138 protein-coding genes and 1 pseudogene are annotated in these 165,801 nt (G+C 72.0%); 78 read left to right on the top strand and 61 right to left on the bottom strand.

Features of this window, described 5'->3' with window-relative positions; genetic code table 11:
- The 8 genes from IO20_RS0120615 to asnB form a co-directional block, all read right to left on the bottom strand.
- Positions 1–7,982: type I polyketide synthase (locus IO20_RS0120615; RefSeq protein ID WP_157850795.1), on the bottom strand; the 7,982-nt coding region annotated here is incomplete at its 3' end.
- Complete coding sequence (locus IO20_RS37695) at positions 7,979–16,522, bottom strand: non-ribosomal peptide synthetase (protein ID WP_051874594.1); 8,544 nt, start codon at positions 16,520–16,522, stop codon at positions 7,979–7,981. The genes IO20_RS0120615 and IO20_RS37695, both read right to left, overlap by 4 nt.
- Positions 16,515–21,059 (bottom strand): type I polyketide synthase, encoded by a 4,545-nt coding sequence (locus tag IO20_RS0120605; protein ID WP_051874593.1) that lies wholly within the window; start codon positions 21,057–21,059, stop codon positions 16,515–16,517. Before IO20_RS0120605 ends, IO20_RS37695 begins: the two co-directional genes overlap by 8 nt.
- A gap of 43 nt (positions 21,060–21,102) precedes the next feature.
- Positions 21,103–21,849, bottom strand: coding sequence for an aspartyl/asparaginyl beta-hydroxylase domain-containing protein (locus IO20_RS0120600; RefSeq protein ID WP_051874592.1), 747 nt, complete (start codon positions 21,847–21,849; stop codon positions 21,103–21,105).
- Positions 21,850–21,932: 83 nt separating this feature from the next.
- On the bottom strand, positions 21,933–28,421 hold the full coding sequence (locus tag IO20_RS0120595; protein ID WP_030552667.1) for a non-ribosomal peptide synthetase: 6,489 nt from the start codon (positions 28,419–28,421) through the stop codon (positions 21,933–21,935).
- Complete coding sequence (locus IO20_RS0120590) at positions 28,418–30,178, bottom strand: AMP-binding protein (RefSeq protein ID WP_030552665.1); 1,761 nt, start codon at positions 30,176–30,178, stop codon at positions 28,418–28,420. The genes IO20_RS0120595 and IO20_RS0120590 overlap by 4 nt, the downstream gene beginning before the upstream one ends.
- On the bottom strand, positions 30,175–30,891 hold the full coding sequence (locus IO20_RS0120585; protein ID WP_157850794.1) for an aspartate/glutamate racemase family protein: 717 nt from the start codon (positions 30,889–30,891) through the stop codon (positions 30,175–30,177). The genes IO20_RS0120590 and IO20_RS0120585 overlap by 4 nt, the downstream gene beginning before the upstream one ends.
- The gene (asnB, locus tag IO20_RS0120580; protein WP_030552661.1) at positions 30,879–32,765 is read right to left on the bottom strand and encodes an asparagine synthase (glutamine-hydrolyzing); all 1,887 of its coding nucleotides are present in this window, start codon (positions 32,763–32,765) and stop codon (positions 30,879–30,881) included. The genes IO20_RS0120585 and asnB overlap by 13 nt, the downstream gene beginning before the upstream one ends.
- A 697-nt stretch (positions 32,766–33,462) precedes the next feature.
- On the opposite strand from asnB, the gene IO20_RS0120575 reads away from it, so the two are divergent.
- The 10 genes from IO20_RS0120575 (at position 33,463) to IO20_RS0120530 (ending at position 41,270) form a co-directional block, all read left to right on the top strand.
- Positions 33,463–34,275, top strand: a complete 813-nt coding sequence (locus IO20_RS0120575; RefSeq protein WP_051874589.1) for a thioesterase II family protein — start codon at positions 33,463–33,465, stop codon at positions 34,273–34,275.
- A gap of 78 nt (positions 34,276–34,353) precedes the next feature.
- Positions 34,354–35,955 (top strand): AMP-binding protein, encoded by a 1,602-nt coding sequence (locus IO20_RS0120570; protein ID WP_030552658.1) that lies wholly within the window; start codon positions 34,354–34,356, stop codon positions 35,953–35,955.
- Between the two features lie 107 nt (positions 35,956–36,062).
- Entirely contained in the window at positions 36,063–36,302 is a 240-nt protein-coding gene (locus IO20_RS0120565) for a phosphopantetheine-binding protein (protein ID WP_030552656.1), read from the top strand.
- A gap of 50 nt (positions 36,303–36,352) precedes the next feature.
- A complete protein-coding gene (locus tag IO20_RS0120560) occupies positions 36,353–37,231 on the top strand; it encodes an ABC transporter ATP-binding protein (RefSeq protein WP_211270401.1) in 879 nt (292 codons plus the stop codon).
- A 29-nt stretch (positions 37,232–37,260) separates the two neighbouring features.
- A complete protein-coding gene (locus tag IO20_RS0120555; protein ID WP_030552651.1) occupies positions 37,261–38,088 on the top strand; it encodes an ABC transporter permease in 828 nt (275 codons plus the stop codon).
- 61 nt (positions 38,089–38,149) lie between these two features.
- Entirely contained in the window at positions 38,150–38,359 is a 210-nt protein-coding gene (locus IO20_RS0120550) for an MbtH family protein (protein WP_030552649.1), read from the top strand.
- Positions 38,360–38,364: 5 nt separating this feature from the next.
- A complete protein-coding gene (locus IO20_RS0120545) occupies positions 38,365–39,015 on the top strand; it encodes a Pr6Pr family membrane protein (RefSeq protein ID WP_051874588.1) in 651 nt (216 codons plus the stop codon).
- A gap of 7 nt (positions 39,016–39,022) precedes the next feature.
- Positions 39,023–39,748, top strand: coding sequence for a hypothetical protein (locus IO20_RS0120540; protein WP_030552645.1), 726 nt, complete (start codon positions 39,023–39,025; stop codon positions 39,746–39,748).
- A gap of 97 nt (positions 39,749–39,845) precedes the next feature.
- Positions 39,846–40,787: a sterol desaturase family protein gene (locus tag IO20_RS0120535; RefSeq protein ID WP_157850793.1), complete on the top strand. Its 942-nt coding sequence runs from the start codon at positions 39,846–39,848 to the stop codon at positions 40,785–40,787.
- A gap of 300 nt (positions 40,788–41,087) precedes the next feature.
- The gene (locus IO20_RS0120530; protein ID WP_030552641.1) at positions 41,088–41,270 is read left to right on the top strand and encodes a hypothetical protein; all 183 of its coding nucleotides are present in this window, start codon (positions 41,088–41,090) and stop codon (positions 41,268–41,270) included.
- A 26-nt stretch (positions 41,271–41,296) separates the two neighbouring features.
- On the opposite strand, the gene IO20_RS0120525 is transcribed toward IO20_RS0120530, so the two are convergent.
- Both IO20_RS0120525 and IO20_RS0120520 read right to left on the bottom strand, forming a co-directional pair.
- Positions 41,297–42,316: an MASE1 domain-containing protein gene (locus tag IO20_RS0120525; RefSeq protein WP_030552639.1), complete on the bottom strand. Its 1,020-nt coding sequence runs from the start codon at positions 42,314–42,316 to the stop codon at positions 41,297–41,299.
- A 117-nt stretch (positions 42,317–42,433) separates the two neighbouring features.
- The gene (locus IO20_RS0120520; protein WP_030552637.1) at positions 42,434–43,276 is read right to left on the bottom strand and encodes a PP2C family protein-serine/threonine phosphatase; all 843 of its coding nucleotides are present in this window, start codon (positions 43,274–43,276) and stop codon (positions 42,434–42,436) included.
- 599 nt (positions 43,277–43,875) lie between these two features.
- Between IO20_RS0120520 and IO20_RS0120515 the strand changes: the two genes are divergently transcribed.
- The gene (locus IO20_RS0120515; RefSeq protein ID WP_030552636.1) at positions 43,876–44,313 is read left to right on the top strand and encodes an NUDIX hydrolase; all 438 of its coding nucleotides are present in this window, start codon (positions 43,876–43,878) and stop codon (positions 44,311–44,313) included.
- A gap of 70 nt (positions 44,314–44,383) precedes the next feature.
- On the opposite strand, the gene IO20_RS41010 is transcribed toward IO20_RS0120515, so the two are convergent.
- Positions 44,384–44,977, bottom strand: a complete 594-nt coding sequence (locus IO20_RS41010; protein WP_051874585.1) for a hypothetical protein — start codon at positions 44,975–44,977, stop codon at positions 44,384–44,386.
- Positions 44,978–46,074: 1,097 nt separating this feature from the next.
- Here IO20_RS41010 and panD point away from each other — a divergent pair.
- From panD to IO20_RS0120490, 4 genes are all read left to right on the top strand, one after another.
- Positions 46,075–46,500 (top strand): aspartate 1-decarboxylase, encoded by a 426-nt coding sequence (panD, locus tag IO20_RS0120505; protein WP_030552634.1) that lies wholly within the window; start codon positions 46,075–46,077, stop codon positions 46,498–46,500.
- A gap of 28 nt (positions 46,501–46,528) precedes the next feature.
- Positions 46,529–46,873: a GNAT family N-acetyltransferase gene (locus tag IO20_RS0120500; protein WP_030552632.1), complete on the top strand. Its 345-nt coding sequence runs from the start codon at positions 46,529–46,531 to the stop codon at positions 46,871–46,873.
- Positions 46,867–47,547 carry a hypothetical protein gene (locus tag IO20_RS0120495; protein WP_245684990.1) on the top strand — a complete coding sequence of 227 codons (681 nt, stop codon included), beginning with the start codon at positions 46,867–46,869 and terminating at the stop codon, positions 47,545–47,547. The genes IO20_RS0120500 and IO20_RS0120495 overlap by 7 nt, the downstream gene beginning before the upstream one ends.
- Positions 47,548–47,932: 385 nt before the next feature.
- Positions 47,933–49,345, top strand: a complete 1,413-nt coding sequence (locus IO20_RS0120490; RefSeq protein ID WP_031127505.1) for a transglycosylase family protein — start codon at positions 47,933–47,935, stop codon at positions 49,343–49,345.
- Here the strand turns inward: IO20_RS0120490 and IO20_RS38715 are convergent.
- Positions 49,226–50,197: a DMT family transporter gene (locus tag IO20_RS38715; protein WP_030552626.1), complete on the bottom strand. Its 972-nt coding sequence runs from the start codon at positions 50,195–50,197 to the stop codon at positions 49,226–49,228. The genes IO20_RS0120490 and IO20_RS38715 overlap by 120 nt on opposite strands.
- A gap of 234 nt (positions 50,198–50,431) precedes the next feature.
- Here IO20_RS38715 and IO20_RS0120480 point away from each other — a divergent pair, with 234 nt between their 5' ends.
- The 3 genes from IO20_RS0120480 to IO20_RS40800 all read left to right on the top strand — a co-directional run bounded on the left by IO20_RS0120480 (position 50,432) and on the right by IO20_RS40800 (position 53,155).
- A complete protein-coding gene (locus IO20_RS0120480) occupies positions 50,432–51,145 on the top strand; it encodes a (2Fe-2S)-binding protein (protein WP_397792337.1) in 714 nt (237 codons plus the stop codon).
- Between the two features lie 60 nt (positions 51,146–51,205).
- Positions 51,206–52,690, top strand: coding sequence for an SDR family NAD(P)-dependent oxidoreductase (locus tag IO20_RS0120475; RefSeq protein WP_030552621.1), 1,485 nt, complete (start codon positions 51,206–51,208; stop codon positions 52,688–52,690).
- 294 nt (positions 52,691–52,984) lie between these two features.
- Positions 52,985–53,155 (top strand): hypothetical protein, encoded by a 171-nt coding sequence (locus IO20_RS40800; protein ID WP_169749531.1) that lies wholly within the window; start codon positions 52,985–52,987, stop codon positions 53,153–53,155.
- A gap of 57 nt (positions 53,156–53,212) precedes the next feature.
- On the opposite strand, the gene IO20_RS0120465 is transcribed toward IO20_RS40800, so the two are convergent.
- From IO20_RS0120465 to IO20_RS0120455, 3 genes are read right to left on the bottom strand one after another with little or no spacing between them, the layout of a single operon-like run.
- Positions 53,213–54,640: a lipase maturation factor family protein gene (locus tag IO20_RS0120465; RefSeq protein WP_030552619.1), complete on the bottom strand. Its 1,428-nt coding sequence runs from the start codon at positions 54,638–54,640 to the stop codon at positions 53,213–53,215.
- Between the two features lie 30 nt (positions 54,641–54,670).
- A complete protein-coding gene (locus tag IO20_RS0120460; RefSeq protein WP_030552617.1) occupies positions 54,671–55,222 on the bottom strand; it encodes a DUF1990 domain-containing protein in 552 nt (183 codons plus the stop codon).
- A complete protein-coding gene (locus IO20_RS0120455; RefSeq protein ID WP_245684994.1) occupies positions 55,219–56,136 on the bottom strand; it encodes a YndJ family protein in 918 nt (305 codons plus the stop codon). The genes IO20_RS0120460 and IO20_RS0120455 overlap by 4 nt, the downstream gene beginning before the upstream one ends.
- 209 nt (positions 56,137–56,345) lie before the next feature.
- Between IO20_RS0120455 and IO20_RS0120450 the strand changes: the two genes are divergently transcribed.
- The 3 genes from IO20_RS0120450 to IO20_RS0120440 all read left to right on the top strand — a co-directional run bounded on the left by IO20_RS0120450 (position 56,346) and on the right by IO20_RS0120440 (position 61,451).
- Positions 56,346–57,662 carry a DUF6777 domain-containing protein gene (locus IO20_RS0120450; protein WP_245684989.1) on the top strand — a complete coding sequence of 439 codons (1,317 nt, stop codon included), beginning with the start codon at positions 56,346–56,348 and terminating at the stop codon, positions 57,660–57,662.
- A gap of 163 nt (positions 57,663–57,825) precedes the next feature.
- A complete protein-coding gene (locus IO20_RS0120445) occupies positions 57,826–59,805 on the top strand; it encodes a SpoIIE family protein phosphatase (RefSeq protein WP_397792341.1) in 1,980 nt (659 codons plus the stop codon).
- A gap of 218 nt (positions 59,806–60,023) precedes the next feature.
- Complete coding sequence (locus tag IO20_RS0120440; RefSeq protein WP_245684988.1) at positions 60,024–61,451, top strand: wax ester/triacylglycerol synthase family O-acyltransferase; 1,428 nt, start codon at positions 60,024–60,026, stop codon at positions 61,449–61,451.
- Between the two features lie 43 nt (positions 61,452–61,494).
- Here IO20_RS0120440 and IO20_RS0120435 read toward each other — a convergent pair whose 3' ends face one another.
- The 3 genes from IO20_RS0120435 to IO20_RS0120425 all read right to left on the bottom strand — a co-directional run bounded on the left by IO20_RS0120435 (position 61,495) and on the right by IO20_RS0120425 (position 64,888).
- Positions 61,495–63,159, bottom strand: coding sequence for an alpha/beta hydrolase (locus tag IO20_RS0120435; protein WP_030552610.1), 1,665 nt, complete (start codon positions 63,157–63,159; stop codon positions 61,495–61,497).
- A gap of 323 nt (positions 63,160–63,482) precedes the next feature.
- Positions 63,483–64,466 carry a thioredoxin-disulfide reductase gene (gene trxB / locus IO20_RS0120430; protein WP_030552609.1) on the bottom strand — a complete coding sequence of 328 codons (984 nt, stop codon included), beginning with the start codon at positions 64,464–64,466 and terminating at the stop codon, positions 63,483–63,485.
- A 5-nt stretch (positions 64,467–64,471) separates the two neighbouring features.
- Positions 64,472–64,888 carry an arsenate reductase ArsC gene (locus IO20_RS0120425; protein WP_030552608.1) on the bottom strand — a complete coding sequence of 139 codons (417 nt, stop codon included), beginning with the start codon at positions 64,886–64,888 and terminating at the stop codon, positions 64,472–64,474.
- A gap of 86 nt (positions 64,889–64,974) precedes the next feature.
- Between IO20_RS0120425 and IO20_RS0120420 the strand changes: the two genes are divergently transcribed.
- From IO20_RS0120420 to IO20_RS0120410, 3 genes are read left to right on the top strand one after another with little or no spacing between them, the layout of a single operon-like run.
- Positions 64,975–65,283: an ArsR/SmtB family transcription factor gene (locus IO20_RS0120420; RefSeq protein WP_030552606.1), complete on the top strand. Its 309-nt coding sequence runs from the start codon at positions 64,975–64,977 to the stop codon at positions 65,281–65,283.
- 34 nt (positions 65,284–65,317) lie between these two features.
- Positions 65,318–66,088, top strand: a complete 771-nt coding sequence (locus tag IO20_RS0120415) for an aquaporin (protein ID WP_030552604.1) — start codon at positions 65,318–65,320, stop codon at positions 66,086–66,088.
- The gene (locus IO20_RS0120410) at positions 66,085–67,143 is read left to right on the top strand and encodes an ArsO family NAD(P)H-dependent flavin-containing monooxygenase (RefSeq protein WP_030552602.1); all 1,059 of its coding nucleotides are present in this window, start codon (positions 66,085–66,087) and stop codon (positions 67,141–67,143) included. The genes IO20_RS0120415 and IO20_RS0120410 overlap by 4 nt, the downstream gene beginning before the upstream one ends.
- A 30-nt stretch (positions 67,144–67,173) precedes the next feature.
- Here the strand turns inward: IO20_RS0120410 and IO20_RS0120405 are convergent, their stop codons facing one another.
- Positions 67,174–67,536 carry an ArsR/SmtB family transcription factor gene (locus tag IO20_RS0120405; RefSeq protein WP_030552600.1) on the bottom strand — a complete coding sequence of 121 codons (363 nt, stop codon included), beginning with the start codon at positions 67,534–67,536 and terminating at the stop codon, positions 67,174–67,176.
- A 174-nt stretch (positions 67,537–67,710) separates the two neighbouring features.
- Between IO20_RS0120405 and IO20_RS0120400 the strand changes: the two genes are divergently transcribed.
- From IO20_RS0120400 to IO20_RS0120370, 7 genes are all read left to right on the top strand, one after another.
- Positions 67,711–69,126 (top strand): NAD(P)-binding domain-containing protein, encoded by a 1,416-nt coding sequence (locus tag IO20_RS0120400; RefSeq protein ID WP_030552599.1) that lies wholly within the window; start codon positions 67,711–67,713, stop codon positions 69,124–69,126.
- Complete coding sequence (locus IO20_RS0120395) at positions 69,123–70,364, top strand: MFS transporter (RefSeq protein ID WP_030552598.1); 1,242 nt, start codon at positions 69,123–69,125, stop codon at positions 70,362–70,364. The genes IO20_RS0120400 and IO20_RS0120395 overlap by 4 nt, the downstream gene beginning before the upstream one ends.
- A gap of 94 nt (positions 70,365–70,458) precedes the next feature.
- Positions 70,459–71,331, top strand: coding sequence for an Fpg/Nei family DNA glycosylase (locus tag IO20_RS0120390; protein WP_030552597.1), 873 nt, complete (start codon positions 70,459–70,461; stop codon positions 71,329–71,331).
- Positions 71,332–71,424: 93 nt separating this feature from the next.
- Positions 71,425–72,183, top strand: coding sequence for a LytR/AlgR family response regulator transcription factor (locus IO20_RS0120385; RefSeq protein ID WP_030552596.1), 759 nt, complete (start codon positions 71,425–71,427; stop codon positions 72,181–72,183).
- Between the two features lie 110 nt (positions 72,184–72,293).
- Complete coding sequence (locus IO20_RS36740; protein ID WP_030552595.1) at positions 72,294–72,707, top strand: DUF485 domain-containing protein; 414 nt, start codon at positions 72,294–72,296, stop codon at positions 72,705–72,707.
- Between the two features lie 19 nt (positions 72,708–72,726).
- The gene (locus tag IO20_RS0120375) at positions 72,727–74,472 is read left to right on the top strand and encodes a sodium/solute symporter (RefSeq protein WP_051874582.1); all 1,746 of its coding nucleotides are present in this window, start codon (positions 72,727–72,729) and stop codon (positions 74,470–74,472) included.
- Positions 74,473–74,508: 36 nt separating this feature from the next.
- Positions 74,509–75,717: a histidine kinase gene (locus IO20_RS0120370; protein WP_030552592.1), complete on the top strand. Its 1,209-nt coding sequence runs from the start codon at positions 74,509–74,511 to the stop codon at positions 75,715–75,717.
- A gap of 52 nt (positions 75,718–75,769) precedes the next feature.
- Here IO20_RS0120370 and IO20_RS0120365 read toward each other — a convergent pair whose 3' ends face one another.
- From IO20_RS0120365 to IO20_RS0120355, 3 genes are all read right to left on the bottom strand, one after another.
- Positions 75,770–76,282, bottom strand: coding sequence for a hypothetical protein (locus IO20_RS0120365; protein WP_425423737.1), 513 nt, complete (start codon positions 76,280–76,282; stop codon positions 75,770–75,772).
- Positions 76,283–76,497: 215 nt separating this feature from the next.
- Positions 76,498–76,920 carry a PaaI family thioesterase gene (locus tag IO20_RS0120360; RefSeq protein WP_030552588.1) on the bottom strand — a complete coding sequence of 141 codons (423 nt, stop codon included), beginning with the start codon at positions 76,918–76,920 and terminating at the stop codon, positions 76,498–76,500.
- A 4-nt stretch (positions 76,921–76,924) separates the two neighbouring features.
- Entirely contained in the window at positions 76,925–77,482 is a 558-nt protein-coding gene (locus tag IO20_RS0120355; protein ID WP_030552586.1) for a sigma-70 family RNA polymerase sigma factor, read from the bottom strand.
- 272 nt (positions 77,483–77,754) lie between these two features.
- Here IO20_RS0120355 and IO20_RS0120350 point away from each other — a divergent pair, with 272 nt between their 5' ends.
- The 3 genes from IO20_RS0120350 to IO20_RS0120340 all read left to right on the top strand — a co-directional run bounded on the left by IO20_RS0120350 (position 77,755) and on the right by IO20_RS0120340 (position 81,375).
- Positions 77,755–78,963 carry a CapA family protein gene (locus tag IO20_RS0120350; RefSeq protein ID WP_030552584.1) on the top strand — a complete coding sequence of 403 codons (1,209 nt, stop codon included), beginning with the start codon at positions 77,755–77,757 and terminating at the stop codon, positions 78,961–78,963.
- A gap of 91 nt (positions 78,964–79,054) precedes the next feature.
- Entirely contained in the window at positions 79,055–79,942 is an 888-nt protein-coding gene (locus IO20_RS0120345; protein ID WP_030552582.1) for a polysaccharide deacetylase family protein, read from the top strand.
- Positions 79,943–80,070: 128 nt separating this feature from the next.
- Complete coding sequence (locus IO20_RS0120340; RefSeq protein WP_211270400.1) at positions 80,071–81,375, top strand: lipase; 1,305 nt, start codon at positions 80,071–80,073, stop codon at positions 81,373–81,375.
- A gap of 175 nt (positions 81,376–81,550) precedes the next feature.
- Here IO20_RS0120340 and IO20_RS0120335 read toward each other — a convergent pair whose 3' ends face one another.
- The gene (locus tag IO20_RS0120335) at positions 81,551–82,213 is read right to left on the bottom strand and encodes a class F sortase (RefSeq protein WP_030215383.1); all 663 of its coding nucleotides are present in this window, start codon (positions 82,211–82,213) and stop codon (positions 81,551–81,553) included.
- 520 nt (positions 82,214–82,733) lie between these two features.
- Here IO20_RS0120335 and IO20_RS0120330 point away from each other — a divergent pair.
- Complete coding sequence (locus IO20_RS0120330; RefSeq protein ID WP_030552579.1) at positions 82,734–83,219, top strand: hypothetical protein; 486 nt, start codon at positions 82,734–82,736, stop codon at positions 83,217–83,219.
- Between the two features lie 167 nt (positions 83,220–83,386).
- Here the strand turns inward: IO20_RS0120330 and IO20_RS0120325 are convergent, their stop codons facing one another.
- The 3 genes from IO20_RS0120325 to IO20_RS40370 form a co-directional block, all read right to left on the bottom strand.
- Positions 83,387–83,944 (bottom strand): hypothetical protein, encoded by a 558-nt coding sequence (locus IO20_RS0120325; protein ID WP_030552577.1) that lies wholly within the window; start codon positions 83,942–83,944, stop codon positions 83,387–83,389.
- 167 nt (positions 83,945–84,111) lie between these two features.
- Positions 84,112–84,876 carry a bestrophin-like domain gene (locus IO20_RS0120320; RefSeq protein ID WP_030552574.1) on the bottom strand — a complete coding sequence of 255 codons (765 nt, stop codon included), beginning with the start codon at positions 84,874–84,876 and terminating at the stop codon, positions 84,112–84,114.
- Between the two features lie 18 nt (positions 84,877–84,894).
- Entirely contained in the window at positions 84,895–85,488 is a 594-nt protein-coding gene (locus IO20_RS40370) for a hypothetical protein (RefSeq protein ID WP_157850792.1), read from the bottom strand.
- A gap of 542 nt (positions 85,489–86,030) precedes the next feature.
- On the opposite strand from IO20_RS40370, the gene IO20_RS0120305 reads away from it, so the two are divergent.
- The gene (locus IO20_RS0120305; RefSeq protein ID WP_030552573.1) at positions 86,031–86,843 is read left to right on the top strand and encodes an SAM-dependent methyltransferase; all 813 of its coding nucleotides are present in this window, start codon (positions 86,031–86,033) and stop codon (positions 86,841–86,843) included.
- On the top strand, positions 86,840–89,005 hold the full coding sequence (locus IO20_RS0120300; protein WP_030552572.1) for a putative bifunctional diguanylate cyclase/phosphodiesterase: 2,166 nt from the start codon (positions 86,840–86,842) through the stop codon (positions 89,003–89,005). The genes IO20_RS0120305 and IO20_RS0120300 overlap by 4 nt, the downstream gene beginning before the upstream one ends.
- A 141-nt stretch (positions 89,006–89,146) precedes the next feature.
- Here the strand turns inward: IO20_RS0120300 and IO20_RS0120295 are convergent, their stop codons facing one another.
- Positions 89,147–91,324: a TerD family protein gene (locus IO20_RS0120295; protein WP_030552571.1), complete on the bottom strand. Its 2,178-nt coding sequence runs from the start codon at positions 91,322–91,324 to the stop codon at positions 89,147–89,149.
- Between the two features lie 75 nt (positions 91,325–91,399).
- Complete coding sequence (locus tag IO20_RS0120290; protein ID WP_030552570.1) at positions 91,400–92,308, bottom strand: LysR family transcriptional regulator; 909 nt, start codon at positions 92,306–92,308, stop codon at positions 91,400–91,402.
- 96 nt (positions 92,309–92,404) lie between these two features.
- On the opposite strand from IO20_RS0120290, the gene IO20_RS0120285 reads away from it, so the two are divergent.
- Genes IO20_RS0120285 through IO20_RS0120275 form a run of 3 tightly spaced genes read left to right on the top strand, consistent with a single transcriptional unit; the run spans position 92,405 to position 95,817 of the window.
- The gene (locus tag IO20_RS0120285; RefSeq protein WP_078623615.1) at positions 92,405–93,130 is read left to right on the top strand and encodes a succinate dehydrogenase; all 726 of its coding nucleotides are present in this window, start codon (positions 92,405–92,407) and stop codon (positions 93,128–93,130) included.
- The gene (locus IO20_RS0120280) at positions 93,131–95,074 is read left to right on the top strand and encodes a fumarate reductase/succinate dehydrogenase flavoprotein subunit (RefSeq protein WP_030552569.1); all 1,944 of its coding nucleotides are present in this window, start codon (positions 93,131–93,133) and stop codon (positions 95,072–95,074) included.
- Positions 95,071–95,817: a succinate dehydrogenase/fumarate reductase iron-sulfur subunit gene (locus tag IO20_RS0120275; RefSeq protein WP_030552566.1), complete on the top strand. Its 747-nt coding sequence runs from the start codon at positions 95,071–95,073 to the stop codon at positions 95,815–95,817. Before IO20_RS0120280 ends, IO20_RS0120275 begins: the two co-directional genes overlap by 4 nt.
- Before the next feature lie 30 nt (positions 95,818–95,847).
- Here the strand turns inward: IO20_RS0120275 and IO20_RS0120270 are convergent, their stop codons facing one another.
- Both IO20_RS0120270 and IO20_RS0120265 read right to left on the bottom strand, forming a co-directional pair.
- Positions 95,848–98,205 (bottom strand): ATP-binding cassette domain-containing protein, encoded by a 2,358-nt coding sequence (locus IO20_RS0120270; RefSeq protein WP_030552564.1) that lies wholly within the window; start codon positions 98,203–98,205, stop codon positions 95,848–95,850.
- A gap of 91 nt (positions 98,206–98,296) precedes the next feature.
- A complete protein-coding gene (locus IO20_RS0120265; RefSeq protein ID WP_030552562.1) occupies positions 98,297–99,142 on the bottom strand; it encodes an NmrA family NAD(P)-binding protein in 846 nt (281 codons plus the stop codon).
- A gap of 80 nt (positions 99,143–99,222) precedes the next feature.
- Here IO20_RS0120265 and IO20_RS42385 point away from each other — a divergent pair.
- Positions 99,223–100,178: pseudogene (locus IO20_RS42385) on the top strand (AraC family transcriptional regulator).
- A 109-nt stretch (positions 100,179–100,287) separates the two neighbouring features.
- A complete protein-coding gene (locus IO20_RS0120255) occupies positions 100,288–100,776 on the top strand; it encodes a phosphatase domain-containing protein (protein WP_030552560.1) in 489 nt (162 codons plus the stop codon).
- Between the two features lie 18 nt (positions 100,777–100,794).
- Here the strand turns inward: IO20_RS0120255 and IO20_RS0120250 are convergent, their stop codons facing one another.
- Positions 100,795–101,013 (bottom strand): dodecin, encoded by a 219-nt coding sequence (locus tag IO20_RS0120250; protein ID WP_030552558.1) that lies wholly within the window; start codon positions 101,011–101,013, stop codon positions 100,795–100,797.
- 251 nt (positions 101,014–101,264) lie between these two features.
- Between IO20_RS0120250 and IO20_RS0120245 the strand changes: the two genes are divergently transcribed.
- The 3 genes from IO20_RS0120245 (at position 101,265) to IO20_RS0120235 (ending at position 104,533) form a co-directional block, all read left to right on the top strand.
- Positions 101,265–102,515, top strand: a complete 1,251-nt coding sequence (locus IO20_RS0120245) for an extracellular solute-binding protein (RefSeq protein ID WP_030552556.1) — start codon at positions 101,265–101,267, stop codon at positions 102,513–102,515.
- Positions 102,516–102,656: 141 nt separating this feature from the next.
- A complete protein-coding gene (locus tag IO20_RS0120240) occupies positions 102,657–103,499 on the top strand; it encodes a GNAT family N-acetyltransferase (protein WP_078946085.1) in 843 nt (280 codons plus the stop codon).
- Positions 103,496–104,533, top strand: a complete 1,038-nt coding sequence (locus IO20_RS0120235) for a lysophospholipid acyltransferase family protein (protein ID WP_037635908.1) — start codon at positions 103,496–103,498, stop codon at positions 104,531–104,533. The genes IO20_RS0120240 and IO20_RS0120235 overlap by 4 nt, the downstream gene beginning before the upstream one ends.
- On the opposite strand, the gene egtD is transcribed toward IO20_RS0120235, so the two are convergent.
- Genes egtD through egtA form a run of 4 tightly spaced genes read right to left on the bottom strand, consistent with a single transcriptional unit; the run spans position 104,428 to position 108,738 of the window.
- Positions 104,428–105,393 (bottom strand): L-histidine N(alpha)-methyltransferase, encoded by a 966-nt coding sequence (egtD, locus tag IO20_RS0120230; RefSeq protein ID WP_030552551.1) that lies wholly within the window; start codon positions 105,391–105,393, stop codon positions 104,428–104,430. The genes IO20_RS0120235 and egtD overlap by 106 nt on opposite strands.
- Positions 105,390–106,142 carry an ergothioneine biosynthesis protein EgtC gene (gene egtC, locus IO20_RS0120225; protein WP_030552549.1) on the bottom strand — a complete coding sequence of 251 codons (753 nt, stop codon included), beginning with the start codon at positions 106,140–106,142 and terminating at the stop codon, positions 105,390–105,392. Before egtC ends, egtD begins: the two co-directional genes overlap by 4 nt.
- Positions 106,142–107,482, bottom strand: coding sequence for an ergothioneine biosynthesis protein EgtB (egtB, locus tag IO20_RS0120220; RefSeq protein ID WP_030552547.1), 1,341 nt, complete (start codon positions 107,480–107,482; stop codon positions 106,142–106,144). Before egtB ends, egtC begins: the two co-directional genes overlap by 1 nt.
- Complete coding sequence (gene egtA / locus IO20_RS0120215) at positions 107,479–108,738, bottom strand: ergothioneine biosynthesis glutamate--cysteine ligase EgtA (protein WP_030552545.1); 1,260 nt, start codon at positions 108,736–108,738, stop codon at positions 107,479–107,481. The genes egtB and egtA overlap by 4 nt, the downstream gene beginning before the upstream one ends.
- A gap of 239 nt (positions 108,739–108,977) precedes the next feature.
- Here egtA and IO20_RS0120210 point away from each other — a divergent pair, with 239 nt between their 5' ends.
- Both IO20_RS0120210 and IO20_RS0120205 read left to right on the top strand, forming a co-directional pair.
- Positions 108,978–109,808 (top strand): TIGR02452 family protein, encoded by an 831-nt coding sequence (locus IO20_RS0120210; protein ID WP_030552543.1) that lies wholly within the window; start codon positions 108,978–108,980, stop codon positions 109,806–109,808.
- A gap of 76 nt (positions 109,809–109,884) precedes the next feature.
- Positions 109,885–110,055, top strand: a complete 171-nt coding sequence (locus tag IO20_RS0120205; protein WP_245684987.1) for a hypothetical protein — start codon at positions 109,885–109,887, stop codon at positions 110,053–110,055.
- A gap of 129 nt (positions 110,056–110,184) precedes the next feature.
- Here IO20_RS0120205 and IO20_RS0120200 read toward each other — a convergent pair whose 3' ends face one another.
- The 4 genes from IO20_RS0120200 to IO20_RS0120185 form a co-directional block, all read right to left on the bottom strand.
- Complete coding sequence (locus IO20_RS0120200; RefSeq protein ID WP_030552539.1) at positions 110,185–111,597, bottom strand: flotillin family protein; 1,413 nt, start codon at positions 111,595–111,597, stop codon at positions 110,185–110,187.
- Between the two features lie 83 nt (positions 111,598–111,680).
- Positions 111,681–111,911: a hypothetical protein gene (locus tag IO20_RS0120195; RefSeq protein ID WP_030552537.1), complete on the bottom strand. Its 231-nt coding sequence runs from the start codon at positions 111,909–111,911 to the stop codon at positions 111,681–111,683.
- A gap of 14 nt (positions 111,912–111,925) precedes the next feature.
- The gene (locus tag IO20_RS0120190) at positions 111,926–112,633 is read right to left on the bottom strand and encodes an alpha/beta fold hydrolase (RefSeq protein WP_030552535.1); all 708 of its coding nucleotides are present in this window, start codon (positions 112,631–112,633) and stop codon (positions 111,926–111,928) included.
- A gap of 42 nt (positions 112,634–112,675) precedes the next feature.
- Positions 112,676–113,974 carry an MFS transporter gene (locus IO20_RS0120185; RefSeq protein WP_030552533.1) on the bottom strand — a complete coding sequence of 433 codons (1,299 nt, stop codon included), beginning with the start codon at positions 113,972–113,974 and terminating at the stop codon, positions 112,676–112,678.
- A gap of 155 nt (positions 113,975–114,129) precedes the next feature.
- On the opposite strand from IO20_RS0120185, the gene IO20_RS0120180 reads away from it, so the two are divergent.
- A complete protein-coding gene (locus IO20_RS0120180) occupies positions 114,130–115,164 on the top strand; it encodes a LacI family DNA-binding transcriptional regulator (protein WP_030552531.1) in 1,035 nt (344 codons plus the stop codon).
- 17 nt (positions 115,165–115,181) lie between these two features.
- Positions 115,182–115,475 (top strand): hypothetical protein, encoded by a 294-nt coding sequence (locus IO20_RS0120175; RefSeq protein WP_030215032.1) that lies wholly within the window; start codon positions 115,182–115,184, stop codon positions 115,473–115,475.
- A gap of 143 nt (positions 115,476–115,618) precedes the next feature.
- Here the strand turns inward: IO20_RS0120175 and trxA are convergent, their stop codons facing one another.
- On the bottom strand, positions 115,619–115,984 hold the full coding sequence (gene trxA, locus IO20_RS0120170) for a thioredoxin (RefSeq protein ID WP_030215029.1): 366 nt from the start codon (positions 115,982–115,984) through the stop codon (positions 115,619–115,621).
- Between the two features lie 317 nt (positions 115,985–116,301).
- Between trxA and IO20_RS42010 the strand changes: the two genes are divergently transcribed.
- Complete coding sequence (locus IO20_RS42010; protein ID WP_281181666.1) at positions 116,302–116,424, top strand: hypothetical protein; 123 nt, start codon at positions 116,302–116,304, stop codon at positions 116,422–116,424.
- A 242-nt stretch (positions 116,425–116,666) separates the two neighbouring features.
- Here the strand turns inward: IO20_RS42010 and IO20_RS40365 are convergent, their stop codons facing one another.
- A complete protein-coding gene (locus IO20_RS40365) occupies positions 116,667–117,125 on the bottom strand; it encodes a hypothetical protein (RefSeq protein WP_030552529.1) in 459 nt (152 codons plus the stop codon).
- A 354-nt stretch (positions 117,126–117,479) separates the two neighbouring features.
- On the opposite strand from IO20_RS40365, the gene IO20_RS38705 reads away from it, so the two are divergent.
- The gene (locus IO20_RS38705) at positions 117,480–117,833 is read left to right on the top strand and encodes a transglycosylase family protein (protein ID WP_078946084.1); all 354 of its coding nucleotides are present in this window, start codon (positions 117,480–117,482) and stop codon (positions 117,831–117,833) included.
- A 143-nt stretch (positions 117,834–117,976) separates the two neighbouring features.
- Here IO20_RS38705 and IO20_RS0120150 read toward each other — a convergent pair whose 3' ends face one another.
- The 8 genes from IO20_RS0120150 to IO20_RS0120115 form a co-directional block, all read right to left on the bottom strand.
- The gene (locus IO20_RS0120150) at positions 117,977–118,393 is read right to left on the bottom strand and encodes a gas vesicle protein K (RefSeq protein ID WP_030552527.1); all 417 of its coding nucleotides are present in this window, start codon (positions 118,391–118,393) and stop codon (positions 117,977–117,979) included.
- Positions 118,390–118,608, bottom strand: a complete 219-nt coding sequence (locus tag IO20_RS0120145) for a gas vesicle protein (RefSeq protein ID WP_030552525.1) — start codon at positions 118,606–118,608, stop codon at positions 118,390–118,392. The genes IO20_RS0120150 and IO20_RS0120145 overlap by 4 nt, the downstream gene beginning before the upstream one ends.
- A complete protein-coding gene (locus IO20_RS0120140; protein ID WP_030552523.1) occupies positions 118,605–119,459 on the bottom strand; it encodes a GvpL/GvpF family gas vesicle protein in 855 nt (284 codons plus the stop codon). Before IO20_RS0120140 ends, IO20_RS0120145 begins: the two co-directional genes overlap by 4 nt.
- Positions 119,456–119,824: a gas vesicle protein GvpJ gene (locus tag IO20_RS36730; protein ID WP_037635903.1), complete on the bottom strand. Its 369-nt coding sequence runs from the start codon at positions 119,822–119,824 to the stop codon at positions 119,456–119,458. The genes IO20_RS0120140 and IO20_RS36730 overlap by 4 nt, the downstream gene beginning before the upstream one ends.
- Before the next feature lie 75 nt (positions 119,825–119,899).
- On the bottom strand, positions 119,900–120,148 hold the full coding sequence (locus tag IO20_RS0120130) for a gas vesicle protein GvpG (RefSeq protein WP_030552519.1): 249 nt from the start codon (positions 120,146–120,148) through the stop codon (positions 119,900–119,902).
- 42 nt (positions 120,149–120,190) lie between these two features.
- The gene (locus IO20_RS0120125) at positions 120,191–120,910 is read right to left on the bottom strand and encodes a GvpL/GvpF family gas vesicle protein (RefSeq protein WP_030552517.1); all 720 of its coding nucleotides are present in this window, start codon (positions 120,908–120,910) and stop codon (positions 120,191–120,193) included.
- A gap of 3 nt (positions 120,911–120,913) precedes the next feature.
- Positions 120,914–121,390, bottom strand: coding sequence for a gas vesicle protein GvpJ (gene gvpJ, locus IO20_RS0120120; RefSeq protein WP_030552516.1), 477 nt, complete (start codon positions 121,388–121,390; stop codon positions 120,914–120,916).
- A gap of 28 nt (positions 121,391–121,418) precedes the next feature.
- Positions 121,419–121,793 (bottom strand): gas vesicle protein GvpO, encoded by a 375-nt coding sequence (locus IO20_RS0120115; protein WP_030552514.1) that lies wholly within the window; start codon positions 121,791–121,793, stop codon positions 121,419–121,421.
- Between the two features lie 217 nt (positions 121,794–122,010).
- Here IO20_RS0120115 and IO20_RS40360 point away from each other — a divergent pair, with 217 nt between their 5' ends.
- Together IO20_RS40360 and IO20_RS0120105 are read left to right on the top strand one after the other, a co-directional pair.
- Positions 122,011–122,994, top strand: a complete 984-nt coding sequence (locus IO20_RS40360; protein WP_030552512.1) for a hypothetical protein — start codon at positions 122,011–122,013, stop codon at positions 122,992–122,994.
- A gap of 3 nt (positions 122,995–122,997) precedes the next feature.
- On the top strand, positions 122,998–124,107 hold the full coding sequence (locus tag IO20_RS0120105; RefSeq protein ID WP_030552510.1) for an SRPBCC family protein: 1,110 nt from the start codon (positions 122,998–123,000) through the stop codon (positions 124,105–124,107).
- Between the two features lie 207 nt (positions 124,108–124,314).
- On the opposite strand, the gene IO20_RS40790 is transcribed toward IO20_RS0120105, so the two are convergent.
- The 3 genes from IO20_RS40790 to IO20_RS0120095 all read right to left on the bottom strand — a co-directional run bounded on the left by IO20_RS40790 (position 124,315) and on the right by IO20_RS0120095 (position 126,716).
- Positions 124,315–124,488: a hypothetical protein gene (locus IO20_RS40790; RefSeq protein WP_169749530.1), complete on the bottom strand. Its 174-nt coding sequence runs from the start codon at positions 124,486–124,488 to the stop codon at positions 124,315–124,317.
- Between the two features lie 163 nt (positions 124,489–124,651).
- Positions 124,652–124,972, bottom strand: coding sequence for an STAS domain-containing protein (locus IO20_RS42380; protein WP_157850791.1), 321 nt, complete (start codon positions 124,970–124,972; stop codon positions 124,652–124,654).
- Positions 124,973–125,381: 409 nt separating this feature from the next.
- The gene (locus IO20_RS0120095; RefSeq protein ID WP_030552508.1) at positions 125,382–126,716 is read right to left on the bottom strand and encodes an AI-2E family transporter; all 1,335 of its coding nucleotides are present in this window, start codon (positions 126,714–126,716) and stop codon (positions 125,382–125,384) included.
- Positions 126,717–127,523: 807 nt separating this feature from the next.
- On the opposite strand from IO20_RS0120095, the gene IO20_RS0120090 reads away from it, so the two are divergent.
- Positions 127,524–128,966: a dihydrolipoyl dehydrogenase family protein gene (locus IO20_RS0120090; RefSeq protein ID WP_030552506.1), complete on the top strand. Its 1,443-nt coding sequence runs from the start codon at positions 127,524–127,526 to the stop codon at positions 128,964–128,966.
- A 22-nt stretch (positions 128,967–128,988) separates the two neighbouring features.
- Here IO20_RS0120090 and IO20_RS0120085 read toward each other — a convergent pair whose 3' ends face one another.
- Positions 128,989–129,621 (bottom strand): TetR/AcrR family transcriptional regulator, encoded by a 633-nt coding sequence (locus tag IO20_RS0120085; protein ID WP_030552504.1) that lies wholly within the window; start codon positions 129,619–129,621, stop codon positions 128,989–128,991.
- 194 nt (positions 129,622–129,815) lie between these two features.
- On the opposite strand from IO20_RS0120085, the gene IO20_RS0120080 reads away from it, so the two are divergent.
- Positions 129,816–131,213: a purine-cytosine permease family protein gene (locus tag IO20_RS0120080; protein WP_030552502.1), complete on the top strand. Its 1,398-nt coding sequence runs from the start codon at positions 129,816–129,818 to the stop codon at positions 131,211–131,213.
- Between the two features lie 113 nt (positions 131,214–131,326).
- Positions 131,327–132,982, top strand: a complete 1,656-nt coding sequence (locus tag IO20_RS0120075) for an amidohydrolase (RefSeq protein ID WP_030552500.1) — start codon at positions 131,327–131,329, stop codon at positions 132,980–132,982.
- Between the two features lie 95 nt (positions 132,983–133,077).
- On the opposite strand, the gene IO20_RS0120070 is transcribed toward IO20_RS0120075, so the two are convergent.
- The 3 genes from IO20_RS0120070 to IO20_RS0120060 all read right to left on the bottom strand — a co-directional run bounded on the left by IO20_RS0120070 (position 133,078) and on the right by IO20_RS0120060 (position 134,649).
- Entirely contained in the window at positions 133,078–133,734 is a 657-nt protein-coding gene (locus IO20_RS0120070; RefSeq protein WP_030552498.1) for a DUF305 domain-containing protein, read from the bottom strand.
- Between the two features lie 97 nt (positions 133,735–133,831).
- Entirely contained in the window at positions 133,832–134,248 is a 417-nt protein-coding gene (locus IO20_RS0120065) for a DUF6153 family protein (protein ID WP_030552497.1), read from the bottom strand.
- A gap of 53 nt (positions 134,249–134,301) precedes the next feature.
- Complete coding sequence (locus IO20_RS0120060; protein WP_030552495.1) at positions 134,302–134,649, bottom strand: tetratricopeptide repeat protein; 348 nt, start codon at positions 134,647–134,649, stop codon at positions 134,302–134,304.
- 117 nt (positions 134,650–134,766) lie between these two features.
- On the opposite strand from IO20_RS0120060, the gene IO20_RS0120055 reads away from it, so the two are divergent.
- Together IO20_RS0120055 and IO20_RS0120050 are read left to right on the top strand one after the other, a co-directional pair.
- Positions 134,767–135,732 (top strand): pirin family protein, encoded by a 966-nt coding sequence (locus IO20_RS0120055; RefSeq protein WP_030552493.1) that lies wholly within the window; start codon positions 134,767–134,769, stop codon positions 135,730–135,732.
- A 1,292-nt stretch (positions 135,733–137,024) separates the two neighbouring features.
- A complete protein-coding gene (locus IO20_RS0120050) occupies positions 137,025–139,175 on the top strand; it encodes an ATP-binding SpoIIE family protein phosphatase (RefSeq protein ID WP_051874581.1) in 2,151 nt (716 codons plus the stop codon).
- A 38-nt stretch (positions 139,176–139,213) separates the two neighbouring features.
- Here IO20_RS0120050 and IO20_RS0120045 read toward each other — a convergent pair whose 3' ends face one another.
- Complete coding sequence (locus IO20_RS0120045; RefSeq protein WP_030552489.1) at positions 139,214–139,885, bottom strand: ThuA domain-containing protein; 672 nt, start codon at positions 139,883–139,885, stop codon at positions 139,214–139,216.
- A gap of 144 nt (positions 139,886–140,029) precedes the next feature.
- Here IO20_RS0120045 and IO20_RS0120040 point away from each other — a divergent pair, with 144 nt between their 5' ends.
- From IO20_RS0120040 to IO20_RS0120005, 8 genes are all read left to right on the top strand, one after another.
- The gene (locus IO20_RS0120040) at positions 140,030–141,121 is read left to right on the top strand and encodes a LacI family DNA-binding transcriptional regulator (RefSeq protein WP_030552488.1); all 1,092 of its coding nucleotides are present in this window, start codon (positions 140,030–140,032) and stop codon (positions 141,119–141,121) included.
- Positions 141,122–141,257: 136 nt separating this feature from the next.
- Positions 141,258–142,571, top strand: coding sequence for an ABC transporter substrate-binding protein (locus tag IO20_RS0120035; RefSeq protein WP_030552486.1), 1,314 nt, complete (start codon positions 141,258–141,260; stop codon positions 142,569–142,571).
- A 99-nt stretch (positions 142,572–142,670) separates the two neighbouring features.
- Positions 142,671–143,567: a carbohydrate ABC transporter permease gene (locus tag IO20_RS0120030; RefSeq protein ID WP_030552484.1), complete on the top strand. Its 897-nt coding sequence runs from the start codon at positions 142,671–142,673 to the stop codon at positions 143,565–143,567.
- Positions 143,564–144,514 (top strand): carbohydrate ABC transporter permease, encoded by a 951-nt coding sequence (locus tag IO20_RS0120025; RefSeq protein WP_030552482.1) that lies wholly within the window; start codon positions 143,564–143,566, stop codon positions 144,512–144,514. Before IO20_RS0120030 ends, IO20_RS0120025 begins: the two co-directional genes overlap by 4 nt.
- Positions 144,515–144,538: 24 nt before the next feature.
- Positions 144,539–145,552 carry a hydroxyacid dehydrogenase gene (locus tag IO20_RS0120020; protein ID WP_030552480.1) on the top strand — a complete coding sequence of 338 codons (1,014 nt, stop codon included), beginning with the start codon at positions 144,539–144,541 and terminating at the stop codon, positions 145,550–145,552.
- Positions 145,553–145,673: 121 nt separating this feature from the next.
- The gene (locus IO20_RS0120015) at positions 145,674–147,698 is read left to right on the top strand and encodes an outer membrane protein assembly factor BamB family protein (protein WP_030552478.1); all 2,025 of its coding nucleotides are present in this window, start codon (positions 145,674–145,676) and stop codon (positions 147,696–147,698) included.
- Between the two features lie 29 nt (positions 147,699–147,727).
- Positions 147,728–148,552 (top strand): heparin lyase I family protein, encoded by an 825-nt coding sequence (locus tag IO20_RS0120010; RefSeq protein ID WP_245684986.1) that lies wholly within the window; start codon positions 147,728–147,730, stop codon positions 148,550–148,552.
- 122 nt (positions 148,553–148,674) lie between these two features.
- Positions 148,675–149,607 carry an ROK family protein gene (locus IO20_RS0120005; protein ID WP_030552474.1) on the top strand — a complete coding sequence of 311 codons (933 nt, stop codon included), beginning with the start codon at positions 148,675–148,677 and terminating at the stop codon, positions 149,605–149,607.
- 138 nt (positions 149,608–149,745) lie between these two features.
- On the opposite strand, the gene IO20_RS0120000 is transcribed toward IO20_RS0120005, so the two are convergent.
- From IO20_RS0120000 to IO20_RS0119990, 3 genes are read right to left on the bottom strand one after another with little or no spacing between them, the layout of a single operon-like run.
- Positions 149,746–150,048, bottom strand: a complete 303-nt coding sequence (locus tag IO20_RS0120000) for a DUF202 domain-containing protein (RefSeq protein ID WP_030552472.1) — start codon at positions 150,046–150,048, stop codon at positions 149,746–149,748.
- On the bottom strand, positions 150,045–150,434 hold the full coding sequence (locus IO20_RS0119995; RefSeq protein WP_030552470.1) for a YidH family protein: 390 nt from the start codon (positions 150,432–150,434) through the stop codon (positions 150,045–150,047). Before IO20_RS0119995 ends, IO20_RS0120000 begins: the two co-directional genes overlap by 4 nt.
- 23 nt (positions 150,435–150,457) lie before the next feature.
- Positions 150,458–151,633 (bottom strand): ROK family protein, encoded by a 1,176-nt coding sequence (locus IO20_RS0119990; RefSeq protein ID WP_051874580.1) that lies wholly within the window; start codon positions 151,631–151,633, stop codon positions 150,458–150,460.
- A 120-nt stretch (positions 151,634–151,753) separates the two neighbouring features.
- Here IO20_RS0119990 and IO20_RS0119985 point away from each other — a divergent pair, with 120 nt between their 5' ends.
- From IO20_RS0119985 to IO20_RS0119935, 11 genes are all read left to right on the top strand, one after another.
- Entirely contained in the window at positions 151,754–152,797 is a 1,044-nt protein-coding gene (locus IO20_RS0119985; RefSeq protein ID WP_030552467.1) for a hydroxyacid dehydrogenase, read from the top strand.
- Complete coding sequence (locus IO20_RS0119980; RefSeq protein WP_078946078.1) at positions 152,794–154,242, top strand: sulfatase family protein; 1,449 nt, start codon at positions 152,794–152,796, stop codon at positions 154,240–154,242. Before IO20_RS0119985 ends, IO20_RS0119980 begins: the two co-directional genes overlap by 4 nt.
- Complete coding sequence (locus tag IO20_RS0119975) at positions 154,239–155,492, top strand: extracellular solute-binding protein (RefSeq protein ID WP_030552463.1); 1,254 nt, start codon at positions 154,239–154,241, stop codon at positions 155,490–155,492. Before IO20_RS0119980 ends, IO20_RS0119975 begins: the two co-directional genes overlap by 4 nt.
- 134 nt (positions 155,493–155,626) lie before the next feature.
- Positions 155,627–156,532, top strand: coding sequence for a carbohydrate ABC transporter permease (locus IO20_RS0119970; protein WP_037635896.1), 906 nt, complete (start codon positions 155,627–155,629; stop codon positions 156,530–156,532).
- Positions 156,529–157,380: a carbohydrate ABC transporter permease gene (locus tag IO20_RS0119965; protein ID WP_106978626.1), complete on the top strand. Its 852-nt coding sequence runs from the start codon at positions 156,529–156,531 to the stop codon at positions 157,378–157,380. Before IO20_RS0119970 ends, IO20_RS0119965 begins: the two co-directional genes overlap by 4 nt.
- A gap of 8 nt (positions 157,381–157,388) precedes the next feature.
- Positions 157,389–158,276 carry a Gfo/Idh/MocA family protein gene (locus IO20_RS0119960; protein ID WP_211270398.1) on the top strand — a complete coding sequence of 296 codons (888 nt, stop codon included), beginning with the start codon at positions 157,389–157,391 and terminating at the stop codon, positions 158,274–158,276.
- Positions 158,273–159,229: a formylglycine-generating enzyme family protein gene (locus tag IO20_RS0119955; RefSeq protein ID WP_078946077.1), complete on the top strand. Its 957-nt coding sequence runs from the start codon at positions 158,273–158,275 to the stop codon at positions 159,227–159,229. Before IO20_RS0119960 ends, IO20_RS0119955 begins: the two co-directional genes overlap by 4 nt.
- Before the next feature lie 124 nt (positions 159,230–159,353).
- Entirely contained in the window at positions 159,354–160,505 is a 1,152-nt protein-coding gene (locus IO20_RS0119950; RefSeq protein ID WP_030552453.1) for a Gfo/Idh/MocA family protein, read from the top strand.
- Positions 160,505–161,650, top strand: coding sequence for a dihydrodipicolinate synthase family protein (locus IO20_RS0119945; RefSeq protein ID WP_030552451.1), 1,146 nt, complete (start codon positions 160,505–160,507; stop codon positions 161,648–161,650). The genes IO20_RS0119950 and IO20_RS0119945 overlap by 1 nt, the downstream gene beginning before the upstream one ends.
- The gene (locus IO20_RS0119940; RefSeq protein WP_030552449.1) at positions 161,647–161,895 is read left to right on the top strand and encodes a hypothetical protein; all 249 of its coding nucleotides are present in this window, start codon (positions 161,647–161,649) and stop codon (positions 161,893–161,895) included. The genes IO20_RS0119945 and IO20_RS0119940 overlap by 4 nt, the downstream gene beginning before the upstream one ends.
- Entirely contained in the window at positions 161,892–162,983 is a 1,092-nt protein-coding gene (locus tag IO20_RS0119935) for a glycerate kinase (RefSeq protein WP_037635889.1), read from the top strand. Before IO20_RS0119940 ends, IO20_RS0119935 begins: the two co-directional genes overlap by 4 nt.
- A gap of 164 nt (positions 162,984–163,147) precedes the next feature.
- Here the strand turns inward: IO20_RS0119935 and IO20_RS0119930 are convergent, their stop codons facing one another.
- Positions 163,148–165,130, bottom strand: coding sequence for a PQQ-binding-like beta-propeller repeat protein (locus IO20_RS0119930; protein WP_030552445.1), 1,983 nt, complete (start codon positions 165,128–165,130; stop codon positions 163,148–163,150).
- A gap of 211 nt (positions 165,131–165,341) precedes the next feature.
- Here IO20_RS0119930 and IO20_RS0119925 point away from each other — a divergent pair.
- Positions 165,342–165,801, top strand: a 460-nt coding sequence (locus IO20_RS0119925) for a 6-phosphogluconolactonase (RefSeq protein ID WP_030552443.1), incomplete at its 3' end; no start/stop codon positions are given.

The following is a 165,801-nucleotide window of genomic DNA, read 5'->3' as shown; positions in this document are numbered from 1 at the left end:
CCGAGGTAGCCGCGGGCCAGCTGGGTGCCGGCGAGGTAGAGCTCGCCGGGGACGCCCGGGGGAACCGGGGCCAGCGCCGCGTCCAGCACGTACGCGGCGACGTTCTCCAGAGGCCGGCCGATCGCCGGGGTCTCGTCCCCGCGCATCCGGCAGAACACCGCGTCGATGGTGGTCTCGGTGGGGCCGTAGAAGTTGTACGCGTGGACGCCCGGTTCGGCGGCGAGCCGCTGCCACAAGGCCTCGCTGACGGCCTCGCCGCCCAGCATGAGCAACCGGGGCCGGTGGCCCTCGGCGGGCAGGAGGTTCTCGGCGAGCAGCTGCGGCAGATAGGACGGAGTGATGTCGAGGAAGTCGATCCGCTCCCGGCCCACGTACCCGACGAGTGCCGCGGGATCACGGCGCACTTCGTCGCTCAGCAGATGCATCTCGTGTCCGGCCACCATCCACAGCAGCGGCTCCAGCGCGGTGTCGAAGGTGAGCGCGGGCACCAGCGCCGCCCGGAAGCGGCGGCCGCCGAGTGCGGCCACCTCGGGCCCGATGAACTGGTGGTGGTGGGCATGGAAGAGGCCGGTGAGATTCCTGTCCTCGATGACGACGGCCTTCGGCAGACCTGTCGACCCCGAGGTGTAGACGAGGTACGCCGGGTGCGCCGGATCTGCGGGGGCGAGCCGCTCACCGTCCCGCACATCGTCCGCCGGGATGGCGCTGTGGGCGTCGCCGTGGCCGTCCAGCAGGGTGCGGACCTCGGGGGTGTCGACCACCAGGGTGGGCACCCCCGCGGGGAGCAGGCCGGCCAGGTCCTCGGTGGTCAGCGTGCAGACCGGGCGGGCGTCGCCGTAGATGTGGGCGAGCCGCTCGGCCGGCTGGTCGGTCAGTACCGGTACGTAGGCGCCACCCGTCTTGAGCACCGCGAGCAGACCGACGATGAGATCGGTCGTCCGCGGCAGGGCCAGTACCACGTACCGCTCCGGGCCCACGCCGCGCTCGATCAGCAGCCTGGCCAGCCGGTTCGCGCGGACGTTGAGCCCCGCGAAGTCCAGCCGCCCGTCCTCGGCGACCAGCGCGGTCTCCCGTGGGACCGCCGCGGCACGCGCCTCGAACAGGTCGGTGAATCGCTGCGACGGCACCGGACGAACGGAGCCGCTCCACTCCTCCACGACCCGGTGACGCTCGCCCTCGACGAACAGGTCGGAGCCGGAGACCGGCCGGTCCGGGTCCTCGAGGACAGCCTCGAAAAGCCGTTCCAAGCGGTCCATCATCGTGGCGACGGTGCTGCGGTCGAACAGGTCGGAGCTGTACTCGACGAAGCACTTCAGCCCGGCGGCGGCGCCCTCGGCGTCCCGCTGCTCGCTGATGCCGAAGGACAGGTCGAACTTGGTCCCGTCGGTGTCCACGTCCTCATCGGTCAGGGTCACACCCGGCAGTTCCAGCTTGACCTCGGGGGTGTTCTGGAACGCCAGCATGACCTGGAACAGCGGGTGCCAGGACAGCGAGCGCCGCGGGTTGAGTTCCTCGATCAGCTGCTCGAACGGCATGTCCTGGTTGGCGAACGCCTTCAGGTCCGTGCGCCGGACCCGGCGCAGCAGCTCACGGAAGCTGGGCTCGCCCGAGGTGTCGACGCGCAGGACCAGTGGGTTGACGAAGTAGCCGACGAGATCGTCGAGCACGGCGTCGGCGCGGCCCGCCACAGGTGTGCCCAGGCTGATGTCCGTGGTACCGGACAGCTGTGTCAGCATCGCGGTGATGCCCGCCTGGAGCACCATGAACAGGCTGACCCGGTTCGCCCGGGCCAGACCCAGCATGGCCTCGTGCAGGTGGGCCGGAATGTCGTGCCGGACGATTCCGCCCTCGTACGACATCACGGCTGGACGCGGCCGGTCGGTGGGCAGCGGCAGATGGTCGGGCAACTCGTGCAGCGCCTCGCGCCAGAAGCGCAACTGCCGGCCCCCGACGCTGTCCGGGTCGGAGAGGTCGCCGAGCCGCTCGTACTGGCCGAGGGCGAACTCGGCGTACTGCAGCGGCAGCGGTTCCCACACGGGTGCCTCGCCGCGGGCGCGCGCCAGGTAGGAGCTGGTCATGTCCCGGGCCAGCGGGGCCATCGAGGAGCCGTCGCCCGCGATGTGGTGGAGCACGAGGATCAGTACGTGCTCCTCGGGTGCCACCTCGAAGAGGTGGGTGATCAGCGGGGGTTCGGCCGACAGGTCGAACGGGTAGCGCGCGACCTCGGCCAGCTCCTGCGGCAGCCGGTCCTCCGTGGTGCGGGAGAACACCAGCCGGGGCGCTGCCTCCTCGGTGCTCAGAATGTGCTGGTAGGGCACTCCCTCCCGGTCGGGGAAGAGCGTCCGAAGGCTCTCGTGGCGCTCCGTCACATCGACGAGGGCCGCCTGCAGCGCCGTGCGGTCGAGCCGGCCGGAGAGCCGGATCGCGGACGGCATGTTGTACGCCGGGGTCGCGCCCTGCAGTTTCCCGTGGAACCAGAGCGCCGCCTGGGCGAAGGAGAGCGGGATCTCCGCAGGGCGGGCGTCACCGGAGACGGCCGCCGAACCTTCGTCAGCGGCCGGGGGGCCCGCGGCTTCGGCCGCCGCCATCGTGAGGCGTATCCGCTCGGCGAGCCGTGCGACCGTGGGCAGTTCGAAGACGTCGCCGGGCGACATGGGCAGCCCCAGGCGCTGGCACTCGGCGGAGATCTGCACGATCAGCAGGGAGTCCCCGCCGAGTTCGAAGAGGTTGTCGTCCAGGCCGATGTCCGGGATGCCGAGCAGCCGGCTCCAGACCTCGGCGATCCGCTGTTCGATCTCGTCACGGGGAGCACCGCCTGCGGCGGCGCGCGGCGAACCGTCCGCCTTCGCCGTCGAGCGGGCGGCCGGACGCGGCCGGTCCCACTGGTCGGCCCGCGGGCTGACCACCAGATGCGGCAAGTGCTGGTTCGCGAGCACCCGCTCGAGGGCGTGCAGCCCCTCCTCGGTCGGGATGCCACCCTCCTCCGGCTCCGCCTGGCGCTGGGCGCCGCTGGGCGCCGGACGCAGTACGAACCCCTCGATGGTGACGGCGGGCGCCCCGTCCGCACCGGCCAGCACCAGGTCGACGACCAGGGTGTCCTGGGGGCCGTCGCCCTCGCGCTGGAAGGTGACGACGCGCAGCTCGGCCGGCAGATCCCGGTGCACCACCAGGCTGCGGTACGCCACCGGCAGGTGGGTGCCGGTCCGCGCGACGACCGCGCCCGTGGCCACGTCCAGCAGCGCCGGGTGCAGCGGATGCACCGCCAGATCGTCGTGGAACTCCTCGGGAAGCGCGAGGGACAGGAAGCCGTTGCGCTCGCTCTGCCGCGCCTCGCGCAGACTCTCCCAGCGGGGACCGGTGCTCAGCCCGACGCCGCCGCGCGCGTCGCCGGCCGCCAGCGGCACGGGGGCGCCGCACGCTTCCTGCGCCTCTGCCAGGGCGACCGGCTGCGGGGCCGGGCCCGCGAACGCCGTCACGAATCCCTGGGCGTGCGGTCGACCCGACGACTGCGAGGAGGTGACCGACCAGTCGTAGCCGGCCTCACGAGGACGCAGCGCGACCGTGATCTCCGGACGCTCGCCGGACGGGACGCGCACGGGCTGCGAGAACACGACGTCGCGCAGCTCGGCCTGCCCGGCACCCGGGGTCAGCCGGAACGCGGCGGTCGCCAGGTCGAGAAGCGCGGTACCGGGAAGGACCGGCTCGCCGCCGAGGCGGTGCTCGTCCGACAGCCACTCGGTGTGTGCGCCGTGCCGGACCCGAAGCTCCAGATACGGCTCCGCGCCGGCGGCGCCGCCGGCGCGTCGCAGATCGAACAGCGGGTGGTCGAGGGGCTCGCCGCCGGTCCAGGCGGAGGCGCTGCTCCGGACCGCCATGCCCACCTCGGACCAGCGGTCCCAGCCGACCGAGACCACGGTGTCCGCGGTGTGGGCGAAGCTGTCGAGGAAGGCGTTGGCGGCCGCGTAGTCGACTTGTCCGGGGGCGCCGACCATGGCCATGGCGGAGGAGAAGAGCACGAAGAAGTCGGGCGCGTCGTCCTCGGTGAGCCGGTGCAGCACGACCGTGCCGCGCACCTTGGGTTCGAGGACCCGGGCGATCTCCTGGGCCGTACGCAGTGAGACGACACCGCCGCCGGGCACACCGGCCGCGTGCACCACGCCGTCGATCCCGCCGTGCGCGGCCCGTACGCGGGCCAGTGCCGCGCCGAGGGCCCCCTCGTCGGCGACATCGGCTTCGACGACGTAGACCGCGGCGCCGCCCGCGGCCAGGGTGGCGAACCAGTCCGACAGTTCCGGCGCGGCGGTGGCGGTCGCGGACTCCGCGGTGCGGATCACGGTCCAGTGGGGCCCGTCGGGGACGGCCCGCCGGGTGACCAGGACGACGGTGCACGCGGTGGTTCCGGCGACGCACCACTCGGCGACCGCGCGGCCGATGCCGCCCAGCCCACCGGTGACGAGATACGTTCCGCCGTCGCGGAGCACCGGGGAGGCCGGGGCCGGAGCCAGTTCCGGCCGGGCCGTCGAGGACGTCCAGCGGCCGCGGCCGCGCAGCGCGACCAACGGCTCGGGAAGCTCCCAGGCGGACTCGGCGTACAGCTCGGCGAGCACCGCGTCGGCGGTCCTCGCCAGCCGGGCCGGGGTACGGGCCGGGCAGTCGACGTCGACGGCGCGGACCGCGAAGAGCGGGGTCTCCAGCGGAATGACCCGCACCGGGCCGAGGACCGCCGCGGAGTGCGGAGTACGCGGCGGCTGCCCGCCGACGGCGTGGGCGGCATCGGTCACGAACAGCATCCGCACCGGCGCGCCGGGGAAGGCCTCGCCGAGGGCGCGGGCCAGGAAGACGGGGACGGTGACGGCCGCGGCGGCGGCGTCGCCGACCGCGTTCGGCGCGGCATCGGCGAGCGCCGGGTCGTCCATCGCCCAGCAGCCGAGCACGACGTCCGGTGCGCTCCCGCGCTCGGCGAGGTCGGTGGCCAGCGCCTCGAACGCCTCCCGGTCGTCAGGGCGCAGCAGGTAGCCCTCGGGGGAGGCGCCGAGCGTGCCCGGCGCGCGCGCGGCGTCCGCGGCACGGGCCACGATCACCCGGGAACCGGCTTCGGCGAGCCGCCCGGCCAGTTCCGTGCCGAGGCCCGAGGCGTCGGCCAGTACCAGGACGGTGCCCAGCGGGCGGGGTGCGGCGGCAGGCGGGGCGGAGCGGTTCCACTGGGTGGCGCGGAACCAGCCGTCCACACCGGCGGGCCGGTCGATGCCCGGGGCCCGGGTGGGCAGGCCGCGGGCCGGTGTGGTGGGCTCGAACCAGTGCCGGTCGGGCTCGAACGGGTAGGTCGGCAGGGGGATCCGGCGCAGCCCGGCGCGGTCGCCGAGCACCGACCAGTCGATCTCGGCCCCCTGCTCCCAGAGGGCGGCGAGGGCGGCCAGCCGCTGCGGCGGGCGGCCCGGCTCCTCGCGGGTGAGGCCTGCCGGCACCTGGCGGCCCGGCCCGAGGGTCCGGCGGGCCGCCGAGGTGAGGGCGGCCCCCGGTCCGACCTCCAGCACGGGTACGGATCCCGGGCACTGGGCCAGCGCGTCGGCGAAGCGCACGGCTTCGCGCATCTGGCGGCTCCAGTACGCGGGGGAGCAGGCCTCCTGTGCCGTCAGCCAGGTGCCCGTGACCGTAGAGACCACGGGCAGCGCGGGTGCGTGCATCGGCACGCCGGCGGCCAGCGCGGTGAACTCGCCGAGGATCGCGTCCACATGGCGGGAGTGGAAGGCGTGCCGGGTGGCGAGCAGGCGGGTCGCCACGCCCGAGGCGGCGAGCCGCTCGCGCAGCTCCGCCACGGCCTCCGGGGTGCCGGCCACGACACAGCGGTCGGGCGCGTTGACGGCGCTCAGGTCCAGGCCGTCCGGGCCGGGACCGTCGCCGATCAGGGCGCGGACCTCGGACTCCGGCAGCGGCACCGCGAGCATCGAGCCCGCGGGCAGCCGGCCCATGAGCCGGCCGCGCGCCGCGACCAGGCGTGCCGCGTCCGCCAGCGAGAAGATCCCGGCCAGGCAGGCCGCGGTGAACTCGCCGACGCTGTGCCCGACCAGGGCCGCCGGGCGTACGCCCACGGCCGCCCACCAGGACGCCAGCGCGTACTCGACGGCGAACAGCGCGGGCTGTGCCACCTCGGTGCGTTCGAACAGGTCCGGGTGCCCGGGGTCGAGCAGCAGCTCGCGCAGCGGTGCGTCGGTCCAGGGGCGCAGCGCCTCCAGGGCGCGGTCGAGCTCGGCGCGGAACACCGGCTCGGCGCGGTACGGCTCCGCGGCCATGCCCGGGAACCCTGCGCCCTGGCCCGGGAAGACGTACACGGCACCGGTTCCGGAGCCGGCGGCCGCCGTGCCCTCGGTGGGCACGGCGAACGCGGCCGCGGCGCCGGCGGTGTCCGTGGCGAGCACAGCCCGCCGCCACTCGAACTCGCGCCGGCCGGTCTGCAGGGAGTGCGCCGCGTCACCGAGACGCACCGGTGTCCCATGGGTCAGTGCGCCGGCCAGGGCGGTGGTGCTTCGCTCCAGCGCGGCCGGGGTACGTGCCGACACGGGGAGCAGCTGCCAGCGAGCCTCGCCCTGCCCGCCGGCGTCCGCGGCGGACGGGGTGGCCGGGCGCGGCGGTTCCTGGAGGACGAGGTGGGCGTTGGTGCCGCCGATGCCGAACGAGCTGACGCCCGCCAGCATCGCCCCCTCGGGGCCGGACCACGGCTCGGCCTCGGTCAGCACCCGGAACCGGGTGCCGTCCAGACCGTGCCCCGGGTGCGGCCGGCTGAAGTGCACGGTGGGCAGCAGGGTGCGGTGCTGAAGGGTCAGCACGGTCTTGATCAGACCGGCCATGCCCGCGGCGGTGTCCAGATGTCCGACGTTCGACTTGACCGCGCCCAGAGCGCAGCGGCTCTCCGGCGCGTCCGCGAAGACCTTGCGCAGCGCTGCCAGTTCGATCTGGTCGCCGAGTGCGGTGCCGGTGCCGTGCGCCTCCAGGTAGGCCAGCTCCTCGGGGCCCACCCCGGCCACGGCCTGGGCCGCGGTGATGACCCGGACCTGACCGCTGGTGCTCGGAGCGGTGAAACCGACCTTGTGGTTGCCGTCGTTGTTGACGGCGGAGCCGCGCAGGACCGCGCGGATGGTGTCGCCGTCCTCGATGGCGTCCGCCAACCGCTTGAGCACGACCGCGCCGACACCGCTGCCGAACACCGTCCCGGTGGCTTCCGCGTCGAAGGGCCGGCAGTGGCCGTCCGCCGAGAGAATGCCGCCCTCGCTGTGTAGATAGCCCAGCCCCTGGGAGACACCCACCGACACGGCACCGGCCAGGGCGACATCGCACTCGCCGCTCAGCAGGGCCTCGGCGGCCAGATGAACCGCGACGAGCGCGGAGGAGCACGCGGTCTGGACGTTGAGGCTGGGGCCGGTCAGCCCCAGCCGGTAGGAGACCTGCGTGGCCAGGTAGTCCTTGTCGCTGCCCGCCAGCCACTGCACGTCGGCGCGGTCGCCGAGTTCGGCCGCGTACGGCAGCAGCTGGTGGGTGAGGTACGAGTTGAAACCGGAGGCGGCATAGACCCCGATGTCGCCCTCGGTCCGGTCGGGGCGCTGACCCGCGTCCTCCAGGGCGGAGACCGCGCACTGCAGGAACAGCCGGTGCTGGGGGTCCATCAGCTCGGCCTCACGCGGCGTGATGCCGAAGAACGCCGCGTCGAATCGGTCGGTGTCCTCCAGCACGCCGCCGGAGGCGACGAAGCGGGGGTCGGCGAGCCGCTCCGGCGGCACTCCGAGGGCGGCCAGCTCCTCAGGGGTCCGGAAGGCCAGGCTCTCCCGCCCGGCCAGCAGGTTCGACCAGAACTCCGCGCTGTCCGCCGCGCCGGGAAAGCGGCAGGCCAGGCCCGTGACGGCCACCGCGTCCGGGATGTCGGCAGGTGCGGGCTCGGTGTCTGTGGTCAGCCGGTCGGTCATCGCCATCTCTACTCTGTCCGTGTTCATGCGGTGGTGCCCCTGCCGGATCCGCCGGCGCGCCGGGCGGATCGCCGTCGTTCGTGGTGCTGCGCCCGGGTAGGCGCTGCCTCGGCCGTGGAAGGCTGGGGCGTGGGTGCCGGTGCGGGGTGCGGCGCGGATGCCGCCGGTACGGACGGGCTCCCGGCGGCAGCCGGGTCCGGCTCGTCGAGCAGCTCGGCCAGCAGCCGGATCGTCGGGCGCTCGAAGAGTTCGAGCACGGGGATCTCCCGGCCGAACAGCTCCCCGATCCGCCGCTGGACCTGCACCATGTGGATGGAGTTGGCACCCAGTTCGAAGAAGTTGACGTCGAGGCCGATGCTCTCGCCGCCCAGCACCTCCTGCCACAACCGGACCAGGTGTCCGGTCGAACCGCTGCCGGCCGCCGCCATGGCGATCGGTGCGGGAGCGGCCGGGGGAGAGGTCACCGGCGTCGCCGGAGCAGTGACCGCGCCGGCGGCGGGTGCGGACGCGGCGGCCCGTCGCGCCAGCGCCTTGCGGTCCACCTTGCCGTTGGAGCTGAGCGGAAGCGCGTCGATGGCGCGGATGTGCCGCGGCACCATGTAGACCGGCAGCCGCTCGGCCAGAGCGGTGCGCAGCTGCTCCTCCCGGCCCGCGCCCGAGGCCGGGGCCCCGGCGACCGGCCCGCCGATCACACTGTGCAGCACCGACTGCCCGTCCTCCAGGTGCAGCGCGGCCCGCAGCGGCTCCGCGTACACGTCGCCGACGGGTCGCAGCGCCAGCCCGCAGTCGGCCGCCCGCTGACGCAGGAGCTGTGCCATCGCGCCCGCCTCCAGCAGCATGAAGCGGTCGGCCAGTTCGCCGTACACGGGTGCGATGGCCGAGCTTCGGGAGACCAGGTAGATCGCGAACGCGGCGTCCTGTGCCAGCTCGTGGTTGGTGGGCCCGAACAGCTCCGGCGCGTACCCCACGTCCTGCCGCAGCGCCACCAGAGCGGGCGCCGCCGGATCGAAGTAGTACGTCCCGGCAGGCATGCCGGCCACGCCGCCGGGGGCGACGTGCACATAGACCTGCACCGGGTAGAGCCCGCCGGCCGAACCGTAGCCGTACTTCGGCACCGCGGCCTCGTCCTGACGCGCCAGGACGGTCAGCAGTGCGTGCAGCGCGTCGGCCGGGGCCGGAAGCCGGCCGAACGCGTCCGCGTTCCCCCGCAGGGCCGCGGCCGCCCGCAGCGCCGCGCTGTCGGCGGGCGCGGTGAACGGCAACACCTCCCGGCCGGCCAGGTCGTCGCGCCGCCCCGGCTGCCGCATCCGCACCTCCAGATGCTTCAGCCGTTCGGCGTCGAAACGGGGCGCGCCCACCGCAGCCGCACCGGACGCGTCTTCCGCGACCACGTACGCCACCAGCTGCGCGGCGGTGCCGGAGCCCTCGACCAGGGCGGCAGCCTCCCGGATCCCGTCGGTGCGCACCAGAGCGGCCTCGATCTCGCCGAGTTCGATGCGCATGCCGCGCACCTTCACCTGAGAGTCCTCACGGCCCAGGAACTCCAGCGTGCCGTCCGGCATCAGCCGGGCCAGATCGCCGGTCCGGTACAGCCGTTCGCCGGTCACCGGGTGGGCGGGGAACGCCCGCTCGGTCAGCTCGGGCGCCTGGTGGTAGCCGAGCGCCAGGCCGATGCCTCCGATGTACAGCTGACCGGGCACTCCGACCGGGCAGGGCAGGAACGCCTGGTCGAACACGTACATCGACTGGTTCCGCATGGGACGGCCGTAGGGAATGCTCGGCCGCTCCGGATCGACGGTCTCCACCGGGTGCAGCACCGACCAGATCGAGGCCTCGGTCGCCCCGCCCAGGCTGATCACCCGGGTCTTGGGGCTGAGCTCGTGGATCTGCCCGGGCATGCCGACCGGGATCCAGTCGCCGCTGAGCATGACCAGCCGCAGGGACTCCAGCCGGACCGCGGCGTTGCCCAGCGCGTGCGCCAGGAGCATCTCCATCAGCGCGGGCACCGAGTTCCAGACGGTCACTCCGTGCTCCGCCACCGTCCGCGACCAGCGGACCGGATCGCGGTCCTCGTCGTCGCCCGGCATCACCAGGGTGGCACCCGCGGCGAAGGTGCCGAACAGGTCGTACACCGAGAGGTCGAAGCCGAGGGCCGAGATGCCGAACACCCGGTCCTCGGAGCCGACGTGAAACCGCTCGTTGATGTCCGTGACCGTGTTGAGCGCACCCCGGTGATCGATGACGACGCCCTTGGGGTCGCCCGTCGAACCGGAGGTGTAGATCACGTACGCCATGTCGGCCGCGGTGGCCGCGGACACCGCCTCGGGTGCCCCGTCGGCGTGGGGCGCAGCCGGGTCGAACACGATCCGCACCACGTCGGAGGGCACCTTCGCGGCGGCGTCACCGTCCGGCAGGACCACCGTCGCGACCGCGCGCGCATGGCGCAGGGTGTGCGCGATCCGGGCCGCCGGCAGCTTGGCGTCCAGCGGCAGGTACGCGGCCCCCGCGCGCAGCACGCCCAACACCGCGGCGGCCTGTTCCCAGCCCCGGCCCATCAGGACGCCGACCAGGTCGTTCGGCCCCGCGCCCGTCGCCCGCACGGCACGCGCGACGGATGCGGAGGCCCGCTCCAGTTCGGCGTACGTGACGGTGCCGGTGGCGGAGACCACGGCAGGCCAGTCGGGCCGGGCGCTCGCCTGGGCGAGGAACGGCTCGTGCAGCAGACCGGCGGGCACCGGGCCCGCGGTGGCGTTCAGTGCCCGGTAGGCCTCCTGCTGCCAGGCCGGGAGCACGCTGCGGCGCTCGTCGGTCCAGCACGCGTCCTCGTCGGCGAGGGCACGCAGCAGCCCGGTGTACGCCGCGAACATGTCGTCCAGCATCCCCGTCGGGAACAGCGCCTCCACGGCGTCCCACGTCAGCCGGAGTCTGCCGGCGTCCTCGGAGATCTGGTGGTCCAGCCACACCTGCGGGGTCTGGGTGATCGTGTGGGCCACTTCGGCGCCCAGCTCACGCAGCGCGGTGCTGCCGCCGTCGTCGCCGGCCCCGAGCTCGCTGGTGAAGACCACCGGCATCGCCGCGTCCGACACCCCGCGCCGCTGCATCAGCTCGCGGGCGACCCGTACACCGCTCACCAGGCGGTGCTCCAGGTCCTCCCACAGCCGTTCCTGCACCCGTCGGGCGCGCTCGGCGAAGGCTCCGTGACAGCCCCCGTCCACCTCGAACAGGCTGAGGTCGGTGAAGTCGCCGACCAGAGCGGACAGATCCGCGTGGTCGCCTATCCGGTTGAACAGCGTGAGGTTGAGGGTGAAGCGGTCGTCGGCCGACCACGTCCCCAGGACCTGGGCGTACGCGGTCAGTGCCACGGCGGACGGGGTGATCCGCTCCTTCGCGGCGCGGACCTTGATCCGGTCCCAGACGTCGGCGGGCAGGTACTCCTCGCGGCGGCCGAACCGGGTCTCGGAGAGCGATTCGGGCTGGGTGCGCAGCGGCAGTCGCGGCGCCGGCGGCAGCGTTTCCAGCCGCTCCTGCCAGTAGGCCAGGTCACGCTGGTACGCGTCGCCCTGTCGCCGCTGCTGGTCGGCCATCACGTAGTCGCGGAAGGTCAGCTCCAGCGGACGCGGCGTCAGCTTCCCCTGGTACACGGCGAGAAGTTCGCCGAGCAGGATCCGCACACTGCCGCCGTCGGCGATCAGGGTGTCGATGCTCAGGTGCAGCCGGTCACGGCCGCCGCCGAGGCGGCTCGCCCGCAGATCGAACAGTGGCCAGACGTCCGAGGGCAACACCTGGTGGGACATGGCGTCCCGGAGCTCCGCCAGCCTGCCGGCCTGCGACGCGGCGTCCAGAGTCCCCAGTTCCACGACGTCGATGCGGTAGTCGGGTACGGACTCCAGGACGCGCTGGGTGCCGTCCGCACCGATCACCAGGCGCAGCGCGTCATGGCGGTGCACCAGCGCGCGCCAGGCGTCCTGGAGCCGGTCGAGGTCCACGTCGGTGACGTCGAGTTCGACGTACAGGTGGCAGGAGACGTCCCCGCCCACCGCCCCACTGCGGCCGATCCAGTAGGCGCGCTGCACGTCGGTGAGCGGGAACGGCTCGTGCCGCGTGGCCGGATCGGGCCGCAGGGCCACGGCTGACGGCTCGTCGCCGGGCGCGGCCGCGGAGCGCAGCTCCTCGACCGTGGTGGCGAGGCTGGCCACCGTGGGCGAAGTGAAGAAGACGCGCAGGGGAAGCCGCACCGCCAGGTCCTGCCGGATCCGCGCGAGCACCTGCGTGGCGAGCAACGAGTGGCCGCCGAGCTCGAAGAAGTCGTCGTGCAGGCCGACCCGGTCGACCTCCAGCGCGACGCGCCAGATCTCGGCGATCGCCCGCTCGACGGCGGTGACCGGTGCTTCGTACGCACGGCCCGTCACGGTGGTGCCCGGCGCGGGCAGCGCGGCGCGGTCCACCTTGCCGTTGCTGGTCAGCGGGAACGCGTCGAGCAGGACGAAGCGGGACGGTACGAGAAACGCGGGCAACCGCTCGGAGAGGGCCGAGCGCAGCGCGCCCGGGTCCACGGCCGGACCGGCCGGGACCACGTAGGCGGTCAGGGCGGCCCGTTCGGTGCCCAGGCCATGGGCCGTCACGACCGCCTGGCGGACCGCCGGCAGGGCCGCGAGCGCGTACTCGACCTCGCCGGTCTCCACCCGGAAGCCGCGGATCTTCACCTGGTGGTCGTTGCGGGACAGATATTCCAGCCGGCCGTCCCGCACGGTGCGCACGATGTCGCCGGTGCGGTAGAGCCGGGCCTCGGGGCCCCCGGCGAACGTGTCCGGGACGAAACGCTCGGCGGTCAGTTCCGGGCGGTCGAGGTAGCCCTCGGCCACGCCCGCTCCGCCGATGTGGAGTTCACCGGGAACCCCGGCCGGAACCCGCCGCCCGTGCCCGTCGAGAACGTACACCGAGGTGTTGGCGAGCGGCTTGCCGATCAGGACCGGAGCGCCGCCGGGAGCGACCGCGCAGCTGGTCGACCACACGGTCGTCTCGGTCGGTCCGTACATGTTGCGGATGTCCGCGCCCAGTCGCTCGTGCAGGCGCCGCGCCAGCAGGCGGTCCAGCGGCTCGCCGCCCAGCAGCAGCATCCGCAGACCCCGCAGGGACTCGGCGTCCGGCTCGTCCAGGAGGGTGCGGGCCAGCGACGGCGTGCACTGCAGATGGGTCACACCGTGGCGGCGGACCAACGCGGTGAGGGAGTCGGCGACCGGGGCAGGGGCGACCGCGGACGTCGTACGGGGGGCCGCAGTGGCCCGGCGGAGCGCGTCCAGCCGGGGCAGCGCAGCGAGCACGGCATCGGTGTCCACACCGAAGTCGACCAGGCAGGCGAGCTCGTCCACGCCGATCGCCGTCAGCCGCTCCACCAGGGGCAGGCAGTCGTCGGCGGTGCCGATGAGCGAGCCGTCCCGCATGTAGCGGGCGCACGCGTGGTCGAGCAGCGCCTCCAGGTCCTCGGGCGTGAAGTCCGCGGAGCGGACGTCCATGCCGAGACCGCGGGCCATGTTCTCGATCAGGCCGAGCGAGGAACGCAGGTACGCGCGGAACGGCTCCCAGGCGCGGGCCCGGACGTCCGCCGCGTCGGCCCCCACGTACGTGTGCAGCATCAGCGTCACATGGGGCTCACCCGCGTGACCCGCCGCGCGCCAGGCGTCCCGGTACGTGGTGATCCGCTCGGCGAGGTCTTCGACGCTCTGTCCGAGCAGGTGGGTGAGCAGTCGTGCACCGATCTCCCCGGCGCGCCGACACGTCTCCGGATTGCCTGAGGAGGTCAGCCAGAAAGGCAGTTCGGGCTGGACCGGACGGGGCAGCACGGCGATCTCCGCCGGCCGGCCGCCGGGCGCCTCGAAGGTGACCCGCTCGCCGCGCCACAGCCGGCGCACCTCGTCGATGCCGCTCAGCAGCAGTTCGTTGCGCCGCTCGTAGGCGTCGTTGGCCAGCACGAAGTCATCGACGTGCCAGCCGGAGGCGAAGGACAGACCGACCCGGCCGCCCGAGAGGTTGTCGACGACGGACCATTCCTCGGCGACCCGGATGGAGTGGTGCAGCGGCATGACGACGCTCCCCGCGCGGATCCCGAGCCGCGAGGTGCTGTTCGCGATGGCGCCGGCGAGTACCGAGGGGGCGGGGAAGGGGCCGCCGAAGGCGTGGAAGTGCCGCTCGGGCATCCAGACCGCGGCGAAGTCATGGGTGTCGGCGAAGGCGGCACCCTCCATCAGCAGCCGGTACTGCTCGGGCCCGGGGCCCGACTCCGGCTGCGCGCTGGAGAAGTAGAACAGGCTGAACTCGGGGGCCGACGCGGCCTCGGCGGCGAACCTCACTGCCGGAGCCGATGCCACCGCGGGCAGGGCTGCCGACTCGGGGTCCTGGCTCAGCACGACCCGGTGGCCGCGGCTGAGCGTCCACAGCAGCTCCACCACGGAGATGTCGAACGAGACGCTGGTGACGGCGAGCCAGCTCACCGGCTCCTCGGCCCCGACGACCGAGTCCATCGCGACCAGGAAGTTGTCCAGGTTCCTCCGCCGCACCACGACACCCTTGGGCGTACCGGTGGATCCGGACGTGTAGATGACGTACGCCGGGGAATCGGGCGAGGCGGCGTCCGCGGTGGCGCGTCCGAGGCCGACCGGCTCGGTCCCTGGGCCGGCATCGAGGTCGAGCAGCGCGGCGTCCGCCGGGGCCGCGGCCCGGGAGGCCTCGTGCACCACGACCAGCACGGGCCGTGCGTCCCGCACCATGTGTGTGAGCCGGGCCGCCGGATAAGAGGGGTCCATCGGTAGATAGGCCGCGCCGCTGCGCAGCACGGCGAGCATGGACACCACCAGGTCGGTGCCGCGCCGCAGGCACAGGCCGACCAGGGTGCCCGGTCCGGCGCCGGCCGCGCGCAGCCGCGCCGCCAGCGCCGAGACCCGGGAGTCCAGCTGCCCGTAGTCGAGCTCCTCCGCCCCGCAGACCAGCGCGGGGGCGTCGGGGCGCCGATGTACCTGACGGTCGAAGCCCGCCAACACTCCGTCCTCGGGCGTGACGGCCGTGGTGGTGTCGTTGGACAGGTCCAGCGCGGCCGTCTCGGCGGGCGAGAGGGCCAGCAGCGCGGACAGCGGGAGGTCCGGCTCCGCGGTGGCCCGCCGGAGTATCCGGGTGAGGGTCGCGCACCATTCCAGCGCGGTCCGCTCGTCGAACAGGTCGCGGCTGAACTCGCAGACGCCCCGCGTGAGCTCGCCGTCCCGGGACAGTTCGACGGCGAGATCCCCGCGGCAGACCCCGTTGTCGAGGTCGACGACCTCCATGGAGACGCCGGGCAGGCCCAGTTCGCGTTCGGGCACGTTCCGGTAGCCGAACTGCACCTGGTAGAGCGGGGCGTAGCTGAGGTCCCGCTCCGGGCGCAGTTCCTGCACCAGGCGCTCGAACGGCACCTGCTGGTGTGCGAGGGCACCGAGCACCGTCTCGCGGACCCGGCCGAGGAGACCGGCGAAGGACGGGTCGCCGGACAGGTCCGAGCGGATCACCAGGCTGTTCACGAACATGCCGACCATGGACTCCGACTCGGCGGGGGTCCTGCCGGCCGTCGGCACGCCGACCACCACGTCCTCCTGGCCCGAGTGGCGCATCAGCAACGCCTGCCAGCCGGCCAGGGTCACCATGAACGGCGTGGCCTGCGCCTCCTTCGCCAGCGCGTCGACCGCGGCGGTCGTCTGCGCATCCAGGGTGAAATGGACGCGGCCGCCCTGGTAGCTGGGCACGGCGGGCCGGGGCCGGTCGGTGGCGAGGGCCAGCAGATGAGGGGCCCCCTCCAGCTGCCCGCGCCAGTACGCCAGGGGCGTGGCCAGGGCCTCGTCGGTCAGCTCCCGGCGCTGCCACGTCGCCCAGTCCGCGTACTGGGCGGCGAGCGGTGCGGGGCGGGCCGCGCCGGACAGCGCGGCCGCGTAGTGTGCCCGCAGGTCGTCGATGAGGACGGACCTCGACCAGGCGTCACCCACCAGGTGATGGTTGGTGATCACGAGCAGGGCCCGGTCGGGGGCCGAGCGCAGGAGCAGAGCACGGAACAGCGGGCCCTCCGCCAGATCGAACGGGCGCGCCGCCTCCGCCTCCGCCGCGGCCTGCTCGGCGGCGGGGTCGGCGGGCAGGTCCAGGACGCGCAGGGCGAAGCCGGCATCGTCCAGGACCCGCTGGACGGGACCGTCCTCGCCCAGGGCGACGACGGTCCGCAGCGCTTCGTGCCGCTCCACCAGGCCGTCCAGCGCCTGCTGGAGCGCGGCGACATCGAGCGTTCCGCTCAGCCGCAGCGCCGCGTACTCGTTGAAGACCGCGAGCCCGGGGTTCAGCTGCTCCAGGAACCAAAGGCGTTCCTGCCCGAAGGAGAGCGGCGCCGGCACGGACCGGTCGCGGCCCGCCAGCGGCGACCGGGCAGCCGCGTGCCGGGCCGGCCCACCGCCACGGATCCGCTGCTCGAAACGGGCGCGCTGCTCGGGTGTCAGCCTGGCGAGCCTGCTGTCCCGTCCTTCGGAAGTCCGGTCGGGGCCCGGAACCGCTGCGTCACTCATGGCTCTCCAGTTCAGCGATGATGCACTCCTCGATCTCCACGGCGAGATCCGCGATCCGGCCGCCCTCGAAGAAGACGCGGGCGGGGATCTGCACGTCGAACTCCGCCCGCAGGCGGGCGACCATCTGTGCGGCGAGCAGCGAGTGGCCGCCCAGTTCGAGGAAGTCGTCGTACACGCCCACCTGCTCCAGGCCGAGCATCTGGCAGTAGATCTCGGCCAGCCGCTCCTCCGTCCCGGTGCGGGGTGCGGTGTACAGGTTGGTCAGGTCGGGGCGGGGCGCCGCCGCGGCGGTGGTGTCGGCGGGGGTCCGCCGGCCGGGGGCCGACAGGGCTCCGGCGGCGGTGAGCCCGGTGCCGGCCCGCGCGATCACGGCTTGCCCGGGGCGGCCGTCGAGCAGCGCGGCGAAGGCTCGGGCACCCTGCTCGGGGGTGAGAGCACCGGCCAGCATGGACTGCTGGAACTCCCGCAGGTCCTCGGGGACCTCGGCGGTACTGGCCATGCCGACCTCGGCCCACATGTCCCAGTTGACCGACAGGGTGAACCGCGTGCCGTCGAGGTGCTCGGCGGCCGCGAAGGCGTCCAGTGCGGCGTTGGCCGCCGTGTAGTCGGCCTGGCCGTACGTCGGGACCAGCGAGGCGAGGGAGGAGCACAGCACCAGGAAGTCGGCCTCGTCGGGGCGCAGTTCGGCGAGCAGGTTGCGCACGCCCGCCGTCTTCGGTGCCAGGACCGCGCGCATCTCGTCGTCCGTACGCCGCTCGACGGAACCGCCGCCGGCGACACCGGCCGCGTGGACCACGCCGTCGATCCGGCCGAACCGCTTCCTGACCCGGTCGAGGGCGGCGGCCAGCGAAGCCCGGTCGACCACGTCGGCCTGTTCGGTGTGCACCTCGGCTCCGGTGCCGCGCAGCCGGGCCAGCGCCTCTGCTTCGCCCGGGGTGAGCGCGTCCTCCGAACGGCGGCCGAGCAGGACGGTCCGCGCCGAGCAGGCACGGGCCAGGTAGCCCGCCAGGGTCACCCCGATACCGCCCAGACCACCGGTGATCACGTACGTGCCATGCTCGCGCAGGAGCGTGGGCCGTCCGGCCGACATCTCCAGCGGAACGTCGCGCAGCACGCGGACCAGTGTCCGGTCGCCGCGCACCGCGGCTGTCCGGCCCTGGGAGCCCAGCAGCGCCCGGATGACGGCCGCCGCGCTCTCCGCGCCGAGCTCCGCCGTCGGGGCCTTGCCCGGCAGATCGACGTGAGTGCAGTGCAGGGCGCGGTACTCCTCGGGCAGCACCATCGCGGCGCCGCCGAGGAGCGCGGCCCGCCAGTCGACGTCCTCGCCCTCCGCCACGGCGAACGCCCCGGCGGTCAGCACACCGAGCCGGACGTCGTTGAGCACGCTCTCGGACATCGCCCGGACGAGTTGGACCAGTCCGAAGTACGCGCCGTCCTCTCCGCCGTCCTCCCCGCCAACGCCCCCGTAACCCCAGCCGTACAGGACGGCCGTAGGGGTGCGGACCAGGCCCCGCAGGTCGGTGAAGAGCCGGCTGTGGTGCTCGGGGTCCGCCGGGTCCATCTCGTAGACCCCGCGGCGCACGCGCCGGTACTCCGTGCCGGGCAGCACGCACGTGACGATCTGGCCGCGCGCCGTCAGCAGATCCACCACGGGCTGGGCGCGCTGCTCGGCGTCGAGCAGCACCAGCCAGGTGTAGCGGCGGCCGCCGAACGGGTCCTCGTCCGCGGGAAGTCCGGCATCCTGCCAGTCGACACGGGCGTGGAAGACGTCCGCCGCGGCGCGTCCGACGTCCCCCACGGGCTTGGCGGGGGCAGGGGCAGGTTCCGGGGCGGTGCTCCCCGCCCACGGGGCCTGGCCGGCCGGCTCGATCCAGTGGCGCGCCCGCTCGAAGGGGTAACCGGGCAGCTCGGCACCGGGCACGCCCTGGCCCGTGTCGCCCCAGGCGACCGGGACGCCCTGCGCCCACAGACTCCCCAGGCACAGCAGGGCGCTCGGCACCTCGCTGGTCTCGGTGCGGCCGCGGCTGGGCATCATCGGCAGGGCGAGCCGGGGACGCGCGTCCTCGCGGCCCGCGGCCACCAGGTCGGTCAGCACGCTGCCGGGGCCGGCCTCCACGAGCACGAGCTGCTCGTCCAGGGCGGACAAGGTGCGCACCCCGTCGTGGAAGCGGACGGGCGAGAGCATCTGGCGGACCCAGTAGGCCGGATCGGTTGCCTGATCGGGGGTGATCCAGTCACCGGTGAGGTTGGACAGGAACGGCAGCCGCGGCGCGTGCAGCCGTACGCCTTCGAGCTCTGCCGCGAACCGCTGCGCGGCCGGCTCGCACAGACGGCTGTGGAAGGCACGCTCCACCGGCAGCGCCAGTGCGCGCACCCCGCGGCCGGCCAGTCCCTCGGCGGCCTTCGCGACGAGCTCGGCCGGGCCGGACAGCACGGCGGCCCGTGGGCCGTTGAGAGCGGCGAGGTCGATGCCGTACTCGGCGGCCGCGGCCAGCGCCTCCGTCTCGTCCAGGGGCACGGCGAGCATCGCGCCCGGCGCCAGTTCCTCCATGAGGAGGCCGCGCGCCGCCACCAGGGCCACGGCGTCCCTGAGTTCGAAGACCCCGGAGAGGCAGGCCGCGGTGAACTCGCCCAGGCTGTGCCCCAGCAGGGCTGCCGGGCGCACCCCGCGGTGCTCCAGCAGCCGGGCCAGCGCGTAGCTGACCGAGAAGACCGTCGGCTGGGTCACCGAGGTACGGCGCAGCTCCTCGGGCGAGCCGTCGCGCAGGAGGCTGAGCAGGCCCTGGCCGAGACGTGGTGCGAGCAGGAGCGCGCATTCGTCCAGAGCGGCGCGGAAGGCGGGTTCGGACTCGTACAGGCCCAGGGCCATGCCCGCGAACTGGGCCCCCTGGCCTGGCAGCAGGAAGGCGACGGGAGCGGGGCCGAGGTCAGCCCTGCCGCGGACCGAGTCCCGGGCGGTGCCGGACCGCAGGGCGCGGCCGGCTGCCGCGGTGCCGTCCGCGACGACGACCCGGCGGTGGCCCAGTTCCCGGCGCCCGGAGCGCAGGGTGCGGGCGACCGCGGCGAGCGGGCGCTCGGGGTGGGCGTCGAGATCGTCGGCCAGCCGTGCGGCGAGCGCGTCGAGCGCCGTCGCCGTACGGGCGGACAGCGGCAGGGCCACCGGCATGCGGTCAACGGTCGCCAGGGCGGGCCGCGGGGCGGCCGGGGCCTGCTCCAGCACCAGGTGGGCATTGGTGCCGCCGATGCCGAAGGCGCTCACGGCGGCCCGTCGCGGGCCCTCCTGCACGGGCCAGACGGAGAGCTCGCCGGGTACGAAGAACGGACCGTCGGCCAGTCCGAGGGCGGAGTTCGTCTCGGTCGCGTGCAGGCTGGCGGGAATCCGCCCGGCCCGCAGCGTCAGGATGGTCTTGATCAGACCCGTGACGCCGGCCGCCACGTCCAGGTGCCCCACATTGGCCTTGACGGAACCCAGCGCACAGCGGGCACGTGCCCCGTCGGTGCCGTACGCGGCGGTCAGCGCGGCCACCTCGATCGGGTCGCCGATCGGGGTGCCCGTGCCGTGCGCCTCCACATAGCCGACCGACTCCGGGGCGACGCCGGACAGCGCCAGCGCCTCGCGGATCACCGCTGTCTGGCCCTCGACACCGGGAGCCGTGTAACCGGCCTTGGCGGCACCGTCGTTGTTGACCGCCGAGCCAAGGATGACCGCATGCACCCGGTCGCCGTCGGCCAGCGCGTCGGCGAGCCGCTTGAGGACGACCACACCGGCGCCGTTGCCGAACACGGTGCCGTTCGCGTCGGCGCCGAAGGGGCGGCAGTGTCCGTCGGCCGACTCGATGCCACCGTCGGCGGGCAGGTATCCGGCCCGGTGCGGCACGGTCACCGTCACACCGCCGGCCAGGGCGAGATCGGACTCCTCGCTCAGCAGGCTCTGCACCGCCATGTGCACCGCGACCAGCGAGGTGGAACAGGCCGTCTGCACCGTCACCGCCGGCCCGCGCAGATTGAGCTTGTACGCGACCCGGGTCGCGAGCTGGTCCACCTGGTTGCCCTGGAAGAGCATCGGCAGGCCGTACGTCGCCTGGAGGTCCGTGCGGGGCAGCAGGTTGTGGATGAGGTAACTGCTCAGCAGCGACCCCGCGAACACCGACACCGGACCCGTGGCCCGGTCGGGGTCGCATCCGGCGTCCTCCAGCGCGGACCAGGCGCACTCCAGGAAGATCCGCTGCTGGGGGTCGATGAGGGCCGCCTCGGCCGGGCTGTAGCCGAACAGCTGGGCGTCGAAGCCTTCGATGTCCTCCAGCACACCCTTGGCGGGCACGTAGCCGGGCGCGGACAGCAGTGCCTCCGGCACCCCGGCCGCCCGCAGCTCGTCCGGGGAGAAGCGACTGATCGCCTCCGTCCCCGAAGCCAGCAGCTCCCACAGGTCCGCCACCGAATCGGCGCCGGGGAACCGCCCGGCCATGCCGACGACAGCGATCCGGCCGGCGGTGTCGTCCGTGTCGTCCCGGTCAGTCGGGATCTGCTCTTGGTGCAAGGTGTACTCCGTCAAGATGTGGTGAGAGTCGGTGCGCCGGGCCTCAGACGGCCATGAGGTACTGCTGGAAGCGCGGCATGAGGATGCTCAGCGCCTTGATCTCCACGTCGGTCAGCTCCGGGTGCCAGACGTCCCACAACAGGACCGCGCGCTGCTCGGTGCCCCGGTTCCACGCCTCGTGGATGAAGCTGTCGTCGAAGAGGATGACCTTGCCCTCCTGCCAGGTGCGCTCGTCCTCGGCGACCTTGATGGAGCACGCCGGCGGCACCACGAGCGGCAGGTGCGTGGTGAGGAGCAGGTTCACCCCGCCCGTGTGCGGGGTGATGTGCACGCCGGGGTTGAGGATCGTGAACATGCCGTCGCGCGGGCCGTGCGGCGTCTTCTCCAGCGCTTCCACCGTCACCGGACAACGGTCACGGGCCTCGGCGCGCCACTCGCCGTTGCGGTAAAGCTGGTAGGTGTCCCAGCCCTGCCAGCCGAGCTCCTTGGTGTACATGTCCTCGTACGGGGCGAACCTCGCCTGCTCCTCGCGCAGCGCCCGGAATTCCGTGCGGATCTGCGGGAACGCCTCCTCCATCGTGGCGACCCAGCTCAGAGTGGCGGTGTCGTGCCAGGGCAGGGCGCTGATCCCGGGGAAGAAGAGCCGGGTCGGCTCCTGCTCGTCGTGCAGGTACTGAGGGGCGCTGCGCCCGGTCAGGATGGCCAGGCACTCCTCGACGCGCTCCAGCCCCGTCGAACCGAGGAGCCCCTCCAGCTCCTGCATCACCAGGTCGGTGTCCATCGCGCTCATGCCGTTTCTCTCCTACGCGTCCGTGACTGAACTTCTTGGTCTGCCTGTGCTGCTGTGCGGTGTCGGTGTCCGCCGGTGTGCGGTCAGCCCGCGTCCCGCGCCGCCCGCCGGGCCCGGGCCCGGCCGTTCAGCGCGGCCCGCCGCCGGTCGCTCCGCTGCTGCGCGGCCTCCGGCACCCCCACCGTGTCCGTGACCTCCAGCGCACCGAGGGCGGCGGCGAACTCGGCGATGGTGGGCCGGGCGAAGACGTCCACCAGCCGCACCGGTCGGCCCAGTCGCCGGGTGAGTTCGATCTGCAGCTTGGCCGCGAGCATCGAGTCACCCCCGGCCTCGAAGAAGTTGACGTGCCGGCCGATCGCCTCGGTCCCGAGAAGCTCCCGCCAGGCGTCGGCGATCGTCTGCTCCGGGCCCGACAGCGCGGGGGCGCCTCCCGTGAGGTCCGCTTCGGGTGCCTCGGGCAGCGGCAGCCGGGCACGGTCCCGCTTGTTGGTCCGGGTGCGGGGCAGGGCCTCCAACAGCCGCACGCTCTCCGGCACCGCGGCGGCGGGTAGCCGCTCCGCGAGATGGGTGCGCAGCGCCGACGCGGTCACGCCTTCGGCGGCCACCGCGTATGCCGTCAGCCGCTGCGTTCCGCCGATCCGGTGGACGGCCGCGGCCGCCTCACGCACCTGCGGGTGCGCCTCGAGCACGGCCTCGATCTCCTCCAGTTCGACCCGGTTCCCGCGGATCTTGATCTGGCTGCCCAGCCGTCCGGCGAACGCGAGTCCGCCCTCGGGCAGCAGTCGGCCCAGGTCGCCGGTGCGGTACAACGTGGCGCCGGGCTCCCGCGGATCCGGTACGTACGCCGCGCGGGACTCCTCGGGCCTGCGGTGGTAGCCGCCGGCCAGGAACTCGCTGCGCAGATGGATCTCGCCGGTGACCCCCACCGGGCAGGTCCGTCCCTTGGAGTCGAGGACCACCGCGGAGCGGCCCGGGATCGGCTTGCCGATGGGCACCGAGGCGGCGAACTCCTCGCCCGGCAGCAGCTCCCGGTGCGTGGCCAGTACGCACTCCGTCGGCCCGTACAGGTTGTGGATCCGCGGCCGGACCGGCCTGTGCGCCCAGTCATGGGCCAGCGCCACGGGCAGCACCTCGCCGGCCAGTAGCAGGTGCTCCAGGTCCGGCAGGTCCGCACCCTGGGCCTCCAGGACCTCGGCGACGAGCTGGAAGAAGGCCGGGACCAGCTGGATCTGGGTGATCCGCTCCTCGCGGAGCCACCGCGCCATCTCCACCGGGTCCCGCCGTACCCCGTCCGGCGGTACGCACAGCGTGGCCCCCGAGCAGAGCGCGGCGAACACCTCCGTATAGGCGGCGTCGTAGGTGAACGGAGCCCACTGGGCGATCCGGCTGCCGGAGCGGGCACCGAACTCCCGGCGCTGCCAGTCGGCGAACTGGGCCAGAGTGGCCTGTGGCAGGGCGATGCCCTTGGGCAGGCCCGTGGAGCCCGACGTGTAGACGAGACAGAGCGGATCGTCGGCCGTGGCGCCCGGGACCATGCCCGAGTCCGCTGTCGTACGCTCCGGCGCCGTCTCCTCCCCGGCGGACGGCAGCGCCGGATCCAGGAACTCCAGGGGGAAGCCCCCGAACCGTGCCGCGTCCCGGTCCAGCAGCGTGGGGTGGCCGGCGACCACGTCCTGGGCCGCCAGGACGCACAGGGGCTCGGCATCGGTCAGCACGGTGTGCAGCCGGAGGCTGGGATCGGACCCGTCCAGGACGGCGAAGGCCGCACCGGTCTTGGCGATGCCCAGGATGGCGGCGGTCTGGACGATGCCGGTGGGCAGCAGCACCGAGACGAAGCGTCCCGGGCCCGCGCCCAGCCCGCGCAGCCGGGCCGCGATCCGGTCGCTCCACCCGTCGAGCGCCCCGTAGCCGATCTCCTCGGCTCCGTGCCGGACGGCCACCGCCCCGGGAGCGGCCGCGGCTTGACGGCGGAACACCTCGTGGACGGGGACGGGGTGGTCGGCCCGGCCCGGGCCGCTCACCACCGGTCCGGCGACCGCCTCCGACAGGTCCAGGCCGTCCAGCGACGCCCCGGGCTCCGCGAGCGCGGCCCGCAGCACCAGGTGGAAGTGGTCAGCGAACCGTCCCGCCTGGCCCCGGCTGAACCGGGTGCTCGCATACTCCAGCTCCCCTTCCAGCGCCAGGGGGCCATCGGTCAGCGAGAGCGTCAGGTCGTACTTGGCGGTCCGGGTGCCGGTCGGCGCAAGCGTGCCCAGCACGCCACCCGGACCGGCCGCGGCCACGGGGGTGTTCTGGAAGACGAGCATCGCCTGGGCCAGCGGCGGCCGGGCCGGGTCCCGGGGGAGTTCCAGCGCCGAGACCAGCCGGTCGAAGGGGACGAGCGGATGATCCAGGTCCGCCGCCAGTGAGCGGCCCGTGCGCGTGACCAGCTCGGTGAAGGACGGCGATCCCGACAGGTCGATCCGCACCGGCAGGGTGTTGGTGAAACAGCCCACCACCTGGTCGAGTTCGGCCGGCCCGCGGCCCGCCACCGGCACGCCGACCACCACGTCGTCGGTGTCCGCGTAACGGCCCAGCAGTGCGGCGAACGCGGCGAGCAGGACGGTGAACGGCGTCGTGCGTGCGGCCGACGCGGTCTCACGCAGCCGGGCCGCGAGCTCCTGCGGCAGCCGGACCGGCAGCGCGGCTCCCTCCGTGGCCCGTGCGGCGGGCCGGCCGAGGTCGGCGGGCAGCTCCAGGACACCCGAGTGACCCGCCAGACGTTCGGTCCAGTACGCGAGGTGCTCGGCGCGTGACGCCTGCGCGGAGGGCCCGGCCTGGTCGGCCGCGTACTCCCGGAAACCGGCGGGCAGCGGTTCGGGCGCCGCGGTGCCGTACCGCCGGGCCGAGTAGAAGGCAGCCAGATCGCCGACCGCGATGCTGATCGACCAGCCGTCCACCGCGATGTGGTGGGCGGTGACCAGCAGCGTGGCCCCGTCCGCGGCGGTCCGCACCAGGGTGGCGCGCAGCAGCGGTCCGGTGGCCAGGTCGAAGGGGCGTACCGCCTCGGCCTCGGCCAGCTGTGCGAGCGAGCGCGCGTCGGCACCCTCCGCTCCGCGCAGATCGACCACGTCGAGGGGGACGGGCGCGGCGGGTTCGTACACCATCACGGGGGTGCCGTCGCGCAGTTCGCACCGTGCGGACAGGACCTGGTGCCGGTCCACCAGATCGGCGAGCGCCGCGGTGAGTGCCGCCTCGTCGGGCGCGTCCGGCAGGGTGAGCCGGGCCGCCAGGTTGTAGGCGGCGCTGTCCTCGTCCAACCGGTGCAGCAGCCACAGCTGGCGCTGCTGGTCGGTGAGCGGCACCACCGGTCCTGCGGTGCCGTAGCGCACCTGCGGCGGCGCCGGCGGCGGAGTCCCGGAGTCCTGGGCCGCCAGCGTCCGCAGCACCGGGTCCGCGTAGAACTCGGCGAGCGTGGGCGCGGAGCCCAGGTCCGAGGCGAGCCGGGCGAGCAGCCGGGTGGCGGAGATGGAGTTGCCGCCCGCGGCCAGGAAGTCGTCGTCGAGGCCCACCGATGCGACGGGCAGGGCGAGTACGTCGGCCCAGACGGCGGCGATCCGCTGCTCCGCGGCGGTGACCGGCGCCGATCGCCCGGCCGTGGACGCGCCCACCTCACCGGCGGCCCGGGCCAGCGCCGGCCGGTCGACCTTGCCGCTGGTGTTCAGCGGCAGCTCGGGCAGGCACACGAAGGCCGAGGGGATGGCGGCGGCGGGCAGCCGGGCAGCGAGATGGCGCCGCAGCTCGGCGGGGTCGATGCCGCCGCCGTCACGGGTCCCGGCGGGTGGCCGTGCCGCCGCGGTGACGAAGGCGACCAGCCGCGGACCTGGCTGGTGCTCGCGGTCCATGACGACGACCGCCTGGCCCACCGACGGGTGGTCACCGAGGTACTGCTCCGTCTCGCCGAGCTCGACGCGGTGACCGAGGATCTTGACCTGCTGGTCGGCCCGCCCGACCACACAGATCCGCCCGTCGGGCAGGTGTCGCGCCAGGTCCCCGGTCCGGTAGACGGTGCCGCCCGTCGGGTCCACGGGGTCCGGGCCGAAGGCCGAGGACGTGAGGTCCGGCCGCCGCCAGTAGCCGGCCGTCACCCCGGCGCCGCCGATGACCAGCTCGCCCGTGGCGCCGCGCGGGACGGGACGGCCGTCCCGGTCCAGGACGTAGCAGACGGTGCGGGCCACCGGGCGTCCCACCGTGACCTGCTCCCCGGGCAGGATCCGGGCGACGGTCGACCAGATGGTCGTCTCGGTCGGCCCGTAGAGGTTCCACACCTCGTCGGTCAGTTCGAGCAGCCGCTCGGCGAGGTTCTGGGGCAGTGCCTCGCCGCCGCTGAGCGCCCGCAGCCCGGGTAGGCCCGGCCAGCCGCCGCTCACCAGTGCCGTCCACAGGGACGGCGTGGCCTGCATCACGGTGGCCCCGCTCGTGCGCAGCAGCGCGCCCAGGGCATCGGTGTCGCGCACCGACTCGCGCGGGGCCACCACGACCTGCCCACCCGCTGTCAGCGGGGCGAAGAGTTCGAGCACCGAGATGTCGAAGGACAGCGAGGTCACCGCGACCAGGACGTCCTCGGGTCCGATGCCCGGTTGCAGGGTGACGCTGTGCAGGAGGTTGGCGACGCAGCTGTGCGGCACGGCCACGCCCTTGGGGGTGCCCGTGGAGCCCGAGGTGTACATCAGATAGGCGATGCCGTCGGGAGCCGCCCCCGGCGGACCGGCGGTCGCCGCAGGCGCCGCGTCGGCGGCCAGCAGCGCCGCGAGGGAGACCGTGGGGACGCCCCAGGCCTCGTCGGCGGGGTCGTCGGTGACGAGCAGGCAGGCTCCGCTGTCGTGCAGCATATGGGCGGCCCGCTCTGTGGGCAGCCCCTCGTCGAGCGGCACGAAGGCCGCGCCGGCACGCCAGATGCCCAGCAGCAGGGGGACCAGGTGGGCGGTGCGGCGCACCCGTACGGCGATCCGCTCGTCCGCCACGGCGCCGAGCGCGTCGGCGATGCGGTCCGCGCAGGTGTCGAGGGCCGTGTAGTCGAGAACGGTCGCGCCCTGCCGCACGGCGGGCGCTCCGCCGTCGACCGCGGCCCGAAGGCGCACGGCCTCGTCGACGGTGCCCCAGGGGGTGGTCGCCGCGTCGTCGGAGTTGAAGCCGGTCAGGACGCGCCGCCTCTGCCGCGCGGTCATCACCGGGAGTTCGGCGAGCGGGCGGTCCGGCTCCTCGGCAGCGGCGCCGACAAGGCACAGCAGCGCGTCGGCGAACTCTGCCGCGCTCTGCGCACCGAACAGGCCGGTGCGGTACTCGAGGTCGAGCTCCAGCTCGCCGGAGGGCCGTGGCCGCAGGAAGAGCGACATGTCGTACTTGGCCGTGCCGCTGTGCGAGAGCGCGGGCACCGTCTCCAGCCCGGGCAGCTCAAGGGCAGTCGTCGGGCCGCTGTGGAAGGCGTACATCACCTGGAAGAGCGGGCCCCGGCCCGGGCCGGACGCGCGGCCGAGGTCGGTGACGACGGTGTCGAACGGGGTGTCGCGGTGGGCCAGATCGGCCTTCAGCGCCAGCCGGGTCCGCTGCAGGGCGGCCCGGAAGGTCGGCTCGCCGGAGAGATCGGCGCGGTGGGCCATGACATTGAGCAGGGGGCCGATCACCGAGGAGAGCCGGGGCAGGTTGCGGGTGGCCACCGGCATGCCCACGATCAGGTCGTCCTGGCCGGTGAACCGCTGCACCACCGCGCAGAACGCGGTCAGCAGCACGGTGGGCAGGGTGGCCCTCTCACCGCGACCCAGCGCGGACAGCCGCGTCACGAGGTCGGGGGGCAGAGAGACGCGGTGGACGGCACCGGATACGTCGGTGCGGTCCGCCCGGGGCTGGTCCGTGGGGAGCGCGAGTACGGGCAGCTCCCCGCCGAGACGCTCGCGCCAGTGGTCCAGGCCGCCGCGGGTGGCGTCCCCGGCACGCTGCCAGACGGCGTAGTCACCGAAGTCGACCTCCGCGACGGCGTTCCTGGCCTCGCTCTCGTCCGCGCTCCCGGAGCCGGTGGTCCGCACGGTGTAGCGGTCGGCGAGGGCTTCCAGGAAGACCCCGAACGCCCAGGCGTCCACCACGATGTGGTGGGCCACGAACATCAGCAGGTGCTCCGCCTCGCCGAGCCGGAAGAGGTGGGTGCGCAGCAGCGGAGGACTGCCGAGGTCGAAGGGGACGGCGGCGGCCTCGGCCATCCGCCCGGCCAGCCGCTCGGGCCGCTCGCCCCGGGGCAGCGCGGACAGGTCCTCCAGCACGACGGTCGAGCCGACCCGCTCGGCGAAGTGCTGCCAGGGCATGCCCGACTCGTCCGCCGCCACGGAGCAGCGCATCACCTCGTGCCGGACGGCCAGGTCGGCCAGGGCCTGCTCCAGCGCGGCGACGTCCAGCGGACCCGTCAGCCGGAAGGCGGCGGTCTCGTTGTGCAGCGCGGTGCCCGGACGTACCTGCTCCGCCCGCCAGATCGCGGCCTGGGCGTGGCTGAGCGGGGCGCGGTCGCGCGCGGACCGCCGGGTGAACGGCTGGGGGCGGCTCATGCCGAGGCCTCCATCGGGAGCTGGGTGCCGCCGCCGGTACGGGCGTCCTCGATCACCGTCGCGAGTCCCGCGACGGTCGGGTCGAGGAGGAAGGAGCGCAGCGTGACCTCGACGCCGAACCGGGTGCGCAGGGCGTCCAACAGCCGGGCCATCGCCAGGGAGGTGCCGCCGAGCAGGGAGAAGTCGTCCAGGCGGCCCACGGAGGTGAGGTGGAGCAGTTCGGCCCAGAGAGCCGCGATCTCACGCTCCAGCGGGGTGCCGGGCGCGTCCTCCTCCGCCGTCGAACGGGCGGCTGCCAGCAGGGGCAAGGCCCGCCGGTCCACCTTGCCGCTCAGTGTGCGGGGGATCTCCGACAGCCGGACGACGACGGACGGAAGGTGGCCCGACGGCAGACGCAGCGCCGCGTGCGCGCGCAGCTCCTCGTCACTGGTGGCGTCGGTGGTCACCACGTACGCGCCGAGCACCGTGGTGTCCTCGTGGTCGGCCGTCACCACGCAGGCGTCGTGGACGGCCGGGTGGTCACGCAGGGCCTCTTCGACCGCGCCCAGCTCGATCCGCACGCCGGAGACCTTGACCTGCTGGTCGCGGCGGCCGAGCAGCACCAAGGTGCCGTCGTCGCCGATCCGGCCGAGGTCGCCGGTCCGGTAGCGGTGGGGGAGCCGGAAGCCGCCCTCGTCCGTGCCGAGGTAGCCGGCCAGGGGGAACGGCACCTCGATCTCGATCTCGCCGATGGCGTCGGTCGCGGGGGCGCCGGCGACCAGGACCCGGACCGTGACCCCGGGCATGGCCCGGCCGACCGGCACGGTCTCCGCGACGGCGTCGGCGGCGTCCAGCCGCCGGAACACCTTCGTCATCGTGGTCTCGGACGGCCCGTAGAGGTTGACGAGTTCCTTCGTGTCGCCGAACAGCCCCCGCCACCACGCGACATCGGAGGCACGCACCGGCTCACCGGCGAGGAGGGCCACCCGCAGGTCCGGCAGCGATCCGGCAGCGGCTCCGGCCGTGCGCAGGGTGCGGAAGACCGTGGGCACGCAGTGCAGCACCTCGACACGCTGCTCGGCGAGCCAGCGTACGAGCGCATCGCCGACCGGCAGCTCGGGCGTGGGGGCCACGCAGACGGTGCCGCCCGCGCACAGGGGGACCAGGGCGTCGCGCAGGAAGGCGTCGAACCCGGGCGAGGTCAGCAGGGAGACGCGGGTGCCCGCACCGATCGAGAACTCCGAGGTCTCCCAGTCGACGAAGTGGGCGACGGCCGCCAGACTGCCCCGGATGCCCTTGGGCCGGCCGGTGGTGCCGGACGTGAAGTAGACGTACCCGGCGTCGGCGCGGGCCGCGGGCTCCAGATGCGGCGCCACCCAGGCGACGGGGGCGCAGGCGTCCGCGCGCAGCACGGGCACGCCCCGCACTCCGGCGGCGGCCAGCGCCGCCGCGCCCGGCGCGTCCGCGAGAACGGCGCCGGGGCGCAGGTCCTCGACGATGGCGGCCCAGCGGGCAGCGGGTTGGCGCACGTCGACGGGGGCCACCGTCTGCCCGGCGAGCGCACAGGCGAGCAGGCCCACGAGGGCCTGGACCGGGTCGGCGCAGACCACCAGCACGGGACCGTCCGTGGCGGATCCGGACAGCGCCCGGTGCACGCCCGCCACCTGGTCGGCCAGCTCCCGGTGAGTCAGGTCGCCGTCGGGTGCCGACACCGCACAGGCATCACCCCGCCGCGTGATGTGATCGTGCCATCGGGCGAGGAGGGTCTCGTGGCTCACAGCACTCCGTTCCTGATCCGCTCGGCGGCGATCGTCAAGGGGTCGATGGAGGGAAAGTCGCCTGCCAGGCCGGCGGCGGCGATCTCCCTGGTCACCAGATGCAGTTCGGTGCACGCCGCGACGAACGCGGAGACGCCGTAGCGGGGCAGGGTTTCCCGCAGGAAGTCGATCCCTTGGCGGGGATCGGCTCCGCGCTTGATCCGGTAGACGAGTTCGTGCAGGGCCCGTTGGTCGTCGACGGCCAGCGGAACCAGTCGGTCCGCCACGGCTCGGCGGCGGGGATGAGAGGTGAAGATGCCGGCCTGAGCGGTGCCGCTCGTACACAGCAGCAGATGCGGCTCGAACGCGCGCTCCAGCTCGTCGAAGACGATGTCGACGAGGGAGGCGCACCGGGCGGCAAGCTCCGGGGGCAGGGCCTCGATCACGTGGTGGGCGGTGAGGCAGGCGATCACGATGCGGTGGGCACCGGCCGCCTCGAGTCCGCGCACCGCCCGCTCCACGGCATCGCGCAGCGGGCCCAGACCGTTGCCGCCGATCGCGTCGGTCCGGTCCACCACGGCCGGGTCCGACCACAGCAGGACGCGCGGTGCGTCCTGCTCGACGGCCCAGGAGCCCTGCTCGTAGACGGTGTGCAGCAGCTCGGTGGAGGCCAGTGGGCCCATGCCCCCCACCACGCCGACCAGTTGCCGCGAGACGGTACTCAGCCCAGACACGGCAGCTCGAACTCCTCGACGAACAGGGCGAACGTGGCGATGACCATCAGGTAGTCGGTGTCCAGGTGTGCGTGCACCCGGTGCCGGCCCTCGCGCTGGCGGCGGGCCAGTTCGCTCACCGCCGCGGGGTTGAAGTACCCCTGACGGCGAACGGTGGACGGCGCGATCAGCTCCTCGAACCAGTCCGCGCCCGCGGCCAGAAGGTGGGAGCTGGTTTGTGCCCGGAATCCGTACTTGGGGCGGGAGAGGATCTCCGCGGGCACCAACCCGGCGGCCGCTCGGCGCAGTACCGCCTTCTCCTGGGCCCCGTACAGCATCAGCTCCGGGGGCACCGTGGTGGCGAAGTCCACGACGTCGCGGGCGAGGAACGGGAAGCGCAGCTCGACGCCGTGGGCGAGAGCCATCCTGTCACCGTGGTCCCCGAGCAGGTGGTCGGCGAGCCGGAGATGGAAGTCGAGGTACGAACGCTGGTGGAGCGGGTGGCGCCCGATGAGCCGCTCCGGGTCGACCAGGCGCTGGCCGGTGACCGAAAAACTGTCGAGGCTGTCCGAAAGATCGTCCGAATACAGCTCGCGCCGGAACTCCTGCGCGGCTATGTGATCGTTCTCGTAGAACAGCTGTGTTCCCCACATTCGCAGAGACGCCTCGCGCTCCAGGTGGGCATCGAGTCCTCGGGTCCGGCTGCCGGAAAGTCCGGCGGCGTCGAACCGGTATCCCGGGTACCCGCCGAAAAGCTCGTCGGCACCCTCACCGCTCAGCACCGCACGGGTGTCCGAATTCCGAACGGTCCGGGACAGCAGGAGAGAACACACGTTGTACGACTCGCGCACCGGACACTCCGCATGGCGCACCATTGTGTGGAGCCAGTCGGCAAGTTCACTGTCGCGAACGGGCACTTCGTGGTGTGCCGTGCCCAACTTCCCCGCGACGAGCCGCTGCGCCTCACCCTCGTCGAAATCCCGGTCGGGGAAGACCGCCGAAAAACTAGGCCAGGCGTGGCCGGGACGGGCCCGGGCCATCAGGGCACCGATCATGCTGGAGTCCAGCCCGCCGCTGAGGTACATGCCGACCGGCACGTCGGCGAGCAGCCTGCTCTCCACCGCCGACTCCAGCAGTCCGGCGGCGCGCTCGGCGTGCGCCTCCAAGGCGTCGTCGGCCGCCTGGCCTTCCAGCCGCGGGGCCGCATCGGCTTGCTGCGGGTAGTCGAGATCCCAGTAGCGCTCGGTGCGGATCCCCGATCGGTCGGCGATCAGCCGCTCACCGGGACGCAGGGAGTGGATGCCCGCGAACATCGTGCGCGGGCTGACGAGTCCGGGCAGGGAGAGGATCTGGTCGAGTCCCCGCAGGTCGACCCGGCGGGCTACCGAAGGGTGGCGCAGAATCGCCTTCACCTCGGAGCCGAAGATCAGTTCGTCGCCGACGACCGTGTAGAAGAGCGGCACGATGCCCGCGTGGTCGCGGGCGAGCAGCAGCCGGTCGGCCACCGAGTCGTACAGCGCGAAGCCGAACTGGCCGTCGAGATGAGCCGTCAGCTCGGTGCCGTACTCGCGGTAGAGCGGGATCAGCACCTCGGTGTCGCAGGTGGTGCGGAACCGGTGTCCGCGTCCGGCCAGGGAGCTCCTGATCTCGCGATGGTTGAAGATCTCGCCATTGCAGACCGAGACGATTTCCCCGTCCGGAGACAAATAGGGCTGGTTACCGTTCGTCAGGTCATTGAAAGCGAGTCTACGGAAACCCAGGGCAACGCTTCCCAAGGAAATTGATCCAGCGTCATCAGGGCCTCGATGAATAAGTTCGGCTGCCATGTCGCGGGCAATGGAACTGCGCTCCGCGGTAGATACGCCAACCGAAAATACTCCAGCTATGCCACACACTTAGAAAGCACTCCAGCGGGCCATGCACATGATTTTTGAGACACCTCTGACATGGTCAGAAATGCTGATACGGCAAAGCAAAGAACCCGATCCCCCCGAGGTGCTCCACGCCCTGTCGGTCGTTCGGGCGGATCGCGTCGCGGACCTCCGATGCGACAGCTCGGGCTGACCGTACGTGTGCCAGGAGCCGAGGTCAACCCACATTTTGTTGGAAGTTGAGCCGATCGGCGGTCGGCCCAGGGGCTCCCCGTGGTGGGGCTCGGCAGTGGCGCCGAGCGGGTTCCCAGGGCCCTTCATAGAGGGCTGGAGCGGTCGGGACGGCCGGCTTGACGGGGAGAGGGGTTGACGCATTTGGGATGGTGGGGAAAGGTAATTGCGACGGCCGGGCTGTGGGTTCGTCCGGGGTGGGCCAAGGGGGGAGACTTGGGCGTCTCCCAGTGAGTTGTCTCCCGAAAGCCTCAAGGAGACCGAACCCTGAACCAGTCCTCTGCTGTGAGCATCCCGCAGCGTTTCCCGGTGAATTGGCACATCCCATGCCCAAACGGACGTGGCGACCATCAGCAGTGTTCAGCTGCGCACTTCGAAGGCATTTCAGGCGACCGTGCCGGGTGTGGACCTGCGCGGCGGAGGGCCGTACGGCCCTCCGCCGCCGGTGCTCCCGGTCTGCGGGACGCCGAGACCAGGGCGGTATTCAGTCATGATCGGAAACCTCGGCGACGTCCGGCCGGAGCACACGCGCTGGGTCCCCTGGAACCGGCCGGCGAACGGCCCGGCGCAGGCCGGGCGCATCCGCGTCTACTGCCTCCCGCACGCCGGCGGGGCCGCCAACGCCTACCTTCCATGGGCCAGATCCTCCGACCAACCCGACCTGGACTGGGTGCCGGTGGAGATCCCGGGCCGCGGCAGCAGACTGCGGGAGGAGCCGCTCTCCTCCATGGACGAACTCGCCGGCGCCCTCGTCGACGCGCTGTTCCGGCAGCCGTCGCCCGATCCGTTCGTCCTGCTCGGCCACAGTATGGGTGCCTACGTGGCGCACGCAGTCGTCCGGCGGCTTGAGGCCGAGGGCTTGACGCTGCCGCTCTGCCTCGTGGTCTCCGGCGCTCGGGCGCCGGGTTCCCCCACGGAGCGCTCCCTGCACACGCTGCCCGACGTCGAACTCATCGAGGCCCTGGTCGAGCTCGGCGGCACCTCGGAAGAGGTGCTGCGACACGAGGAACTCATGCACCTCATGCTTCCCGTGATCCGTGCTGATCTGACTCTGCTCGCCCGGCACCACGAGACGTCGCGTACCGGCCCCGCTCCGTCTGCCGCGCTGCCCTGTCCGATGCTGGCGCTCGGCGGCACCGAGGACAAGCTGGCCGCCCCGCAGTGGATCAGCGGCTGGCAGGCCACGACCACCGGACGGTTCCGGCAACGGATCTTCGAGGGTGACCACTTCTTCCTGCACGAGAGCCATCGCGAGGTCACCGAGGAGATCGCCGCCTACGTGCGCACCCTCGTCAACGGCTGACCCCCCGTCCGTCTCGGCCGCCCACCGTCCGGTACCGCCCGGCGGCGGCCCGCACCCGTACCGCATCCGGAGAAGCAGTTGTCCCACCGCACGCTCTACGAATGGTTCGAACAGACCGCCGCGTCGCACCCGGACCGGCCGGCCCTCGACCTGCCGGGCCGGGCACCGGTCGGCTACCGGGAACTGCAGCGGGCGGCAGAGCGGAGCGCGGCCCGGATCCTGGCCGCCTGCGGGCAGTCTCCCGCCCGCGTCGGGCTCCTCGCGGAGCGCACCGCCGCGGCGTACGCCGGATACCTGGCCGTCCTGCGGCTGGGCGCCACCGTGATACCGCTCAACCCGGCGAACCCGGCAGCGCGCAATGTCCGGATCTGCACCCTGGGCGGAGTCTCCGTCGTCCTCGTGGACGGTGCGGACAGCCCGGCCGCGACGGCCTTCGCGGCCGCAACCGAGCTGGTGATCGTGGATCTCGCGGCGGCGGACCCGGAAGGCGGAACGGACGGCGAGCACGGCCCGGACAGTGGCTCCGACCCGACCCTTCCCGCTCACCATCCGGACACCGACGCCATCGCGTACCTGATGTTCACCTCCGGGTCCACGGGCCGCCCCAAGGGGGTCCCGGTGCGTCACCGCAACATCGTCCCCGCGCTCGAGCACCACATCGCACGCTGTGAACTGGGCCCCGGTTCCAGGGTCTCGCACACGTACGGACTGACCTTCGACCCGTCCGTCTTCGACCTCTTCGGCGCCTGGGGCGCCGGCGGGACACTGGTCGTGCCCGGCCGGAAAGACCTGTACCGGCCGGTCGACTACATCGTCGACCGGGGCATCACCCACTGGGACTCGGTGCCGTCATTGATCTCGGTGGCGAGGGAACTCGGACACCTCCCGCCCGGCCGGGCCACCGGACTGCGCCACAGCGTCTTCGGCGGCGAAGCCGTGACGGCACGTCACTGCGAGATCTGGCGGGAGGTCGCCCCGCACAGCACGCTTCACAACCAGTACGGCCCCACCGAACTCGCCGTCACCTGCGCCACCCACGCCCTGCCCGCCCACCGCGCGCACTGGACCGTCGCGGCCAACGGCACCGTTCCGATCGGCCCGATCCATCCGCATCTGGAATCCCTGATCGTCGACGAGGAGGGGCGGCCCGCCACCGAAGGCGAGTTGTGCGTGCGTGGCCCCCAGCGGTTCGACGGCTACCTCGACCCCGCCGACAACACCGGTCGGTTCCTGCGGACGGCCGATGACGGCCGCGCGCTGCCCCTCACCGGTCCCGCGGAACCGGTCGCGGCCACGGACTGGTACCGCACCGGCGACCGGGTGAGGGCGGAGGCAGGGCAGTTGCTGCACCTGGGCCGCATCGACGAACAAGTGAAGATCCTCGGCAACCGGGTGGAACTCGGCGAGGTCGAGGCAGCCCTGCGTGAACTGCCGGGCGTGGAGGCCGCTGCCGTGATCCCCGTATCAGCGGGCACAGCCGTCCAGTTGACCGCCTTCTACTCCGGTACCCCCACTCCGGCCACGGAGCTCGTACGCCTCCTGCGCGGTTCACTGCCCCGGTACATGGTCCCGCAGCGCGTCCACCACGTGGCCGCGCTCCCCCTGAACGCCAACGGCAAGACCGACCGCACGGAGCTGGCGGCCCGGGCTGCTGCGTCCAGCACCGCGTCATCCGGCTGACCGCGAACGAGCCCCACACCGCCGACCGCCGGATCCCGGGCGCCCGAACCTGCGGGGGCTTCTGGCGGTTTCCCGATCCCGAAGGTCCGAAGAGAGGAACCGCAGCAATGGCAGACATCCCCGACGAGCGGGCGGTCGCGGAGATCTGGTCCACCGTCCTGGGGCTACCCAAGGTCTCGGCGCAGGACAACTTCTTCGACCTCGGCGGGAACTCCATTCTTGCCGCGCGGGTCAGCGCACGGTTCGCCCAGTGCTTCGGGGTGGACTCGATCGACGGTCTCGAAGCCATCTTCGACGCGGACGACCTGGCCCACACGGTCGCCCTCCTGCGCGCGGCCGCGCTCTGAACCGGAAAGGCGAGCAAGTGAACCAAGCTGCTGTGCGCATCAGAGGAGCAGTGAAACGCTACGGCGAGGTCACGGCGGTGGACGGCCTGGACCTGGAGGTCGCCCAGGGGACCTTCCTGGGGCTCCTCGGCCCCAACGGGGCGGGCAAGTCCACCACGATGCGCATGCTGACCGGCCAGACGCGCGCCGACAGCGGCGAGGTCGAGGTCCTGGGCTGCAGGCTGCCCGACCAGTCGCGTACCGCCCGGGCCCTGACGGGCGTGGTGCCGCAGCACGACAACCTCGACGAGGAGCTGACTGTACGTCAAAACCTTGAGGTGTTCGCCAGGTTCGCCCAACTGCCCGCAAACCGCCGCAGCCGGGCCATCGACCGGGCCCTTGCCGCCACCCGCCTCACCGACCGGGCCAGGCACACCACCGACGGCCTGTCCGGCGGCATGCGGCGGCGTCTGCTGCTCGCCCGCGGCATCATCAACGACCCCCGACTGCTCCTCCTGGACGAGCCCACCGTCGGCCTCGACCCGCAGGTCCGCCAGGAGATATGGGACGTGATCGGCGACATGCGCTCCACGGGGACCACCGTGGTGATGACGACCCACTACATCGAAGAGGCGGAGCGCCTCGTCGACGAGGTGGCGGTCGTCCATGCCGGCAAGGTCGTCACCCGCGGCGCGCCCGCCGCCCTGCTGCGCGAGCACGCGGGCGAACAGGCCGCGGAGTTCGAAGGAACGCCCCAGCGCCGCGCCGAGGTGGAAGCCATCGCGGCGCAGGCCGGACTGCCGAGCCGGCGCACCGGTCTCTCGGTCTCCGTGCTTCGCGCCGAGACGATGCCGGCCGGCGTGCGGGAGCTTCTGGGCACCCCGGACATCCTGCGTCGCACCACCCTGGAAGACGTGTTCGTCCTCCTCACCGGAGAACTGTTCCAGTGAGCGGAGCGCACCCCACGGAGAAAGCCCTCATGAGTCAGACTGCCTCGCCTCCGTCCGCCCCGCCGGCCGAGGAGGCGCCCCCACGGCTCGCCGCCGCCTGGCTGCTCCCGGCCCTGAGCGCCGTGTGGCACCGCGAACTGCTGCTCTTCCGCCGGTACTGGCTGGCCACCACCTTCGGTTCGCTCGTCGAGCCGCTGATCTACATGGCCGGTTTCGGCCTCGGCTTCGGTGCACTGATCGATGCCGTCGACGGCCACTCGTACCTCGAGTTCATCGGCACGGGCATGGTCGTGACCTCAGTGCTCTTCTCCTCCGCCTTCGCCGGCATGTTCGAGAGCTACAATCGGCGCCGCTACCAGAAGATCTACGACGCCATCCTGAGCCAGCCCGTCGACGTCGGCGAACTGGTCACCGCGGAGGCGAGCTGGATCGCGGTCAAGTCGGCGGTGTACGGCTGCGCCCCGCTCGCGGTCACCATGGCCGTCGGCCTGCCATGGACACCGCAAATCCTGCTCGTGCCGCTGATCTCCATGGTGAGCGGTTTCGCGTTCGGTGTCTTCGGCATGTGGGTCTCGTGCCTGGTGCCGGCCATGGACTGGCTGCGGCTGGTCGTCTCCGGCGTGCTCACCCCGCTGGTGATGGCCGCCGGCGTGTTCTTCCCACTGGGCTCGCTGCCGGGCTGGCTGTCCGCCGTGGGTCTGTTCAACCCCATCCAGCACTGCGCCGAACTGATCCGGCACGCGGCCTTCGGATCCCTGGGCGCCGCCGACCTCGGGCACACCGCCGCCCTCCTGGTCTTCGGCGCGCTCTCCTGGCTGCTCGCGATCCGCGGCATGAACCGCCGGCTGATCGACTGATCGACTGACCGCCCCGCCCCCTGTATGGCAGTAGATCCCGTCCGTCCCTGGAGTGACCACGATGACCAATCCCTTCGACGATGCCGAGGCCCGCTTCCTGGCCGTCGCCAACGAGCAGGGCCAGCACTCGCTGTGGCCCAGCCGCAACGAAGTGCCGGCCGGATGGCGGGTCGTGCATCCCGAGGACACCCGTGAGGCCTGCCTGGCATACATCAGGGAGAGCTGGAGCGACATCCGTCCCGTCGGCGCGACCCCGCCCACGGCCCGATGACGCAGATGACGACGCGGACCGTGCCCGGAACGGTCAGGCCCTGGGTGTCCGGCTACCGGATCCTGCTCGCGCTGTCCGCGTACGCCGCCGTCGGATGGGACATCAGTCACCAGCTCCTGCTCTCCGGGGTCGACCCGGTCGACGCGCTGAGCTATTTCACGATGCTCACCAATCTGTTCGGCGCAACCGTTCTGCTCTGGTGCGCGCTCCCGGTGGGGAGCCTCCGCCGGGACCGGTTCCGTGGTGCGGCCGTCGTCTATCTCGTCGTCACCGGAGTGGTGTTCGCGACGCTGATGGGCGGCGGCCAAGGGCTGGAGCACGTCAACCCGTGGAGCAATGCCGTGTTGCACCAGATCATGCCCGTGGCGCTTCTGCTGGACTGGTTGATCAACCCGCCCGCCGAGCGCATCCCCGCTCGGCGGGCTCTGTGGTGGCTGGCCTTTCCCGTGCTCTACGTGGCCTGGACCCTCGTGCGCGGGCAGCTCGTGGACTGGTACCCCTATCTGTTCCTGGACCCGCGGGGACCCGACGGATTCGCACCCGTGGTGCAGAACATCGCGGGCATGACCGTGGCCGTGACAGTCCTCATCATGGCCGTTTCCTGGATCGGGAATCTGCGCCGTACCGCGTCCTACAAGACCTCTTCAGGGAGTTGAAGCGTCCGTGTCGGAGAAACTCATCCGTCAGGCGGTGGCCAACAACGCCGCATGGTGCGAGGAAATGTGCCGTGCCCACGGTGTGCCCGGGGCTTTTGCCGAAGGTTCCTGGGTGAATCTGCGGCATGCGGTCCCCTACTATCCGCATCTGGTGACGGTCGAACCCGGCGTCTCGCCGGAAAGCGCCCTCGGCCTCCTGTCCGCCGAAACCACCCGAGCCGAAGGGCTGTTCGCGGTGAAGGACAGTTTCGCCGACCTCGATCTTTCGGCCGGCGGCTTCAGCGTGCTCTTCGAAGCGGAGTGGATCCACCGGCCGGGTTCGGCCGCTGCCCCCGAAGTCCCGTCGGCACAGGTGTGGCGGCGCCTCACCACCCCGGCCGAGCTCGCCGCCTGGGAGCGCTCCTGGGCGGATTCGGACGACGCGGAAGGGGCGTTCCCGGAGAGCCTGCTCGACGCACCGGTGATGTTCCTCGGCGGATTCTCGGCGGCACGGCTGGTCGCTGGAGCGGTGGCGAATTCCAGTGGCGAGGTCGTCGGTCTGTCGAACGTCTTCGGACCGGCCGAGGAAACCTCCGCGACGTGGGCGGGTGCCCTCTCCTGCCTCGTCCGGGAAGCACCGGGCGTCGACGTGGTCGGGTACGAGCGCGGGGATGCGCTGGCCGCCGCCCTGGAACACGGCTGCTCTCCTCTGGGGAAGCTCCGCGTATGGCTGCAGAAAGCCGCCGGAGAATGACTTCCGTTTATTACGCATCAAACGACCGACCGACGACGAAGGGGACGACAGCGTGAGACCAGAGAAAGGTGACGAGATGGGGCGTTCACGCAGGGCCGTGAGATTCACCATCAGATACCTGAGTTATCCCTTCCTGATGGTGGTGACGCTCGGAGCGGCCATATGCCTGGTCGACACGTCGTTCCCGCAGTTGCTCATCGTTCCGATGGTCACCGTCTTCGCCTCGGTCTATGTGGCCGTCCTCGAACGGGTGCAGCCGTTCTACGAAAGCTGGAACCGGTCCCGGAAGGACGTGGTGACCGATGCGACCTCCAGCCTCGTCGCCCTCCTCGTGGTGTCCCGGCTGATCGAACCGCTCTTCCTGTCCGGACTGTTCGCGGCCGCCGTCTACCTTTCCCAGGAGCTGGACCACAGCCTGTGGCCGACGGGCTGGCACCCGGCGGCCCAGGCGGTGCTCGCACTGTTCGTCGGTGAGTTCTTCTACTACTGGATGCACCGCTGGGTGCACGGGTCGAAGGCCGCCTGGCGGTTCCACGCCGTACACCACAGTTCGGAGCGCCTGTACTGGCTGAATTCGGCCCGCTTCCACCCCGTCGACTTCTTCCTCGACGACATCGCGATCGTCTTCCCCCTCACGCTCACCGGCTGGACGCTGGACAGCCTCTCCGGCTTGATCATCCTCCTGACGTTCTACAACTGCCACGGCGTCACCATGCACTCGAACATGGACGTCCGCCTGGGCCCGCTGAACTACCTCGTCCCCGGCCCCGAGACCCACCGCTGGCACCACTCGAGGAACCTCTCGGAGGCGAACAGCAACTTCGGCGGCAAGGTCGTCGTGTGGGACCTGCTCTTCGGTACCTTCTACAAGCCGAGCGACCGCAGGCCCCCGGAGGAGATCGGCCTCGCCGACAACGTGAAGATGCCGGACTCGTACCTGGGCCTGCTGATAGCGCCGTTCCGCTATTCGAAGCTCCCCTCGCGGTCCGCGCCGGAACAGACGGAGCCGACGCAGCCCGCGCCGGCGCCAACGCTGTAGCACCAGGAGGAGCCGCTTCCTGCGCAACGGCTGGGGCAGAGGCATGGCGTCCGCCCCAGCCGGTCGGCACTGTTGCGATCCACCGTGTGACTGCGGTGCCGGCCGGGACACCGCGACGCTCGATCGCCCGGAACGAGTGGTGATGCGCCGGCCACTGTGGCAGGAGCCGGTCAGGTCGGTGTCGCCGGACGGTACGGGGCAGACCGCGCGGACCGCGAGGTTGTCGCCTTCCAGAATCCGTAGTGGCTTTCCGGAGCCAGGCCGCAGAGCCGGAGGGTGGCGTCGGCATGGACACACGACGTGCCGACCTTCCCCCGGGTCGCCGGCGGCTACCGCGTCCGGCGCGAGTCCGACCGCATGCTCGTCGGCCTGGCCGGGACCGTGGAGGAGGCATACGAGTCGCCGGGGCCGCACGCTGTGGGCCGATGCCCTGCGACCTGGTCGGACAGTTCCCATGCCTTCCAGGCGTTGTACGGCTCCTGATTCCCGCGTCGGCTCCGGCGCAGGTGTCACGGGTCCCGGTGCCCGCCGGGTGGGGCTGCCCGGCTCTCGGCGGTGCCGGGTGGACCTGGTGAGGGCTCGCCCGCCGCGAGGTGCTCCAGGACCTCCGCCAGTTCCTCGCAGGCGCGGCGCACCGACCGGCGGGTCGCACGCTGCTCGGTGATGACGGAGGCGAGAAGCAGGGCGGTCAGGGCGGCGGAACCGTTGAACGCCTGGAGCTTTGCCATGATCTCGACGTCCGTCAGGTGGAGGAACGCGCCCCGCCCGGCGGTCGCCTCGAAGGTGGTGAGCACGGAGGCGAAGAGCGCGCACAGCATGCTTCCGGCGAGCTGGAAGCGGAGCGCTGCCCAGATCAGCAGGGGGAAGACGAGGAAGAGCATGCTCATCGGGCTGAGCACGGCCATGGGCATGAGGACCAGGGTCGTCAGCCCCAGAAAGGCCGCCTCCTTCCAGCGCCGTACCCGGAACCGTCCGGCCGGCCCCGCGAGGACGAGCAGGAGCGGGGCGACGAGGAGCACCCCCATCGTGTCGCCCACCCACCAGGCCAGCCAGATGGGCCAGAACTCGCTCTTGTCCAGGGAGCCCTTCGCCACCTGTAGTCCGACCCCCAAGGTCGCGCTGATCAGCATGGCGCCGAACCCGCCGAGGAAGACCAGGGAGAGTCCGTCCCGCAGCCGCGCCATGTCGAGCCGGAAGCCGGCCCGTCTCAGCAGCAGGAAGGCGCAGAGCGGCGCGACGGTGTTGCTCACCACGGTGACCACTGTGGTGGGCCCCGGAGCGGTGAGGGAAGCGATGACGAGGAAGGAGCCGAGGGCGATCCCAGGCCAGACCCGCGCGCCGAACAGCAGCAGGGCGGCGACGGCGACGCCGGTGGGCGGCCAGATGGGGGTGACCACCACGCCGTCGACGACGAGGCGGCCCATCAGGCCGAGTCGTGCGGCCGCGTAGTAGCAAACCGTCACGGCCAGCGACATCAGAGCCGCCTCCGTAGAGGGCCGGAACTGCCGAGTATCCAACACGTCAGCCATCAGACACCGGCCGGGCCGCCACGACCGGTCAAGGCCCCCTGCGTGTCGGGCGCCGCCGTACGGCACGGGCCCGGGGCGGTCCGAGGACCGACCCGTCCCGAGGTGAGCCCCCTCCCCTCACACCTCGGCCGCCGACCGGGCCGGACCGCCGTCATGGCCGACGACCAGGACGGCCGCGTCGTCCTCGTGCCCCACCGTGGCCGCCAGCTTCATGACGGCGGTGGCGAGCGCGTCGACGTCCAGCCCGGCGACGGCGGTGATCCCGGCGAGCCGCGTCACCCGGTCCAGACCCTCGTCGACGTGGAGCGAGGGCCCCTCCACCACCCCGTCGGTCAGGAGGACGAAGACACCGTCGGCGGTGAGCCGGTGGCGCGTGGCCGGGTAGTCGACGCCGCGGAGCACACCGAGCGGAGGCCCGCCCTCGCTGTCGTCGATACCGGAGCGGCCGTCGGTGGTGGCCCAGATGTAGGGGATGTGACCGGCCCGGGCGCACTCCAGGGTGCCGGCAGCGGGGTCGAGCCGCAGGAAGGTGCAGGTGGCGAAGAGGTCGGCGCCCAGCGAGATCAGCAGGTCGTTGGTGCGACCGAGCAGCTCTCCCGGGTCTCCGGTGACGGAGGCCAGCGCGCGCAGTGCCACGCGGACCTGTCCCATGAAGGCGGCGGCCTCGATGTTGTGCCCCTGCACGTCACCGATGGACATGCCGATCTGCCCGCCGGGCAGGGAGAAGGCGTCGTACCAGTCACCGCCGACGTTGAGCCCGTGGTTGGCGGGCTCATAGCGGACGGCCAGCCGGGCGCCCGGAAGACTGGGCAGGTCCGAGGGCAGCATGTCGCGCTGCAGGGCCACGGCGAGCTCGACACGGGAACGCTGCGTCTCGGCCAGCTCCCGCGCCCTGGCGGTCAGCGACCCGAGCCGGACCAGAAGGTCCTCGCTGCTGTCGGCCGGCCGTCTGCGGAACATCGATCACTCCGACGTCACGACAATCCTCGCATCAGTCCGTCCCGTCTCCAGCACGCGGGACCACAGGGGACCACCTCGGTACGAACAGGTCCTTCCCCACTCTGCCCGGAGGGGACGGCGTCCGCATCTCATCGGCGGAGAACGCGGCGGATCCCACCGGGGCCACCCCCCGCCGCCGGAAACGACAGCGGGTCGGCGAGATCGAAGACATCGCCCCACCCCTGACCTCCGTCCGGACCGGGCAGGCCGGCGCCGCGCGACTCGCCGGGCGGTCACCCGCCGCACCCGGCGCCCGGTGCCTGCCTGACCTGGCGGCAAGGCACCGGGAGGCCCCGAGGTAGCCGGATCGTCGCGCTTGTATGTAATGGGACACCTCCTGCAGCTGATGAACCGAACGCCCTCCCCGCCCGGCACCGTGCGCGGCCGGAGGACCAGATCAAGCGCCAGTGCGTCCCGCGCCGTGGCCGGCCCGAGGACGTTGCGGCCCTGGTGGCGTTCCTCGTGGGCCCCTCCGCCTCGTTCATCACGGGGAGTCCGTTCACGTCGACGGCGGCTGGCTGCTCCACTGAGACCGTCAACAAGCAAGGAGACGAACCGAAATGATCGAACGAGTCCGCGCCGTCCTCGTCACCGCCGACGACACGATGCTGGTCATCCGCCGCACCAGGCCCGGCATCCCCGAGTACTGGGTCCTGCCCGGCGGCGGTGTCGAGCCCAGCGACGAGTCCAGGGAGGCCGCCCTCCACCGGGAGATCCACGAGGAGATCGCGGGAAAGGCCGACATCATCCGCCTCCTCCACACGATGGAGGCCGACGACGAGCGCCAGCTCTTCTACCTCGCCCGCATCGCGACCTGGTCCTTCGACGACCGCACCGGCCCCGAGTTCAGCGCCGAGGGCCGCGGCGAGTACGCGCTGGAGGAGGTCCCGCTGACCTTGGAGGGGCTCGACGGCATCGACCTCAAGCCCGAGGAGATCGCCCACGTGCTGAGGGGAGCCATCGGCGCCGGGAGCATTGGAGCCGGGGTACCGCTCTGAGCCTGCCGGCAGATCCACATCCCGTCGGGGCCGGCTCCGAGGCGAGCGGCCCCGACAGCGATCCCCGGTCCTACGGGGGCTTCTCGTCCTTCCCCGGCGGCAACCGCAGGGCGAAGACGGAGCCGTCGGCGTGGACGGAGACGGGACCGCCCCAGTGCTTGTCGAAGGTGAGCCGGGGGCGGGTGCCGCGGCCGGCGTGGACGACGGCGCGGTACTCCTCGACGTCGCCCCTGGCGAGGAGACGGAAGAGTGCCTGGTCCACGCCGGAGAACGCCTCGACGCGAGGACCGTTCAGGCGGAAGACGTGGTCGGTGCCGACGTACTCGGTCCCCAGGAGCGTGTGGGCAGCGTCCTGCACACTCGTGCTGGCCGCGTGTTCGAGGCCGGTGAAGCGTTTGTGACCCTGCCGCTCGGTGAGGTGGCGGGCGGTGGCGTGGCCGGAGCCCGCGGTGGTGTGGGCCAGAGACTCCTGGAACCAGGCGAAGTCCTTCGGCTGCACGTGGCAGCCCCGCACCGGATCGGGAGCCACCAGGCCCTTGGCCGGCGGGTGGATGTCCGGCATCACGTTCGCCTGCGTCGGAGACGCGTTCAGCTTCGGCTCCCGGCCCTCCGCCGGGGACAACCGGCCGCCGCTGCCCGGCGCCTCAAGGGCGTGGACGGCCATCGTGCCCCCGTCCGTCGGGATCTCCGTGCTGAACAGCAGGGCCGGGGTCTCGTTCCACGCACCGATGTGGACCGCTTCGGTGTGGACGGAGGCGGAGGCCAGCTGGTCGGCGGAGGCAGCGGAGTTGCCGTGGTTTCCCTTGCAGGCGAGGGGGAGACGCGGGACGCCTCGCCCGGCTGCCAGACCTCGGCGAAGTAGTGGGGCCGGTAGCGGTACTTCACCTTCTCGCCCCTGTCCCGGCTGGTGAGGGCCCAGCCCGCGCGCAACGCCGTGTCGGCGGGGACGATCGTCACCGAGTGGCCGGGGAAACGGCGGCGCAGGAGGTGCTCGGCGAGGGTGAGCGCGAAGCCGATGCCGAGCTCGCCGGACTGCAGCGACGTGTAGTGGTCCGCGATGCGATGGCCCTCGTCGGTGAGACCGAGGAAGGAGTCTCCGCCGCCGGCCAGGGCCTGGGTGTACTTGAGCGCACCCCAGTGCTCCGCCAGTCCCCGGCCCGCTCCACGCCATGACAGGGAGGTGGCCCGCGCGAGTGTGGAGCACGTCCCAGACGGTCACGCCGAACTGCTTGGGCAGCTCCGTGCGCTGGATCGGGACGAGGGCGGGCGCACGCAAGGGCGCAGCGGCGCGTGACCTTGGCTTCGGCCCGGGCGGGCCGGCGTCGGTGCCTCGGCCCCGCCTCGCTCGCGAGTTCCGCGCTGCCGAGGGGCCTCGGGCGGGCGGCAACCAGAGAGCCGACTTCCGGAGCGGTCGAGCGTCGACCGGTTGATGGCCAAAGGGGCCGTGTTCCGTGAGCCAGAGCGAGGTCAGTGCCGACAGGTCGGAGGTGCGTGGGCGCACGTCATCCGTGTGTGCAGAGGGGCCTCCCGCATGTCTGATGGCTCATCAGGTAAGTCGGCAACCGGGCAGCATGAGTCCCCGCGCGTTCCGGGACGGTCGTCCCAACAGGCGCCGATGCGAAGGGAAAGCCCAGGTGGGAAGCCGTCTAGCCCCACCGGAGCGATGTTCCTCACAAACATCGGACGGGGGTGTCGGTGTAAGGTCGAGAACGCCCTTGACCTGCACGAAGCAGGCAGGGAGCCGTCTTAGAGGAGTCCACAGTGCTGCGCACTCTGTTCAAGTCCAAGATCCACCGGGCGACCGTGACCCAGGCGGACCTGCACTACGTCGGTTCCGTCACCATCGACGCGGACCTGATGGAGGCGGCCGACCTCCTCCCCGGTGAGCTGGTGCACATCGTCGACATCGACAACGGGGCCCGCCTGGAGACCTACGTCATCGAGGGCGAGCGCGGTTCCGGGGTCATCGGGATCAACGGCGCCGCCGCCCACCTCGTGCACCCCGGCGACCTCGTGATCCTCATCAGCTACGCGCAGGTCGAGGACGCCGAGGCCCGGACGCTGGTTCCGCGCGTCGTGCACGTCGACGGCGACAACCGCATCGTGGAGCTGGGGAGCGACGCGTCGGCGCCCGTTCCCGGCAGTGACACGGTGCGCGGCCCGCACGCGGTGCCCGCGCAGATCTGAACCGTCCGGACCGAGGGAGACGTACCGCATGGCCGAGCTGAAGATCCGCGACGACCGGACGAACGGACGCCTCGAGGCGTTCGAGGACGACACCTTCGTCGGTGTCGTCGTCTACTTCGTCCTGGACGCCGAGCCCCACGCCCTCGTGGCGGTGCACACGATCGTCGAGGAGGGCCACGAGGGCAAGGGGATCGCCGGAGCGCTCGTGCGCGAGTTCTACACGATCGCCGCGGGCGAGGGCGTTCCCGTCGTACCGCTCTGCCCCTACGCCGCCAAGTGGGCCGAGCGTCACCCCGACGAGGCCCCGGTCCCCGCGGCCGACGTGGTCCGCGCGGCGAAGCTCCAGCTCAAGGCCACCCCCGACCTGTGGTGACCACGGGCACGGCCGGCACCCTCGCCCTGCTGCACACCTCACCGGTCCACGTCCCCGTCTTCGACGGGTTGCGGGACCGGCACCACCCCGGGCTCGTCCTGCGCCACCTCGTCGACGAGGAGCTGCTCGTACGGGCCCGGGAAGCGGGCCCCGACGCGGTCGCCGGGGCCGTGGCCGCCGCCCTCGCGGCGGCTGTCGCGGGCGGCGCCGACGCCGTGCTCTGCACCTGCTCCACGATCGGCGGGGTCGCCGAGCGGCAGGCCGGCCCCCTCGGCGTGCCCGTGCTCCGCGTGGACCGGCCCATGGCCGCCGAGGCCGCCCGCTTCCGCCGCATCGTCGTGGTGGCCGCCCTCCACTCCACCCTGGAGCCCACCGTCGCCCTCATCGCCGAGGAGTCCGGACCGGACACCTCCGTCGTCAGCACCGCCGTGGTCGAGGGCGCCTGGGAGCGGTTCGAGGCGGGGGACCGGGACGGATACCTCGACGCCGTGGCGGCGGCCGTCGACGCGGCGCCCCCCGCGGACGGCAGCGTCGTCGTGCTCGCCCAGGCGTCCATGGCGGACGCCGTCGAGCGGATGACCACCCGGCGGCCCGTCCTCGCGAGCCCCCGCCCCGGGCTCGCGGCGGCCGCCGGCGCCGTGGCCGCGGCCCGTGCCGCCAAGGCCGGCGCCTGACCCCGAAGGGCGGGATCCGCCGGGCGTGACAGGGTTTGCCGGGTCACCCTGGGATAGGAGGGACCCGTCGACCGAAAGGCCCGTCATGACGCATCCGTATCCCGATCCGCTGCCGCCCTCGCCCATTCCGCCGCCGGTGCCGACACCGCCGCCGGTCCCCCCGCCGAACCCGGTACCGGTACCCCCGGACCCCGAACCCGGCCCGGCGCCGCAGCCCGGCGGACCCGTACCGGAACCCGAGCCTCAGCCCCAGCCGGGCCCCGCCGGCCGCCGTCCCGCGTCAACGCAGAGGTGACGGAAGGACGTTGAGCTTTCGCGAATCCCTTGTCACGGAGCGTGCGCCACCCCTAACTTGGACGGCTGTCGCTGTGTTCAAGGGGGGCCCATGGCCGTACGCGGACGTCACCGTCGCCACCAGCCGAGCCGGATCAACCGTGCCTCGCTGACCGTCACCGCGGGAGGCGCCGGAATGGCGCTGCCGCTGATCGGCGCCGGCACCGTGCAGGCCGCCTCGCTCGACGTCTGGGAGAAGGTCGCGGCCTGCGAGTCGACCTCCCACTGGAGCATCAACACGGGCAACGGCTACTTCGGCGGCCTCCAGTTCAGTCAGTCCACCTGGGAGCGGTACGGCGGCACGCACTACGCGCCGCGCGCCGACCTGGCGTCCAAGGACCAGCAGATCGCCATCGCCGAACGCGTCCTCAAGGGCCAGGGGCCCGGCGCCTGGCCGTCCTGTGGCCCCCGCGCGGGCCTCGCCCGAGGCGGCGACGCGCCGGACATCGCCCCCGGCGGTACGGCGGCCAAGGCGCCGGCAGGCGGGAACGCGGTCAGACCCGCCTCCCTGCCGGGACAGCGCGCCCTGCCCGCACAGCCGGCCAGGGACGCGAGCCCGACCTCCGTGCCCACGGTCCGCGAGATGTACACGGTGACACCCGGCGACTCCCTGTCGAAGATCGCCCGCGAGGAGCACGTCCAGGGCGGCTGGAAGCGGATCTACGACGCGAACCGGTCCGTCGTCGGCACCGACCCCGACCTCATCCACCCCGGCCAGCGGCTCACCCTGCGCATCGCCGCGCCCAAGCAGCCGAAGAAGGCCGCGCCGGCGGCCACGCCCCCGCCGAAGGCCGCGTCCCCGAAGACGTCCCCGGCGAAGACACCCCCGGCGAAGACGTCCCCTCCCAGGACGCCCACCGCCACCGCGCCTCCCGCGAAGCCCCCCACCAGGCCCGCGCCGGGACAGACGACGAAGCCCAGCAGCAAGCCGATCGCCAAACCCACTACCAAGCCCAGCGCCAAGCCGAGCACCAGGCCCAGCTCCGGAACGACCAGCAAGCCGAGCACCAAGCCCCGCACGAAACCCGTGTCCCAGACGCGGCCCCCCGCCGCGGACAAGGAGGAGTACTCGGCCCCCGTCTCCGCGGGCATCGGCACCCGCTACGGCACCCGCGGCTCCTCCTGGTCCAGCGGCTACCACACGGGCGTCGACTTCCCCGTGCCCACCGGCACGTCGGTGAAGGCCGTGGCCGCCGGCCGGATCGTGTCCTCCGGATGGGGCGGCGCGTACGGCTACCAGATCGTGCTCCGCCACGACGACGGCCGCTTCAGCCAGTACGCGCACCTCTCCGCGCTCACCGTCCGCGAGGGGCAGCGGGTGCAGGCCGGGCAGCGCATCGGGCGCTCAGGATCGACCGGCAACAGCTCGGGACCGCACCTCCACTTCGAGGTTCGGACGGGACCCGGGTACGGCTCCGACATCGACCCCCTGGCCTACCTCAGGGCCCGCGGAGTCACCCTCTGACCCGGACGTCGAGGGTGCCCCGGCCGGCACCGTCATCCGGTCGAGCGTGAGCTGGATCAGTCCGCCCGCGGCCACCGCCCCGCAGATCAGCGCGGCGACGGTGCCCGCGGCGCCGTAGCGGAAGCTCTCGCCGAACAGGGTCAGGCCGACGGCGGCGGCCACCACCGGGTTGACCACGGTCACCGTCGCCAGCGGGGCGGCGAGGCCGGCGCCCCGGTAGGAGGCCTGGGAGAGGAGCAGCCCCGTCACGGCCAGGGCCGAGAGCACGAGCAGACCGGTCCACTCCGCGAGCGGGGCCTCGGGCGTCCACTCCTCGGCCACCGACTTCGTGAACACCGAGGCGATACCGAAGGAGACCCCCGCCGCGGCGGCGAGGACGACACTGCGCAGCGCGGACCTGCCTATGAGGTGCGCCGCGGTGAACAGGCCGGCCACCACGCCGAGGACGCAGACGGTCAGCAGCCAACGGGCGCCGTCGGCCAGCGACCGGGGCTCGGCGCCGTCGGCGAGGCTGAGCAGTCCCGCCAGGCCCACCGTGGCCATCAGCGCGCCGCGCCAGGCCCGCCGTCCGGCCCTGCGGCCGACGAAGAGGGCCGCCATCGGGAGCGCGAAGACGATGGTGAGGGCGCCCAGCGGCTGGACCAGGCTGAGGGGGCCGTACGCCAGGGCCGCGACGTGCAGGGCGGCGCCGAGGCCGTTGAGCAGGACGGACACCCACCAGACCGGATTGCGCAGGGGTGCGTAGCGCGGACCGGCGGCGGAGGCCGCGACCCGCTCCTGCACGATCGCCGCGGCCGCGTAGGCGACCGCCGACACCAGGGCCAGGAGGACGGACAGCAGGAGGGGGCTCATACCTTCCACGATCTCTCTTCCCGGCCGATCGCGTCGTCGTCCCAGGGGACGTCTTCACGGGTACCGCCGTCGCAGTATGCGGCCGTCGCGTACGCCTGGAGACGTACGCCCGCGCAGGTCAGAACGGATGTAAAGGGTCCTTTTCGAGCCGTCGGGGGAGTCGTGAAAGGGAGCTAACGTGGGCGGAAAAATCGACGGCCTGCCACGACCAGAGAGGACGCGCGCGTGGATCTCGTGGACCCCGGTGAGAGCGAATCGCCGGGCGGATTCTTCGCCCTGCGCACCACGGTGCCGGAGACCGGCGGCGCACACCGCCCGCTCGCGCGGCTGTACGCGGGGGAGGACGGCCCCCTGCACGCGCGCGTGGACCGGGTCACCGCCCGGCTCGGTGCCCCCGAGCGGCGCGTCGGCGCCTCCGTCGCCCACCTCGGGCTCGCGGCCCGGCTCTGGTCGACCGCCCTCGGCCCCGCCGCGCTGCACGGCCGCTTCCCCGACCTCGACCCCGGCGAGCTGTACTGGGACGGGGCGCTGTCCGCGCCCGACGACCTGTGGTGGGCCGGCCGCGTGACCCGCCCGGCCACCGTGGACCAGCTCCGCGCGGCCGTCCAGGAGGCCCACCTCGTCCCGCTGCATGCCGCGCTGCGCCGCGACGGACGGATCTCCCCGCGCCTGCTGTGGGGCAACGCGGGCTCGGCTCTCGCCGGAGCCCTGCGCGAGCTGACCCGCTGGGCCCGCGCCCACGGCCGCCCGGAGGCGGCCGAACGGGGCGCCGTCCTGGTCTCCGGGCTCCTCGACCACCCGGACCTCGCCGGTACGGTCCGCGGCCCCCGGCTGCGCCGTACCAGTTGCTGTCTCTACTACCGCTGCCCCGGCGCGGGGCTGTGCGGCGACTGTGTCTTCGACCACGCCCCCCGAACGGGTTTGGATGCGCGGCCGTCCGCTCCGTAAAGTTGGGCTTTTGAAAGCCGAAGAGCGGCGACGTACGAGCGAACGAGGAACCCGAAGGCCATGACGGTGACCGAAGAAAACCAGGACTACGGGCCGGGCGTCGACCCCGATCGCCTGGCCGTCTGCCTCAGCGTCCTCGACGAGCTCGACAAGCTGGACGTCGACCACCCGGACGCGATCCGCGTCCGGCGCGCCACCGCCGGGATCTACCGGACCGTGAAGCAGCGCCGCCGCCAGGAGCGCCGGGCCGCCAAGACCGCCAACGACAAGGCGGTCACCGAGGCGACCGCCACCGGCTCCGCGCAGCGCATCGACGACGAGACCGAGGGAATCCTCCCGTCCTCCGTCACCGAGGAGGGCCGGATCGCCGGGATACTCCAGCGTCCGCGCTCCTGCTACGTGTGCAAGACGCGGTTCGTCGAGGTCGACTACTTCTACCACCAGCTCTGCCAGCAGTGCGCCGCCCTGAACCGGGCCAAGCGCGAGGCCCGCGCCGACCTGGCCGGCAAGCGGGCCCTGCTGACCGGCGGCCGGGCCAAGATCGGCATGTACATCGCGCTGCGGCTGCTGCGCGACGGCGCCCACACCACCATCACCACCCGTTTCCCCAAGGACGCCGTCCGCCGCTTCAAGGCGATGGAGGACTCCGCGGACTGGATCCACCGCCTGGAGGTCGTCGGCATCGACCTGCGCGACCCGGCCCAGGCCGTGGCCCTCGCCGACCGGATGGCCGAGAACGGGCCGCTGGACATCCTCATCAACAACGCGACGCAGACCGTGCGCCGGCTGCCGTCCGCGTACGCCGCGCTGGTCGAGGGCGAGAACGCCGCGCTGCCGGCCGGGGACCTTCCCGAGCGGCACGTCATCGGCGCCTTCAACTCCGGCGCCGTCGCCGAGCTCGGATCGTCGTCCGCGCTGCCCGCCGGAGTGAGCGGCCTCGACGCACAGCAGGTCGCCGACCTCGCCCTGGTCGCGGGGAACGCCAGCATCGCCCGGCACCTCGACGGCACCGCCATCGACGCGGGCGGCCTGCTGCCGGACGTCGTCGACAGCAACACCTGGGTGCAGAGCATCGAGCAGATCTCCCCGGTCGAGCTGCTCGAGACCCAGCTGTGCAACTACACGGCGCCGTTCATCCTGATCAGCAAGTTGCGGCCGGCGATGGCGGAGGCCGCGAAGAAGGCGTCCAGCGGGCGTTCCTACGTCGTCAACGTCTCCGCGATGGAAGGCGTCTTCAGTCGCGGCTACAAGGGTGCCGGCCACCCGAACACCAACGCGGCGAAGGCCGCGATGAACATGGTCACGCGGACCAGCGGCCAGGAGATGTTCGAGACCGACGGCATCCTCATGACCTCCGTCGACACCGGCTGGATCACCGACGAGCGTCCGCACTTCGACAAGCTGCGCCTCGCCGAGGCCGGCTTCCACGCCCCGCTCGACCTGGTCGACGGCGCGGCTCGGGTGTACGACCCGATCGTGCGCGGCGAGGAGGGCGTGGACCTGTACGGCTGCTTCCTGAAGGACTACGCCCCCGCCAACTGGTAGAACCCCGGACCCGGCAGTCAGTTCCGGGCCGACCCGACAAGAGCGCCCCACCGGCCCGGTGGGGCGCTCTTCCGGCTTCTTTCACCCGATCGCGTCACACTTCCGAGCCCGGTAGAGCGCGGGCGCGCTCATTTGGTTACTCTGATGGCCACGGTCGGCCACCGAAGACACACACCGTCTTCACGGCCGATCCGGGATTGGCCTGCCACCAAGGCCGCGCTCCCGCCCGATGAACGGCGCCACCGCGACCGACCGGCACCAGTCCCACAGGTACGCGACACAGAGGAGTGCGCGGTGACACCCGAACTGACGAAGCAGAAACCGCAGCCGGCCGAACGCAAGGACCGGCAGCGCAAGAACGGCGAGCTGGGGAGCCTGGAAGTCTGGGCCCACGCGGCCCCGATCCGGCTCGCGGGCTACGAGGACGACCTCGCGGAGCCCCACATCCTGCCCGGCATCGACTGATCCCTCGCTTCACACCCCGGTGCCCCCGGCCGTTCGCGGCCGGGGGCACCGGGGCGTTCAGCGCGGTCCCTGCGCGGGTTCCCGCAGCCGGGTCGGCGGCAGGTACTCCCGGATCAGGGTCCGGTGCCACCAGGCCCCGGTGGCGCGGAGTTCGCGCCAGGTCGTGTACCGGTAGCGGTACAGCCGGGCGCGGACGAGGGTGGGCGGCTTGTCCGGGAACGGGTTGTGGGCGAGCAGCTTCAGGGTGTCCCGGTCGCCGTCGAGCAGCCGCTCGACGAACGGGCCGAACCACGCGCGCGCGTACCCGGGGCTGAGCGCCGCGAACCACATCAGCCAGTCGAGCCGCAGATGGTACGGGGCGAACTGGCGGGGCGTCCTGCGTGGATCCCCGGGCTTGCCCTTGAAGCCGTACTCGCGCCACACCGTTCCCGCGTGCGGCACCGGGTCCTCGGTGCCCTCGACGATGATCTCGTCCCTGATCCGGCCGACCGTGCCGAACGCCCCGTACGTGTTGACCAGGTGGAACGGGTCGTACGAGCGGTTCATGGCCTGGTGTCGGGAGAGCAGGTTGCGCGCGGGGCGGTAGCTCCGTACCAGGACGAACGCGGTCACCGCGACGACCAGGGCCACGTACCAGAGCGGCGGATCGGGCTGCGGATGGTCGCCGGTGAGCGGGGAGGCGTCCACGGCGGAGACGGCGATCACGATGGTGATCCAGTTCAGCCAGGCGAAGTTCCCCGAGAGCACCAGCCACAGCTGCGTGGCGATCATCAGACCGGCCGCGATCGTGGCGACCGGCTGCGGGGCGAACAGCAGGAACGGCACGACCAGCTGGACGACGTGGTTGGCCGCGGCCTCCACCCGGTGCAGCGGGCGGGGGAGGTGGTGGAAGAACCAGCTGAGAGGGCCGGGCATCGGCTGGGTCTCGTGATGGTGGTAGAGGCAGGTCAGGTTCCGCCAGCAGGGATCGCCGCGGATCTTGATGAGCCCGGCGCCGAACTCGACCCGGAAGAGCAGCCAGATCAGCAGGTACAGGATGAGGATCGGCGGTCCCGTGTCGTCGTTGCCGAGGAAGACCGCCAGGAAGCCGGTCTCCAGGAGCAGCGACTCCCAGCCGAAGGAATACCAGGTCTGGCCCACGTTCACGATCGACAGGTACATCCCCCAGAGCAGCAGCCACAGCAGCATCGACACCGGCAGCGGCACCGCGTCCCCGGCGCCCGCCACCATCGCGAGGGCGAGCGCGGCGCCGGCCCAGGCCACGGTCGCGAAGAGGCGGTCGGAGTAGTGCCAGTGGAAGAGCGAGGGGGTGTGGCGGGGCCGGGTCACGCGCACGTACTCCGGTACGGGGAGCATGCCGCGCTCCCCGATCAGCGCCCGGAACTGGAGCGCCGCGGAGAGGAACGCGACGCAGTAGAGCCCGGCGAGCCCCCGCTGGAAGACGATCCGGCTCAGCCAGTGGTCGGGTGCGGTGAACCACTCCATCGCTTCCAGTATCGGCCCCCGTCCCCCCGCTCACTCACTGACGAGGCGCCGCAGGGCCCGGCCCAGGTGACCGGCGTACGCCCGCTGGAGCAGGGGGATCAGGGGGCCGCCGAGCCGGGTGTACCAGGCGGCGGGGCGGCTGAACGCGGTGACCGTGAACCGGACGGTGCCGTCGGGGTCCAGGTCGACGATGAAGGACTCCTCGCCGCACTCGGGATGCCCGGTGAGGGTGCCGTACGCGAAGCCGGTGCGCTGTTCCTCGTACGCCGTCCAGATCACCGAGCAGGGGACGCCGAGCCTGAGCGGCCCGATGCCCGCCGACACCTCGACGGTGACGCCGGGCTCCGCGCGGCCGGCGTCGGCGAGGACGCCCGCCCCGGTGGCGCGGTGCATCCGCCAGGTGGTGACGGCGGCGCCCGCGGCCTCGAAGTCGGCGCGGCCGTGACCGACGGCCGTGGTGTGCCGGAGGTGGTGGTAGCCCTCGGGGAGGTGTGCCGGGGTGCGGGTGGCGCCGACCTCGGGGTAGGTGAGGGCGGGGCGCGGGCGCTCGCGCCGGGACAGGCTGCTCGTCAGACGGGTCATGCCGGAAGCTCCGTTCGGGGGTGGGCCGCGGGGTCGGGAGTCGGTGCGGAGGTCGCGGGAGTCGGCCTGGGGGCCGGAGTGGGGGCCGCGGCGCGGTCCGACGCGAGGCGGCGGCGGGCGAGCAGCGCGCAGACGGTGAAGCCGAGGGCGTTGCCCAGGCCATGTGTCGCGGCCGTCCAGGTGAGGTCGAGGTGGGGGAGTCCGGTCGCCTCGCCGAGTGCCCAGCTCAGGGCGAGGAGCATGGTGACGAAGAGGACGAGGGCCGAGACGGCGAGCAGGCCGCGGGTGACGCGGTCGGCCGTCGCGGCACGGCGCTCGCGCAGGGTCAGGACGGCGACCGCCGTCATGCCGGCCGTCAGGACGACGGCCCCGGCGAGTTCGGCCCAGTCGTCGACGAAGTAGCCGAGCAGGACGAGCGCGGTGCCGGCCGGGACGCTGAGCGCGGCGAAGCGGGCGGCGGGGGCGTCGTGGACGCGGCAGAGGAGTCCGGCGACCAGGGCGGCGGCGAAGCCCGCGAAGTGGAAGTGCGGCACGGTCAGGGCCAGGATGTCCAGGTCGAAGCCGAGGAGCGGGTACGAGGCCCGTTCGGCGACGAGCGCGACACCGGCGACGGAGGGCGCGGCCAGGGCGGTGAGCACGGCCACCTCGCCCGGCCGGAGCGAGCGGGTGAGGAACAGCCGGGCGGGCGCCTGCAGCGCGAGGGCCAGCGTGGCGAGGGCGTACACGGCGGCGAGCGTGGTCGAGAGTCCCGAGCGGGGCAGCCAGAGGGAGAGCGCCCCGGGGGCGGCGAACAGCGGCCAGGCGCGGCGGAGCCGGTCCCACCCGGGCGGCCGGGGGCCGTCGAGGAGCGCGAGGCCCGTGGGCACCACCCAGAACATGCCGATCGTGACGACCGATCCCACCAGGACCGACAGTGCGGTCATGTGCCACCATCCCCGATTGAACGCGTTCAACTCACGGGATGGAGCCTAGGGGCTTTCTTGAACGTGTTCAAGCGCGGGGGTGGCTACGCGGGACCCGGTCGGCCGCCCTCCGCTTGCGGCGCCCCCCGGGCTGCGACAGACATGAGGGACTGGCCGGAACCGGGCGCCGTGGCCCGGGGGAGAGAAAGCGGGAGAACCAGGTGCGCTCAGCCCCCAGCCGGACGCGGCGGACTTCCACCGCTCCCCACGCGACCCCACGCCGTGCGACCTCCACCGCCCCCCGCGCGATTCCGCGCGGTGCGACCCGCTCCGCGCTCGCGGCGTTCGCCGCCTCCCTGCTGCTCGCGGGCTGCTCGTCGGCCTGGGAGGGGTCGCGTGGCGGCGCCCAGCCTGCCGCGGCCGACGCCCAGGACATCCTTCTGCAGCCGTTCGCGGCCCAGGGCCCCGACCCCTTCACCGAATCCACCGCCCGCACGACCGGGCCGCCGACCCGGAAGCGCGAGCCCGACCCCGCCGCCGAGCACGCCCGCGAGGTCACCGGCTCCGCCCCCGGCCTGTACGGCGGCACGCGCGCGGAGGGCAGCTGCGACGTCGACCAACAGGTCTCCTTCCTCGCCGCCGACCAGGACAGGACACGGGCCTTCGCCGAGGCCGCCGGCATCCCCGAGACCAACGTCGCCGACTGGCTGCGCGGGCTGACCCCGGTCGTCCTGCGCGCGGACGTACGGGTTACCAACCACGGCTACCGCGAGGGCCGGGCCAACGCCTTCCAGTCCGTCCTCCAAACCGGTACGGCGGTCCTCGTCGACCAGTACGGCTCCCCCCGCGTCCGCTGCGCCTGCGGCAACCCGCTCCGCACGCCGGTCGCGACCACGGACGGCGTCCACCAGGGCGACCCCTGGGACGACTTCGACCCCGACCGGGTGATCGTCGTCCGGCCGACCACCACGGTCGTCACCAGCCTGGTCATCGTGAACGCCGCGGACCGCAGCTGGATCGAACGGCTCACCGGGAGCGACGGCGACAAGGACCGCAAGCCCGCCGTGGAACCGGACTGCGACCCGGACGAATGCGCCCTGACCGACGCCGGCACGCCCGACCCCAGCGCCCCCGACCGGCCCGCGTCCCCGGATCCCGCCTCCCCCGACACGGGCTCACGGGTCCCGTCGCCCCCCGTCCCCTCGGTGCCGGAGAGCCCCGTCAGCCCCGACGCCTCCGCAACCGGCGGCACGGACACCGGACCCACCCCTACGGACCCCGGCCCGGACGCCGATCCCGACCCGTACCCGAACCCCGACGACCCGTACGCGGAGCCGGACCCCGAGACGGAGCCGTACCCGGACCCGTACGCCGACCCGTACGCCGATCCGAGTACGGAGCCCTTCCCCGACCCCTTCGGCGACCCGAACGCCGAGCCGCCGGGCGAGCAGCCCCCCGTCCCGGACGGCGAGCTGCCGGACGAGGAGCTCTTCCCGGCCGGACCGGTCCCGGAACAGCCGGAGACCTTCGAAGGGTGAAACGGATCTTCATGGTGCGCACGGGCGGGGCTGCGCCTAGCGTGGCCCCATGAACGCGGGCAGCGGGGGCGGTGGCGGGGAGGCGGCCGAGCGGCTCCGCGGCGCGCCGGAGGGGCGGGACGCGGGCGCCGGGATCCTGGCCGACTACGGATCCGCCTTCCGGATGGGCGGCTTCGACTGGGACCTCGTCGCCGGCACGATGGTCATGGACGACGCCGCCCTCGAAGTCTTCGACATGGACCGCGCGGAGTACGACGGCCGCCCCGAGTCCCTCGGCTCACGGGTCCTGCCGGACGAGGGCCGCCGCCTCGACACCCTCGTCGCCCAGGCCCTCAAGGAGGGCAGCGAGCAGTACGGCGCGTACTTCCGCATCCGCCGCCGCGACGGCCGGCACCAGTGGACCCACACCCAGGGCATCGTCCACCGCGACGACGCGGGCCGCCCGGTGCGGATCGTCGGCGTCCTGCGCGACGCCACCCACGAGCTCACCGAGTCCGCCGCCCGGCTCGGCCTCGACGAAGGTCGGCGCAAGCGGGCCGGCGTCGTCGAGGGCACCACGGCGGCCCTCGCGTACGCGCGGACCGTGCAGGACGTCATCGACCTGCTCAACGACTCCCACGCGCTCGAACACTTCGGCGCCGCCAGCCTCGTCATGGGCCTCCTCGAAGCCGGCCGCATCCATCTCGTCGCGGAGGGCCCGGACGGCGCGTTCGTGCCGGGCACCCGTTTCACCCGGGTGGACGAGCCGTACCCGATGAGCGAGGTGATCCGCACCCTGCGCCCGCGGTTCATCGACTCGGCCCGTGACTTCGCCGACTCCTTCCCGGTCCTCTGGCCGCACATCAGCGGGCTCGGCATCACCGCCGCCGCCTACCTGCCGCTCATCGCCCAGGCCCGGCCCATCGGTGCCCTCGGCCTGCTCTACAGCGACAAGACCGGATTCAGCGAGGACGAGCGGACCCTGCTCGTCGCCCTCGGCAGCAGCATCGCCCAGAGCCTCCAGCGGGCCATGCTCTACGAGCAGGAGCACGACCTCGCAGAGGGGCTCCAGCAGGCCATGCTGCCGCGCCGGATCCCCGACGTGCCCGGCGCCCAGACCGCCGTGCGCTACCGCTCGGCCCGACTCGGCCGGGACATCGGCGGCGACTGGTACGACATCATCCCGCTGCCCGGAGGACGGGTCGGCGCGGTCATCGGCGACGTACAGGGGCACGACACCCACGCGGCGGCCGTCATGGGCCAGCTGCGGATCGTGCTGCGCGCGTACGCCGCCGAGGGCCACACCCCGGCCACGGTGATGGCCCGCGCCTCCGTCTTCCTGCACGAGCTGGACACCGAGCGCTTCGCGACCTGCACCTACGCGGAGGTCGACCTCGCCACCGGGGTCGTCCAGGTGGTACGGGCCGGCCACGTCGACCCGCTGCTCAGGGAGGCCGACGGCCGCAGCCGCAGACTGCCGGTGGAGGGCGGGCTGCCGCTCGGCCTCTCCGCGGAGTTCGGCCGGCTCGACTACCCGGTGACCACCATGGAGCTGGACCCAGGACAGACCCTGATGCTCTACACCGACGGTCTGGTCGAGAAGCCCGGCGCCGACCTCGACGAGGGCCTCCAGTGGCTCTCCGCCCTCGTCCGGCGCGGACCCGCCGACCTCCAGGAGCTCGCCGACCTTCTGTGCGACGTCGTCGCCGACCGCGGTGGCGAGGACGACGTCGCGATCCTGCTGCTGCGCCGCCAGGGCGCGGCCGCCGCCCAGGGGGCCGGCCGGTTCCGGCAGCACGTGGCCCAGAACGACCCGGAGGCGCTGAGCTCGGCCCGGCACATGATCAGGGCGGCCGTACGGGCCTGGGGGGCCGGGGAACGCGCGGACGAGATCGAGCTGGTCGCCGACGAACTGATGACCAACGCGCTGATGCACACGGACGGCGGCGCGATCGTGACCCTGCGGGTCCTCGGCGGGGCCGAACGGCGGCTTCGGGTGGAGGTGGAGGACCGGTCCAGCGCCCTGCCCCGGCGCCGGGAGGCGGGGGAGGCGGGCGTCTCCGGACGGGGTCTCTTCCTGGTCGACCAGCTCTCGGACGTGTGGGGCGTCGAGTCGAGGGGCGGCGGCAAGTGCGTGTGGTGCGAGTTCACCGTCGAGAACTGAGATCCTCCATCCAGGAGCTCTGCGAACCAGAACTCTTCGAGCCGGAGCTCTTCGAGCCGGAGCTCTTCGAGCCGGAGCTCACCCTCGTGGCCGAGCCCGCGGGTGGGCGATGTTAACTGAGCGTGAACTGATCGTACTTGACCGTAACTGTCGGTACGCGATTGACTTCGTTCCACCGCCTCCATCGCCTCTTCCGCGCAGGACGTGAGGACACACCCGTGAGCAGCGAGCTACTGGCACCGCTTGACCTGGCCTTCTGGCACCTGGAATCCACCGCCCACCCCCTGCACCTCGGAGCGCTCGCCCACTTCGGCCCCGTCCCCCCGGACGGAACACCCGGCCGGGAACCCCTGGACCTCCTGGACCTGCTCGCCCGCCGTGCCGCCGCCGTCCCCCGGCTCCGGATGCGCGTCCGCGACGTCCTCCTCCCCGTCGGCGGCGCCGCCTGGAGCGCGGACCCGGACTTCGACGTGCACCGCCACGTGCACGAGATCACCCTCCCCGGCGCCGACTTCCCCGCAGAGACCGCGCGGCTCGCCGCCGAGCTCATGGAGCGCCCGGTCGCCCGCGGCCTTCCGCCGTGGGAGATGTACCTGCTGAGTGGCGCCCCGGACGGCTCCTTCGCCGTGCTCGTCAAACTCCACCACGCCCTCGCCGACGGCATGCGGGCCGTCGCCATCGGCGCCGGGATCTTCGACGAGATCGCCGCGGGCCGCCGCCCCGCTCGCCGGCCCCGCCCCGTACCGCCGGGTTCCTGGCTCCCCGGTCCCGGACGGCTCCTCGGCATCGCCAGGGAGCGGCTCGGCGATCTCGGCAGGGCCGTCGAGGTCGGCGCCTCCGTGGTCGGATCCTCCGTCCTGCGCGTCGGCCGCCTCGACGGCCCGGACACCGCACTCGCCGCCGAGTCCAGCGGGACCCGCCGCGTCGCCACCGTGACCCTGTCCCTCGACCGCGTCCACCGGGTCCGCCGCGGCACCGGCGGAACCGCCAACGACGTCCTCCTCGCGGTGGTCGCCGGAGCCCTCCGCCGCTGGTTCGAAGGACGCGGTCTCCCCCTCCCGGGGACCGACCCCCGGGCCCTGGTCCCCGTGTCGCGCCGCCGCCCCGGCGCTCCGCCCGGCCCCGGCAACAGCCTCTCCGGCTACCTCGTCGACCTGCCCGTCACCGAGCCCGATCCGGCCGCGCGGCTTGCCTCCGTCCGGCACGGTATGGACCGCAACAAGGCCGCCGGGCCCTTCCGGGGCGCCGGTGCCGTCGCCCTGCTCGCCGACCGGCTGCACCCGCTCGCCCACCGTTTCGGCGCCCCGCTGGCCTCCGGCGCCGCCCGGCTCCTCTTCGACCTGCTCGTCACCCAGGTGCCGCTGCCCCGTTCCGCGCTCTCCCTCGGCGGCGCCCCGCTCCGCGCGCTGTTCCCCATGGCCCCGCTCGCCCGCGGCCAGTCCCTCGCCGTCGCCATGTCCCCGTACGGCGGGCAGGTCCACATCGGCCTCGTCGCCGACGGCGAGGCCGTCCCCGACCTCGACGCGCTGGCCGCCGCTCTCACGGCCGAACTGGACCTTCTCGACCCGCCGGAAACCCCTGACGACCCGCCGGAGAACCCTGACGACCTGCAGGAGAGCCCTGACCTCATGACCCTGACCGCGTGATCATGACGCCCTGACGGCCTCGTGTACGGCGGGAGCCCGGCCGTCATGCCGTGCACGTCGTGCCCGGCCGGACCCTCGTGAGCGAGATCAGGTACTCCTCGACCTGCCGGTCGACGCAGGCGTTGCGGCCGTACCCGGTGTGACCGGTGGAGTCGAACGTCAGCAGCATGCCGTCGGGGAACTGGCGCGCCAGGCTCACCGCCTCCCCGTACGGGGTCGCGGGGTCGCCCGCCGTGCCCACGACGAGGACCGACGGGACCCCGGGGGCGCTCACCCGGTGCGGGCGCCCGCGACCGGTGGGCCAGTCACGGCAGACCAGCTCGTTCGTCACCCCGGTCGTGCCGTAGACGCCCGCGGCCTTCTCGGCGGGGGCCAGGGCATCCCAGTAGGCCTGCGCGTCATGCGGATGGGGGACGTCGAGGCAGTTGATCGCGATGAGGGCGGCGTCGCGGTTGTCCTCGGGGACGTCCGCCTCGTCTTCGGAGCCTGCCTCGGATCCAGCCTCACCCTCAGCCTCACCCTCAGCCTCCACCTCAGCCTCAGCCTCAGCTTCGGGGTCAGGGGACTCCTCCCCGCCCGTCGTCAGGCCCGCCAGTCTCGTCCCGTCACCGTCGTCCGCCGCGCGCAGGGCCTCGGACAGGTCCGCCCACTGGTCCTCCGGCGTGTACATGGACAGGCTCAGCGCGGAGACGAGGCCCGCGGCGTCGAGACCGGACGCGGAGTCGTCGACCGCCAGCGGTTCCCGCTGCGTCCGCTCGAGGAGCCGGTCGATCAGCGCGCGTATCTCCTCGAGCGTCGCGCCGGGGCACGCGGCGCCGATCGTGGCGGCGCAGGACTCGGCGTACTCCTCCACCGCCTTCCGGAACCCGGTCGCCTGGCCGAGCATGCGCTGCCGCCAGTCGAGGGACGGGTCGACCGCCCCGTCCAGGACCATCGCCCGTACGCGGCGCGGGAACTGCTCGGCGTACGAGGTGCCCAGACTGGTGCCGTACGACCAGCCGACGTACGTCAGCCTCCGCTCGCCGAGCGCCGCCCGCAGCACGTCCAGGTCCCGGGCCGCGTCGTCTGTGCCGACGTGCGGCAGCAGCGCACCACTGGCCTTCCGGCAGTCGGCGGCCGTCGTCCGCGCGTCGGCGAGCACGTCGGCGCGTTCGGCGTCCGTTCGAGGATGGAGCGGTGTGCCCTGGGGCTCCCCGCCGGTCGGTTCGGCGCGCTCGGTCGGCTCTTCGGTGCGGCAGGTCAGGGCCGGCTTGCTCTCCCCGACCCCGCGCGGGTCGAAGGACACGACGTCGAACCGTTCGCGTACGCCCCGCCCCAGGTCGTCGGCGACGCCGTCCTTGATCAGCCGCACCCCGCGCTCCCCGGGGCCGCCGGGGTTGAGGACGAGCGAACCGACGCGCTTCCCCGGGGCGGCGGTAACCGCCTTCGCCACCGGCAGCACGAACGTCCTGCCGTCGCCGGGGCGGGAGTAGTCCATGGGGACGGTGAGCGCGGCACACCGGTACGCGCCGCAGGGCCGCCAGGTGAGCTTCTGGCCGTAGAAGCGTCCGAGGTCGGGGCGGGCGGCGGGGTCGGCCGGGACGGCCGAGGACCTCGGCCGGTTTCCGTCCGAGCCGGGGCCGGCCGTGCAGGCCGCCAGGGAGGCGGTGCCGAGCACGGCGAGGGCGAGGAGGAGGGCCTGACGGCGGCGGGTGGGGGCGGTGATCACGAGGTACTCCCACGGTGGTCGGTCCAGGGAAGGATCACGCGCGGATGCTGAGGATTTGCTGAGGCCGCGCAACCGGCCGCAGGGTGCTGGGGGCAGCACACAGGGCCCCGCGTCGGGTCGCGTCAGGGCCACATCCGGCCGTCATCGCCAGCCGAGGAACTCGGCAGGGAGGCGAACCTCGACACGGAATGGGTCAAGCCCTTCCATGACCTGCTAAGCGGGCCGTCGAGGCCGGCTACGGGGACCAGAGCATCTCCGCCCTGACGGAGGTGCTCAGGAATCCGGCGCCGACCCCGTGACCCGGGACCCCCTGACCCAGGCGGTCAGACCCTCGCGGCCTCTGCCCTGTCGGCGACGGTGGCGAGGTAGCGCTCCGCGTCCAGGGCCGCCGCCGCGCCGGTGCCGGCGGCGGTGATGGCCTGGCGGTAGGTGTGGTCGACGACGTCGCCCGCCGCGAAGACGCCGGGGACGTTCGTACGGGTGGAGGGCGCCTCGACCTTGATGTAGCCCTCGTCGTCCAGGTCGATCTGGCCGGTGAAGAGTTCGGTGCGCGGGTCGTGGCCGATGGCGATGAACAGACCGGTGACGTCCAGCGGGCGGCTCTCGCCGGTGACGGTGTCGCGCAGGACGACGCCGCCGAGCAGGCCGTTCTCGGACGTGATCTCGGCGATCTCGCTGTCGAAGGCGAAGGAGATCTTGTCGTCGGCGAACGCGCGGTTCTGCATGACCTTGGAGGCGCGCAGGGCGGAGCGGCGGTGCACGACGGTGACCGACCTGGCGAAGCGGGTGAGGAAGGTGGCCTCCTCCATGGCGGTGTCGCCGCCGCCGACCACGACGATGTCGCGGTCGCGGAAGAAGAACCCGTCGCACGTGGCGCACCAGGACACACCGCGCCCGGACAGCTCGTCCTCGTTGGGAAGACCGAGCTTGCGGTAGCCGGAGCCGGTCGCGACGATCACGGCCTTCGCCCGGTGGACGGTGCCCTCGGAGTCGGTGACTTCCTTGATCTCGCCGGTCAGGTCGACGGAGACGATGTCGTCGTCGATCATCTCGGCGCCGAAGCGTTCGGCCTGGGCCCGCATGTTCTCCATGAGGACCGGCCCGTCGACACCCTCGGGGAAGCCGGGGAAGTTCTCGACCTCGGTCGTCGTGGTCAGCGAGCCGCCGACGAAGATCGAGCTGCCGAAGAGCAGGGGCTTGAGCTGGGCTCGGGCGGTGTAGAGGGCGGCGGTGTATCCGGCGGGGCCGGAGCCTATGACGATGACCTCGCGGACGTCGTCACCGGTGGTCGCGGTCGGCTCGGTCACCGAGGTCACGCCTCCTGCTTCGCGTCGATCTCGGCGATGAGGCCCTCGATGAGGCCCTTGATCTCGTCGCGGATGGGGCGGACGGCCTCGACGCCCTGGCCGGCCGGGTCTTCGAGCGCCCAGTCGAGGTACTTCTTGCCGGGGAAGATCGGGCAGGCGTCCCCGCAGCCCATGGTGATGACGTAGTCGGACGCCTGGACGGCCTCGGTCGTGAGGACCTTCGGCTTCTGGGCGGAGATGTCGACGCCGACCTCCCTCATCGCCTCGACCGCGGACGGGTTGACCTGGTCACCCGGGACGGAACCGGCGGAGCGGACCTCGATGCGGTCGCCCGCGAGGTGGCTGAGGAAGCCGGCGGCCATCTGGGAGCGGCCGGCGTTGTGGACGCAGACGAAGAGCACGGAGGCGAGCGGAGCAGTCATCGGGTCTTCCTCGGAGGCAGGGACGGCGCGTCGAAGACGTCAGCCCGGGCTGGTATCAGCTCGGGGTGATGTGACAGTATCAGTCCATGATGACGTCAGTCGATACTGATCTGATCCGGGTTCTGGGTGACCCCCTGCGCCTCCAGATCGTGACCCTGCTCGCCCGCGAGACGCTGTGCACCACCCACCTCGTGGAGGAGACCGGTGCCAGGCAGACCAACCTCTCCAATCACCTGAGAGTGCTGCGCGAGGCCGGGGTCGTCGAGACCGAGCCCTGCGGTCGGTTCACGTACTACCGGCTCAAGCCGGACGTCATCGAAGCCCTGGCCGGGCAGTTCGCCGCCCTCGCCGAGGCCGCGCGCGCCAACGCCGACACCAAGAGAGCCTGTCCGTAGCCTCTCGCCCCACCTGCCCGAGGAGATCCCGCCCGTGACCGCCACCGAGCCCGCAGCGAGCGACGCCATAGCCGCCGACACGTCGCCGCGGCCCGCCCCCGGCGCCACCCCGCCCCGTACCCCGCTCGTCGCGCGAGCGGCCGCCGAGCTCGTCGGCACCGCCGCCCTCGTGGCGATCGTCGTGGGCTCCGGCATCCAGGCCACCCAGCTCACCGACGACGTGGCGCTGCAGCTGCTTGCCAACTCCACGGCCACCGTCTTCGGCCTCGGCGTCCTGATCGTCCTCCTCGGCCCGGTCTCCGGCGCGCACTTCAACCCGGCGGTCACCCTCGCCGAGTGGTGGACCGCCCGTCACGGCGGCGGTGGCGTCACCGGGCGCGAGCTCGCGGTGTACGTCCCGTCGCAGGTCGTCGGCGCCGTCGCGGGCGCGGTACTGGCGGACGCGATGTTCGGCGAGCCGCTGGTGAAGTGGTCCACGCACGACCGCTCGGCCGGGAACCTGCTCCTCGGCGAGGTCGTGGCGACCGCCGGTCTGATCCTGCTGATCTTCGGGCTCGCGCGCACCGACCGGCTCCGTTTCGCACCCGTCGCCGTCGCCTCGTACATCGGCGCCGCTTACTGGTTCGCCTCGTCGACCTCGTTCGCGAACCCGGCGGTGACCATCGGCCGCGCCTTCACCGACACCTTCGCCGGCATCGCCCCCGCCTCCGTCCCGGGGTTCATCGGCATGCAGCTGGTCGGCGCGGTCCTGGGCCTGGCCCTGGTCGCGGTCATCTTCCCGCGGGGCAGGACGACCGCCGGATGACACGGACCGCGGACGTGGTGGTGATCGGCGGCGGCCAGGCCGGGCTCGCCGCCGGCTATCACCTGCGCCGCCTCGGCCTCGACTTCGTCGTCCTCGACGCGCAGTCCGCTCCGGGCGGCGCCTGGCGGCACACCTGGGACTCCCTGCACCTGTTCTCACCGGCCGCCTACTCCTCCCTGCCGGGGCGGCTCATGCCGCCGCAGCCGGGGGAGACGTACCCGGACGCCTCGCACGTCGTCTCGTACCTCACCGACTACGAGCAGCGGTACGAGCTTCCCGTCGTCCGGCCCGTCCGCGTCGAAGCGGTCCACAGGGACGGGGAGTTCCTGCGCGTCGAGGCCGACGCCGGAACCTGGCGGGCGCGTACGGTCATCAGCGCGACCGGCACCTGGTGGCGGCCCTTCGTCCCCGCCGTGCCCGGCCGGAGCGAGTTCAGGGGCCGCCAGCTCCACACCGTCGAGTACGGGCGTCCCGCCGACCTCGCGGGGGAACGTGTGATCGTCGTCGGCGGCGGGAACTCCGGCGCCCAGATCGCCGCCGACCTCGCGTACGACACCGACCTCACGTGGGTCACCCTCCGCGAACCCCGCTACCTCGCCGACGACATCGACGGCCGGGCCCTGTTCGACCACGCCACCGCCCGTCGCCGTGCCCTCGACGAAGGCCGTACGGACAACGGCGGGGTGGCGTCCCTCGGTGACATCGTCGCCGTACCGCCCGTGCGCGAGGCCCGGGACGCGGGACGGCTCAAGGCCCAGCCGATGTTCGCCCGGCTCACCGCGACCGGCGTGGAATGGGATGACGGCAACCGCGCGGACGCCGACACCATCGTCTGGTGCACCGGCTTCCGGCCCGCCCTCTCGCATCTGGCGCCGCTCGGCCTGCGCGGCCCGCGCGGCCACGTCCCCACGGCCGGTACGCGCGCCGTCGGCGAGCCCCGGCTCCACCTGCTCGGTTACGGAGACTGGACGGGCCCCGCCTCCGCCACGCTCATCGGCGTCGGCCGCCCCGCCCGCGAAGCCGCCCGGGAGATCGCCCGGCTCCTCCACGGCTAGAGCCCTTCGAGATGGAGGACCGCCGGGTCCTCACGCCGTGGCGGCCTTGGTGAGGAGCTGACCCATGGCGGCGAGGACGGCGGGTTCCACACGGTAGTAGACCCAGGTGCCGCGCCGCTCGGATGAGAGCAGGCCGGCTTCCTTCAGCTTCTTCAGGTGGTGGGAGACGGTGGGCTGGGAGACGCCGACGTCGGAGATGTCGCAGACGCATGCCTCTCCGCCGTCGTGGGAGGCGACGGCCGAGAAGAGCCGCAGGCGTACGGGATCGCCGAGGGCCTTGAACATGACGGCGGTCCGTTCGGCCTCGTCGGCGGTCAGCGGGCGCTCGTTCAGCGGCGGGCAGCAGGGTTCGGCGGCGGGTTCGAGGAGGGGCAGCGCCTTCGCATTCGACATATGTCTATGTTGACACATGTCGAACCAAGCGCCCAGGGCGCCTTCGCCACCTCCCCTCCCCATCGCTTCGACCCGCCCATGAATTCGATGAATGTCTATGTTGACGTCCGTCGATACAGGTGCCATGCTGAGGGCGTCAGAGATCGACAGACGTCGAAACACAGGGGATCCGTCATGAACGCCACCATCACCACCACCCCCGCCGACCGGCTGCCCATCGTGGTCATCGGGGCCGGCCCCGCCGGCCTCGCCGCCGCCGCGCACCTCGTCGACCGGGGCCTGGAGCCGCTGGTCCTGGAGGCGGGCTCCCGGGCGGGCGCGGCGGTGCGTGAGTGGTCGCACGTGCGGCTCTTCTCCACCTGGGGCGAGGTCACCGACCCGGCCGCCGAGAAGCTGCTCGCCCCCACCGGCTGGGTGAAGCCGGACGCGGACACCTACCCCACGGGCGGCGACTGGGCGGAGCGCTACCTCCAGCCGCTCGCCGATGTCCTCGGCGACAGCATCCGCCTCGGCGCCCGGGTCACCGGCGTCTCCCGGGCGGGCCGCGACCGGATCGTCGACGCCGACCGCGAGGCCCAGCCCTTCACCGTCCACGTCGAGTACGCCGACGGCCGCGAGGAGCGGATCACCGCCCGCGCCGTCATCGACGCCTCCGGCACCTGGGCCGTCCCGAGCCCGGCCGGCGGCGACGGACTGCCCGCGCTCGGCGAGAAGGCGGCGGCCGCACGGATCTCCTACCGCGTCCCGGACCTGAAGGACCCCGCTGTGCGCGCCCGCTACGCCGGGAAGCGCACCGCCGTCATCGGATCCGGCGCCTCCGCCTTCACCGCGCTCGCCTCCCTCGCCGACCTCGCGACGTCCGCGGACGGCGCAGGCACGCACGCCACCTGGATCCTGCGGCGCGGCATCTCCGGCTCCACCTTCGGCGGCGGCACCGCCGACCAGCTCCCCGCCAGGGGCGCACTCGGTCTCGCCGCGAAGGCCGCGGTCGACCAGGGACACGCCGACGCCGTCACCGGCTTCCGTACGGAGTCGATCGAGCCCGACGGCGAGCGGCTCGTCCTGGTCGGCGAGGACGGCCGCCGGCTCGACCCGGTCGACGAGGTCATCGTCCTGACCGGCTTCCGCCCCGACCTGTCGTTCCTCGACGAGCTCCGCCTCGGCCTCGACGAGCGCCTCCAGGCCCCCGTCGAGCTGGCCCCGCTCATCGACCCGAACCAGCACTCCTGCGGCACGGTCTACCCGCACGGCGTCAACGAGCTCTCCCACCCGGAGCAGGGCCTCTACCTCGTCGGAATGAAGTCCTACGGCCGCGCCCCGACCTTCCTCGCCCTCACCGGCTACGAGCAGGTCCGGTCCGTCGTCGCCGCCATCGCCGGCGACCGCGAGGCCGCCGAGCGGGTCGAGCTCGTCCTCCCGGAGACGGGCGTCTGCGGCGGCGCCGGCCTCTTCGACCAGGCGCAGACCGGCCAGGCGCGGACCGACGGGACGCAGACCGACGGGGCGACCGACGGCGGTGGCTGCTGCGCCCCCGCCCCGGCCCTCATCCAGCTCGGCACGGCCACCGCGGCACCCGCCTGCGGCTCGTGACCGCCCACAGCACCCGGGTGGACGGGGTCGCGACCGGAACAGGGGACCGGTCGCGGCCCCGCGCCGTCCTGCCCGCGCTGTGCGTCACCCAGATCACGAGCTGGGGCATCGTCTACTACGCCTTTCCCGTCCTCAATCCGGCCATCACCGCGGACACCGGCTGGAGCGCGGGCTCGACCACCGCGGCCTTCTCCGCCGCCCTCGTCGTCTCCGCCCTCGCCGGGATTCCCGTCGGCCGGATACTGGACCGCCACGGGCCGCGGATCGTCATGACGGTCGGTTCCGTCCTCGGCGTCCTGAGCCTGCTGATCGTGGCCGCGGCCCCCGGCCCCGCCGTCTTCCTCACCGGATGGCTCCTCGCCGGAACGGCCATGGCCACCACCTTCTACCAGCCCGCCTTCGCCGCGCTCACTCGCTGGTGGGCCCCGGACCACGTCCGCGCGCTGACGATCGTCACCCTCGCCGGCGGACTCGCCTCCACGGTCTTCGCACCCCTGACCGCGGTCCTCGCCGACCACATGTCCTGGCGTGCCACGTACGCGGTGCTCGCGGGCATCCTCGCGGCCCTGACCGTCCCCGCCCACGCCCTCGCCCTGAAGGCACCCTGGCCGGCGGCGCCCGAGAGCCCATCGCACGTCACCGGCGGCAGCGGCGGAGTGGTGCGCAGCCGTGCGTTCTGGATGCTGGCCGTCACGTTCACCCTGTCCGCGTTCGCGATGTACGCCGTCGTCATCGGCCTCGTCCCCCTCTTCCTCGACCGCGGCTACACCACCGCCCAGGCCGCATGGGCCCTCGGCCTCGGCGGCGTGGGACAGACCCTCGGCCGCACCCTCTACGCGACCCTCGCCCGCCGCCTCGGCGTCACCGCCCGCACCACCGCGCTGATCGGACTCGGAGGACTCACCACCGCCGCCCTCGCGACCGTGGCAGGCCCGTACGCGCTGCTCATCGCGGTGTCCGTGCTCGCCGGGGTGGTCCGGGGCAACCTCACGCTCCTCCAGGCCACCGCCGTCACGGACCGCTGGGGCAGTGCCCACTACGGCCGGCTCTCCGGACTCCTCGGCGCACCGGGCCACGTCGCGGCCGCGCTCGCCCCCTTCGCCGGCGCGATGCTCGCCGGGCCGCTCGGCGGCTACCCCGCCCTGTTCGCGCTGCTCTCCGCGCTGTCGGTGATCGCCGCCGTCACGGCCCTGGGGACGCGTCCGCCCAGGGCCACGCCGGGAGACCCTGGCCCATAGCCGTATGACCCAGGACCACGCCCGGACGACTCATCCGAACCGCGGACGAACCGTCCGGCGCGCGACCCCCGGAGCGTTGCGGCAGGCTGGGACCATGCCCGAACTCCCCGAGGTGGAAGCGCTCCGCGCGTTCCTCGACACGCACCTGGTGGGCAAGGAGATCGCCCGTGTGCTGCCCGTCGCGATCAGCGTCCTGAAGACGTACGACCCGCCCCTGAGCGCCGTCGAGGGCGCCACGGTCACCGCGGTCGGACGGCACGGGAAGTTCCTCGACCTCACCACCACCGGACCCGCAGGCGAGCTCCACCTCCTGTTCCACCTGGCCCGCGCGGGCTGGCTCCGCTGGCAGGACCCGCTGCCCTCCGGTCCGCCCAGGCCCGGCAAGGGCCCGCTGGCGCTGCGGACCGCGCTCACCGGCGGCGACGGCTTCGACCTCACCGAGGCCGGCACGACCAAACGCCTCGCCGTCCACCTCGTCCACGACGCCCAGGAGGTGCCGGGCGTCGCACGGCTCGGCCCCGACCCGCTCGCCGAGGACTTCGGCCCGGAGGAGTTCGCCGCGCTGCTCGCCGGCGAACGGCGCCAGATCAAAGGCGCCCTGCGCGACCAGAGCCTCATCGCCGGCATCGGCAACGCCTACAGCGACGAGATCCTGCACGCCGCCAAAATGTCGCCCTTCAAGCCCGTCCAGAACCTCACCCCCGAGGAGACGGCCGCCCTTTACACGGCGATGCGGACCACCCTCCACGAGGCCGTCGAACGCTCCCACGGCCTCGCCGCCGGCAGGCTCAAGGCCGAGAAGAAGAGCGGCCTGCGGGTCCACGGCCGCACGGGCGAGGCGTGCCCGGTGTGCGGCGACACCATCCGCGAGGTCTCCTTCAGCGACTCGTCCCTCCAGTACTGCCCCACCTGCCAGACCGGCGGCAAGCCGCTCGCCGACCGCCGTCTGTCGAAGCTCCTCAAGTAGCCCGCGACCTCAAAACGGCGACCGGCAGGCGGCGGACCCCAGGAAGCCCGCGCGCCTCCGGCCGCCCCCGGCCCGCCGGTTACACTCCGCCGCATGCTGCGCGTACTGGCCGTCGACGACGAGGCACCCGCCCTCGGGGAGCTGCTCTACCTGCTGCGCGCCGACCCCCGCGTCAGGAGCGCGGAGGGAGCCGCCGACGCCACCGACGCCCTCCGCAGGATCGGGCGCGCCCTTGAGGCGGGACCCGACGCCGACGAGGCCGTCGACGTCGTCTTCCTCGACATCCACATGCCCGGCCTCACCGGACTCGACGTCGCCCGGCTGCTCGCCGGCTTCGCCCGGCCGCCGCTCGTCGTCTTCGTCACCGCCCACGAGGGCTTCGCGCTCCAGGCCTTCGACCTGAAGGCCGTCGACTACGTCCTCAAGCCGGTCCGCCGCGAGCGGCTCGCCGAGGCCGTCCGCCGGGTCCACGACCTGGTGCACGCCACCGCCGCCCCCGTCCCGGCCGCGCCCGCCGCCGCCGAGCAGGTCCCGGTGGAGCTGGGCGGGGTCACCCGCTTCGTCTCCGTCGACGACATCGCGTACGTGGAGGCCCACGGCGACTACGCCCGCCTCCACACCGACCACGGCAGCCACCTCGTCCGCATCCCGCTCTCCACCCTCGAGGAGCGGTGGGCGGCCCGCGGCTTCGTCCGTATCCACCGCAGCCACCTCGTCGCCCTCGCCCGCATCGACGAGCTCCGGCTCGACGGCGGCGCCACCTCCGTACGGGTAGGCGCCACGGACCTCGCGGTCAGCCGCCGACACGCCCGCCACCTGCGGGATCTGCTGATGAGGCGGGCCGGCGGCTGAGCCCCGACGCGCGTCTACCGCCGTCGGGGAGTGCTGCGTAGACTCCACGCGACCCGGGCCACGGCCCGCACGAAGCCGTCGCACGCGTAGAGAGGCCGGAGCGGACCCCGATGTCCGAGCACCACCCTTCCCCAGCCTTCGGCCGGGGCGACCCCCAGCGCAGACCCCGCCGTGAGACCGTCACGTACGCCTCCGCCCACGGCGCGGGCGCCGTGCCGGGCCCCGCCCGGCGGCGGCCCGTGCATCCGCCGGCCCGTTCCGAGATCGACGAGCAGACCACCCTCGGCCACACCTATGTCCGCTCCCTGATGCGCAGCCAGCTGCGCGCCGCCCTCACCGCGCTCGGGGCCCTCGCCCTGCTCGTCGGTTCGCTGCCGCTGCTGCTCGCGCTGCCCGCGCCCGAGGCGTTCGTCTGGATCGCCCTCGGCGTCGGGGTGTACCCCGTCGTCTGGGGCATCGCCCACTGGTACGTGCGCCGCGCCGAACGCAACGAACGCGACTTCACCGGCCTCGTCGAACGGTGAGAACGGTGAACCGTCCCGCGTGAACCAGACCTACGCCGTCGTGGCCGTCGCCGCCGTCGTCCTCGCCACCGTCCTCATCGGCGCCCTCGGGCTGCGGATCTCCCGCACCACCTCCGACTTCTACGTCGCCTCCCGCACCGTCCGGCCGGGCCTCAACGCCGCCGCCATCAGCGGCGAGTACCTCTCCGCCGCCTCCTTCCTCGGCGTCGCGGGGCTCGTCCTGGTCCAGGGCCCCGCCATGCTCTGGTACCCGGTCGGCTACACCGCCGGCTACCTCGTCCTGCTCGTCCTGGTCGCCGCGCCGCTGCGCCGCTCCGGGGCGTACACCCTCTCCGACTTCGCCGAGGCGCGCCTCGAATCCCCGCAGGCCCGCCGTCTCGCCAGCCTCTTCGTCGTCGGCATCGGCTGGCTCTACCTGCTGCCGCAGCTCCAGGGCGCGGGACTCACCCTGGAGATCCTCACCGGAGCCCCCGACTGGGTCGGCGGACTGCTCGTCGCCCTCGTCGTCACGGGGACCGTCGCCGCCGGAGGGATGCGCAGCATCACCTTCGTGCAGGCCTTCCAGTACTGGCTGAAACTCACCGCGCTGCTCGTCCCCGTCCTCTTCCTGCTCGCGGCCTGGTACGGCGACGGGGCCCCCAGAGCCCGCTTCGACGCCCCCGCCGTCCTGCGCGGTCACACCGTCGTCAAGGTCGCCGACACGGTACGGATCGGCCTCGACGCCCCGCTCACCCTGACCGTCACCGGCAGCGTCGACTCCGTCCCGTACGAGCGGCGGACCGTGACCCTCGCCGCCGGCACCCACCACGTCCTCGGCGGCACCACGCTCGCCTTCCCGCCCGGAGCGCGCCTGCCGGAGAGGGTCGCCAGCGGCACCGACCCCCTCGGCTGGTCCCAGCCTCTGTCCGGCGGCCGCGACGGCCACCAGCTGTACGCCACCTACGGGCTGATCCTCGCGACCTTCCTCGGCACCATGGGCCTGCCGCACGTCGCCGTCCGCTTCTACACCAGCCCGCACGGCCGCGCCGCCCGCCGCACCACCCTCGTCGTCCTCGGGCTCGTCGGCGCCTTCTACCTGCTGCCCCCGCTGTACGGCTTCCTGGGCCGGATCTACGCCCCCGAGCTCGCCCTCACCGGCTCCGCCGACGCCGCCGTGCTCGTCCTGCCCGACCGGATCCTCGGCGGGCTGCCGGGCGATCTCCTCGGGGCGCTCCTCGCGGGCGGCGCCTTCGCCGCCTTCCTCTCCACCGCCTCCGGTCTGACCATGTCCGTCGCCGGGGTCCTCACCCAGGACGTGCTGCCCTCCCGGGGCGTACGGCACTTCCGCCTCGGGACCCTGCTGGCCACCGCGGTCCCGCTGGCCGTCGGGGTGGTCGCCTCCAAGGTGCCGGTCGCCGACGCCGTCGGCCTCGCCTTCGCCGTCTCCGCCTCCTCCTTCTGTCCGCTGCTCGTCCTCGGCATCTGGTGGCGGCGGCTCACCCCGCCCGGCGCCATGGCCGGGCTGCTGCTCGGCGGCGGCTCCGCCCTCGCGGCCGTGATGGCGACCCGGGCGGGACTCGCCCCCGAGGGCTGGCCGCACACCCTGATGGCGTGGCCGGCCGTCTGGTCGGTCCCGCTCGGCTTCCTCACCATGGTCCTCGTCTCGCTCGCCACACCCGGCCGCGTCCCGCCCGGCACTCCGGCGCTGCTCGCACGCCTCCACCTCCCGGAGGAGATCAGCCGGCCCCGGCAGACCACCCGCACCGTCCCGGAGGTACACCGATGACCCCGGAGATGCGCCGATGACCCCCGGGACACGCCGATGAGCGGCATCGCCCTCGCCGCCGCGGTCGCCGCGGGGGCCGTGCTGCTCGCCGCGGGATTCGTCCTGGGGCGGTTCGCCGGCCGGCGCGGTGGCCCGGCCGCCGATCCCGATCTCGGTACGCCCGTCGAGCGGGCCACCTTCCACACCCTGCACACCGCCTCGCTCGCGGCGCCGCCGCTGCGCGCCGGGCTCACCGAGGAGACGGCCCGCAGGGCGGCCGGCACCCTCCGTTCGCTGCTCGGCACGGAGGCGCTCTGCCTCACCGACCGGGGCGCCGTCCTCGCCTGGGACGGTCCGGGCGAGGAGCACCACCGGGCCCACGTCCCGGAACAGGTCGCCGAGACCCTGGAGACGGGGCGCAGCCGGTCCGCGCACACCGGCTGCGCCGACCCGGCCTGCCCGCTGCGCTGGGCGGTGATCGCCCCGCTCACCGGGGAGGACGGTGTGCTCGGCGCGCTCGTCGCCTACGGCTCGCGGGAGTCGGCCGTCCTGGTGCGGGCCGCGACCGAGGTGGCCCGCTGGGCCTCCGTCCAGCTGGAACTGGCCGAGCTGGACCGCTCGCGGACCCGGATCGTGGAGGCCGAGATCCGGGCGCTGCGGGCCCAGATCTCCCCGCACTTCATCTTCAACTCCCTCGCGGCCATCGCCTCGTTCGTCCGTACGGACCCGGAGCAGGCCAGGGAGCTCCTCCTGGAGTTCGCCGACTTCACCCGCTACTCCTTCCGCAGGCACGGCGAGTTCGCCCAGCTCGCTGACGAACTGCGTTCCATCGAGCAGTACTTGGCCCTGGCCGGGGCGCGTTTCGGCGACCGGCTGAAGGTGACGCTGCAGATCGCCCCCGAGGTGCTGCCGGTGACCCTGCCCTTCCTCTGTCTCCAGCCGTTGGTGGAGAACGCGGTGAAGCACGGCCTCCAGGACCGGGAGCGGGGCTGCCGCGTCACCATCGCGGCCCGGGACGCGGGCGCGGAGGCCGTGGTGACCGTCGAGGACGACGGCATCGGCATGGACCCCGAGCTGCTGCGCGCGGTCCTGCGCGGTGAGCACCCCGCAGGCTCCGGCATCGGCCTGTCGAACGTCGACGAGCGGCTGCGGCAGGTGTACGGGACGGAGTACGGCCTCGTCATCGAGACGGGTGTCGGCGCCGGGATGAAGGTGACGGTCCGCATCCCCAAGTACCGTCCCGGCGTGCACCGTTCGGCGCCGTGACGGCCTGAGGTCCTGCTCGCCCCGGCTGTCGGCGCCCTCCCGGACGACGCGGTCAGCGCAGGTGCAGCGACAGGTGCGCCAGCGGCAGCCCCAGCTTCCAGGCGGGCAGCCAGATCTGCTCGTCCTCGTCGACCGGGGACCCGGCGTCGTCGGCGCTCCTGTCGTCGAGGTCGGCCGCCCGCACCCAGGTGTCCCTGAGATGCCGCCACGCGGTCTCCGCGAGCGTCTGGTCGGGGCCGTCGCCACCGGCCTCGCGCCGCGCGGCGAGCCGCTCCTCGACCCAGGGCGGCCAGGGCCGGTCGTACGCCGTGTGCCGCAGCCACTCGTCGATCCGCCAGGGGGCCCCTCCGTCCGCCGGTCCCGCCGGCTCCTCCGAGAGGTGGACGGTCAGGGCGAGGGCCTGGAGGCCCGCCCGGTACTCCAGTGAGCCGGGCGCCACGAGCGCGGCGGCCCGCAGCACCTCGTCGGCCAGGTACTCGGCGCACAGCCAGGCCATCGGGACGGCGAGGCCGCCGCCGCTCGTGCCGCCGGTGCCGTTCGTGCTCTCGGGCAGCAACGCTCCCACCTTCTCCCGGAGATCGGGGACCCGGACATGGGGGACCCGGGGAGAGCTTCCTCCGCGAAGGACGTCCGCGGGGCCCGCTTTGCTCAACTCACCCGTGTGGTTTCGGATACGTTTTCCGGCCGGATCGGTGCCGGTGGGATTCCTGATGCCACGGGAGGCGTACGGGGCGGGAGGGGCGTCGCGGGCAGGGGTGCGGGCGGGTATCGGCTCCGGGCTCAGCCGAGGAGCGCGTACACCGCGGTCGCGTGGGCGGCGGTCTCCTGCGTGCCCTCCGCCGTCATGGTGATGTCGGCGAAGGCCATCCGCTTCCCCGTCTTGGTGAGCCGGGCCCGCACCAGGACGTCCGAGCCGACGACCGCCCGCTGGAAGCTGATGGACTGCTGGACGGTGGTCATCGGCACGAAGCCGCCGCGGGCGGCGGCGACCGCGATCACCGTCGCCGTGTCGGCTGCGGCCATCAGGGCCTGACCGGAGAGGCCGCCGCCCTCCCGGGCGAGCCGGTCCGACCACGGGAGCCGGAGCACGGCCTCGTGGCCGTCGGCGGAGGCCACGGCTTCGACGGTGAGTCCCAGATCGAGCACCCAGGGGGCGAAGTTGTCGGCGAGGACCTTTTCGGCGGCGGAGAGTGTCAGCGTCACGGCGTCATTGTGGGGCCCCGGCGCGGACCCGGGCAACGGGCCCGCGGCGCGGCCGGTAGCCCGGCAGGGACCGGCCGAGCTGCCGCAGCGCGTAGTGCGAGCGGGACTTGACGGTGCCGGCGGGGATGCCGAGTTCGACGGCGGCCTCGTTGACGGTGAGGCCGTGGAAGTAGAGCCGGACGAGGACCGCGCGGTGCTCGGGGCTCAGTTCGCGGACGGCCGCCCGTACGTCGAGGGCGGCCTCGGCCGAGGCGGTGGCGTCGGCGGGGTCGGGGGTCACCTCGAGGACGCCGTCCCCGATCTCGGCCGGGCGGGCCAGACGTGAGCGCCAGGCGTCGATGGCGAGGCGGCGGGCCACGGTGAAGAGCCAGGGGCGCATCGACTCGTACGGGCCGTCGAAGGCCTCGGGGTGGAACCAGGCCCGTACCAGGGTCTCCTGGGCGAGGTCCTCGGCCCGCTGGCGGTCCCCGTGGGTGAGCCCGAGCAGGAAGGAGAGCAGGGCGGGTCCGTGGTCCCGCTGCAGCTGCTCGAGGGTCCGTTCGTCGGTGGTCGCCGTCGTCATGTTTCCCGCCTCTCCCGCGGCTCGTCGTCCGGCCCGTATACGAGCGCATCCGGACGGCAGGGGACAGGGAACGGACATCGGCGTGCGACGAACGGTCGGACCGAGCGGCGAATGGTACGGCGAGCGGTCGGACGGCGACCGACCGGAGGTGGTGCGTCCGTTTAAGCGGGGTTGATGCACCGATGCGGCCTTGACCCTTGACTGCGGCTTTCCTGCGAGATCAATTCGTCAGAACACATGTTCATCAGACGAATTGGGTGGAGCGCCGATACATGACCTCACGCACCAGACCCGCGATGGCACTGGCCGCCGTCCTGCTCGCGGCGGCCACCGGTTGCGCCGACGGTGGCGGCCCGGCCGGCGGCGCCCCCACCCCGGAGGCCATGGCGCGACCGGGGAGCGCCCGGCCCGCCGTCCCGTCCGCCGCGCCCGGCGGGGCCTCTGCGCCCGCCGGATTCACCCTGGTCGCCTCCGGGGACGTCCTCCCGCACGACTCGATCATCCGCCGGGCCGCCGCGGACGCGGGCGGCGACGGCTACGACTTCGCCCCCATGCTCTCCGGGGTGAAGTCCGTCGTGTCCCAGGCGGACCTGGCCATCTGCCACATGGAGACCGTGTACGGAAAGGACGGCGGCCCCTACACCGGATACCCCGCCTTCAAGTCGCCGCCCGAGGTCGCCGCCGCGCTCAAGGCCACCGGATACGACTCCTGCTCCACCGCCTCCAACCACACCCTCGACGACGGCGCGGCGGGCCTCGGCCGTACCCTCGACGCCCTCGACCGGGCCGGCGTCCGGCACGCCGGATCGGCCCGCACCGAGGCGGAGGCGGCGAAGCCCGCCCTGCTCGAGGCCGGCGGCGCGACGGTGGCGCAGCTCGCCTACACGTACGACACCAACGGCTACCCGCTGCCCGAGGGGCAGCCCTGGGCGGTCCAGCTGCTCGACGAGAGCAAGGTGATCGCCGACGCCCGCGCCGCCCGCGCGGCCGGCGCCGACGTCGTCGTGGTCAGCGTCCACTGGGGCACCGAGTGGCAGACCGAGCCCGACGAACGGCAGCTCTCCCTCGGCCGTTCCCTCACCGCGTCGCAGACCGGCGGCCGCCCCGACATCGACCTGATCATCGGCACCCACGCCCACGTCCCGCAGGCGTACGAGAAGGTCAACGGCACCTGGATCGTCTACGGCATGGGCGACCAGATCGCCGGGGACATGATCAACCACCAGGGCGCCTTCGACCCCCGGGGCAACCAGGGCAGCATCGGCCGCTTCACCTTCGCGCCGCCGAGCGACGCCGGTGGGCGCTGGAAGGTGACCAAGGCCGAGTTCGTCCCCCAGTGGTTCGACACCGGGCGCGGCCGGGTCGTCAACCTCGGCGCAGCCGACGGCGGCGACCCGCGCCACACCGGCATCCGCGAGACGATCCGGCAGGTCGTGCTCAGCCGCGGCGCCGACAAGGACGGCCTGGTGATGGGCAGGTAGGCCTCCGGAGCGATCGGCTCATCGGGTGTTTTCGGACGGGTGACCGGTGTCGATGAGCCGCGCGGACCCTCATCCGTACGAACCATTGGTCATGAAAAAGGATCAGATGACCAGCGGGCGGCGGGCGGTGCTGCGGCTCGCCGCCGCCCTCGGAGCCACCGCCACCGTCGGAGTCCTCGCGGCGGACCGGCTCGCCGCGCCCGAACGGAGCAACGGCGCGACGTCCCGGGCCACCCCCGGAAGCCGCCCCGGGCGAGCGGGCGCGGCAGCGGGCCCGGCCGCGGGCCCCCAGGCCCAGGCCGCCCGGCTGCGCCCCAGCGCGTACCGGCTCCAGCCGATGACCGCGTACGCGCCCCCCGCGGTCCGTCGAGCGGTGCCGCCGGTGCGGCAACGGCCCTTCCTCAGCATGTCCGGCGTCGGCAGCTCCATGGTGCTGAGCTTCGACGACGGCCCCGACCCCCGCTACACCCCCGGCATCCTCCGGACCCTGCGCCGGTACGACTGCCGCGCGATGTTCTTCGTCTGCGGCGAGATGGCCGTCGAGAACCAGGACCTGCTGCGGGAGATGGCCGCGGACGGCCACGTCATCGGCAACCACTCCTGGTCCCACCCCCTGATCCCCAAGCTGCGGCCCTCCCGCATCCGCGACGAGCTCGGCTCCACGAGCGAGGTCGTCGAACGGACCCTGGGCGACGCCCCGCTCTGGTACCGAGCCCCCTACGGAGCCTGGAACCGGCACTCCTTCGAGATCGGCGCCGAACTCGGCATGGAACCGCTCGCCTGGACCGTCGACACCCTGGACTGGAAGGAACCCGGCACCGGCGCCATCGTCCGCCGCGTCCTCGACGGCGCCGCCCCCGGAGCGATCGTCCTCTCCCACGACGCCGGCGGCGACCGGACCCAGAGCGTGGCCGCGCTCCGCCGCTACCTGCCCGAACTCCTCGACGCCGGCTACCACATCACCGTGCCACGGCGCTGACCGTTCGGTCACGACGAAGCGGAACGGGTGCAGGCACCAGGAGGATCCGGGGGGCCTGCACCCGTGCGGCGCACTTCGCGATGCGTGAGGCTGAAGGGGTATCCATCGGCCCACACCTGGGGGAAAACGTGGCCATCTCCACCTCGCCGTCGTCGCGCGGCGGAACCCGAAACGGCGGCCGTCGCCGGGCGACGCGGATGGTGGCCGTCTGCTGCGGCCTGCTGCTGAGCGCACCGGCCGTCGCCGTCGCCGCCACCACCGCGCCCGCGGCCCCTGCACAGACGCGCTACGAGGAGCGCGCCCGGGGCACCCTCGTCTCCGCCGAGAAGCTGTACGCGCTCGCGACCCCGGGGGCGGTGGCCACCGAACTCGGCGCGGCCGGCTTCGAGGACGACACCGTCCGGTACGGCGTGGTCGCGTACCGGCTGGTCTACCGGACCGTCGACGCGCACGGACGGCCCACCACGGCGAGCGGGCTGCTCACGCTGCCGATCGACGGCGAACGACGGCTCCGGGCGGTCTCCTTCGCGCACGGAACCGGCAGCCACAAGAACGACTCCCCGTCCATGCGGCGCGTCGCGTTCGTCTCCGCGCCGGTGATCGCGCACGCGGCGGCCGGTGCGGCGGGGGTCGCGCCCGACTACCTGGGGATGGGCACGGGACCCGGCCCGCACCCCTGGATGGACATCCCCTCCGAGACCACGGCGTCCCTGGACATGCTGAGGGCGGCCCGCGCCTTCGCGCCCCGCGCCGGACGCGTGCTGGAGCGCGAGGTCATGGTCACCGGCTTCTCGCAGGGCGCCTCGGCGGCGCTGGGGCTCGGCCGGGCACTGGAGGCGGGGGAGGACCGCTGGTTCAGGCTCGGCGCGCTGGCACCGGTCAGTGGCGCGTACGACTTCGGCGGGGCGGAGCTGCCCGCGCTCCTCGCCGGCAGGCTGGAGCCCAAGTCCAGCGTGCTGTACGCGGCGTACACCCTGGTCGCGTTCAACCGGCTCCACCACCTCTACGACAGCCCTGGCGAGGTCTTCAGGGCCCCGTACGACACCACCGTCGAGGCGCTCTTCGACGGCGCCCACACGGGGGAACAGCTGATGCGGGGCACCCCGGGCGCTCTGGACGAGCTGCTGACCGCGCACGGCCGCGAGTTGCTCGCGCGGCCGACGGGGCCGCTGGCGGAGGCGCTGCGCGTGACCGACGCCGTGTGCACCGACTGGGCACCCCGTGCCCCGGTGCGGCTCTACATGGCGACCGGGGACGAGCAGGCCGTCACCGAGAACACCGAACACTGCAGGACGGCTCTGCTCGGGAACGGCGTGGACGCCCCGGTCGTCGATCTGGGCGCCGTCGACCACTACGGATCCCGTCACCTGGGATCCAACGTGGCGGCGACATCGTCGATCGTGCGCTGGTTCGGCGAGCTGCGCGGGCGGTGACGGGAACGACTGTCCCCGGGCTCAGGCCCCCGGCCCGGCGCCCAGGGACGCGCTCCCAGGGCCTGTCCGGCGGATCAGGGCCGGACACCCCCTAGGGGTGTCGCGTCCTACGGGCCTGGGGAGACCCCATGTACCAGACCCGCTCCCTGATCCGGCCTGATCCAAACGAAAGACCCTAGCGGGAGCCGACCATCCGGGCGTAGACGACGACGTTCCCGTCGTAGCCACGCGCCCGCGTGTAGCCGCCTCCGCAGGTGATGACGCGCAGTTCGGGCTCACCGGTGTCGGCGTAGACCTGCACGCCGGGGAAGTTGTCCTTCGAGTACACCTCGACCCCGTAGATCTCGAAGACCGCGACCCGGCCGTCGTACCGCTCGACCTCGACGTGCTGGCCCTTCTCCAGCGAGCCGAGGCCGTAGAAGACCGCGGGCCCCTGTCCGTTGTCGACGTGGCCGACGACCACCGCGGTGCCGCGCTGGCCGGGGGAGATGCCGTTCTGGTACCAGCCGGCCAGGTTGGCGTCCTGCGGCGGGGGCGCCGCCACCCAGCCGTCGGCGTCCAGGCCCACGTCCATGATCGGGGCCGCCACCCGGATCGCCGGGATCTTGATCCGCGAGGCCGGGGCGAAGGTCAGTGGCTGGACACCCTCGCTCGCCCCGGGCGGCGGCGGGGTGACGGGGCGCGCCACCGGCCGGGCCGCCGCGGCGGGCTGCGGAGGCCCGAGCGAGACGTCCACTCCGTTGCGCATCATCGCGATCCCGGACAGCATGGCGAGGGCCAGGACGCCCCAGGGTTGGCGTCTCCTGCGTTCGAAGACGCGGAAGTCCTTCGGGGGCATGGTTCTCCCTTCGTGGCGTCGTCAGAACGGTAAGGGCGGCCGGCCGGACCGTCGCCCCGAGCGGTGCGAACGGGTGGGGACCTCCTCCGGACGGGTGCCGGCGCACCGGCGTGGGGGGTACGAGAACGACCTTCCGGCGGGCGGGCGTCACGGCACGCGCGTCGGCCGGGACGCGGAAGACCGGAACGACTGCGGGGCGGCTCCGGACCGACGGAGCGGACCGATGCCGGACCGATGCCGGACCGACGGAGCGGACCGATGCCGGACCGACGCCGGAGTGGCGACATGCGGGTGACCCGGGGCTGACCCATCCGAGTACTCGTCAGATAAGCAGTCCGATCGGCTCTGACCTGCGGTTCTTCCCCTTCAGGCGGCCTCATTCCGGGCGTGTCGCCTCACCGGGGTGGACCAGTGCCGAAATGCACAGCTCGCCCCGGCTTGTGATGGTTCGTCATGGAAGGCGTACTCGTCGAAACTCCCGGAGCACCGCTTTGGGGCGTCTTCCACTGGAGGTTCAACCATGCGTGCTGCACGCACTCTGGCGGTGACCGCCACCGCAATCGCTGCGGTCGGGCTCGCGGCCCCCCTCGCCGTCGCCACGAACGGGCCGAGCAATGTCCAGGTCAACCCCTTCGACGTCCACGCGGGGTCGACCATCACGATCACCGCCAAGGGTTGCGGTCACGGTGGCACCGTCACGTCCAACGCCTTCCCGACGACCAACCTGTCGGTCAACTCCAACGGGCTCTCCAGCGCCATCGCCCGTGTCCACAACAACGCCACTCCCGGCAGCTACAACCTCGCCGTCAAGTGCAGCGACAACACCAGGGTCGTCACGCACCCGTTCCGCGTCCTCGCGGGCCGCGGCGCGCAGGGTGGCATCGGCGGTTCCCTGGCGCCCAGCTCCACCGAGATGGCCGTCGGCGGCAGCCTGGTCGCCGCCGCCGCGCTCGGCGGCGGACTCTTCATCGCCCGCCGTCGCCGTATGACCGGCGCGGGGGTCTGACCGGTCGAACCTCCCGGTCCGGCCTGCTACGCCCGCCGCCCCCGAGTCCCCGTCCGGGACCCGGGGGCGACGGGCGTCCTGCGGCGGGCGCCGGGCACCGCTCCGGCGCACCGGTCCACGGTGTTGGTCCACGTCACCGCTCCACGTCACCGGTCCACGGCACCCGCTCAATGGTGACGGGAGGCGCCGGAGCGGCGTCGGAGCACGTACACGCCGCCGGCGGTCGCGGCCAGGACGAGTCCCGCGCCCGCGGCCAGTTCGACCGGTTCGAGCCCGCCCACCGAGCCGCCCAGGCCGCCCTGCACCCCGCGAGGGGGAGTGAGGATGGTGGAGCTGATCGTCGGGGTGGCGGTGGGGATGCCGCTGATCGTCAGGTCGACGGTGTCCTGGACGCCGCCGGTGCAGTTGAACGACACCGTGTACACGGCACCCCGCCGGGCGTCCCAGTCCACGGTGGCGGTCGCCGCCGCGTTCGGCGCGATGGTCACCGTGTCGAAGATGCCGGCCGAGGCCGTCGCCGTACTGGCGCAGCCGGGTGCGCTGAGCGTCACCCGGCCGCCGGGGGCGACGACCGAGGGCGACACGACGAAATCGCCCGGTGCCTTGGCCCGCGGTGCCCGCGGGTTCGGTGCGGGGGCACCGTCCGCCGCGACGGCGGCGGGGGCGGCCAGGGCGAGGGCGGCCGCCCCCAGCAGGGCAGTGGTTGCGGCACGTATCGCGCGCATGGTGAATCCTCCGGGTCCCGAGGGGCAGCCGCGGAAGGGGGTTTCCGCCAAATACCGTGCGTACACCTCGATGCCGCCAACGCTAGGAGCGCACTACCACAACCGCGATCCCAGACGTGCGAATGGGGCACGCATGTCCCCCGTGCGGCCCGCTGTGGTGCCCCGACTCACCCGGTGAGCTGCGGGAACAGGTCGGTGAACGGCGTGGCGGTGGCCGAGATGCCCCGGCCGAACGGCGCGTCGAAGTCCCAGATGAGGAACAGCAGGAACGCGATCAGCACACTGAAAAGCCCGGCGAGCAGCAACTCCCGTCCGGTTCTGCGGATCTGCAGGGTGAAGATCAGGCCGACGGTCACCAGGGCCCCGATGATCAGACCGAACCACACCACCCCCGGCATGGTGGCCCCGGCACTCTGGCCCCTGGCCCCCCGGGCGTCGTCGGCGACCGCCACCTGATCCACCAGGGGCTGGTAGGCCTGGCCCTCGAAGTCGTTGGCCGGCTGGTAGTCGGTGACGCTGCGCCGGACCCGGTCGAGGAGCGCGGTGCCCTCCTCGCTCAGCTCGCCCTCCTCGGCCATGTACGCCCATTCCTCGTCGACCACGTAGCCGACGTACGCGTCGACGTCGGCGCGGATGCGGTCGCGGACCTGCTGCGGGTACACCTCGACCCGGGCCGAGATCTCGTGCATCGCCTGGGCCTCCTGTCGCACGGTCTCCTGCGCGGCACCACGGGCCTCCCAGACGCCGGCGATGGCCAGACCGAGGACGATCGCGTAGATCACGCCGATCATCATCGTCATGTACTCGATGACGTCAGGGGTTTCGCTGGGGTCGTCGTCCTCCGGGATCCGGCGGTTGTTGATGACGACGATCGTGAGCACGACGGCACACGCGGCGGCCATCGCAAGGGTGAGAACAAGCCATTCAGACATGAATTCCTCAGTCGGAGGTCAGCGGGAGCGGGGGCGGAGGATCGCGGTCGCGAGGACCGCGGGCGCGATGATCACCAGCGTCATGGTGACGACGGACGTCCGGCCCGTCGGCTGGGGCCGTGACGTGCGCCGGTAGTGGGGCAGCGCGACGGGCGCCGCGGCCGGCGGTCGCGGTCGCAGGGTGGGCGCCGGTGCCGGCGGGGGCGGCGGGGCCGCCGCCGGGCTGCGTTCCGGCGGCTGCGTGCCGGGGGGTACGGGGGACGCCGGTGCGGGGCCCGGTGCCGGAGTGGTGACCGGGGGAGGCGGTGGCGTCGTGGTCCGTACGGGAGGCGGGGGCTGCGCGGGGGACGGAGGGGGAGGCGGCTCGGGCGTCGGCCGTGGCACGGGCGTCGTGGGACGCGGTGGCGACGGCGGTGGGGGCGACGGCGACGGCGGGGTCGGCCGGGGCGTGCAGCCGCCCGACCCGATGACCGCCACCGAGGTGTTCGACCCGCCGGGGCCGGTGGTGGCGTAGGCGCAGGAGTCGGCGGCGGCGGGCACGGGCGTGGAGAGCATCCACACCAGGGCCAGCGCCGCCACTGGCCGCGCGAGGAGTGATCCGTACAGAGACACGCCGTCGAGCTTGATCACAGACACGCCGCGCCGGGGCGGAAATCCCGTGGGATTCGCCGGATGGTGGGGATCTCCGTACGCACCGGCTTGACGTTCGCCGCTCCGGGGGCGCGCGCGGGGCGCAATTCCGGGGGTCGAGGCCCCGATCGGATGCGCGGAGACGGCCGACTCCGGTCGTTCCGGGCTCCGAAGGGATTTCTGTCCGGTTGTCGCCCTGTCGGGCAGAGCGGTCACGGGGGATCCTGCACCGATGACCGGGCCCGAAGGGGGCGACGGACCGGGCGCCGACCGGGCCTGGGGGCACATCGGAGGAAACGACTGCCGGCCGTGGAGCCGACGCACAGTCACATGCACGTGAAAATGCACAGCCTGAAGGCGTGAAATCTTCGCTCCGAGAAGCACGTGCCAATGGCGTGTGACCAAGAACGGACCGCGAATTTCCGTTTCTACTCGCTCTCTCGGCGGGTGATCAGTAGCCTCACCTCGAACACCGGCCGCGAACACATGGCCGCATCCCCCATGGCGACTTGTTGGAGACATTGATGGAGCGTCCCGCCTGGGCTCCGCCGGGTATCGACATTTCGGTGCCGAGCGTGTCCCGTATGTACGACTTCTATCTGGGCGGCTCGCACAATTTCGAAGTGGACCGGGAAGCGGCGCGCAAGGCCATGGAGTTCATGCCTGGCCTGCCCAAGATCATGCAGGCGAACCGTGCCTTCATGCGACGCGCCGTCCGCCACGCCGTTGACAACGACGTCACCCAGTTCCTGGACATCGGCTCCGGCATACCCACCTTCGGCAACGTGCACGAGGTCGCCCGCGCCGCCGACCCCACCGCCCGGGTCGTCTACGTCGACCACGACCCGGTCGCCGTGGCCCACAGCCGCGCGGTCCTGGACGGCGACGAGGGCGCCACGGTCGTCGCCGCCGACCTCCGCAAGCCGGCCGACATCCTCCACAGCCCCGAGGTCACCCGACTCCTCGACCTGGAGCGGCCCGTGGCGCTGCTCCTCGTAGCCGTCCTGCACTTCCTGGAGGACGAGGACCGGCCGCACGAGGCCGTCGCCGAGCTGATCGCCGCCCTCGCGCCCGGCAGCCTCGTCGTCCTCACCCACGCCTCGTACGAGGGCATCCCGCTCTCCGAGGAACAGGCGGGCGGCACCGTCGGCGTCTACCGGAACATCCGCAACCCCCTGGTGATGCGTTCCGGCGACGAGATCACCCGCTTCTTCGAGGGCACCGAACTGGTCGAGCCCGGCCTCGTCCCGATGCCCCTCTGGCGACCGGACAGTCCGGTCGAGGAGGAGGATCCCTTCGCCTTCTCCGGTTTCGCAGGGGTGGGGCGCAAGGCGTGAAGGTCCCGACGCAGCCGTCCGGCGCGGTCGCCGAAGCGGACGGCCCGGAGGACAGACTCAGGCGGTTCGTCACCATCTGGAGCCGTGCGATCTTCCCGGTGACCGCCACCTCGCTGACCCGCGCCGAGTTCGAGGGGCATCTGCTGCCCCTCGCCCGCACCCTCTACGACGCCCTGCACGCCCGGCCGTTCGACACGGCCCCGGCCCAGCGCACCGGCGCGGCCCTCGTCGCCGCCCACTGCACCGACCCGGACGCGCTCGGCCGCAGCCTCGGCGTCGTCGACTCGTACCTGGTGCTGTACTGCGGTGGGGCGTCGGACCTGCCGGTCGAGGAGCTCCGGGCCCGCTGCGCCCGGCTCCAGCACGCCATGGCCGCCGGCTACGCGCAGGCGCTGCGCGAGCGGACCCGCGCCGAGCAGGAGGCCATCGCCCGCTCCGCGCTCTCCGCCCGCAGCGCCGCCGAGATCGCCCTGCACGCCACCGAGAGCCGCTTCCGGGCGGTCTTCGACGGGGCGGCCATAGGGATCGGCATCGCCGACCTCGACGGCAACGTCCTTGAGGTCAACGAGACCCTCACCCGCATGTTCGGCGGGATGGAGGGCCAGGTCCGCAGCCGGAACGTGAGCGAGTGGGTCCACCCCGAGGACGGCCCGCACGTCTGGAAGCTGTACGACGAGCTGGTCCGCGGCGACCGGGACTCCTACCGGGTCGAGAAGCCGTACTACCGCGGTGACGGAACGGTTCTGTGGACCAACCTCACCGTCTCGCTCCTCCGGGACGCCGAGGGCAACCCCCAGTACCAGCTGGCCCTCATGGAGGACACCACCGAACGGCGCCTGCTCCACCTGCGCCTGCGGTACGAGGCCACCCACGACGCGCTCACCGGCCTGCCCAACCGGACCCTGTTCTTCGAGCGCCTCGAGAAGGCCCTCGCGCCCGGCGACAACGCCCGCTTCGGCCTCTGCTACCTGGACCTCGACGGCTTCAAGGTCATCAACGACAGCCTGGGCCACTCCACCGGCGACCGACTGCTCGTCGAGGTCGCCGACCGGCTCCAGAGCTGCGTCACCGGATCCGGCGAGATGGTGGCCCGGCTCGGCGGGGACGAGTTCGTCGCCCTCACCACCGCGCCGGGCGGCGAACGGGACGTCACCGAACTCGCGGACCGCATCCTCGGCGCACTCTCCACGCCCCTGCGCATCGACGGCCGCGAACTGACCGTCCGCGGCAGCCTCGGCGTCGTCGAGGGCCCGGCCGGCGAGCGCACTCCCGCCGAGGTGCTGCGGAGCGCCGACATCACCATGTACCGCGCCAAGTCGGCCGGCGGAAACCGCTTCGAGCTCGCCGACGCGGAGGCCGACGCCCGCGCCATCACCCGGCACGGACTCACCACGGCCCTGCCGGCCGCCCTGGAGCGCGGCGAGTTCTTCATCGAGTACCAGCCGCTCGTCCACCTCGGCGACGGCAGCGTGCACGGCGCCGAGGCGCTCGTGCGGTGGTGCCACCCGCAGCACGGGGTGCTCGGCCCCGACCGCTTCATCCCGCTCGCCGAGGACACCGGCCTCATCGTGCCGCTCGGCCGGTGGGTGCTCCAGGAGGCCGTACGGCAGGCCCGCTTCTGGCAGACCCGGCACTCCGACGGCGGCCCGCTGCGGATCAACGTCAACCTCTCCCCGACCCAGCTCCATCACCCGCGCCTGGTCGCCGACACCGTCGACGTCCTGGAGCGGTCGGGGCTCGAACCGGGCGCCCTCTGCCTGGAGGTGACCGAGTCGGCGCTCATCGGCGCCGACGAGGACCTGCTCAAGCCGCTGCGGCAGCTCGCCGAGATGGGCGTGGACATCGCGCTCGACGACTTCGGCACCGGCTACTCGAACCTGGCCAACCTGCGCCGCCTGCCGGTGAGCGTCCTCAAGCTCGACCGTTCCTTCACCCGGGGCATGCAGCAGCACCCGGTGGACCCGGTCGACCTCAAGATCGTCGAGGGGATCGTCTCCCTGGCGCACAGCCTGGAACTCGCCGTCACCGTCGAGGGCGTGGAGACCGGCGCCCAGGCCCGCCAGCTCCGCGAGCTCGGCTGCGACACGGCCCAGGGCTGGTACTACGCCCGCCCCGGAGCCCCGGACCGCATCCACTCGCTGCTCCTGGCGGACGCGGTCTGAAGGTCGCGCATACGGAACCGGCCTCCCCGCGGGAAGCGGGGAGGCCGGGAAGAGGTACGGGGGAGGAAAGCGGAGAGGCTATTTCAAGGAGTGGGTAGAAGGAAGCCTCTCCATGGCCTCGCCCCGGAACGACCGTAACACTCAGGCGGGCAGCAGGTCGCGCAGATTTTCCGGGGTGAGCACACGCGAGCCAGGAGCCAGACCTTCCGGCCGCTCGAGACCGATGTACGTGACCGGTCCTTCCGGTACCGTCCGGCCGTCCCACAGCGTCGTCTCCGACCCCGACTCCTCCATCAGCGCCACGAGATGACGTACGGTCAGGTGGGTGCGTCCCAGCAGGGCGCGCATCACGACCGCGATCGTCACCCGGTGCCCCTCGACCTGGTTCGCCGACGGCGCTCCCCTCAGGTACAGGTGCAGCCAGTGCGCGTGCCAGCGGCCCTCGTCGTCCCGCCGGAAGGCGAGCGGCAGGGCCACCCAGCCGGGACCGCGCAGATCCGACTTCATCCGCACGGTGCGCGGCTCGAACGGCCGCCCGCCCTGCTCGGACTCGCGCAGCATGAAGCCGAAGAAGCCCTCCGCCACCTCGTCGAAGCGCTCTCCCGAGAAGACGTGCACCTGCGGCACGATGAACGTGCCCCGCACCGCGCCGAGCCGCAGATCGATGAACTCCGAAGCCCCGTCCGGTGCTTCGGTGATGTCACCCGAGTGCCGGCCCTCGACGTCGGTCAGGGCCGTGTACGACAGCCACGTCACGGTCGAGTAGTCGGCGTCCAGGACGAGCGCCGAGAGATCGAGGTCGGTCGTGTACCGCGCCTGCCTCCAGTACGTGAAGAAGCGCAGCAACTCCCCCTCGACCGGCGAGACCGAGCCGCGCGGCAGCACGCCCAGCCCCTCCGAGGCTGCCCGTCCGCTCAGCGGCAGGGCCACGTCCAGGACATCGGGGTCGATCAACAGGCGCTCGGGGGAGGGGAGTCGGCGGCGGGTCTCGGCATCGAGGACCGCGATGATCCGTCGGCGGGCGGCGTCCTCCAGCGGCGGACGCGTGTCGTCCGTGACCCAGGCCTTGGCCTCCCGGTTCACGAACACCCTGCGCGCCCCGCCGCTCCCGCCCGCGCGGTTCTGGACGTGTTCGCGGACCGACAGGACGACCCGGCCCGACACCTCCGGCGCCGCCCGCTCGACGGCCGCGAGGACCGCCTCCCGCTCCTCGCCCTCCCGCGCGGTGCGGACGAGCCGGTCCAGGGCCCGGAACAGCCGTCCCGGCGCGTGGGAGGCCATCAGCTCTGCCGCGCCCGCGACATCGCCCCGTACGAGCATCTCCTCCACACGGCTGTCGAACGACGGCGCCTCACGCTCCCTCCGGGCGACCGCGAACACCTCGGCGGCGTGCGGCCAGTGCGGGTACTCGTGGGGGTGCAGCCGCTCCCCGAGCCGCTTCCACGCCTCCCCGTGCGCGTTCACGTCCGACAGCTTGGCCGGCGACGCGGCCACGACCGCGTCGAGCCCCGCGAGCAGGGCGCGGCGGTACGGCCGGGACAGTGCGCGGAAACGGGTGGGCTCCCGCAGCGTGACATCGCCGTCCGCGAGGGCGCAGGCCAGCCGCAGGACGTCGGTCACGGTGTCGAACAGCGGCGCCGCGCCCACTCGGAGCCGGGCCGCGTTGACGACGGCGCGGTTCTCCCGGACCGGGATCTCCCCGGGCTGGGGGCCGTCGGCGCCGTGCTCGGCCAGCACGGCCAGATCACGCAGGTGCTCCTCGCCGAGCGGGGTCGTGCTCCCCGCCAGGGCGAGATAGAGCGCGGTGACCTCGGTGTCCGCGTCCGCGCCGAGGTGCAGCACGGTCAGGCGGTCACCGGCCGCCGCGATCAGCTCGTCGTGCACGGCGAGCATCTCCTCGTACGTGTGCTGGTAGCGGCCGTACGACGGGAGGGTCAGCAGGTCGAGGACGCCCGCGCGCAGCTGGTCGACCGTCCGCGCGCGGCTGTCGCCGTCGTCGAGCGCCTCGGTCAGGCACGCCGTCCAGAAGTCGAGCGTGTCCGGCACGTTGGCCGGGAAGTCGACGAAGTAGACGTTGTGCCGCACATGGTCGCCGACCAGTTCGCGGACCGTGGCGAGGGTGCGGACGGCGGTCTCGACGACCGTCGCCTCCGTGAGCCCCGAGAGGCGCTCGATCAGCTCGGCCGAGAGCTTGAACCCGGCGGTCATCAAGGCCGCGTCGAACCTGCGCGCGGCGGTGCTCCCGTCCCCGGCCGGGCCGGTGGGGGAGGGGAGACGGCGGGTGTGCCGGACGACCAGATGTTCGAGCGAGTCAGCCATGGACGCATGCTCGCAGCCGTCCGTCGCCCGTCGCACGCGGATTTCGGGGCAGGGGCGTGCGGCCGGCCCCGCGCCTCAGTCCCGGCCCTGTTCCCCACCCCGGCCCCGGCGGGAGGCGAGCAGCATCCGCTGGAGCTCCCGGGCCGCCCTGGGGGGCGCCACGTCGCTGCGGTGGGCCAGGGCGATGGTGCGGCGCAGGCCCGGCCGGGCGAGGGCGGTCACCCGCAGGTCGCGGCCCGCGCGCGCCGCCACCATCGCCGGGACGACCGCGAGCCCGAGCCCCGCCCGTACGAATCCGAGGACCGCGTCCAGCTCGCCGCCCTCGACGGTGAAGGTGGGCTCGAACCCCGCCGCCCGACAGGCCGCCACGGTCAGTTCCCGCAGGTCGTAGCCGTGCCGGAACATCACGAGCGGCTGGTCCCGCAGGTCCGTGATCCGGACGGGGCGCCTCGGTGCCGGTGCCGAGGCGGAGGAGACCACCACGAGGTCCTCCCGGAGCAGCTCGACCGTGGTCAGGGCCGGTGACGGGGTCGGCAGGGGCAGCACGACGAGCGCCAGGTCGAGGGCGCCGCGCGCCAGCTCCCGTACGAGATCGTGCGAGCCGCCCTCCTCGATCAGCAGCTCGATCCCCGGGTGCAGGTCGTGGAAGGCCCGCAGCACGTCCGGCAGCAGCCCCGTGCACAGGCTCGGCGTCGCCCCGAGGCGTACCCGGCCCCGCTTGAGCTGCGCCAGCTCCTGCACCTCGAGGCGGGCCGTCTCGGTGTCGGCGAGGATCCGGCGCGCGAGCGGCAGCAGGGCCTCGCCCGCGTCGGTGAGCGTGATGTTCCCCCGGGCGCGGCTGAACAGCTCCGCGCCCAACTCCTGTTCCAGGGCCTTGATCTGCTGGGAGAGCGAGGGCTGCGAGACGTGGACGCGCTCGGCGGCCCGGGTGAAGTGACGGGTCTCGGCCACGGCGACGAAGTAGAGGAGCTGCTGGAACTGCATGAGCCCAGCGTACGCCACATCAATAGGCGCCACCTATCGAGATCAGCCGGACCATGTCTTGGACCTCTCGGGTCCTTCGGCCCTAGCGTCGTGAACATGGCTCTGGCACCCACGAGGGACCGGACGGCGGGCCGACCGCCGTCCCCCACACCGTCACGCGGATTCCTGTCATCGACCCTCGGCAAGAAGACGGTCATGGCCGTCAGCGGGCTGCTCATGCTCGGCTACCTCGTCGCCCACGTCGCCGGCAACCTCAAGGTCTTCTTCGGCCCCGAGGAGTTCAACGCCTACGGCCACTGGCTGCGGGTCATGGGCGCTCCGGTCCTGCACCACGAGTGGGCCCTCTGGCTCGTCCGGATCGTGCTCCTCGCCGCGGTCGTCGCCCACGCCGTCTCCGCGTACCAGCTCAGCCGCCGCGATCTGAAGGCCCGCCCCACCGCGTACGTCCATCGCCGCAAGGGCGCCTCGTACGCCACCCGCACCATGCGCTGGGGCGGGATCATCCTCGCCCTCTTCATCGTCTGGCACGTCCTCGACCTGACCACCGGCACCGTCCACCCCGGCGGCTTCGAGGAGGGCAGGCCCTACCAGAACGTCGTCGACACCTTCTCCACCTGGTACGGCAACGTCATCTACATCGTCGCCATGCTCGCCGTCGGCCTCCACGTCCGCCACGGCTTCTGGAGCGCCGCCCAGACCCTCGGCATCGGCAGCGCCCGCCGTGAACGCCTCCTCAGGGGCGCGGCCAACGGCCTCGCGCTCGCCCTGACCGCGGGCTTCGTCTCCGTCCCCGTCGCCGTCATGACCGGAGTGGTGAGCTGAATGACCTTCCCCGACCACCGCGTGGGCGAGCCGATCGCCGACACCAAGGCCCCCGCAGGACCCGTCGCCGAACGCTGGGACACCCGCCGCTTCCAGGCGAAGCTGGTCAATCCCGCCAACCGCCGCAAGCACCGGATCATCGTCGTCGGCACCGGCCTCGCCGGCGGCTCCGCCGGCGCCACCCTCGCCGAACAGGGCTACCAGGTCGTCCAGTTCTGCTTCCAGGACTCCCCGCGCCGGGCTCACTCCATCGCCGCCCAGGGCGGCATCAACGCCGCCAAGAACTACCGCAACGACGGCGACTCCATCCACCGCCTCTTCTACGACACCGTGAAGGGCGGCGACTTCCGCGCCCGCGAGTCCAACGTCCACCGCCTCGCACAGATCTCCGTCGAGATCATCGACCAGTGCGTCGCCCAGGGCGTCCCCTTCGCCCGCGAGTACGGCGGACTCCTCGACACCCGCTCCTTCGGCGGCGTCCAGGTCTCCCGCACCTTCTACGCCCGCGGCCAGACCGGGCAGCAGCTCCTCCTCGGCGCCTACCAGGCCCTCTCCCGGCAGATCGCCGCCGGCAACGTCGAGATGCACGCCCGTACGGAGATGCTCGACCTCGTCGTCGTCGACGGCCGCGCCCGGGGCATCGTCGCCCGCGACCTGATCACGGGCGAGATCTCCACGCACTACGCGGACGCCGTGGTCCTCGCCACCGGCGGCTACGGCAACGTCTTCTACCTGTCGACGAACGCCATGAACTCCAACGCCACCGCCGTCTGGCGGGCCCACCGGCGCGGCGCGTACTTCGCCAACCCCTGCTTCACCCAGATCCACCCCACCTGCATCCCGCGCACCGGAGACCACCAGTCCAAGCTGACCCTGATGAGCGAGTCCCTCCGCAACGACGGACGCATCTGGGTCCCCAGGGCCAAGGGCGACACCCGCCCCGCCGCCGACATCCCCGAGGACGAGCGCGACTACTACCTGGAGCGGATCTACCCCTCCTTCGGCAACCTCGTCCCCCGCGACATCGCCTCCCGCGCCGCCAAGAACGTCTGCGACGAAGGCCGCGGCGTCGGCCCCGGCGGCGAGGGCGTCTACCTCGACTTCGCCGACGCGATCCGCCGCATGGGCCGGGCCGCCGTCGAGGAGAAGTACGGCAACCTCTTCGACATGTACGAGCGGATCACCGCAGAGAACCCGTACGAGGTCCCCATGCGGATCTACCCCGCCGTCCACTACACGATGGGCGGACTCTGGGTCGACTACGACCTCCAGACCACCGTCCCCGGCCTCTTCGCCATCGGCGAGGCCAACTTCTCCGACCACGGAGCCAACCGGCTCGGCGCCTCCGCCCTCATGCAGGGCCTCGCCGACGGCTACTTCGTCCTCCCCGCCACCGTCAACGACTACCTCGCCCGCCACCCCCACGCCGAACCCGTCGCCGACGACCACCCGGCCGTACGGGAGGTGCTCGCCGAGACCGAGGACCGGCTGAACCTGCTGCTCGCCGTCGACGGCGACCGCACCCCCGACTCCTTCCACCGCGAACTCGGCACCCTCATGTGGGAGTACTGCGGAATGGCCCGCACGGAGGAAGGACTCCGGAAGGCACTGCGGCGCATCCCCGAGATCCGCGAGGAGTTCTGGAACCGCGTCAAGGTCCCCGGCACCGGAGCGGAGTTCAACCAGTCCCTGGAGAAGGCCAACCGCGTCGTCGACTACCTGGAACTCGCCGAACTCATGTGCCTCGACGCGCTCCACCGCGCCGAGTCCTGCGGCGGCCACTTCCGCGAGGAACACCGCACCCCGGACGGCGAAGCCGCCCGCCGCGACGAGGAGTTCGCGTACGTGGCGGCCTGGGAGTTCGACGGCGGCGGCGCGCCCGTCCTCCACAAGGAGGACCTCACCTTCGAGTACGTCCACCCCACCCAGCGGAGCTACGCATGAGGCTCACCCTGCGCGTCTGGCGCCAGCGGAACGCCGGCACCCCCGGCGCCATGTCCACCTACGACGTGGACGGCATCTCCGCCGACATGTCCTTCCTGGAGATGCTCGACACCCTCAACGAGGACCTCATCCTGCGGGGCGAGGACCCCGTGGCCTTCGACCACGACTGCCGTGAGGGCATCTGCGGCGCGTGCAGCCTCGTCATCAACGGCGACGCGCACGGACCCGAGCGGACCACCACCTGCCAGCTCCACATGCGGGCGTTCCGCGACGGCGACACCATCGACATCGAGCCCTGGCGCGCGGCGGCCTTCCCCGTCGTCAAGGACCTCGTCGTCGACCGCTCCGCCTTCGACCGGGTCATCCAGGCAGGCGGCTACATCACCGCGCCCACGGGCGCGGCCCCCGAGGCCCACGCGACCCCCGTCCCGAAGGCGGACGCCGACTCGGCCTTCGAGCACGCGGAGTGCATCGGCTGCGGCGCGTGCGTCGCGGCCTGCCCGAACGGCTCGGCGATGCTCTTCACCTCGGCCAAGGTCAACCACCTGAACGTCCTGCCCCAGGGTTCGCCCGAGCGCGAGACCCGGGTCCTCGACATGGTGGCCCAGATGGACGCGGAGGGCTTCGGCGGCTGCACCCTGACGGGGGAGTGCGCGACCGCGTGCCCCAAGGGGATCCCGCTGCCGTCGATCTCGGCCATGAACAAGGAGTGGCTGCGGGCGCGGAGGAAGGTGAAGGGGTAGGGCCGGGGTCAGGGTGGGCGGGGGCCCGGGTCAGCCGCCGAGCGCCCTGGCCAGGTACGGAGCCGTCCGGCTCTCCGCCGAGGCCGCCACCTCGGCCGGCGGGCCTGCCGCCACCACCCGGCCGCCCTCGTCGCCGCCGCCCGGCCCGAGGTCGACCACCCAGTCGGCGGTGGCGACGACGTCCATGTCGTGCTCGACGACGATCACCGAGTGGCCGGCGTCCACGAGGCCGTGGAGCTGGCGCATGAGGACCTCGACGTCCGCCGGGTGCAGCCCGGTCGTCGGCTCGTCGAGCACGTACAGGGTCGGGGAGCGGTGCGGCCGCTGGAGCTCGGACGCCAGCTTGATGCGCTGCGCCTCGCCGCCGGACAGCTCGGTGGCGGGCTGCCCGAGCCGCAGATACCCGAGGCCCACGTCGAGCAGGGTGCGCAGGCTCCGGGCGGCGGCCGGGGTGTCGTCGAAGAACGCGGCGGCGGACTCGACGGTCAGGTCGAGGACCTCCGCGATGGTGAGGCCCCGCAGCCGCACCTCAAGGGTCTCCGGGTTGTAGCGGGCGCCGTGGCAGTCGGGGCACGGCGCGTACGTGCTCGGCAGGAAGAGCAGCTCCACCGAGACGAAACCCTCGCCCTGGCAGGTCTCGCAGCGCCCACCCGGGACGTTGAAGGAGAAGCGGCCGGCCTTGTAGCCGCGCGCCCGCGCCTCCTCCGTCTCCGTGAACAGCTTGCGTACGACGTCGAAGAGACCCGTGTACGTGGCCAGGTTGGAGCGCGGTGTACGACCGATGGGCCGCTGATCCACCGTCACCAGACGCCCGACCCCCGCGAGTTCCTCGGTCAGCGCACCGACGAGCGTCGACTTCCCCGAGCCGGAGACGCCGGTGACGGCCGTCAGGACGGCGAGCGGGAAGGCCGCGTCGACCGCGCGCAGGTTGTGCCGGGTGAGCGGGCCCGTCCGCAGCCAGCCGGCCGGCTCCCGTACCCTCCGCGCGGGCGCGGGCGCCCGGTCGAAGAGGAAGCGCCGGGTCGCGGACGCCTCGACGTCCGCGAGGCCCTCCGGCGGACCGCTGTGCAGCACCCGTCCGCCGTGGACTCCGGCACGCGGGCCGACGTCCACGAGCCAGTCGGCGTGCCGGACGACATCGAGGTGGTGCTCGACGACGAAGACCGAGTTCCCGGCCGCCTTCAGCCGGTCGAGGACCACGAGCAGGGCCTCGGTGTCGGCCGGGTGCAGGCCGGCGGACGGCTCGTCGAGGACGTACACCACGCCGAAGAGCCCCGAGCGGAGCTGCGTGGCGAGCCGCAGCCGCTGGAGCTCCCCGTTGGAGAGGGTGGGGGTGGCGCGGTCCAGACTGAGGTAGCCCAGGCCGAGTTCGGTCACCGTCGCGATCCGGGCCACGAGGTCCCCGGTGAGCACCCGCGCGGTCTCCGAGCCACCGGCCGGTGACGCGGCCCCGGCGGAGAGCAGCCCCGACAGGACGGTGAGGGGCAGCGAGGCGAGGTCGGCGATCGTCCGGCCGGCGAAGGTCACCGCCAGCGCCTCGGGCCGCAGCCGGCCGCCGCCGCACACCGGGCAGGGGGCGCTGGTGAGGAAGCGTTCCGCCTTGGTGCGAAGCGTCGGGCTCTTCGAGTCGGAGAAGGTCCGCATCACGTACCGGCGGGCGCTCATGTACGTTCCCTGGTAGGGCCGTTGGATGCGATCGGCCTCCCGGACCGGATGGACGGTGACGACCGGCTGTTCGTCCGTGAACAGGATCCACTCCCGGTCCTTCGCGTCGAGCTCGCGCCACGGCCGGTCGACGTCGTACCCGAGGGTGTCGAGGACGTCCCGCAGGTTCTTCCCCTGCCAGGCACCCGGCCAAGCGGCGATGGCACCTTGACGGATCGACAGTTCACGGTCGGGGACGAGCAGTTCCTCGCTCGTCTCGTGGATCCGCCCGAGTCCGTGGCACGCGGGACAGGCCCCCGCCGCCGTGTTGGGCGAGAAGGCGTCGGAGTCGAGCCGCCCGGCGCCCTCCGGGTAGGTCCCGGCGCGCGAGAACAGCATCCGCAAGGAGTTGGAGAGGGTGGTCACCGTACCGACGGAGGAGCGGGCGTTCGGCGAGGACCTGCGCTGTTCGAGGGAGACCGCAGGCGGCAGCCCGCTGATCTCGCCGACCGCCGGTGCCCCCACCTGGTGGATCAGCCGGCGCGCGTACGGCGCCACCGACTCGAAGTAGCGCCGCTGCGCCTCCGCGTAGATCGTCCCGAAGGCCAGGGACGACTTGCCGGAACCGGAGACCCCGGTGAAGACGACGAGCGCGTCACGCGGGATGTCGACGTCCACCCCGGCGAGATTGTGCTCACGGGCACCGCGGACACGGACGTACGGATCATGGGGGCTGTCGGGCATGCGGCGATGTTACCCGTTGGTCCCCTTCTGTTCCGGTCGCGGCCGAGGGGCCTTCTCGTGCGGACAGTGGCGTCGCCGCCCGTCCCTCACGTCAGTCGCGCCAGGCGCCGGCGGCCGCGGCCTCCTTCACGAACAGGGCGAAGGAGCGGGGCGGCCGGCCGAGCGCGGTCCGCACGCCGTCGGACAGATGGCTGTCCATGCCCCGCCGGATCGGACCGACCGAGTCGGCGTAGTCCTCGGCGTCCGCCTCGGGCCAGCCCTCGGCGACGAGCTCGGCCACGAAGTCCTCGGGCGAAAGGGGCACGTAGCGCACCGGGCGGCCGGTGGCGTCGGAGATGAGGTCCACCACCTCGCCGAAGGTCAGCGCGCTCGGCCCGGACAGCTCGTAGGTCCTGCCCACGTGCTCGTCCCCGGTGAGCGCGGCGACCGCGACCGCGGCGATGTCCTCGGCGTCCACGAAGCTCGCGGCGCCGTCGCCCGCAGGCAGGCGCAGCTCCCCGCCGATCACCGCGTCACGGAAGAAGCCCTCGCTGAAGTTCTGCGCGAACCACGCCGGCCGCACGACGGTCCACTCCAGACCGCTGTTCCGTACGGCGTCCTCGCCGTCGATGTGGGTCCTGCCCGCGACGCTGTCCTCCTTGGCGTAACCGGGAACGTCGGTACCGCGGCCCGACAGGAGCACGATGCGCTCGACCCCCAGCTCCTTCGCGCGCCGCACGAACGGCCGCGTCAGCCGCTCGCCGTCCTGCGGCACGACGAAGACCTTCTTCACACCGTCCAGAGCGGCGTCCCACGTGCTTCGGTCCATCCAGTCGAAACGGGGGTCGCCGGAACGCGAGCCCACGCGCACGGCGACACCCTTCGCGCCGAGTTGGGCAACGGCGCGTCCGCCGACCTTGCCCGTACCACCAGTGATCAGAATCGGTTGTTCGGTCATGGGGCAACCCAACCCCGCGGCGGGGGACGGGGCCATGGCCGAGACGCCCGGGCCGATGTTCGGGCGTCTACATTTGAGGGGTGGACACGCTGGCGGAACTGCTGGATGGAGTACGGGCACGCGGGGCGGTGTTCACCCGGACGGTCATCAGCCCGCACTGGTCCCTGCGCTTCGCCAGCGGTGCCCCCTGACGCTGGTCGCCGCGCTGAACGGCCGGGTCCGGATCACCCCCGCCGACGGCGAGCCGACGGAACTCGGCTCCGGTGACATCGCCGTCCTGCGCGGCCCCGCCCCGTACACCGTCGCCGAGGAGGGCGCCGCGCCGCCCGCCCGCGTCATCACCAGCGCGGACTACTGCGCCCGCACCGCGCGCGCGGCCGTGGCCGGCGAACCGGCCCTCGACCCGCGGACGTGCGGAGTCGACGAGACGGGTTCGGCCCTGCTGGTCAGCGGCGCCTACGAGAGCCGCACCGGCATCGGCGACCGCCTCCTGGACGCGCTGCCGGACGTCCTCGTCGTACCGGAGGCCGACAGCGACCGTACGCTCCTCACCCTGGTCGCCGAGGAGGTGCGCCGCGACAAGCCGGGCCAGCAGGCCGTCCTGGACCGGCTGCTCGACCTGATCCTTGTCTCCACGCTGCGCGCCTGGTTCGACCGTCCCAGGAACCACGCACCCGCCTGGTACCGGCCCACGGACGACTCCGCCGTCGCGAGGGCCCTCCGGCTGATGCACGACGACCCGGCGCACCCGTGGACGGTGGCGTCCCTGGCGGCCGGGGTGGGAGTCTCCAGGTCGGTTCTGGCCCGTGACTTCGCCCGCCACGTCGGCGAGCCGCCCATGACCCACCTGGCCACGTGGCGCGTCGCCCTGGCGGCCGACCTGCTCCGTGACACCGACGACACGGTCGGCGCCATCGCCCACAAGGTGGGCTACTCCACCACCTTCGCCCTCAGCGTCGCCTTCAAGCGCCACCGCGGCATCACCCCCACGCAGCACCGGGCGGCGACCCTGCGCGGCCGCGGACCGAGCGCCTGACGGAACGTCACGCGAGAGCCGCGGCACCGACCGGAGGCCGCCACGGCCCTGAGACGTGCCCGGGCGGCCCACCGTGCCGCCCACGCCGTTCGGCTCCTAGGCTGGGGACGTGACCGCCGACAACAGGCCTCTGGCCGTCTTCGATCTGGACAACACGCTCGCCGCGACCGCTCACCGTCAGCACTTCCTGGAGCGGCGGCCCAAGGACTGGGACGCCTTCTTCGCGGCGGCGCCCGACGATCCGCCGCTCGACGAGGGGATCGCGCTGTGCCGGGAGGCGGCGGTGGAGTGCGACATCGTCTATCTCACCGGGCGGCCGGAGCGCTGCCGCCGGGACACCCTCGACTGGCTGGCCGCGCACCGGCTCCCGGAAGGGCCGGTGCACATGCGCCGCAACCGCGACTTCAGGCCCGCCCGGGTGACCAAGGTGGAGATCCTGCGCCGGCTCGGCGCCGACCGCACGGTCAGGATGCTCGTCGACGACGACCTGCTGGTCTGCGACGCGGCGGAGACGGCCGGGTTCCGTGTCGTACGCGCCCTGTGGGCGACCCCGTCGCAGACGCTGAGGGACGCCCAGGAGAAGGAGGGCAGGACCTGATCCCGCCCGGGCCGCCGCTCAGGCCGTCTCGTCCTCCAGGCGGAACCCGACCTTCAGTCCGACCTGGTAGTGCTCGATCGAGCCGTCGACGAGGTGACCGCGGACCTGCGTCACCTCGAACCAGTCGAGGCCCCTCAGCGTCTGTGAGGCACGGTCGATGCCGTTGCGGATGGCCTCGTCGACGCCCTCGGTGGACGTGCCGACGATCTCGGTGACGCGGTAGGTGTGGTTCGACATGGGGGCAGGGCTCCTCTCGGTGCGTTTTCTCCACGGTGCCCCAGGGCCGGTCGCCGCGCGACACGACAGCGCCCTGTCGGGCGTGCGAGGTGGGGATGAGGTGGGGGCGGGATCGTCAAGGACTTGACCATCCCGTTGGTCCAGACCAGAATCCAGGCCACATACCCGCGCGAACAGCCCGTTCGGTCCCCCCATGCCGGGTCAGCCCCCATGCGCACGACCCCGTGCTGCACCCGCAGAAGGTGACCTCCGTGAAGAACCGCCATCTCGTCTGTCCCCTGGCAGCCGCCACCGCGCTCGCCCTCGCCGGCTGCGGGATGCTGCCGGGCGGCGACGGCGGGACGAAGACCGTCAACATCTGGCTCATGCGGGACAGTGTCAGCGAGGACTTCCTCACCCGCTTCACCGAGGCGTACGAGCAGGAACACGACGGCGTCGAACTCCAGGTCACCGTCCAGGAGTGGACCGGCATCGGCAAGAAGGTCACCGAGGCGATCCAGGGGTCCGGCGGACCCGACGTCATCGAGGTCGGCAACACCCAGGTCGCCCAGTACGCCGACACCGAGAAGCTCTACGACCTCACCCTCGAGTCGGTCCGCGACCTCGGCAGCGAGGACTGGCTGCCCGGCCTGGCCGAGCCCGGCAGCATCGGCGGATCCCAGTACGGCATCCCCTGGTACGCGGCGAACCGCATCGTCATCTACAACAAGGACCTGTTCGCGGACGCCGGGATCGACAAGCCGCCGGCCACCCGCGCCGAGTGGCTCACCGACACCGAGAAGCTCAACACCAGCGGCTCCCAGGGCATCTACCTCGCCGGGCAGGACTGGTACACCCTCGCCGGCTTCATCTGGGACGAGGGCGGCGAACTCGCCACCGGCAAGGGCGGCGTGTGGACCGGCGCGCTCGACAGCGCGGCCGCCCAGCGCGGCATGGCCTTCTACAAGAGCCTCCAGTCCCTCGGCTCGGGCCCGAAGGACGCCGACGAGCAGAACCCGCCGCAGGCCGACGTCTTCGCCAAGGGGGACGTGGCCCAGCTCATCGCCGCGCCCAGCGCCGTCGCCGCCATCCTCAAGGCCAACCCCGGACTGAAGGACAAGCTGGGCTACTTCCCGATACCCGGCGCCAAGGCGGACCAGCCGTGCGCCGTGTTCACCGGCGGCTCCGACCTCATCATCCCGGAGAACGCGCCCCAGCGCGGGGCCGCCCTCGACGTCGTCAAGGCGCTGGCCGGCGAGAAGTGGCAGACCGAGCTGGCCAGGACCATGGGCTACGTGCCCAACAAGAAGGCGCTCGCCTCCGTCGTCGCCGGCGAGGAGGCCATCGCCGTCATGGCGAAGGGCGCCGCGCGAGGCCGGGCCACCCCCAACTCCCCGCAGTGGGCGGACGTCGAGGCCGACAACCCCATCAAGCCCTACATGACGGCCGTCCTCCAGGGCGAGGACCCGCTGAAGGCCGCCAGGGAGGCCTCGGCCGCGATCACGGACACCCTCGCCGAATAGCATTCAGCGCCTCCACACCCGCGATCCCCCGGACGGTCATGTCGAATCCAGCCGGTGACGGAAGAAGTAGGGAGCCGGGCCACCGCTCACACGGCCCGGCACCTGCCCCGTTCCCGCTTCCGTACGCCGGAGGAGCCCGACATGTCCGCACCGACCCCCACGCTCGGCGTCCCCATCCAGCCCCAGCCGATCGCCGTCCCCATCCAGCCGCAGGCCGCCGACCAGCGGTCAGTCCCCCTCGTCGAAGCGCCCACGCCTCGTTACATCGTCGGGCTCGCCCGCGACCAGGAGGACGTCCGCGCCGCCCAGCGGCTGCGCCACCAGGTGTTCGCCGGTGAACTCGGCGCCCGGCTCGACGGCCCCGAGCCCGGCCTCGACATCGACGCCTTCGACGCGTACTGCGACCACCTCCTCGTCCGGGAGGAGAGCACCGGCGAGGTCGTCGGCACCTACCGCCTCCTGCCGCCCGACCGGGCCGCCGTCGCGGGACGGCTCTACTCCGAGAGCGAGTTCGACCTCACCCGGCTCGCCCCCGTCCGGCACGACCTGGTGGAGGTCGGCCGCTCCTGCGTCCACCCCGCCCACCGCAACGGCGCCGTCATCGCCCTCATCTGGGCCGGCCTCGCACGCTACATGACCCGCACCGGCCACAACTGGCTCGCCGGCTGCTGCTCCCTCCCGCTCGCCGACGGCGGCACCCTCGCCGCCGCAACCTGGGACACCGTCAAGGCCAAGCACCTCGCCCCCGAGGAGTACTGGGTCACCCCGCACAAGCTCTGGAACTCCGAGGGCATCACCCGCCCCGAGGGCCGCGCCGAGCTGCCCCCGCTGCTGCGCGGCTACCTCCGGCTCGGTGCCTGGGTCTGCGGCGCCCCCGCGCACGACCCCGCGTTCGGCGTCGCCGACCTCTACGTCCTGCTCTCGCTGCGCCGGACCAACCCGCGCTACCTCAAGCACTTCCTCTCGCTCACCCCGGCACGGTGAACGGGACCACGGCCCCCTCGCCGTGGCTCCCCACGGCGCCCTGCACCCCGGGCCGCTGCGCCGCCCACCCGGAGTCCGCCCACCCGGAGTCCGCCCACCCGGAGTCCGACGGAGCCCCGGGCCAGGCCGGAGTCGTACGGGCCCTGGTCCGGCTGACGGCCGGCCTCGGCACGGTCCTCCTCGGCCTGCTGGTCGCCCCGGCCACCGGGCTCCTTCCGACCGCCGTCCGGCTCGCCCTCGTCCGGCACTGGACGCGGGCGGCGGTCCGCGCCTTCGGGGTACGCGCCCGGTACGAGGGAGTACCGGCCGACGGCCCGCTCCTCGTCGTCGCCAACCACGTGTCCTGGCTGGACATCCCGCTGATCGCGGCCGTCCTGCCCGGCCGGATGGTCGCCAAGTCGGAGGTGCGCCGCTGGCCCGTGCTCGGCACGCTCGCCGCGCTCGGCGGCACCCTCTTCATCGCACGGGACGGCCTCAGGTCCCTGCCCGGCACCGTACGCGAGATGAGCGGGGTGCTCGCGGGCGGTGGCCGGGTGATCGTCTTCCCGGAGGGATCCACCTGGTGCGGCCGGGAAGGCGGGCGCTTCCGGCCGGCCGCGTTCCAGGCCGCCCTGGACGCCGGTCGCGCCGTGCAGCCCGTACGGATCGACTACGGGCCCACCGACGCCGCCGCCTACGTCGGAGCCGACCCGCTCGGCTCCTCCCTGTGGCGGGTCGTCCCCCCCCGCCGGCTCACCGCCGTCGTCCGGGTGCCGGAGCCCCTCACGGGCCTCCGGCACCAGGACCGCCGTACCCTCGCGGCAGCCGCCCAGCGAGCCGTCGAGCAGTCGGGAGCCGACCGTCGGGCCGTCGAGCATTCAGCCGGCGACCGTCGGGCCGTCCGTCAGCCGGCCGTCGACCGGTCAGGCGCCGACCGGCGGGTCGTCGCTCAGCGGGCCGTCGCCAGCGACAGCGCGAACCTGCCCTCGCTGTCCGTCCACCAGCGCTCCAGCTCCAGCCCCGCCTCCGCGAGATCGGCCCGTACGCCCGCCTGACGGAACTTCGCGGACACCTCCGTCCGCATCTCCTCGCCCGCCGCGAACGGCACCACGAGGTCCAGCTCCGGGATCTTCACGGTGACCGCGCGGCGGGCCCGCAGCCGCATCTCGATCCACTCCCGCTCGCGGTCCCACACCGCCACGTGGTCGAACGCGTCCGGATCGAAGTCCGCGCCCAGCTCCCGGTCGATCACGGACAGCACGTTCTTGTTGAAGGCGGCCGTCACCCCTGCCGTGTCGTCGTACGCGGCCACCAGCGTCGCCTCGTCCTTCACCAAATCCGTGCCGAGCAGCAGGGCGTCGCCCGGCGTGAGCATCGCCCGGACCGAGCGCAGGAAGGTCAGCCGCTCGACGGGCAGCAGATTGCCGATGGTGCCGCCGAGGAAGGCCACCAGACGCGGCCCCGGCGTCCCCGGCAGCGCGAGCCCCCGGGTGAAGTCGGCGACCAGCGCGTGCACGCGCAGCCCGGGCCGCTCGGCGAGCAGCGACTCGGCCGCCCCCGTCAGCGCCGACTCGCTCACGTCCACGGGAACGTAGGCGTCGAGCGCCGGCAGCAGCGCGTCGATCAGGAACCGGGTCTTCTCGGAGGAGCCGGAGCCCAGCTCCACCAGGGTCCTGGCCCCGGTGACGGCGGCGATCTCCGGTGCCCGCTCCTTCAGGATCTCCCGCTCGGCCCGCGTGGGGTAGTACTCGGGCAGCCGGGTGATCTCCTCGAAGAGTTCGCTGCCCCGGGCGTCGTAGAACCACTTCGGCGGCAGCTCCTTGGGGGAGCGGGTCAGGCCGTGGAGGACATCGGCGCGCAGGTCGGCGCCGGCGGCGTCGGGGGCGAGGGTACGGGTCAGTTGGTACGGGCTCACGCGGACGGCTCCTTGAGCGGGGTGAGGGTGACGTCGGCGCGGGTGGCGGTCAGGAGCGTGTGCTCCGGGACCTCCCGCCAGCGCGGATCGTCGTCGTACGGTTCGGAGGCCACGACCACCCGGTCGGGACCCTTCAGGTACCAGAGGCCGTTCTCCCAGGTGGTCGCGGCGATCCGGACACCGTCGGTGAGCAGCAGGTTCAGCCGGGATCCGGAGGCCGCGGCGGCGGCCTCCCGTACCGTGTCGGCCAGGGCCTGCCCCGGCTCGTCACCGGCCCGCAGCCGGTGCAGGACGAGCGCCCAGAGCAGCGCCGAGTCGGTGCGCGCCTCCATCCGAAGCAGATCACCGGGCGGCAGCGCACCGGCGAGCTCCGCCAGGGAGTCGGGCCAGCCCGCGACGGCGCCGTTGTGGCTGAACAGCCACGGTCCGCCGGCGAACGGAGCCGCCGCGGCCTCTCCGTCCGCGCCCGGCAGGGTGGCCCCGCGGACCGCCGCGAGCAGCGCGCGCGAGCGCACCACCCGGGCGAGGTCGGCGAAGGACAGGTCGCCCCAGATGGGGCCCGTGCGCCGGTAGCGGGCGGGCACGGGATCGCCCTCCGCGTACCAGCCCACCCCGAAGCCGTCGGCGTTCACCACGCCGCTGCTCTGTGTACGGGGTTCCCAGGCCTGGCGCAGCAGGGCGTGCTCCGGGCCGACGACCAGTTCCCCGAGCGTCACCGGTTCGCCCACGTAGGCGATGTGACGGCACATCAGTCGAGCTCCGCGCTGCGTGCGGTACGGAAGCCGGAGAAGATCTGACGCCGTACCGGCAGGTCCCAGTTGCGGAAGGTACCCCGGCAGGCGACCGGGTCCACGGCGAACGAACCGCCGCGCAGCACCTTGTGCTCCGGCCCGAAGAACACCTCCGAGTACTCCTTGTACGGAAAGGCCGTGAACCCCGGGTACGGCAGGAAATCGCTCGCCGTCCACTCCCACACGTCACCGATCAGCTGCCGTACGCCGAGCGGCGAGGCGCCCGCCGGGTAGCTGCCGGCCGGCGCCGGCCGCAGATGCCGCTGCCCGAGGTTGGCGTGCTCGGGGCCCGGGTCGGCGTCGCCCCAGGGGTAGCGGCGCGACCGCCCGGAGACCGGGTCGTGACGGGCGGCCTTCTCCCACTCGGCCTCGGTCGGCAGCCGCCGCCCCGCCCAGCGCGCGTAGGCGTCCGCCTCGTACCAGCTCACGTGCAGGACTGGCTCCTCCACGGCGGGCGACTGCGCCACCGGCTCCGTCACCCCGAACCTGCGGCGCAGCCACTCGCCGCCCTCACGGCGCCAGAACAGCGGCGCCGTGATGCCGTGCTCGCTGATCTGCGCCCAGCCCTCGGGCCGCCACCAGCGCCGGTCCGTGTACCCGCCGTCGGCCATGAAGGCCAGATAGGCGCCGTTGGTGACCGGTGTCGTGTCGATGTGGAAGGCGGGCACGATCCGGGGGTGCGCCGGGCGCTCGTTGTCGAGTGCCCATGGTTCGCCGGACGTCCCCATCGTGAACGGGCCGCCAGGAACGAGGACTTCGGCGGGGAGCGGGCCGGTGCCCGTGGCGGGCGGCGGGGGAGCGGTCAGCGCGACCGGACCCTTCCGCAGCTGATGGGTGATCAGCATCGTCTCGTCGTGCTGCTGTTCGTGCTGGGCGATCATGCCGAACGCGAAGGCCGCGTCGAGCAGCGGCCGCCCCTCGAACGGCGTGCGCTCCAGGATGTCCAGGACGCGGAGCCGGACGTCCGCCGCGTAGGCCCGCGCCTCGCCCGGAGCGAGCAGCGGCAGCGAGGGGCGGGTGGCGCGCGGATGCTCGAAGGCGTCGTAGAGCGAGTCGATCTCGGGCCGCAGGGCCTCCTGCCCCGCCACGGCCCGCCACAGCCACTGCTCCTCCTGGTTGCCGATGTGCGCCAGGTCCCACACCAGCGGAGACATCAACGGGGAATGCTGCGCCGTCAGTTCGCCGTCCTCCACGCAGGAGGTCAGCAGTGCCGTCCGGGCCCTGGCGACGGTCAGGGCCTCAAGGGCCCTCCGCCGCAGGACCTCGGGATCGAGCTCGGTTCCTGTCGTCGCCGTCATGACGTCACCGCCTCGAAGTCGTCGGCCGGGCAGCTCCCGGGGATCACGTACCGCTCGTGGAAGGCGGCGACCGCCCGTCGCAGCTCCTCGCTCGCCCCGATCCGGGGGAGCGCCTCCAGGGCGGCGGAGAACACGGCGCGGGCGGCGGCGTGCAGCTCCGGGTCGGCGAGCCCCTCGCGGGCCGCCGCGAGCCAGAGCGGATTGCGCGGCGCGGGGCCGCTCCCCGCCCGCTCCGCGAGCGGCTTGACCGCCCGGTACACGGTCTCGGCCGCCTCCGGGTCGTCGAACACCGCCGTCGTCACGGCCACCGGCACCTTCCAGCCGTCCCGGCCCGGCTGCGCGTCGACCATCCGCAGCTCCAGATGGCCGCGCGGACGGACCGGCGGGAAGAGGGTCGTCATGTGATAGCGCAGGTCGTCGGCGTCGGCGGGCCGGGGCAGGCCGGTGCGCAGCCAGTCGCGGAAGGTCAGCCCCTCCGGCACGGCCCACGGCCCCTCCTCGGCCCGTACGCACATCACCGGCGTGTCCAGGACGTGCGCCGCCCACTCCGCGCGCGGCTCGCCGTCCGGCGGCGGCGCGAGCGCCCGCCGGGGATCGAGGTCGGTCCACAAGGCCTGCCGGGTGGAGCGCCAGCCGGTGCGCCGGCCTCCGTGCAACGGGGAGTTGGCGAAAGCGGCCACGAGCACCGCGCCGACGAGGTGGGCGAGCCGCCATCTTCGTTGGTAGCCGAGCGGACCCGGCTCCTCCACGCCCGCGTCGAGACAGATCTGCACCGACGCCGAGTCGCACATCATCGCCCGTCCGGCGGGCCCGGTGCGGTCGAGAGCGGCCTCCATGGCGTCGTACCGCGGCTCGTGGAGCACCCGGCCGCGCGGCGCGTGCCAGGGGTCCACCCCGTATCCGCTGAGGGTCAGACCGAGCGGTCCGAGCGCCGACCGCACCGCCCGCAGATCGGCGGAGAGCGTGTCGAGACACTCCATGAGCGACCCGGCCGGGAGCGAGCTGAGCTCCAGCTGCCCGCCGGGTTCGAAGGTCAGGGACGACACCAGCGGCAGGGACCGCACGGTGTCGAGGGCCGCCGCGAGCCTCGGCGGCCGTACGGGGAGCCGGGGGTCACGCAGCTCGTGCACGAGCCATTCCAGCTCCACCCCCACGGTGCGGGGCGGGCCGGTCTTGAAGCAGATACATCGCAGCAGGTCCTCCGCCTCCCGCTCGGTGAGAGGGGGCCCGCCACTCGGTATGCCGCTCGACGACATCCGTACACCTCCAGATCATCGGGACTGTTCCCGGGGAGTCGCTGTCTCCACCTAAAGCCACCACCGGGCGGCGTGCAAGAGCGCCCAGGACCGGTGGAATGCGCCCCCGTGCGCCCCTGGGTCTCCGAAATCGCCCCTCCGCCCGTGTCTCCCGGGCCGGCCGCCGCGGAGTCCCCGGCGGCCGGCCGTCCCGGGAAACCCGTTGTGGCGAACGGGACGAAACGATCATGCTGAGACACATGAGTGCACGACTGCGCGCCATCGCGCGGCAGACAGAGGAGATCGTGGCGGCGGGCCGGTACCAGGCCCCCGACGGCCGGACCGTCTCCCTCACCGACGACCTGACCGAGGCGCTGGCCGGAACCCGCCTGTACGGCCCCGACGCCGTCTCGGTCACCCCCGACACCGACCGCACACCCGCCATCGACGTCACCGGCGAGAGCAGCCTGGCCGCCGCCCGCCGGATGACCGCCGCCGACACCACCCGTCCGGTGGCCGTCCTGAACTTCGCCTCCGCCCGCAACCCCGGCGGCGGCTACCTCAACGGCGCCCAAGCCCAGGAGGAGGCGCTCTGCCGCTCCTCCGCCCTCCACGCCACACTGCTGCGCGCCCCCGCCTACTACGCCCACCACAGGGAGGAACGGGACGCCTTCTACACCGACCGGGTCATCCACTCGCCCCGCGTGCCGGTCTTCCGCGACGACCGCGGAACCCTCCTCGACGCCCCCTTCACCGTCGGCTTCCTCACCTCGCCCGCGCCCAACGCGGGCGTCGTCCGCCGCCGCACCCCCGAACTCGCCGGCCGCGTTCCCGCCGTCCTCGCGAGCCGCGCCGAGCGCGTCCTCGAGACGGCGGCGGCGACGGGATACCGGCGGCTCGTGCTCGGCGCCTGGGGCTGCGGGGTCTTCCAGAACGACCCGGCACAGGTCGCGGGCGCGTTCAAGGCGCTGCTCACCGGGGACGGGCGCTTCGCCGGCCACTTCGAGGAGGTCGTCTTCGCGATCCTGGACCGCGGATCGGGCACGCCCACGCTCGCCGCCTTCGCCCGCGTCCTGGGCCGCCCGCTCTGACATGCGGCCGACCTGCCCCCGTGCCAGGCTGAGGGGACACGGACCGAGTCCGACACCCGTCATGGGAGGCAGGATCGTGGGCAAGAAACAGACCCGGGCGAACCGGGGAGCCCGTACCGGCGGCCATGAGCACCGTACCGAGGCGGCCGCGAAGGAGCAGACCGCGGCGGCGCCGAGGAGAGAGCCCTCGATGCCCCTCGTCGAGCACACGTCCCACCGCAAGGAACGCAAGTTCGGCCACAACTGAGCCGGCGACGCAGGCCACCACCGAGGCCACGCGCACGACCGGGCCCGGCGCCGCGACGGCACCGGGCCCGGTCGCTACGGACGGTGAGGACGGGCGACCACTCCCCGTCGCTCACTGCTTCCCGTCGCTCTACTCCCCGTCGCTCACCGTGATCTCCACGCTCGTCTCCGACGCGCGAGGAGCAGGCGGCACCGCACCGAGCCGCTCCTGAGCGGCCGGGTTCATCGTGGAGAGCAGCTGCCGGGCCAGACCGAGCCCGGTCCCGCCCATGGTCAGCGCCTTGGCGAACACGTCCGCCATGCCGTCGGCGCCGTTGAGCAGCACCATCTGATCCACGTTCCCGAACGCGGACGCTCCCGCGGACACGATCTCCGGCCACTTCTCGGCCAGCTGCTGCGCGACCACCGCCTCCTGGTTCTCGGCGAGCGCCGCCGCGCGCGCCTTGATCGCCTCGGCCTCCGCCAGACCCTTCGCCCGTGTCGCCTCGGCGACCGCCAGACCCTTGGCGTGCTGGGCCGCCGCCTCGGCCTCACCCGTGAGCCGGGTCGCCGTGGCCATGGCCGCGCTCGCCAGCTCCGTCTCCTTCGCGTCGGCCTCGGCCGCCGAGATCCGGGCGTCACGCTCGGCCTCGGCGAGCGTCCGGGTCTCGTACGCCATCGCGTCGGCGGGCTTGCGGACCTCCGCCTGCAGCTGCTGCTCCTTGCGGTGTCCCTCCAGCTCGGCCACCCGGGTCTCCTGGACCACGACCTCCTGGCGCGAGGCAGCGTCGGCCAGCGGCCCCGCCTGCCGGGCCTTGGCCGTGGCCTCGTCCCGTTCGGCCTGGTAGCCCGCCTGGAGGATCTCGCTGTCGCGTGTCGCCTCCGACATGCGCGCCGCGGCCTGCTGCTCGGCCTCGGTCGCCCGCCGGTTCGCCTCGGCCTGCGCGATCCGCGCGTCCCGCTGGACGGCGGCCGCGTGCGGGGCGGCCAGGTTCTTGATGTAGCCGGTCGGGTCCTCGATCTCGTGGATCTGCAGCGAGTCGACGATCAGACCGAGCTTCTCCATCTCCGTGCCACAGGCCGAACGGGCCTGGCCGGTCAACTTCTCCCGGTCACGGATCATGTCCTCCACGGTCAACCCGCCGACGATGGCGCGGAGATGACCGGCGAAGACGATGTGCACGCGCTCGCTCATCAGCTTCTGCTGGTCGAGGAAGCGGCGTGCGGCGTTGGCGATCGACACGAAGTCGTCACCGACCTTGAAGATCACCACACCGCGGACCTTGAGCGGAATGCCCTGGTGGGTGACGCACTCGACGGACAGCTGGGTCTCGTTGAGGTCGAGCGAGAGCTTGCGCACCGCCTGCACGCCGGGCAGGACGAGAGTGCCGCGGCCGGTGACGATGCGGAACCCCATCCCCGCGCCGAGGCCCTCGTTCTTGTGGTTGGAACCGGAGATGATCAGCGCCTCGTTGGGTTCGGCGACGCGCCACATCATTTTGAACACACCGATGAGAACGGCGAAGGCGCCGACGACGACGCCCGCCACAATGCCGATGCCCATGAACTGGGTCCCCCTTCACCGGAGCCGACACGGACCCGGTGAAGGGAGTGTGCGCCTGTGACGGGCGCCACTCAACGCTTGCGTCAACCGCCGTACGCGGCTGTGACATAGACGGTACGCGGAGGGAGATGTTCCATGACCATCACGACCGTTCCGACGTCGATCCGCTCCTTCGGGGAGGCCGGATGGGCGAGGAAGTGCTCGGCCCCGCCCCGGATCCGGACGATCACCTCGCCGACGAGACCGGGCCCGACGGTGCCGGTCACCCGGCCGAGCAGTCCCACCATCGGGGAGTCCATCGACGCGTCGTCCATGGCTGAACGGTACGTCAGATCCAGCCGTGCAGAGCGGACATGAACCCGTCGAAGTCGTCCCGGTGGATGGTGTGGCCCGACTTCTCCACCGTACGCACGGTGAATCCGCGGCCATTGAGCATCCGGGCGTCGCCGGGGGAGACCAGCATGCTCGGGTCGGCGAGGGTGACCAGGGAGGGAACGGCCGCGCGGGCCGGCCACAGGTCGGCCCCCACGAAGTCGAGGAGTCCGTACGCCGACCGCTCGTCCCAGAGTCGTACCGACGCCATCTCGGTGGCGAGGTCCTCGTCCGCCCAGTGCGGGTTGAATTCTTTGATCTGTTCCCGGGGCATCGACTTGCCCCGGACGAACAGCTCGGGCCGGTAGCCGTCGGCGCCCGCCGCCAGATGCCAGGCGGGGTCGGAGTAGACCGCGCGCGCAGGCTTCAGCCGGTCGATCGCGCGGGCCAGGACGAGCCCGCCGAGCGAGTGCCCGACGGCCAACTCCGCACCGGGCGGGAGGGTTTCGACGAGGTCGTCGGCGTAGTCCTCCGGCCGGTACTCCGCAGGCCCCGAAGCCCGCCCGCTCAGGCCGTGTCCCCGCAGGTCCACCGCGATCACCCGGTAGCCGCGCGCCGCGAGCGCGGGTCCGACCCGCCGCCAGGTGCGGTGGTCGGCCATGATGCCGTGGACGAGCAGGGCGATCCGGTCGCCGGAACCCCACGTGGCGGTGTGCAGGCGCACGGTGCGGCCTTTCTGACGGTGCTTCACGGGCGCGTACGCGGGTCAGCGCACGCTGCGGATGGGGCGCACGGCGAGCGCGCCGAGTACCGACAGTACGGCCGCGACGAGGAACAGCGCCGTGTACCCGCCACTCAGCGAGACGACGAGCGAGGCCACGAAGGGGGCCACGATCTGCGGGCCCGCGTTGGCGACGTTGAGGACACCCATGTCACGTGCCGCGTCCTCGGCCTTGGGCAGGACCATGGTCACCAGGGCCGTGTCGACGGCCATGTAGCAGCCGAAGCCGAGTCCGTTGACGACGGCGAAGGCCAGCATCGCCGTCCAGCTCGTCGAGACGGCCGGGATCAGCAGGGCGACGGCGGCGAGCGCGGCCGAGGCGCCCACGAAGAGCTTGCGCCGGTCGTACCGGTCCGAGAGCCAGCCCCCGAGCACCGTGGAGACCACCATGGCGACCGCGGTGAGCGGCGCGAGGATCGCGACGGCCCCCTCGGCGGTCAGGCCCCCGGGCAGAGCGGTGTGGTCCTTGAGGATGTACAGCTGGAATCCGGCGACGGCGAAGTAGCCGAGGACGAGGAGGGCGCGGCCGATGAACGCCCAGCGGAAGTCATGGTCCTTGAGCGCGCTGCCGAAGGCGGTGATCTGTTCCTTCACCGGCAGCGGGGCCTTGGCCGGCATGCGCTCCTCGCGGGCGAGGACGGTGAACACCACGGCGGTGGCGGCGACGATCGCGCCGAAGACGAGGTAGCCGGTGCGGTAGTGCTCGGAGAAGGCCGCGCCGACGAGGGCGCCGATCGTCGAGCCGACGGGGAGACCGAGGCCGACGGCGGCCGAGGCCTTGCCGCGGGCGGCCACCGGGACCCGGTCGGGCACCACGGAGGTCAGGGCGGCCTGGTAGACGTTCATGACGGCCTGGCCCAGACACCAGGCGATGGTGACCAGCAGGATCGTGTGGACGCTGCCGAGGAGCAGCATCACCGGAAGGGCGAGGAGTCCGCCGGCGAGGATCCACGGGTTGCGGCGGCCCGAGCGGTCGGAGAGGGCGCCCGCGACCGGGTTGAAGACGGTGGCGAAGATCGCGGATATGCCGGAGACCAGACCGAAGTTCGCCACCTTCCCGGCCGGGTCGATCTCCTCGATCTGGAGCGCGAGGAGCATGCCCGGGACGCCGACGTAGAGGGCGTACATCGCGGTGTTCCCGGCGAGGAGCAGCGGGAGCAGACCACGGGTGGGCCGGGCGGAGGTGCCGGACGTTCCGGACGAGCCAGATGTTCCGGACTGGCCGGCCGAGCCGGAAGCGGCAGATGTTCCGGACGAGCCGGTCCCTGGGGACGAAAGGGCCACGGTGCCCTCCTGAGGAGATCGCCCGACGAGGGGGCGAGAAGCGGATCGAGCGAGAGGGTGACACGTGTCAGTGACGCGTGTCAGCATTGTGTAGCACCGGATTCCGGCCATCCGCCAGACCCTGTGCCGGATCGTTCTGGAAAGATGCCGAAGCGATGAGCCAGTCAACCGAACAGCCCTCCGAACGCCCCGCCGGGCGCGCGGTCCCGACCAGCGCCGATGTCGCCCGTCTCGCGGGCGTCTCCCGGGCCACCGTCTCGTACGTCCTGAACAACACCTCGGCCGTCCGCATCAGCGAACCCACCCGCCGACGGGTGCGCGAGGCGGCCGAGGAGCTGGGGTACGTGCCGCACGCCGCCGCCCGCAGCCTGCGCGCCGGCCACAGCCGGATGGTGCTGCTGCCGACCCCCCACGTCCAGGTCGGACCGCTGTACAGCCAGTTCTTCAACGAGTTCCAGTGGGCCCTGCGGCGCCTCGACTACACCGTGGTGCAGTACGGCAGCGTCGGCCTGGAGGCCGAGGAGGCCGCCCGCGCCTGGGCCGAACTCCGGCCGGTGGCCGTGGTCGCGCTCGGCGAGAGCCGCCTCACCGGACAGGGGGTCGAGATCCTCAAGCGGTCCGGGGCGCGAGCCGTCATCACCCTCGGCACCGAGCGGGTCGAGGGCGCCCACGCCCTCGTCATGGACCAGGGACGCGTGGGCGAGGCGGCCACCGCCCATCTGGTGGAGACCGGCCGCCGCCGGATCGGCGTCGTCGTGCCCGAGGAGCCGGGACTCGCCATGTTCTCCGGCCCCCGACTCGAAGGAGCCCGGCGCGCCGTCGCGGGCACCGGCGCCACCGTCGTACCCCTGCCCCTGCGGTACGAGGAGGAGTCGGCGAACGCGCTCGCCGCGCGCTGGCGCGCGCTGGGCCTCGACGGCGTCTTCGCCTACAACGACGAGTACGCGATGCTCCTGATGCGGGCGCTCCAGGACGCGGACGTCGCGGTGCCCGCGGAGACCGCCGTCGTCGGCGCCGACGACCTGCTCCTCGGCCGGCTGCTGCGGCCGCGGCTCAGCACCGTGCGGATCGACATGGTGATCGGCCGCGAGCTCGCCGAGCTGGTCGACCGGGCCGTACGGGAGCCGGAGGCCCCGCCCCGTACCAGCGACCTGATGGCCTCGCGGGTCGTCCGGCGGGAGTCCAGCTGACCGATTAGCGTCGGTTCATGAGCACAGTTCCGAAGCGATTCGAGATCCTGCTGGTGCCCTCGCACGTCGAGGACCGGGGCGACGCCTCCGTGACGGACAGCGCGGTCCGCTCGGCCGTCGTCGAGGCGACCGGGCGACGCGGCGAGTCGGGCTACCCCATCTACGAGGGGCACGGGGTGATGGCCGACATCGACCCCGAGACGCGGACGGTCGAGGCGCTCCTCGTCGACGGGCGCGAGCTCGACTACGGCCTGACGGCGCTGGTCCGCCCGGCGGCACGCGACCGAGGGGCGCCGGGCCCTACGGGCTGAAAATGCCCCTTGAGGTAGGCGTTGCCCCGTTACCCGGCTGCCACGCCGAATGGCCGGAACGCGCCCCCAAGATCGTGAACCGTCCCCGTCCGCACGCGAGGGGGGGTACGGGAGGCCTCTCCCGTACCCCCCCTCGCGGTGGGTCACTTCGCCTTGGAGTCCTCGATGGACTTGCGGACCTCGTCCATGTCCAGCTTGCGCGCCTGCCCGATGACGTCCTCGAGCGCGGTCTCCGGCAGCGCCCCGGGCTGCGCGAACACGGCCACGTTGTCCCGCACGATCATCAGCGTCGGGATGGAGCGGATCTCGAACGCGGCGGCCAGCTCCTGCTGCGCCTCGGTGTCCACCTTGGCGAACACCAGGTCCTGGTGGCGCTCCGAGGCCGCCTCGAAGACAGGCCCGAACTGACGGCAGGGACCGCACCAGGAAGCCCAGAAGTCGATCAGGACGAATTCGTTGCCGCTCACGATCTCGTCGAAGTTGTCCTTGGTGAGCTCTACGGTACTCATGCTTCCTGTCTCCGACCTGCGTAGATGGTGCGATCCTGGCTGATTCCCGAGACGGTGCGGGAGCACAGCGGAACACTTGGGCCCTATGGCGAGCCTAACCCCGAGAACGAACGAGCACCGTGTCGTTACCAGCCATCACGTGAAGTGACGCATGGACGGCGAGTGGCAGACAGAGCGCAGACCCCATCGACCCGGCCCCCGTTCGACCCGCTTCCCGACTCCGCGCAGGAACAGGCCGACCCGTACGAGCACACCGCGTCCGTGCTGTGCCTCGTGGTCAGCGCTGAGGCGCCCGCGCCGGAGGGCCAAAACGGGAGGTGACCGCGCGCCTCGCCCTGACCGTCCCCGACGACGGCGCGTACATCAACACCGGCCTCGTCGTCCCGCACCGCAAACGCCTCGGGGGCCCCGCCGATGGTTGCTCCCGACAGGTCCTCTGACGAGCGTGATCGCTAGGTCCTGTCTTTCGGGTCAGGCCGGGATCGCCTGGCACCGTGCCGCGGGCGTCGTGAGTTGGGGAAGGAGAAGGAGAGGGCCTCGCTGCAGAAGGACGCGAAGTGCCTCTGCCAGTCGGCTCGGACGGAGGCGGCGGGCCCTTGGCGAGCAAGCCATGGCCACCCTGAAAACCTGCCGCCTCCCGCGGGCCGGGCCCTGGAAGACCTTCGTGGTCCTCTCGGTGCTTTCAGCGGTTGCGCCGGCTGCGGCGCACGAGGAGAAAGGCGAGGAGGGCGATCCCCGCTGTAAGCAGTGGGGGCCATTTGGATCCTGCCGCGTGCGCCGCGTGTGCAGCCTTCTCGCGGACTGCGTCGGGGGTTTTGTCGGCCGCGAGGTGGCCGGCTCGGTATGCGGTGTCGCGGACGTGCGCTGCGGTTTGTGTTGCTGTGTGCAGGATCGGCTCAGGCGTCTTGCTCTTTGCCAGCTCAGCTGTATGGCCGGCCTTCTCACGGACCTGCGTGGTGGCCTGCTTGGCTTTCGCGATGCTGTGTTCCTTGACCGCGGCAGCCTTCTCCTTGGCCGTGGTCTTGCCGTGGGCTCCGGCCGACGGCTCGTCGACCTGGCCGGGTTCGCCCGCTGTGTACTCGGCCTCTGGCGGCTCTCCAGAGGGGAACGAGGACTCGTTACCGTCGTGCTGACTGTTCATCGGTGTGCTTCTCCATCCCGGCCATCACAGCCACCGGCTTTGTTGCTGGCGCGAGCTGGCCCCGATCCTCAGGGCGAGCCAGCGGTCGAAGGGCCCTCCTTCAAGGATCGCGCGGCGAGAGGCTGAACGCGCGGCGCCGAGCTGGTGCTCCTACTTCGTTCGGACACGGCTAAGACGTGGTGCGCCCGACAGCCACGCCTGTGGCGGCCGAACGGGTGGCGTTGGCCGTTCGCCTGTCGGATAGGGCCGGGAGACGGCATGGAGGCGTGCTGTGCTGCCTGCATGGCCCGACAGCCACAGGCGGGATTGGCCGGACGCGCTTGGCTGGTCTGCCCGAACAGCGAAGGAGGACCGATGTTTCGTTTCCGAGACAGCCAGCGAACCGGAAGCACAGTCCTGGCCCTGCTCTGCGCAGTGCTCCTGTGTCAGGCAGCACTGACCGATTCCGCCGATGCGGCCGCTCACTCTTCGAGACCTCGGGTCGACTGGGATGCGATCGCCCAGTGCGAGTCCGGTGGTAACTGGCGTGCCAATACGGGCAATGGGCACTACGGCGGCCTGCAGTTCACCCGGTCGAGCTGGAGGGCCGCGGGTGGCCTTAGGTACGCTGCCCGAGCCGACCTGGCTACGAAGTCGGAGCAGATCGCCACGGCCAAGAGGCTGGCTGCGTTGCAGGGTATGGGTGCTTGGACCTGTGCCCGCCGGTAGGAACCGATGGACGGCGGGCGGTCGCGGTGTCCACCTCCGCCATCCCGAGCCAGCCGGTCGGCCGACTGGGCAGTGGTGCGTCCTCCATGCAGAGTTCGGCCTGACGGGTACTGCTTTCCGGGCTGGCCTCAGTCTGTGAGTTTTCAGGTCTGGGGTGGAAGCAGAGGTCCCAGTGGGCCGAGGTCGAGGTTGAGGTCCTCCAGCGCGTAGCCGTGCTGGGCGCACAGATCGGCCAGCCGGTCGTGGAGCGCCAGGAGCGTGGCTCCCAGCTCCTCCTCCTGTTCGTCTGTGAGGTCTCCTGCGTCCACGCGGCGCAACGCCTGGCGCTCGATGAGCTGACGCAGGAGTTCGACCAGGGTGAGGACGAGTTTGAGCAGGTCCTCTTCCACTGTGTCGCGGTCGGTGTACATACGGTGAGCCGTACGCGGGGGCGCGTCGTGAGGTGAGGGAGGCGCCTGGATGAGCCGGAAGGCTTGCGACATGGAGTCACCGACGTCATGGAGGTCGGGAACGGGGTGCGGTGACGTGGCGCTGTGCCGTTCGTGGTGCTCTTCGCTCATGCTGGCCGCCCTCCTGCGCCGCCCGTGCCTGGGCGGTTCTCGGAGCTGACGGACACGATGAGCGCGCGCAGTGAGATCCGGACGAGATCGATGTCGGCGATGGACAGAACGATGTCGCCGGTGATGACCACGCCGCCGCTGAGCAACCGGTCGAGGAGGTCCACCAGCGCCACTTGGCGCCCGGGAAGTGGTTCTCCGTGCTCCGTGAGAGTCATGAGCCGTGCTCCTCGCCAGGGGCTGAGTTCCGGCGCTCGACCGGTGGCGTGGCGAAGGAGTAGGGCGCCCAGGGGCCGGTCACTTCGACACGGATGCCATCGAAGACGCCGACGGCCCTCTCGATCGCGGCCCGGAACGGCTCCGCGTAGGCGTCGGGGACGAGGTAGGCGTCGTTGAGCACGTTTTCGACGGGCCCGGTCAGGGTGCCGCGCTGGGTGGGGTGTCGCACGTGCTGCGAGGCGTATTGGGAGGCGACGGTTTCGATGATTCCGGCGGCCTCTTGCGCTTGGCTGTACACGGCTTCCTGGGCGTTGTGCTGAGCCCTACGGCGCTGGAGATATGCCTTGCCCGGAGTAGTGGCAGCGCCGGCGTCGGTGTCGGGGAGGGGTCCGGTGCCGGCCGGGGCCGCGGGGGGCGCGAGGTAGATCTTCACGCCGAATTCGGTGTGGGCGGTGAGCTGGGCGAGTCTTTCGGCGAATGCGTCGTGCTGCTCGGCAAGAGCTTGGCCGGCGCGGTCGTCGTCCTGGTAGACGGTGGCCATGCGGAGGGGAAGGACTGTGGCGTGGACGGAGAGGGCCTGTACGACGTCGTGGTGGGCGCGGGCGACATCCTCGAGCCACTCCAGGTCCTCGAAGTGGTTCTTCAGCGCGCTCTCGTTGAAGTCACGCCGTGGTACGTGGCTGGTGGCGAAGGCCAGGGGCGGCTCTGGGCCGCCCGTGCCGGGTGGTGCGGTGACGAACAGGACAGGGGACCCGTAGATCCCCCGGAGGCCCATCAGGGCGTCTCGGAGGCCTGTCGTGAGCGGGGCTGCAGCGTAGACGTAGGTGAGGGCGTCGTCGGGTGTGGTCATGGCCTGCGCCCCCGCGCGGTCTCATCGCCCGCACTTCCCTCGGGTTCCTCGCTGGTGGTGCGGGGTGGGAACTCTTCGCCATCGAGGCGTTCACGGCGTAGGGCCTCCAGCTCGGCGCGCAGTCGCCGGTTCTCCTGCTCGAGGGGGCTGCCGGTGTGACGCGAGGAGAGCGAGGGGTCGTGCTCCCACCAGTCGATGCCCATCTCCTTCGCCTTGTCCACGGAGGCGACCAGGATCCGGAGTTTGATCGTCAACAGTTCGATGTCGAGAAGGTTGATGCGAATGTCCCCGGCGATGACGATGCCCTTGTCCAGGACCCTCTCCAGGATGTCGGCGAGGCTGGAGGTGCTTTGCCCGTATGGCATCGGGGCGGCGCGGGACGGGAAGGATCCGAGTCGGCTGGGTTGTGGCTCAGACACGATGACGGCCTCGCTTTCCCGTCAGGGAAATTGTCGGCGGAACTCTGCGATCTCGTCGAGCCGGTCGATCAGCTCGTCCTCCCGGCGGTCGAATGTGTCCTGGTCGATCTCGTCGTTCAGCAGTCGCCGCTCCAGGTCGGCGAGTTCGCGCCATACCGGGGCCGGGTCGTAGTACTCGTCTTCGGCCTTCTCCGCGACCTGCTGGGCGGCCCACACGACTGCCCGCACCGGTGCGATGGGCAGGGTGAGCAGGCCTGAGAACAGTCCCATGGCGAGTGTCCTCCTTTCTTTCTCCGTTCCGGGGTCGCCGGGTCACTGAACGAAGCTGTACGGGGGCAATGGGCCAGTGAGCCGGAAGTCCACGCCGCTCTCGATCTGTTGAGCGAGACCGGCCTCCGCCGCCAGGAAGTCCTCTGTCCGGTCGTGGGGCACCAGCAGCGACAGGTTGAGGAAGTCGGGGCTGGAGGGCGGATGGGTGACGTGCTCTCGGCCGTAGGGAACCAGCGCTTGTACGAGTTCCGCTGCCAGCGAATCCTGGCGTTCCTGCACTTCGCGGGCGACCAGTTCCCCCAGCGTGAGGGGCAGCTGCGGGTCCTGCGCGCCGGCACGGATCTGGTCGTTCAGATCCCTCGCCTCGGGGGAGTCCTGCAGGATCTGACGCAGCAGCTCGTCCTCGTCCGCCTGGGTAGCCCTCACGTGATACTCGGCGCAGCCGTCAAGTCGCGCGAGAGTGGCGATGTAACTGTCCGCGTTCTCTTCAAGGGCCTGCTGGACGGTCTGATCGTCGGAGGCGAAGTAGCCGAACTGCAGTGGCAGGACCACGGCATCGGCCATGAGAGATTCCAGCACCTCCTGATGGACTTGGAGGTCCCTGCGCTTGGGCCGGATCTCTTCGGAGATCTCGCTGACCACCGCGCACAGGGGTCCGGCGGCGACGGTACGCACGGGTGAGGGGTGGGAGCCCACTCCGGTCAGACCGTCAAGGCGGTGGGGATGATCCTCACCGGTGATCGCGTACACATAGAGGGCCATCGGTCACTCCCTCTCCCGACGGGCCGGGCGCCGGGCGGGACGCCGCTTCCTGGGGGCAGCTTCTTCCTCTGGCTCTGCTTCGGGCTCTTCCTCTTCCGGCTCCTCCTGCTTGGCGGACTTGCCGGAAAGCGATTCGGTCACGGTATCGACCGCCCCGCTGAGTGCGCCCTTGGCCTTGCCCTTGGCCCCGCCTTCCATCATGGTTCCGACGACCTCGGGGAGCTGGGCGGGTGCCTTTCGGCCTGCTTCGAGATCGAGCCGGTTGCATGCCTCGGCGAACCGCAGGTAGGTGTCGACGCTGGCCACCACGATGCGGGCGTCGATCTTGATGAGTTCGATGCCCACCACTGAGATGCGGATGAAAATGTCGATGACCAGACCGCGGTCGAGGATGAGTTCCAACACGTCATAGAGGCTGCTGCCGCCTGTGCCGCCTCCGCCCCTGCTTACGCTGCTGCCGCTTTGCGGCACCATGGTCATGGCGCCTCCTTTCCCGGGCGGCCCGTCGTCAGGTCGGCCGGTCGATCATGCCTCGGCTGTACCGGCGGGTTCGTTCGTAGGACATCAGTTGCCCCTCGGGATCCAGGGCGACCTTGTAGCTGGCCATCACGCTGGTCGTGTCTGGGATGCGTTCCAGTTCCACCACTTCCACCTGTGCCTCCCAGCCGTCCTCGGTGGGCTTGAGCGACGAGACGGAGTCTGGGGGCCTCCCGAGGAGCTGGGCCAGTTGCCCAGCTGCGGAACGCATCGCCGAAGGCGCGTTGAGAGCCCTTGACGGCCGTTTGGCGGAAGCACGGCGTTCCGACGGCCGCTTCTGTTCCTCGGCGTCCTCAGCAGGGCGGGGGCGTACTCTCCTCGGACGTGTCGGCTCTGCTGCGGCCATGTGGTCACTCCACTGGGGGAACATCGCTCGCTGAAACTACAATGTCATCATATAGGGACATATCCCCCGTGTCGGGGGTGGGCGGTGTAGAGACCTCTGAGCGGAGCTGCTTCTTCGGCTGCCGACGCAGAACACCACCGCACGGTCCGCAGGCCCGGACGGTATTCCCGGGCGGCGACGTACAGCTCGCAAACGCCCTGGTGAAGGGATGCAGCTCATGCAGGACACGACCAAATACGCGCTCGCGGCCGCTGTGGCCGGGGGCTACGTACTCGGACGCACCAAGAAGGGCCGCCTCGCACTCACAGTGGCCACGTACCTCGCCGGCCGCCGCTTCGGCCTTGACCCGCGTCAACTCATGATGGAGGGCCTCGGCAAGCTCAAGGAGACGCCCCAGTTCGCTGAACTCAGCGAACAGCTGCGGGGTGAGGCACTGGACGCGGGCAAGAAGGCTTTGGGAGCTGCGGCAAATCGCAAGCTCGGCGACCTCGCCGACTCGCTCCACAACCGCACCCTCGATCTGGCGAGCGCGGGCAAGAGGGAAGAAGAGGAGCCCTCCGAGGACGAGGACGAGTACGACGACGAACAGGGCTACGCGGAGCCGGAGGCCGAGGAGGAGGAAGAAGACGAAGAGGAGGAGGAAGAGGAAGAAGAGCCGGAGGAGGAAGAGGAAGAGGAAGAAGAACCGGAGGAGGAAGAGGAAGGAGCGGAGGAAGCGTACGAGCCGGAGGAAGAGGAAGAGGAAGAGGAGGGGGAAGAGGAGGGGGAAGAGGAAGAGGAAAAGCCTCAGGAAAAGCCCCGGCCCCGTAGGGCGCGGCGACCGAGCGCCAAACCCGCAGCGTCCGCCAAGAAGACGGCGGCGAAGAAGACCGCGGCGAAGAAGGGCTCAGCGGAGAAGCCTCCAGCCCGCGCCGCAGCCGCAAAGAAGGCCCAGCCGACCAAGAAGGCCCAGCCGACCAAGAAGGCGGCGTCGGCCAAGACCGCTGGCAAGAAGGCGGCCAAGACGGCACCGGCGAAGAAGACCGCGGCGCGCACACCGGCACGCAAGACGGCACCGGCGAAGAAGACCGCGGCGCGCACACCGGCACGCAAGACAGCGCCGGCGAAGAAGACCACAGCGCGCGCACCCGCACGCAAGGCGGCGACCGGGAAAGCGGCGGCGAAGAAGACCTCAGGCCGCAAGCCGTCCACGCGGAGGTAGGTCATGGCACAGTCAGAACGCGCCAGCGCGCAAGAACCCAAGTCGGGAATGGACCAGCTGCTCGAAGAGCTGAAGTCATTCCTGGGAGCCCAAGCCGGGCAGCTTGCCGACAAGGCGTCGGACAAGCTGGGGGAGGTGACCGATCAGCTCTCGGACGTGGCGCAGGGCGACGGGAAGCTCTCTGACGTCGCCGGTATTGGGGGGCGGATGCTTAAGGGCGACTCGCCCATGAAGGCGATGATGGGCCAGGGCTTCAGTGGGCTGAAGGACAAGGTGACCGGCGCCGCCTCCCAAATCTTCGGCAAGGGCAAGAAGGGCCGTAAGAGCGGCGGGAAGGTCATCAACATCGTCGAGTTCATCGACGTCGGCCTGCCGCTGCGCACCGTGTATGACCACTGGTCGCAGTACGAGGACTTCAGTGGCTTCGCCAAGGGCGTTCGCGACGTCTCGCGCAACGACGACACCACCAGCGACTGGAAAGTCAAGGTCGGGCCTTCGACGCGGGGCTGGAAGGCCACAGTTCAGGAGCAGGTCCCCGACGAGCGGATCGTCTGGACTTCCGAAGGCGCCAAGGGAAGCACCCGTGGCTGCGTCAGCTTCCACGAGCTCGCTCCGTCGCTGACCCGCATCGTCGTGGTGGTGGAGTACTACCCCTCCGGATTCTTTGAGAAGACCGGCAACCTGTGGCGCGCTCAAGGCCGCCGCCTGCGCCTGGACCTCAAGCATTTCCTGCGGCACGTCTCACTCACCACCGACGAGCCGGAGGGCTGGCGTGGCGAGATCCGGGACGGCGAGGTGGTCGTCACCCACGAAGAGGCGATGGAGGAGGAAGGGGAGTCCGAAGAAGACGAAGAGGAAGACGAAGACGCGGGCGAGGCGGAAGGGGAGTACGAAGACGAGGAAGAGGACGGCGAGTTCGAGGAAGGCGAAGAGCCCGAGGAGGAAGAGCCTGAGGAAGACGAAGAGCCCGACGGTAGTTACGCCAAGGGCGAGGAGGAGTACGCCGAGGAGGATGTTCCTGAAGAGGAAGAGGAAGAGGAAGAGGAAGAGGAAGAGGACGACGAGGACGAAGCCGAGGACGAGGACGCAAGCCGTCCGCGCCGTCGACGGTAGTGGCGTGCACGGTCACGGGGCCGGAGGGCCGGGGGCCCGAGGGGTACTGCTGAGAAGGGGCGACGTCCACGTCGCCCCTTCTCAGCAGTACCCCTCGGGAGTTCTGGTCCCAGTCACCCGCATCGATGAGACCGCTCGAGCGCCCTGCCTGCCGTTCTCCACCGTCGCACCATCCATCGGGCGGCAGCCGCCGCCGATCTGGCATGGTCAGAGTTTGAACGTGCCCTTGCCCTTTTCCTTTACATGACGGCCCTTGCCGCGGGCTTCCAGCGCGGCGCCCTTAGCCGCAGTGGTTTCGTTGCCTAGGGCATGCGCTGTCTTCCTGACCACCTTCCCGATCACCTGCTCGGCCTTGGCCTTGACCTTCTCGCTGGCACTCATGTCCGCCCCTTTCCACATACGCCCTTACCCGGGGCGGGTGAGAACAGGCATACGCGCAGATTTCGGTTGCCTGCAGCTCATGGGCCAGGTCGTCGCGTGGCTGTGACACCCATGGAGGAGGCGGCGGCTTCGGACCAGCGCGCGATGGAGCGGGGCGTCGGCCTCAGGCGCGGCGCGCCGCTTCGATGTCCGGGCGTGATGCGGAGGATCGCCACCGCTCCGCTGAGTTCCAGGAGCCGGCGCAGGTGAGGGGGAGAGGGCCCGTCACCGTGAACCGGGGGAGTCGGCGATTGGCGTGTACGAGGAGTCGGAGTAGACCGGAGGATGCGTAGCCGACTCCGGACACGTCGATCATCGGTCGTGCGGCCTGGGCGGATGGGGCATCGGCCAAGGCTCTGCGGAACGGCGCCATGGTTCCACTGTCGAACTCGCCGGCCAGGACGAGGACAAGTGCGCCATCCCCGCTCTCGGGCAGATGAGTCATGCTGGCCCCGCTGAGCGTGCTCGCCAGCCAGGACCGTAGGTCGGCCGCGCCCCGGGCGCGGCCCGAGGGGACCGGGACCGCAAGGGGAATCGCATCATGCACCGTCTTTCATCGACGCGGCGCGGTAGCGGTTGCCCGCCTGTCGATCATGACCAGGCTCAGGCCAGGGAAGGCCGCGTGACCATGCTCGAGACGTCCATGGCTCAGTCACGGTGCCACCCGATCCCGATGCTGGAAGGGAACGACTACGGGGAGGAGCCGTGTGCGGCGCCTTCCAGATGCGGATCCGCGTAGCGAACTTCGCCAACGGCATCGAACTGGGCTGAGCGGGGAGAACCGGTCATTGAGGAAACGCGCGCGGCGCCGAACCGTAGCGAACGCCGGCGTTGGAGCGCCGATCTTCTCGAACTCACTGGTCCCCGCCGTTCTCGTCCCTGCCGTTCTCGTCCCCGCCGTTCTCGCCCTTCGCCTCCTGGTCCCCGGCCGGGGAATCTTGCGGGATCGCCGCGGCCGCCGCGCTCGCAGGGGGGTGGGCGCGCAGGTAGCCGACCACGGTGTTGCCCACGGCGACGAGTGGGACCGCCACGACGGCTCCCCCGATACCCGCAACCGTGCCTCCCGTGGCAACGGCCAGGACGACGGCCAGCGGGTGGACTCGGACAGCCCGGCCCAGGATGAACGGCTGCAGCACGTGCCCTTCGATCTGTTGCACCACGAGGACAACCATCAATGCCATCAGCGCGGTGAAGACCCCTTCGGTGACGAGTGCGACGACGACGGCGAGTGCTCCCGAGACGACGGCGCCGACCAGGGGCACGAAGGAGGACACGAAGATCACCACGCCGATGGGCAGGGCGAGTGGCACGCCGAGGAGGTGGATGCCCACACCGATGAAGACCGCGTCGATCATGGCTACGATCATGGTGCCGCGGATGTAGGCAGTGAGGGTCCGCCAGGCACGCGGGCCGGCGCCGGCGACTCCGGGGCGTGCCGCTGCGGGGACAAGCTTGAGCGTCCACAGCCAGACGCGCCTGCCGTCGTACAGCAGGAACAGCGTGGCGAACATGGCCAGCAACAGCCCGGTGATCACCTCCACCAGCACGGTCACACCTTGAAGTCCTGCGGACGTGATCTCACTCGTGCTGCTGCCGATGGTGTCGCTCAGGTTGTCAGCGATGTCATTGATCTGTTTTTCCGTGACGTGTAGCGGGCTGTCGAGCAGCCATTGCTTGAGTTCGTCGATCCCCTCTTGGACGCGTTCGGAAAGGTTGTCAAGGTTGTCGAGCACCTGCCAGACGACGAACCACCCCACCAGACCGAGCAGCACGAATCCGCAGGTCGCCGTCACCACCGTGGCGGCGCCACGGGAGAGTCCGCTTCGGTGCAGCCGGGCGACCGTCGGCTGGAGCAGCGCCGTGACCAGAAGCGCGACCACGAATGCAAGGACGACCAGCCGTACCGCACCGATGACCCTCATCAGAACCCAGAGAGTCGCGGCTAGCACCAGGAAGCGCCACCCAGCCTCCGCGGCCACCCGAACCGCCCAGGGCACTGCAGCTGCGGGACCCCGTGCTCCGGGATCGTCACCGGGGCGCAGCTCCGGGAGAAGCGAGTCCTCCCCTGCTCCTGCGTCCTCTGCTTCCCGCTGGGCCTGGAGCCGAGCCCGACGCTCGCCAAGGCTCGCGGCGCTGTTCTTCGCCCGCCCGAGCCATCCGGGCAGGCGAGGTGGTCGAGGTTGGTCCACTGCGGAGAACCTCCGAGTCGTACGAGAGGGAAAACTTTCTCTAGGCTCGCGCGTGCCCGGCCCTACGGCACCCCGGCGCATGACCGCTGACCCGACTGCTGCTGAGATTCCACAGAATGTCGACGAGCCTTTCTCCTCGACCGCGCCCTCAAGGGCAGGGCCACCGCATCGCCCTCGGGCCGCACTTCACCCCCCGCCGTGCGGTCCGCCCTCTTCTGACGCGTCACCGACTTTCGTGCTCCATGGGCCGCCCGGGCATGACCATGCCCGACGGGCCAGCTGCCGGGCGTCGAGGGTCGCTTGCGGGGGCCGCCACCGGCGATGGGCCCTGGAGACCTGCGTTGGGCGCGTCAAGGGGCACCAGGCGGTCGCGGAACGGCATGAGAAGCAGACCACGGGGATCGAACGGTTGGCCTCCTCGTTGGTGCGCCTGCTTCGCACACGAGGCTGGCTGCCCCTGGAGTACCTAGGCGCTATAGGGGCCGCCCTCGTCGCGCTGACGAGCGGGACCGGGTGGAGAGGCTCGGCGTCGGCCGCAAGTTCGCGGGCGGCGGCACGGAGAAGCTCATTCGGCGGTGATCACGCTTTCGAGTGAAGCCGAGTGCGTGGATGCCTCCGGTGCGAGGTCCCACTAGTCAAAACTTGTACCGTCGGCGCTGTTTCGGTCGTGATCCGGAATGGCGCCCGGGCAGCCCGTCGAGTCCTGGGGAGGGGCCGGGCGGGCGCGTGACCGACCCGACCCATGCTCCGCAAGCTGGAGCGGCGTATCGCCGCGCTATTCCTGATCACTGCGCCAGACTGGGACCCATGACACGAACGGTGGAAGACGCGCGCGAGTACGACGTGGTGGTCCTCGGCGCGGGCCCGGTGGGGGAGAACGTCGTCGACCGGGTGCGGGCCGCCGGCCTCAGTGCCGCGATCGTCGAGAGCGAGCTGATCGGCGGCGAGTGCTCGTACTGGGCGTGCATGCCGAGCAAGGCGCTGCTCCGTCCCGCGCTGGCCCGCTCCGACGCCCGGAAGGTAGCCGGTCTGCGGGAGTCGGTCTACGGTCCGCTGGACGCCCTCGAGGTCTTCACCCACCGCGACGAGGTCGTCGGGCACTGGAAGGACGCGGGCCAGGTGGACTGGCTGAACTCCGTCGGCGTACGGATCCACCGGGGCCACGGCCGTCTCCTCGGGCCCCGCAGGGTCGGCGTCACCGGCCCCAAGGGCGAGCATCACGTCCTCACCGCCCGGCACGCGGTCGCCGTCTGCACCGGCAGCCGCGCCGTCCTCCCGGAGCTGCCCGGCCTCGCCGGGGCCCGGCCCTGGACCAGCCGTGAGGCGACCAGCGCCGACCGCGTACCCGAGCGGCTGATCGTCGTCGGCGGGGGAGTGGTGGGCGTGGAGATGGCCACCGCCTGGCAGGCCCTCGGCGCGAAGGTCACCCTGCTGGTACGCGGCGGGGGCCTGTTGCCCCGGATGGAGCCCTTCGTCGGCGAGCACGTGGCCGCCGCCCTGACCACGCGCGGTGCGGACGTGCGCACCGGCGTCACGGTCAGCGCGGTGGTACGCGACGGGAGTACGGGACCGGTCACCGTGGTCCTGGAGGGCGGTGACCACGTCGACGGCGACGAGGTCCTCTTCGCGACCGGCCGGGCCCCGCGCACCGAGGACATCGGCCTGGAGAAGGTCGGTCTGGAGCCGGGCTCCTGGCTCGACGTGGACGACACCCTCAGGGTCACCGGCAGCGACTGGCTGTACGCCGTCGGGGACGTCAACCACCGGGCTCTCCTGACCCATCAGGGCAAGTACCAGGCCCGGATCGCCGGTGCCGCCATCGCCGCCCGCGCGCAGGGAGCGGGGTCCCTCGACGACGGGCGCTGGGGCGCGCACGCGGCGACCGCCGACCACTCGGCCGTGCCCCAGGTGGTGTTCTGCGACCCCGAGGCTGCGGCCGTCGGACTCAGCCTCGCCGAGGCCGAGCGGGCCGGGTTCCGGGCCCGGGCCGTGGACCTCGACATGGGGCAGGTCGCCGGGGCCGGGCTCTACGCCCAGGGCTACCGGGGGCACGCCCGGATGGTCGTCGACCTCGACCGCGAGGTCGTCCTCGGCGCCTCCTTCGTCGGTCCGGGCATCGGCGAGCTCGTCCACTCGGCGACGGTCGCGGTCGTCGGCGAGGTCCCGATCGCCCGTCTGTGGCACGCCGTTCCCTCGTACCCGACGCTGAGCGAGGCGTGGCTGCGTCTCCTGGAGGCCTACCGGGGCTGACGACCCGTCATTTTCCCTTGCCTCAAGGGGATTCGGCGACACCGGGCGGCGCGTACGGGGCGACGAGGGCCCGCGCGGCCGAGCGTGCCGCCTCCAGGGCGGGCCGCGGATCGCGGCCGGACTCCTGGCCCAGGACGACCCGGGTGCTCAACCCGTCGAGCAGGGCCAGGAGTTCGGAGGCGCGGGCGCCCGCGTCGAGCGGCGCGAAACGCCGTCGCGCGACGCCCGCCGCGAGGAGCGCCTGCAGGTCCTCCTGCCAGCCCCGGTCGAGTTCCTCCTGGGCCTCCCGGAGGGCGTTGTTGCCGGGCGTGCGGGCCCAGAGCTCGATCCACAGGGTCCAGCGCGGATCGCGCGGGCCGCGCGGCAGGTAGAGCCTGAGGAAGTGGTCGAGCTTGCGCTCGGCCGTGGTGCGCCGGGACAGCAGCGCGCGGCGCTCTTCGGCGAGGGCGGCCTCGCTCCACCGGAGCGCGGCGAGCAGCAGCAGGTCCTTGCTGCCGAAGTAGTACAGGATGTGGCCGCCGCTCGTGCCGAGCCGCTCCGCGAGCGCCGACATGGTGAGGGAGGCGAGGCCGTGCTCGGCGATCGCCGCCATGGCCTCTTCCAGCATCCGTTCCTGGGTGACGTGCCCGTCCCGCCGTCGTGCCGTCCGTGCCACCGCCGCTGTCCCCTGTCCTGCCGCTCGCCGCCTGCTGTTGGTCGTTCGTCGCTCGTTCTCGGTCGCCCCGGGCGCCGCTTTGTGCGTGATCGACCTTAACCGCAACCTCCGAAGGTCTTGACGTGGCCCGAACCCCTCGCGCATCTTGAATGCCGTTCTAAAACTTAGAACGGCATTCAAGACAGGAGTGCGGTGTGCTCGGACACGAGACGGCGCCCGTGACCACGGGCCGCGACGAGGTCTTCCAGGTCGAGGAACACGGGATCGACCCCATACCCGACGCCGAACGGCACGGAAGCGCCAAGGACGTCTTCTGGCTCTGGTTCGGCTCGAACCTCACCTTCACCTACGTCATCAACGGCGCCCTCGCCGTCGCCTTCGGACTCTCCTTCTGGCAGGCCACCGCCGTCGTCGTGCTCGGCGGTCTGTCCTTCCTCGCCATCGGCGCGGCCGGTCTCAGCGGCGTGCGCACCGGCACCGCGACCCTCGTCATCTCCCGCGCCGCCTTCGGGCGTCGCGGCAACTGGCCCGCCGGGCTGCTCAACTGGATCGTCAGCATCGGCTACACCATCGTCAACACCGTGGTCGGCACCCTCGCCCTGGAGGCCTTCTTCGCCGACCTCGGCTGGAACGGCGGACCGGCCGCCCGCGCCCTCGCCCTCGCCGTCACCCTCGCGCTGACCTTCGCCGTCGCCCTCTGGGGCCACGCCACCGTCCAGTTCGCCGAACGCTGGATGGCCTACGTCCTCGCCGCCGGCTTCGCCGCCCTGCTCGTCCTCGTCCTGCCCGGCGCCGACACCTCCGCGCCCGCCGCCGCGCCCGGCGCCTCCGCCTGGAGCCTCGCCTTCGTCGTCATGCTCGCGGGCCCCTTCTCGTACCTCCCGATGCCCGCCGACTACACCCGCTACCTGCCCCGCACGACGTCCCTCAAGGCCGTCACCTGGAGCGGAGCCCTGGGCGGCTTCGTCTCCTCCGTCGCCCTCGGCGTCGCGGGCGTGGCCGCCGCGACCCAGACCGACATGACCGACGCCGTCGCGGGCACCGAGAGCCTGCTCCCCGGCTGGTTCCAGCCCCTCTTCCTGGCCCTGGTGCTCGGCGGCTCCGTCACCAACTCGATCATCACGCTCTACTCGTCGAGCCTGAACCTCCAGGTCCTCGGCATCCCGTGGAGCCGGGCCCGCGCCATCGTCATCAGCGCCGCCGTGACGGCCCTCGGCTCCCTCGGCGCCCTCTTCCTCACCGACTTCACCACCTCGCTCCTCTCCTTCCTCTCCCTCCTGATCATCGTCTTCGCCCCCTGGGCCGGGGTCTTCCTCGCCGACATGGTGCTCCGCCGCTGCACGTACGACTCCGCCGCCCTGCACGCGCGCACCGGCGGCGCGTACGGATACCGCTCGGGCTGGCACCTGGCAGGTCTGACCGCACTCCTCTGCGGCCTCCTCTTCTCCGCGCTCACCTGCGACTCCGCGCTCTGGACCGGTCCGCTCGTCGCCCCGCTCGGCGGGGCGGACCTCACCCTGCTCGGCGCGGGAGTCTCGGCCCTGGTGTACGTGCTCCTCGCCCGGGGGCACGTCACTCCGGTACGCGACTGAGCCGCGCCCTCCCGAGGCCCCGCGCCCGCCGACACCCTCAGCCGCCGACATCCTCACCTGCCGGCACCCTCACCGCCCGACACCCTCGTACGTACGTCACGGAGCCACCCCGCATGAACAGCACCACCCCCGCTCCCGCCGATCTGGTCCTCACCGGGGCCCGGATCCACACCGTCGACCCGGCCCTCCCCGAGGCCCAGGCCCTCGCCGTCCGCGCCGGGCGCATCGTCTGGATCGGTTCCGACGCCGGAGCCGAGGCCTGGACCGGGCCCGGCACCCAGCTCCTCGACGCCGGCGGACGGCTCGTCCTGCCCGGCTTCGTCGACGCCCACAACCACGTCCGCCTCGGCTCCGACGACGCCTGCGTCCAGCTCGCCGGTGCCCGGAGCCTCGACACGATCCACGCCCGTATCCGCGCCTGGCACGCCGAACACCCGGACGCCGACTGGATCGAGGCCGAGGCCTTCGACTACTCCGCCGTCCCCGGCGGACGCATGCCCACCGCCGCCGACCTCGACCCGGCCACCGGCGATACGCCCGCCCTGGTCCTCAGCTACGACGTCCACACCGCCTGGCTCAATACCGCAGCCCTCCGGCGGATCGGCGTCGACCGCGACCACACCGACCTCCCCTTCGGTCGGGCGGTCACCGACCCGGCGACGGGCGAACCGACCGGATTCGTCCAGGACTTCGCCGTCAAGGGTCTCTCCCGCGACGGCCACCGCGCCCTCCAAGCGCTCGGCGTCCCCTGGGCGTCGCGGGAGCGGCAGTACGGCAGGCTCGCCAAGAGCCTCGACGACGCCATCGGCTTCGGCATCACGACCGTCGTCGAGCCCCAGAACTCCCTCGACGACCTCGCCCTCTTCGAACGCGCCCGGGCCGAGGGCAGGCTCCGCTCCCGGATCGTCGCCGCCCTCTTCCACCCGCGCGGCACGACCGACGCGGACCTGGACGCGTTCGCCTCGGCGGCACGGAAGTTCGCGGACGAGCGCCTCCGGGTCGGCCCCCTCAAGCTGTACATCGACGATGTCGTGGAACCCCGTACCGCCGCCCTCCTGGAACCGTACGCGGGCTGCTCCCACCACCGCGGCGACACCTTCTATCCGCCCGAGGAGTTCGCCGAACTGCTCACCCGCCTCGACGCGCGGGGCTTCCAGTGCTTCGTCCACGCCACCGGCGACCGGGGCATCCGTACCGTCCTCGACGCGGTCGAACGGGCGCGCGCGGCGAACGGACCGCGCGACGCGCGCCACCAGATCGTGCACGTCGAGTGCCTCGACCCGGCCGACACCCCGCGCTTCGCCGCACTCGGCGTCGTCGCCTGCATGCAGCCGCGGCACGCCGCCCCCGACATCGCGGGACCCGGCCAGGACTGGGCCGAGAACGTCGGCCCCGACCGCTGGCACAAGGCCTGGCCCCTGCGCAGCCTGCGCGCGGCCGGCGCCGTCCTCGCCCTCTCCAGCGACTGGAACGTCGCCGAGATGGACCCCATGGTCGGCATCCACGCCGCCGTCACCCGCCGTCCGCCCGGTGGTGGGGAGGCCTGGACGGCGGGCGAGACGATCGACGTCGCCGCCGCGGTGGAGGGCTACACGATGGGTTCGGCGTACGCCAACTTCCTGGAGCACGAGCGGGGTTCGCTGACGGTCGGCAAGCTGGCCGACTTCGTCGTCCTCTCCCGCGACATCCTCCGCATCGCCCCCGAGGAGATCCCGGGGACGGTGGCGGAGACGGTGGTGGTGGGCGGCGAGGTCGTGGTGCGGCGCTGAGAGGCGCGCCGGGGGCGGCCCGCCCGGAGAGGGCGGGCCGCCTTGTCGTCACGGAGGACGGGACGGGAACGGACCGGTCAGAGCCGGGGACCGGATCAGAGTCGGTCGAGCACCTTCCGCAGGGCGGAGATCTCGGTGGACTGGGTCCGGACGACGTCGTCGGCGAGGGCCTTGGCCGTGGCGTTGCGGCCGTTCTTCCGCTCGACCTCCGCCATCTCGACGGCGCCCTCGTGGTGGGCGATCATCAGCTCGGCGAACCTGCGGTCGAAGGCCTTGCCCTTGACGGCGGCAAGGTCCTTCATGTCCTGCTCGGACATCATCCCGGCCATGCCGTGGCCCCCGTGACCGGCGGACTCGGGCTTCCCCCAGCCCTTCAGCCAGGCCTTCATCTTCTGGATCTCGGGGTCCTGGGCCTGCTCGATGGCGGCGACCAGCTTCTTGACCTCGGCGTCCTCGGCCCGGCCGTCGGCGAGCTCGGCCATCTCAAGGGCCTGCTCGTGGTGGGGGATCATCATCTGCGCGAACATGACGTCCGCGTCGTTGAAGGCTCCGGCGGCGGCTCCGGCGACGGAGGCGGTGGGCGACGCGGAAGCGGACGGGGAGGCGGAAGCGGACGTGTCGGCGGGCGCGCCGCCGTGGTGCTTCGTGTTCCCGGCCTCGTCCGTGCCGCAGGCGGAGAGCAGGAGCCCGGTCGCGGTGGCGGCGGCGACGAGGGCGATCTTCCTGGCGGTTCGGTGGGTGAAGGCACGCATGTGGGTGATACCTCGTGTGCTGGTCGTAAGAACGGAAAAGGGCAGGCCGAAGACGTTCACGGGCAGCGCGGGGCGCCCGCGACGGTGGCGGTACGGCCTAGATCCGTAGGACCGAAAGCTGGGCGAGGTCGGGAGGACGGGGCGGCGGTGCGTGCGGCCCCGGCGCGGGCAGGAGCCGCGCGAGAAGGAGGGTGAGCCAGTCGGGGCGTCGTCCGAGCGCCGCCCGGACGAGCCCGGCGAGCAGCCAGCCGGCGAGGACGGCCACGCAGAGCGTGGTCATGTCCATCGCGGTACCGGGTTCGTGTGAGGAGCCTGAGTCACCGCTCTCATGGCCGCCGGTGTGGGGGACCGCGCCGACGGAGGTGGCCGAGACGGCCTCCGTGCTCCCGCCGGCCCCTTCGGGGTGGCCGACCGCGTGCATCAGGAACACGCCGAGCGCGAGCACGACGACGAGCAGAAGGTGCGTGAGGGCACCTTCCGCTCGTCTGTGGCGTTCCGCTCGGTGTGTACGCACGTGCCAGGACCTCCTGGCGGGCGAATATACCGTGCGGGGGTATCAAGGCCGTGTCAGGACGCCGGCGTCTCGCCCGCCATCGCCGCGGCCATCCGCAGATGCGGCGCGGCCTCGTCCGCGCGCCCCTGACGCTCGAGGGTGCGCCCGAGCATCAGTCGCGCGTAGTACTCGACCGGGTCGCGGTCCAGGATGGCCCGCAGCTCGGTCTCCGCCGGGGAGAGCTGGGCGGAGTGGTAGTAGGCGCGCGCGAGGAGGAGGCGCTGGGCGGTCTGCTCCGGGTGCTCGGCGACCAGGCCGCGCAGGATGCGGACGGCGGTTCCGTACTCCTTCGCCTCGAAGAAGAACTGGGCGCGGTCCCAGCGCTCGCCGGCCGTTCCGAACTCGTAGTACGTGTCGCTCACTTTGCTCTCGCCTTCCGGAGTGCCCGATCTGCCACTCTGTGGGGTGGACGACCGCGTCAACAAGCCAAGATGGTTGAATATTTCACTACCGCCTCTCCGGGCAGGAACAGGTTGAGCATGAGCAATCTTGATCGCCAGGCCACGCTGACCGTGTGCGGCGGCCGCGGCTTCGTCGTCGCCGAGCCGGTACGGGAACTCCTCAGCCCGCGCCACGTCCAGCTCGGGGAGTCGACCCAGGTCCGCCGACTGCTCCCGAACCTGGGCCGGCGGATGGTCGGAGCCTGGGCCTTCGTCGACCACTACGGCCCCGACGACATCGCCGACGAACCGGGGATGCAGGTACCGCCGCACCCCCACATGGGACTCCAGACCGTCAGCTGGCTCCACGAGGGCGAGGTCCTGCACCGCGACTCCACCGGCAGCCTCCAGACCATCCGTCCGCGCGAACTCGGCCTGATGACCTCCGGACGGGCCATCTCCCACTCCGAGGAGAGCCCCCGCCCGCACGCCCCCCTGCTGCACGGCGCCCAGCTCTGGGTGGCCCTCCCCGACGCCCACCGCCACGTCGAGCCGCACTTCCAGCACCACGCCGACCTGCCCCGGGTCACCGCGCCGGGCCTCACGGCCACGGTGATCCTCGGCGAACTCGACGGCGCCGCCTCGCCCGGCACCACGTACACCCCGCTCGTCGGAGCCGACCTCGCCCTTACGGCCGGCACCGAGACGAGCCTTCCGCTGGACCCGGACTTCGAGTACGCGGTCCTGGCGATGTCCGGCGAGGCGCACGTCGACGGCGTCCCGGTCCTCCCGGGCTCCATGCTCTACCTCGGCTGCGGACGCACCGAACTCCCCCTCCGCGCGGCCTCCGACGCCGGCCTGATGCTCCTGGGCGGCGAACCCTTCGAGGAGGAGATCGTCATGTGGTGGAACTTCGTGGGCCGCACGGACGAGGAGATCCGCGTGGCGCGAGAGGACTGGATGCGCGGCGACCGCTTCGGCGAGGTCAAGGGCTACGACGGCGACCGCCTGGACGCCCCGGAGGTCCCGGCGACTCAGCTGAAGGCACGGGGACGGGTGCGCTGAGCTGGGGTTTTCCGATCCGGGTCGATGCGGGGGCGGAGGTTCCTGATCCTGCCCGCGGATTGTTGTTGCGGCTGCGGGAGGGCGCGTATCGCAGCCCCTCCCGCAGTCGCGCGGTCGGCTGGTGTGCTTCCAGGGTGTGCTCGTGTACGAGCGGGTCTGGTCAGCTGAATGCTGACCTTTTGCTGACTTTGTTGACACGGCGTCAGTTTTCTCGACGGCGCGGCGCAGGGTGGTCCCAGCGCGGGCCATGTGCGGCAGAGTAGGCACGACGCTCGTCATCCGGGGGCCAGCCGCCTCTTATCCAGCCGTACGGGCCGCGCGGGCGCCCCCAGAGCCACTGGTCGCTGTCTGCGACAGGAACCTCGCGCGCCGGCCTCGGACCTGGAAGAGCGCGTACCGGCATCGCGCCCCCTGACGTCAGCGAACCGCAACGGAAGCGGCCGATTCGGCGAGTCGCTCACCAGCAGCTTCTTCGTCTGCTGGTGGTACAGCAAGGACGTCCGTCTGACCAGCAGGAATGGAGGTCTAGAGCGTCGACGGCTGGGCGTTGGACCGCGCATGGTCCGGATCTTGGTGAGGGGCAGAAACGATGCAGCCGATACCGAGCAGTTGGTGTAGGGGATCTGGGCTGAGCGTGCAGTGCCTGCTTGGACCGTAGGGTGCCGATCGGAGAACATCTGGCTGAGGACCAAACGGTGCGACGCGAACGGCAAGGTCTGAAGCGGTACGGGCGGTGTCCGCTGCTTCTTCTGGCCGGTCAAGTCAGCACCAAGTCAGCACCGCGCTGCAGTCGCTGGGCCTGGTGTGAACGTGTACGGTCCCACGGCTGTGCGCCTCGTCCGGCTCCGCGTACAGGTCCCGCAGGGACTCCGGAGAAGGGCCGTTACTAGCACCGGGCTGGTCATCCCGTACCGTCGCGAGGGCGGCCAGACCGAGCTCCCGGCCTGGAAAGCGGACCACAACAGGTCCCACAAGCAGGTCCAAGCCCGCCTTGAGCATCAGAGATGGGCGTGTGGGCCGAGGCGCCCTGAGCCAGCTGCAGGGCTGGCCCAGAAGAACGTTACGCGCCACGGTAGGTGCTTCCTCACGGGCGCAATTCGCGGACCAGGACGCGATCGCTGATCACGGAAGGGCTTCCGGGCCTTGGCAGGCCCGCGCTCGAAGACTATGGGTCTGGGCTCCTGCCAGGCGGGTCGGACCAGGAGGATTCGTCCGGCTCCTCTGTCTTCTGCCCGGCAAGGCCCTCGGCCTCTCCCAGGGCGCCACGGGTTCACCGGGCTTACATTGCTGTCGTGGAGTCCAACGTCGATGTGATCCTCTCCCACGCCGCTCGCGGCGTCGTGTCCAGGGCGGCCGAGCTGGCCGACCAGCTGGCGCAACTCCTGAGCGTGAAGGTTCCCGAGCTCACGGAGTACGAGGACATCGTCACGCTGGGAGGGGCGAGCATCGCCGACAACATCATGGTGTGGGGTGACGCCCTCGAGAACGGTCTCGACCTGACGCGGGTCGAGGCGCCGCTCTCCTTCGTGGAGTACGCGCGGCGGTTCGCCCGGGAGGGAGGACGCATCAGCACCCTGCTGCGGACGTACCGCTACGGGCAGGCCGGCCTCCTGCGCGCGATGCTGGCGGAGATGAACCGGCTCACGAAGGACCCGGTTCTCATCAACGCGGCGACGGTCAAGCTGAGCGGGATGATCCTCGAGTTCATCGACCGCACCTCGGAACAGGCGGTCGCGGCGTACCAGGAGGAGCGCGATCGTTGGGTGCAGCGGCGATTGTCGCTGGTGAACGAGGCCAGCGTGCGAGTGGGGACGACCCTGGACATCGCCGGCACCGCGGATGAACTGGCCGCCGTCGGCACCGACTACTTCGCCGACCTCGTCACCGTCGACCTGCTCGGCTCCGCGCTCCTGGAAAGGGACGCCGAACCCGTTCCCGGACCCCCAACCCTCCGCCGCGTCGCGCAGCGGTCCGTATGGGACGGCTGCCCGGACTCCGCTGTCAAGACCGGTCACTCGTACATCTGCCCGGAAGGGTCGGAGCCGGCGCAGGTCCTGGCCACGGGGCAGCCGTGGCGCAGCCGCATCGACGCCTCGGCGCTCCCCGTGTGGCTGACGCAGAGCCCCGATCAGAGGGCGGTCGTCGCCGAGTACGGAATCCACTCCGTGCTGGTGCTGCCGCTGCAGGCCCGGGGAAGGACCCTGGGCCTCGCTCAGTTCTTCCGGCACCGCACGGCGGCCTCGTTCAGCGACGACGACCTGCTGCTCGCCCAGGAGATCACCGAGCGAACAGCCGTGTACATCGACAACGCCCGCCGCTACACCCACGAGCGCGACTTCGCGCTCACCCTGCAGCGCAGCCTGCTGCAACGGCGCCCACCGGAGCAGTCCGCTGTGGAAGTCGCCTCCCGCTACCAGCCGGCCGGCTCCCACGCGGGGGTGGGCGGAGACTGGTACGACGTCATTCCGCTGTCCGGGGCACGCGTCGCCCTGGTGGTCGGCGACGTGATCGGCCACGGTATCCATGCCTCCGCGACCATGGGCCGGCTTCGGATGGCCGTCCGGACCCTCGCGGACGTCGACCTGCCCCCCGATGAGCTGCTCACCCACCTCGACGACGTCGTCGTCCGCCTCCAGCAGGAGGAGTCGCCGACCGAGGACGAGATCAGCGCCACGTGCCTCTACGCCGTCTACGACCCGGTCTCCCGTGTCTGCTCGCTGGCCAGCGCCGGGCACGTGCCACCGCGTGTAGTCCTCCCCGCCGCGGCACCCGCTGAGGACGCCACTCCCGATCTGCCGATCGGGCCGCCATTGGGCCTTGGGGGGCTGCCCTTCGAGACGATTGAGCTAGAACTGCCGGAAGGCAGTCTGCTCGCCCTGTACACCGATGGCCTGACCGAGAGCCGAAGCCGCACCAATGGAGACGAGCTCGACGTACTGAGCCAGGCCCTGGCCCAACCCGCCGCGTCCCTGGAGCGGGTCTGCGACACCGTGCTCGGGGCGCTCCTGTCCGACCTTCCCCAAGACGATGTCGCGCTTCTGCTGGCCCGCACCCGCGCCCTCGACGCAGGCCGGGTCGCCGCCTGGGACATCCCTTCCGAGCCCGAGGCCGTGGCAGGGGCCCGGCGGAACGCCTCGGAGCAGCTGGCGGCCTGGGGACTGGACGACTCCGCGTTCATCACTGAGCTGATCGTCAGCGAACTGGTCACCAACGCCATCCGATACGGCCGACCGCCGGTCCGGCTCCGGCTCATTCACGACCAAAGCCTCGTCTGCGAGGTGTCCGACGCCAGCAGCACGGCACCTCACCTGCGCAGGGCCCGCCTCTTCGACGAGGGCGGCCGTGGCCTGATGCTGGTCGCGCAGCTGGCCCAGCGCTGGGGAACCCGGCACGCCAGGGAGGGCAAGATCATCTGGACGGAGCAGGATCTGCCCGCCCGCTGAGGCGCCCCCCTGGCCAGGCCGCCCACGGCTGAGCCGTCCTAGCGGCCCTGGCGGCCCGCCGCCCAATGGAGAGCGCCGGCGAGGTGGGTGCGGAAGGCGGGGGTCGCGTACGACTCCGAGGTGTGGCCGAGGGCTGTGAAGAAGAACCGGCCGCCGGCATTCTCGTGGCACCAGGAGAGCGGATGGTCCGCGCCGTGTGTCCCGCCGGTGTACGTGGACTCGTCGGCACGCAGCAGGACGTGGACGTCCGCGTCGCGCGGGGGTGAGGTGAAGTCGTACCACTCGTCGGTCCAGGCCCATTCCGCGGGCAGGTGCGCGGTCGCCGGGTGTGCGGGGTCCTCTACGTGGACCAGACCGTGCTGCAGAGGGGGGTGGCCCGCGAAGCGGGTGCCGAGCAGCTCGCCGTAGAACGGCCAGTCGGGCTCGGCGTTGGCGGCCGCATGGACGGCGAGGAGCCCGCCGCCGCGCCGTACGAATGCCTCCAGGGCCGATCGACCCTGGTCGGTGAGGACCGACCCGGTGGTGGACAAGAGGACCACCGCCGCACACCGCCCGAGCCGCTCGGCCGTGAAGGCCTCTGGTTCGCCCGTCGCCTCCGCCTCGAACCCGCCCTCGCGGGCCAGCTCGACGAGCGCGTCCGTACCTGCGGGGATGGAATCGTGGCGGTAGCCGGCCGTGCGGGTGTAGACGAGGACGTCCGAGGTCGGCACAGGACCCCCTTCTTGGAAAGCGCTTTCTGTCCGACCTTAGTCACCGGATCTTCCTCGCTGCAACGCGTCGCTGCCCTTGGTTGATACCTTTCACTTGTCGAGTGAAAGCAAATGGCTTCGCTCACGATGGGAGGGGGCACGTGAGTGCTGGCTGAAGAGCGGCGTGAGGTGCTCCTGCGCTTGGTGGAGCGCCGGGGATCGATCAAGGTGAAGGACGTGGCGGAGGAGATGGGGGTCTCCGCCGTCACCGTGCGCCAGGACGTCCGGGAGCTGGCAGGCCGGGGGCTGATCGTCCGTGTCCACGGAGGTGCCATGTCGCCAACCGCGGCGCAGGCGGCCGACGTGCCCGGCCCCGCCGCCCCCCGGCCCTCGGCGCGGCAGGGGGATGCCTTCGGGCTGATCGTCCCGCCGGGGGGCTATTACTACCCCGAGATCATCCGAGGTGTGCAGGATGCGGCGCGCACGCACGGGGTGCGCATTGTGCTCGCGGTTTCCGGTGAGACGTTGGCGGACAACCAGGAGCAGGTGCGACGGCTGATCGCGGCGGGCGTCGACGGTCTGCTGTTGATGCCGCGCGCCGGACTCGAACCCGTGGACCTGGCCGAGGAGTGGCTGGCCGGCCTCGAGATACCGGTCGTTCTCGTGGACCGGCGGGCTGGTGCGCAGGCCGGGAGGCTGGAACAGGTCGCGTCGGACCACGCCCATGGCGCGGGCCTGGCCGTCCGGCACCTCGCCGGTCTTGGGCACGAGCGGATCGCGCTTGCCGCCAGGGCGGAGAGCCCCAACACCCCGTTGATCAGGGAGGGGTACGTGTCGGCCTGTCAGGCCCTGGGGCTGACGTCGGGCCCGGAGTACGGCATTGATCCGGCCGACGGGCAGGCGTCGGCCGAGTGGCTGGAGGAGCTCGTGTCGGCGGTCGAGGCGGGTGACGTGCGAGCCGCCCTGGTCCACAACGATCTCGATGCCGTCACTCTGGTCGGCCTCCTTCAGGCGCGCGGCCTCCGCGTTCCGGAGGATCTGGCGATCGTGACGTACGACGACGAGGTCGCCGAGCTGAGCGATGTGCCCCTCACGGCTGTGGCACCGCCCAAGCGGGCCGTGGGGGAGTGGGCGGTCGACCTGATGCGTCGCAGGCTCGCCGATCCGGCCGCCCCGCTGGCCGAGCTGCTGCTCCGCCCGGAGCTGCGCGTACGGGACTCCAGCGGGGCCTCCTCCGCAGCGGGTGAACACGCGTAGAGCGCGGACAGGAGGCCGGTGCCACATCGCATCAGTTGATTTCGTTATCTGTCGAATGAAGCTCTAGGGATTGACGAAGCCGTATTTACTGACGAATGATTCCGGTCAACGCCCCAGCGAACGATCGGTGCACATCATGCGTCGCAGAACCACGGCCGTCATGGCCGGCTCCGTCACGGCTCTCGCCCTGCTTGCCACCGCCTGCGGTGGAGGAGCGGATCAGGGCGCTTCCCCGACCGAGGCGAAGAAGACCGGTGAGGTCACCTTCTGGTCCTTCGTGAAGGGGTCCGACAAGGTGGCTGCGGCTTTCAACCGCAGCCACCCGGACATCAAGGTGACCTTCGAGACGGTCCCGTCGGGCCAGGAGTACTACTCCAAGCTCACCAACGCGGTGAAGGCCGGCACCGCGCCGGACGTCGCGGTGGTCGAGTACCCGCACCTGCCGGAGTTCGCGGCCCAGGGGAAGGTCGAGGACCTGAGCGCCACCCTCGGCCCGGTCGTGAAGGAGCAGTTCCCCGAGGCGGCGCGGCAGCTGGTGAACCTCGGCGGCAGGACCTGGGGCGTCCCGCGTGACGCGGCGCCCCTGATGATGATGTACCGCAAGGACTTCTTCACCCGGCACAAGATCGGCGTCCCCACCACGTGGGACGCGTACCGGAACATGACCGAGCAGGTGAAGAAGGCCGACCCCGCCGCCCGCGGCGGCGTCCTGTACACGGACAATCCGGGGCTCCTGGAGGCGCTTTCCTGGCAGGCCGGCGGGCAGTGGTTCTCGGCCGAGAAGGACTCCTGGAAGGTCACCGTCGACGACGGCCCGTCGAAGAAGGTCGCCGCCTACTGGGGTGACCTCGCCCGCAAGGACCTCATAGGCTCGCTGAGCCAGCTGGACCCGTTCTGGACGAGCGTCCAGAAGGGCCGGACCGTCGCCTACGTCTGCGCCAGCTGGTGCGCAGGGGCTCACCAGGCGACCGTCCCCGACCAGAAGGGGAAGTGGGCCGTGGCGCCCGTGCCCACCTGGGACGGCAAGCCGGCCTCGGGCATGTACGGAGGTTCGTCCTTCGTGATTCCGAAGGGGTCCGACAACAGCGGGGCCGCCGCCGAGTTCATCAAGTGGATCACCACGGACCCCGAGGGCATGAAGGCCTGGGTGTCGTCCGGCACCAGCAGCATGTTCCCCGCGGACCCGAAGCTCGTGCCGGTCACGAAGGCGGCCTTCAAGACGGACTACTACGGCGGGCAGGACATCTACACCCTCATGGCGCGGTCCTACGACGCCATCCGGCCCGGCTGGACGTGGGGCCCGGTCATGGGCGCCACCAACACGGCCATCGTGGACCAGCTCCCGAAGGTCGCCGACGGCACGGTGACCCTGCCGGGCGTCCTCGCCACCGCGGAGCAGGCCACGGTCGCGCAGATGAAGCAGCGCGGCCTGACGGTCGCCGCCCCGTAGGGGCCCGGAGCCTGGAGAGTCGGCCCGCCCGCTCGGCGGGGCCGGCCCCCGGCTCCCTCTCGCACTCGCTCTCCCCCGCCCCACCCAAGGAAGGCCGGTATGGCAAGCCCATCCGCCCGAGGTCAGCGCCGGACCGCCGCACTGCTCCTCACCCCGTTCTTCGGCCTGTTCGCGGCCGTCACCCTCGCCCCGCTGTTCTACGCGGCATGGCTGAGTCTGTTCACCACCCGCACGTCCGGCCTTGGGTTCGGCGGTACGGAAAACGTCTTCTCGGGGCTGGGGAACTACGCTCGCGCGTTGTCCGACGAGGCGTTTCGCGACGGTTTCCTCGTCATCGCCGTGTACTGCGCGGTCTACATCCCCGTGATGATCGGCGGATCGCTGGTCCTGGCCCTGCTGCTCGACTCGGGCCTGGCCAAGGCGCGGAACTTCTTCCAACTGGCGCTCTTCCTGCCGCACGCGGTGCCTGGACTGATCGCCGCGCTGATCTGGGTGTACCTCTACACACCCGGCCTGAGCCCCGTGATCGACTTCCTGGAATCCGGCGGCATCGACGTCAACTTCCTGTCGGTCGACAACGCCGTGTTCTCCGCGGCCAACATCGCCGTCTGGGAGTGGATGGGCTACAACATGGTCATCTTCTATGCCGCTCTGCAGGCCGTGCCCCGCGAGACGCTGGACGCGGCGAAGGTCGACGGCGCCGGCGCCGTACGGACGGCGCTGTCCATCAAGGTCCCGATGATCCGCCCAGCGATCGCGCTCGCGGTCCTGTTCACGGTCATCGGTTCGATCCAGCTCTTCACCGAGCCGAAGGTCATCTACAACGCCTCCAGCGCGATCGGCAGCAGCTTCACGCCGAACATGTACGTCCAGACGGCCGCCTTCCAGAACAACGACTTCGGCCTGGCGGCAGCGGCGTCCCTGCTGATCGCCCTGTTCGCCGCCGTGCTGTCGTTCGTCGTCACCCGTATCTCACGCCGCGGGAGCAAGTCGTGACCAAGTCCTCCACACTCGACGCTCCGGCCCTCGCGCCCGTGACGCCGCCGCAGTCCGGCCGTCGGCCGACACCTCGAAGGCGCAAGGGCGCCGCGAAGTCACCGTCCGCCCTGCTGTCCAAGGCCGGGGTCACGGCGATGCTGGGCCTCGCCACCCTCTACACCCTGCTGCCGCTGACCTGGCTGCTGCTGTCCTCCACCAAGAGCCGGGAGGATCTGTTCGGCACGAACGGCTTCGCGCTGGGCGACGAGGTCCACCTCACCGAGAATCTCGGGCACCTGTTCACGGCTGACGACGGCGTCTACCTGCGCTGGCTGATCAATACGGTGCTGTACGCCGGTGTGGGGGCGCTCCTGGCGTCGGTTTTCAGCGTCGCCGCCGGATACGCGTTCGACAAGCTCACGTTTCCCGGGAAGGAGCGCCTGTTCTCACTGGTGCTGCTGGGCGTGATGGTGCCCGGCACGGCGATGGCGATCCCGCTGTACCTGCTCGCCGCGAAGGTCGGCCTTGTGAACACGTTCTGGGGCGTGTTCATCCCCGGACTGGTCTTCCCGTTCGGCGTCTACCTGGCCCGGGTCTTCAGCGCCTCCTACGTGCCGGACGAGGTCCTGGAAGCGGCGCGGATGGACGGGGCCAGTGAGTTCCGGACCTTCTGCCGCATCGCGTTCCCGATGATCGCGCCCGGTTTCGTGACCATCTTCCTCTTCCAGTTCACCCAGATCTGGAACAGCTTCTTCCTGCCCTTGGTGATGCTTTCCGACCAGGACCTCTACCCGGTCAACCTCGGTCTCTACGTCTGGTACTCGTCAGCGCTCACGCAGGGCCATCCCGAGGACTACCTGCTGGCCGTCGTCGGCTCGCTCGTGGCAGTGGCCCCGCTGATCGCCATCTTCCTGATGCTGCAGCGGTTCTGGAAGTCCGGCATGACCGCCGGCGCCGTCAAGTAGGCCGCCACCGTGAGGAACCCATCCATGCGCCCGACCCCGACCACCCGCCCTCGCGCCCTATTCGCCATGGGCCGGCGCCACCGGGACGCGATGTTCCCGCCCGCCGAGATCCAGCGTCTGACGGCGTTCGTCGACATCGACCCGGACCACGTCGCCGAGGACCTCACCGATGAACCGGCCCTGGAGGACGTGGAAATCCTGATCACCTCCTGGGGATGCCCCGTCCTCGACGAGGAGATCCTGGCGCGCGCACCGGCCCTGAAGGCGATTGTCCACGCGGCAGGCAGCGTCAAACACCATGTGACACAGGCCTGTTGGGACCGCCGACTGGCAGTCTCCTCGGCCGCCGCCGCCAACGCCGTCCCCGTCGCCGAGTACACGGTCGCCGCGATCCTCTTCGCCAACAAGCGGGTCCTCGACATCGGAGGCCTCTACCGCGACCACCGTGCCGCCCTCGACTGGTCCCAGCAGTTCCCCGGGTTCGGCAACTACCGCCGCACAGTGGGACTGGTCGGCGCGTCCCTCGTCGGGCGCAAGGTCCTCGAACTGCTGCGGCCCTACGACCTCGACCTGCTCCTCGCCGACCCCCACGTCGACGCCGCGCAGGCCGCGGAGCTGGGCGCCCGGCACGTGGACCTCGACGAACTCATGGCCGGCTCGGACGTGGTCTCGCTGCACGCCCCCGCGCTGCCGGAGACCGAGCACATGGTCGACGCCCGCAGGCTGTCACTGATGCGCGACGGAGCCACGCTGATCAACACGGCACGCGGGTCCCTCGTCGACACCGAGGCCCTCACCGCCGAGGTCGTGACCGGTCGCATCGGGGCGGTCATCGACGTCACCGAGCCGGAGGTGCTCCCCGCCACCTCACCGCTCTACTCCCTGCCCAACGTGCTCCTCACCCCGCACATCGCCGGCTCGCTCGGCGGCGAACTCCACCGGATCACCAGCAGCGCCGTTGACGAGGTCGAGCGCTACTGCGCCGGCGAACCGTTCGCGCACGCCGTGCACCACGCCGCCCTCGCGACGTCGGCCTGACACGTCCGGTCCCCGGATTCCGTCCATCTGGGGACCGGCCGACCCCTCCCGTGGGCTCCCCACCACGGCTCTTGCTCCTCCCCGCTTTGTGTCCCCGCACAACGACCAAAGGAGTCCCCCCATGCAAGACCATCCTTCGATGGGCAGGCGCCAGTTGCTCATGGCAGGCGGTGCCCTCGGGCTCGCCGCGGCCGCGGGCCCGCTGCTCACCGCACCGGCCCAGGCCAAGGACACGGCCGACGGACCCTGCACCCGCATCACCGATCTCGGCCCCGGCATCGAGCAGTTCGCGCTCATGAGCGCGCTCCAGGTTGGTGACACGGTCTACATCGGGTCCCGCAACCTCGAACCGACCCGGGTGATCGCCTTCCACCTGCCGACGCGCAAGGTCGTGTCCCAGACCGTCCTCGGCGTGGGTCACTCGATCCAGGCGCTCGCCGCCGACTCCACCGGCAGGTACCTGTACGCGGGCATCCTGACCAAGGGCGACGAGGGCAAGCCGAACATCTTCCGCTGGGACCTGACCACCCCGGACAAGCCTGCCGTGGGCGTCGGCCGGACCGAGGACCGCGACATCCGCGACCTCGCCGTCGCCCCGGACGGCACCGTGTACGCGGTGGGCGGGATCCCCGGGAAGGCGCCCGCGCTGTGGAAGTACGACCCGGTCACCGGCACGGTGACCAATCTCGGCATCCCCGATCCGAAGGCGACCCTGGCCAGGGCCGTCGCCGCCACGGACACGACCGTCTTCTTCGGCGCCGGCAGCGTCCTGGCCGGTGGGGACGCAGCGAGCAAGGCCTCGCTGTACGCGTACGACCGGGCGGCGGGCACCTTCACCAACGTCACGCCGCCGGAGATGGAGAAGGACCCCAGCCTGCGCGACCTCGCCGTCTTCGGCGACCGCCTCGCCGTCAGCACCTCGGGATCGACCGAGCCCGCCAAGCTCGCCGTCATGGACCTCGCCGACCTCTCCTCGTACACCGTGACGCCCACCACTGGCAAAGTCGTCAAGAACCTGACCGCGAACGGCGACACGGTCTACTTCGCCACCGACGCCGGTCTGCACGCCTACTCGACGGCGACCAAGGTCGTCGCCCCCGTCGCGTTCGACGGCGACCTCGGCGAGATCTGGGGCCTGGACCACGCCGGTGGCAAGCTGACCGTCGTCTCGGGTTACGGCTTCGTCGGCGAGGTCGACACGGCCGCCGGTACGTCCGTCGTCACCGACCTCGGCCAGGCGGGCGCACCCGTCACGCCGCAGACCACGATGGGTATCGCCGCCGACCACCGGTTCGTCTACGTCGGCGGCAACAACGGCATCGCACGCCACGACCTGCGCAACGGCAAGGTGGTCAACCTCCGGGCGCCCGGCGAGGCGAAGGACGCCGAAGTATTGAATGGGGTGCTCTACACCGGCCAGTACAGCTCGCAGGGCATGTGGACGTACGACCCCACGAACGACGAACAGCCCCACCAGCTCGCGGCCTTCCCGAGCGAGCAGAACCGTCCGCTCGACGTCTGCTACGACCCGGTCAACGAGCTCCTGCTGGTCGGCGCGCAGTCCGACACCGAGGGCGGCGGATCCCTGTGGACGTACTCCCCGAAGACCGTCAAGAAGAGCGTGTACATCAACCCGGTCGACGGGACGCAGCTGGTGCGTGCCGTCGCCACCCGGGACGGCGTCGCCTACCTCGGCGGTGACAACCCCACCACCCAGGGACCGCGCGGCACCATCGTCGCCTTCGATCCGGTCGCCGGGCGCGAGCTGTGGCGCCTTGATCTCCCCGCGACCCTGACCACGGGAACGGCCGCGCTGGCGGTGCACGGTCGGCATCTGTACGGACTCACGCGGAAGGGCGGGTTCTTCGTCGTCGACGTCACGATCCGCCGGGTGATCCACACCGCCGATCACCGCGCCCTATGCCCCGGCTTCGCGTCCATGGTCACCAGCCGGGGCATCGTCTACGGCGTCTCCGACACCACCCTGTTCCGCTTCGACCCCAACACGTTCGGCGTCAGCACTGTCGTCGCCGAGATCAACGGCGCCTGGTACAGCGGCCCGCACGTCAACGCCGACAGTCGCGGCCTGCTCTACACGATGCGCGGCCACAACCTCGTCCGTATCGAAGACAGGCCGGTGATCTGACGATGAAGAAGTCGACGAGGCGGTCCATCATGGCCGCAGCGATCGCGGGGACGCTCACCATCGCAGGCCTGGCCACCGCGCAGGCGGGGCAGGACGGCGTGAGCCGGGCTTCGGAGGGCTCGTGCAGCAGTAGCAGCATCGCATCGAATCTGCTGACGATCGACTACCTGAACGGCCAGCTGAACTCAGGCATCCCCAACCTGACCACGACGCACGCGACCGCGGCCGACGCGTCGTACGTCGTCGCATCAGGGGCTGACCACGCCGTCGCCCACAAGGTGACCCTGGGCGACGCCGGTTACGTCTCCGACGGAGCCCCGCGCAGCGAGAGCGCCACGAACGACGTCCACGAGGGCAAGTTCGTCGTGGGCGACAAGCAACGGTACGAGTTCAGCGTCCTGTTGAAGGACTGGAAGACGTACGTAACAGGGGACTCGGAATCCGGCGACATCATCTTCCAGGGGAAGCACGCCGGCGGAAACTCTCCGTCCTTCTATCTCATGACCAAGCGGAACAGCATCGCCTTCAGGTCGCCGACCCTCAACCTCCAGGCCACCGTGGTCGCCGACTTCCGCCCGCACCTCGGTGAGTGGATGCGCTTCCGCGTGGACGTGAGCTGGACGGACGACAGCACCGGCTACTACAAGGTCTCCACCCGGATGCCTGGCGAATCGCAGTTCACGCTGCGGCAGACGTACGAGAACGTGCAGACCTTCCACCCCGAGAGCCCGGCCGACTTCGGCTACCTCAAGTGGGGCCTCTACCGCCCCGGCCAGACGATCGAAAAGGGGGACGTACCGACGCGCATCGTCTATCACGACGACATCCGCGTCCTGGATCTCTCCCAGGGATGAGCCTGCGGGGCGAGGCTCCTCCACCCGAGGAGGTCCTCGCCCCGCACAGCCGCAGTACGACGCGGCAAGAGATACGAACCAGTGGTCCGAACGGCCTGGAAGTCACCAGTGAGAGTGTTCCCGTGAGACATGTCATCGCCCTCGATGTGGGCGACACCGGAATGAAAGCGGCTCTGGTCGGGCTGGACGGGGCGCTGTTGTACGAGGCGCGGCAGGCCACCGGGCGCGAGCGCGGGCCCGACGCCGTCGTGGAGTCGATCCTCGGCTTCGCGAAGGAGCTGCGCGCCCACGGAGAGAGGCACTTCGGCACGGCGGCCGAGGCCGCGGGGGTCGCCGTACCCGGCACTGTCGACGCGGAGCGCGGCGTCGCCGTCTACTCCGCCGGCCTGGGCTGGCGGAACGTCCCGCTGCGGGGGCTGATCAGCTACAGGCTCGGGCGGATCCCCGTCGCGCTCGGGCACGACGTACGCGCCGGCGGCCTCGCCGAGGGCCGCATCGGGGCGGGCCGCGGCACCGGCCGGTTCTTGTTCGTGTCGCTCGGCACCGGCATCGCCGGTGCGATCGGTATGGACGGCGGCATCGAGGCCGGCGCCCGCGGCGGCGCCGGCGAGCTCGGCCACATCGTCGTACGACCCGGCGGCCCCGTGTGCGGCTGCGGCGGGCGCGGCTGTCTGGAGGCCGTGGCCTCCGCAGCCGCGGTCGGTCGCGCCTGGGCCGTGGCGAGCGGTGATCCCGCCGCCGACGCCGCCGACTGCGCCCGGGCCGTCGCGGCGGGCGACGAGGCGGCGAACGGGGTGTGGCGGGCGGCGGTCGACGCCCTCGCCGACGGCCTGCTCACCGCGCTCACGGTCCTGGACCCCCGCACGCTGATCATCGGCGGCGGCCTCGCCGAGGCCGGAGAAACCCTGCTCGCACCCCTACGCGCCGCAGTGGCGGAACGCATCACGTTCCAGAAGCTCCCCACGATCGTCCCGGCGGCCCTCGGGGACGCCGCCGGGTGCGTGGGCGCGGGGCTGCTCGCCCGGGACCTGCTCGCCGCGGCGGCGGCCGTCTGACGGCGGCGGCCCACGGCTCGTTCAGCGAGGAGCCCAGGGCGTGCGCCGGCCGACGTGGCGGTGCACGCCCTGTCGGGCAGGTGGATCGTCGTCCGCCCGTCGTCCGACGGAGGGGCGGTGGTGGGCGGATGCAGAGTGCTACAGGACGTGGACGACGGCGATCGCTGCCAGCGTGAGCGTGGTGGCAAGGGCGGCGGCCGCGGTGCCCGGCGCCATGGTCGGAGGTTCCTCGGCGTGACGCAACGTGGTGATCCGGTGGTGCGCGACGGCCCAGAAGGTGAGCAGTGCGATGACCATCACCGCTGTGTGCATCGCGGGGGAGTGGGCTGTCTGGCGGCTCGCCAACAGGGCTGTGGCCGTCCAGGTGAGGGTGGTCCGGCGCCAGGCGAGCCGCGTGCGTTCGGGTTGGAGCCCGGGGTCGCGGTTGCTCGGTGCGGTCATGCGCTGCCTTGGGCCACGACGGCCACCATGGTGACGGAGACGATGGTCACCAAGACGGCGAGCAGTGCGGGAAAGGCGGTGGCCGGCAGGTCCTCGCCGCGTCGTATCGCCCGTTCGCAGCGGACCCAGTGGTGCACCGCCCGCACGGCGCACAGCGCGCCCGCGCCGATGGTGGCGAGTGCCAGAGCCGCCCGCACCGTCCCGTCGAGGCCCGTCAGGAACTGGTCGATGGCGAAGCCCCCGCCGATGAGCGCGAGCGCTGTCCGTATCCAGGCGAGGAAGGTCCGCTCGTTGGCGAGAGAGAAGCGGTAGTCGGGCGTTTCTCCGTCGTCCCGGATGCGTCTGGGCGTGAACGAAAGGCAGATGGTCTGTGCGGAGTCGCCCATGCCGCGCCCGCGTCGGCCCGGGCTCATCCGGCCGTGACGGTGCTGCGGGCACCGCTGGTGTCCGGATCGGAGGTACTGGCGGTGAAGAGCTGCGCCAGGACGGTGTAGGCGGCGCCGGCGGCGTGGCTGGAGGGGCCGGTCGCGGCGATCTCCAGTGCGGGAGGAGTGCTGGCGCCGTGAGCGTACTGCCGTCGGAACACCTGCTCCGTCCGAACGGTGAGTGCCGGAACGTTCATCTCGGGCGTGAAGGCGACCACGACACGTTCCGGGCCAAACATCTTGGCGGCGTTGGCCACGGCGGTACCGAGGCTGTCGGCCGCGCTCGCGAGAACGTCGTCGTCGCGGCCGACGAGGCTTCCCGGCTTCGTGCCGCGCCTTTCGAGTTCTCGCTGGATACCCCAGTGACTGGCCCAGGTCTCCAGACAGTCCTCCGCACCGCAGTGGCAGGGCCGCCCGGCATCCGTTCCGACGCGGGAGTGGGCGAACCCCCCGGCGGTGCCGCTGAAGCCACGGTGAATGCGTCCCCGCACCACCACGGAGGCGCCCAGACTCGCTCCCACGCTGAAGATCATGAGATCCCGACCGGTGAGCCTGTCGTCAAAAAGCAGCAGACCGGAGGCCACGGAGTTGACGTAGCTGTCGAGAACGACAGGAGTCCCCAGCAGTGCCGTCAGCTGCCGCTGGAGCGGCACGTTCTCCCAGCCCATCGATCCGCTGTGCCGGACGACGCCGCCCTGTTGGTCGACCACGCCCGACACGGCGACTCCGACGCCGATGAGGGTCGCGGAGGGCCTGCTCGCGGCGGCGCGGGCCACCGCGCGGGCGACGCTCTCGCCGACGTCCTGCGGGCGGGTGGAGGGCAGCGGCTCCTGGTGCGAGGCGACGACGTCACCTCGCAGATCAACCAGTACCACGTAGGCGTCGGTGTTCGACAGTCTGACGCCGGCGGCGAGCACCGCGTCGGTGCCCAGGTCGAGCAGGCGGGCGGGCCTCCCCCCGGTGTTGCGGACGGCGTCGGTCTCCGTGAGCAGTCCGGCGCCCAGCAGCCGGGCAGTGATGCCGGTGACGGTCGCCGGGCTCAGTCCGGTCTCGGTGGCGATCCTCGCCCTGGCCACAGGGCGATGAGCGCGGACGACGTCGAGGACCAGGGCTTCGTTGATCTCGCGGATCAGGGCTTTGCTCCCGGCGCGTGGCCTCATGACTGGCGGCTCCTTCTGGTGATCGCTCGGCATGGACGGGTCTCCGTCCTCCGGGTGGGTGAGCCCAGTGTAGTTTATTCGGTCATTGACAGAAGTAACTCTCAGGGTTAGCTTCGCCGCATGAGTCACCACCTCGGAGTGGGCCAGGAGCAGCGCCTTCAGGGCTCACACATCCGGATCCTCCTGAGCGTCCCCCCAGGAGAGAAGGAAGCCTTCTTCCCTCCGGCGACGCTTCGGGCACTGGCAGCGCTCGGTGAGGTCACCGAGCGGGAGCCGGCCGCGCTGCAGTCGGAGCAGGCCTTTCGCCAGGCCCTCGACGGCGTCCACGTTCTCGTCACGGCCTGGGGATTTCCCCGGCTCGATGCCGCTCGCCTCGCGCTGGCACCCGATCTGCGTTTCGTCATGCACGCCGCGTCCTCGCTCCACTGGCTGGTCAGCGACGACTTCTGGGCCACCGGCCTGCCCATCTCCCAGGCGGGAGCGGCGATGGCTCCGGCTGTCGCGGAGCTCTCCCTGGGCTTCACCCTGTCCCTGCTGCGCCGGACCCACCGGCACGACCACGCGCTCCATTCCGGTCAGAGCTGGGAGACGGCCGCCGGTTCCGAGCGGGCACGCGAGATCAGCGGGGCCCGTATCGGCGTCGTCGGCGCCTCGCGGACCGGGCGGCGCTACATCGACATGTGCAAGGCGCTCGGCGCCGACATCCGCGTCTACGACCCGTACGTCCAGCCCGGTGACCCGCTCGCCGAGTCCACCACCGGCCTTCGGGAGCTGCTCGCGTCGAGCGACGTCGTCGCCGTGCACGCCCCCGCCACACCGGAGACGCACGGCATGATCGGCCCGGACGAAATCGCCGCGATGCGTGACGGCACACGGTTCGTCAACACCTCCCGGCCCTCGCTCGTGGACATGGACGCCTTGTTCGAGGCGGTCGCCTCGGGCCGGATCGATGCCGCTCTCGACGTGTTCGACAGCGAGCCGCTGCCCGTCGACGACCGCTGGCGCCGCCTGCCGAACGCCCTCCTCACGCCGCACATCGCGGGCGCGACCGCCGACTCGCGGCAGCGCGCCGGGCGGATCGTCGTGGAGGAGATCCGACGGCACCTGGCCGGAGAGCCCCTGGAGCACGCGCTGACGCGCGAGGACCTGGCGAGGATGGGATGACCGCGCCCACGGCACGCAACATTCTGCTGCTGCACTGCCACGACCTGGGCCGGTTCCTCGGCGCGTACGAGGTTCCCACCGTGGTCTCACCGCATCTGGACGCCCTCGCCGCGCAGTCGGCCCTGTTCGAGGCGGCGTTCGCCACCGCCCCGCACTGCAGCCCCGCCCGGGCCTCCCTGTTCACCGGCACGTACCCGCAGAGCAACGGGGTCCTCGGACTCACCCACGACCCCTTCGGCTGGGACCTCACCGACCCCTCGACCCACCTCGCCGGCCGACTGCGCGCGGCCGGGTACGCGACCGAACTCATCGGTGTGCACCACGAGTCACGGGTCCTGGCGGACGACGTCGTGGCCGAGCGCCTCGGTTTCGACCGGGTCCGCAGCGGCGGCGACCGGGACACGGTCGTCGAGCGCACCGTCGAGGCCCTCGACCGGGCGGCCGCGTCGGACACCCCGTTCTACCTGCAGGTCGGATTCCACGAACCGCACCGCACGCCGTCGAAGAGGGACCGCCCCGGAGTCATGGGCTTCCTCGGCGACAAGGTGACCGCGGACGACTCCCTCGGGATCACCGTCCCCCCGTATCTCCAGGACGACGTGGGCGCCCGCGAGGAGATCGCCGAACTACAGGGCGCCGTAAGCCACATGGACGAGGGCGTCGGCAGCATCCTCGCCCACCTCGACGCGCTCGGTCTGACCGACGACACCATCGTGGTGTTCACCACCGACCACGGCCTCGCGCTGCCCCGGGCGAAGTGCACACTCTACGACCCCGGCCTGGAAGTCGCGCTCATGATGCGCGTACCAGGCCGGCCCGACTGGTGCGCCCGCCGCGTCGAAGGCCAGGTCAGCCATGTCGACGTCCTGCCCACCCTGTTCGAACTCGTCGGCCTGCCAGAGCCTGCGGACGGTCAGGGCGTCAGCCTGGTCCCCGTCGTGGAACAGGACCGCCCGGCTCGTACCCACACCTTCGGGCAGCTGTCCCACCACATCTACTACGACCCGAAGCGCTCGGTGCGGTCCGCGTCGCACAAGCTGGTCGTGAACTTCTCCAACGCCCCGCGGGCCATGGACCCCACCCAGTCGTGGATACGGCGCAGCCTCCCCGTGGATCTCAACGGCTCCAGCATCGGCTCCAGTCCCGCTCTGGAGTTGTACGACCTGGTCCGCGATCCGCACGAGCGGGCCAACCGTGCCCTGGACCCCGCCTACGAGGGCGTCCGGGATGAGCTCGCCACCGCGTTGCTGGACTGGATGCGTGCCACAGGCGATCCGCTCCTCAGCGCGCCGCCGCTGCAGCGGCGGCATCAGGACGCTCTCACCGCGCTGAGCGACGCCGCCCGCGACCAAGGGACGCAGCCGCTTCCCGGTTCCTCCGCCCCCATCTGTCACTCCCTTGCCGACAAGGCCGTCGCACCTCCACGAGAGAGAGAAACAGCATGAGCACACGACCGCTTCGCTTCGCGGCCCTCGCCGCTGCCGCCACGATGGCGATCACGGCCTGCTCGGGCTCGGGTTCCGGTGACGGCAAGGCCGAGGTCACGCTGTGGATGTACCCGGTCATCAAGGACGAGGCCGCGAGCAAGAAGTACTGGGCCGGGACCGAAGCCGCCTTCGAGAAGGCCCACCCCGACATCGACCTGAACATCGAACTTCAGACCTTCGACAAGCGTGACGCCCAGATCTCCGCAGCCCTCGCCGCGGGATCCGGCCCGGACATCGTCCTGATCACCCCCGACCAGGCCGCGACCTACCACAAGGTGCGGGGGCTGCTTCCCGTCGACGACGCCGTCGCCGACGACCGTACGAAGTTCTTCCCCGGGACGCTCGAGGCCGCCACCATCGAGGGCAAGCTCTACGGCGTCCCCGCCTTCCAGAACGTCAACACCACCGCCTACAACACCAAGATCTTCGCCGATGCGGGCCTCGACCTGCCGAAGACCTGGGACGACGTACGCGCGGCGGCCCCGGTGCTCGCCAAGAAGGGCATCGCCGTCATGGACTACGCCGGCAGCCCCGAGCAGACCCTGAACCTCTCGTTCTATCCGCTGCTCTGGCAGGCCGGGGGGTTCGTCTTCAGTCCGGACGGCAACGACGTCGCGTTCGACTCGCCCGCCGGCGTCTCCGCTCTCCAGCTCCTCGTCGACCTGAAGAAGGCGGGCGGCCTCCCTCCCGAGGCGGCCACCGAAGGTCCCAAGGTCGAAGGGGCGCCCATCGCGACCGGCAAGGTCGCCATGCGACCCGTCACCTCCCTGCCCGAGCTCAAGCAGATGCGCGCCGCCCTCGGCAAGGAGAACGTGACCCTCGGCCTGCCCCTCCAGGGCAAGACCCGGGCGACCTACGGCAACCCCGGCCTGCTGTCCCTGACCTCCATCAATGAGGAGGAGAACCGGGAAGCCGCCTACGAGGTGCTCTCGTACCTCTCCTCGGCCGAGTCCCAGGAATCGCTCAACGCGGCCGCGGGCAACCTGCCGACCCGCGTCGACGTCGACGCTTCGGCCACGGACCCCGACCTCAAGGTCCTGAACGAAACCCTCCAGTACGCCAACCCCGGTGAGCCCTCGCCCTTCGCCCGCCAGGTGATGGCCACGCTGGCGCCGTACATCCAGGCCGCCCTCGGCGGCGACCTTACGCCGAAGGAGGCGCTGAAGAAGGCCGCCGAGGAAGCGCGCGCCCTTCTCGCCCGGTCCTGAACCCGTCAGGGGAGTGCGCGGTCCCCGCCAACCGACCGCGCGCTTCCTCTCCTCCCCGCTGATAGGCCGCCATGCCCGTGTACACACCTCCGAGCACCGGCTCGGACAGCCGACCGTCCCGCCATCCTGAGCCCATGCACCTCTCTCCGAGCAGTCGGGCGGCCCGGCGCCGTCTGAAGCGCCGTGAGGCTATGGCGGGCATCCTGTTCGTGCTGCCGACGCTCGTCATCTTCGCGGTGTTCAAGTTCCTTCCCATCGCCGGCGCCGGTGCGATGAGCCTGACGCGCTACCGTCTCAACGGCGACGTCAGCTATCTGGGGGCCGAGAACTACACGCGCCTGTTCTCCGACCCCCACTTCTGGCAGAGCCTCGGCGTGACGGTGAGCTACGTGCTCATCTTCGTGCCGCTCATCATCGTCGTCTCGCTGGCCGGCGCGCTGCTCCTGAACAAGATGGTGAGGTTCACCGGCACGTTCCGGGCCGTGCTCTTCGTCCCGTACCTCAGCTCCTTCGTGATGGCCGGCATCATCTGGTCCTGGATCTTCGACATGGACGGGCCGCTCAACGCCGCGCTCGGCGGACTCGGACTCGGCCCGGTCCCGTTCCTCACCGGGGACCAGCTCCTGGTCCTCGCCAGCCTCGCGCTGGTCTCGGTGTGGAAGGGCTTCGGATACTCGATGCTCGTCTTCCTCGCCGGACTCAAGGCCCAGCCCGCCGAGGTGCACGAGGCGGCGCGCCTCGACGGGGCGAGCAGCTGGCAGGCGTTCCGGCATGTGACCCTCCCGCTGCTCAAGCCCGTGATGTTCTTCGTCCTCGTGATCGAGACGATCATCGGCTTCCAGGTGTTCGACACCATCTACGTGATGACCGGCGGCGGCCCCAACCGGGCCAGCCACAGCCTCATCTACTTCCTCTACGACGAGGGCTTCAAGTTCCTCGACTTCGGCTACGCGGCGGCGATCGGCATGGTCCTCTTCGTCATCGTGCTCGTCCTGTCCCTCGTCCAGCGACGCCTCGTAGAAGGCAAGGAGACCAAGTGACCGCCCAGCCCTCCACCCTCGACGCCGGCCGCCCCGCCGCCCGTCGGCCCCGCAACCGGCTGCCGGCCCTCGCGCTCACCGTCATCTCGCTGTTCACCGTCGCGCCGCTGATCGCCGTGGTTGTCCTCGCCCTCTCGCCCGAGGACGCGCCCACCCTGCCGCACGCGATCCCCGACTCCCTCACGCTCGACAACATCACGCGGATCTTCGAGGTCGGAGAGTTCCCGCTTTGGCTCCTCAACTCCTTGGTCTACTCCGTGGTCTCCGTGGTGGTCATCCTCCTCACTGCCTCCATGGCCGCCTACGCCCTGGTGCGCAAGAGGTTCCCCGGGCGCAACGCGGTGCTGTGGGCGATCGTCGCCACCTTGATGGTGCCGATGCAGGCCACGCTCATCCCCACCTTCATCCTGGTGGCCCGCATGGACGGGGTGAACACCCTGTGGGGCCTGATCATGCCGACCCTCGCCAACGCCCAGGCGGTCTTCCTCATCCGGCAGTTCGTCCGCGACCTGCCCGACGAACTCTTCGACGCGGCACGGATCGACGGTGCGGGGGAGTGGCGGACCTTCGTGCAGATCGTGCTGCCGCTGATCCGGCCGGTGCTCGCCACGCTCGCCATCTTCGTCTTCCTGTGGCACTGGAACGACCTCCTGTGGCCGCTTGTCGTCGGCCAGACGGACGAGGCCCGGACCCTGACGGTCGGACTCGCCACCCTGCACACCGAGACGGTGTCCACGGCCGGCATCATGTCCGCCGCCCTCGTGAGCTTCATCCCCTGCTTCGTGATCTTCATGGTTCTCCAGCGGCACATCGTCGCCGGCGTCACCTCGTCGGGGGTGAAGGGATGACGTACGACGTGACAGCGCCACCCCTGCGGTTCGGACTCATTGGCGTCGACTCCCCGCACGCACCGTCCTTCACCCGACTCTTCGGAGACGGAGTCACCGGCACCGTGGCGGGCGGCACGGTCGTCGCGGCCTGGAGGGGCGTGGCGGCCGAGGACTTCCCGCTCAGCCGGGACCGCATCGACGCCTTCGCCCAGGAGGTCTCCGATCTGGGGGTGCCGCTGTACGACACTCCCGAGGACGTCGCCGAGCGCTGTGACGCCCTGCTCGTCGTCGCCTCCGACGCCCGTACCCACGCCGGTTACTTCACCCGGCTGACGCCGTTCGGCAAGCCGGTCTACGTCGACACGCGCTTCGCTCTCACGGCGGAGGACGCCCGGGCCATGCTGGCGACGGCAGGTGCCCACGGGTGCCTGCCGCTGGCGGGCTCACCGAAGCGCTTCACACCCGAGTTCCGCCGCGCCACCGGCTGGGGGCGGGCCGACCGCGTCGACCTGACCGGCCCGTTGCCCACCCAGCCCGGCCACGCCTTCCTGGCCTGGTACGGCGTGCACCTGGTCGACCTCGCGGTCGCGGCGCTCGGGCCGGGATGCGCGCAGGTCGACGCCTCGACCGGCGACAGGGTCACGCTGACCTGGCCGGACGGACGGGTGGCGACCCTCGGAGGTGAGGAGCGGTGGTCACCGCTCACGACGGGGCGCGTCAGCGGTCCCGGCGGAGCACGTGAATTCACCATCGAGGCCGGACCGCCCATGCTCACCGGGCTGCTCGCCTCGATCGTCGACGCCTGCCGCACCGGCATCCCCAACGTCCCCGAGGCGGAGGTGCTCGACATCGTCGCGATCGTCGAGGCCGCCCACCGCAGCCGCACGAGCGGCGCACCGGTGACCCTGTCATGACCCGTCAGCGGTCGTGCTGCGCCGCGAGCCGCGAGACCGGACTGGCGCAGCGGCTGCTCGCGACGGGGCCGAGCGTGGCGGCGGAACGGTCCCCGTCCCGACCCTCGGGCATGGCGCTTCTGCCCGGAGGTACGTTCCTGATGGGCACCGACGCCGGTGACGGGTACGCCGCCGACGGTGAGGGACCGGTGCGCGAGATCCGCCTCGCCCCGTTCCTGATCGACACCACGACGGTCACCAACGAGGCGTTCGCCGAGTTCGTCGACGCCACCGGGTGGGTGACGCTGGCGGAGCGGTTCGGCTCGTCGTTCGTGTTCGCCGGTCTGCTGCCCGACGGCGTACGGGGCGGCCGCCCCGTACCGGCGACACCGTGGTGGCGGGAAGTCGCGCACGCCGACTGGCGCCGTCCGGAAGGCCCCGGATCGGACATCGCCGACCGTATGGACCACCCGGTGGTCCACGTCACCTGGCGTGACGCCCGCGCCCACGCGAAGTGGGCGGGCAAGCGCCTGCCCACCGAGGCCGAATGGGAGTACGCGGCCCGCGGCGGTCTGACGCAGGCCCGCTACCCGTGGGGCGACGAGCGCGAGCCCGGCGGTGCGCACCGGATGAACGTGTGGCAGGGCGAGTTCCCCGCGCACAACACCGCTGCGGACGGTCACCTCGGCACCGCGCCGGCCGACGCGTACGAACCCAACGGGTACGGGCTGTACAACACCTGCGGCAACGTGTGGGAGTGGTGCTCCGACTGGTTCCACCCCACATGGCACGCCACCGGCCCCCGGACCGACCCCGCCGGGCCACCGAGCGGGGGCCGCAAGGTGATGCGCGGCGGCTCCTACCTCTGCCACGAGAGCTACTGCTTCCGCTACCGGGTCGACGCACGCAGCTCCAACACCCCCGACAGCAGCGCCGGCAACATCGGCTTCCGCTGCGTCGCCGAAACCGGCTGACCTGACACAGGTAACCCAGCCCCTACCTCTCACAAGGAGGTGGGGGCAGCCACATAGCGAATAGCAAGCGCTTTCTGCACTCAGTTGCAGTTAGTTCCACGCCACACCAGAGGGAGACACGAGCATGAGCCGCAAAGTCATAGGCATCGTGATGAACGGCGTGACCGGCCGCATGGGCTACCGCCAGCACCTGGTCCGCTCCGTGCTGGCCATCCGCGAACAGGGCGGTCTGCCCCTGGACGACGGAACCGTCATCTGGCCCGAACCGATCCTCGTCGGCCGCAGCGACCGCAAACTGAAGGAACTGGCAGACCGACACGGCCTGGAGCACTGGACCACGGACTTGGACGAGGCCCTGGCCCACCCCCTCGCCGAAATCTACTTCGACGCCCAGGTCACCACGGCGCGGGAGAAGGCGATCCGGACCGCGATCGCGGCCGGCAAGCACATCTACACCGAGAAGCCGACCGCCGAATCCCTCGACGCCGCACTGGAACTGGCCCGGCTGGCACGCGAGGCGGGCGTGTGCAACGGAGCCGTGCAGGACAAGCTGTTCCTGCCCGGCCTGCTGAAGCTCAAGCGGCTCATCGACAGCGGCTTCTTCGGACGGATCCTCTCCGTACGCGGCGAGTTCGGCTACTGGGTCTTCGAAGGCGACTGGCAGACCGCCCAGCGCCCCTCCTGGAACTACCGTGCCGAGGACGGCGGCGGCATGATCCTCGACATGTTCCCGCACTGGCGGTACGTACTCGACGGCCTGTTCGGCGAGGTCCGCTCCGTGTACGCGCACACCGCGACCCACATCCCCGCGCGGGTCGACGAGCAGGGCCGGAGCTACCCGGCGACGGCGGACGACGCCGCCTACGGCGTCTTCGAGCTGGAGGGCGGCATCACCGCCCAGATCAACTCTTCCTGGGCCGTACGGGTCGACCGCGACGAGCTGGTCGAGTTCCAGGTGGACGGCACTGAGGGCAGCGCCGTCGCGGGCCTGCGCAACTGCCGTGTCCAGCACCGCTCCCTGACGCCGAAGCCGGTGTGGAACCCGGACCTGCCGGTGACCGAGTCGTTCCGCGACCAGTGGCAGCAGGTCCCGGACAACGGCGAGTTCGACAACGGCTTCAAGATCCAGTGGGAGCTCTTCCTCAAGCACGTGGTGACCGGCTCCGCGTACCACTGGGACCTGCTGGAGGGCGCCAAGGGAGTCCAGCTCGCCGAACTCGGCCTGCGCTCCGCCCGCGAGGGCCGCCGTCTCGACGTCCCCGCACTGGAGATCTGATGACACTCGTCCTGCGCCTCCCGGACGGCCCCCACCGTCTCCGCGCCCCCGCCGTCCTCGACGTGCCCGACCGCACGATCACCTCCCGGGTCGTGTACGCCGCCGCACATGTGGTCGCCGATCCCCTGGGGGACAACCGCCCGGGAGCCCCTGCGGCCGTCGACTGGGACACCACGCTCGCCTTCCGCCGGCACCTCTGGTCCCTCGGCCTGGGCGTCGCCGACGCCATGGACACCGCCCAGCGCGGCATGGGCCTCGACTGGCCCGCCACCCGTGAACTCATCACCCGGTCCGGAGCGGAGGCCCGCGCCGTGGGCGGACGCCTGGCCTGCGGCGTCGGCACCGATCACCTCACCGGGCCCCCTCCCCTGCCCGCCGTCATCGACGCCTACCAGGAACAGCTGGCCGTCGTGGAGGAGGCCGGCGCCCGGCCGATCCTGATGGCGAGCCGCGCACTGGCCGCGGTGGCCAAGGGGCCCGAGGACTACCTCCACGTGTACGGCGAGGTCATCGACACCGCTTCGCAACCGGTGATCCTGCACTGGCTGGGCGAGATGTTCGACCCGGCACTGGCCGGCTATTGGGGCGGCGCGAACCTGGACGACGCGACCGACACGGTGCTCGACCTGATCAGGGAGAACCAGCCGCGCGTCGACGGCATCAAGGTGTCCCTTCTCGACGCCGACCGGGAGATCGCGCTAAGGCGCGCGCTGCCGGAGGGCGTACGCATGTACACGGGGGACGACTTCAACTATCCCGATCTGATCCGCGGGGACGAGGTCGGTCACAGCGACGCGCTGCTGGGTGTCTTCGACCCCATGGCGGCGGTTGCGTCGGCCGCGCTGCGTGCCCTGGACTCGGGCGACATCGCTCGGTACGACGCGCTGATGGAGCCCACCCTGCCGCTGGCCCGGCACCTGTTCGCCGCGCCGACGTACCACTACAAGACAGGCGTGGTCTTCCTTGCCTGGCTGGCCGGCCACCAGAGTCACTTCACCATGGTGGCCGGTGCGCAGAGCGGGCGTTCCGTCCCCCATCTGACCGAGCTGTTCCGGCTCGCCGACGCGGCCGGCGTCCTTCCCGACCCGGAGCTCGCGGTCCACCGGATGCGCCAGTTCCTCCACGTCGCGGGGGTAGACGCGTGACCGGCCTGGAGCGTCTGTCGCTGAACCAGATCACCACCAAGCGGTGGAGCCTTCCCGAAGCCGTCCAGGGGTGCGTGGACGCCGGTATCCCGGCGATCGGCCTGTGGCGGGACAAGGTCGCCGGAACAGGGTTTGCGGAGGCGGCGAAGCTGGTTCGCGACGCCGGCCTCGCCGTCAGCAGCCTGTGCCGCGGCGGCTTCCTGACCGTGGTCGAACGCCACCTGGCCCATGTGGCCGGCCCATGAGGGTCGTCATAGCCCCCGATTCGTTCAAGGGGACCGCGACGGCGGCGCAGGCAGCACGCGCCCTGGCCGACGGCTGGCGCTCCGTCCGGCCGCACGACGACCTGGTTCTGCTGCCCATGGCGGACGGCGGCGAGGGCACCCTCGAAGCCGTCGCGTCGGCCACACCGGGTACGGAGATGCGCCTGGTGCCGGGGTGCACCGGGCCCGACGGCCGTAGCGTCGACGGGGCGTACGCGATGCTCCCCGACGGTACGGCTCTGGTCGAACTCGCCTTCGCCAGCGGCCTTCCGCTGCTGGAAGGCCGAATCGCCCCGCTCACGGCCACGACACGTGGCACCGGTGAGACGATCGCGCGTGCCCTGGACGACGGCGCCCGACGCCTCGTGGTGGCCCTGGGAGGCTCGGCCTCCACGGACGGCGGCGCCGGACTCCTGAGCGCGCTGGGCCTGCGGCTGCTCGACGCCGACGGCCGTCTCCTCACGGACGGCGGCGGCGCCCTCGTCCAGGCCGCCACGGCCGACCTCACGGCGCTTCGTCCGCCGCCGCCCGGTGGAGTTCTCCTGCTGAGCGACGTGACGAACCCGCTGCGGGGGCCGGAGGGCGCGGCGGCCGTCTACGGCCCGCAGAAGGGCGCGGGACCAGGGGAAGTTGCCCATCTGGACCGCGGGCTCGCCCGCCTGGCCACGCTGCTCGGCGGGGAGCCCGAAGCCCCCGGCGCCGGGGCGGCCGGCGGCACGGCCTACGGCCTCGCGGCCGCCTGGGACGCCCGGCTGGTGCCCGGGTCGGCAGCCATCGCCGACCTGCTCGCCCTCGACCGCGAACTCGCCGCCGCCGACCTGCTGATCACGGGTGAGGGATGCTTCGACCGGACCAGCTCCCTGGGCAAGGCTGTCGGCGAGTCGTTGCACCGGGCCCACCGGGCGGGCACGTCCGCTGCGGTAGTGGCAGGGCGGGTTGCCGCGGCCGACGACAGGGCACACACACTGCTCGCCCTGACCGCACTCGCGGGCGACGACGTCTCCGCCCGCGCGCACGCGCCGCACTGGCTCCGGCGAGCCGGAGCGACCCTCGCGGCAGAGGCGTTCTAGTGGCTTGTCACGCGGACTTGGCCGGGTAGCCGCCCTGCTGCTCGCGGGCCGGCGGACCGTCTCGAAGACGGGATCCTTCGGCACCTGTCGCAACAGGTGCCGAAGGACGGACTTCGGGAAGCTGTGCAGCGTGCCGCTCGCCGCGAGGAGCGCCGAGACGCGGGTCAGCGGTCCTGGAGTTCGATGCGGACCAGGTTGCGGCCGCGGATCGCGTAGAACCGGCCTACCTCGTCGACCGTCGCGCGCGGGATGCCGTACCACTCGCCGTTCAGGGTGGCCAGGTCGGTGCGCTCGAAGGTCCGTGGGTCGAGCCGGAAGAAGGCCTTGCTGGAAGCGCAGAACACCTGCTCACGGCTCACCAGGAGCGTGCCGTAGTTGGGTACCACCGGCCCGTGGTTGGCGGTGTGGACCACCTGTCGTGTCGTCAGGTCGACCACGAAGAAGTCGCCCCGGTGACACATGATGTACAGATGGCGGCCCAGCACCGCGAGGCCGGTGATGCCGGTCGGCCTGGTCTGCGGAGTCATCCGCCACAGCTCGCGGTGGGACGTGGGATCCCACGCCACCACGGTCCCACCGCTGTTGCCGACGTTCTGCCCGCCGAGGAAGGCGATGCCGTCGTGCACCGCGACGGTCCGCACCATCTGGGTCTTGTCGATCGGGTTGACGGCGACCGTCGTCTCGGAGGTCCTCGGGTCGAAGGTCATGAGTGAGCCGCCGCCGAGGGTGTCGGACTGGAGGCCGATCAGCGCCACCTGGTTCCGGTCGTCCCAGACGATCTGGTGCGGCCGGTTCTGGCCGGGCGGCAGGAGGGCCTGCTTGCGGGTCCATTCGCCGTCGACCCGCGGGTCGTGGGCGAGGATGCCGATACCGTTGTACTGCGCGAAGTAGGCCACGCGCTCGTGGATGAGGATGTCCTTGGCCTCGCTCGGTGCGAGGATCCGGGTCTTCGTGCCGTCGCGGAGGTTGTGGCGCACCACCGCGTTGGTGCCGCCCACGTAGACGCCACGCGCTCCGGCGGCGATCGACATCGCCAGTTGGGGATCGGCCGGAGCGCCTCCGGCCACCAGGTCGTAGGCCGTGGCCTGACCGGTGGCGGGGTCCACCCGGTAGACGAGGCCGAACGCCGAGACGGCCATCACCGACCCGTCCCGTTCCCACAGCCCCCAGATCTCGCCGAACTCGCCCTCCTGGAGTTCGATCTCACGGAAGACCCCCGTGCTCAGCGTGAGCTCGACCAGCGTGCCGCCGTTGAAGTACACCTTGTCCTCGCCCACGAAGACCGGCAATCGCAGGAACTTTCCGCCGTGACGCAGTAGCCGGTACCGGCTCGGGTCGGCGAGGTCGATGATCGCGACCGCGGCTCCGTCTGCGGGGCTGGCACAGACGTAGAGCGTGTCACCCTTGAGGGCGATGTCGCGCACCTCGACGGCATCGGCGAACTCAGGGGGCAGCAGGGACGTGTACTCGCCGGTGGCGCGATCCATGACGAACAGGCCCGCCCTGGTGCTGGTCGGGGTCGCTCCGAGGGACGCGCCGGTGCCGATGTAGAGGTGGTGTTCGGTCGCCACCAGGCAGCGGATCATCGGCACGTGGGGGTCCGGTCCGGTGATCTCCGTCAGAGTGCCGGACGCCGGGTCGTACATCCGGAGCCGTGGAGCGGCCTCCTGACCACCGAAGAACAGCACACCGTCGGGCGCCATCGCGATCGCGTAGGGCCTCAGGCCGCCCAATGACGCCAGGTCCTCCTTCGGCGCGTCCGGCTGCGAAAGGTCGAGCCGGATAAAACCGGGCTCGGCACCTCCGCGTTCGTCGACCGCCGCATACAGGTATCGGCCGCCGGGGTCGGCGGCCAGCAGCTGGGTGCTGATCCCGGGCCCTGGCGTGATGCTCGTGACCTTCCGCGTGTTGAGGTCGTAGCCCACGATGCGCATGGGGTCGATGTTGCGCGAGGCGACGTACACCCGATCGCCGACGGGGATGCCGGCGGCCAGCGAGAAGTTGTTCACCGCCGGGCCCAGGTCGGTGATCCGGACACTGGGCGTGATCGCGGCGGCCGCCGTGCCGGGGGCGAACGCCGCAGCGAGGCCGGCGAGTGCCCCCCACTGCAGGACGCGGCGACGATCGATCGGGGACGAAGGGGTCATGAATACCACCTGGTGTCGGTGTCTGCTGAGGTCGGACCGTCGCGGGCGGAGCCCCGGGAACCGTGGTCGACGGCGTGAGCGCTGCCGGTCAACGTAGGAGCCCGAAAACGTTCTGTCAATGACCGAATAAAGTAGGTGAGGTAGTGCCCTGAACGGGTCGATCCCGATAGAGTGGTCTAGTCCACTCTCCTTCAGAAATGGCAGACCCTACGTGGAAGTTGTCATCGTCAAGGACGCCAAGGCGGGCGGCGAGCTCATCGCGGACGGCATCGCCGGCCTCCTGCGCCGCAAGCCGGACGCGCTGCTCGGCGTGGCCACCGGATCGACTCCGATCCCGATCTACGACGCCCTGATCGCCCAGGTCAAGGCCGGCGGCGTGGACGCCTCGCGGGCCCGGATCGCCCAGCTGGACGAGTACGTCGGGCTGCCGGCCGGGCACCCGGAGTCGTACCGCTCGACCGTGCTCCGCCAGGTCGTCGAGCCGCTCGGGCTCTCCCCCGAGGCGTTCATGGGCCCGGACGGCTCCGCCGAGGACGTCCTGGCCGCCTGCGAGGCGTACGACCGGGTGCTGGCCGAGGCCGGTGGCGTGGACCTGCAGATCCTCGGCATCGGCACCGACGGGCACATCGGCTTCAACGAGCCGTGCTCCTCGCTCGCCTCCCGCACCCGGA

Source organism: Streptomyces exfoliatus, assembly GCF_000725545.1.
Taxonomy (GTDB): Bacteria; Actinomycetota; Actinomycetes; order Streptomycetales; family Streptomycetaceae; genus Streptomyces; species Streptomyces exfoliatus.
The sequence above is the reverse complement of the archived record's forward strand: the minus strand, read 5'-3'. Positions and strand labels throughout refer to the sequence as shown.

Bases quoted from the DNA above. Each gene is read 5' to 3' on its own strand.
- IO20_RS0120295 (WP_030552571.1), bottom strand. From the start codon at position 91,324: ATGGCTGACTCGCTCGAACATCTGGTCGTCCGGCACACCCGCCGTCTC.
- IO20_RS0120425 (WP_030552608.1), bottom strand. From the start codon at position 64,888: ATGACTGCTCCGCTCGCCTCCGTGCTCTTCGTCTGCGTCCACAACGCC.
- IO20_RS36740 (WP_030552595.1), top strand. From the start codon at position 72,294: ATGTCCGAGCACCACCCTTCCCCAGCCTTCGGCCGGGGCGACCCCCAG.
- IO20_RS0120350 (WP_030552584.1), top strand. From the start codon at position 77,755: ATGACCTCACGCACCAGACCCGCGATGGCACTGGCCGCCGTCCTGCTC.
- IO20_RS0120355 (WP_030552586.1), bottom strand. From the start codon at position 77,482: ATGACGACGGCGACCACCGACGAACGGACCCTCGAGCAGCTGCAGCGG.
- IO20_RS36730 (WP_037635903.1), bottom strand. From the start codon at position 119,824: ATGCCATACGGGCAAAGCACCTCCAGCCTCGCCGACATCCTGGAGAGG.
- IO20_RS0119945 (WP_030552451.1), top strand. From the start codon at position 160,505: ATGACACTCGTCCTGCGCCTCCCGGACGGCCCCCACCGTCTCCGCGCC.
- IO20_RS0120240 (WP_078946085.1), top strand. From the start codon at position 102,657: ATGTCCGCACCGACCCCCACGCTCGGCGTCCCCATCCAGCCCCAGCCG.
- IO20_RS0120445 (WP_397792341.1), top strand. From the start codon at position 57,826: ATGGGCGGCTTCGACTGGGACCTCGTCGCCGGCACGATGGTCATGGAC.
- IO20_RS0120125 (WP_030552517.1), bottom strand. From the start codon at position 120,910: ATGGCCCTCTATGTGTACGCGATCACCGGTGAGGATCATCCCCACCGC.
- IO20_RS0120265 (WP_030552562.1), bottom strand. From the start codon at position 99,142: ATGACCGAACAACCGATTCTGATCACTGGTGGTACGGGCAAGGTCGGC.
- IO20_RS0120280 (WP_030552569.1), top strand. From the start codon at position 93,131: ATGACCTTCCCCGACCACCGCGTGGGCGAGCCGATCGCCGACACCAAG.
- egtC (WP_030552549.1), bottom strand. From the start codon at position 106,142: ATGTGCCGTCACATCGCCTACGTGGGCGAACCGGTGACGCTCGGGGAA.
- IO20_RS40360 (WP_030552512.1), top strand. From the start codon at position 122,011: ATGCAGGACACGACCAAATACGCGCTCGCGGCCGCTGTGGCCGGGGGC.
- IO20_RS0120410 (WP_030552602.1), top strand. From the start codon at position 66,085: ATGACACGGACCGCGGACGTGGTGGTGATCGGCGGCGGCCAGGCCGGG.
- IO20_RS0120105 (WP_030552510.1), top strand. From the start codon at position 122,998: ATGGCACAGTCAGAACGCGCCAGCGCGCAAGAACCCAAGTCGGGAATG.
- IO20_RS0120195 (WP_030552537.1), bottom strand. From the start codon at position 111,911: ATGGACGACGCGTCGATGGACTCCCCGATGGTGGGACTGCTCGGCCGG.
- IO20_RS0120180 (WP_030552531.1), top strand. From the start codon at position 114,130: ATGAGCCAGTCAACCGAACAGCCCTCCGAACGCCCCGCCGGGCGCGCG.
- IO20_RS0120515 (WP_030552636.1), top strand. From the start codon at position 43,876: ATGATCGAACGAGTCCGCGCCGTCCTCGTCACCGCCGACGACACGATG.
- IO20_RS0120210 (WP_030552543.1), top strand. From the start codon at position 108,978: ATGAGTGCACGACTGCGCGCCATCGCGCGGCAGACAGAGGAGATCGTG.
- IO20_RS0120285 (WP_078623615.1), top strand. From the start codon at position 92,405: ATGGCTCTGGCACCCACGAGGGACCGGACGGCGGGCCGACCGCCGTCC.
- IO20_RS0120305 (WP_030552573.1), top strand. From the start codon at position 86,031: ATGGAGCGTCCCGCCTGGGCTCCGCCGGGTATCGACATTTCGGTGCCG.
- IO20_RS0120370 (WP_030552592.1), top strand. From the start codon at position 74,509: ATGAGCGGCATCGCCCTCGCCGCCGCGGTCGCCGCGGGGGCCGTGCTG.
- IO20_RS0120475 (WP_030552621.1), top strand. From the start codon at position 51,206: ATGACGGTGACCGAAGAAAACCAGGACTACGGGCCGGGCGTCGACCCC.
- IO20_RS0120600 (WP_051874592.1), bottom strand. From the start codon at position 21,849: ATGAGCGCGATGGACACCGACCTGGTGATGCAGGAGCTGGAGGGGCTC.
- IO20_RS0120020 (WP_030552480.1), top strand. From the start codon at position 144,539: ATGCGCCCGACCCCGACCACCCGCCCTCGCGCCCTATTCGCCATGGGC.
- IO20_RS0120520 (WP_030552637.1), bottom strand. From the start codon at position 43,276: ATGTTCCGCAGACGGCCGGCCGACAGCAGCGAGGACCTTCTGGTCCGG.
- IO20_RS0120525 (WP_030552639.1), bottom strand. From the start codon at position 42,316: ATGGCTGACGTGTTGGATACTCGGCAGTTCCGGCCCTCTACGGAGGCG.
- IO20_RS0120030 (WP_030552484.1), top strand. From the start codon at position 142,671: ATGGCAAGCCCATCCGCCCGAGGTCAGCGCCGGACCGCCGCACTGCTC.
- IO20_RS0120175 (WP_030215032.1), top strand. From the start codon at position 115,182: ATGAGCACAGTTCCGAAGCGATTCGAGATCCTGCTGGTGCCCTCGCAC.
- IO20_RS0120555 (WP_030552651.1), top strand. From the start codon at position 37,261: ATGAGTCAGACTGCCTCGCCTCCGTCCGCCCCGCCGGCCGAGGAGGCG.
- IO20_RS0120145 (WP_030552525.1), bottom strand. From the start codon at position 118,608: ATGACTCTCACGGAGCACGGAGAACCACTTCCCGGGCGCCAAGTGGCG.
- IO20_RS0120015 (WP_030552478.1), top strand. From the start codon at position 145,674: ATGCAAGACCATCCTTCGATGGGCAGGCGCCAGTTGCTCATGGCAGGC.
- IO20_RS0120565 (WP_030552656.1), top strand. From the start codon at position 36,063: ATGGCAGACATCCCCGACGAGCGGGCGGTCGCGGAGATCTGGTCCACC.
- IO20_RS0119990 (WP_051874580.1), bottom strand. From the start codon at position 151,633: ATGAGGCCACGCGCCGGGAGCAAAGCCCTGATCCGCGAGATCAACGAA.
- IO20_RS0120075 (WP_030552500.1), top strand. From the start codon at position 131,327: ATGAACAGCACCACCCCCGCTCCCGCCGATCTGGTCCTCACCGGGGCC.
- IO20_RS0120270 (WP_030552564.1), bottom strand. From the start codon at position 98,205: ATGCCCGACAGCCCCCATGATCCGTACGTCCGTGTCCGCGGTGCCCGT.
- IO20_RS37695 (WP_051874594.1), bottom strand. From the start codon at position 16,522: ATGAGTGACGCAGCGGTTCCGGGCCCCGACCGGACTTCCGAAGGACGG.
- IO20_RS0120275 (WP_030552566.1), top strand. From the start codon at position 95,071: ATGAGGCTCACCCTGCGCGTCTGGCGCCAGCGGAACGCCGGCACCCCC.
- IO20_RS38705 (WP_078946084.1), top strand. From the start codon at position 117,480: ATGTTTCGTTTCCGAGACAGCCAGCGAACCGGAAGCACAGTCCTGGCC.
- IO20_RS0119995 (WP_030552470.1), bottom strand. From the start codon at position 150,434: ATGGGCGACTCCGCACAGACCATCTGCCTTTCGTTCACGCCCAGACGC.
- IO20_RS0120010 (WP_245684986.1), top strand. From the start codon at position 147,728: ATGGCCGCAGCGATCGCGGGGACGCTCACCATCGCAGGCCTGGCCACC.
- IO20_RS0120325 (WP_030552577.1), bottom strand. From the start codon at position 83,944: ATGCGCGCGATACGTGCCGCAACCACTGCCCTGCTGGGGGCGGCCGCC.
- IO20_RS0120335 (WP_030215383.1), bottom strand. From the start codon at position 82,213: ATGCCCCCGAAGGACTTCCGCGTCTTCGAACGCAGGAGACGCCAACCC.
- IO20_RS0120055 (WP_030552493.1), top strand. From the start codon at position 134,767: ATGAGCAATCTTGATCGCCAGGCCACGCTGACCGTGTGCGGCGGCCGC.
- IO20_RS0119970 (WP_037635896.1), top strand. From the start codon at position 155,627: ATGCACCTCTCTCCGAGCAGTCGGGCGGCCCGGCGCCGTCTGAAGCGC.
- IO20_RS0120140 (WP_030552523.1), bottom strand. From the start codon at position 119,459: ATGACCACACCCGACGACGCCCTCACCTACGTCTACGCTGCAGCCCCG.
- egtA (WP_030552545.1), bottom strand. From the start codon at position 108,738: ATGTCGTCGAGCGGCATACCGAGTGGCGGGCCCCCTCTCACCGAGCGG.
- IO20_RS0119980 (WP_078946078.1), top strand. From the start codon at position 152,794: ATGACCGCGCCCACGGCACGCAACATTCTGCTGCTGCACTGCCACGAC.
- IO20_RS0119935 (WP_037635889.1), top strand. From the start codon at position 161,892: ATGAGGGTCGTCATAGCCCCCGATTCGTTCAAGGGGACCGCGACGGCG.
- IO20_RS0119930 (WP_030552445.1), bottom strand. From the start codon at position 165,130: ATGACCCCTTCGTCCCCGATCGATCGTCGCCGCGTCCTGCAGTGGGGG.
- IO20_RS0119955 (WP_078946077.1), top strand. From the start codon at position 158,273: ATGACCCGTCAGCGGTCGTGCTGCGCCGCGAGCCGCGAGACCGGACTG.
- IO20_RS0120575 (WP_051874589.1), top strand. From the start codon at position 33,463: ATGATCGGAAACCTCGGCGACGTCCGGCCGGAGCACACGCGCTGGGTC.
- IO20_RS0120500 (WP_030552632.1), top strand. From the start codon at position 46,529: ATGGCCGAGCTGAAGATCCGCGACGACCGGACGAACGGACGCCTCGAG.
- IO20_RS0120405 (WP_030552600.1), bottom strand. From the start codon at position 67,536: ATGTCGAATGCGAAGGCGCTGCCCCTCCTCGAACCCGCCGCCGAACCC.
- IO20_RS0120320 (WP_030552574.1), bottom strand. From the start codon at position 84,876: ATGTCTGAATGGCTTGTTCTCACCCTTGCGATGGCCGCCGCGTGTGCC.
- IO20_RS41010 (WP_051874585.1), bottom strand. From the start codon at position 44,977: ATGGCCGTCCACGCCCTTGAGGCGCCGGGCAGCGGCGGCCGGTTGTCC.
- IO20_RS0120035 (WP_030552486.1), top strand. From the start codon at position 141,258: ATGCGTCGCAGAACCACGGCCGTCATGGCCGGCTCCGTCACGGCTCTC.
- IO20_RS0120130 (WP_030552519.1), bottom strand. From the start codon at position 120,148: ATGGGACTGTTCTCAGGCCTGCTCACCCTGCCCATCGCACCGGTGCGG.
- gvpJ (WP_030552516.1), bottom strand. From the start codon at position 121,390: ATGACCATGGTGCCGCAAAGCGGCAGCAGCGTAAGCAGGGGCGGAGGC.
- IO20_RS0119985 (WP_030552467.1), top strand. From the start codon at position 151,754: ATGAGTCACCACCTCGGAGTGGGCCAGGAGCAGCGCCTTCAGGGCTCA.
- IO20_RS0120420 (WP_030552606.1), top strand. From the start codon at position 64,975: ATGATGACGTCAGTCGATACTGATCTGATCCGGGTTCTGGGTGACCCC.
- IO20_RS0120090 (WP_030552506.1), top strand. From the start codon at position 127,524: ATGACACGAACGGTGGAAGACGCGCGCGAGTACGACGTGGTGGTCCTC.
- IO20_RS0120330 (WP_030552579.1), top strand. From the start codon at position 82,734: ATGCGTGCTGCACGCACTCTGGCGGTGACCGCCACCGCAATCGCTGCG.
- IO20_RS42380 (WP_157850791.1), bottom strand. From the start codon at position 124,972: ATGACTCATCTGCCCGAGAGCGGGGATGGCGCACTTGTCCTCGTCCTG.
- IO20_RS0120070 (WP_030552498.1), bottom strand. From the start codon at position 133,734: ATGCGTGCCTTCACCCACCGAACCGCCAGGAAGATCGCCCTCGTCGCC.
- trxA (WP_030215029.1), bottom strand. From the start codon at position 115,984: ATGAGTACCGTAGAGCTCACCAAGGACAACTTCGACGAGATCGTGAGC.
- IO20_RS0120550 (WP_030552649.1), top strand. From the start codon at position 38,150: ATGACCAATCCCTTCGACGATGCCGAGGCCCGCTTCCTGGCCGTCGCC.
- IO20_RS0120000 (WP_030552472.1), bottom strand. From the start codon at position 150,048: ATGACCGCACCGAGCAACCGCGACCCCGGGCTCCAACCCGAACGCACG.
- IO20_RS0120490 (WP_031127505.1), top strand. From the start codon at position 47,933: ATGGCCGTACGCGGACGTCACCGTCGCCACCAGCCGAGCCGGATCAAC.
- IO20_RS38715 (WP_030552626.1), bottom strand. From the start codon at position 50,197: ATGAGCCCCCTCCTGCTGTCCGTCCTCCTGGCCCTGGTGTCGGCGGTC.
- egtB (WP_030552547.1), bottom strand. From the start codon at position 107,482: ATGACGGCGACGACAGGAACCGAGCTCGATCCCGAGGTCCTGCGGCGG.
- IO20_RS0120595 (WP_030552667.1), bottom strand. From the start codon at position 28,421: ATGAGCCGCCCCCAGCCGTTCACCCGGCGGTCCGCGCGCGACCGCGCC.
- IO20_RS40365 (WP_030552529.1), bottom strand. From the start codon at position 117,125: ATGAACAGTCAGCACGACGGTAACGAGTCCTCGTTCCCCTCTGGAGAG.
- IO20_RS0120390 (WP_030552597.1), top strand. From the start codon at position 70,459: ATGCCCGAACTCCCCGAGGTGGAAGCGCTCCGCGCGTTCCTCGACACG.
- IO20_RS0120290 (WP_030552570.1), bottom strand. From the start codon at position 92,308: ATGCAGTTCCAGCAGCTCCTCTACTTCGTCGCCGTGGCCGAGACCCGT.
- IO20_RS40790 (WP_169749530.1), bottom strand. From the start codon at position 124,488: ATGAGTGCCAGCGAGAAGGTCAAGGCCAAGGCCGAGCAGGTGATCGGG.
- IO20_RS0120545 (WP_051874588.1), top strand. From the start codon at position 38,365: ATGACGACGCGGACCGTGCCCGGAACGGTCAGGCCCTGGGTGTCCGGC.
- IO20_RS0120150 (WP_030552527.1), bottom strand. From the start codon at position 118,393: ATGAGCGAAGAGCACCACGAACGGCACAGCGCCACGTCACCGCACCCC.
- IO20_RS0120465 (WP_030552619.1), bottom strand. From the start codon at position 54,640: ATGGAGTGGTTCACCGCACCCGACCACTGGCTGAGCCGGATCGTCTTC.
- IO20_RS0120115 (WP_030552514.1), bottom strand. From the start codon at position 121,793: ATGGCCGCAGCAGAGCCGACACGTCCGAGGAGAGTACGCCCCCGCCCT.
- IO20_RS0120250 (WP_030552558.1), bottom strand. From the start codon at position 101,013: ATGTCGAACCACACCTACCGCGTCACCGAGATCGTCGGCACGTCCACC.
- IO20_RS0120345 (WP_030552582.1), top strand. From the start codon at position 79,055: ATGAAAAAGGATCAGATGACCAGCGGGCGGCGGGCGGTGCTGCGGCTC.
- IO20_RS0120200 (WP_030552539.1), bottom strand. From the start codon at position 111,597: ATGGGCATCGGCATTGTGGCGGGCGTCGTCGTCGGCGCCTTCGCCGTT.
- IO20_RS0119950 (WP_030552453.1), top strand. From the start codon at position 159,354: ATGAGCCGCAAAGTCATAGGCATCGTGATGAACGGCGTGACCGGCCGC.
- IO20_RS0120400 (WP_030552599.1), top strand. From the start codon at position 67,711: ATGAACGCCACCATCACCACCACCCCCGCCGACCGGCTGCCCATCGTG.
- IO20_RS0120385 (WP_030552596.1), top strand. From the start codon at position 71,425: ATGCTGCGCGTACTGGCCGTCGACGACGAGGCACCCGCCCTCGGGGAG.
- IO20_RS0120460 (WP_030552617.1), bottom strand. From the start codon at position 55,222: ATGACCCGTCTGACGAGCAGCCTGTCCCGGCGCGAGCGCCCGCGCCCC.
- IO20_RS0119975 (WP_030552463.1), top strand. From the start codon at position 154,239: ATGAGCACACGACCGCTTCGCTTCGCGGCCCTCGCCGCTGCCGCCACG.